Annotated in this window: 204 protein-coding genes, 3 tRNA genes, 1 riboswitch and 1 other annotated feature (2 of these 209 running past the window's edge); of the genes, 145 read left to right on the plus strand and 62 right to left on the minus strand. The window is 44.2% G+C overall.

Annotation, left to right across the window (positions count from 1 at the left end; translation table 11 throughout):
- From NSQ91_RS09745 to NSQ91_RS09755, 3 genes are all read left to right on the plus strand, one after another.
- On the plus strand, window positions 1–254 hold the end of the coding sequence (locus tag NSQ91_RS09745; protein WP_076304377.1) for a cache domain-containing sensor histidine kinase. It extends 1,516 nt beyond the left edge of the window; 254 of the gene's 1,770 nt are visible here — the last part of the coding sequence; its start codon lies off the left edge, out of view; its stop codon occupies window positions 252–254.
- Complete coding sequence (locus tag NSQ91_RS09750; protein WP_076278573.1) at window positions 232–1,878, plus strand: response regulator; 1,647 nt, start codon at window positions 232–234, stop codon at window positions 1,876–1,878. The genes NSQ91_RS09745 and NSQ91_RS09750 overlap by 23 nt, the downstream gene beginning before the upstream one ends.
- A gap of 93 nt (window positions 1,879–1,971) precedes the next feature.
- Window positions 1,972–3,357 (plus strand): ABC transporter substrate-binding protein, encoded by a 1,386-nt coding sequence (locus NSQ91_RS09755; protein WP_076304378.1) that lies wholly within the window; start codon window positions 1,972–1,974, stop codon window positions 3,355–3,357.
- A 77-nt stretch (window positions 3,358–3,434) separates the two neighbouring features.
- Here NSQ91_RS09755 and NSQ91_RS09760 read toward each other — a convergent pair whose 3' ends face one another.
- The 6 genes from NSQ91_RS09760 to NSQ91_RS09785 are packed head-to-tail and all read right to left on the minus strand — an operon-like array spanning window position 3,435 to window position 10,119.
- Window positions 3,435–4,565 (minus strand): YheC/YheD family endospore coat-associated protein, encoded by a 1,131-nt coding sequence (locus tag NSQ91_RS09760; protein ID WP_076304379.1) that lies wholly within the window; start codon window positions 4,563–4,565, stop codon window positions 3,435–3,437.
- Window positions 4,547–5,065 (minus strand): GNAT family N-acetyltransferase, encoded by a 519-nt coding sequence (locus tag NSQ91_RS09765; RefSeq protein WP_076124882.1) that lies wholly within the window; start codon window positions 5,063–5,065, stop codon window positions 4,547–4,549. Before NSQ91_RS09765 ends, NSQ91_RS09760 begins: the two co-directional genes overlap by 19 nt.
- 26 nt (window positions 5,066–5,091) lie before the next feature.
- A complete protein-coding gene (locus NSQ91_RS09770) occupies window positions 5,092–6,204 on the minus strand; it encodes a YheC/YheD family endospore coat-associated protein (RefSeq protein WP_076124884.1) in 1,113 nt (370 codons plus the stop codon).
- A complete protein-coding gene (locus tag NSQ91_RS09775; RefSeq protein WP_036683976.1) occupies window positions 6,201–7,574 on the minus strand; it encodes a YheC/YheD family endospore coat-associated protein in 1,374 nt (457 codons plus the stop codon). Before NSQ91_RS09775 ends, NSQ91_RS09770 begins: the two co-directional genes overlap by 4 nt.
- The gene (locus NSQ91_RS09780) at window positions 7,575–8,741 is read right to left on the minus strand and encodes a YheC/YheD family endospore coat-associated protein (protein WP_076191142.1); all 1,167 of its coding nucleotides are present in this window, start codon (window positions 8,739–8,741) and stop codon (window positions 7,575–7,577) included.
- A gap of 10 nt (window positions 8,742–8,751) precedes the next feature.
- Window positions 8,752–10,119 carry a YheC/YheD family endospore coat-associated protein gene (locus NSQ91_RS09785; protein WP_036683975.1) on the minus strand — a complete coding sequence of 456 codons (1,368 nt, stop codon included), beginning with the start codon at window positions 10,117–10,119 and terminating at the stop codon, window positions 8,752–8,754.
- 435 nt (window positions 10,120–10,554) lie between these two features.
- Here NSQ91_RS09785 and NSQ91_RS09790 point away from each other — a divergent pair, with 435 nt between their 5' ends.
- The gene (locus NSQ91_RS09790) at window positions 10,555–10,893 is read left to right on the plus strand and encodes a YlbF family regulator (RefSeq protein WP_036683973.1); all 339 of its coding nucleotides are present in this window, start codon (window positions 10,555–10,557) and stop codon (window positions 10,891–10,893) included.
- A 150-nt stretch (window positions 10,894–11,043) separates the two neighbouring features.
- Here NSQ91_RS09790 and NSQ91_RS09795 read toward each other — a convergent pair whose 3' ends face one another.
- A complete protein-coding gene (locus NSQ91_RS09795) occupies window positions 11,044–11,619 on the minus strand; it encodes a hypothetical protein (RefSeq protein ID WP_076124891.1) in 576 nt (191 codons plus the stop codon).
- 195 nt (window positions 11,620–11,814) lie between these two features.
- On the opposite strand from NSQ91_RS09795, the gene NSQ91_RS09800 reads away from it, so the two are divergent.
- The gene (locus tag NSQ91_RS09800; protein WP_076202990.1) at window positions 11,815–12,096 is read left to right on the plus strand and encodes a hypothetical protein; all 282 of its coding nucleotides are present in this window, start codon (window positions 11,815–11,817) and stop codon (window positions 12,094–12,096) included.
- 953 nt (window positions 12,097–13,049) lie between these two features.
- On the opposite strand, the gene NSQ91_RS09805 is transcribed toward NSQ91_RS09800, so the two are convergent.
- The 3 genes from NSQ91_RS09805 to NSQ91_RS09815 all read right to left on the minus strand — a co-directional run bounded on the left by NSQ91_RS09805 (window position 13,050) and on the right by NSQ91_RS09815 (window position 14,145).
- Window positions 13,050–13,190, minus strand: coding sequence for a hypothetical protein (locus tag NSQ91_RS09805; RefSeq protein ID WP_175617313.1), 141 nt, complete (start codon window positions 13,188–13,190; stop codon window positions 13,050–13,052).
- A gap of 123 nt (window positions 13,191–13,313) precedes the next feature.
- Entirely contained in the window at window positions 13,314–13,745 is a 432-nt protein-coding gene (locus NSQ91_RS09810; protein WP_076304380.1) for a hypothetical protein, read from the minus strand.
- Window positions 13,726–14,145: a hypothetical protein gene (locus tag NSQ91_RS09815; RefSeq protein WP_076184276.1), complete on the minus strand. Its 420-nt coding sequence runs from the start codon at window positions 14,143–14,145 to the stop codon at window positions 13,726–13,728. The genes NSQ91_RS09810 and NSQ91_RS09815 overlap by 20 nt, the downstream gene beginning before the upstream one ends.
- Before the next feature lie 300 nt (window positions 14,146–14,445).
- Here NSQ91_RS09815 and NSQ91_RS09820 point away from each other — a divergent pair, with 300 nt between their 5' ends.
- The gene (locus tag NSQ91_RS09820; RefSeq protein WP_076124897.1) at window positions 14,446–15,780 is read left to right on the plus strand and encodes a DRTGG domain-containing protein; all 1,335 of its coding nucleotides are present in this window, start codon (window positions 14,446–14,448) and stop codon (window positions 15,778–15,780) included.
- A gap of 133 nt (window positions 15,781–15,913) precedes the next feature.
- On the opposite strand, the gene NSQ91_RS09825 is transcribed toward NSQ91_RS09820, so the two are convergent.
- From NSQ91_RS09825 to NSQ91_RS09835, 3 genes are all read right to left on the minus strand, one after another.
- Complete coding sequence (locus NSQ91_RS09825; protein WP_076124899.1) at window positions 15,914–16,228, minus strand: YtpI family protein; 315 nt, start codon at window positions 16,226–16,228, stop codon at window positions 15,914–15,916.
- Between the two features lie 83 nt (window positions 16,229–16,311).
- Entirely contained in the window at window positions 16,312–16,812 is a 501-nt protein-coding gene (locus NSQ91_RS09830) for a DUF4044 domain-containing protein (protein ID WP_076304381.1), read from the minus strand.
- Window positions 16,813–16,817: 5 nt separating this feature from the next.
- A complete protein-coding gene (locus NSQ91_RS09835; RefSeq protein WP_036678886.1) occupies window positions 16,818–17,141 on the minus strand; it encodes a YtrH family sporulation protein in 324 nt (107 codons plus the stop codon).
- Window positions 17,142–17,282: 141 nt separating this feature from the next.
- Here NSQ91_RS09835 and NSQ91_RS09840 point away from each other — a divergent pair, with 141 nt between their 5' ends.
- The 6 genes from NSQ91_RS09840 (at window position 17,283) to pyk (ending at window position 25,552) form a co-directional block, all read left to right on the plus strand.
- Entirely contained in the window at window positions 17,283–20,924 is a 3,642-nt protein-coding gene (locus NSQ91_RS09840) for a DNA polymerase III subunit alpha (RefSeq protein ID WP_076304382.1), read from the plus strand.
- A 74-nt stretch (window positions 20,925–20,998) separates the two neighbouring features.
- Window positions 20,999–21,499, plus strand: coding sequence for a phosphatidylglycerophosphatase A family protein (locus NSQ91_RS09845; protein ID WP_036678892.1), 501 nt, complete (start codon window positions 20,999–21,001; stop codon window positions 21,497–21,499).
- A gap of 146 nt (window positions 21,500–21,645) precedes the next feature.
- Window positions 21,646–21,834: a hypothetical protein gene (locus NSQ91_RS09850; RefSeq protein ID WP_036678895.1), complete on the plus strand. Its 189-nt coding sequence runs from the start codon at window positions 21,646–21,648 to the stop codon at window positions 21,832–21,834.
- A gap of 72 nt (window positions 21,835–21,906) precedes the next feature.
- The gene (gene accD, locus NSQ91_RS09855; RefSeq protein ID WP_076124903.1) at window positions 21,907–22,800 is read left to right on the plus strand and encodes an acetyl-CoA carboxylase, carboxyltransferase subunit beta; all 894 of its coding nucleotides are present in this window, start codon (window positions 21,907–21,909) and stop codon (window positions 22,798–22,800) included.
- 1 nt (window position 22,801) lies between these two features.
- Window positions 22,802–23,803, plus strand: coding sequence for an acetyl-CoA carboxylase carboxyltransferase subunit alpha (locus NSQ91_RS09860; RefSeq protein WP_036678900.1), 1,002 nt, complete (start codon window positions 22,802–22,804; stop codon window positions 23,801–23,803).
- A 330-nt stretch (window positions 23,804–24,133) separates the two neighbouring features.
- On the plus strand, window positions 24,134–25,552 hold the full coding sequence (gene pyk, locus NSQ91_RS09865) for a pyruvate kinase (protein ID WP_038569666.1): 1,419 nt from the start codon (window positions 24,134–24,136) through the stop codon (window positions 25,550–25,552).
- A 186-nt stretch (window positions 25,553–25,738) separates the two neighbouring features.
- Here the strand turns inward: pyk and NSQ91_RS09870 are convergent, their stop codons facing one another.
- Window positions 25,739–26,440 carry a G1 family glutamic endopeptidase gene (locus NSQ91_RS09870; protein ID WP_076124905.1) on the minus strand — a complete coding sequence of 234 codons (702 nt, stop codon included), beginning with the start codon at window positions 26,438–26,440 and terminating at the stop codon, window positions 25,739–25,741.
- 128 nt (window positions 26,441–26,568) lie between these two features.
- Here NSQ91_RS09870 and NSQ91_RS09875 point away from each other — a divergent pair, with 128 nt between their 5' ends.
- From NSQ91_RS09875 to NSQ91_RS09885, 3 genes are read left to right on the plus strand one after another with little or no spacing between them, the layout of a single operon-like run.
- Complete coding sequence (locus NSQ91_RS09875; RefSeq protein WP_036678905.1) at window positions 26,569–27,753, plus strand: MFS transporter; 1,185 nt, start codon at window positions 26,569–26,571, stop codon at window positions 27,751–27,753.
- A 39-nt stretch (window positions 27,754–27,792) separates the two neighbouring features.
- A complete protein-coding gene (locus NSQ91_RS09880; RefSeq protein WP_038569667.1) occupies window positions 27,793–28,320 on the plus strand; it encodes an acyl-CoA thioesterase in 528 nt (175 codons plus the stop codon).
- Window positions 28,317–28,715 (plus strand): FxsA family protein, encoded by a 399-nt coding sequence (locus NSQ91_RS09885; protein ID WP_076124906.1) that lies wholly within the window; start codon window positions 28,317–28,319, stop codon window positions 28,713–28,715. The genes NSQ91_RS09880 and NSQ91_RS09885 overlap by 4 nt, the downstream gene beginning before the upstream one ends.
- Window positions 28,716–28,804: 89 nt before the next feature.
- On the opposite strand, the gene ytvI is transcribed toward NSQ91_RS09885, so the two are convergent.
- The gene (gene ytvI, locus NSQ91_RS09890; protein WP_076124908.1) at window positions 28,805–29,920 is read right to left on the minus strand and encodes a sporulation integral membrane protein YtvI; all 1,116 of its coding nucleotides are present in this window, start codon (window positions 29,918–29,920) and stop codon (window positions 28,805–28,807) included.
- Between the two features lie 396 nt (window positions 29,921–30,316).
- Between ytvI and citZ the strand changes: the two genes are divergently transcribed.
- The 4 genes from citZ to NSQ91_RS09910 all read left to right on the plus strand — a co-directional run bounded on the left by citZ (window position 30,317) and on the right by NSQ91_RS09910 (window position 34,450).
- Window positions 30,317–31,429 (plus strand): citrate synthase, encoded by a 1,113-nt coding sequence (gene citZ, locus NSQ91_RS09895; protein WP_036678915.1) that lies wholly within the window; start codon window positions 30,317–30,319, stop codon window positions 31,427–31,429.
- Window positions 31,430–31,576: 147 nt separating this feature from the next.
- A complete protein-coding gene (gene icd / locus NSQ91_RS09900; RefSeq protein ID WP_036678918.1) occupies window positions 31,577–32,872 on the plus strand; it encodes an NADP-dependent isocitrate dehydrogenase in 1,296 nt (431 codons plus the stop codon).
- Window positions 32,873–32,952: 80 nt separating this feature from the next.
- Entirely contained in the window at window positions 32,953–33,894 is a 942-nt protein-coding gene (mdh, locus tag NSQ91_RS09905; protein ID WP_340917576.1) for a malate dehydrogenase, read from the plus strand.
- Window positions 33,895–34,021: 127 nt separating this feature from the next.
- Window positions 34,022–34,450 carry a hypothetical protein gene (locus tag NSQ91_RS09910; RefSeq protein ID WP_036678923.1) on the plus strand — a complete coding sequence of 143 codons (429 nt, stop codon included), beginning with the start codon at window positions 34,022–34,024 and terminating at the stop codon, window positions 34,448–34,450.
- A 76-nt stretch (window positions 34,451–34,526) separates the two neighbouring features.
- Here NSQ91_RS09910 and NSQ91_RS09915 read toward each other — a convergent pair whose 3' ends face one another.
- Window positions 34,527–35,411: an AraC family transcriptional regulator gene (locus NSQ91_RS09915; RefSeq protein ID WP_139329862.1), complete on the minus strand. Its 885-nt coding sequence runs from the start codon at window positions 35,409–35,411 to the stop codon at window positions 34,527–34,529.
- Window positions 35,412–35,659: 248 nt separating this feature from the next.
- Here NSQ91_RS09915 and NSQ91_RS09920 point away from each other — a divergent pair, with 248 nt between their 5' ends.
- From NSQ91_RS09920 to thiH, 6 genes are all read left to right on the plus strand, one after another.
- On the plus strand, window positions 35,660–37,771 hold the full coding sequence (locus tag NSQ91_RS09920; RefSeq protein WP_340917578.1) for a GDSL-type esterase/lipase family protein: 2,112 nt from the start codon (window positions 35,660–35,662) through the stop codon (window positions 37,769–37,771).
- A 237-nt stretch (window positions 37,772–38,008) separates the two neighbouring features.
- Entirely contained in the window at window positions 38,009–38,881 is an 873-nt protein-coding gene (locus NSQ91_RS09925; protein ID WP_038569678.1) for an SDR family oxidoreductase, read from the plus strand.
- An 87-nt stretch (window positions 38,882–38,968) separates the two neighbouring features.
- Window positions 38,969–39,070: riboswitch (TPP riboswitch) on the plus strand.
- Window positions 39,071–39,183: 113 nt separating this feature from the next.
- Entirely contained in the window at window positions 39,184–39,831 is a 648-nt protein-coding gene (locus tag NSQ91_RS09930) for a thiamine phosphate synthase (protein WP_256716511.1), read from the plus strand.
- Window positions 39,828–40,031, plus strand: a complete 204-nt coding sequence (gene thiS / locus NSQ91_RS09935; protein WP_038569682.1) for a sulfur carrier protein ThiS — start codon at window positions 39,828–39,830, stop codon at window positions 40,029–40,031. Before NSQ91_RS09930 ends, thiS begins: the two co-directional genes overlap by 4 nt.
- A 55-nt stretch (window positions 40,032–40,086) precedes the next feature.
- Window positions 40,087–40,854 carry a thiazole synthase gene (locus NSQ91_RS09940; RefSeq protein ID WP_340917584.1) on the plus strand — a complete coding sequence of 256 codons (768 nt, stop codon included), beginning with the start codon at window positions 40,087–40,089 and terminating at the stop codon, window positions 40,852–40,854.
- 33 nt (window positions 40,855–40,887) lie between these two features.
- Window positions 40,888–42,003: a 2-iminoacetate synthase ThiH gene (gene thiH / locus NSQ91_RS09945; RefSeq protein WP_076304385.1), complete on the plus strand. Its 1,116-nt coding sequence runs from the start codon at window positions 40,888–40,890 to the stop codon at window positions 42,001–42,003.
- A gap of 81 nt (window positions 42,004–42,084) precedes the next feature.
- Here the strand turns inward: thiH and yfbR are convergent, their stop codons facing one another.
- Window positions 42,085–42,690, minus strand: coding sequence for a 5'-deoxynucleotidase (gene yfbR / locus NSQ91_RS09950; RefSeq protein WP_143762727.1), 606 nt, complete (start codon window positions 42,688–42,690; stop codon window positions 42,085–42,087).
- A gap of 102 nt (window positions 42,691–42,792) precedes the next feature.
- Between yfbR and NSQ91_RS09955 the strand changes: the two genes are divergently transcribed.
- From NSQ91_RS09955 to NSQ91_RS10005, 11 genes are all read left to right on the plus strand, one after another.
- Complete coding sequence (locus NSQ91_RS09955) at window positions 42,793–44,352, plus strand: fumarate hydratase (protein ID WP_076125145.1); 1,560 nt, start codon at window positions 42,793–42,795, stop codon at window positions 44,350–44,352.
- 158 nt (window positions 44,353–44,510) lie between these two features.
- The gene (locus tag NSQ91_RS09960; RefSeq protein WP_076124919.1) at window positions 44,511–44,897 is read left to right on the plus strand and encodes a VOC family protein; all 387 of its coding nucleotides are present in this window, start codon (window positions 44,511–44,513) and stop codon (window positions 44,895–44,897) included.
- 178 nt (window positions 44,898–45,075) lie between these two features.
- Window positions 45,076–46,872: a two-component system histidine kinase PnpS gene (gene pnpS, locus NSQ91_RS09965; protein ID WP_076124920.1), complete on the plus strand. Its 1,797-nt coding sequence runs from the start codon at window positions 45,076–45,078 to the stop codon at window positions 46,870–46,872.
- Window positions 46,873–46,981: 109 nt separating this feature from the next.
- A complete protein-coding gene (locus NSQ91_RS09970; RefSeq protein WP_036678951.1) occupies window positions 46,982–47,710 on the plus strand; it encodes a response regulator transcription factor in 729 nt (242 codons plus the stop codon).
- Window positions 47,711–47,908: 198 nt separating this feature from the next.
- Window positions 47,909–48,664 carry a phosphate ABC transporter ATP-binding protein PstB gene (gene pstB / locus NSQ91_RS09975; RefSeq protein WP_036678954.1) on the plus strand — a complete coding sequence of 252 codons (756 nt, stop codon included), beginning with the start codon at window positions 47,909–47,911 and terminating at the stop codon, window positions 48,662–48,664.
- A 73-nt stretch (window positions 48,665–48,737) separates the two neighbouring features.
- On the plus strand, window positions 48,738–49,397 hold the full coding sequence (gene phoU, locus NSQ91_RS09980; protein WP_036678957.1) for a phosphate signaling complex protein PhoU: 660 nt from the start codon (window positions 48,738–48,740) through the stop codon (window positions 49,395–49,397).
- 189 nt (window positions 49,398–49,586) lie between these two features.
- Window positions 49,587–52,256 carry a DNA polymerase I gene (polA, locus tag NSQ91_RS09985; protein ID WP_076191179.1) on the plus strand — a complete coding sequence of 890 codons (2,670 nt, stop codon included), beginning with the start codon at window positions 49,587–49,589 and terminating at the stop codon, window positions 52,254–52,256.
- Between the two features lie 52 nt (window positions 52,257–52,308).
- Window positions 52,309–53,145 carry a DNA-formamidopyrimidine glycosylase gene (gene mutM / locus NSQ91_RS09990; RefSeq protein ID WP_076124923.1) on the plus strand — a complete coding sequence of 279 codons (837 nt, stop codon included), beginning with the start codon at window positions 52,309–52,311 and terminating at the stop codon, window positions 53,143–53,145.
- 131 nt (window positions 53,146–53,276) lie between these two features.
- Window positions 53,277–54,023 (plus strand): manganese efflux pump, encoded by a 747-nt coding sequence (locus tag NSQ91_RS09995; RefSeq protein ID WP_076124925.1) that lies wholly within the window; start codon window positions 53,277–53,279, stop codon window positions 54,021–54,023.
- Between the two features lie 9 nt (window positions 54,024–54,032).
- Window positions 54,033–54,629: a dephospho-CoA kinase gene (gene coaE, locus NSQ91_RS10000; RefSeq protein ID WP_076124927.1), complete on the plus strand. Its 597-nt coding sequence runs from the start codon at window positions 54,033–54,035 to the stop codon at window positions 54,627–54,629.
- Window positions 54,626–55,189, plus strand: a complete 564-nt coding sequence (locus NSQ91_RS10005; RefSeq protein WP_076124928.1) for a lytic transglycosylase domain-containing protein — start codon at window positions 54,626–54,628, stop codon at window positions 55,187–55,189. The genes coaE and NSQ91_RS10005 overlap by 4 nt, the downstream gene beginning before the upstream one ends.
- 84 nt (window positions 55,190–55,273) lie before the next feature.
- Here the strand turns inward: NSQ91_RS10005 and NSQ91_RS10010 are convergent, their stop codons facing one another.
- On the minus strand, window positions 55,274–55,492 hold the full coding sequence (locus tag NSQ91_RS10010) for an alpha/beta-type small acid-soluble spore protein (protein WP_036678974.1): 219 nt from the start codon (window positions 55,490–55,492) through the stop codon (window positions 55,274–55,276).
- A gap of 164 nt (window positions 55,493–55,656) precedes the next feature.
- Here NSQ91_RS10010 and nrdR point away from each other — a divergent pair, with 164 nt between their 5' ends.
- The 3 genes from nrdR (at window position 55,657) to NSQ91_RS10025 (ending at window position 56,542) form a co-directional block, all read left to right on the plus strand.
- Window positions 55,657–56,133, plus strand: a complete 477-nt coding sequence (gene nrdR / locus NSQ91_RS10015) for a transcriptional regulator NrdR (RefSeq protein ID WP_036678976.1) — start codon at window positions 55,657–55,659, stop codon at window positions 56,131–56,133.
- Window positions 56,134–56,383: 250 nt separating this feature from the next.
- A tRNA-Ala gene (locus tag NSQ91_RS10020) sits at window positions 56,384–56,459 on the plus strand.
- A 10-nt stretch (window positions 56,460–56,469) separates the two neighbouring features.
- Window positions 56,470–56,542: transfer RNA gene (locus NSQ91_RS10025), tRNA-Lys, on the plus strand.
- A gap of 214 nt (window positions 56,543–56,756) precedes the next feature.
- On the opposite strand, the gene NSQ91_RS31995 is transcribed toward NSQ91_RS10025, so the two are convergent.
- Together NSQ91_RS31995 and NSQ91_RS10030 are read right to left on the minus strand one after the other, a co-directional pair.
- Entirely contained in the window at window positions 56,757–56,822 is a 66-nt protein-coding gene (locus tag NSQ91_RS31995; RefSeq protein WP_367946865.1) for a putative holin-like toxin, read from the minus strand.
- A gap of 74 nt (window positions 56,823–56,896) precedes the next feature.
- On the minus strand, window positions 56,897–57,355 hold the full coding sequence (locus NSQ91_RS10030; RefSeq protein WP_076184289.1) for a MarR family winged helix-turn-helix transcriptional regulator: 459 nt from the start codon (window positions 57,353–57,355) through the stop codon (window positions 56,897–56,899).
- Window positions 57,356–57,520: 165 nt separating this feature from the next.
- On the opposite strand from NSQ91_RS10030, the gene NSQ91_RS10035 reads away from it, so the two are divergent.
- Window positions 57,521–58,399, plus strand: coding sequence for an SDR family NAD(P)-dependent oxidoreductase (locus NSQ91_RS10035; RefSeq protein ID WP_076304386.1), 879 nt, complete (start codon window positions 57,521–57,523; stop codon window positions 58,397–58,399).
- Between the two features lie 333 nt (window positions 58,400–58,732).
- On the opposite strand, the gene NSQ91_RS10040 is transcribed toward NSQ91_RS10035, so the two are convergent.
- Window positions 58,733–59,305, minus strand: a complete 573-nt coding sequence (locus NSQ91_RS10040) for a TetR/AcrR family transcriptional regulator (RefSeq protein ID WP_076304387.1) — start codon at window positions 59,303–59,305, stop codon at window positions 58,733–58,735.
- A 192-nt stretch (window positions 59,306–59,497) separates the two neighbouring features.
- Between NSQ91_RS10040 and NSQ91_RS10045 the strand changes: the two genes are divergently transcribed.
- Window positions 59,498–60,703 (plus strand): MFS transporter, encoded by a 1,206-nt coding sequence (locus tag NSQ91_RS10045; RefSeq protein WP_076304388.1) that lies wholly within the window; start codon window positions 59,498–59,500, stop codon window positions 60,701–60,703.
- 100 nt (window positions 60,704–60,803) lie between these two features.
- Here NSQ91_RS10045 and NSQ91_RS10050 read toward each other — a convergent pair whose 3' ends face one another.
- Complete coding sequence (locus NSQ91_RS10050) at window positions 60,804–61,169, minus strand: VOC family protein (RefSeq protein ID WP_081386206.1); 366 nt, start codon at window positions 61,167–61,169, stop codon at window positions 60,804–60,806.
- Between the two features lie 207 nt (window positions 61,170–61,376).
- Between NSQ91_RS10050 and NSQ91_RS10055 the strand changes: the two genes are divergently transcribed.
- From NSQ91_RS10055 to NSQ91_RS10115, 13 genes are all read left to right on the plus strand, one after another.
- A complete protein-coding gene (locus NSQ91_RS10055; RefSeq protein WP_036679206.1) occupies window positions 61,377–62,159 on the plus strand; it encodes a helix-turn-helix domain-containing protein in 783 nt (260 codons plus the stop codon).
- Window positions 62,160–62,368: 209 nt separating this feature from the next.
- A complete protein-coding gene (locus NSQ91_RS10060; RefSeq protein ID WP_076281011.1) occupies window positions 62,369–64,150 on the plus strand; it encodes a cache domain-containing sensor histidine kinase in 1,782 nt (593 codons plus the stop codon).
- A gap of 5 nt (window positions 64,151–64,155) precedes the next feature.
- Entirely contained in the window at window positions 64,156–65,352 is a 1,197-nt protein-coding gene (locus tag NSQ91_RS10065) for a response regulator transcription factor (protein WP_340917599.1), read from the plus strand.
- Between the two features lie 29 nt (window positions 65,353–65,381).
- Entirely contained in the window at window positions 65,382–66,659 is a 1,278-nt protein-coding gene (locus tag NSQ91_RS10070; RefSeq protein WP_340917602.1) for an ABC transporter substrate-binding protein, read from the plus strand.
- A gap of 138 nt (window positions 66,660–66,797) precedes the next feature.
- Window positions 66,798–68,282 (plus strand): glycoside hydrolase family 68 protein, encoded by a 1,485-nt coding sequence (locus NSQ91_RS10075; protein ID WP_340921433.1) that lies wholly within the window; start codon window positions 66,798–66,800, stop codon window positions 68,280–68,282.
- An 87-nt stretch (window positions 68,283–68,369) separates the two neighbouring features.
- Window positions 68,370–69,926, plus strand: a complete 1,557-nt coding sequence (locus NSQ91_RS10080) for a glycoside hydrolase family 32 protein (protein ID WP_339172793.1) — start codon at window positions 68,370–68,372, stop codon at window positions 69,924–69,926.
- 207 nt (window positions 69,927–70,133) lie between these two features.
- Complete coding sequence (locus NSQ91_RS10085; protein ID WP_340917605.1) at window positions 70,134–72,215, plus strand: prolyl oligopeptidase family serine peptidase; 2,082 nt, start codon at window positions 70,134–70,136, stop codon at window positions 72,213–72,215.
- 66 nt (window positions 72,216–72,281) lie between these two features.
- Window positions 72,282–72,860, plus strand: a complete 579-nt coding sequence (locus NSQ91_RS10090) for a TetR/AcrR family transcriptional regulator (RefSeq protein ID WP_076304394.1) — start codon at window positions 72,282–72,284, stop codon at window positions 72,858–72,860.
- Between the two features lie 91 nt (window positions 72,861–72,951).
- A complete protein-coding gene (locus NSQ91_RS10095) occupies window positions 72,952–73,413 on the plus strand; it encodes an FMN-binding protein (protein ID WP_340917609.1) in 462 nt (153 codons plus the stop codon).
- A 21-nt stretch (window positions 73,414–73,434) separates the two neighbouring features.
- Window positions 73,435–73,956, plus strand: a complete 522-nt coding sequence (locus NSQ91_RS10100) for a flavodoxin family protein (protein WP_076124948.1) — start codon at window positions 73,435–73,437, stop codon at window positions 73,954–73,956.
- A gap of 144 nt (window positions 73,957–74,100) precedes the next feature.
- Window positions 74,101–74,745 carry a hypothetical protein gene (locus tag NSQ91_RS10105; RefSeq protein WP_076107537.1) on the plus strand — a complete coding sequence of 215 codons (645 nt, stop codon included), beginning with the start codon at window positions 74,101–74,103 and terminating at the stop codon, window positions 74,743–74,745.
- Window positions 74,746–75,252: 507 nt separating this feature from the next.
- On the plus strand, window positions 75,253–75,951 hold the full coding sequence (locus NSQ91_RS10110) for a hypothetical protein (protein ID WP_340917613.1): 699 nt from the start codon (window positions 75,253–75,255) through the stop codon (window positions 75,949–75,951).
- Window positions 75,952–76,128: 177 nt separating this feature from the next.
- Window positions 76,129–77,367 (plus strand): RICIN domain-containing protein, encoded by a 1,239-nt coding sequence (locus tag NSQ91_RS10115; protein WP_036679228.1) that lies wholly within the window; start codon window positions 76,129–76,131, stop codon window positions 77,365–77,367.
- A 17-nt stretch (window positions 77,368–77,384) separates the two neighbouring features.
- Here NSQ91_RS10115 and NSQ91_RS10120 read toward each other — a convergent pair whose 3' ends face one another.
- Window positions 77,385–78,338: a glycosyltransferase family 8 protein gene (locus NSQ91_RS10120; protein ID WP_076184303.1), complete on the minus strand. Its 954-nt coding sequence runs from the start codon at window positions 78,336–78,338 to the stop codon at window positions 77,385–77,387.
- Window positions 78,339–78,503: 165 nt separating this feature from the next.
- Window positions 78,504–79,439 (minus strand): type I pantothenate kinase, encoded by a 936-nt coding sequence (gene coaA, locus NSQ91_RS10125; RefSeq protein WP_340917615.1) that lies wholly within the window; start codon window positions 79,437–79,439, stop codon window positions 78,504–78,506.
- Between the two features lie 385 nt (window positions 79,440–79,824).
- On the opposite strand from coaA, the gene NSQ91_RS10130 reads away from it, so the two are divergent.
- Together NSQ91_RS10130 and NSQ91_RS10135 are read left to right on the plus strand one after the other, a co-directional pair.
- On the plus strand, window positions 79,825–80,463 hold the full coding sequence (locus NSQ91_RS10130; protein ID WP_340917618.1) for an alpha/beta hydrolase: 639 nt from the start codon (window positions 79,825–79,827) through the stop codon (window positions 80,461–80,463).
- A gap of 458 nt (window positions 80,464–80,921) precedes the next feature.
- Window positions 80,922–81,419 (plus strand): suppressor of fused domain protein, encoded by a 498-nt coding sequence (locus NSQ91_RS10135; RefSeq protein WP_340921437.1) that lies wholly within the window; start codon window positions 80,922–80,924, stop codon window positions 81,417–81,419.
- 31 nt (window positions 81,420–81,450) lie between these two features.
- Here the strand turns inward: NSQ91_RS10135 and NSQ91_RS10140 are convergent, their stop codons facing one another.
- Window positions 81,451–81,831, minus strand: a complete 381-nt coding sequence (locus NSQ91_RS10140; RefSeq protein WP_340395358.1) for a VOC family protein — start codon at window positions 81,829–81,831, stop codon at window positions 81,451–81,453.
- A gap of 247 nt (window positions 81,832–82,078) precedes the next feature.
- On the opposite strand from NSQ91_RS10140, the gene NSQ91_RS10145 reads away from it, so the two are divergent.
- Window positions 82,079–83,116: an NADH:flavin oxidoreductase/NADH oxidase gene (locus NSQ91_RS10145; RefSeq protein WP_076124961.1), complete on the plus strand. Its 1,038-nt coding sequence runs from the start codon at window positions 82,079–82,081 to the stop codon at window positions 83,114–83,116.
- A 208-nt stretch (window positions 83,117–83,324) separates the two neighbouring features.
- Window positions 83,325–83,762: a MarR family winged helix-turn-helix transcriptional regulator gene (locus tag NSQ91_RS10150; protein WP_081391857.1), complete on the plus strand. Its 438-nt coding sequence runs from the start codon at window positions 83,325–83,327 to the stop codon at window positions 83,760–83,762.
- 100 nt (window positions 83,763–83,862) lie between these two features.
- Here the strand turns inward: NSQ91_RS10150 and NSQ91_RS10155 are convergent, their stop codons facing one another.
- Window positions 83,863–84,450, minus strand: a complete 588-nt coding sequence (locus NSQ91_RS10155; RefSeq protein ID WP_256716512.1) for a GNAT family N-acetyltransferase — start codon at window positions 84,448–84,450, stop codon at window positions 83,863–83,865.
- Window positions 84,451–84,674: 224 nt separating this feature from the next.
- Here NSQ91_RS10155 and NSQ91_RS10160 point away from each other — a divergent pair, with 224 nt between their 5' ends.
- From NSQ91_RS10160 to NSQ91_RS10185, 6 genes are all read left to right on the plus strand, one after another.
- Window positions 84,675–88,433: an alpha-L-arabinofuranosidase C-terminal domain-containing protein gene (locus tag NSQ91_RS10160; protein ID WP_076304400.1), complete on the plus strand. Its 3,759-nt coding sequence runs from the start codon at window positions 84,675–84,677 to the stop codon at window positions 88,431–88,433.
- A 260-nt stretch (window positions 88,434–88,693) separates the two neighbouring features.
- On the plus strand, window positions 88,694–89,215 hold the full coding sequence (locus NSQ91_RS10165) for a serine O-acetyltransferase (protein WP_036679239.1): 522 nt from the start codon (window positions 88,694–88,696) through the stop codon (window positions 89,213–89,215).
- A gap of 115 nt (window positions 89,216–89,330) precedes the next feature.
- A complete protein-coding gene (locus NSQ91_RS10170) occupies window positions 89,331–91,166 on the plus strand; it encodes a UbiD family decarboxylase (RefSeq protein WP_076191224.1) in 1,836 nt (611 codons plus the stop codon).
- A gap of 148 nt (window positions 91,167–91,314) precedes the next feature.
- Window positions 91,315–91,863 (plus strand): GNAT family N-acetyltransferase, encoded by a 549-nt coding sequence (locus tag NSQ91_RS10175; protein WP_179086275.1) that lies wholly within the window; start codon window positions 91,315–91,317, stop codon window positions 91,861–91,863.
- A gap of 360 nt (window positions 91,864–92,223) precedes the next feature.
- On the plus strand, window positions 92,224–98,412 hold the full coding sequence (locus tag NSQ91_RS10180; protein ID WP_305953693.1) for a rhamnogalacturonan lyase family protein: 6,189 nt from the start codon (window positions 92,224–92,226) through the stop codon (window positions 98,410–98,412).
- Window positions 98,413–98,561: 149 nt separating this feature from the next.
- Entirely contained in the window at window positions 98,562–99,026 is a 465-nt protein-coding gene (locus NSQ91_RS10185; protein ID WP_232061246.1) for a DUF2269 family protein, read from the plus strand.
- On the opposite strand, the gene NSQ91_RS10190 is transcribed toward NSQ91_RS10185, so the two are convergent.
- The 5 genes from NSQ91_RS10190 to NSQ91_RS10210 all read right to left on the minus strand — a co-directional run bounded on the left by NSQ91_RS10190 (window position 98,998) and on the right by NSQ91_RS10210 (window position 106,194).
- The gene (locus NSQ91_RS10190) at window positions 98,998–100,158 is read right to left on the minus strand and encodes a glycosyltransferase family 4 protein (protein WP_076304401.1); all 1,161 of its coding nucleotides are present in this window, start codon (window positions 100,156–100,158) and stop codon (window positions 98,998–99,000) included. The genes NSQ91_RS10185 and NSQ91_RS10190 overlap by 29 nt on opposite strands.
- A gap of 152 nt (window positions 100,159–100,310) precedes the next feature.
- Window positions 100,311–101,153, minus strand: a complete 843-nt coding sequence (locus NSQ91_RS10195) for a sugar phosphate isomerase/epimerase family protein (protein ID WP_076301282.1) — start codon at window positions 101,151–101,153, stop codon at window positions 100,311–100,313.
- A 17-nt stretch (window positions 101,154–101,170) separates the two neighbouring features.
- Window positions 101,171–102,271 (minus strand): mandelate racemase/muconate lactonizing enzyme family protein, encoded by a 1,101-nt coding sequence (locus NSQ91_RS10200; RefSeq protein ID WP_076184308.1) that lies wholly within the window; start codon window positions 102,269–102,271, stop codon window positions 101,171–101,173.
- 13 nt (window positions 102,272–102,284) lie between these two features.
- Window positions 102,285–103,739 carry a GDSL-type esterase/lipase family protein gene (locus NSQ91_RS10205; RefSeq protein ID WP_076304402.1) on the minus strand — a complete coding sequence of 485 codons (1,455 nt, stop codon included), beginning with the start codon at window positions 103,737–103,739 and terminating at the stop codon, window positions 102,285–102,287.
- Window positions 103,740–103,848: 109 nt separating this feature from the next.
- Window positions 103,849–106,194, minus strand: coding sequence for a helix-turn-helix domain-containing protein (locus NSQ91_RS10210; RefSeq protein WP_076184310.1), 2,346 nt, complete (start codon window positions 106,192–106,194; stop codon window positions 103,849–103,851).
- A gap of 180 nt (window positions 106,195–106,374) precedes the next feature.
- On the opposite strand from NSQ91_RS10210, the gene NSQ91_RS10215 reads away from it, so the two are divergent.
- The 8 genes from NSQ91_RS10215 to NSQ91_RS10250 all read left to right on the plus strand — a co-directional run bounded on the left by NSQ91_RS10215 (window position 106,375) and on the right by NSQ91_RS10250 (window position 116,438).
- Window positions 106,375–107,892, plus strand: coding sequence for an extracellular solute-binding protein (locus tag NSQ91_RS10215; protein ID WP_081391858.1), 1,518 nt, complete (start codon window positions 106,375–106,377; stop codon window positions 107,890–107,892).
- A 189-nt stretch (window positions 107,893–108,081) separates the two neighbouring features.
- Window positions 108,082–109,638 carry an extracellular solute-binding protein gene (locus NSQ91_RS10220; protein ID WP_076191234.1) on the plus strand — a complete coding sequence of 519 codons (1,557 nt, stop codon included), beginning with the start codon at window positions 108,082–108,084 and terminating at the stop codon, window positions 109,636–109,638.
- 133 nt (window positions 109,639–109,771) lie between these two features.
- Window positions 109,772–110,746: an ABC transporter permease gene (locus tag NSQ91_RS10225; RefSeq protein ID WP_036679252.1), complete on the plus strand. Its 975-nt coding sequence runs from the start codon at window positions 109,772–109,774 to the stop codon at window positions 110,744–110,746.
- A 21-nt stretch (window positions 110,747–110,767) separates the two neighbouring features.
- On the plus strand, window positions 110,768–111,643 hold the full coding sequence (locus NSQ91_RS10230) for a carbohydrate ABC transporter permease (RefSeq protein ID WP_036679255.1): 876 nt from the start codon (window positions 110,768–110,770) through the stop codon (window positions 111,641–111,643).
- Window positions 111,644–111,683: 40 nt separating this feature from the next.
- Window positions 111,684–112,787, plus strand: a complete 1,104-nt coding sequence (locus NSQ91_RS10235; protein WP_076124980.1) for a glycoside hydrolase family 88/105 protein — start codon at window positions 111,684–111,686, stop codon at window positions 112,785–112,787.
- Window positions 112,788–112,937: 150 nt separating this feature from the next.
- Window positions 112,938–114,059, plus strand: a complete 1,122-nt coding sequence (locus tag NSQ91_RS10240) for a glycoside hydrolase family 88/105 protein (protein WP_076218531.1) — start codon at window positions 112,938–112,940, stop codon at window positions 114,057–114,059.
- Window positions 114,060–114,080: 21 nt separating this feature from the next.
- Window positions 114,081–115,442 (plus strand): glycoside hydrolase family 28 protein, encoded by a 1,362-nt coding sequence (locus NSQ91_RS10245; RefSeq protein WP_076304403.1) that lies wholly within the window; start codon window positions 114,081–114,083, stop codon window positions 115,440–115,442.
- A 39-nt stretch (window positions 115,443–115,481) separates the two neighbouring features.
- Window positions 115,482–116,438, plus strand: a complete 957-nt coding sequence (locus NSQ91_RS10250; RefSeq protein WP_076304404.1) for a pectinesterase family protein — start codon at window positions 115,482–115,484, stop codon at window positions 116,436–116,438.
- Between the two features lie 88 nt (window positions 116,439–116,526).
- On the opposite strand, the gene NSQ91_RS10255 is transcribed toward NSQ91_RS10250, so the two are convergent.
- Complete coding sequence (locus NSQ91_RS10255) at window positions 116,527–117,525, minus strand: NADP-dependent oxidoreductase (RefSeq protein ID WP_076304405.1); 999 nt, start codon at window positions 117,523–117,525, stop codon at window positions 116,527–116,529.
- Window positions 117,526–117,543: 18 nt separating this feature from the next.
- Complete coding sequence (locus tag NSQ91_RS10260; RefSeq protein WP_076278599.1) at window positions 117,544–118,008, minus strand: MerR family transcriptional regulator; 465 nt, start codon at window positions 118,006–118,008, stop codon at window positions 117,544–117,546.
- Window positions 118,009–118,184: 176 nt separating this feature from the next.
- Between NSQ91_RS10260 and NSQ91_RS10265 the strand changes: the two genes are divergently transcribed.
- From NSQ91_RS10265 to NSQ91_RS10285, 5 genes are all read left to right on the plus strand, one after another.
- Window positions 118,185–119,036, plus strand: a complete 852-nt coding sequence (locus NSQ91_RS10265) for an SDR family NAD(P)-dependent oxidoreductase (RefSeq protein WP_076304406.1) — start codon at window positions 118,185–118,187, stop codon at window positions 119,034–119,036.
- A gap of 174 nt (window positions 119,037–119,210) precedes the next feature.
- Window positions 119,211–121,115: an ATP-dependent DNA helicase gene (locus NSQ91_RS10270; RefSeq protein ID WP_370510779.1), complete on the plus strand. Its 1,905-nt coding sequence runs from the start codon at window positions 119,211–119,213 to the stop codon at window positions 121,113–121,115.
- 218 nt (window positions 121,116–121,333) lie between these two features.
- Window positions 121,334–122,377 carry a YeiH family protein gene (locus tag NSQ91_RS10275; RefSeq protein ID WP_076184311.1) on the plus strand — a complete coding sequence of 348 codons (1,044 nt, stop codon included), beginning with the start codon at window positions 121,334–121,336 and terminating at the stop codon, window positions 122,375–122,377.
- A gap of 110 nt (window positions 122,378–122,487) precedes the next feature.
- The gene (locus NSQ91_RS10280) at window positions 122,488–123,297 is read left to right on the plus strand and encodes a MerR family transcriptional regulator (RefSeq protein ID WP_076124994.1); all 810 of its coding nucleotides are present in this window, start codon (window positions 122,488–122,490) and stop codon (window positions 123,295–123,297) included.
- 200 nt (window positions 123,298–123,497) lie between these two features.
- On the plus strand, window positions 123,498–125,435 hold the full coding sequence (locus NSQ91_RS10285; protein ID WP_076304407.1) for an FAD-dependent oxidoreductase: 1,938 nt from the start codon (window positions 123,498–123,500) through the stop codon (window positions 125,433–125,435).
- A gap of 77 nt (window positions 125,436–125,512) precedes the next feature.
- Here the strand turns inward: NSQ91_RS10285 and NSQ91_RS10290 are convergent, their stop codons facing one another.
- A complete protein-coding gene (locus tag NSQ91_RS10290; protein ID WP_076184313.1) occupies window positions 125,513–125,929 on the minus strand; it encodes a MarR family winged helix-turn-helix transcriptional regulator in 417 nt (138 codons plus the stop codon).
- Window positions 125,930–126,064: 135 nt separating this feature from the next.
- Here NSQ91_RS10290 and NSQ91_RS10295 point away from each other — a divergent pair, with 135 nt between their 5' ends.
- On the plus strand, window positions 126,065–126,526 hold the full coding sequence (locus tag NSQ91_RS10295; protein ID WP_076124997.1) for a DUF2798 domain-containing protein: 462 nt from the start codon (window positions 126,065–126,067) through the stop codon (window positions 126,524–126,526).
- Window positions 126,527–126,634: 108 nt separating this feature from the next.
- Here the strand turns inward: NSQ91_RS10295 and NSQ91_RS10300 are convergent, their stop codons facing one another.
- Complete coding sequence (locus NSQ91_RS10300) at window positions 126,635–127,576, minus strand: MerR family transcriptional regulator (protein WP_076304408.1); 942 nt, start codon at window positions 127,574–127,576, stop codon at window positions 126,635–126,637.
- Between the two features lie 345 nt (window positions 127,577–127,921).
- Between NSQ91_RS10300 and NSQ91_RS10305 the strand changes: the two genes are divergently transcribed.
- Entirely contained in the window at window positions 127,922–129,718 is a 1,797-nt protein-coding gene (locus NSQ91_RS10305; protein WP_179088179.1) for a methyl-accepting chemotaxis protein, read from the plus strand.
- Window positions 129,719–130,158: 440 nt separating this feature from the next.
- Here the strand turns inward: NSQ91_RS10305 and NSQ91_RS10310 are convergent, their stop codons facing one another.
- Both NSQ91_RS10310 and NSQ91_RS10315 read right to left on the minus strand, forming a co-directional pair.
- A complete protein-coding gene (locus NSQ91_RS10310) occupies window positions 130,159–131,046 on the minus strand; it encodes an NAD-dependent epimerase/dehydratase family protein (protein WP_076304410.1) in 888 nt (295 codons plus the stop codon).
- A gap of 472 nt (window positions 131,047–131,518) precedes the next feature.
- On the minus strand, window positions 131,519–132,595 hold the full coding sequence (locus tag NSQ91_RS10315; RefSeq protein ID WP_076304411.1) for a sigma factor-like helix-turn-helix DNA-binding protein: 1,077 nt from the start codon (window positions 132,593–132,595) through the stop codon (window positions 131,519–131,521).
- Window positions 132,596–132,778: 183 nt separating this feature from the next.
- On the opposite strand from NSQ91_RS10315, the gene clpP reads away from it, so the two are divergent.
- Window positions 132,779–133,360, plus strand: a complete 582-nt coding sequence (gene clpP / locus NSQ91_RS10325; protein WP_036679301.1) for an ATP-dependent Clp endopeptidase proteolytic subunit ClpP — start codon at window positions 132,779–132,781, stop codon at window positions 133,358–133,360.
- A gap of 21 nt (window positions 133,361–133,381) precedes the next feature.
- Window positions 133,382–133,588, plus strand: coding sequence for a hypothetical protein (locus tag NSQ91_RS10330; protein WP_076304412.1), 207 nt, complete (start codon window positions 133,382–133,384; stop codon window positions 133,586–133,588).
- A gap of 48 nt (window positions 133,589–133,636) precedes the next feature.
- Here the strand turns inward: NSQ91_RS10330 and NSQ91_RS10335 are convergent, their stop codons facing one another.
- Window positions 133,637–134,632, minus strand: coding sequence for a LacI family DNA-binding transcriptional regulator (locus tag NSQ91_RS10335; protein WP_256716514.1), 996 nt, complete (start codon window positions 134,630–134,632; stop codon window positions 133,637–133,639).
- Window positions 134,633–134,906: 274 nt separating this feature from the next.
- Here NSQ91_RS10335 and NSQ91_RS10340 point away from each other — a divergent pair, with 274 nt between their 5' ends.
- A complete protein-coding gene (locus NSQ91_RS10340) occupies window positions 134,907–136,655 on the plus strand; it encodes a glycoside hydrolase family 13 protein (protein ID WP_081391864.1) in 1,749 nt (582 codons plus the stop codon).
- 240 nt (window positions 136,656–136,895) lie between these two features.
- Window positions 136,896–140,504 carry a M14 family metallopeptidase gene (locus tag NSQ91_RS10345; RefSeq protein ID WP_340917658.1) on the plus strand — a complete coding sequence of 1,203 codons (3,609 nt, stop codon included), beginning with the start codon at window positions 136,896–136,898 and terminating at the stop codon, window positions 140,502–140,504.
- A 68-nt stretch (window positions 140,505–140,572) separates the two neighbouring features.
- On the opposite strand, the gene NSQ91_RS10350 is transcribed toward NSQ91_RS10345, so the two are convergent.
- Entirely contained in the window at window positions 140,573–142,450 is a 1,878-nt protein-coding gene (locus NSQ91_RS10350) for an LTA synthase family protein (protein ID WP_076304415.1), read from the minus strand.
- Between the two features lie 304 nt (window positions 142,451–142,754).
- On the opposite strand from NSQ91_RS10350, the gene NSQ91_RS10355 reads away from it, so the two are divergent.
- The 16 genes from NSQ91_RS10355 to NSQ91_RS10430 all read left to right on the plus strand — a co-directional run bounded on the left by NSQ91_RS10355 (window position 142,755) and on the right by NSQ91_RS10430 (window position 162,761).
- On the plus strand, window positions 142,755–143,756 hold the full coding sequence (locus NSQ91_RS10355) for a DUF4830 domain-containing protein (protein ID WP_076304416.1): 1,002 nt from the start codon (window positions 142,755–142,757) through the stop codon (window positions 143,754–143,756).
- Window positions 143,757–143,798: 42 nt separating this feature from the next.
- A complete protein-coding gene (locus tag NSQ91_RS10360; RefSeq protein ID WP_076304417.1) occupies window positions 143,799–145,289 on the plus strand; it encodes a stalk domain-containing protein in 1,491 nt (496 codons plus the stop codon).
- Between the two features lie 659 nt (window positions 145,290–145,948).
- On the plus strand, window positions 145,949–147,148 hold the full coding sequence (locus tag NSQ91_RS10365) for a saccharopine dehydrogenase family protein (protein ID WP_036679313.1): 1,200 nt from the start codon (window positions 145,949–145,951) through the stop codon (window positions 147,146–147,148).
- 10 nt (window positions 147,149–147,158) lie between these two features.
- Window positions 147,159–148,295, plus strand: coding sequence for a carboxynorspermidine decarboxylase (nspC, locus tag NSQ91_RS10370; protein WP_076125019.1), 1,137 nt, complete (start codon window positions 147,159–147,161; stop codon window positions 148,293–148,295).
- A gap of 499 nt (window positions 148,296–148,794) precedes the next feature.
- Window positions 148,795–149,418: a deoxynucleoside kinase gene (locus tag NSQ91_RS10375; protein ID WP_076304418.1), complete on the plus strand. Its 624-nt coding sequence runs from the start codon at window positions 148,795–148,797 to the stop codon at window positions 149,416–149,418.
- Window positions 149,415–150,068: a deoxynucleoside kinase gene (locus NSQ91_RS10380; protein ID WP_076278613.1), complete on the plus strand. Its 654-nt coding sequence runs from the start codon at window positions 149,415–149,417 to the stop codon at window positions 150,066–150,068. The genes NSQ91_RS10375 and NSQ91_RS10380 overlap by 4 nt, the downstream gene beginning before the upstream one ends.
- Before the next feature lie 293 nt (window positions 150,069–150,361).
- Window positions 150,362–151,582, plus strand: a complete 1,221-nt coding sequence (locus NSQ91_RS10385) for a collagen-like protein (protein ID WP_076304419.1) — start codon at window positions 150,362–150,364, stop codon at window positions 151,580–151,582.
- A gap of 259 nt (window positions 151,583–151,841) precedes the next feature.
- Window positions 151,842–153,023, plus strand: a complete 1,182-nt coding sequence (locus tag NSQ91_RS10390; protein WP_076125027.1) for a MalY/PatB family protein — start codon at window positions 151,842–151,844, stop codon at window positions 153,021–153,023.
- A 117-nt stretch (window positions 153,024–153,140) separates the two neighbouring features.
- Window positions 153,141–153,431, plus strand: coding sequence for a hypothetical protein (locus tag NSQ91_RS10395; protein ID WP_036679330.1), 291 nt, complete (start codon window positions 153,141–153,143; stop codon window positions 153,429–153,431).
- A gap of 63 nt (window positions 153,432–153,494) precedes the next feature.
- Window positions 153,495–154,445, plus strand: coding sequence for a nucleoside hydrolase (locus NSQ91_RS10400; RefSeq protein ID WP_076125028.1), 951 nt, complete (start codon window positions 153,495–153,497; stop codon window positions 154,443–154,445).
- Between the two features lie 156 nt (window positions 154,446–154,601).
- The gene (locus NSQ91_RS10405) at window positions 154,602–155,855 is read left to right on the plus strand and encodes a stalk domain-containing protein (RefSeq protein WP_076125030.1); all 1,254 of its coding nucleotides are present in this window, start codon (window positions 154,602–154,604) and stop codon (window positions 155,853–155,855) included.
- Between the two features lie 62 nt (window positions 155,856–155,917).
- Window positions 155,918–156,150 (plus strand) — a binding site (T-box leader).
- A gap of 64 nt (window positions 156,151–156,214) precedes the next feature.
- Window positions 156,215–156,982 (plus strand): class I SAM-dependent methyltransferase, encoded by a 768-nt coding sequence (locus NSQ91_RS10410; protein WP_076304420.1) that lies wholly within the window; start codon window positions 156,215–156,217, stop codon window positions 156,980–156,982.
- Window positions 156,983–157,066: 84 nt separating this feature from the next.
- Complete coding sequence (locus tag NSQ91_RS10415; RefSeq protein ID WP_076304421.1) at window positions 157,067–158,008, plus strand: AraC family transcriptional regulator; 942 nt, start codon at window positions 157,067–157,069, stop codon at window positions 158,006–158,008.
- A 402-nt stretch (window positions 158,009–158,410) separates the two neighbouring features.
- Window positions 158,411–159,364, plus strand: coding sequence for a radical SAM protein (locus tag NSQ91_RS10420; protein WP_038569765.1), 954 nt, complete (start codon window positions 158,411–158,413; stop codon window positions 159,362–159,364).
- A gap of 120 nt (window positions 159,365–159,484) precedes the next feature.
- Entirely contained in the window at window positions 159,485–160,531 is a 1,047-nt protein-coding gene (locus NSQ91_RS10425; RefSeq protein ID WP_256716515.1) for a bile acid:sodium symporter family protein, read from the plus strand.
- Between the two features lie 196 nt (window positions 160,532–160,727).
- Entirely contained in the window at window positions 160,728–162,761 is a 2,034-nt protein-coding gene (locus NSQ91_RS10430; protein ID WP_076191290.1) for a methyl-accepting chemotaxis protein, read from the plus strand.
- Window positions 162,762–162,927: 166 nt separating this feature from the next.
- Here the strand turns inward: NSQ91_RS10430 and NSQ91_RS10435 are convergent, their stop codons facing one another.
- On the minus strand, window positions 162,928–164,205 hold the full coding sequence (locus NSQ91_RS10435; protein WP_076304422.1) for a histidine--tRNA ligase: 1,278 nt from the start codon (window positions 164,203–164,205) through the stop codon (window positions 162,928–162,930).
- A gap of 354 nt (window positions 164,206–164,559) precedes the next feature.
- Here NSQ91_RS10435 and NSQ91_RS10440 point away from each other — a divergent pair, with 354 nt between their 5' ends.
- From NSQ91_RS10440 to NSQ91_RS10450, 3 genes are all read left to right on the plus strand, one after another.
- A complete protein-coding gene (locus NSQ91_RS10440) occupies window positions 164,560–165,213 on the plus strand; it encodes an HD domain-containing protein (protein WP_076276371.1) in 654 nt (217 codons plus the stop codon).
- Between the two features lie 86 nt (window positions 165,214–165,299).
- A complete protein-coding gene (locus tag NSQ91_RS10445; protein ID WP_076184329.1) occupies window positions 165,300–166,745 on the plus strand; it encodes a DEAD/DEAH box helicase in 1,446 nt (481 codons plus the stop codon).
- Window positions 166,746–167,394: 649 nt separating this feature from the next.
- Entirely contained in the window at window positions 167,395–169,710 is a 2,316-nt protein-coding gene (locus tag NSQ91_RS10450) for an endo-1,4-beta-xylanase (RefSeq protein WP_076304423.1), read from the plus strand.
- A 338-nt stretch (window positions 169,711–170,048) separates the two neighbouring features.
- On the opposite strand, the gene NSQ91_RS10455 is transcribed toward NSQ91_RS10450, so the two are convergent.
- A complete protein-coding gene (locus NSQ91_RS10455; protein ID WP_076125049.1) occupies window positions 170,049–171,764 on the minus strand; it encodes an ABC transporter ATP-binding protein in 1,716 nt (571 codons plus the stop codon).
- Window positions 171,765–172,050: 286 nt separating this feature from the next.
- On the opposite strand from NSQ91_RS10455, the gene NSQ91_RS10460 reads away from it, so the two are divergent.
- A complete protein-coding gene (locus NSQ91_RS10460) occupies window positions 172,051–173,229 on the plus strand; it encodes a CynX/NimT family MFS transporter (RefSeq protein WP_248549329.1) in 1,179 nt (392 codons plus the stop codon).
- 92 nt (window positions 173,230–173,321) lie between these two features.
- Here NSQ91_RS10460 and NSQ91_RS10465 read toward each other — a convergent pair whose 3' ends face one another.
- A complete protein-coding gene (locus tag NSQ91_RS10465; protein WP_076184332.1) occupies window positions 173,322–174,083 on the minus strand; it encodes a methyltransferase domain-containing protein in 762 nt (253 codons plus the stop codon).
- 237 nt (window positions 174,084–174,320) lie between these two features.
- Here NSQ91_RS10465 and NSQ91_RS10470 point away from each other — a divergent pair.
- From NSQ91_RS10470 to NSQ91_RS10505, 8 genes are all read left to right on the plus strand, one after another.
- Window positions 174,321–174,404 (plus strand) — tRNA-Leu (locus tag NSQ91_RS10470).
- A gap of 174 nt (window positions 174,405–174,578) precedes the next feature.
- Window positions 174,579–175,019 carry an OsmC family protein gene (locus tag NSQ91_RS10475; protein WP_076125055.1) on the plus strand — a complete coding sequence of 147 codons (441 nt, stop codon included), beginning with the start codon at window positions 174,579–174,581 and terminating at the stop codon, window positions 175,017–175,019.
- A gap of 57 nt (window positions 175,020–175,076) precedes the next feature.
- Window positions 175,077–176,765: a dihydrolipoyl dehydrogenase gene (gene lpdA, locus NSQ91_RS10480; RefSeq protein WP_076304424.1), complete on the plus strand. Its 1,689-nt coding sequence runs from the start codon at window positions 175,077–175,079 to the stop codon at window positions 176,763–176,765.
- Window positions 176,766–176,951: 186 nt separating this feature from the next.
- The gene (locus NSQ91_RS10485) at window positions 176,952–177,365 is read left to right on the plus strand and encodes a MarR family winged helix-turn-helix transcriptional regulator (RefSeq protein WP_256716516.1); all 414 of its coding nucleotides are present in this window, start codon (window positions 176,952–176,954) and stop codon (window positions 177,363–177,365) included.
- 532 nt (window positions 177,366–177,897) lie between these two features.
- Window positions 177,898–178,227: a PadR family transcriptional regulator gene (locus NSQ91_RS10490; RefSeq protein WP_076133666.1), complete on the plus strand. Its 330-nt coding sequence runs from the start codon at window positions 177,898–177,900 to the stop codon at window positions 178,225–178,227.
- Window positions 178,224–178,781: a DUF2812 domain-containing protein gene (locus NSQ91_RS10495; RefSeq protein WP_076304426.1), complete on the plus strand. Its 558-nt coding sequence runs from the start codon at window positions 178,224–178,226 to the stop codon at window positions 178,779–178,781. The genes NSQ91_RS10490 and NSQ91_RS10495 overlap by 4 nt, the downstream gene beginning before the upstream one ends.
- Window positions 178,782–178,986: 205 nt before the next feature.
- Window positions 178,987–182,091 carry a PAS domain S-box protein gene (locus NSQ91_RS10500; RefSeq protein ID WP_076304427.1) on the plus strand — a complete coding sequence of 1,035 codons (3,105 nt, stop codon included), beginning with the start codon at window positions 178,987–178,989 and terminating at the stop codon, window positions 182,089–182,091.
- A gap of 86 nt (window positions 182,092–182,177) precedes the next feature.
- Complete coding sequence (locus tag NSQ91_RS10505; RefSeq protein WP_076219890.1) at window positions 182,178–182,573, plus strand: NusG domain II-containing protein; 396 nt, start codon at window positions 182,178–182,180, stop codon at window positions 182,571–182,573.
- Here the strand turns inward: NSQ91_RS10505 and NSQ91_RS10510 are convergent.
- The 3 genes from NSQ91_RS10510 to NSQ91_RS10520 are packed head-to-tail and all read right to left on the minus strand — an operon-like array spanning window position 182,566 to window position 185,506.
- The gene (locus tag NSQ91_RS10510; protein WP_076125067.1) at window positions 182,566–183,441 is read right to left on the minus strand and encodes a TIGR03943 family putative permease subunit; all 876 of its coding nucleotides are present in this window, start codon (window positions 183,439–183,441) and stop codon (window positions 182,566–182,568) included. The two genes, NSQ91_RS10505 and NSQ91_RS10510, sit on opposite strands and share 8 nt — an antisense overlap.
- A 50-nt stretch (window positions 183,442–183,491) precedes the next feature.
- Window positions 183,492–184,481 carry a permease gene (locus NSQ91_RS10515; RefSeq protein WP_076184338.1) on the minus strand — a complete coding sequence of 330 codons (990 nt, stop codon included), beginning with the start codon at window positions 184,479–184,481 and terminating at the stop codon, window positions 183,492–183,494.
- Window positions 184,478–185,506, minus strand: a complete 1,029-nt coding sequence (locus NSQ91_RS10520; protein ID WP_036679372.1) for a CobW family GTP-binding protein — start codon at window positions 185,504–185,506, stop codon at window positions 184,478–184,480. Before NSQ91_RS10520 ends, NSQ91_RS10515 begins: the two co-directional genes overlap by 4 nt.
- Before the next feature lie 203 nt (window positions 185,507–185,709).
- Between NSQ91_RS10520 and rpmG the strand changes: the two genes are divergently transcribed.
- The 10 genes from rpmG (at window position 185,710) to NSQ91_RS10570 (ending at window position 192,536) form a co-directional block, all read left to right on the plus strand.
- A complete protein-coding gene (rpmG, locus tag NSQ91_RS10525) occupies window positions 185,710–185,859 on the plus strand; it encodes a 50S ribosomal protein L33 (RefSeq protein ID WP_076098468.1) in 150 nt (49 codons plus the stop codon).
- A gap of 48 nt (window positions 185,860–185,907) precedes the next feature.
- Window positions 185,908–187,116: a GTP-binding protein gene (locus NSQ91_RS10530; RefSeq protein WP_076125069.1), complete on the plus strand. Its 1,209-nt coding sequence runs from the start codon at window positions 185,908–185,910 to the stop codon at window positions 187,114–187,116.
- A 218-nt stretch (window positions 187,117–187,334) separates the two neighbouring features.
- Entirely contained in the window at window positions 187,335–188,042 is a 708-nt protein-coding gene (locus NSQ91_RS10535) for a metal ABC transporter ATP-binding protein (protein ID WP_076281165.1), read from the plus strand.
- The gene (locus NSQ91_RS10540) at window positions 187,988–188,854 is read left to right on the plus strand and encodes a metal ABC transporter permease (RefSeq protein WP_076125073.1); all 867 of its coding nucleotides are present in this window, start codon (window positions 187,988–187,990) and stop codon (window positions 188,852–188,854) included. Before NSQ91_RS10535 ends, NSQ91_RS10540 begins: the two co-directional genes overlap by 55 nt.
- A complete protein-coding gene (locus tag NSQ91_RS10545) occupies window positions 188,844–189,887 on the plus strand; it encodes a metal ABC transporter substrate-binding protein (protein ID WP_076304428.1) in 1,044 nt (347 codons plus the stop codon). Before NSQ91_RS10540 ends, NSQ91_RS10545 begins: the two co-directional genes overlap by 11 nt.
- A 26-nt stretch (window positions 189,888–189,913) precedes the next feature.
- Entirely contained in the window at window positions 189,914–190,183 is a 270-nt protein-coding gene (gene rpsN, locus NSQ91_RS10550; protein WP_038569786.1) for a 30S ribosomal protein S14, read from the plus strand.
- Window positions 190,184–190,332: 149 nt separating this feature from the next.
- Window positions 190,333–190,767 (plus strand): DUF6157 family protein, encoded by a 435-nt coding sequence (locus tag NSQ91_RS10555; protein ID WP_081383129.1) that lies wholly within the window; start codon window positions 190,333–190,335, stop codon window positions 190,765–190,767.
- The gene (locus NSQ91_RS10560) at window positions 190,745–191,515 is read left to right on the plus strand and encodes a GNAT family N-acetyltransferase (RefSeq protein WP_081387804.1); all 771 of its coding nucleotides are present in this window, start codon (window positions 190,745–190,747) and stop codon (window positions 191,513–191,515) included. Before NSQ91_RS10555 ends, NSQ91_RS10560 begins: the two co-directional genes overlap by 23 nt.
- 16 nt (window positions 191,516–191,531) lie before the next feature.
- On the plus strand, window positions 191,532–191,897 hold the full coding sequence (locus tag NSQ91_RS10565) for a hypothetical protein (protein WP_076280977.1): 366 nt from the start codon (window positions 191,532–191,534) through the stop codon (window positions 191,895–191,897).
- 3 nt (window positions 191,898–191,900) lie between these two features.
- Window positions 191,901–192,536 (plus strand): class I SAM-dependent methyltransferase, encoded by a 636-nt coding sequence (locus tag NSQ91_RS10570; RefSeq protein WP_076280976.1) that lies wholly within the window; start codon window positions 191,901–191,903, stop codon window positions 192,534–192,536.
- 112 nt (window positions 192,537–192,648) lie between these two features.
- Here the strand turns inward: NSQ91_RS10570 and NSQ91_RS10575 are convergent, their stop codons facing one another.
- The gene (locus NSQ91_RS10575) at window positions 192,649–193,452 is read right to left on the minus strand and encodes an MBL fold metallo-hydrolase (RefSeq protein WP_076125083.1); all 804 of its coding nucleotides are present in this window, start codon (window positions 193,450–193,452) and stop codon (window positions 192,649–192,651) included.
- A 151-nt stretch (window positions 193,453–193,603) separates the two neighbouring features.
- On the minus strand, window positions 193,604–194,188 hold the full coding sequence (locus NSQ91_RS10580; protein WP_036679391.1) for a helix-turn-helix domain-containing protein: 585 nt from the start codon (window positions 194,186–194,188) through the stop codon (window positions 193,604–193,606).
- Window positions 194,189–194,352: 164 nt separating this feature from the next.
- Between NSQ91_RS10580 and NSQ91_RS10585 the strand changes: the two genes are divergently transcribed.
- The 9 genes from NSQ91_RS10585 to NSQ91_RS10625 all read left to right on the plus strand — a co-directional run bounded on the left by NSQ91_RS10585 (window position 194,353) and on the right by NSQ91_RS10625 (window position 200,239).
- The gene (locus tag NSQ91_RS10585) at window positions 194,353–194,640 is read left to right on the plus strand and encodes a Dabb family protein (protein ID WP_076280975.1); all 288 of its coding nucleotides are present in this window, start codon (window positions 194,353–194,355) and stop codon (window positions 194,638–194,640) included.
- Window positions 194,641–194,847: 207 nt separating this feature from the next.
- A complete protein-coding gene (locus NSQ91_RS10590; protein ID WP_076125085.1) occupies window positions 194,848–195,288 on the plus strand; it encodes a DUF86 domain-containing protein in 441 nt (146 codons plus the stop codon).
- Between the two features lie 58 nt (window positions 195,289–195,346).
- On the plus strand, window positions 195,347–196,012 hold the full coding sequence (locus NSQ91_RS10595) for a helix-turn-helix transcriptional regulator (RefSeq protein WP_076184345.1): 666 nt from the start codon (window positions 195,347–195,349) through the stop codon (window positions 196,010–196,012).
- Window positions 196,013–196,112: 100 nt separating this feature from the next.
- Window positions 196,113–196,592, plus strand: coding sequence for a YtxH domain-containing protein (locus NSQ91_RS10600; protein ID WP_076280974.1), 480 nt, complete (start codon window positions 196,113–196,115; stop codon window positions 196,590–196,592).
- Between the two features lie 255 nt (window positions 196,593–196,847).
- Window positions 196,848–197,654, plus strand: coding sequence for a glutamate racemase (gene racE / locus NSQ91_RS10605; RefSeq protein WP_036689641.1), 807 nt, complete (start codon window positions 196,848–196,850; stop codon window positions 197,652–197,654).
- Window positions 197,655–197,960: 306 nt separating this feature from the next.
- The gene (locus NSQ91_RS10610) at window positions 197,961–199,169 is read left to right on the plus strand and encodes a M14 family metallopeptidase (RefSeq protein ID WP_076219389.1); all 1,209 of its coding nucleotides are present in this window, start codon (window positions 197,961–197,963) and stop codon (window positions 199,167–199,169) included.
- Window positions 199,170–199,279: 110 nt separating this feature from the next.
- On the plus strand, window positions 199,280–199,534 hold the full coding sequence (locus tag NSQ91_RS10615) for a hypothetical protein (RefSeq protein ID WP_076125091.1): 255 nt from the start codon (window positions 199,280–199,282) through the stop codon (window positions 199,532–199,534).
- A gap of 121 nt (window positions 199,535–199,655) precedes the next feature.
- Window positions 199,656–199,958, plus strand: a complete 303-nt coding sequence (locus tag NSQ91_RS10620) for a HesB/IscA family protein (protein WP_036689223.1) — start codon at window positions 199,656–199,658, stop codon at window positions 199,956–199,958.
- 41 nt (window positions 199,959–199,999) lie between these two features.
- Window positions 200,000–200,239, plus strand: coding sequence for a DUF1450 domain-containing protein (locus NSQ91_RS10625; RefSeq protein ID WP_036689224.1), 240 nt, complete (start codon window positions 200,000–200,002; stop codon window positions 200,237–200,239).
- Between the two features lie 13 nt (window positions 200,240–200,252).
- Here the strand turns inward: NSQ91_RS10625 and NSQ91_RS10630 are convergent, their stop codons facing one another.
- From NSQ91_RS10630 to NSQ91_RS10640, 3 genes are all read right to left on the minus strand, one after another.
- Window positions 200,253–200,417 (minus strand): hypothetical protein, encoded by a 165-nt coding sequence (locus NSQ91_RS10630; protein WP_175617317.1) that lies wholly within the window; start codon window positions 200,415–200,417, stop codon window positions 200,253–200,255.
- Between the two features lie 393 nt (window positions 200,418–200,810).
- On the minus strand, window positions 200,811–202,850 hold the full coding sequence (locus NSQ91_RS10635; RefSeq protein ID WP_076305534.1) for an LTA synthase family protein: 2,040 nt from the start codon (window positions 202,848–202,850) through the stop codon (window positions 200,811–200,813).
- Window positions 202,851–203,055: 205 nt separating this feature from the next.
- Window positions 203,056–204,195 carry a THUMP domain-containing class I SAM-dependent RNA methyltransferase gene (locus NSQ91_RS10640; RefSeq protein WP_076305535.1) on the minus strand — a complete coding sequence of 380 codons (1,140 nt, stop codon included), beginning with the start codon at window positions 204,193–204,195 and terminating at the stop codon, window positions 203,056–203,058.
- Between the two features lie 202 nt (window positions 204,196–204,397).
- Between NSQ91_RS10640 and NSQ91_RS10645 the strand changes: the two genes are divergently transcribed.
- Window positions 204,398–205,027, plus strand: coding sequence for an O-methyltransferase (locus NSQ91_RS10645; protein WP_076191324.1), 630 nt, complete (start codon window positions 204,398–204,400; stop codon window positions 205,025–205,027).
- A 4-nt stretch (window positions 205,028–205,031) separates the two neighbouring features.
- On the opposite strand, the gene NSQ91_RS10650 is transcribed toward NSQ91_RS10645, so the two are convergent.
- Window positions 205,032–206,252: an MFS transporter gene (locus tag NSQ91_RS10650; RefSeq protein WP_038569803.1), complete on the minus strand. Its 1,221-nt coding sequence runs from the start codon at window positions 206,250–206,252 to the stop codon at window positions 205,032–205,034.
- A 231-nt stretch (window positions 206,253–206,483) separates the two neighbouring features.
- On the opposite strand from NSQ91_RS10650, the gene hemE reads away from it, so the two are divergent.
- From hemE to NSQ91_RS10700, 10 genes are all read left to right on the plus strand, one after another.
- On the plus strand, window positions 206,484–207,545 hold the full coding sequence (hemE, locus tag NSQ91_RS10655; protein ID WP_076125097.1) for a uroporphyrinogen decarboxylase: 1,062 nt from the start codon (window positions 206,484–206,486) through the stop codon (window positions 207,543–207,545).
- 55 nt (window positions 207,546–207,600) lie between these two features.
- Window positions 207,601–208,557 carry a ferrochelatase gene (gene hemH, locus NSQ91_RS10660; protein ID WP_076191329.1) on the plus strand — a complete coding sequence of 319 codons (957 nt, stop codon included), beginning with the start codon at window positions 207,601–207,603 and terminating at the stop codon, window positions 208,555–208,557.
- Window positions 208,554–209,978 (plus strand): protoporphyrinogen oxidase, encoded by a 1,425-nt coding sequence (gene hemG / locus NSQ91_RS10665; RefSeq protein WP_076305536.1) that lies wholly within the window; start codon window positions 208,554–208,556, stop codon window positions 209,976–209,978. The genes hemH and hemG overlap by 4 nt, the downstream gene beginning before the upstream one ends.
- A 162-nt stretch (window positions 209,979–210,140) precedes the next feature.
- On the plus strand, window positions 210,141–211,538 hold the full coding sequence (locus NSQ91_RS10670) for a CapA family protein (RefSeq protein ID WP_076278636.1): 1,398 nt from the start codon (window positions 210,141–210,143) through the stop codon (window positions 211,536–211,538).
- Window positions 211,539–211,559: 21 nt separating this feature from the next.
- Entirely contained in the window at window positions 211,560–212,291 is a 732-nt protein-coding gene (locus tag NSQ91_RS10675) for a glycerophosphodiester phosphodiesterase (protein ID WP_076125104.1), read from the plus strand.
- Window positions 212,292–212,327: 36 nt separating this feature from the next.
- Complete coding sequence (locus NSQ91_RS10680; RefSeq protein ID WP_036689251.1) at window positions 212,328–212,951, plus strand: fumarylacetoacetate hydrolase family protein; 624 nt, start codon at window positions 212,328–212,330, stop codon at window positions 212,949–212,951.
- Between the two features lie 22 nt (window positions 212,952–212,973).
- Window positions 212,974–213,777, plus strand: coding sequence for a DUF92 domain-containing protein (locus tag NSQ91_RS10685; RefSeq protein WP_076184351.1), 804 nt, complete (start codon window positions 212,974–212,976; stop codon window positions 213,775–213,777).
- Between the two features lie 44 nt (window positions 213,778–213,821).
- Window positions 213,822–214,391 (plus strand): TetR/AcrR family transcriptional regulator, encoded by a 570-nt coding sequence (locus tag NSQ91_RS10690; RefSeq protein WP_076098408.1) that lies wholly within the window; start codon window positions 213,822–213,824, stop codon window positions 214,389–214,391.
- Between the two features lie 87 nt (window positions 214,392–214,478).
- Window positions 214,479–216,413, plus strand: a complete 1,935-nt coding sequence (locus tag NSQ91_RS10695) for an ABC-F family ATP-binding cassette domain-containing protein (RefSeq protein WP_076305537.1) — start codon at window positions 214,479–214,481, stop codon at window positions 216,411–216,413.
- 42 nt (window positions 216,414–216,455) lie between these two features.
- Entirely contained in the window at window positions 216,456–216,941 is a 486-nt protein-coding gene (locus tag NSQ91_RS10700; protein WP_249267663.1) for a tetratricopeptide repeat protein, read from the plus strand.
- Window positions 216,942–217,295: 354 nt separating this feature from the next.
- Here the strand turns inward: NSQ91_RS10700 and NSQ91_RS10705 are convergent, their stop codons facing one another.
- The 6 genes from NSQ91_RS10705 to NSQ91_RS10730 form a co-directional block, all read right to left on the minus strand.
- Entirely contained in the window at window positions 217,296–218,033 is a 738-nt protein-coding gene (locus tag NSQ91_RS10705) for a hypothetical protein (protein WP_340917708.1), read from the minus strand.
- 76 nt (window positions 218,034–218,109) lie between these two features.
- Window positions 218,110–219,150, minus strand: a complete 1,041-nt coding sequence (locus tag NSQ91_RS10710; protein WP_076184364.1) for a M42 family metallopeptidase — start codon at window positions 219,148–219,150, stop codon at window positions 218,110–218,112.
- Window positions 219,151–219,152: 2 nt separating this feature from the next.
- Window positions 219,153–219,464, minus strand: coding sequence for a LapA family protein (locus NSQ91_RS10715; RefSeq protein ID WP_042126298.1), 312 nt, complete (start codon window positions 219,462–219,464; stop codon window positions 219,153–219,155).
- A gap of 88 nt (window positions 219,465–219,552) precedes the next feature.
- Window positions 219,553–221,343 carry an oligoendopeptidase F gene (pepF, locus tag NSQ91_RS10720; RefSeq protein WP_076125113.1) on the minus strand — a complete coding sequence of 597 codons (1,791 nt, stop codon included), beginning with the start codon at window positions 221,341–221,343 and terminating at the stop codon, window positions 219,553–219,555.
- 212 nt (window positions 221,344–221,555) lie between these two features.
- A complete protein-coding gene (locus NSQ91_RS10725) occupies window positions 221,556–221,726 on the minus strand; it encodes a hypothetical protein (protein WP_036689267.1) in 171 nt (56 codons plus the stop codon).
- A gap of 6 nt (window positions 221,727–221,732) precedes the next feature.
- Window positions 221,733–221,966, minus strand: coding sequence for a hypothetical protein (locus NSQ91_RS10730; RefSeq protein WP_036689271.1), 234 nt, complete (start codon window positions 221,964–221,966; stop codon window positions 221,733–221,735).
- Between the two features lie 173 nt (window positions 221,967–222,139).
- Here NSQ91_RS10730 and NSQ91_RS10735 point away from each other — a divergent pair, with 173 nt between their 5' ends.
- Window positions 222,140–222,337, plus strand: coding sequence for a cold shock domain-containing protein (locus tag NSQ91_RS10735; protein ID WP_036689272.1), 198 nt, complete (start codon window positions 222,140–222,142; stop codon window positions 222,335–222,337).
- A 214-nt stretch (window positions 222,338–222,551) separates the two neighbouring features.
- Here the strand turns inward: NSQ91_RS10735 and NSQ91_RS10740 are convergent, their stop codons facing one another.
- Window positions 222,552–223,802: an MFS transporter gene (locus NSQ91_RS10740; protein WP_076125115.1), complete on the minus strand. Its 1,251-nt coding sequence runs from the start codon at window positions 223,800–223,802 to the stop codon at window positions 222,552–222,554.
- Window positions 223,803–223,995: 193 nt separating this feature from the next.
- Between NSQ91_RS10740 and NSQ91_RS10745 the strand changes: the two genes are divergently transcribed.
- Both NSQ91_RS10745 and pfkA read left to right on the plus strand, forming a co-directional pair.
- On the plus strand, window positions 223,996–225,078 hold the full coding sequence (locus NSQ91_RS10745) for a tetraprenyl-beta-curcumene synthase family protein (RefSeq protein WP_036689648.1): 1,083 nt from the start codon (window positions 223,996–223,998) through the stop codon (window positions 225,076–225,078).
- Window positions 225,079–225,144: 66 nt separating this feature from the next.
- Window positions 225,145–226,116 (plus strand): 6-phosphofructokinase, encoded by a 972-nt coding sequence (gene pfkA / locus NSQ91_RS10750; protein ID WP_036689277.1) that lies wholly within the window; start codon window positions 225,145–225,147, stop codon window positions 226,114–226,116.
- A gap of 71 nt (window positions 226,117–226,187) precedes the next feature.
- On the opposite strand, the gene NSQ91_RS10755 is transcribed toward pfkA, so the two are convergent.
- The 4 genes from NSQ91_RS10755 to NSQ91_RS10770 all read right to left on the minus strand — a co-directional run bounded on the left by NSQ91_RS10755 (window position 226,188) and on the right by NSQ91_RS10770 (window position 230,342).
- Entirely contained in the window at window positions 226,188–227,561 is a 1,374-nt protein-coding gene (locus NSQ91_RS10755) for an MATE family efflux transporter (protein WP_076184354.1), read from the minus strand.
- 135 nt (window positions 227,562–227,696) lie between these two features.
- On the minus strand, window positions 227,697–228,908 hold the full coding sequence (locus NSQ91_RS10760) for a putative glycoside hydrolase (RefSeq protein ID WP_076305539.1): 1,212 nt from the start codon (window positions 228,906–228,908) through the stop codon (window positions 227,697–227,699).
- A 231-nt stretch (window positions 228,909–229,139) separates the two neighbouring features.
- Window positions 229,140–229,328, minus strand: a complete 189-nt coding sequence (locus NSQ91_RS10765) for a hypothetical protein (protein WP_036689649.1) — start codon at window positions 229,326–229,328, stop codon at window positions 229,140–229,142.
- Window positions 229,329–229,508: 180 nt separating this feature from the next.
- Window positions 229,509–230,342 carry a YitT family protein gene (locus tag NSQ91_RS10770; RefSeq protein WP_036689285.1) on the minus strand — a complete coding sequence of 278 codons (834 nt, stop codon included), beginning with the start codon at window positions 230,340–230,342 and terminating at the stop codon, window positions 229,509–229,511.
- Between the two features lie 335 nt (window positions 230,343–230,677).
- Between NSQ91_RS10770 and NSQ91_RS10775 the strand changes: the two genes are divergently transcribed.
- A protein-coding gene (locus NSQ91_RS10775; RefSeq protein WP_036689288.1) for a DEAD/DEAH box helicase crosses the window boundary here: on the plus strand, window positions 230,678–230,686 show its start. 1,644 nt of this gene lie beyond the right edge of the window; only the first 9 of its 1,653 coding nucleotides appear in the window; it begins with the start codon at window positions 230,678–230,680; the stop codon falls past the right edge of the window.

The raw sequence follows: 230,686 nt of genomic DNA on the forward strand, positions 1-230,686 counted from the left end.
AAGTAGCCAAAAACACACTGCTCATCCGGGTTACCGATAACGGAACCGGCATGAATGCGGAGAAACTCAATGCCTGGCTGAAGGAGCCGAACGGCAGTGGAGGTTACGCTCTGTCTAATATATGTAGCCGACTGCAGCTGTACTACGGCAAAGAAGCCGGATTGGTCTTTCGAAGCAGTCCGCGTGTTGAAACCGAAGCTGTTCTATCCATTCCTGTGGAAGGGGGAATAAATGCTGAGCACCCATTCAATTAAAATATGTATTGTTGATGATATTCCTGCAGTGGTCCGCGGATTGTCGCAGCGGATTCCTTGGGAGGAACATGGGATTGTGATCGCGGCCACCGCGGCAGACGGGGAAGAAGGTCTGGAGCAGATCCGCAAGCATCGTCCTGACATCGTATTGACGGATATCCGAATGCCTTTTAAGGATGGTTTAGAGATGATGCGGAGCATCCAAGCCGAGCAGCCAGGCATCAAACTGATTTTTTTGACGGGTTATTCTGATTTCACCTATGCCCAGGAAGCAGTTAAGCTGGGTGCCTTTGATCTGATTGTAAAACCGTATACCAAGGTTCAAGTGCTTGAATCCGTATTGAAGGCCAAAGAAGTGTTGGAACGGGAACGCAGTCAAGCTGAGCAGATGATGGGCATGGAACAAAAGCTGCGCGAGAGCTTACCTTATTTGCGTCAGGAATATATGCGTCTGCTCATCCGTTACGGCACTAGGCAGCAGCACTTGAGCCAGCAGTGGGATTTTTACAATATCGAGATGAATAACCATAACTTTTGCGTGATGGTAGCGGAAGTGGATTTTTTTGTGGAACGTACATCAGAACTTACGGTTTCCGAAGTGGAATTAATCCGCTTTGCCGTACAGAATATTTTGGAAAATACAATATCCGAATACACTCGGGGTATTGTGTTCCGGGAAAATGTGAATCAGTTCGTTATTGTGATGAACCCTCTGGCGGAGCCGAATATGGAGCAACTTGCAGAGAAATGCCGGGAAAATGTACATCGGTATACGTACCAGACGGTATCCATTGGACTGGGTGGAGAGGTGGAGGAGGTAGGGCAGCTTTCTGCTTCCTATGCGCAGGCGCTGTCTGCACTTGCGAACACCTTTCTAAATGGTGGGAACAGCGTGTACACCTATGTTGAAGATGCAGTCGTGAATGCCGTGCTACCCAGATACTCATATGACAAGGAGAAAGAATTGCTTTATTGTCTGCGTTCGGCGAATTTGTCCAAAGCAGAGGAGCAGCTGGATCATATTTGGCATGATTGGATTACTGCACCGGCAACGCCTAACCCGTCCATCGTTAAGACGTTATGTCTTGAACTGGCTCATTCTATCCATCGGATTTTTTCGGAAAAAGCAACGGATTCGGAAGTTAAAACTCTGGAAAATAAGCTTGCAGACATGAGTAGTGCAGTCTCTTTTGAAGATCTTAGCCGCCAGATTCGGGAATTTTGCCGTTTGGGCTGTACGTATTTGCAACAACGCCAATGCAGTGACGCGCGTATGCTTGTGGATCGGGCCATCACTCATATCAATGGAAATCTGCAGCGAAATCTATCCGTCGCGGACTGTGCACGGGAGGTGCATCTTAGTCCTAGCTACTTCTCCAATCTTTTTAAAAAGGAGACGGGAATGACACTCGCCCAATATATTATCGGGAGACGAATGGACAAAGCCAAGGAGCTGGTGCTGGAAGGCATACAGGTTCAGGATATTGCCATCTCTTTGGGCTATGAGGATCGACCCTATTTTACAGAGCAGTTCAAAAAATACACCGGAATGACGCCGACTGACTTTCGTGCAAAATATACCTTGCCCAAAGTGGAGGGAAACAGTGATTTCGTCTCCCATTGACAGTTGTTTTCTCCTTCACTGATAAAAGGGCAGTGGAATTATAATTTTCTTAAGAAATGAATGCGATTTCAAAAGAAAAGGGAGGCATTTTAGATGAAAAGAAACAAATGGATATTAGCTGGGGTTTCGCTGATGCTGGCTGGCTCGTTGGCCGCCTGTTCATCATCCGAATCTAATACGGAGGTAAGCAGCAGCAATACAAATTCCGAAAAAACAAAATTGGTCTACTGGACCATTGATCGTCATGATTCTGATTTTATTGAGCAAAAGATCAGCGAGTATGAAGGTCTTAATCCCAATATCGAGATTGAAATGAAGGTTATGGCAGAGAACTATACGCAGTCGGTGGATATTGCCTTCTCCAGCATGCAGGCGCCTGATATTCTCCGGGTGGATACTTATAACGTGCCAACATGGGTCAAAAGAGGGTATCTGGAATCTTTTGATAGCTACATTTCACCAGAGATGAAGAGCCGGTTCGAGAACGTACTTATCAACGAGAAAAATACCGTTGACGGCAAAATATATAGCCTTCCCAATATCGGTCAGTTCTGGCGCCTCATCTATAACGTAGATTTGTTCGAGAAGGCTGGCATTACAGAGCCGCCTACCACACTCGCAGAGATGGTCGAGGATGCCAAGAAAATTACGGCAGCGGGAAAAGATATAGGCGCTTACGGCTTCGCGGGTAATTTCAAAAGTACCAGCGGATTTGAGCGTATCGCTTATCCAATAACAACACTTAGCAAGACTAAGGGCACAGAGGGCTTCGACTTCCTGACCGGGCAATTTGATTTTAGCGTATATAAAGAGGTTGCTGAGGCGCTGCGGCAGATTAAGGTGGATGGAAGCATGATGCCAGGATCGGAATCGCTTGATATCGACCCGCTGCGTGCGCAATTTGCTCAAGGCAAGATCGGTATGTATTTCAACCATTCCGTTGAGCCGACGGTCTACAAAACCCAATTCCCAACTGAAATTCGCTGGGCAGCTGCGATTCCTCCAACCATTGACGGGGAGCAGAAGGGTGTCAGCCAAGTTATTGCAGGAAGTTATTTGGCTATGAGCAAGGATTCTAAGCATAAGGAAGAAGCTTGGAAGTTTATTGAATGGATGTACAGTGATGATGTGCAGATTGCTTACCAGGAAGCAGGGTATGGGGTTTCGGTTATTCCATCGGTTGCTACTGTTGCCAAGGCACCAGACATTGCAGGAATTGAAGATTTTCTGCCTACGAAGTTAGACGGAATTTATCCAGCGACTCCGATGGTCATTAGTGAAGGACGTCTGGAAGGACTAAAGAAGGTTGATGTCTTCAATAGATATATTTTTGGTGGTGGAGATTTAGATAAAGAGCTTCAGGACTTGAATACTCGCTATAATGCGGCGCTTGAAAAAGCCAAAGCTGCAGGTGACACCGATATCGAAGCACAGCCGGACTTCGATGCAGGTTCCCTGCAGGGATCATTGGCCAAATAAATCGAAAAAGACGCCCCTTCGGCTTCGTATTAATACGAGCTAGGGGCGTCTTTTTTTGATGACTACTATGATAATTTTTATTCCTCAGTCGTTTTAGCTGTGCTCGGGGTTCCTTTGTTATTGTAGAGCCACAGCGCGTATTCCAGAGGGCGAAGCAGGGCTTTGCGGTATGTGGTTCCGTCACCTGATCTTGCGAACACTTCACGGGCGGGCTTGGGATTAACCTCCAGCACGTAAATTTTACCTTCGCGATCAATGGCGAGGTCCAATGCAAGCTCACATAAGGCTCCGTAACTTTCTTCCAGGAAGGCTGCGGCATCAAGGCCTAACCTCTCGGCAGTCTTCATGACCTTATCGGTTTTATCCTGACTACCCAGCCATTCCTTCAGCAGTGTTTCCGCTCGAACGGCATGACCACCGCCATGAAGATTGGAGGTTACACTCCGCGCTGCACCGACCCGTGCTGCCATACCTGTGAGTTCCCAGACACCTTGCCCATTCTTTTGAACGAGCATCCGGTAATCATGGAAACGTCCGCCCGGCAGACGTAATGGGATCCCCTGTTGGATAAGGAAACGCCCGCCGATACACCATTGCCGTACGATGGAATCCAGCCGAGTAGAAGAGACTTTACGGGTGGGAATGATTCGGCGATCCTGGCGACGGCCTTGAATATCATATACCCCACGCCCATCCTTCATTTTCTCAATTCTGAGAATGCCACGTCCGCCTGTGCCGTTTGCCGGCTTGATATAGACTACTGAATTGGTTTTCAGCATCCGGCGCAGGTCGGCAGAGGACTGATAGAGTAAAGTTTCTGGCATATGTTGCCGGAAACGGCTTTTTTGTGAGAATGTTTGGTGAATGGTCCATTTGTTGCGCAGTGGACGATTCAGAAATAACAGATGATTGTAGCGTTCTCGGAAACGAAGCAGTTGCTGAAAGCGTGAGCTGCGCTGAATACGGCAACGGTCATAAATCATGTTCGGAAAAGAACGCCATTTGCGTGACCATTTTCCGCTCTTGGGATCAAAGACAAGGGCATGGATCTGCTCTTTGCTGGGATGAACATCCATGGGGGTAAACACAAAGACATCCAAGCCAATTCGTTTGCCCTCGACGATCATTCTCCGGTACACGGCCTTTTCTTCAAGCTGCTTGGCTTCGTTAATATATAAAGTAAGAATGCCTAAGACGGGCTCTGGCACAGGAGTTCACCTTCTTGTGGAGAAATAGTAGTGCTGCCGGTATGATGGGGTGACCGGAGCAGTAATGTTGGCTTGCCGGTAGGACCAGTGGTAAGTGTGTCGGCAGCAAGGCCGATATTGAAGCACATCTTTAGGCTAGCAGTATTGTCGCAGGCAACACTGCATTGCAGATGCCCGAGGCGTTTCAGCTGGGCAGCCATTAAGGCAGTGCCGGTATGTCTATTCCGGTAGAAGGGGTGCACAGCGACAAGACAGGCTTCTGCACCGAAACCGGATACGAAGCTGACTCCTGCGAGCTGGCGCCCATTCTGACCGCGTACGGTAGCGACAAGCAGCGAGATACCCGGCTCTGACAACTGATCCGGTGTTAATCGGGCCAGTACTTTGCAAGCTTGGTTTGTGATTCGCTTCTCCCCATGCGCTCTTATAAACTCAAGCAGTCCAGCCAGCCGTGATTTCCACTGCTTGGCATTTGTGTCATAGATGGAGGATATCTGCATGCTGTGTCACATCCTTTTAATGATTTCTATTTAAACTGGCGCGCTAAATGCTGGCCGTAGTGAAAGATTCGCTCTAGGGACAGCTTGCGGATCGCGGGTTCATCAAATTTCATCGGCCGGGAGTTGGCCTCAAAGAACCAGAGTCCCCCATTCTCATCTACACCCAGATCCATCGACATCTCTCCGAGCATAGAATCAGAAGCTCTTTCAATTTGTCTAGCGATAAGAAGGGCGGTTGTAGGCACGCTCTTCAGGATCATGGCTGCTCTTTCGGTTCCAAATGTACTTTCCAGCATGCTGGCAGGCTCTTCAATACTACCGCCGCGTGGTACATGTGTCGTTATACTTCGGGCACCGGCGAGGCGTGCACCTATGCCAGTGACTCCCCAGCCGCCTCTGCTGTTTTTTTGCAGCAGCACCCGCAGATCAAACGGTCTTCCCCGATGAGTCGCCAGTTCAATAGCCTGCTGCACAATATAACGAGAGATTCCTTTTTCTTTTCCGATTCTTGCCCAGAGCCGGTCCATGGAAGCTGCTTTGTACGTCACATTTTTTTTGCCGCTTTGAATTTGGAGCCGGTAAGGCAAAGCGGTATCTGCACGATATTTTAAGCGCATAATTCCTTTTCCTGCTTTGCCATTCTCTGGTTTAAGGTAGAGGCTGGTATGCTGGTTCAGCATGGCAGTAAGGGTGTTTGCACTGCGTAATCGTCTCGTTTTTGGAACATGCTTTGAGGTGGAGTGCGAACCCCTTAACCATTCGAACAGACTCCATTTATTGAAAAAATATGGATTATATAGCTTAATGCCTGGATGTTCCAGGCATTGAGCTATTTTACGTACCACAGCAGGTTTTTCCTCATCCTCACGGGTGGGAATTCGGTTATAAATGATTTGTGGAAGAGGTACAGGAATGCTGTACCAGATTTTACCGCTGGACGATGGGACATATCCGTTCACCATCCGTTCCTCAAGTTTGAGGTCACGGACAGTGATGACGTAGACAAGAAATCCCATTTCTTTGCCTGTGCGAATAATGTCCCGGAAGTTGCTGCGGTTGCCATTAAATTGCCGTACTTTATCGCTGGTTGTCAGTATGGCAATAACAGGTTTTGTATCTTCCGGATTATGGGTGCTCACATCTCATCCCTCCTGCGGAATTTGCTGAGGTATAGACAATGCTCCAGAATGTGCTCGATGGAAGCTTTGCCCTCAGCGCGCAGGGAAGGGTGACGGAAGATGGAACGACCTGGTTTGGCGTTGGCCTCGAACATCCAGATGTCTTCATCCTGATCAATTCCGAGATCAAAGCCAATTTCACCGAGCAAATGACGATGCTGGACTTCTAGTGATTCTGCCAGCTTGATGGCTGTAGTCTTTGCACGCTGCAGTACTTCATCAGCTCTTGCGCCGAATACACGTCCGAGTGCTTGCTGAGGTGTAAGCAATGCTCCTCCATTTTTAAGGTGAGTGGTGACACTGCCACGGCCGGCTTTTTTAGCGCCTATGCCGACTACAATCCACTGATTACTGCCGTTTTTATGCATATGGAACCGGAAATCAATCGGGCAGCCATCTATTTCAATGAGACGTATTCCCTGCTGAACTATATAATTTTGCAGATTTTGACCGTGACGCGAACGAAGCATACGCATAAGGGCTTCAAAGGTGGTAAAGCGTAAAAGAACGTTTTTTCCACCGCGGCGGTAGCGGGCAAAATACCCCTTTTTCGGGAGATAGGTAAGCCGGTAAATTCCGTGACCCAGACTTCCCGCAGAAGGTTTATAGTATACAAAATGATGGTGATCCAGCATTTCTCTCATTTTTTCCGTGGACGGATTGCTGTGGGTTTCAGGTACATATCGATTTGCCGCCCCATCATTTTCTAAAAGCTTATAGATATCGGATTTATTGAAAAAGCTCCAGTTAAAGTATGGAATTCTTTTCCGCATAAATCGTTCGCGAAGTTGGTTGATATAGGGTGAGGTCTCAGCTCTCCGACTGGGCAATCGATTATAGACAACATCAGGTAGAGGGACCATTTTTCGTTCAAACTTACCGCTTGAAGTCAAAAAATATCCATAGACCTGTTCCTGTTGCCAGTTGATGTCACGCGGCATAAAGGCAAATATATAACATTTGTTGCTGCCTTCCCGCAGTAATTGCTTGATGAACCCTGTGCGAGAACCGAAGGGCTGAGACGAGGAAGCAGGACCATCGGACAATATGCCAACTAAAGGTCCTAGCTGCACCTCGTCATTCTGTAGATTGCGTAAATAGACACCACCTGATTTCGGAACCTTGATAGCGCTTTTTACGCCTGAGGCGAGATATAGGTGATTTCCGGCGCGCTTGATGGGCTTGATCATGGTCGGGGTGGCATCTTTACCGAGCCTTAAGCGTATATTTTTTTTCCCCGTTAACTTCAAGCTTTTCATCAGTGCACCTGATACATATACAACTCTTTGGGGCTGCTTAGTGAAATGCACATTGCAAAAAGTGAGACTCATTTATGAATCCTCCTTAGGAACCATTGTTATCATTCTCCCGTTTGTAACGGAGCTGTCCGTAGATAGGGATGGTATCCGTCGTTGTGTGAGCAGTAGATGGCGCGCATAAGACAGTGGATTCTCGGCGGCGAGCTTAGCAGCCCGGCGGTCGCCCGTCAGCCGGAATACCGTGCGCCCTGGCTTGGAATTTGCTTCTAGTAAATGAATCCGACCGCTCGAATCAATACCGAAATCAAGGCCGAGTTCTCCAAGCCTGCCGCATGCAGCCTCCAGTAGGGGAGGCAAGTATGCAGCTTCTGCAGCAAGCTCATGCATGATGTCTTTTCCACCCTGACCATATTCAGCAAGCAAAAAAGGCAGGGGAGAAACAGCTGTTCCGCCGCCATGCAGGTTCGAAGTCAGCGAACCTTGGTTACCCAGCCGTACGGCCATGCCGGTAAGAGTCCAGCGGCCAAGGCCATTCTTTTGCATCAATACACGCACATCGAACGGTTGCCCCTTACTATTCGTTAGGTGCAGGAAAGGCTGTATAATATAGCGGCGTGAGCCGATAAATTCATGAATCCAGTTCAGTCCTTCAGCCTGTGAGTCGAAAACATATTGAAAAGGTGTATTTGTACCGTCACGCCCTCGAACTCTCATACCTCTGTTTTGCAGTATGGCATGTAATGTACGTTTGCCATGGGTGCCGGCCTTGGGCTTTAGAAAGACTCCATATTCTCTTTCAGCAAGCATTGTACTTAACCTGCGGGTACCGGTATAGAGTACAGTTTCCGGCAGTATTGCCGCTGCTCTCCGGTCGCGCTTCAATATCTCATGTACACCCCATTTATCTGGCAAACCTCGAGACCAAGGCAAGGAACGATGAAGAGTAGAGAGAGCAGCGGAAGCTTCTTTTCTTTCTTTAGGACCTTCGTAAAAGCAGCGATTATAGACAATATCTGGCGGTGAAGAAGTGGTATTCTGCCAGCTTCCATCTTTCCAGGTATAGCCGGTAATGGAGGACCCGTCTGCCGCTACTCCGTCTGGATGAAATACGAGGACTTTTAGGCTGTATAGAGGAGCTGCCCGGCATAAATGACTGCAAAACTCTGGCTCGGCGATCGGTGGATTCCCGTTGCGGCGGCCTGTCATAATGCCGAGGAACCCCACTTCTGTTTCAGTCATCGTGTCCTCCTTATAAACCGGCCAAGTAGCGGCAATATAAAATCATTTGCTTGACGGACGGTCTTATTTTTTGATCGTTTAACGGTGTATTATCGTTCTTGGAGGGCTTGGAGTTAACCTCTAAGAGCCATATTCGTCCTGATTGATCCAGTGCCAGATCGATTCCGAGCTCTCCGAAATGAGCGGGGATAAAGGTTTCGACCCCTCTTGCAATGGCAAGTGCTGCTCTGGGCAGCTGAAGCTGAACGTTTTCTTTTGCGCCCGGAGGAAGACTGCTCTTGCTAACCGCTTCTTTTACAGTGCTGAGACTGCCACCTCTAGCTAAATTAGACACGAAGTGATTGCTTCCGGCGGTGCGGGCGACAATGGAGGTAACCCCCCATTTTCCGCTGCCATTCTTCTGAACAAGTGCCCGGAAATCTACAGGCCGCCTTCCTAGCTCCATCAAAGGCAATCCCTGCTGAATCTGGTATCGAGTAGTCTTCATTTTGGGAGCGATGGACTGGTACAATTTAGCGAGAGTGGTGTAGCTTTGCTTGCGTGTACCTATGGAGGTAGTAGACAACAGACGGTAACCTCCGCCTTCTTCTTTAGAGATACGAAGTATGCCTTTGCCGAGACTGCCTCGTACAGGTTTCAAAAATACACTTGGGTAATGGCTGCACATCTTCTTCATTACGGCAAAGCCGTTCAACGCATGCGACTCAGGTAAATACCGCTGCAGGGAAGGGTCTTGCGCTAAAGCTTCAAATACCTCTGTCTTGTCAAGAAATTTTTCGTTGAAGAAATGCGTTCCATATCGTGATTTTACATCCGCCAAAAAATGCTGTACGCTAGGTTTATTCTCCACCTTTCGCGTCGTTAACCGATTGTTGATTACATCGGCAATGGGCAGACTCATTTTTCTCCAACCCTCGTTGTATACCCAGCCCTGAATGGAAGAACTGCGTGTTTCCAGCGCTTCCGGGGTAAAGAAATATACATAGGCGCCTTGTGTGTGGCAGGCATTTGTCAATTCCCGGCAGAACATGGTAATGGGTCCAAACAACCTGTCGAGATTATCTGGATGGTCACGACTGACGAGCACGCCGATCAACGGTCCAAGCCGCAAGGTGCGGCTTACAGAGCTGTAAGAAACGTTGAGGGTTTGTCGGTGTTTCCATCCGGTCCGCCGCGCCAGTCCTTCGCTTACACGCAGGATGTCGGATTTGGGAGCTGAGATAATGGTAACCTCCTGCCGGAAAGAGCCGAATGCCAGCTGGAGTGTTCCGTGAGACGGGATTTTGAGTCTTTTCATGGATTTTTCGCCAAGCATTATAGCGTTTTCCTGCAGGATGCCCGAGTTGACCGTATGGACCGGGATCTTGAATTGGGACATCGTGGATCTCCTTCCGGTAGGCAGCATGATGCCGGCAATTTGGTAGCTAAGGGTTACATATCATTCATCATATGGAGACAGATGACCCTTGGTGATTGACCTAATCGCTAAAAACCTTGCCCAGTCATTTCATAAGCTCGGCCCAAGAAGCGAAACAAGTATGGAATGAGCGAATATTGGAAACTAAAGCAGCGTGAATTCAGGAAGCGGCTGCTAACAAAACTTAAGCGTATGTTTTCGGAGTGAGTTTTTAGAGCAGAGTAGATTCAGGAAGCGGCTGTTAACAAAACCTAAGCGTAAGCTTTCGAAGTGAGTTTTGTACGAAGACGATAGGAAGCGGCTGCTAACAAAACTTAAGCGTAAGCTTTCGAAGTGAGTTTTGTACGAAGACGATCTGAGGAGTGTACGCTAACAAAACTTTTAGGAGGAATCATAATGAGCATTCACGACAAAGCACATGAACTGGCGAAAGCCATTAAAGAGAGCAGCGAGGTATCGGATATCAGAAATGCCATGAAGGTCGTAGAAACAGATCCTGAAGCGAAAGCGATGCTGGACAATTTCCGCCAAGGTCAGATGGAGCTGCAACAACGGATGATGAGCGGAGAAATGCCTCCACAGGAAGAAATGGAAAAGATGGAGAAGCTGTTCGAGGTGCTTAACTTGAATCTTGGCATTCGTCGTCTGTTCGATGCGGAACGCCGTCTGAGCGTTGTAATCGAGGATGTAAATAAAATTATCACCGAGAGTTTGTCTCAATTGTACGGCGAATAAATTTCAACAATGAAAATCAAAAGAGGGTGTTCCCGAAGCTGGTGGCTCTGGAAACACCCTCTTTCTTGTGGCTGTGACTATAGGGCTAGCTTAAGTTCAAGCTCGACTTCGACCTCGACCTGATCCTCAACCCCAACCATCAACCTCAACCTAATCTTGTTTACCTTCGACTGCGCAGAGAAGAATACCAGCTGCCAAACCTAAGCGGCGATCAAGCTTGCCTTTTCGATCCTCCGAGAAGTCAGCCATAATTTTGGTGACAAATGGATTGAAATTTTGCTTGAATGCAGGGATCGTAGTATCATCCATCTCGATATTATATTTCTGCGGAATAATAGCGATGAAGCGGCGCAGTAGAGCCATCGCGGTGCTGTCTTCCTTGATTTTTCCGATTTCCTGATCATGACGGTCAAGAATAATCCATTCATCCTTCAAAATAGATTTGAGACCCTTACGTCGAAAAGCACCAATATGCTCACCGGACTCTGTATCGTGTACATCATAAGTAGCACTAAAATCGACCACGTTGCGGGCTTTTATGCGCAGAAGCTCCTTCTGCATGGACTCATCCGTATAAAGTGCAATGTCTTCTTTAAGCTTGAACGCTTTCATTTGCGAATAGAGCACAAGCTGCTCAGAGCTATCAAAAATATGAAGTTTCGCACCCATGATCGAAAATACTTTTTTGCGAATTATGTATTCGGTATGATTATAAGCTGCATTCAATTCAAAAACGCCTCCCTAAATGAAATCATCATCTCATATATAAGCATCTCTTGCTATATAAATGCTAACCTTTTATACATAATTTTGAAAAGGTATATATTTTTTAATGGACTTGTCTCATATTACGGGCCTCATGTTCATAGAGTAGAGATATAGATTCAATCGAATATCCTGTCTACGAAGGAGCTGTTATTAATGAGAAAAAGAAACAAGTTCAAACATGGTATCTATTTGTTGCTGGCGTTGGCCATGCTTTTGTATGCACTGCCGAAGCTTTCGCTTGCGAATGGACCGAGCTGGGTGTTTGGTTTTGGAGTTGTCTGGTCACTTTTTGCGTTTATGGTCATTGCGGCACATTTGCATTTTATTATCGGGGTTGATGAAGAAAAGACCAAACGTTTGGAAGCTGTGCGAAAAGCAAAGCTGGAGCAATGGCAGACAAAGTGGAATGAAGAAACTAGAGTTTCGCAAAGATAATAGAGTTGGCATCGGATACTAAAAAGCTAGATTAGCTTCAGGTCTCTCGAATAAGCGCGGCAGTCGTGCAAAGAGAGGCAAAAATGCCTTAGAATGTTGCGGAAAGCGCGGCAATGGTGCGAAGAGAGGCAAAAATGCCTCAGAATGCTGCGGAAAGCGTAGAAGTGGCGCGAAGAGAGGCATAAGTGCCTCAGAATGCCGCCGAAAGCGTAGAAGTCGCGAAAAGAGAGGTAAAAATGCCTTAGAATGCCGCGGAAAGCGTAAAAGTGGGGAAAAGAGAAGTATAAATACCGTAGAATGTCGCACAAAACGCGCAAGTAGCCAAAAGAAAGGTATAAATACCGTAGTATGCCGCGCAAAACGCGCAAGTAGCCAAAAGAAAGGTATAAATACCGTAGAATGTCGCACAAAACGCGCAAGTAGCCAAAAGAGAGGCATAAATACCGTAGAATGCCGCGCAAAACGCGCAAGTAGCCAAAAGAGAGGCATAAGTGCCTCAGAAAGTTGCGGAAAGCGCGGCAATGGTGCGAAGAGAGGCAAAAATGCCTTAGAATGCTGCGGAAAGCGCGGCAATGGTGCGAAGAGAGGCAAAAATGCCTTAGAATGCTGCGGAAAGCACAGAAGTGGCGAAAAGAGAGGCATAAGTGCCTTAGAATGCCGCGAAAAGCGCAGAAGTAGCGAAAAGAGAGGCATAAGTGCCTCAGAATGTTGCGGAAAGCGCGGCAATGGTGCGAAGAGAGGCAAAAATGCCTCAGAATGTTGCGGAAAGCGCGGCAATGGTGCGAAGAGAGGCAAAAATGCTTTAGAATGCTGCGGAAAGCACAGAAGTGGCGAAAAGAGAGACACAAATAACGTAGACTGCCGCGCCAAAAGACACACTCATACGAAAAAGCCCACTAGCCTAAGCCAGTGGGCTTTAATATGTTCCTGCATTGCTAGCAGGGGGCTAAATGTTATTTTCCACCCGTAAAAGGATTGATCTCATTCGTGAGATCTCTTCCAGCCTTCTTTTCTTCTGCAGATATCCGTTTACCGAGAGCCGCGTAATACCACACTGCAGGAACGAGAACCGCGAGTATAACAAGAAATTGCATAAGCTCAGCTCCTTTCACGTCGATAGTATAAACTTTTTTCCTGATCGTAGAGAGGATGGATATGATCCTCCCATCCTACCATCATGCGACCATCCCGCCAATTGTTGAGCAAAAACAAACCGATTACTTTTTACTGACCGAGCATTCTACTTCAAATACATAACTGGCGCTTCCCTGAGGCCATCTTGCATGGATGATATACAGATGTCTGCCGCTACCTGCTGCGAGTTGAAAACTATTTTTGTCCACAGAAAGGGTTTCGTCCCGTCGTTCCTCACCAGCAAATGAAGCCATAACCTCTATCTCTTTGGGTGCATATGAGAACTCGAGTTCTACCCGATCACCGCTGATGGCTTTAGGATGTACCTTTTGTTTGGAAACCAATTCATCGTAAGAAGCCATATCCACACATACGCCTTTGCCATTGTCGTTCCAGCAATAAGAGCCTTGAATAGCCTCGAACCGCTCACCGCCAACAGTAACTTGAACGCTTGGGGGCTGTGGGTTAGCAGTGTCTTCTGTTGAAATCTTATCTTTAAAAGTTGATTGAAACAAGTCCAATAGATCTTTTTTTGCTGGTATCTGACAGACGATAGTGGCCCATTTGTCCGGATTTAATGAGTAACCCACTGTTACTTCCGCCGATCCAAAAAGAGAACTCATAACTTATGCCATCCTTCATGTTCACAGTGGTGCTGTAATCGCTGGGAGCAATATCTAGTTGTCCTCTATCATATTCAGCAGTAGTTATGGCTTGAACGAAACGTTCAAACGAGGATGGATCCGAAATAGTGGCCATGGGCTGTTTTTTTTCAATTAAGTTAATAGAAACTATATTATTTGCATCCAACTCAATCTGGCCTGCTTGTTTTACTTCGTTTCCCGTATTTCCACAGCCGACCAGTCCTATAAAAAGCAAAGTAATAGTAAGTAGTAATAAAGCAGTCTTGTTCATCTCTTCAATGCTCCTTTACACATTCTTTAATTCTCAGACTATAAAAAAGAGGAAAAGGTTGCTAAATAAAGGCAGCGAATGTTTAAGGTCAGCTTAAAACGCATCAGAGATATTCAGTTTCAAAAAATTCGATTTTAAGGTGGTTTTCAAACTTACTATGTGGCAATACCTACCTTAATCGTAGATTGTGTAAGGAGAGTGAAATTCGAATTCGAAGCTTATGAATCGGTTGTACTGAGCCATTCTATCCGTGTATAATAGGTACAGTATAGTACAGATCGGAGCATGGGGGTGTAACAGTTGGAAGGTCAAGGCGATGCGATTACTAAACACGAGCAACTGCTGCAGCATATTGAAGGTCTTAAGGTAGGCACCAAAATATCTGTTCGCAAGCTCGCCAAAGAAATGCTAGTCAGCGAAGGGACTGCTTACCGTGCAGTGAAGGAAGCTGAGAATCTCGGGATAGTCATCACGAAGGAACGGATTGGTACAGTTCGTGTAGAAAAGAAACCTCGGAACATTTCAGAGCAGCTGACGTTTGGCGATGTAGTTGATATTGTTGAAGGGCATGTGCTCGGCGGGGCAAGTGGACTAAATAAACATCTGCATAAATACGTGATCGGGGCGATGAAGGTCGATGCAATGATCCGTTATATAGATGCTGACAGTCTGTTGATTGTAGGTAACCGCGATGATGTTCACTCTCTAGCGCTGGAGCAGGGTGCGGGGGTTCTGGTGACAGGGGGCTTTGGGACGAGCCGTGAAGTGAAGGCCTTGGCAGACGAGCTGGATCTTCCCATTATTTCTTCGAGACATGACACGTTTACCGTCGCTTCAATGATTAACCGTGCCATTTTTGATAGATTGATAAAGAAAAAAATTATGCTGGTAGAGGATATTATCGACAGCAAACCGCGCCTGAATACGTTAAAAATCTCTAGTACCGTCGGCGAGCTACGACAGGTTTCTGAGGAAACTGGAGAGCAGCGCTTTCCCGTTACGGATGAATGGAACCGAGTCATCGGCATTATCGGTCGCCGCGATGTAGAGGAATTGACGGAAGGCCAGATCATTGAAAAAGCGATGATCCGCAGTCCGGTTACGGCTGCACTGCAAACCTCACTAGCCTCCGCGGCCCAGATCATGATGTGGGAAGGCGTGGATTTTCTGCCCATAGTGGACCGTAACCGTAAACTGGTAGGCTCCCTAACCCGTAAAGAAGTGCTGCAAAGCTTACGCGATGTCCGGAATCAACCTCAGCTGGGAGAGACTTTTGATCATCTCATTTGGAATGGTTTTGCGGATGAGCGGGACGAAGAGGGACGATTGTTCTTCCATGGCTTTATTACGCCGCAGATGGCCACGGATCTTGGGACGATTTCTGAAGGAATATTGTCTACGCTTATGACGCTCTCGGCATTTAAAGCAGCTAAGGACATCACAGGAAATGATTATGTACTAGATAATATGTCCACTTATTTTATCCGACCGGTACAGATCGAACATGCGATCATTGTAATGCCGAGACTGCTCGAAATCAGCCGCCGTACCTGTAAGCTTGAAATTGAGATCAGCCACTCGGATACTCTGGTAGCCAAAGCTGTTCTGATGCTGCAATCCATTGATCATGGCTAAAAATGGTTTGCTAGCTGGATAGCATACGGTAAATAGGATCGTATACATGCTAAATAGACTGCCCTCATCATTGAAAGAGAGGGGAGTCTATTTTATTCTTTCTATTCCGTCAGAACAGCAGCTAAGTTTTCGACTAGTGTTGTTCCTGGCTGCGGCTGCGACTACGGCTGTAAAAACTATAGCTGCGTAGCCCCGAGAAGATGTTGAACGCACCAATCAGCAGAAAAGCAGCTTCAACAATGATATTAACGGTAGAGCCGCGAAACAAAAACATGGATATCAAGGACAGCGTTACGAGCATAGCACCGAGCATCACATTCATGACGGAGCGTTTCAGCCCTTTATCTTGGGGATTTAAGGCACGGCGGGAGGATATGCTGAACACAGCGGCACCGATTACAAAGATCACCAGCAGGATAAACAATAAATACTTGATAAATAAAACCATGGACAGCCAGCTCCTTTATCGTGTCTTGCAGTAGCCAAGAAGTAATTTCCACGTCTGTCCATTATTGTATCACACGATGGCTGTCAGCTGCGCTTAAAAGGACTGATTTCTACCCAGATTTGCAGGACGCCTTCCATGACGAGCATGGTTCGGATTTTGACAGAGTATTCCTTGTCACGCACAATGTATAGCTTACCATCCAACAGCAGTCTAACCAGTTTGCTGTCTGTATCAATATCGAACATGCTGCGGCCGCGCATCGGTTCCAGATCTGAGCCCATTTGGCTTATGATTAATTTTACAGTTACGGGGTCAAGTGGGGTATCTTTTTTGGATTTGCTTTCCTCCGATCGAATTTTGATTTCTCTGATCACGGTTGAGGTATTATTGTATTTTTTGAGTGTCTGAATATCTTTTTGATATTGCTCGATCTGTACACGCAGATCTTGATTATGCAGCCATAATACGTTATATCCTACATGGTAAATAGCATTGTATATGACAGCTCCTACGACGATCCCTAGCATGAATATAGCGGAGATCTGGGTGAATCTGCGAAAACGACTGAATGGTGGAACTCTCACTGGCGTTACCCCCTGCCGCACACCCATTTTACTAGCTCACTGCCCATATGGGCTCCTAGAAAAGCGAAGGCAAGATACATGATTTGTTTGATGGCGGGGGAGAGGTTGCCTCCAATCATGTTGCTTTCAATGACCCGTAAGGGGTCCATAGTACCTCCTACAGCGGCTGCTAGTGCCCATATTTTAATCCGATCTGCCACATCCAGCATCGTTTGCGTCGGCGGTTGCAGGGATACAACGGCGCCGATTCCGCCGAGCATAGCTCCGCCAAGCACGATGCCGAAGGCGATAAAGAAGTCGAGGATAGCTTTGCTCATAAAAATGCTCATACAGGCCCCTTCCCGGACGAGGCATTTACAAGCTTTGCCTGTCCTTATGCTCTTAATCCATTCTATGGGCGGGTCCCCCTTTAATATGATAAAATAGTTTCATCTTATGTTTGATTTTTGCAGTAGAGAGGAAGTGGGGTTATGAGCCCTTTCGTGCATTTGCATGTGCACAGCGAATACAGTTTACTGGACGGGGCGGCGCGCATTACCGATCTCGTGCGCCGGGCCGGCGAATACGGCATGAAGTCGCTGGCGCTTACGGATCATGGAGTGATGTACGGGGCCATCCCCTTTTATAAAGCGTGTAAAGAGAATGGAATCAAGCCGATTATTGGCTGTGAAGCTTATTTAACCGCGGGTTCACGCCGTGAGCGGGGCAGTCGAAAAGATCAACCGATCTACCACTTGATTCTGCTCGTCAAGAATGAAACCGGCTACAAGAACCTGATGAAGCTGATCTCTATCGGCCATCTGGAAGGCCATCATTATAAACCCCGGATCGATATGGAAGTGCTGGCAGCTCATTCAGAGGGGATTATTTGTCTTAGTGCTTGTCTTGGCGGAGAAGTGCCGCAGCATCTGCTGCATGGACGTGATGAGGAGGCGCGCAAGGCTGCGCTGCGATATAAGGCGATTTTTGGCGAAGATTTCTATCTGGAGCTGCAAGACCACGGGATCTCCGAGCAAAAGAGAGTCAATCCCAAGCTGATCGCCCTTGCCGAGGACTGTGAAATTCCACTTGTGGTGACGAATGATGTCCATTATTTAGCGAAGGAAGATGCTGAGGTTCAGGATGTGCTGATCTGCATCGGAACAGGCAAAACGGTGGATGATGAGGAACGTCTCAAGATCGGAACAGATCAGCTGTTTCTAAAAAGCAGCGAGCAAATGGCGGCATTGTTTCCGCATGTGCCGCAGGCTATCGCCAATACCTTATTGATCGCAGAAAAATGTAATTTGGAGCTGACCTTCGGCAATCATATTCTGCCTGCCTATTCTCCGCTCCCTGAAGGCATGGATTCCGCTGCTTATTTGCGTGAGCTGTGCTGGAAGGGGATGGAGGAACGATATATAGATACACCGCAATGGACTACACCTGAGCAAAGAGAGACGGCTGAGAAGCGTCTCACCTATGAACTGGGCGTTATCGAGAGTATGGGCTTCAGCGATTATTTTCTAATTGTGTGGGATTTTATTGCTTATTGTCATCGTCAGGGAATTGCTACGGGACCCGGACGGGGATCCTCCGCGGGTAGTCTCACCGCATACTCTTTGCGAATAACTGACGTGGACCCATTGAAATATAACTTGCTCTTTGAACGTTTTCTAAATCCAGAACGGATCACCATGCCGGATATTGATATCGATTTTAGCGATGAACGGCGTGATGAGGTTATTGGTTATGTAGTGGAGAAATACGGCAAAGAACATGTGGCGCAAATTATTACTTTCGGAACTATGGCTGCACGGGCTGCCGTTCGTGATGTAGGCAGGGTGCTGAACTTGCCTTATAACGAGGTAGACAAAGCTGCCAAGCTTATACCTGGTCAACTAGGGATCAGCCTTGCCAGGGCGCTGGAGAGTACACCAGATCTTAAAGCACTGTATGATAGCAATCCAAAGATTAAAGGGTTGCTGGATATGGCTATGAAGGTGGAGGGCATGCCCCGCCATGCTTCGACACATGCTGCTGGGGTTGTTATCTCGAAAGGTCCGTTGACCGATGCAGTCCCACTTCAGGAAGGTAACGAAAGTACGGCGTTAACCCAATACTCTATGGAGCATTTGGAGAGTGTCGGGCTGTTGAAAATGGATTTTCTGGGTTTGCGCACGTTGTCGATTATCGAACGCTGCATGAATTCGATTAAAGAAATGAGCGGAAGTGTTCCGGATTTCCGTGTTATCCCAGATCATGATCCAGCTACGTATGAAATGCTTGGGGCTGGTGAGACAACAGGGGTCTTCCAGCTGGAGTCGGCGGGCGTTAGACGAGTACTTAAAGATCTGAAGCCTAACGGCTTTGAAGATATTGTATCGGTTCTAGCGCTGTATCGTCCCGGTCCGATGGAATTTATCCCGAAATATATAGCAGGCAAACACGGTGAGATTGAAGTAGAGTATCCACATTCTGATTTGAAGGCTATTTTAGCGGACACCTATGGGATCATTGTGTATCAGGAACAGATCATGCAGATTGCTTCTCTGATGGCGGGCTTCTCGTTAGGAGAAGCGGATCTGCTCCGTCGAGCGGTCTCAAAGAAAAAACGTGAGACGCTGGATAAGGAACGGAGCCATTTTGTTCAAGGCAGCTTACAGCAGGGGTATAATGAAACGGATGCAAATGCTGTTTATGACATGATCGTGCGCTTTGCTGATTACGGCTTCCCGCGTGCTCATGCCGCGGCTTATGGAGTACTGGCTTTCCAGACAGCCTATCTCAAGGCACATTATCCGGTGCAGTTTATGGCGTCTATGTTGACCGCTGTAATGGGCACTCACCGCAAGGTAGCGGAGTATGTGCTGGACTGTCGCCGCACAGGCATCGGCGTGTTGCCGCCGGATGTGAACGAGAGCGGCGTATTGTTTACTCCGGTTCCTGGCGAAGGAACCGGAACCGGGCATATCCGCTTTGGACTCGCAGCCATTAAGAACGTCGGCACGCTGGCAGTGGAGAACATTATGGCGGTCCGCAAGGAGCGGCCGTTCGACAGTCTGCTAGATTTCTGTCGACGTGTGGACCTGCGGGTCTGCAATAAGCGGGTAGTGGAATCTTTGCTGCAGGCGGGAGCTTTTGACTGTCTGCCGGGTCATCGCGCCCAGCTGCTGGCTATGCTGGACGAGACGGTTGACGCTGCGCTGAAATGGCGCAAGGAGCGGGATGAACTGCAAATCCAGCTGTTCGACGATTTGGTGGAGACACCGAACTGGGAAATCCGCTATCCGGATATCCCTAAGTTCACCATTGGCCAGCAGCTGGAGATGGAACGTGAGCTGCTGGGGTTATATCTTTCGGGCCATCCGCTTGATGATAGCGCGGAACTGCTTGAGGAGCCCGGCATGCAGCGGCTGATGGATCTTGGTGAAGCTGCGGATGAGAGCCAGACGGTTACGGCCGGAATGGTAGTATCCGTTAAGGAAATTACGACGAAGCAAGGAAAATCGATGGCCTTCGTCGAATGGGAAGATCAGATCGAGCGCTGCGAGGTCGTACTCTTCCCTGAGGTGTGGAAGCGAAGCCGCAGCTTGATTGCCAAGGGCGCGCTGCTGGCCTTGCGCGCTAAGGTTCAGCAGGAAGACGAAGGCTTCAAGCTGCTGGCCGAGGAAGTGGCGCTGCTGTCTGCGGAGGCTCTCCGCGGGCTGTTGCAGCGCCGCAGTGCCGCCGCGTCCCGCTCGTACAGCGCGGGACGCTCGGCCTCGGCAGGAGCGCCGCCACGCGGCGCAGCTCCTGCTTCCCGGACCAGCGGTGCCGCCACTGGTCCGGCTGCCAGGCCAGCAGGCGGCACAACGCCGCCTGCAACACCTGCACAGGCCGCGCCAGCAACAGCGGCGACCTCAGGCCAGCGTGTCTTTATCAAGATCACGCCGGCCTCAGAGAATGCAGCGTTGCTGTCGCGCCTGAAAGAGCTGCTGCAGAATCATCCCGGTCCTGCTGCGACGCTTCTGTTTTATGAACAGGATCAGAAGCTCCTAGCTCTTAGCGATAATTATCGAATTAAGCCGTCCGAGGAACTTTTCGCGGCGATCGAGGTTATGCTGGGTGCAGGTACGGTAAGAATAAAATAAGAACAATTCTCCCCTTTTCCGCATACATTAGGAAACCACAGGGCACATCCCTGTACGGAAAGGGGAGTCGCAGCATGTCCTATCAAATGGCAGTAGATCTGTTGGAACGCAGAGGTGTATCACTTTCCTCCATTGCTGAAATTGTATATATTTTACAATCGGTTTATTATCCTGGTTTAACCAAGGATGAATGTCTGTCCAGCGTCAAGTCTGTTTTGGGCAAAAGAGAAGTGCAGTATACTTTAATGACAGGTGTTGCTCTTGATGAATTAGCCGAGAAAAAACTGCTTCCACAGCCGCTGCAGGCGGTAATGGAGGCTGATGAATCCCTCTACGGAGCGGACGAGACTCTGGCGCTTGGTATTACAGGGGTATATGGGATGATCGGACTGACAGGTTTTGGGTATTTGGACAAAATAAAGCTTGGAATCATTGGTGAACTGAACGATGATAAAGGTAGGATTCATGTATTCTTGGATGACCTTGTTGCCGGCATTGCTGCCGCCGCTTCCGCCAGAATTGCTCATCGGCATGAAGGGGCAAAAGTATATCCTTTAGGCACGGACAAGGAATAATTGAGCCCCTTTATTTCGTTTGAACAAGTTCCTCAGTCTTGCTTCCTATGCCCTACTCCTGTTGCGGGAAAAAAGAAAACTGTGTTATCATAATTCCATTATACGGGATACGGCTGGGAATTAAGATTGGGGAGGCCTTGCAGGGCATGTGGACGGTAATATATATCGCGCCGACCGCCAGAGTGGCGGATATGATTAAGAGTAAGCTGACAGAAGAAGGTTTTTTGGTAGAATGCCGTCCAATCAATATGTCCAAGCAGCAGTTTGAGATATTGGTTCCTTCAGGTGAGCTGGAGGAAGTACAGGAAGTCCTTAATCTTATTCTGCATCCCTGAGTTTCTTACAAGACAAAAGTCATGACAGCGGCAAGCTGCATAACGCAAATAAACGGCTGAAGAGGTGCGGGTGTGTTCAAAGATTTATTTCAGAAGAAACGGAAGTACGCGACTATTCCTTCAGAACGTCTGGAGCGGAGCGGCGGGCCTGCGGAAGGCGAACGCCCCAAACGTGAAATCCCTGAAGGATTAATGAGCAAATGTAATAAATGCGGAACGATCCAGTATAGTAAGGAATTAGAGAAGAACCTAAAGGTATGTCCTAATTGTGGTCACCACTTGCGCCTAAATGCTGTGGAGCGCATTGCAATGACATTAGACCCTGAGGGCTTTATTGAGTTTGACAGTGAAATGTATTCTATCGACCCGCTGAAATTTCCGGGTTACGCTTCCAAAGTGGAGCAACAGCAGCTGAAATCTGGACAAACTGAAGCCGTAATTACGGGTCAGGGTTCCATTGGTGGCCATCCAGTCATCGTAGCTGTGATGAATTTTGAATTTTTCTCAGGCAGCATGGGCTCTGTAGTAGGGGAGAAGATCACCCGTGCGATAGAAGAGGCCACAGAGCAACAGCTTCCACTCCTTATTTTCTCTACTTCAGGTGGAGCGAGAATGCAGGAGAGTATTCTTAGTCTAATGCAAATGGCGAAGACCAGCGCTGCGCTGGCTCGTTTTAACGAGGTTGGAGGTCTTTACATCTCGATAATTACGGATCCTACTACCGGTGGAGTATCTGCGAGTTTTGCCAGCCTTGGTGATATAATTATTGCAGAGCCTGGAGCGGTATTTGGTTTCGCAGGACGTATAGTCATTGAGCAGACCATTCGCCAGAAGCTTCCGGATGATTTCCAGACCGCTGAATTTAATCTTCAGCATGGGTTGCTTGATATGGTCGTGCACCGCAAAGAAATGCGCGCTACATTGACTAAAATTTTGGAGCTGCATGACGTGAAAGGGGGATTTTAGGTTGGCAGGAGAGTTGCCTTTTGAAATGCCTCTGGTAGAAATGCGCAAGAAGATTGCTGAACTGAAGCAGTTTGGCGAAGAGAAGGGTATTGATTTTACGGACGAGGTAGCTAGGCTGGAAGAACGATACCGTGTGCTGGAGGAAGAGATATATTCTAATATTTCTCCTTCGCAAAAAATGCATTTGGCTAGACATCAAGGACGTCCGACTTCCCTTGATCTTATGGGGCAGATCTTCACTGATTTTATTGAACTCCACGGTGATCGGATGTTTGGGGATGATCTTGCTATTGTAGGTGGCATCGGTAAACTAAATGGGTTGCCGGTTACAGTTATTGGCCAGCAGCGCGGTAAAGACACCAAAGAGAATATTTTACGATTCTTCGGCAGTGCACACCCTGAGGGCTTCCGTAAAGCGCTGCGTCTGATGCAGCAAGCGGACAAGTTCAAACGTCCCATTATTACCTTCGTGGATACGAAAGGTGCATACCCAGGCAACACAGCCGAGGAAAGAGGTCAATCCGAAGCGATTGCCCGTAATTTACGCGAGATGTCTCAGTTTGGTGTTCCTGTAATCTGTGTGGTCATCGGTGAAGGCGGAAGCGGTGGCGCCCTGGCATTGGCGGTTGGGAATAGAGTGCTCATGCTGGAACATGCCATTTATTCGGCGATATCTCCTAACGGAGCGGCCTCTATTCTGTGGAAGGATGCTTCGAAGGCTGATCAAGCGGCAGAAGCCATGAAGATAACGGCTGCTGATCTGCTTGAGATGGAAGTTATAGAAGAGATCGTACCAGAGCCTAAAGGCGGCGCTCATCGGGATTACGAAGCAACAGCAGCGGCGATTAAGGATGCATTATGGCGGCATCTGCAGGAGCTAACCCAGATGAACTCAGTGGAATTGAAGGATGATCGATACCGTAAATTCCGTAAAATTGGTGAGTTTGCAGAGGCTCAGCAGGAACAAATTTTTATTGAAGAAGAAGTGAAGTCAGAAGTGTAAAAGTGCAAAATCATTTGCACTTTAAGACATATAGCTATACTTAGTGGGTCTTTTGGATATAGTGTAAAATATACAATTTATTGGAATTAAAATAATCTCGATCCACTAACGGGATTATTTTAATTTTTTTTATGTTTACAGAAAATTCGACTTAAAGTTACACCCAAAAGTGCCTACAACATTGATTTTGTGTCTGGTTTGCAGTAATATTCATAAGGGCGTACTTAAAGGCACATGTGACAAAGTTCCTATTTTATTAGTTAGCCTTGTAGTAGATTTTGTAGTTGGAAAAAGTGAGACAGAGAGAACGAAAAAACGGAGGAAAACCTAATGCGGAAAAGTAAAATTGTATGTACGATCGGACCTGCGAGTGAATCGTTGGAGAATATCAAAAAATTGATTTTGGCTGGTATGAATGTGGCCCGTCTGAATTTCTCCCACGGCGATTTCGAAGAGCACGGTGCTCGGATCAATACGATCCGTCAAGCATCTAAGGAACTGAACAAAACAGTTGCTATCCTGCTCGATACTAAAGGACCGGAGATTCGCACAGGCAAGCTGGAAGTAGAACCGATTGAACTTGTTCAGGACGAGTACCTGACACTGACTACGGAAGAGATCCTTGGTAATCAAGATCGTATTTCCATCACGTACAGCGAACTTCCTAACGATGTTCAAGTAGGATCCACAATCCTTATTGATGACGGTCTGATTGGTTTGACAGTTGTCGACATTCAAGGTACAGAAATCAAGACCCGTATTGTAAACGGTGGTACGATTAAGAGCAAGAAAGGCGTTAACGTACCAGGAGTAAACATCTCCTTGCCGGGTATTACGGAAAAAGACACCAACGATATTCTTTTTGGTATCGAACAGGACATCGATTTTATCGCCGCTTCCTTCGTTCGCAAAGCTAGCGACGTTCAGGAAATTCGTGAGCTGCTTGAGAAAAACAACGCTTCTCACATCCAAATCATTTCCAAAATCGAAAACCAACAAGGTGTTGACAACCTTGATGAAATTTTAGAAGCTTCTGACGGCCTGATGGTTGCTCGTGGTGACCTTGGTGTTGAAATCCCAGCTGAAGATGTACCTTTGGCTCAAAAATTGATGATTCAAAAATGTAACGTTGCTGGTAAACCAGTAATCACAGCTACACAAATGTTGGATTCCATGCAACGCAACCCACGTCCTACTCGCGCTGAAGCAAGTGACGTAGCAAACGCTATTTTAGATGGTACAGATGCAATCATGCTTTCCGGAGAAACTGCTGCTGGTAAATATCCAGTAGAATCCGTACTTACAATGTCCCGCATTGCTGAGAAAGCGGAATCCGCTCTGAACCACCATGAAATCTTCATGAAACAACAAACTGCACAAGAAACTACAGTTACAGAAGCAATCAGCCAATCCGTTGCAATTTCTGCTTTGGATCTGAACGCTAAGGCTATCATTTCTTCGACTGTAACAGGTCATACTGCACGCGTTGTTTCTAAATACCGTCCTAAAGCACCAATCATTGCCGTTACAACACAAGAAAGAACTATGCGTCAATTGTCCCTCGTTTGGGGCGTAACGCCAGTGTTCGGACAAGTTGCATCTTCCACAGATGAGCTGTTGGAAACAGCAATCAAAGGTGGTAAGGATTCCGGTCTGGTTCAAACTGGTGACCTAGTTGTGATTACTGCAGGAATTCCACTTGGACGTTCTGGTTCCACTAACTTGGTAAAAGTAAGCACAATCGAGTAGTTCTCGATTGGCTTCACCTGTTTAACAGGTTCCATAAAGCTTAATTAAAGGGTTGTCTCAACTGTAGTGAAAATCTACAAGCGAGGCAGCCCTTTTTTTCGTGTTTATCAACATATTCGATTGAAGATTATGTTAAATCCATTTATGCTGTTAGTAACAAATCTTGAATGATAGGTTCGAGTATTTTTATTTGGGGTATGTTCGTTTGACAGTAAAAGAATCCCCACGATGGTTTGGACAAGAAGGAACGGCGATAGTAGCGTTATTTTGCACCATGATTCCTCCCATATTGAGAGTGAGCCTCGGACTTTTGCCATTAATTCGACAGCAATAGAAGCAAGTAGGGGAGACACGCGCCAGCTTTGCAATTGAGCCGTCTACCTCGGGAGCCTCCATAATCCATTCACCAGAGGTTTGTGGTCCGGTATATCGCTGTAATGTTCGAAAAATCCAATTTCGGCTCAAATTGCGGAGCGTAATCGTCCATTTGTTGCGGCCTACCTTCGTGATGTTCGCTTTTATATGGTCTCCAGGGCTCACTGGAAGGGGAATTACCGTTTCGACATCAGGAAGGATTTCCCACCAAGCGTAATACCGGGCACGGCCATTTACGAATTCATGGCCTGTACCCGTTTGGATCAGGCTGCTGTTCTTGAAACCGTCAATACCAATCCAAGCAGAGGAATAGGAAGGTTTAGAGGTTGGTTTTACATATGGAACGATCCATTCACCGGCAATGCGGTTAAAAGCCCCCTTTTTTCCAGTGATCGTATATCCGCTCCAGTTTGTTGAAGACCAGCCGAAGCCGGAGCTTTGAAATTTGTTCGAATTAGATTTGTCTTTTAGACATGGATGATTGACCCGATTAGAATTTTGCTTATCATTCAACTTGTCCACCGCCTTTATAGTACTGCTATATTAAATGCGGTGATTACATAGGAAGTACGGGTGTTCTGCTAAAATATAAGAGAGTGCAATGCTTGATTTAAGAAGCTGGAGAGGATTTGTAGCTTAAAATGGAAAAATTATCGAAGCTGCGTGGCTTTTATCTGTTTTTAGGATTGGCCGGCGGTTCATTTGGCTCATATCTAACGCTGCTGCTTGTCCACAATGGACTTGATAGCGGGCAGATAGGTATACTAATGGCAACAGGCACGCTAATTGCGATCACGATTCAGCCAATATGGGGAATTGTCTCGGATCGGTATAATCAGACGCGTTTGGTACTAATCCTAAGTGTGGCGATACCGGCTTTATTAGCCGTCTTTTACCGTTCGGAATATTTTATAGTGTTACTGCTGGTGTATACCCTCTCTACAATCTTTTCCTCGACACAGGCGCCTATAGCCGATTCTTACGCGATTTCAGCGGCGAAGAGGGCTGGGGCTACTTATGGCAGTATAAGGCTTATGATGAGCATTGGAGCGGCTGTGGGAGCCTATTTAGGCGGATTGTATGTATCGTCCTTCTCTGTATCCACGATATGGCTGCCCTTTCTTATGTTTAATCTGATTGCGGTTCTTATTGCATTGACGCTGCCGAAGCAGGCAGAAGAGAATCATATGATGCGGCAATCGTTTTCTCAGGGGGTTAAAAAGCTGCTGGGGAATCGGGTGTTCCTAGCGTTTTTGGGTGGCAGTTTTCTTGTGAACCAGACGATGACTGCTTTTGGAACCTACTTCGTCATTGCGTTTCAGTCGGTTGGAGGTTCAACTCGTTATGCAGGAATTGCGCTTTTCCTCGCATCTGTAACGAACGTGCCCTCCATGCTGTTTGCTTCCAAGGTAATCAAAAAGCTGGGGCGCGAGCGGACGCTGCTCCTTGGCGCACTTATTTATGTCTTGCGGTGGGGTATTCAGGTGGCTTTCCCTTATCCATCCGTAATGATTGGAGTGCAGGTACTGCATGGTCTGTCATTCGGGTTCTTTTATATTGCTGCCGTTGAATATGTATCTCAGATCACCTCTAACGAGATGCAGGCGACTGGGCAAAGTGTTTTTAATATGGTGTTCTCGGGTTTTGCCGGTGTTGTTGGCAATTTATTAAATGGATTCTTGCTCAATCAAGGCGGCGTAGAAGTGATGAACCTGTCTTGTATGTTGAGTTCAATTGCAGGAGCGATGCTGCTATTTTATGTCGCCAGAAGCTCCCGAAGCAAACTATCGACGACAAAGCTATCTTCAGACGGGGCCCGGGCCTAAAGCTCTCCCTGCTGCCTATGCCGAAAGGAGTATTTATAAATGGAATTACAGCAAGACGGCTTGCGAAGCCGGTGGTATGAGTCTACCCTGCGTGTTCGATACCAGGAAAGTGATCAGATGGGCGTAGTGTATCATGCGAATTATTTGAACTGGTTTGAGTCTGGCCGTACGGAGTTGTTACGTCAGCTTGGCTTTACTTATCGTGAGCTTGAGAATCAGGGAGTGCTGCTGCCTGTTACCTCAGCCGATTTGCAATTTAAAAGTCCGGCGCGATATGATGATCTTATCTCCGTGTATGCGCGAATGACTACCTTTTCGGCGTTAAGAGTCGCATTTGAGTATCAGGTGCGGAGGCTCTCGGAAGCAGAAGGTAGGAATTTAGAGGGTTCAGCGGCTACTTTGGGACAATTGCGGTCGATGGACCTCCCCGGGGAACTGCTGGTTACCGGCTCGACAAATCATGTTTGGGTGAATCGAGAATGGAAGCCTGCCAGGCTGGATAGAGCCCTTCCGGAGCTGTTTCACGCGATTAAAGGAGCGCTGCGGGAAGAAAGGGGTTCTGTATGATTAGAAGCAAATGGTTGTGGGCTGCATTATTTATCATTCCTGCCGTGGAATTATTCGGCTTTATCTTTGTAGCAGATCAACTTGGAGCATTCAAAACGCTGCTGCTTATGTTGACGACCTCGGTTATCGGACTATTGATGATGCGTTTCGAAGGGAATAAAGTGCTGCAAGACAGCAGAACACATATGCAGGAGGGACGCGTTCCTGGCCGGACGATGCTGGATGGCCTATGCATTTTTTTCGGTGGCTTACTGCTGATCTTACCTGGCTTCATAACGGATATTGTAGGTTTCTCCTTGGTGTTTCCGTTAACTCGGCCTTTGTATCGTATATTTTTGCTGAAGTGGATTGAGAAAAAGATGAAAAACGGCACCTTCACCTTTTACCGCCGCTAGTCATCATCAAAACAAAAACAGAGCGGGCCCCTGTCATTGATAGGAGCCCGCTCTGTTTTGCTATTCCAAGAATTGTAGGGTATTGTTTATTATCTTAGTCTTCCGCTGACAATATAGCTGTGTAATGCGTGAAATACACCTGCTCGGTTAAAGGCTACAAGAATAACTAGAATAACGGGACCGATGATCAGCCCAAGCATACCGAACAGCTGCAAACCTGCAAACATACCGACCAGCATAGCAAGGGGATCAAGCCCAATGCTGCTGGCGAGCACTTTCGGCTCAAGCACTTGGCGGGTTACAAGGATAACGGCATATAGGATAGTAAGTCCGATCCCCAGTGCCAGATTGTCTGTCATGTAAGAGTATAACGCCCAAGGAATCATTACGATTCCAACCCCTAAATAAGGCAACAGATCCACAAAACCAATCATTAAGCCAATAGCGAAAGCAGATTTTACACCCAAGAGCAGCAACCCGATCACGACAATGACCGCTGTAATGGAGATCAGGATTAGCTGAGCCCGGAGATAGCCGAAGAGAGCTTTTCGCAGATCCCGCCAGATACCCGATACCGGCTTTAAGAATGGGGCTGGCAGCCAGCCTGTGAGTTTGGCATTATGTCTTTCCCAGCTAGTACTAATAAAAAAGGCAGCGAGAACGACCACGATAAGAATTGTACCCATACTGGGTAGAGCGGAGATCAGCTTTAAGATCACATTAAAAAATCCGGTCACCACTTGCGTAACTGCGTAACCAACGGTTTCCGTTGTTCTGCTGATATTGCTGTCAATGGTGGCGTGATAGTCAGGATTGTCGCGGTAGAACTGATTTATCTGGTTAATGATATTCTGTATGCTTGCATTCTGGCTCAAGGACAGCAGAAGCTCTCTCCATTGGTCCGTATGAAGATTAAAGGTCTGCAGCAGCACGATCAATTCTTTCACTAGCCTTGTAATCATCGCGGTCAGTACTAGTGCGGTTCCGCCTATGTAAAATAGCAGCGAGAGCGACACCGCCAGCCACGCTGGGAGCTTAAGGCCTTTAAGAATCAACACTAGTGGATGCATGATATAAGCGAGCAACCAAGCGAGCAGGAGGGGGTATAACAGCGGAAGCAATAAATAGATTGCCAGCAGGAGGATAGAGGTAGCCAGAACGACCCACAGGCCGCGCAGCAGTCTTTTTAATGCTAATCGGTCCATACGAAGATCTACACCTCCTTCATTCCTGCGGATGCAGGGGAATAAAAGCTCGTCTTCATATATATTCATAGAACCTAATTAAAGACTAGGAAACGGGATGAATATTGGGCTGAACCGGATGCTATAAACTAAAATCTCAACTGTGAATCAAGGGTTTAGAAGTTTTTTTCTATCTCTGTGATAAAATCATTTGATGCGCTGCAAAGCTTCCACATTGTTCACATAACCGACAAAATCCAGTATGATGAATAAAGATTCGATTACGAAAGTCAGACAACATCCTCGCCGGATATGTCCTTGAACTGCACTCTTAGATTTTTCAATGCTTTAAATTGGAAATGTTTACATGAAAACGAGAATGCTTTTTATACCTTGTTGGCAAAGGAGAGATATGCTATGACAGCTACCAAAGGCTTGGAAGGTATCGTTGCAACAACTTCATCCATTAGCTCTATTGTGGATGGGGTACTCACTTACCGTGGTTATGATATTGATGATCTCGCAGAAAATGCTACCTTCGAAGAAACCGCTTATTTATTGTGGTTTGGCAGTCTACCAACAACACCAGAGCTGGAAGCGCTCAAACGGGATTTCAGTGCTTTCGCACGGATTCCTGAGCCAGTCATCGAGCAAATGAAGCTCTATCCAAAAGACACCAACACCATGGCAGCATTGCGGACTGCTGTATCAAGCCTTGCTCTCTATGATGAAGCGGCTGACGATATGAGTAGAGAAGCTAACGAGATTAAAGCAGTAAAACTACAGGCACAGCTCCCGACGGTTGTGGCGGCCCTATCGCGTATTCGCAAAGGTCTGGAACCTGTGGCTCCTAAAGAAGGCGTCTCGATTGCCGAGAACTTCCTGTATATGTTATGGGGAAAAGAGCCTGACAGTGTATCTGTTAAAGCGCTTGATACCGCACTTGTGCTTCATGCGGACCATGAGCTGAATGCTTCAACTTTTGCAGGCAGAGTTACGGTTGCAACCTTGTCCGATATTTATTCCGGCGTGACCTCCGCTATCGGCGCACTAAAGGGTCCACTTCACGGTGGGGCGAATGAAGCCGTTATGAAGATGCTTGAAGAGATCGGAAGTTTGGAAGCGGTTGAACCTTATATTCGTAAGAAGCTGGATAACCGCGAGAAGATCATGGGCTTCGGCCATAGAGTATACAAAAATGGTGATCCACGTGCTAAACACCTGATGAAAATGTCACTTGAACTTGGCACAATGAAAAATGATACTACGCTGTATGATATGTCCGTAAATATCGAGGAATTGATTACCGGACAAAAGGGACTTAAACCGAATGTTGATTTCTATTCGGCATCAGTTTATACACAGCTGGGTATTGAACGTGAGCTGTTCACTCCTATCTTTGCAATTAGCCGGACTTCAGGCTGGACTGCACATATTCTGGAGCAATATACAGATAACCGTATTATCCGGCCACGTGCAGAATACACAGGTATGATTGAACAGAAATACGTTCCAGTAGACGAAAGATAGAAGGGCAGCCTTGCGGGCTGCTCCTAAAGTTTAGTAGAATGAACCCTAGAATATATGCAATAATGCATATTCATACGTAGAGAGTTTTGTTCGAGGCTTGTCCATGAGAAATTAAATCCCACAAAACTTTAGGAGGAATACACTCAAATGTTGAAACTAGAAAAATTCGATCTGCCAACAGAAGGCGAACAAATCACAATTAAAGATGGTAAACTGCAGGTTCCTAATCATCCAATCATTCCTTTTATCGAGGGTGACGGCACAGGCCGTGATATTTGGAAGGCTTCCAAACGCGTACTTGATGCAGCAGTAACTAAAGCTTATGGCGGCACAAAGCAAATCGCTTGGTACGAAGTTTTTGCTGGCGAAAAAGCCTTCAATACATATGGCGAATGGCTGCCAAATGATACTTTGGAGGCAATCCGTGAATATTTTGTAGCTATTAAAGGTCCACTTACGACTCCAATCGGAGGCGGTATTCGTTCATTGAACGTAGCTTTGCGTCAAGAGTTGGATTTGTACGTATGTCTGCGTCCAGTTCGTTATTTCGAAGGGGTTCCTTCTCCTGTTAAACGTCCTGAGCTGGTGGATATGGTTATTTTCCGTGAGAATACGGAGGATATTTATGCAGGGATCGAATATCAAGAAGGTTCTGCTGAAGTGAAAAAAGTCATCGAATTCCTGCAAAAAGAGATGGGAGTTAACAAAATCCGTTTCCCTGAAACTTCTGGTATTGGTATCAAACCAGTATCCTCCGAAGGTTCAAAACGTTTGGTACGCGCTGCTATTGAATATGCGATCAAACACGGACGCAAGAGCGTAACGCTTGTGCACAAAGGAAACATCATGAAGTTCACTGAAGGTGCCTTCAAAAACTGGGGTTATGAAGTTGCTGAGCAAGAGTTCGGAGATAAGGTCTTCACTTGGAATCAATACGATGTGATTAAAGAACGTGAAGGTGAAGCTGCTGCCAATGCTGCTCAGAAGGATGCTGAAGCTGCGGGCAAAATTATCATCAAGGATGCCATTGCGGATATCGCATTGCAACAAGTTCTGACTCGTCCGACTGATTTTGATGTTATTGCTACCTTGAACCTGAACGGGGATTACCTGTCTGACGCGCTTGCTGCGCAAATCGGCGGTATCGGTATCGCTCCTGGAGCGAACATTAACTATATTTCTGGACATGCGATTTTTGAAGCCACTCATGGCACCGCACCTAAATATGCAGACAAAGATGTTGTGAACCCTGGTTCCGTGATTCTGTCCGGCGTAATGTTGCTGGAGCATCTGGGTTGGCAGGAAGCAGCAGATCTGATTTATAAAGGTATGGAAACAGCTATTAATAACAAAACCGTGACTTATGACTTTGCCCGCCTGATGGAAGGCGCAACTGAACTGAAATGCTCTGCATTTGCCGACGAGATTATTAATCACCTCTAAGATAGGCTGGCTCAACCAACTGAATATATTGAAGTTTAGCTAATACAAGCTATACCGACACCGTTCTAGGAGGAGAATCCTTGGCAATCAAACGTTATAAAATTACAGTTGTAGGTGCCGGTTTTACTGGTGCTACTACAGCTCTTATGCTTGCTCAAAAGGAGCTTGGTGACGTTGTGCTGCTTGATATCCCACAAATGGAGAACACAACCAAGGGGAAGGCACTAGATATGCTGGAAGCAGGTCCTGTACAGAAATTTGACAGTCAAATTACAGGAACCTCAAGCTATGAAGATGCTGCGGATTCAGATATTGTAATCATCACTGCAGGGATTGCCCGTAAACCTGGAATGAGTCGCGATGATCTCGTGAACACCAATGCAGGTATTGTGAAGTCGGTATGCGAGAACATAAAACGTGTAGCACCAGATTCCATCGTAATCATTCTGAGTAATCCAGTTGACGCTATGACCTATGCGGCATTTAATGCGCTGGGTTTTCCGAAGAGTCGCGTAATTGGACAATCCGGAGTGCTGGATACAGCCCGTTATAACACGTTTATTGCACAAGAGCTGAAGGCATCTGTTGAAGATGTACGTGGTTTCGTATTAGGCGGACACGGCGATGATATGGTACCGCTCGTAAGGTATTCCAGTGTCGGTGGCATTCCAATTGATACATTGATATCTGCGGAGCGTATTGATGAGATTGTGCAACGTACACGTGTAGGTGGCGGAGAGATTGTTAACCTCTTAGGAAATGGTAGTGCTTATTATGCACCAGCGGCTTCTTTAGTTCAGATGGCGGAAGCTATCTTGAAGGACAAAAAACGGATCATTCCGGTTATCGCTTTGCTCGAAGGAGAATATGGCTACGATAACCTGTTCATGGGTGTTCCGGCGTTACTTGGTGCCAATGGTATTGAGAAAATTTTTGAACTCGAGCTTACAGCTGAGGAAAAAGCGGCTTTAGATAAGTCTGCTGAATCCGTGCGTAGCGTAACAGCTGTGCTAACTTTATAGATTGTGACAGAGGTATGAAGAAACCCCCATTTTGTTCACTTAAAATGGGGGTTTCCTTTTCTTCTTAAGCAATAATGGGTATAATTAAATGTAACTATTATCACAGTTAAATCGGAGGAGATATGTTATGGATTGGAACGTTTTGTTTTTCTTACATATGATCGGAACCTTGGCACTTGGCTTCTACCTTGTGCTACCCTTCATCCTAGGACGTGCAGAGAAACTGTCGTCTGGGGCTAAAGAAGGAACGTTAAGTGCAGTAACCGGATTTAATCGTTTTGCGCAGTATGGATTGGTGATCCAACTCCTTACAGGCGGTTACATGATGACCAAAGGTGATTATTCAGTAGCGTGGATGATTATTGTTGTTGTGTTACTGCTAGCGATGTTTGCGCTTGGCGGTATTATGAGCAAACCTTTGCGTCTTGCAGCAGCTGGAATTCGTGAGAACCGCGACGTTAGCGCAGAGACTGGCAAATTGCGCACACTTAGTGCACTGCTTACGGTGTCATTGCTATTGATGGTATTCTTTATGGTGTTTAACGACATAGTTTAATTTACAGCGAATTATACCCGCCTCCGTAATGGAGAGCGGGTTTTTCGTATGTTCCGGTAATTTATCTTCATTAACGTTAATCCCTGATAGGATCCGTATAAGACTTCGGCCGGTAATTTAACGGAGAAACACCCGTCCATCGTTTGAATTGTCGGCTGAAGTGGCTCTGGGAAGCAAACCCGAGTTGTTCAGAAATCATCTGTATTTTTAAATCGGTATGAAGCAGCAAATGTTTTGACTTCTTTAATCTTAGATTAGTTATGTACTGCCTAGGAGATATCTTATATACCTTTGTAAACAACTTATGGCACTGCACCCGACTTAAGCAAAGCTGCTCAGCAATCAAATTAACCGTGAGCTCCGGCAAATGAATATTGGCTGCAATATATTTTTCAATCTGATGAGCAGTTTCCACCTCGTACAAAGAGTTTGCTTGTCGCGCTGCGTTGGAATTCTCCGAATTCGAGAGCTGTACATCAATGAGTTCAGTCAAAATCATCAGGATGATCGCTTGCAAACGAAGCCTTTCTTTTACAAGAATCATTTCTTCAATTTCCTCGGGAAATCCAGTGGAGGCCGTCGTGGCGAGAATATTGTTCTTAATAAATTCATCCAAATGTTCCAGTTGGTGATTTAATCCCGAATGCTGCATTTGCTGGTTATTCCATTTCTGTACAGCTTGAGACTGAAACCAATCACGAAACTTTAAATCGTCAATATCGAAATGAAAGGAGAGGTAGATATAGTTGCTTAGGCCAGAATTAACTACATAATGACGTAAGCCAGGCGGAATAATTAACCAATCTCCTTTACCAAAGGCAATGGAGCTTCCTTCTACATATTGATGGGAGTTGCCGTCGTAGCAATACAATAGTTCGAAGATTTTGTGATGATGATCAGGGTATGCCCACCCAGGTTCTGCTACACGATAATGAACACCGATCAGCTGCAGTGTACTCATAATGTTCGGAAAGCTGACTTTGTAAGCGATAGGAGTTCTCCTCCTTAGGATCAATAGGGATGTTCTTAATTATATCAAGGATACCTATACATATGACCGTTTTGCAGTGCGAGCCGTTGATCATTCCATAGTTTTCTTTACAAAAGGTCAAAAAAAAGAATGAAATCATCATTTGAATCACTTTAGAGAACAGGGATAATGGAGGAACCTAGGGAAGTATTTCGAGAAACGGAAGGAAGTGTAATGAAGTGGGAAAGTTGTGTAGGAATATACTAATCTTATCTTCTTTACTAATGGCTTCATTGACTCTTACTCACGGTAAAACAGAGGCATCCCTATTAAAAGATGGGGCAGAGAGGCAGCCTCCAACCCGAATTGCAAGCGTATACAAGTTTAATTTTACAAACCAAGTTAAAACAGGATATCAATCCGTTAGGTATGATCCTAATCGCGGTGCACAATTGTATGACTCATCTTTAGGTTATGGTTTTGTTCAAGAGACCAACGCTTTACCCGCCAGAGAAGTGCACACCGACTCAATTACATCCGATGGAACAGGTTTTTTCATCACAGAACCTATTTTTTTTGCTGAACCTAAATCTGAGAAAGATAATTATAACAACTACGGAATGGCGTTTCGAATGGATGCTCCCCCTGGAACCTACAACGTATATGTAAAAACGACTTCTGACGCAGAGGATGGGATCGTGTCAGTATCAGGAATGCAGACCAGCCGCTTGTTGAAAAGTGGACATTGGGACGCTGCAAAGCTTGTACCCGTCAAGCATACGGCTGTAGCCAAAGGGAAAGAGTGGACTTATACGTATGTAAACGGCCGTGACCATATAGATATTGAGATCGAACCGAACAAAGTGAACACAGCTGTGGGGATTGAGGAGATCATACTGGAACCGATTTTGCCACAGCATAGAGCAGTTGGTGCTCTTCCGAATTTATTTATACTTGGAGATTCCACGGTCAAGTCCTACACCTTCGACGAAGCACCAATGAGTGGTTGGGGCCAGATTATTGGCAGTATGTTTAATCAACATAAATTGAGTGTAACTAACTATTCCATGGGAGGACGCTCGTTTAAAAATGCCTATACAGAAGGTCGACTGAACGACATTTTACTGAATGGCAGCATTGGAGATTATGTGTTTATTCAATTCGGACACAATGATGAGAGCGCAGATGAGTTCAGACGTTACGGCAGAGGTTCGACAGAAGCAATGTATGAAAATTATCTTAAAGAAGTTTATCTCCCTGCGATTCAAGCCCGGGGCATGATACCAGTACTGGTAACGCCAATGTCCAGAATTAAAGGGAATGCAAGTCCGGGATATATCTATGAAAATTCTTTTAAATCAAGAAAGTTTGTAGATATTCTTAAACGGGTCGCAGATGAATCTGGAGTTACACTTATTGACCTTAACTCGGAAAGTCTGAAATATTATAACGAGATCGGTGCAGAAGCAATAACAGCCCTCTTCATGTCAATTGAAGCCGGAGAAACGCCAGGCAAAACAAATGACGGAAGTTACGCTAACGGGCATCCTTCAAAGAAAGTCGATGGGACTCATTTTAAAGAAGCGCTCGCCAAACAATTTTCGCGGATGATTGTTACGGAGCTTGTAGAGAAAGGTGCTACTGGCGATTCTACTGCTGCCTCCATTACTGCTTACCTTAAAGGCAACGTTAAGCATGCGGCACTAACAGGGAACTGGGGTAAGATTTTTCCGGAAATAACGAATGATACGACGACCGGGGAAGTTGCTTATTACCGTAATCAAATTGACAAATTAATCCAGCTGGGAGTAATGGGCAAAGACCGTCAAGGAAATTTTAATCCGGATACGGTGATGACAGTTGCTGAATTCACACGCAGTATTTCTAAGTTAATGAAAGTGGAAAGATCAGATCTTGCCTATTATCCGAAAGGTAAGCTGTCACGTGAAACGATGGGTGCTATTCTCTATGACGTTTACCAAATAAAGTTTGCTAATAAACCTAAGTACATGACTGATTATAACGGCATAGCAGTAGTGCCAGGAGATCCTGGCTATGATTCAAATTTGGAGCCAGGAGCTAGAGGTGCGATGTACTATCCTCTTGTATCCTGGACGCAGCTTGTTGATACAGCGGACATTTCTCCTAATTTAATTTCAAAAGTGAAAAGTGCATATGAATTAGGACTCATTAGATCTGAAGTGGGGATTGCCAGAGGCGAAATGGTCAATGGGACAGAACTAGAACCTAAAGCTATAGTGACCCGGGAGAAAGCGGCCAAAGCTCTGTACTTTATGTGGGTGCTGGAACATGAAGTGAATGCAGAAAATCATGTTTCTTCTCTAAAATAGTCAGGGTGAACAATTCAAGGCACAGCAGCGATGCTGTGTCTATTTGTATGCAGTGAATTCCTCTCCACTTACAGCAGTGTATCTCTCGCGGTTGTTTATTTCTACTTTCATTGTGGTAAGTAAGATTCGTAAAGCGATTTAAGAAAATGACAAACCCAGCGTATAAACGTGCATAGTTGTGCCATCCTAAGACGATCAGTTAACTATCAATTTGCTTAACGAGAGGAGATAGGGAAGATGTCAGGCAACAATAAACAAGCTACAAAAACCTTACCCCCACAGGAGCAGCATCATCAGCCAGGGATTGAGAGTGAAATGACGCCGCTGCCCAAATACGAGCCGGCAAATTATAAAGCAGCAGGTAAACTGCAAGACAAGGCGGCGTTAATTACCGGTGGAGACAGCGGAATTGGGCGTGCAGTTGCTGTGCTTTTTGCTAAAGAAGGCGCTGATGTGGTCATTTCATATCTTAATGAACACTCAGATGCAGAGGAAACTAAACGTCAGGTCGAGCAGGAAGGCCGCAAATGTATCCTAATTCCAGGTGATATCGGTGACGAGAAATTCTGTAAGGATCTTATTAAACAGACGGTGGAGGGCTTAGGAAAGCTTGATATTCTCATCAATAACGCGGCAGAGCAACATCCGCAAGCTAAGATCGAGGATATTACTTCCGAGCAGCTTGAGCGTACTTTCCGTACGAATATATTTGCGATGTTCTATTTAACAAAAGCAGCTATGCCTCATTTAAAAGCAGGATCTACCATTATAAATACAACTTCAATTACCGCTTATCGCGGAAGCCCGCAGCTGCTGGACTATTCATCAACTAAAGGAGCTATTCTTAGCTTCACACGATCCTTGTCCACGAATCTGGCAGAGAAGGGCATACGGGTAAACGGTGTTGCTCCAGGTCCAATCTGGACACCGCTGATTCCCTCTACCTTTGATGCAAAACAGGTTAGCGAGTTTGGAGGTACACAGCCTATGAAACGGCCTGGACAACCAGAAGAGCTGGCACCAGCCTATGTATATCTGGCCTCTGACGATTCCAGTTATGTGACTGGACAGGTTATTCATGTAAATGGTGGCGAGGTAGTAAACGGTTAGATCAGAACAGCTAATGTGAATAAATGGGTGTATTTCAATAAAAAAATATGTTACTATAAACCACGTTAGCATTTTAAAATTGTATATTTATGTCACTAGGGGTGCCGATTGGCTGAGACGGAATGGATTTCCGGACCCTTTGAACCTGATCTGGTTAAGACCAGCGTAGGGAAGTGGAGAACGAATTTCTGTTGTCGGGCTATTTGTAGTGCCGTCTATATACAGATTCTGACTGCCTTCCTTACGGGGGGCAGTTTTTTTGTTTTTTACTGACCTACAGGGAAGTGAGAGAGGAGATCGTGATGTTGCAAGCTGAGATCCATCTAATATCAGACGGCAAGCTACAGCTGAGACATTTTGTTGAACTAGCTGTCACGGTGCAGATATGGGTCGATTATATTCACCTGAGAGATAAGCAATGTCCTGCACGCGAACTACTCGCTGCGGCACAGGAGCTGTTGGCTGCCGGTATGCCCGCTACCAAACTGATAATCAACGACCGAATAGATGTAGCCTTGGCAGCTGGTGCCGCGGGGGTTCAGTTGGCCTGGCACAGTCTGAGTCCGGGTACAGCCCGGCGAATTGCACCTCAGCTTCGGCTGGGGAGATCGGTTCATTCTCCGGAAGAAGCGGCGAATGCCTCAGAGCAGGGAGCTGATTATTGCTTGTTTGGTCATGTATTTCCCTCGGATAGCAAGTTAGGGCTGCCCGCACGTGGGTTAGAGCTGCTTGCAGAAACGGTGAAGACCAGCTCTATTCCTGTAATTGCTATTGGCGGAATTAGCCCCGCTAATGCGGCACAGATCATTAGACAAGGTGCGGCAGGAGTTGCTGTGATGTCCGGTATTTGCGGAGCGGATGATCCTTATGAGGCCGCCAAAGCTATTCATATGGCGGTTCATTCATGGCCTGGAGGTAACAGCATGGGCGAAGGGGGTGATTCAGAATGAAGCTGTTGATTAACGGGAAATCCGCAGAGTGTTCTGGTGGTATTCAAACTATAGCTGATTTGATCAGTCTTCCTGAGTGGTCGGGTCGTCTGATGATCATTGAGCTGAATGGAGAAATTGTCAGTAAGGAGAATTATGAAAGTACTGCTCTGAGCGAGGATGATCGTTTGGAACTGGTGCACTTTGTTGGTGGGGGTTGAGATGGAGCGGTATAGAATTTTGAGAAATTTATAAGAACCAAAGGGAGGTAATTTCATGCATGACCCGTTACATATTGGCGGCATCGAATTAACCAGTAGATTATTTATCGGAACCGGAAAATATAGCCGGAATACGCTGATCCCCGAAGTGATTGCTAGCTCTGGTTCTCAGGTGATTACTGTAGCGCTTCGCCGAGTGGACCCGCAAGGTGGAGCAGAAAATATCATGAACCACATTCCCGGCCACATGACTCTTCTGCCTAATACCTCAGGAGCGCGTACAGCGGAAGAGGCAGTCCGTATTGCAAGATTTGCAAGAGCTGCGGGACTGGGGAACTGGGTCAAGATCGAAGTGATCAATGATCAGAAATACCTGCTTCCAGATAATCTGGAGACCATACGAGCTACAGAGATTTTAGCAGCGGAGGGTTTTGTAGTATTGCCATATATGAGTCCGGACCTTTCGGCTGCTTTACGTCTGAGAGATGCCGGTGCTGCTGCTGTGATGCCGCTTGGTGCGCCGATCGGGACGAATCGCGGCCTGCGCACTAAGGAGCTTGTGCGTATTCTTATTGAAGAAGTGAATTTGCCGATTATTGTAGACGCCGGGATTGGCAAGCCCTCGGAAGCGGCGGAAGCAATGGAGATGGGGGCCGCTGCTGTTCTGCTTAATACGGCTATCGCAACGGCACGTAATCCGCTCGTCATGGCGGAAGCGTTCCGCGAGGCGATATCCGCTGGCCGCAAAGCTTATTTGGCAGGACTGGGTCCTGTAGAAGAAGTTGCTTTTGCTTCGTCACCGTTGACTGGATTTTTGAACTGAATTTGATAGGTCACGAAAGGAGGGAAGATTAGCATGAGCTTTTTTGACACACTGGCCCGCTTGGAGCAGTATCCTTATGAGCAGCTGTGGAAGGAGTTCCGGGAGGATGACGTTAAGCGGGCGCTTGGAAAAGACAAGCTGAACGAAAATGATTTGCTGGCATTGCTTTCTCCGGCAGCAACGCCGCTGCTAGAGGAGATGGCGTTGGCTGCACAGCGACTGACCCGTGCACATTTTGGTTATTCGATGCAGCTGTTCACACCGATGTATCTTGCGGATTTTTGTGTGAATCATTGTACCTACTGCAGCTTCAGCTCCATTTATGATTTTCCGCGCAAAAAGCTGTCCTTGGAGGAGGTCCGCAGGGAGGCTGAGAAGATTGCAGCTACAGGTCTGCGGCATATCCTCATTTTGACTGGTGAATCGCGCCGGGAGAATCCTGTCTCATATATTAAGGATTGCGTAGATGTACTCAGGGAATTTTTTTCCTCTGTCAGTATTGAGATAAATCCTCTATCAACTGCAGAATATAAAGAGCTTCTTCAAGCAGGGGTGGATGGATTAACACTATACCAAGAGGTGTACCACCAGGAGACTTACAGAAAGCTGCATGTTAAAGGGCCTAAAAGAAACTACCGGAATCGCCTGGATGCACCTGAACGCGGCTGTCAGGCAGGTTTTCGTTCTGTGAATATTGGTACGTTGCTCGGGATGTATGATTGGCGGCAAGAGGCATTCCAAAGTGCCATGCATGCCCGCTATTTGCAGGATCGGTATCCAGATTGCGAGATCAGTCTGTCACCTCCGCGGTTTCGGCCTTATTTAGGGGAATTTAACCCGGAGTGTGATGTTACCGACCGATCGCTAGTGCAGATTATTTTGGCATACCGGTTATTTTTACCCCGTTCGGGCATTACTTTATCTACACGAGAGCCTGCCTCTCTACGCGATCATTTAATTCATCTAGGAATAACTAAGATGTCAGCCGGGGTCACTACTGAGGTGGGCGGTCACACTAATGCAGGGGGAACTCCGCAATTCGAAATATCCGATGGCCGTAGTGTGCAGGAGATTACGGAAATGCTATATACGAAGGGTTTGCAGCCCATTTTTAAAGACTGGGATATCCTGACCGAATCAACAACGTAACGCTTGTATTATCAATTATTAATCACTAATGGACCCCTGCGAGATTCATGCGGAGGTCCATTTTTTTTGTATAGAGGGTGTTTAGTTTCCGGCAGAGAGCTCATCGAGAGACATTTCGAAACTCGGTGCCATATGAGTCAGAAAATAATCCACTTCCTGCAGGTCAAGCCCACGAAGTTTTGCTGCTGTCTGCTCCTTCGCGGCGGCAAATTCTCGGTTTCCTGCAGCAACTTCCCATACGCATTTCAAATAAGCATCCAGCCGATCAGCGGCTTTCACATAGCTGTGCAGCAGAATGTCCTCCGAATCGGGAGGGCTGTCTTCCGGTCGTATAAGCTGAGTGTAGATGCTTTTCAGCTCTGATGGAATCATTCCAGTTAAGCGATCAGCCGCAACTTTCTCCATTTCGCGGAAGCTGGTGAGCAAGCGAGGATTGTTGTATTTTACCGGCGTGGCGATGTCACCTGTGAACACTTCGCTGGCATCATGGAACAGAGCTATGGTTGCTGCTCGTTCCGCGTTTAGTGAACGTCCAAAATGAACATTACCGATGGAACAGAGCATATGTGTGAGCAATGCAACATGAAAAGAATGCTCAGCGACGTTCTCCGGTGCGGTGCTGCGCATCAAGCTCCAGCGCTGAATATACTGAAGACGATATAGATAGGCAGAAAAATGGTAGCTCAATTTTAAAGTAACCCCTTTCATGCGGTGCTAGGTATGATATTATTATACTAATTGTATCAAACTTTAGATAACCTGGAACTGCCGAGAGGAGCTTGAATGAAGATGCAGCATTTTGAAGACAGTATTTATAACCTTATCGTAGAAACTTCCACGAATTTGCCGGGAGATGTACGCCGGGCAGTTGCAAAAGGTCGCGCGCTGGAAGACAGGGCTACCCGGTCCGGTCTTGCTTTAACCACGATTGCGCAAAATATCGGAATGGCTGAGCAGCAAGTGTCTCCGATCTGTCAGGATACGGGAATGCCTACATTTATCATTCACACCCCTGTGGGAATCAATCAGATTGAGATGAAAAAAGATATTCATAATGCCATTGTACGAGCGACCAAGAATGGTAAACTTCGTCCCAATTCTGTAGATTCATTAACAGGTGAGAATAGCGGAGATAACTTGGGTGCAGGCACACCAGTCATTCATTTCGAACAATGGGAAGAGGATAAAATAGACGTTAGACTTATTCTGAAGGGTGGAGGCTGCGAGAATAAAAATATTCAATACAGTCTCCCGGCAGAATTAGAAGGACTCGGCAAAGCGGGTCGGGATCTGGACGGAATCCGTAAATGTATTTTACACGCGGTATATCAGGCGCAGGGACAGGGCTGTAGTGCCGGTTTTATTGGCGTGGGTATCGGCGGTGACCGTACGACTGGCTACGAGCTGGCTAAGAAGCAGCTGTTCCGCAAAGTGGAGGATGTTAATCCAATAGAAGACCTTAGTAAGCTGGAAGACTATATTATGGAGAATGCTAACAAGCTTGGAATTGGCACGATGGGCTTTGGTGGTGAAGTATCGCTGCTGGGCTGTAAGGTTGGCGTAATGAATCGTCTGCCAGCTAGCTTTTTCGTATCCGTTGCTTATAACTGTTGGGCCTTCCGCCGCCAAGGGGTGCTGGTTGATCCATCCACAGGCAATATAGAGGATTGGTTGTATGAGAGTGGTACAGGGATATCTGTAGATGATGAAGGGGCACATGAATCTGAAGCAGTAATTGCTGAGGGAGCTAACAGCCCAGCCTCTGAATCGCGGGAAGTACGTCTTACAACGCCGATAAGTGAAGAGGATATCCGTAGTCTGCGTGTTGGAGACGTGGTTATTTTATCCGGTGAAATGCATACAGGCCGTGATGCTTTGCACAAATATTTAATGGATCATGAGTCTCCGGTAGATCTGGAAGGGGCTGTGATTTATCATTGTGGTCCTGTGATGATGAAAGATGAGGAAGGCTGGCATGTAAAAGCTGCGGGCCCAACTACGAGCATTCGTGAAGAGCCTTATCAAGGCGATATTATCAAAAAATTTGGAATCCGTGCAGTCATCGGAAAAGGTGGTATGGGTCCAAAAACGTTAAAAGCGTTGCAGGAGCACGGCGGGGTATACCTCAATGCGATTGGTGGAGCCGCCCAGTATTATGCAGAGTGTATTAAGAAGGTCAACGCTGTTGATTTTATGGAATTTGGTATTCCTGAGGCGATGTGGCATCTCGATGTGGAGGGTTTTGCAGCGATTGTGACGATGGATGCTCACGGCAACAGTCTGCATGCGGATGTGGAAAAAGATTCTGCAGCTAAATTGACTCAATTCAAGGAGCCGGTGTTTAAATAAATGGGGTTACAACCGGTGGATAAGTCATGAGGAGGGCAGATTCTCTGTATGGCTTTTCCATGGGTTTTAATCAAATTATAAGGATTTATATGTCCAGACTATAAATGATCCTTAAGGAACGCCGAAGGCGTTTTTACCTGTCTAAAGGAGGACAACGAATGGCACCACATTATATTAGAAATGGGTTTCTTAACGTTACGCCGTATTTTATTGCGGAAGATGCAGACCAATTGATAGATTTTGTTGTGCACTGCTTTGATGCCAAAATTATTGATATGCTGCGAAATGATGAGGGAAGGATTAGGCATGCCGAGGTCAGAATCGGTGATTCCATCATTGAGATTTCCGAAGCGAATGAAAAGTATTCACCGGTACAGCTTGCCATTCATCTTTATGTAAGAAATGTTGATGAGACCTACCGCAAGTGCCTGGATGCCGGGGCTTCTATTATTGAAGAACCACTGGATAAATCCTATGGAGAAAGAGGAGCAGGGGTTAGAGACCGTCAGGGTAATCAGTGGTTTCTTGCCACCCGTACAGAATAAACTCATGTGTTTTTACAAAAGTAATACAAAGTAACAGTCCAGAGTTAATCAACTCGGGCTGTTATTTTTATATAATCTACTCTGGGGGGCTTATGTCACGGTCATAGTCGTACTGGTATTTTGAAGAAAATGAAGTTAGGATAAAAGATACAATGATAAAGGGAGAGGCAAATTTCAGATGAAACCGTTTCGCGCTCGTCTTACGTTTATACTTATGGCCTTAATCGGTATTTCCATGATTGGTACTGGATTTACGATGGCTCATCTGTTTAAGAGCTCCCATATAACTGCTCTGGAAGAGAATATGTCCCGGGAAATAAGTTTGCTCTCAGGAACACTGGAATTTGTAGATATGAATTCTTCAAATGCGATCCCGTATTACACTGAACAGGCGGAGCATATTTCTAAACTTTTAGATTCTCGGATAACGTTTATTACAAAGTCGGGTAAAGTAATTGGCGATTCTGAGAAAAACCCCTTGGAAATGGACAACCACTCCAATCGTGAAGAAGAGATAGGGGCTGCGAAAGAGGGAACTGGACGGGCAATCCGTTACAGCGAAACTCTAAAGCATGAGATGTTATATGTGGCTGGAAAGGTAACTTCTGATCAGGGATTTGACGGCTATATTCGGGTCTCAATGGGACTTGATGCTGTAACGCAAGGTCTTAAGCATGCTTGGATGATCATGGCTGCAGGTCTAATTATCTTGTTCTTGTCAGCAACTATTGTGAGCTATAAAGTAGCTTCAAGCATGACTTCCCCGCTGGAGCAAATCACAAGAGTCGCCCGGCGGATTACCGATCTGGATTATGATGCCAGAGTTCATTTGAAGCGTAAAGATGAAGTTGGACAGCTGGCTACAGCGATTAATGCGATGGCAGACAGTCTTCAAGACCAGCTTAAGACGATTCGTGATAATGAGGATCTGCTGCAAAGCGTGCTGGATAATATGACGGGCGGCATCATAATGATCAATGCGGAAGAAGAGATTGCGCTGCTTAATCGAGCTTCAGAGCGAATGCTTGATGTCAGTAACGGTGAAATGGCGGGTCATTCGTACAAAGAGTTAAAACGGCATTATGAGCTAACCCGTCTGCTTGAAGAAGGGGTGTTAAGCCGGGAGCCGATTCATGAAGAACGAAGTATTTATAACCCAAGAGAGCGAATTGTACGGATGGACGCGGTTCCGATGATCCAGGATGGTACGTACAGAGGTATGCTTTTCCTATTGCAAGAGGTTACGGAAATTCGCCGTTTGGAGCGGATGCGTAGTGAATTTGTAGCTAATGTATCGCATGAACTCAAGACTCCGGTTGCAGCGGTCAAAGGGTTTGCCGAGACCTTGCTGGGTGGCGGAGTTAAAGATGAGAAGACGGCGAGATCCTTCCTGCAAATTATTTATGATGAGAACGAGCGTTTAAATCGCTTGATTGGAGATATTCTGGAATTATCTAAAATCGAATCTAAACGGGTGCAGCTCGATTGCTCACCGGTTCATATCATTGAATTCTTTGATTCCGTGCTGGGAACCATCAGTAAAGTCGCTGAGAAGAAAAACATTAGTCTTAATGTAGAGGTTCCTGAGGAGCTATTCATTGAGGCGGATGAAGATAAGCTGCGTCAAATCTTTATGAATCTGTTCTCTAATGCGATTAATTACACACATGAAGGCGGAAACGTAAAGGTCTACGTTAAGAGTCTACTGAAACCAGACGGCTCCGAAAATGTTCAATTTACTGTTAGCGATACAGGTATGGGGATTCCTAAAAAAGATCTGCCGCGTATTTTTGAACGTTTTTACCGGGTGGATAAGGCAAGATCCAGAAGCTCCGGCGGAACGGGATTGGGGCTGTCTATTGTGAAGCATTTGGTAGATATGCACCATGGAGTGATTTCAGTTGAAAGTGATTTGGGAATCGGCAGTTCCTTTGTGATTGAATTGCCTTTGCTGCAGGAAGAAAAGACCGATTAGATTTTTGTAAATTCACTTTTTCAATTTTACACTAAGTTAACATTACGGTGATATGATGGTTTTGTTGCTGTTTTGTAAAAATCAAACTATATGGAAGACGGGGGAACCTATGGCTCAACGATTGCTTGTCATTGAAGACGAACCGACACTAGCCCGGCTGCTGTCCTATAACTTAACGCAGGAAGGTTACGAGGTGACGGTAGAGGATCATGGAACGGCAGGATATGATCGTGCGACGAGGGAACCTTTTGACTTGATCGTATTGGATCTGATGCTGCCAGGAATGAATGGCATTGACATCCTTGATAAATTGCGTGGACAAGGTATCCGCACACCTATTATCGTATTAACTGCTAAAAATGCTGAAGAAGATGTGGTTAGAGGGCTGAAATCCGGTGCTGATGATTATATAACCAAACCTTTTGGGGTATCCGAATTGCTTGCAAGAGTGAGCGCTGTATTGCGGCGGATTTCCGGTCTTGCTGAGGAGGCTCCACAAGAGACACCTATATCTGCTTCTACGATCATTCTGGGACAACTAGAAATCTATCCTGAGCGGTATGAAGTTTCCCTAGGTGGACATAGCATTAACCTGCGACCTAAAGAGTTCGAGGTATTGTTATATTTGGCTCGTAAACCGGGGGTAGTGCTGACAAGAGATGATCTTATGAACGCTGTATGGGGCTTTGATTATATTGGTGGACAGCGCACCGTTGATGTGCACGTAAGTTCACTTCGTAAAAAGCTTGAGCTAGATCCAGAATCCGTCCATATCGATTCCATTCGAGGTGTAGGTTATAAATTAGTTGTTAACAAAAAGAGAGCTCCGGTCATTTAGCATGACTGGAGTTTTCTTCTTTATCCCGTTCATAAACAAGATTCAGGTGAGATTACACGCCGAATTGTAGGGAATACTATCACGTGGACTAATTCATCTTCACCAATTTTACATTGCGTTAACATTTCTCTCCAACTGTATTTACATTAAAAGCTTATTATGGAGAACGAAGATGATGAGAAGGAGACGTAAATACTAATGAAATCCATCATTGACATAGAGAAACTTGATCTCTACTATGAGTCATTTCACGCACTGAAGAATGTGAATCTGCAAATTCCGGAGAAACAGGTTACTGCTTTTATTGGACCTTCCGGTTGCGGAAAATCCACTCTGTTGCGCACGCTGAATCGTATGAATGATATGATTCCTGGTACACGTATTGAAGGAACTGTAAACATCGGCGGCAAAAATATTTATAGTGACGAGGTAGAGGTAGAAAGCCTGCGTAAGCAGGTGGGCATGGTATTCCAACAGCCCAATCCTTTTCCAAAGTCGATTTACGACAATGTAGCTTATGGTCCTCGCCTGCACGGCATTCGTTCAAAGAGCGAACTGGATGAGATTGTAGAGCAAAGTCTGCGTCATTCCGCGCTGTGGGAGGAAGTTAAAGATTTTCTGAAAAAATCTGCCCTTAGCTTGTCCGGCGGACAGCAGCAACGGCTGTGTATCGCCCGAGCTTTGGCAGTGCAGCCGGATATTCTGCTCATGGATGAGGCAACGTCTGCACTTGATCCTGTGTCTACGCTCAAGATAGAGGAGCTTGTACAGGAATTAAGAAGTAAGTATACAATCGTTATGGTTACTCATAACATGCATCAGGCGGCACGTGTATCTGGTCGAACCGTGTTTTTCTTGAATGGTGTAATTGTAGAGGCGGCGGATACAGAGGTGTTGTTCTCTACTCCTAAGGATTCCCGCACCGAAGATTATATTTCTGGACGTTTCGGCTGATACGGGCTACAAGGGCGCTCGTCCTTGGAAATGGCAAGCTGACCATACATTAATGAGGAGGATCGCTCTTACTATGATTCGCAGAAAAGAATTTGATAAAGATTTGGAAGAGCTGCGCAGTCTGCTGCAGCAGATGGGTGAACATGTAATAGATGCTCTTGGTGGAGCAATTGTTGCTTTACAGAATCTTGATACTGTGCGCGCTCAGGAAATCATTAAAGCAGATTTGCAGCTGAATGCCATGGAAGATAAAATCATGGAAATTGGCTCACGGCTAATTATTACACAGCAGCCTGTAGCAAAAGATTTGCGCCGCATTATCGTTGCTTTCAAAATATCTAGCGATTTGGAACGTATGGGTGACTTGGCTATTGATGTTGCGAAAGCAACTATGCGCATCCATGGACAGCAGCTGATCAAGCCGCTTGTAGACATTCCACGTATGGCGGAAATTGTGACGACCATGATTGATGAGGCTATCCAGTCTTATCTGGATGAGAACACGGATCTGGCTTATAGAATGGCACAAGATGATGATCAGGTCGATCAATTATATGGTTCGATGATCAATGAGCTATATAGTTATATGGTGGCAAAACCGGATTCTGTATCCCAAGCTATGTTATTAACGCTGGTAGGCCGTTATATTGAACGGATTGCCGATCATGCGACTAACATTGGTGAGAGTGTTGTTTATCTGGTCACAGGCAGCCGTCCGGACTTGAATCAGTAATTTGCACTTACACAGCTTTTGTTATATCTTTAGTTAAACTAAGTAGCCGCCCTTTTAAAAGGGCGGCTACTTGTTGTATATCCTTAACATATCAGCTTATCCCACTGTTTAGGTTGGTAAAGCCGTTTCTACTTGTACAGGGCATATGGTAAGATGTAAGGAGTAAGCATGAAAAAGGCGAGGTGCACTATGGACAAGTTGATACTTATAGATGGAAACAATATTATTTACCGTGCTTTTTTTGCGATGCCCCCGCTGACGAATACAGCAGGGCAACAGACAAATGCGGTGTACGGATTTACAACGATGCTGCTTCGTTTAATCGAAGAACATAAACCGACACATATGATTGTCGCTTTCGATGCAGGGAAAGTTACTTTTCGGCATGAAGGTTATCAAGATTATAAGGGCGGCCGGCAAAAAACACCGCCGGAACTCTCCGAGCAGTTCCCTTTGTTGAAGGAATTGCTGACTAATTTAGGTGTACCGCAGTTTGAAATTGGCAATTATGAGGCTGATGATATTATTGGCACCATTTCACGCCAGGCGGATGAAGCGGGACGGCAGGTTATGATCGTGTCGGGAGACAAGGATATGTTGCAGCTGGCCTCTGAACATACGACCGTTGCTTTAATCCGCAAAGGGGTCACCGAAGTTGAGCTTTATGGGCCGGAACAAATCCGGGAGAAATATGACCTAACCCCTGAGCAGATCATTGATCTTAAAGGGCTGATGGGCGATGCAAGTGATAACATCCCGGGAGTACCCGGCGTAGGTGAGAAGACAGCTTTGAAGCTGCTGCATCAATTTGGATCAGTGGAAGGTGTCTTAGCTGGAACCGGTGAGCTAAAGGGTAAAATGAAAGAGAAACTGGAAACCCATGCGGAAGATGCGGTGATGAGTAAAAAATTAGCGACCATCTATCGTGAAGTACCGCTTGAGCATTCGTGGGAAGACATGGTCTTCAATGGAATTTCAGCGGATACAGCCGGACCAGCGCTTGCCAAGCTGGAATTTAAATCATTGTTGGAACGTTTGTCGCTTAGTGCTTATGCTCCTGTTGCCGAGGGTGAGGAGAGTGCAGCTGAAGTAGAAGCTGCGGCACTTGATATTACGATCGTAAGTGAAGAAGAACTTAAGGAGCTCAGTGAAGCCCTGGCTGATATTTCGGCGTTGCATGTGGAATCGTATGGAGATAATCCGCATCGTGCCGAGGTAATCGGAATAGGATTGTCCTCTCTGGAGCGGCATTACTATGTGCCGTTTGAATTACTGCATAAACCGGCCGCTGCGAAGCTGCGTGATTGGCTAGGAGATGAAAAGGCTCCGAAAAGTGGATATGATCTTCACCGCGCTGATTTGGCTCTACACTGGCAGGGAATTGCTTTTGCAGGTGCAGCCCATGATGTGCAGCTGGCGGCTTATTTGCTTGATCCTACGGAGGCTAATCAGAATCTAAATGATCTCACTGCTAAATACGGCTTGCCGCGGCTCTCTCCTGATGAAGAGGTATTTGGTAAAGGTGCCAAATACAAAATCCCTGAGCTTGAAGTTTTAGGAAATCACGTTGCACGAAAGAGTGCAACGGTTCTTGGAATCGCACAGAAGCAACAGCAGGAGCTGGTGGAGACCGCAATGACAGGGCTATTCGAGGATCTGGAAATGCCTTTGTCACGGATTTTGGCGGATATGGAGAAACAGGGGATTGCAGTCAATGCTGGTGATCTTAAAGAGCTTGGAAAAGAATTCGAGGCGCAAATTTCCAAATTGGTCAGTGAAATATACGAGATTTGTGGCACTGAGTTTAATTTGAACTCACCAAAGCAGCTGGGTGAAATCTTGTTTGTAAAGCTAGGTCTGCCTGTCGTCAAGAAGACGAAGACGGGTTATTCCACGGATGCCGAAGTGCTTGAGAAACTGGCGCCATACCACGATGTGGTGCGTTTGATTCTGCAATATCGCACAATTGCAAAGCTGCAATCTACCTACGTAGAGGGGCTGCTTAAAGAAATTTCCCCGAACACAGGGAAGGTGCATACATTCTATCGGCAGACAATTGCCGCTACAGGACGGCTTAGCAGCCAATTCCCGAACTTGCAAAATATCCCGATTCGTCTAGAGGAAGGACGCAAAATCCGCAAGGTATTCGTTCCGTCCGAACCGGGCTGGTCCATCTTAGCAGCCGACTATTCGCAGATCGAACTGCGTGTGCTGGCACATATTTCCGGTGATGAGCGGATGAAGGAAGCCTTTCTGCATGATATGGATATTCACACGAAGACAGCGATGGATGTGTTCGGTGTGACCGCAGAACAGGTGGACAGTAATATGCGCCGTGCCGCAAAAGCCGTTAACTTTGGGATCGTCTACGGGATCAGTGATTACGGTCTCTCGCAGAATCTGAATATTCCGCGTAAGGAAGCCGCGCAATTTATTGAACAGTATTTTGAGGTTTATCAGGGTGTGCGCCGCTATATGGACGATATTGTAGTGGAGGCACGAAAGTATGGTTATGTGACCACATTGCTCGAACGTCGCCGTTATCTGCCGGAGATTAATGCGAAGAACTTTAATCTGCGCTCTTTTGCGGAGCGGACAGCAATGAATACACCTATACAGGGAACAGCAGCGGATATAATCAAGCTGGCGATGGTGCATATGGACAAGGCGTTATTTGATCGTGGGCTTAAGAGCCGTATGCTGCTTCAAGTACACGATGAGCTTGTATTCGAGGTGCCAGAGGATGAAATGGAGCTTATGAAGACGCTTTTGCCGGAAGTAATGGGTGGAGCCCTAAAGTTATCTGTGCCGCTTAAGGCAGAGGTCAGCTTTGGAAGTAACTGGTACGAGGCGAAATAGACTCCCTTTAAGGTGTGCATATCAGCTATAATGTAGTTGAGGTGAAGACATCATGCCGGAATTACCGGAAGTAGAGACAGTCAAGAGAACACTTAATGAGTTAGTTAATGGAAAGCAGATAGAGAATGTAACCGTCCGGTTGGCGCGGATTATTCAGCGTCCGGATGATATTCAGGCTTTTGCCCACCTGCTGGCAGGTCATAGCATTGTAAAAGTTGAACGAAGAGGAAAGTTTTTGCGTATTGTGCTGGATGGTCTGGTGCTTGTGTCACATTTACGGATGGAAGGCCGTTACGGACTTTTTTCAAATGATGACCCACTGGACAAGCATACACATGTGATTTTTCATTTTACGGATGGAACTGAGCTGCGTTACACGGATGTTCGCCAATTCGGGACAATGCATCTTTTTCAGATGGGAGAAGATCTTCAGCTGCCGCCTTTAAATAAGCTGGGGCAGGAGCCGCTGGAGCCTTCTTTTACACCGGAGAGGTTTAAGCAGATCGTGTCCGGTAAAAGCACCAAAATTAAATCGCTGCTGCTTAATCAGGAATATATCGTCGGCATCGGCAATATTTATGTAGATGAGTCGTTGCACCGTGCGGGTATCCATCCTGAAGACAGCGCCAAAGCGCTCACGGACAATCAATTGGACAAGCTGCATCATGCTATTGTAAGCACGCTGGCCGAAGCGGTTAACGCCGGAGGTTCATCTGTTAAGTCATATGTTAATGGCCAAGGTGAGAGCGGTACGTATCAGCAGCAGCTATTGATTTACGGTCGTAAGGATCAGCCGTGTAGTAACTGCGGAACGATGATTGAGAAGACGGTTGTAGGCGGTCGTGGCACGCATTATTGTCCAAATTGCCAGCGTCCGACTGTTCACTGAATTTGTTGAAATAATAAGGTTGGCACCCACTACTTGTCCCGCCCATATACTGTGTGAAGAATGCTTAATAGAGAACGGAAGCTGAAACGATAAAATTTCAGTTTTCCGGTTCTTCACAGGAGGGATTGCGGGTGCTCAGCCCATTATTTTCACTGCTATTGCTAGCGTTTGCCTTGAGTTTGGATGGTTTTGGTGTAGGAATTACATATGGGCTGCGTAAAATGAAAATACCACTGCTCTCCGTTCTGATTATCTCGCTCTGTTCGGGGGTAGTTATCTGTGTATCGATGCAGGTTGGGGTTTTGCTTGCCAAGGTAGTGTCTCCGAATGCAGCTTCTATAGTTGGTGCAGTTATACTTGTGCTAATGGGGTGCTGGTCGCTTGTTCAGATGCTGATGCAAAAAGAGAAAGATGCAGATGGCGGACGTAAAGCTGAAACGGTAGATAAGGGCTCATTTTCCGAGCAGGCTTGGGCAGAGGTAGCTGCTGATTCTGAAGCGGGTACAGAACCTGTTATGAATGATGAACCGTTGAAATCAGCTGTTTTTTCACTTGAGCTTCGCCGTTTGGGGATCGTAGTACAGATCTTGCGTACCCCGTCTTCTGCGGATATGGATGCCTCAGGAAGCATCTCTTCGATGGAAGCGATGATACTGGGGATTGCGCTCTCTCTGGATGCTTTTGGGGCTGGACTTGGCGCAGCGCTGCTTGGCTTCAATCCGATATGGACATCACTTACAATAGCTTTGTTTAGTGGTACATTTCTATTGCTGGGTATGAAGACTGGACTTAGATTTGCCGGGAACTACTGGATGAAGCATGCTGCCGCATTACCAGCGTTATTATTAATTGCAATGGGAATACTGAAGCTATTATGAGGTGAGTACATGATTATAGGCTTAACCGGAGGAATCGCATCCGGAAAAAGCACAGTGTCTGCACTGCTTGTGAACAAGGGAGCGAGGCTGGTTGATGCCGATGTGATCGCCAGAGAAGTTATGCTTCCCGGGCATGAAGTGTTGGCTGCTGCTGCTAAGCAATTCGGAAAAGAGATCCTTTTTACGGATGGAACACTGAATAGGGCCAAATTAGGTGAAATCGTCTTTCAAGATCCTGTGGCCCTGCAAACCTTGAACAATTTGACGCATCCTGCCATCCGGCAGGAAATCAAAGACCGTATGTACAGCATGGAGCAGGAAGAGCCGAAGCGGCTTATTATTGTGGATATTCCGCTTCTTTTTGAATCAGGGCTTGAGACCCTGTTCCATGAGATTGTAGTAGTGTACGTTCCCCGTGATATGCAAATTGCTCGATTAATGGAACGTAATAGGCTCTCTTTAGAAGAAGCAGAAGCGCGATTGAATGCACAGATGGATATTGAACAGAAACGTAATAAAGCGGACTACATCATCGACAACAGTGGCGATCTTGCGTACACTGAGCAACAGGTTGCTGTTTTTTGGGACAGGCTGGGTTTATCATGAAATGGCTACGTAAAAAAAGAGTACTGCTTCTGCTATTTGTGGGTTTTACGGCAATATTGTTTCTGAGTACTAACTGGATGTCGTGGTTTTATCCCATCCATTTTAAAGATGAGATTCGCAAGCACAGCATCACTTATGAGATAGACCCGTTTCTTGTAACCGCGATTATTCGTGTAGAAACGAACTTCAAAACTGGACGAGAATCCAAAAAAGGCGCACTAGGGCTGATGCAGCTTATGCCGGATACCGCGAAGTGGGCGCTGGAAAAGGCCAAGCTTCCAAACGTATCTATGGAAGAACTCAAGCATGAGCCTTCGGCTAATATTGAACTGGGTACATGGTATCTTTCAACTTTATCCCGTCAGTTCGAAGGCAAACGTACAGCAATTATCGCAGCCTATAATGCTGGGCCCGGAAAAGTTCAACGCTGGTTGGACGAAGGGGTCTGGGATGGGACAGATGCAACCATTAAAGATATTCCCATTGGTGAAACCAGGCATTATGTACAGCGCGTTAATTATTACTATGATCAGTACACGGACATTTACAAAGAATTTTAATTTCTACCGTGTTATGTATAAAAAGAAGTATTAAACGACCTGTAGGTCGTTTAATACTTCTTCAAAAAGCTTATGTTGGTCAGGTTATTTGTATTGACCTGCCAGTTGTTGTTCTGCCAGGGTTACAAGACGTTTAGTGATGTAACCACCGATCGAACCATTTTCATAAGAAGTTTTATTGCCTTGGTAACCATCTGGGGAAAGCGTGATTCCTAGTTCTTGGGCAACTTCGTATTTAAGTTGTTCCAAGGCACCGCGGGAATTTGGAGCTACAAGGTTATTGGAGTTGTTGCTTTGGCTCATTGCTGTTCACCTCCTCTGTTGGTAACTGTATTATGTGCCGGACTTGCCATTATCATTACAAGAAAAAAACGGTGATTTCTGGAAATAATAAAAAAGCCGTTCAAAAGCCGGATTTATAACGTGCCGGGACCCATACCATTATGTAATAGGAAGTGATGAAGCTTATGAAATGCCCTTACTGTGATCACACAAATACTAAAGTGCTGGACTCGCGACCAGCGAATGAAAATAAGTCAATCCGTCGTAGGCGTGAATGTGAGCGTTGCAGCAAACGTTTCACTACTTTTGAAATGATTGAAGAAACGCCACTGATTGTAATTAAAAAAGACGGCAGCCGTGAGGAATTCAGTCGTGATAAAATACTCCGCGGTCTCATCCGTGCTTGTGAGAAACGGCCGGTTTCTGTGGAACGTCTAGAAAAGATCGTGTCCGAGGTTGAGAAATCTCTGCGCGGCATCGCCGTTGCGGAAGTGGAAAGCCAACAGATTGGTGAATTCGTGATGGAGCAGCTCTACCCAGTAGATGAAGTGGCTTACGTTCGTTTTGCGTCCGTATATCGCCAGTTCAAGGATATTAATATGTTCATGAAGGAACTCAAGGGGCTGCTATCCAAGAGTACGGGAGAATTAGAGGGATTATAGGGTTTTGTCCAGTTAGGGCGTACAGCCAATCCTAGGGTCTGTTAGGAGTGCTTGTACTGGTTTGTTTCCTCTGAGTTTTGAGCGGGGAATTTGAGTGGAAAAATGAATTTTAAAAAAAGTGTTGACATAGAGGGCGATTTTTTATATTATATAGAAGTCGCCTACGACGCTTGAGTTTATCGGAACAACTCAATTACGACCAAACTAAAATTAAAAAATGTGTGATTACATACATCTGAAATTTCAGTTTGGGGCCATAGCTCAGCTGGGAGAGCGCATCGCTGGCAGCGATGAGGTCAGGGGTTCGATCCCCCTTGGCTCCACCAAACATCATATGGACTCTTAGCTCAGTTGGTAGAGCAGTAGACTCTTAATCTATTTGTCCAGGGTTCGAGCCCCTGAGAGTCCATCCTAAAGAAACGGCAGAAATGCCGTTTTTTTGCTGTTTGGGGAAGAGTGACTTTTTATTTGGTTTTGATCGTGGTATAGTTTGGGTAGATAAAACGTACAATGCAAAGAGAGTCGTGCGGAAACACGACTCCCAGTGCAATAGCCGCTTTTAAGGGCGGCGGCTTCGGAAGTTTAGTCAGGAAATAGACCGCATTCCTTTGCGAGAGGGCGGTCTATTTCTTTTTGAGGTAGTTGAGCAGTGCAATAATGAACATGCCGAACATGAACATCAGTGACAATTGCTGACTTCAATTACAGACAATCCATATCTAAAGAAACAGCAAGATGCTGTTTCTTTTTTTGTTCCCATTTATTAATTATCATTAAATCCATTAAACTCCTGAAGCATTTGGATAAAGGTTTCAAGCTGTTGATTATCCCATTGGGCTATGCGCTCATAAAATATGAACTCCTTATCCTGTAACGCGTCAAAGGTTTTTTGTCGTCCAAGATCAGTGAGAGTAAGAAGGATCGCTCGACGATCATTAGGAGAGTCTTCTCTTCTAACATAACCCAAATTCTCGAGTTGCTTGATGAGACGGCTGACTGAACTACGATCCATAGCCGTTGATTCTGCCAACACAGAGGCGCTTGTTGGTCCATAAGAGTACAGCCAACGGACTATATGGAAAGCAGCAGGCTGTATAGATGAATCGAAAGCGGCAGCAGTTCTGACATTTAGGGCATGCGAAGCACTAATGAGGGCACTAATTTGTCCACCTAGCTTCAGTTCTAATTGCCCTCTCAACGTGTCTTTACGTTCGGCATTCATTGTTTTGACCACCTAACCTTGTATTTTAAAGTTGTCATACATCTATTTAGTTGACATATGTCAATCATCAACATATAGTTGATATATATCAATTATATGATTTGGACAATACGCTGTCAAAATGAAATTGCCCCTGATGAATTCCTGATATAAAGGAGAATGTAGATGATGACAAAGCCGATTATTGTAATTACTGGAGCTACAAGCGGTTTGGGACAACTCGTTGCACTTGAAATGGCTAAGCGAGGTGCCCATCTTGTTCTGACTGCAAGGAGTAAAACGCGTTCGGAAGCAACTGGAAAAATGATAAAGGAGAGCGTACCAGCAGCCGAAATTAGTTTTTTTTACGGAGACCTATCCTCAATGAGGGATGTCACTAGGTTAGGACAAGAAATATCTAATGTTTTTCCGAAGATAGACGTGTTAATAAATAACGCAGGGCTTCATGGGTTTGAACAGCGGATAACTGCCGATGGATTCTCAGAAATGATGGCTGTGAACTATTTTGCACCATGGTTATTGACACATACCTTAGAACGTTCTTTGAGAGCAGCAGGAAGTGCAAAAATCATAAATGTTGCTTCAGAAGCTTCACGCCGTCATGGAGTGCTAAAGTTGCCAGAAGATTTGCTCAATACAGCTTCTTTTACTTCCAGAGGATCTTCTGAGATTTATGGGAAAACCAAACTGTTAAATATTATGTTTACCAGTGAGCTTGCACGCCGCTGGGCGGGAACGGGAATCAGTGTTCATGCATTGAATCCGGGTTTTAACGTTACAGGTCTCGGGCGTGAACTTTGGTTTTCTTCGATGCTTAAGCACTTATTGAATTTCTTTCGTATTGGCGATCCTCGTAAAGGAGCGGAGATCATTATTCGTTTAATGAGCGATCCTAAGTATCAAGAGAGCAGTGGGGGATATTTTAACGTTGGGACAGGCAATCCCATTGTACCCGTCCAACCGGGAGGAGATAGGGTAATGGAAAATAAATTATGGAACGATACGCGAGACATTTTGCAGCAGAAAGGTTTCTTTGGAAACTGATTTAATTAGTGAAACTAACCTCATGTCCGTTCGAATCACCCATTCATGATCCTGCGGACTGTATAGCTCTTATTTTCTTTATTTAGTGAAATTAGTCGAGTGATCGGACCGTAGCGCACTTATTTCCTCTCCAGTAGCAGTATTTTGTTTTGAAAAGACTAAATAAGTGCGTAGGAGTCCGATAGCTTGGGAAAATGCCCCATAATGAGAAAATAAGAGCACCTCGGTCCGTTGTATCTCAACCTTCCGCCAGTCCGACATTTTATAGTACTACGATCAGAAATAGACCGATCCCTTGTGAGAGAGGGCGGTCTATTTTACCGTTCCCGTTAGTTACCGTATTCCTTCAAAAGCGTACCTCACCAACTGCTGCACATAAGCATCGTCTATCGGTTGGCCGGTCACCAGCAAGCGGTAGAATATCGGCCCGTAAATAAGATCGGTAACAACTTCAATATCGAGATTATCCTTCAATTCCCCGCGCTGAACACCTCGTTCCATAAGCAGCCGTGCCTCAAGCCGGCGAGGCTGGAAATATCGGGTCCGATAAGCTTCCGCCAAGCCTGAATCCATCTGTCCTTCGCCAATGATCTCCGTAATGATTTTACCCTCTCGACTAATCAGGAACCGGGATAAGTTCGTTGCATGCATGAGAATATCATCGAATACTGAACCTGTGTCAGGTACGGGCAGTCTGTCCGCAGCGGAGGATAGGAATCCATCCATCACCACGGCAGCCTTGTTAGGCCACCATTTATATATCGTAGCTTTGCTGACCTTGGCACGATCCGCTATTTTTTCCACCGTAACTGCTCCAAAACCATTTTCCAATAACAAATCATAGGAAGCGGAAAGAATAGACTTCTCCGTCTCAACATTACGCGGACGTCCTCGTTTAATCTCCATCTGAAATCACCCTTTCGTTAATCTGTCTCCAATCAAAATATAAACTATACGTTCAGTATACTAAAAAAATCTGGGAAAATAAATGACCATCGCCTATTTACAAAACGATACGTTCAGTATATTATTTAAACATGAATTAGTGAACTGAACGTATAGTATTTAAATTATTATGACCATCTGAGGAGGATTCATATGCAAAAAGAACAAGCGGCGAAAGAGAACCACATTTCAAGTTGGATGATGTTTATGTTAGCAGCGGCATGCGGGCTTATCGTGGCCAATCTTTATTATGCTCAAACCCTTGTCGGACCTATCAGTGTCTCGACAGGACTTTCTTCTACAGCCGCAGGCTTGATCGTCACTTTAACTCAAATCGGTTATGTTGTAGGTTTGTTATTTATCGTGCCGCTGAGTGACATTGTTGAGAATCGGCGTCTCACGATAATCACGTTAATGGTTGCAGTCGGTGCATTGCTGGTTGCAGCCTTCGCAGCTAATGCGGCTTTGTTCCTGACAGCATCTTTGTTTATAGGAACCGGTTCTGTGGTAGCTCAAATCCTGGTGCCTTATGCCACCTATTTAGCGTCTGAAGAGCAGCGTGGGCGTGTGGTTGGTAATGTTATGAGTGGACTTTTACTTGGTATTATGTTTGCCCGGCCCGTGGCAAGCTTTATCACCAGCATCTGGGGATGGCAAGCCGTGTTTATTTTTTCAGCGGTCGTTATCACGTTGTTAGCCATTCTTCTGTCGCGATTTCTTCCTCAACGTAAACCTGCACCTTCGGTAAGCTATGGTAAATTAATTGTCTCTTTAGGCACCCTTTTAAAACAAACGCCTATATTGCGCCGACGTGCCTTATATCAAGCTTGTTTATTTGGAGCTTTTAGTCTCTTTTGGACGGTGGTTCCGTTGCGGTTGGCGGATGATTTTGGAATGTCGCAGCAAGGGATCGCATGGTTTGCTTTAGTAGGTGTTGGTGGGGCTGTAGCCGCGCCGATTGCTGGAAGACTGGCAGATAAAGGTTGGAGTAAATGGTTAACCGGGCTGGCCATGATCATTGCCACCTTGTCTTTTTTACTAATTCATCTTTTCCATAGCAACTCAACTTTTGCTCTCGTTCTGCTCTTTATTTCCGCGATTACATTGGATATGGCCGTATCCGGAAATCTTGTACTCGGACAGCGTGTGATTTATTCATTGGGAAGTGAAGCGAGGGGACGTCTTAATGGGATCTTTATGGCGATTTTCTTCGTGGGTGGAGCCGTTGGATCATCTTTGGGTGGTTGGGCTTATGCCTATGGGGGATGGACCTTCGCCTCACTCATCGGAGTGATCCTGCCGCTATTGGCTTTGGTTTACTTTTTCACTGAAAAAAGATCAACTAAAGCTGTTGAATAAAGCCTTGCTTTAAGTGTGGGGTTGGGTTTACGGCAGAATAGACCGCTACCTTTGGTTAGGGCGGTCTATTTCTTTTTGAGGTAATAACGCTTGATAAACGTTAGTTATGCTCCGCTAACTGCACCTCAAACCCGTCCGGGTCCAGGATATAAAAGAACCGCAGGTGGGGATTGGGTGCGATTGGTCCGCGCGCTACTGGGATACCTTGGCTTTTTAAACTCTCCATCGCTTCATCAATTGACTCCACTTCGAAACCCACAGAAACGCCACATTCCGGCTTCAAAGCCGGGTCACTTCCCTGAATAAGCTCGATCTTGGGTTGCCCTTCCAGACCTAACATGACGATCTGTTTTCCACTGCTCTCAAATCTACGCTCAATGGGTAGCCCCAGTATCCGGTTATAAAAATGAAGGGAAGCCTCCAGATCGCGGACCCGAAGCGTAATCCAATTCATACTCAATTTCATGTTTTATAGTCTCCTCTGATGAATATTCTATTTCGTATATTATACGCTATCGTCTTGCCCGGAAACAGGGAGAATGGGAATCAAGAACGTTTAATGAGGATAAAAGCCCGCAAAATCAGCTGTGCAACCAGTGGTTGACAGTATGTAAGGGTAGATAGGTAATCAATTACAGAACGTTATAATATGATGAGCATGAGGTGATGGCGAATGGACTTTGCAAATAAATTGCAAAGCTATAGGAAACAGAGAGGAATGTCCCAGGAGAACTTAGCGGAGGTGATTGGTGTTTCGCGGCAAGCCGTGTCTAAGTGGGAATCAGGTCAATCCTATCCCGAAATGGATAAGATGATTAGTTTAAGTGAATTATTTCACGTAAGTTTGGATCATCTGGTGAAGGATGCTTCAAGCGATACCAAAGCAGAGCATGTCGCAAGCCCCGTATATGTAGATCTGAATTCCTTGTTTCATTATGAGTACAAAAGTAAGAGAACATGCTTTGGAATTCCTCTGGTTCATATCCATATCGGGCGGGGGCTATACGTTGCCAAAGGGGTTATTGCCATAGGTAATGTTGCGATTGGTGCGGTATCCATTGGTATTGTTGCTTTGGGCGGATTATGTTTAGGTGCGCTTGCTTTAGGACTCATCAGTTTTGCAGGTCTGGCTCTAGGGCTTTTGTTAGCCGTTGGGGGCATTGCGGCGGGTACAATGGCCGTTGGTGGAATAGCATTGGGGATATTTGCTGTTGGAGGTTTAGCTGTAGGTATGTTCTCCTTGGGTGGTCTCTCTATCGCTTCCCATATTGCAATGGGTGGATATGCAAGCGGGCATATAGCTATAGGGGATACCGTAAAAGGTGCTTATACCTTTATTACTCAAGATAATAATTTCAACGATATCAAGGGGGAGGAGGTAAGAAAGTTAATTCAGCAAGAATATCCACATCTTTGGAAGCCCATTGTGCAGGGAATTATTTCAATCTTCAAATAGCTGATTAATTTGCGGAAATTTCTTTACTGTTGTTTCATATGGATATAATTTGGGTAATAAACGATTGGCGTTTGTCATATATTGATCCGGCAAAAATACTTGTTGCTCAGCAACAAGTATTTTGATTTTGTGTTGGATATTTGTGAAAATATAAAACCTGATATTAGATTTTTTGCTGAAAACCGAAATTTTTACAGAGGAGTATTTATTTGAAAAGCATTCATAAGCGCTTATTATTCTTGCTGCTTGTGTTTATAATTCTACCGTATTTTTTATCCGTGTTGTTGATCTATCGGCAGACGAAAGAGAATGTGGAACGACATGAACTTGAGAACAGCCAAGAGCAAATTCAGCAGGCGTCAGCCGATCTAGAGCAATATTTTGATGAAATCATTAATCTTCCATATATTTTATACCGAAATCCAGACTTATTCAGGGTGTTTGAAGAAGGGTTAGAAGAAGATTTTTATTACAAGCAGCTTGAAATTAATAAGGGTATGACTAACTTCTATCACATGAGGAGTGAAATTCGTCAGATCCGTCTATTCATAAACGAAGGGAAAAGCTCATTTACAGTTTATAATGCCATGTTAAGTTCCCGTAAAAGGAATCCGGATTTATTACAGCAAGCTTCCATTCAGAAGCTGATGAGCTCTAATAGCAATGATCTTATTGAAGCTCCGCATCCGATTGAGAACTATAACGATACCTCCATTATGCCTCCTTCGGATAAAACGATGGTCTTGACGGTTCATCACAAAATTGTGGATGTCCTAACACAGGAATTTCTGGGCGTCATCACTATAGATATTGATTTGGACAAGATTGCTCATATCGCTAATCATTTTCTACAGAAAAATAAAGAGAGCGTATGGCTTTCCGATGCGGAGAATCATGTCATTTACGCAAGTGATGAAACATGGATAGGCAAAACCGTTCCCGATGAACTGCAAAGGAAAATAAGTCCGATACAGGCAGATACTAAATCTCCAGAAGGAGATATTGTGTTTACTAGAACATTGCAGGAACCGATAAAAGCGTGGCATTTTGCTAAGGTAACCCCGAGCTCTTTTTTATTTGAAGATGTAAGGAAAACTGCCTATACAAACATCATCGTAGGTGTGGTTGTAGGTGGACTGGGCTTGATAATGATAACAATCATTTCTTATGGATTTACACGGCCGATAAAACTGCTTAGTCAAAAAGTCCAGCGTATCGAGGGGAGGAATATGAATGCCCCATTCGACGATATGCGGGAGGACGAAATCGGTATTCTAGAAAGACATATCAAGGAGATGATGAATCGGATCAACCGTCACATTGACCGGGAGTATAAGCTTGAGATAGAGAACAGGAAAAATCAGCATAGGGCGCTAAAGTCGCAGATCAATCCGCACTTTTTATTTAATTCTTTACAATCCATTGCTGCTGTTGCCCTACTCTCTGAATCTCCAAAAGTATATCAACTGATTACCTCTTTATCCAAAATGATGCGGTACTCGATTCGTGTGGATCAGAAGGCGACGGTTCAAAGCGAAGTGGATTATGTCCAGGCTTATTTGAATCTTCAAGCGGAACGTTTTCAGACTGATTTTAGCTATTCCATTGATGTACCTAAAGATATTCTTGATATTCCGGTTCCTAGTATGATCTTGCAGCCGCTCGTTGAGAACTTTTTTAAGCACTGTTATGACGAGGGCTATGAACAAGCTTACATCCATATTTATGGTGAAATACAAGGTGAATATTTGAATCTAGTCGTAGAAAATAACGGAAACAGCGTGACGGATGATGAACTTGAGGCATTAAAAAATAATCTCTACACATCGGTTAACGAAGGCAATCCTTCTTTTGCACATATCGGGTTAAAAAACATTCATGATCGCTTGGTTCTTCATTTCGATCAGACAGCGGGAATCAAACTAGATTCGATGCAGGGACAAGGGTTCACTGTACGGCTAGTAATTCCACTCTACCTAAAGGAGAAGTAACGTTTATGAAAGCTCTTATTGTAGATGATGAGTCTAATGTTAGAAAAATCATCCGTTTTTTGGGACGGTGGGAACAATACGGGATTACCGAAGTGCTGGAAGCCAGAAATGGTCTCGAGGCTAAGGCGTTAATTGAGCAGAAATCTCCAGAGATCATAATGACAGATGTCAAAATGCCCAAAAATAGCGGGATGGAGTTAATCGAGTGGTTGGCTGCTAAAGACTACCCGGGAAAAGTGATTATGATTTCAGGGTTTGACGATTATTGTTTTATGCGTAAAGCGTTTAAGCTGGGATGCTTTGATTATTTGATGAAGCCAATTGAAGAGAAAATGCTGAATGAAACTTTAGAAGGGGCGTTGAGAGCCTGGGAAAAAGAAGAGGGAGAACGTCGCAATATGGAGTCCGGATTTTATGAAGAGGTAAAAATGTTTCGCTTAAACAGGGAGATTACTGCTGCTTGTAACGGTGAAGCTTTTGATGCAGGCGAAATTGCCTCGGCTCTCCCACAGGCAGACGTATACGACTTCACCATGATGTATTTTTACCAATCTCATTATTCGGAGCCATACATTCAGCTTTTGACCGAAGAACTGGCTACACGGGAGTGGGGAAATGCATTTACACTTCAAAATGATCCTAATGTCTGTGTGATTCTGTCCCTTCATGGACAGTTTTTCCCGATAGAGGAATGGATTACCCAGCATTTTGATATACCTGTTCGTTTGGTTAGTGGCCCCTCCATCCAATCGCTCGCAGAGATATCGTTATCTTTTCAATCTGCACAAAGGTCTATGGCTGAACAAAATTTTAGAGCAATCCATCGTTTGGCGGATTTAGATGATGTTAGGCGTATGAATGATATTGTCGCATTTGTTGATGAGCATTATATGGAAGAGCTAAGTTTGGACAAATTATCCACCCGTTTTTTTCTGAGCCGAGAACATATCTCGCGGAGATTTAAGCAAGAAGTAGGGATGACTCTTACTAATTACGTCATTCATTTACGAATAAATCAAGCGAAACAGTGGTTACTAGAATCGGATGAAAAGATGTACTCGATTGCCTTAAAGCTAGGGTATCAAGATGAGATTTATTTCTCTAAGCTGTTCAAAAAAAACGTCGGTATGACGCCTGCTGAATATCGTAATTCACAGGGAGCAAGAGAAATAGACGCGGAAGTCAGGATAGCCAATACATAAGTTCATTGTTGAATGCATCTGGGGGAATTATGAAAATAAAAAGGGTTCAAATGATTATCGTGGGGTTGATTACGCTAACGCTTTCTTCATGTGGTGCGCATACACGTCCACTGAAGGAAGCGGATTTGAAGGTAGCGGATAAGGCAGTCACTTTGGAGGTACTGAATCCTAAAGTGGAAATCTCTATAGAATTCGAGCAGATGGTTAAGGAATATGAAAAGGAAAACCCGAATATTAACGTAGAAATTCTAACCTTTGGCGGGGGAGCTAACTACCTTGATGAGCTAAAGGCGAGGTTTGCGGCCAATGTTGGTCCGGATATTTTTCCAAATGGCGGTTATGAAGAAGCGAAGGCATGGAGTAGATATCTTGAGGATTTATCAGATCAACCTTGGGTGGAACAGGCTTATGACGAGGCGCTAGAACCGATGAAGATGGACGGGAAAATATACGGGATGCCGATCAATTTTGAAGGCTACGGTTTTATTTATAATAAGGATTTATTCGCAAAGGCTGGGATTACTCCTCTCCCAACAACGTTTACGGAATTAAAAGAGGCGGCGAAAAAGCTGAAGGCTATAGGTGTGACTCCTTTTTCTGTTGGGTATTCCGATCATTGGTTCTTTGTCCTCCTGTTGAATATTGCTATTGCACAACAGGAGGACCCGGATGCTTTTATTCAAGGGTTAAACAACGGAACACAATCTTTTCGAGAGAATAAGGAAGTTAAAGATGTCATTCGGATGCTGGATTTGACCGTACAATATGGTAACGAAAATTTTTTGACAACAGATTATAATTCGGAAGTTGAGTTATTTGCAACAGGGAGAACGGCGATTCTTAAACAAGGGAATTGGGTTCAGTCTAAAATTGATCAAATATCGCCGAATATGAATATCGGTTTTTTACCCATGCCTATTAATGATGGTTCCGAAAACAATGCGTTGCCAGTAGGGGTATCTAATAATTGGGCTGTTAATAAAGAATCTTCGCCAGAAAAGAAGAAGGAAGCCAAAAAGTTTTTGAATTGGATGGTTTCCTCGGAAACAGGGAAAAAGTTCATGAAGGATCGCTTTCATTTTATTTCAGCTTTTAAAAATATAGAGACGGACCGTTCGGGAGCGCTTGTAAAAGATCTTATGCGATACGTCGATGAACAGAAAACTTTATCTTGGAATTGGTTTAAATTCCCTCCCAGAGTAAGAGAGGAGTTTGGCTATCTTATGCAAGCTTATGTAGGAGAGCAAATTAATCGGGATCAATTGCTTCAAGAGCTTCAAAAATCGTGGGATACCCATGTGAAGTAATAAAACCAAATCAATATAACCCTGTAAATGCATCAATTTACGACATACTCATAACGTCTACTCTTCATTAGAATTTAAAAGGGGAACAGCACAAAGGAAGATCGAAACCCAAATTTAAAGTATAAGAGGAGTTAGATGATGAATTTCAAGAAAATGATTAAACAAACAACAATCCTAACCTTTACAGCTGCTTTAATGTTAGGTGGAGCTACTCAAACCTTTGCGAAAGGAAATAACAAGCCGAACAAGCCGGAGTACAATGACTATGGTTTCTCTCATATCACTCGCGCTGACATGTTGAAATTACCCAAACAACAAAATAGTAAACAATTCCAAGTCCCAAAATTTGATGCTTCAACGATTGAGAACATTCCTGCAGCCATTAAGTTCGATGAGAATGGAAACAAAATTGAAATGGATGTTTGGGATACTTGGCCGCTGCAAAATGCAGATGGAACTGTAGCCAGTTATAAGGGGTATCAAATTGTTTTTGGTCTGGCGGGCGACCCTAATAATGGATCAGACACATTTATTTATTTGTTCTATAAGAAAGAAGGAGACAACTCTATCAGCAGCTGGAAGAATGCCGGCAGAGTGTTTAAGGATAGTGACAAACTTGTTCCTGATGATTATGTTTTAAACAATCAAGCCGAAGAATGGTCCGGTTCAGCAACCATGACATCTGATGGCAAAGTTCGCTTGTTTTACACTAATCGTCATCCTTGGGATCCAGATCGCGGATTTTACGGGAAACAAACTTTAACTACAGCTCAAATTAATGTCTCTGCCCCGGATGGGGATACCCTTAAGATTGATGGCGTAGAAGATATGAAATCCATCTATGACGGTAATCAAGGTGAAATTTATCAAAGTGTTGATATCACCGGTTTTAGCAAAGGCGATTACGACGATAATCATACCTTAAGAGATCCTCACTATGTGGAGGATAAAGGCCACAAGTATCTTGTGTTTGAAGCAAATACAGGGACAACTACGGGTTACCAGGGTGAAGAAGCTCTCTTTAACAAAGCTTATTATGGTAATAGCAATGCCTTCTTCCAAGCGGAGAAAAAGAAATTACTAAGCAGTGCTGACAAAACATCTGCGGAAACTGCGAATGGTGCGCTCGGTATCATTGAATTAAATAATGATTATACATTCAAAAAAGAAATGAAGCCGCTACTTGCCTCCAACACCGTGACAGATGAAATTGAACGTGCGAACATATTTAAATTGAATGGCAAGTGGTATCTGTTCACAAGCTCAAGAGGTTCTAAAATGTTCATTGATGGCATTGATGATGAAGACATCTATATGCTCGGGTACGTATCTAATTCTTTAACCGGACCGTATAAACCATTAAATGGTACAGGACTTGTCCTCCATCAAGATCTTAATCCTTATGATATTACCTGGACTTATGCTCACTTTGCGATTCCGCAAGCGAAAGGGAATAATGTAGTCATCACAAGTTACATGACGAATAGAGGTTACTTTGGGGATCATCATTCCACTTTTGCCCCAAGCTTTGTGCTGAATATTAAAGGCTCCAAGACTTCAGTTGTACCGAACAGCATTTTGGAACAAGGGCAATTGACGCTTAAAGGTAACAAATCGTATTAATCATTTACAAAGTAAATGCCAATGTAGTTGGCGTTTACTTTTCTTTTATAAGCTGAGATTAGCAATGTGAAAAAAGCGAGGTATATTTTGAATAAGAAAAAAATGATAGGAATCACTATATTAATCCTTTGTTTAATTTGTTTTGTGACGATAGTATTAGTAACTTATGACGCTGGAGAGAAGAAGAAGCCGGGGACCGACGTTCCTGATCATAAACCTACCACTCGGGCTAGCTATCATTTCACTGTACCTGAGCATTGGAAAAACGATCCGCAGAAACCCATTTATTTTGATGGTAAATATCATTACTATTATCTCTATAATGCTGATTACCCGGATGGAAATGGTACAGAATGGAGACATGCCACATCAACGGATTTGGTGAGCTGGACAGATGAAGGCGTTGCGATTCCAAAATATACAACACCCAATGGTGATCCCTGGTCAGGATCTGTTGTTGTTGACGATAGCAATACAGCAGGTTTTGGCGAAGGGGCTATTGTGGCGATTTTAACACAGCCCTCTGCAGAGACGGGGAAGCAAGAACAATATTTATGGTTCAGTACGGATCGTGGGCTGACGTTTAAATCTTATAGTGATGATCCTATTTTGCCAAATCCGGGCACGGAAGATTTTAGAGACCCGAAAGTAATATGGGATCAACATTCTCATAAATGGGTGATGACGCTAGCCGAAGGTACGAAAGTGGGCTTTTACGAGTCTGACAATTTAAAGGATTGGCACTACACAAGCGGCTTCGAAACAGAAAATATCGGAATTGTGGAGTGTCCTGACTTCTATATGATGCGGGCGAATGATGGCACTTATAAATGGGTTCTTGGGGTCAGTGCAAATGGTAAGTCGATAGGTAAACCCAACACGTATGCCTACTGGACTGGAGATTTTAATGGGAATGAATTTATCACGGATTATCATGAACCACAGTGGCTAGATTATGGATTTGATTGGTATGGTGCTGTGACTTTTGAAGAAGGAAAGGACAAGGATCAATACAATCATCGATATGCTTTGGCCTGGATGAATAATTGGGATTACCCTCATGTTACCCCCAATCTTAACGAAGGTTTTAACGGAATGGATTCAATCGTGCGTCAAATAAAATTAACACGAGATGAAGAGCAGTCGTATCAGTTAGTATCACAGCCCATCGAAGCATTAGATCAAATGGTAACTTCAACGGATTCCTTGCAACAAATAAAAGTGAACGGCTCGTCAACACTTGATATCACAGGCGAAAATTACCAGCTCGATGCAGATCTATCTTGGTCAGAGAGTACCAATGTAGGCTTAAGACTTCGTGAATCCGCAGATAAGACGCGCCACGTGGACGTAGGAGTGTTTGTTGAAGGACAATATTCTTATGTTAATAGAGCCTTCACTGGACAACCTGATGAGAGTGACAGATATCTTGAAAGCAAGGCCCCCTTTGATGTGAACAAGAAAAAAGTGCATCTGAAGATCCTTGTGGATAGAACAAGTATTGAAGTTTTTATAGATGATGGTGAAATTGTATTTTCTAATGAAATCTTCCCGGAAATAAATGATCAAGGCATTACCTTGTTTTCTGAAGGTGGCACCGCGATTTTTAATAATGTTGTAATTAAGCATTTTGGCAAAGATTAGAATGAATATACAGAGTTTTTCTAATTCTTGCGCAATAAGAGGGCACTCCAACCTATGGATGTCCTCTTTTTTTATTATAAGTACGTAATATTAAACCTAATTCACGAAGGAATACATAATTGTTAAACGCTATCTTGAATTCTAGAATGATGTTATTGGCATCACGTTACTTTTTTGGTTTCAAAATCATTCTGGGAGGTTGTCCTAATGAAGCGAAGGCCTATTTATGTTGTTCTTATTCTGTTTATTGTATTAGGTTCATGGTTGCTGCTGAATCACCGGGAAAATAACAGCGCCTCGGAGAAGCAAGTGCAGGAAGTGCTGCCTACGAGTACTGTTGATACTAACACAACAATGGCTAACGTTACTGTAAATAACAGAGAAACTCCGGTGCAGTACTTGGATCCCGCATATAAAGTTACAGTGAAACACGATATTTTGTATGCAAGTAAGAAAAACGAGACGGATGCTGAAGAACCGCTGAAGCTCGATTTGTACCAGCCCATTGGAGATGAAACCAAGCAGAGGCCAGTATTTATTTTTATTCATGGCGGAGGTTATACCGGAGGGGATAAGTCTGATGCAGCAGATTTTTCCGAAGGCCTGGCGAAACGGGGGTATGCTGTTCTCACTATTGATTATAGGCTAAAAAAAGATCCGTTTTTCAATTTCACTCGCACACTTAACGATGCGAATGAGGATATAAACGATGTGATCAAATGGATTAATGAGCATGCGGAGACTTATGGATTGAACAAGGAACGTATAGTTATTGGCGGAGATTCAGCAGGAGGTCATCTGGCCAAGAACTTTGTGAATCTATCCTTAGCAAAAGATCCCTCCCTAGTTAAGTCTGTATTTTCCATTATAGATATTTATGGTGGTGAACTGACAAGAAGTGCTGACAGCAAGCTGCCGCCTGTCCTAATTATTCATGGAACGATAGATAAAATGGTGCCGTACCAGCAAAGTGTTGACCTAGCCGCTCAATTGAAAGAGAAAGGTATTTATCATAATCTGCTCACGATGGAGGGAGTCGGACATGATTATAAAAATGAAAAATACATCGATGAAATTATGGAGACGACAGCACATTTTCTGTGGAATGTCATGAACAGTTCGGACCTTGCGAGTCTTCCGGAAAATTCGGGGATCACGGTTGCTTCTGGTTCTGCTTTTGATATTAAGCTGCCTGAAGCTTATCGCAGCGCATCGAAGGAGCCGGTTAATATCGATTTGCCAGAGGGATGGCTGCTTAGTGGAGAAGACGAAGGTTCGCTGCGGATACAGGTTCCGGAAAGCTTGGTGCGCGGAAACGATTCGCTGTTCGTCTCTCGGGGTGCAGATCCTACAGTGGCATCAAGCTTCACTATGAATATCAACGTAATCGATCCACTGGCAGTGTATTACGAGACTTTTTATGAGGAGTCTACTAAGGAGATAAAAACCTACATGGATGTTACTAATCAGTCTACAAGCAATTTCAGCGGTTCAGTGGAAGCTGATTATGAGACGGGACGATCTACCCGAGGTACTTATGCTTCGACTGTGGAAAATCTGGAGCCGGGTAAGAGCGTTCGTCTTGAGATTCCTGAGCTGGCAAGAGGCCAGCGGTCGCTTAAAGTTTTTAATGATATAGGTACCTTATTGCAATCGGCAGTTGATTCTTCTAACGTGCTTCTGTTGCCGAAACTCAGTCCGCCTGTCCAAATCGTTGGCAACTTGTCGGACTGGGGGAATCAAGCTCCCTTTGATGTGAAGGATGTCAAAATCATGGGCTGGCAAGGAGAGCAGGATCTCAGCGCCAAGGGTTCCTTAGCATGGGATGCCGACAATCTTTACCTTGGGGTAGAAGTTATCGATGATTATCATGCACAGTCAGCATCAGGAGATGCCATCTGGAGTGGGGACAGCATCCAGATTGGAATTGGCATTGCCAACGGGGATGGAACGGTGCCTTCTGAGTACCATGAACTCGGTGTGGCTCGCGGAGATACGGGCGAATTACTCAAATGGTGCTGGTTGGCACCAAAGGGGTTTAATTTGGGTGATGTTATAGAATTACAGTATGCCGTGGAACGTAAAGATTCAAAAACCAGCTACGAACTAGCCATTCCCTGGCGTGAACTAAAATCCGACGATGTACAGGTGAAGCCAGGAATGAAGCTGAAATTTTCGTTATTGGTCAATGACAATGATGGTGAGGGGCGTAAGGGCTGGGTGGAATATAACAGCGGCATTGGTTCGGCTAAGGATGTTGATGCTTTTGGTGATCTATTTGTGCATTGACATATTCTGCTGTTAACACTATGATATGAATGAAAAAATAATTATTCATTCACGGAGAGACGAAAAGTGGAAGACAAAAAAATAAAGATATACGAATGTGCGAAAGAGCTATTTAGCAATAAAGGCTTTAAAGACACGAATGTTTCTGGCATTACCACAATGGCTGGAATAGCTGTAGGAAGTTTTTACAACTATTATCCCTCTAAGGAAAAGCTTTTTATGGATATTTTTTTAGAGGAAAACGAAAAGCTCAAAAAAAGCTGTATGCAATCGCTCGATATGAGCCAAAGCCCATTAGCACTAATACGGCAGATGATGGTGCTTAATTTGGAAGGTATGATAGCCAACCCCATTCTTAAGGAATGGTATAACAAAAGTGTTTTCGCAAAAATCGAACAGCTGTACCGGGAAGAAACCAACATTCAGGTAAACGACTTCTTGTATGATAGCTTCCATGAAATCATTAAGCAGTGGCAAGCCGATGGTAAAATGCGCAGCGATATGGATAGTAAAATGATTATGATGATCTTCGGCGCAATGATTAATGTGGAAACCCACAAGGAAGAAATCGGGCTGGAGTATTTTCCACAACTTTTGGACAATATGCTGGAACTAATTATGAAGGGTTTGACAGACTGCCCCTAATACACTTATGGTGCAGTTTTTTTTTTTAGTGAAATGAATGAATTATAAAATATTCATTCAAATTTTAAATCAAAAGGAAGGAGGCAAGCAGGTGAGTAAGAGAAGAGGAAAAAAGCGAAAATTCAATAAATGGATTATTGTTCTCAGCATTCTATGCGGGATTACAGTCATAGGTTGGATAGGTGGTATTCTCTTATCTGCTCCGGGAAGGCATGAAGTTCAGCAGCTTACTATCCACGCCATAGATATACAGAAACTGCGGGAGGGCAGCTATGTGGGGGAATACATTGGCATCAAAGATCATTCCAGAGATACCATGGTGAAGGCCACAATATCTGCTGGACGGCTGTCAGATATCAAAATACTCAAAGGTGCCTTGGACAACACAGGGAACCCTGCTGAACTGAAGGGTGGGCTAAGCATTGGTGATTTGTTTGGTCATGTGATTGAATCGCAGTCTCTTCAGGTGGACGTTATCAGCGGGGCAACGCTTACCTCTAAAACACATCTTAAGGCACTCGAAAATGCCCTACTGCAGGCGGAGACGAAATAATTCATTTTAAGGAGAATTTATATGAACATTGCAGTCATTTCGTATTCATTCACAGGTAATAATGAAGCATTAGCAAGGAGTGTGGCGAAAGCGTTGTCGGCTGAATATATCCGAATCTCGGAAGCTAAACCCCGAACACTCGGTAGGATTACCTTTGATATGATTTTTGACAGGATACCGTTGGTTCAACCGAAGCCTGAGCAAATAGGAAAATATGATATTATCCTATTTTTTGGACCGGTTTGGATGGGAAAAGTGGCCACACCGCTCCGCGCCTATTTAGAGTACTTGAAGAAAAATCCGCAAAAGTATGGTTACCTTTCAATCAATGGTGGAGCTGACGGTCCAAATCCGAAGGTACCAGGGGAGCTCAGAAAAAGAACTGGAGCAGACCCTGTTGTATTCATCGAGCAGCATATCGCAGATCTGATATCGGCAGATCACAAACCTGCACGTAAAGATACCTCAGCTTATAAGTTAAATGAGGGCGATATTAATCAATTAACTGGAAAAATAGTGAAGAAAGTAAGGGATATGATCTAGCTTTTAAGCTCCAGCGAGACGAACAGAGAAACGGCAAAGCTGCCGTTTTTTTTGTTTTCTCTGCAATCTGGTAGAAATTGTTCTATTATAAAGTGTTCCTTCAATTCGCTAGATGGTATGATAGGTATGGGAGGGAATTATAAAATGAACAATGAGACGACTAATGAAAATGAAATAACAAATGAGAATGAGGAAGTAAATGATAATACAGAAATGTCTGAAGAGGATATGGCACAGCTGCTAAAGGCTGTTCACCATAACGGCCTTGTAGCGTTGAGAGTACACTTTAAAGATGTTGAAGGACAAGTATTGAACATGGAAGCCTACGGCCCTGTTTTTGTTTTTCACGTGAAAACTGAATTAGATCAGGTGTATTCTTGCGGATTTTTTCTGCGCGAGTTAATTGCAAGATTCCAGTCGGGTAAGGATCCGGCAGCATGGATGGCCTCATTCTTCGTTGAGCTGATGAAAATTGAGGGAGGCAAAACACTTCCAAAACCACCAGCAAGTGAAGAAGAAGCAAAAGGGATTATTGATAATGTGTTAGTTCCGCTTTGTATTGAGGAAATTACCCAAGAATTTGCTCCAGAAAAAGTGCATGTCGGGCTGGCATGGAACGAGAAATTGGGACCAGTCTTCGAGGCTGGATTTCCAGCGATCACCGATGGGAATAACGTATGCGCATTCCCGCTTCATCTGTTGCTGACTCATTTGCAATTGAACCGGGATCCATCCGAACTGCTTGTTCAAGGCATGTATAACATCCGCAAAGAACATGGATTGGAGTAAAACAGGCTCTGAGTCCTGACCATCCATAACCCAAAGAAACGGCAGAAATGCCGTTTCTTTTTCTTTTGACATTCAAAGAGTAGATCCTTGCTTGATGAATTCATTCATATCTACTTTGAGCTGATAGCTTTAAGCTGATAACCTGCTGCTTGAAGGTTTCGTTCACATCATCTACGGACTGTATAGCGCTTATCTTTGCTTTTTAGCTCCATTTACCGAACTCGCGGACCGTATAGCACTTATTGTCTGTTTATTGCCTATAAAAGTAGGAGGATTAGCCAAATAGTTGCATCTCAGTCCGTTAACAGAAGAATTCTCTTGAAAATGAACCAATAACGTCTCCTCGGTCCGATAGGTCTTGGTGTTGCTGGATTATATAAAGAAACTGTAAATACTTTTCAGATAGTTTAGGATAAAATTTCATTTACGGAATACGTTTGCGGACCAAGCTATATGTACAGCACCACTATACTTTTTTAGAAAAATAAATGAAGGCGTGGTAACAAGATGAAATATCTAGTTTCAATACTACTAATTGCTGCAGTGATAGCATCTGGTTGTTCCAATTCCACTCCAATTCCTCATCCAACCTCTAATCAGGAAACTTCTCCTTCTCCTGATCCTTCAGATAACCGCAGAGGAGATACTGTGTTCCTCAACAAAAATATAGGTTGGAAAGCAGTCTATCATTTTCAAGGAATGTCACGTGAAGATATGGAGCTTTATACAACTAGTGATGGGGGAGAGACTTGGAAGGAGATTGGGGATAGCTTACAAGCAGGAAGTACTTTTCCTAGCGGAGTGAAATCGGGAATTACTTTTGTTAACGAAAAAGAAGGCTGGATTACAACGAATGCGCCTTGGCAGGGAAAGGTTGGTTTATATAAAACAATGGATGGTGGAGTTACCTGGAGTGAACAGACTGTCACAGTGCCGGATGAGTTAGTAAACTCGCAAATCTATGCTTATCCTCCCCTCTTTCTTACGAAGGATCAAGGAATCTTAATTACTCGGCCCGCTGAAAATGAACATACATTGTTATATATAACGATAGACGGGGGACAACATTGGAAATCATTCCTTGACGATCAAGAGGACCAGTATGCTGGTATCGCATGGACGCTCTCAGAGAGTATGGCGACGGTAAAAGACGCAGAGAAAACCTGGACATTAAGCATGCAGAACTATGGAAAATGGTCCCTTTAATCGAAATGTTGGCATATTGCGTTTAGAAAAGACGTACACATCAAATGAAGCGGGGCGTTAACCTGACTCTGGCTGTTATAGCTGTTTATGGGATAACGTTTTGTTTTATCCATTATTCGAAACCGGTTTCAAATGTGCGAGCGCGCCGCGCAATGAAATCAGTAGGAGGAAAAGACGATGTTACGAAAAGGAAAAATGTTAAGTCTATTTCTGCTGTTCACCCTCTTAATTGCTTGGGTACCTACAGGGAGTTCAAGCGCGGCATCAAGCTGGAATCTGGCATGGAGCGATGAATTTGATGGGAATTCTCTGAACACTAATAATTGGTCGGCGGAAATAGGTACGGGTAGCGGGGGTTGGGGAAACAATGAGCTTCAGTATTATACCAGTCGTCCGCAGAACCTGCAGGTAACGGGTGGGAATTTAGTGATTACTGCACAAAAGGAGTCGTATGGGGGGATGAATTATACCTCTGCACGGATCAAAACACAGGGACTCAAAAGCTTCACCTACGGAAAAATCGAAGCTAGAATCAAATTGCCTTCAGGACAGGGGCTCTGGCCAGCATTTTGGATGCTTGGGGCGAATATTGATTCAGTGGGTTGGCCGAAATCTGGGGAAACGGACATTATGGAGCGTGTGAACAATAATGCTTTTGTTAACGGGACGGTACATTGGGATGCCAATGGGCATGCCGAGTACGGTCAGGTGTCTGGTAACCTCGATTTCTCACAGTACCATGTGTACAGCGTGGAATGGGATGCGAATTATATAAGATGGTTTGTAGACGGCAACCCGTTTAATGCTTTTTATATTGAGAACGGAACTGGGAATACGGAGGAGTTCCAGAAACCTTTCTTCATCCTGCTAAACCTTGCCGTGGGTGGAAATTGGCCGGGAAGTCCAAATGCTTCAACTGCTTTCCCAGCTCAAATGCTGGTTGATTACGTACGTGTGTATCAGGCTGCGCCTACCTCAAGCATTGTTAGTGGTGGGATTTACACTTTAGCTGACAAGGCTAGTGGTAAGGTTCTGGACGTAGTAGATGTATCCACAGCAAGCGGGGCGAAAATGCAGCAATGGACCAATTACACTGCCAATAATCAGAAATTTAAAGTGGAGAGTACAGGCGACGGTTATTACAAGCTTACGGCGGTGCATAGTGGAAAAGTGTTGGATGTGCCGAACTCATCAACCGCGAGCGGTGTACAGCTGCAGCAATGGGATGACAATGGTACCAACGCTCAGCGATGGAGCATTATTGATGTTGGAGGGGGCTATTATAAGCTTATTTCAAAAGTGAGCGGATTAGCCATGGATGTATCCGGAGCATCAACAGCCGATGGTGCAGCAGTTCAGCAGTGGACGGATAACGGGAGTGATGCTCAGAAATGGTTTTTTACGAAAGTGAACTAAAGAAATGCCGCCCCATATCAAATGGGGCTTTTTCTAATCGGTCTAATCGGTCTAATTTGTTTTAAATCGGCTAAAAGAATAGGGGTTAAGTTCAACTGAACAATTTTTATTTTCTGCTTGTTTCTTTTTCGGGTGAGGTGTGGTTTTAAAGGGCTGCTTTTCCGTTTTCTTCGTCTGGTTTTCGCTCTGGTGATTCTCCAAGGGGTTAGCTTTAGGAATTGCTGATATAGGGATGAACCCGCGGAATCTTTATTCCAGCATTTATCATCTCCGGCAAAATGGATGATTTTGTTAGTGAAATCATGGTCCGGAATGTTTGTGTTGAACGAATTAAAACGGATATCAAGGGGGAGGTAATTCCCACCAAAAACTGCATTCAGAACATCCTGATCTGGCATGGTGACATCAGGAAAGGTACGTAGGAAGGTTAGCATTTCTTCGTACCAGTTGGTATTCTGGCGGATATTATGCAAAGAAAATAAAATCACTCCGGAATTAAAATAAAGATCAGGATTTAATCCCTTAGCGCTCACAATATGAGCAACCTCTCTAATTCCCTGGTCCCAAATTGCAGCCAAATACTTGTCATTCAGTTCAACCTGCCATAATTCAGTAATGTCCATATTCACTAATACATCGCAGTCCAGATAGATGATTTTGTCCACGGGTATTAGTGCAGGAAGAAGCAATCGATACATACATGCCTGCGTCCATACATTAATGGAGTTAACATTGGCTAGCACCTGAGTTAGATCATCAGGCATAGTGATTGAATAAAAGCTAAGGGTATGATTATGTTTTGTAGTTAATGCGCTAAGCCTGCGCTTATTAGTTTCACTTAAAGAAACATCATGTAAAATATGAATATGAATTGGGGAACTCGTATGATGAAAAATTGACGCTAGAACGACTCCGGCATGTTCAGCATATTTCCCATCCTTATCTTGAAAAGCCAAGGCGATATCGATCATTTGATTTATCCTCTCTTCACGTTTGTGTACGAATGTACCACAGTATACGTTCGCCTTGATCAGAGGACAGAGACATTAAACCCAGAATATTCACCCAATTTCATGTGAACACCAAAAAACCAAGTGCTGAATCTCAGCAACTTGGTCGGCTAAGGACTTCAATCTTTATTTTCGCAGCTTAATTTGATCTACGTGATGATTGTTGTCCTTATGCATTATAAGATCGGCACGATTTCGGGTGGGCAGAATATTTTGCTGCAAATTAACGTAGTTTATTTCTTTCCAGATCCGCTTTGAGTTTTCAATAGATTCCTCTAGAGACAGCTGTGCATATTTTTTGAAATAAGATTGTTCATCTTGGAAGGCAGTATCTCTGAGTTTAATAAACCGATCAATGTACCATGTCTCGATATCGTTCACATCGGCATCCACATAAATAGAAAAATCAAAGAAATCAGATACAAAATAGTTAGGCATATTATGATTATTTGTAATCGCAGTCTGAAGAACATTTAAGCCCTCAACAATTAGAATATCCGGATTCTCAATCGTAATATATTCATCTGGCACAATATCATAAGTTAAGTGAGAGTATACAGGGCTTTGGACCCGCGGCACCCCAGACTTCACATCCGTTAAAAAAGAAATTAAACTACGCGTGTCGTAGCTTTCAGGAAAGCCCTTTTTCGTCATTATACCGCGCTTTTCCAGCTCTGCGTTGGGATGTAGAAAACCATCAGTCGTAACTAAATCCACTTTTGGATGGGAAGGTAATTGTGAGAGGAGTTTTTGTAGGAGTCTGGCCGTAGTGCTTTTACCAACAGCGACACTTCCCGCGATACCTATGATAAATGGACCTTTTTTTAGATCATTGTTCAGAAAGTGATTTATAGACTCATTAAATTTATGAGCAGATAGAAGTTGCAGATTTAGTAAATTGGACAGAGGAAGATAGACTTCGTTAACATCCTCGCTGGAGATTTTTTCATTAATACTTTGGACTTCCATAAGTTCTTCTTCTGATAATTGGATAGCGGTGAAATCGCTTAGTTTTTTCCAATCCTCACGTAAATAAAGTGTATATGCTGAATTATTCACCATTAAATTTTCCACATCCCTGAAGTTTTTAGAGATTTCTTATGCACTTAGGTATTATAACCGTTCATACAGCTTCATTCCATTCATTGTAATCGACATAATTATGGACATTAAGGAGATTGCATTTCAGTAAATGGGAAAATCAATTAAAATATAGAATATTAGGAAGGATGGGGTGGGGCAATGGGAGTTTTTCGAAAAGTTGAATTATTGAAGGATTACACACGCACGGAAACGTTCCAAGATGAGTCAGAGGGAAGGAAAATAGTTATAAGTATTTATTATCCGGATACAGAGGGTGTATTAAATAAAAACGCATCTGCAATGAAATATATGGAGCTTTTCGGGCCCTGTGAACAACAGGTGAGAGCTTCTACAAGATATTGGCATGAACATGGAAATCATAAATACATTATCTACCTCAATCAGCGATCGGACCTTTCAAAGCAAATCCAAACGCTCCTATCCAGTCATCATCTACTCACCTGCATTAGGTTTAGATAGAGATATGTATATTTATAATATAGAAGCGCTGGCCAAGCAAGGTTTCATAGTGGTAACGGTCAGTGCTGCGTACGAAGCTATGTTTACTGTTTGCCCTAGTGGAGAATTTATTAATCAATCCGAAGCCATGAGGCAAATAAAAGCTGCGGATTATACCGATTTACATAACTTAATTTTCATTCGAAAAAAAGATATTCAATACGTTCTGGATCACCTGTCCACGCTTAATTCTATGGATAAAGATGTGAAGGGCTTATTTGATATGAATAAGATTGGTATTATCGGCCATTCCATCGGCGGTGCTACTGCATTAGATTTAACTATGGAAGACGATAGAATTAAAGCTGCTATTTTATTAGATGCAAGCATGCACTTATATATTGAGAATGAAGAGAAGAACAATACTGTGCCGCTTCTTGTATTAAGGCAAAAGGCCTCGACCTTAGAATCCTTAAGTAATATATTACAGGAGAAACTGGCAAATGATTTCATCAAAGGACAAGAGGCGCTTTTTCAGAATTAGAACGGATATAAATCTTTTCTGAAAATACGAAAGGCTACACATATGTCATTTAGCGATCTGCCCCTTTATGAGGAAGGAGAGAATTTAAAACAAAGAACCTGTGAAATTCATACTTGCTTAAATGAGCTTATAAGTAAGTTCCTTGTGGAGCATCTTTTAGATCAGGGGCAAGGTTATTCGGCATTAATTAGTAGGGTTCATAAAGATTTTTGTGAGATCCATGGTAGTGGAGAAGAAATTCTGTAAATTAGCAATAAACTCTCCTTTGTTTATACCGATAAACATATATAAGGGAGGGAATTATGAATGCATTCTGCTCAGTCTAATGAGAAAATATGTAATCATATTGAAAAATACATAGGTGTATTTATAATGTTTTTAAAGAAATTATTTCAGGTGTTCTGTCGATAGATATTCTAATTCTTGATCCGACGCCTGAGCGGAACTTCTATACTTTAATTACCTCTGGAATGAGCGAATTACCGATGACGGTGCCAGAAGGTGCAGAAGAATATCAATATGCTGAACTAATGATTTGTCTCCCTCCTACCTGGAAGCTGTCGGATGAGGCTTTTAAGGATGAACGGAATTATTGGCCGATTCGAGCCCTGAAAACAATGGCTAGGTTTCCGCATGAATATAATACATGGCTTTATATGGGGCATACGCTTGTGAACGGTAATCCCGCCCAGCCTTATAGTGAGGATACAGGATTTCAAGGGATGTTCGTTTGGGTTCCAGATGTAAAAGATAAAGCCGGTTTCTTTAATTTAGAAATGAGCCATGAGAAAGTGGTGCACTTTTATACGTTAATTCCGCTCTATGGGGAGGAGTTAGATTATAAAATCAAGCATAGCGAGGAAGAGTTACTACACAAGTTAAATAAGATTGGGGTTACGGATGTTTTGGATCCTTCCCGTAAAAATAGTTGTAAGAAGTTATGGGGACTCTTTTAAATACAAGAAAAAACGGCTGAGAGCCGTTTTTTTATTTTTTGATTCCAAAAGCAATCCAGCGACCATCCACATCTTCAATCACAAATTCCTTGTTATTATAATCGGTGTTTGATAAAGAACGAACAATATGAACACCGGCGGCTTCGTACTCCTTCTCCAACTCTTCTTGCTGCTTCGTAATAAAATAGGCATCGTATCCATAACCGTACAACTCTCGATTGGGAATGACCTTTTGTCCATGGGATTGCGTAAGGATAATCTCTGTATCGTCACGATACAAACAAAGATGTGGTTCTTGTGTATCTAAATAGGGCACAGCTTTAAAACCTAAGTACTGGCTGTAGAAGGCAGCGGTTTGCTCAATATTCAACGTAGGGAAAATACTATGTGATTGTAAGAGCTTTTTGTCCACGAGTGAGGTCATCCTTTCAAAGAAAAAATAGATATCCATATATTACCTTAAGATAGAAGTTTCAACAATACACGGAGTTTCCATTTAGCAGAAGATTATTCACGGTTGACATCATCGCTATTCTATAATAATATACATGCATGAGCATGCATTTATAAATATTTTATATAAGATGAACTTAGAAACTCATGTTCACTGGAAGCATTGATCATACTATACTTAGTTTTTTATAAAGAGGAGAGATATCATGAAGGACTTGTTCACCCCGTATGAATTGAAGGATTTGAAGCTGAAGAACCGCGTGGTTATGCCTCCAATGTGTCAGTATTCAGTGTCTAACAAAGACGGAATTGCTACGGATTGGCATTATAATCATTACGTAAGCCGCGCTGTTGGCGGAACCGGATTAATTATTATTGAAATGACGGACGTGGAGCCTGATGGCCGGATTACTGATTTTGATCTTGGTATTTGGTCTGATGAGCAAATTCCTGCACTGGCCAGAATCGTTGAAGCTTGTCATTCTTATGGCGCTAAAGTAGGTATTCAAATTGCACACGCCGGACGTAAAGCAGAAGATGCAGCAGTTCCTGTATCCTCCTCTAACGTTCCTTTTGATGCTGACTCCAAAACACCACGTGCCTTAACAACTGAAGAAGTGAAAGCTATGGTTGAGAAATTCCGGTTGGGCGTGAAGCGGGCGATACAAGCGGGATTTGATGTTATCGAGCTTCATGGAGCGCATGGTTACCTTATTCATCAGTTCCATTCCCCTCTAACCAATCAAAGAACAGATGAATATGGCAAGGATTTAACACTGTTTGGTACAGAAGTCATTCGCGCAGCAAAAAGTGAAATGCCGGAAGGAATGCCATTGATTATGCGTATCTCGGCTCAAGAATATGTTGAGGGCGGGTACGGTATCAAAGAAAGCTTGGAATTTAGTAAAGCTTACAAAGAAGCAGGCGCAGATATTTTCCATATCAGTGCAGGTGGTGAAGGTCCTATCGCAGCTGCCGGGAAACCAGGGACGCATGCAGCTTATCAGGTTCCTTTGGCCAGAGAAATCAAATATGGCTTGAATGTTCCGGTTATTGCGGTTGGCAGATTGGATGAGCCTGTACTTGCTAATGCCGTGATTGGGAATGAGGAAGCTGATCTTGTTGCCGTGGGCCGGGGCATGTTGAGAAATCCATACTGGACGCTGGAAGCAGGGGTCGAGCTTCAGAAAGATGCGGGTATTCCCAGACAATATTCTTTCGGGTTTCCAAGAATTAATGGATAAAGATTAATTTAAATGGTGTGAAGTCTAAACAAAATAATTGTAAAGTGTGGAGGGGCCGGCTTCTTGGAGAAACGGTCTCTCTTCTTTTTTAAAATAAAATAAAGTATAAGTATCGAACCTATACTTTATGTATGGTTGTGGATTGTAGTACTATTATATAGAAGGAAAAAATCATGAAAAGCCATACACCCGGGAGATGAATAATAAAATGGGCGACATTCTTAACAATGACCTTATAACGAGTTGGTTGACGTTAACGCATATACAAATGAATGTGACGAATGAATTGGAAGCTAATCTACAAGTCAAACATGGCTTATCCTTGAAAGAATTTTATTTGCTGTTATTTTTGTCGGAAGCGCCGGAGAAGAAACTGAAATTGCAGAAACTCGAAGCTATGGTGGGTTTAAGCCAGAGTGCAGTTTCCCGACTGGTTAGTCGGTTTGAGGCCAAAGGCTGTGGCGCTTTAGAAAGAAAAGCGTGTGATGCTGATCGCAGAAGCATCTATACTGCCTTGACTGCCATTGGCGAAGACAAGCTCCTCCGTGCACAAGATACCTTTCAAGAGACCCTGCTTGCAGCTTTTCCGGAAAAAGATGTGAAAGAGCTTTTGGATCAAATGCTTCGCATGAAGCAACAGTCATGAATTCACAATAAAACCTCTGTTTTGGTAAATGGACCGAATCTCCATTTCCCATACAGAGGTTTTTTAGTGTGGGGCGCTATTTACATCCTACCTGTTCATTCTACTGTTGCTGGGAAAGCCGGTAATAATTATAGTCTTCATGTTCAATTGTAATCTCATCAAGAAGCTCGAAACCACATTTTTGAATGACTCTATTAGACGGGATATTGTGTTTCAGAGCAATGGCGTTTAATACATCGGTAGAGCTATTATCAAACAAATACTTAATTAATCCCTTGGCAGCTTGAGTAGTGTAGCCTTTACCGCGATGATCCTTGGATATGGCATACATAATCTCTCTGTTAGGAACGGGCAATTCATCCTTAATTCCTGTACAACACCAACCAATAAACTCACCGGACTCTTTTAAAATAATGCCTAAACGAAGACGAAGCTCTCCGATATCTCCGCCCGCTGAGATCGCTTGAAGAAACTGCTGGTTCTCTTTTATTTCATAGTTTATTAACCAGTCCAACCGTTGTTCTTTAGGAACATTCCAATCTGGCAAGAATTCAATAATTTCAGGCTGTAGAGTAAGCGCATGAAACTCCTCTAAATCCTCCACGCTATACTCCCGCAGAAAAATATCTTTACAATCAATCGTAAATAAATCACTAGAATTGGCCTCTTCATTCACAACCTCGCTCAACTTTCACCACTCCTTTATTAACTAACAGATATTTTACCATGAAACAATTGATTGATTTGGTAATATTTGATTATAAAAAATGTTTTCTTTTATTTCACATAAATATTAATTGGTTAATATATTAATTGACTATAAAATATGTTATTATGTTTCGTATAAACGGCAATGAACTAATATTGTTAGGTTTTTAAGATTTCTACTATAAAGATAACAGGTGATCTTCTATGAAAAATGACAACGGTAACAAATTTATTAATGGTAGTCTAATTGCGCATTATAAGTTTGATAATCCAGAGGATGTAGGTCAAGATTTCTCGGGGAACGGCAATGATGGAACCGCTTCAGGTACGAAGCTGCCGGCTATTAAATCCGTAGCAGGTAGACAAGCTGTTGCGCTTGCTGGGGGAGAACATGGCACATCCTATATTTCATTACCTAACGATCTGCTTAAAGAGGTCAGTGACCATACAGGAATTACGATTTCGACCTGGATGTATGTAAGCAAAGCTTCAAGCTTATGGGAAAGAATTTTTGATTTTGGTAAAGGTGAAACAGGACCTTATCTTTTTGTAACCCGCAATTTGCGGGGCACTTGTTTTGCAGGGGAAGACTTAATTGCAGATCCAGGGAAATCCTTTGCGACTGATGAATGGGTACACGTTTCCTTTGCAGTTACAGGCACAAAAGGTGGAACACTAAGCAGTGCAGGACCTGTGATGTATGTAAATGGTGAAGTAGTTGCGGATGGCATGATCAGCCAAACCTCTAGTGGCACATATGCTAAGCTGCGCACATGGTTTGCTACTTTTGAAGATCAACTGAATTATAGCAATAATACAATCGGGAAATCCCAGTACGCGGCAGATGTTGATTTTGGCGGCTATATTTCGGACTTCCGTGTATATAAAGCAGGCTTAACTCAAGATGAAGTGATTGAAATTATGTGCGAATCTTTGACGGATGAAGATATCGTTAAGCTTGCAAAAGATAAATACTTAACCTTCCCAAGCTCGATTATTACCAAAGATATCGAATTACCAGCTTCGCTGATGGGCGGGAAAGTTGACGTATCTTGGGTATCCAGCGATACCAAAGTCATTTCTAATGAAGGCGTTGTGAATAAAGGAGTTCAATCTGCTCAAGGCGTAACACTTACAGCACACTTGAAAAAGGGAGCTAGTATAGTAGAAAAGAGCTTCACTGTGTCTGTGCTTCCGGAAGATTTGCCACCTTACACCTTAACGATTGACGGCAATCAGGAGATTTTGGATGTTAGCCAAATTCTATATGGTTTATTCTATGAGGACATTAACAATGCAGCAGACGGTGGGATCTATGCAGAGCTAGTGCAGAATCGCTCCTTCGAATCTTTTGCTTTTGACAGCTATTCGCATGTATGTGGTGTACATGGTGCTTCCACCGGAAGAAATTATACACCTCTTCACGCATGGTCTGGGGATACAGACCAAATGACTGTCCATAATACAGGCGGATTAAACGATTTCTTCGGCATCGATGATAAAGATATGAATGCGCATTATGTGACGGTAGCGGATGGCGCGACGATTAATAATAGAGGTTTCGCCGATTCCAATCAGCACTGCTCGATGTTTATTCAGGAAGATGCCAAGTACAACTTCACGATTTGGGCGAAGGCAGAAGCAGCGGGCACAATTACCTTGCAATTGCTCGACAAAGACGGTAAAGCCATCAGCGATACTGCAGTTGTTGAAGTAAACGGTGACGGCAGCTGGAAGAAGTATGGTGTCGATTCAAAGCTTGTATTAACAGGATCTGAAACTGTGCTTGGTCAGCTGGCTTTAACCTTTAACGGTGAGATCTCCATTGATATGGTTTCCTTAATTCCTGATGACGTTTGGGGCGCTGGTGAAGAGGAACGTTCTGCTACAGCTCATGCTAACTATAAAGGAAATTCAAACTATAGATTGCGAAAAGACTTAGTGAATGCACTCGTTGATCTTCATCCTACCTTCCTGCGTTTCCCTGGGGGTTGTATTTCTGAAGGTTCTCACATTTGGGAGAACGTGTACGATTGGAAAGAGTCCGTCAACGATATCGAATTGCGCAAAGAGAACTATAACGTATGGGGCTACATGATGACCATGGGTCTTGGATATATGGAGTATTTCCAATTAGCCGAGGATTTGAACGCAACACCACTTCCGGTTATGGCCTGCGGCGTACTCTGTCAAGCTCGTTCGGATTATGCGAATCCAGCTGGCGGTGCGTTAAGAGATTATTATGTGAAGAACTTTACGGATCTGATTGATTTTGCGATTAGCATGGATTTTGACAATAATGAGTGGGCTGCATTGCGTAAAAAGATGGGCCATGAAGCAGCGTTTGATCTGCGTTATTTGGGTGTGGGGAATGAAAACTGGGGTACAGAGTTTTTCGCCAACTTCGAATATTTTAAAACAGTGATTGATGAGTATATGGTGAAGAACTATCCTGATCATGAATTGACTATTCTCTCTACCGTGGGTGCACAGGCAGATGATGATGCTTACCAGCAAGGTTGGAAATTCCTAAGCGGAAATTTACAGGGCTCGGAAAAAATCAGCTTTACGGATGGTACATCGAGCATCGAAGAGACTGTTACCTGGTACGAAAAACAAAAGAACTACATGGATACCATTGCGGATGAGCATTACTACCGTTCCAATGAATATTTGTTAGAGAATGCTGATCGTTACAACTACTATTACAGAGCCTATAAGGAAGACGGCAGCTTGGATGAGGCTGAAACTTCAAAGGTTTTTGTGGGTGAATATGCTTCCACAGATAAAAACACATTGGCAGGAGCTGTTGCTGAGGCGGCGATTATGTCCAGCTTCGAGAATAACTCTGATGTGATTAGATTGGCGGCAACGGCACCGTTGTTCAACAAGGTTCTGACAGATGGCACCTATAGATGGACACCGGATTGCATCTGGTTCGATGATGAAACCGTATGGTACACACCGAACTATTATGTTCAGCAGCTGTATGCTAAATACCTGGGAACCAAAGTGGTTGGCACCTCATTTTCGACTTATCGCAACGGGGAGAAGGTAGACCTCATTCCTCATGGAGGAATTGAAGTGGCTGCGGGGAAATCATCTGTGATCGTGAAACGGGTGAAAGTGACTTCGAATGTAGATGGCAGTGTATGGTTGGATCAAGATTTCACGCAGCCGCTGGATGAAGCTTGGAAAGTGATTCCTGGCTCTGCCGGATATACGATTGATCCTTCCAAAGGTCTGGTATTGAAAGCGCAGAATGGCGGATTGAATGGATTGTATATCCTTAATGATGCGTGGACTAATTATAAAGTAGAGGTTGTAGCTGAAAAAGCTTCTGGCGAAGATGGCTTCTATGTAGGCGCAGGTCTGACAGAAATCTCACCGGAAAATAAAGATGTTATCGAATATGCAATTGGCTATAATGGCGATGCCACAGGAGTCAAGGTGTACAAGCAAGGGATTGAGGCTTATACTCTCGGCGATTATTCCTCTAGTACCGCTGCTGGTAACCTTAGAGCCAGTTGCTATGAAGAGCTTGCGGATCATACGGAATATACCATCACCGTTAATTATGGCGGAGCAGATGGCAAACATTTGATTTGCTCTTATACAGATGGCAAGGTAACAAGCAAAGTACTGGATTATAAGCTTGAGGCTTATAACAGAGAGGTATACAATTCCGTAACTAAAGATGATAAGCATCTCTATGTGAAGCTTGTAAATGCGGATGGTGTAGAAAAAGCAACGAAGCTTGATCTAAAAGGCTTAAAAGTAGCTGCTACGGGTAAACGGATTACCTTAACCGGAGACGCCTCGCTGGTTCACACACCTAATGTGAACAGAAAAAATGATGAGAAGGTTACACCAGTTGAAACGGAAATCGTAATTGATAAAGACACGGCAATTGTGAAGCTAGCTGCCAATTCCGTGAATGTGATTGTTCTGGATCTGATTTAATAGAAAATATGCTGTTCAACACGCGCCGATCTTTTTGTTCGGCGCGTGTTGTTGTTTAACAAGCCTCTAAATCGGTTGATGATTATATAGAGAGAACTGCCCACTTGCTTGATGAATCTCAGAATCTATCTTACACTGGTGAAAGTACAATCACCGACTGACCCTCCAGCCCGCGATCCTCCCAGATGTTTTATCCACAGTTGCCTTCATTACTCCAGAATACAGTGCATACCCTAGCCCCTAAAAAGGAGAACGATAAAATGATGAAATCATTCAAAACGGACTGGAAAGCAAATCTGAAAAATCCTCAAACGATTATGGCCTTGTTTACTTATCGTTATGGAAATTGGGTGTATTATCGAGTGAAGAATGGCATCGTGCGAAAACCTTTGTGGCTTTTGTATCGAATAATGGATGTGCTTTTTGTCCGTATTCTTGCGAATGGCGAGCTTCACGCTCAAGCTCAAATTGGTGACGCGCTTCATTTACCGCATGGTTTAAATGGGATTATCATTAGTCCTAAAGCGGTGCTTGGAAGCCATGCTACTATTTTTCATCAAGTGACTATTGGCGGGAGAAATAACTTAGGAGAGCCAGTGATTGGAGACAGAGCTTTTATTGGAGTAGGCTCCAAGATTCTTGGACCGGTTGTCATTGGTAACGATGTTAATATCGGGGCCATGTCTGTCGTGGTAAAGGATGTGCCGGATAACGCTTCGGCTGTAGGTATTCCTGCTAAAAATATATTGCGGAGTGAACCGAAACCAGAGAATACAAGATAAAGACGTTAGGTTCTAGTACATAGGGTACGCGTGCGCTTTATTTTAATATCTTACAGGGTATAATTAAAGCATCCAAGTAATCTTGTAATAACCTTCTAGAGATCGGAGTAATGAAATGAAATATAGCAATTTAGAAGAGTGTGTTAATGATTTAGAGAAACACGGACATTTAGTTCGTATTCATGAAGAAGTGGACCCTTATCTAGAGATGGCGGCGATTCACCTAAAGGTTTATGAGGCTGGCGGACCTGCATTATTATTTGAAAATGTAAAAGGCTCGAAGTTTCGGGCCGTATCTAACCTTTTTGGAACGTTAGAGCGCAGTAAGTTTATCTTTCGGCGTACTTGGGACTCCACACATAACGTAATTGCCCTTCGCAACGATCCCGTAAAAGCACTCAAAAATCCATTTAAATATGTTGGTACCGGATTATCCGCGAGAAAAGCATTGCCTATTAAAAAGCCAGGGGGTCTGCCAAGCGGTTTTCAGGAAATTAGTATCTCTGATCTTCCGCTAATCACACATTGGCCGGGAGATGGTGGTGCTTTTGTAACCTTGCCGCAGGTGTATTCAGAAGATCCGGACAAGCCGGGCATTATGAACTCCAATCTGGGAATGTACCGTGTGCAGCTGACTGGAAATGAGTATGAATTAAATAAAGAAGTGGGCATTCATTATCAAATTCATCGCGGCATTGGCGTACATCAGGAAAAAGCGAACCGCCAAGGACAACCGCTTAAAGTAAGTTGTTTTATCGGTGGACCACCCGCTCACTCTTTATCGGCGGTTATGCCTTTGCCTGAGGGAATGAGTGAGATGATCGTTGCAGGATTACTTTCAGGACGCCATTTCAGCTATAGCTATGTGGATGGTTATTGTATCAGCAATGATGCGGACTTTGTAATAACAGGTGAAATTCACCCTGGTGAGACGAAGCCGGAGGGGCCTTTTGGCGACCATTTAGGCTATTATAGCTTGGTTCACCCTTTCCCAGTAATGAGAGTACATAAAGTGTACGCCAGAAAAAATGCAATCTTTCCATTTACGGTTGTCGGCCGGCCGCCACAAGAGGATACCGCGTTTGGTGAGTTAATTCACGAGCTGACAGGTGGGGCTATCCGCCAAGAAATTCCGGGCGTCAAAGAAGTTCATGCAGTCGATGCTGCGGGTGTTCATCCCCTGCTGTTCGCCATTGGCAGTGAACGTTATACGCCTTATCAGCAAGTAAAGCAGCCAGCAGAAATTCTGACCATTGCTAACCGGATTTTAGGGACGGGTCAGCTTAGTTTAGCTAAGTTTTTGTTTATTACAGCAGAAGAGAATCAGCCTATCAGCACACATAATATCGAGGATTTCTTGACGTATATCTTAGAGCGGATTAATCTTCATAGAGATATTCATTTCTATACCAATACCACGATTGATACACTTGATTATTCCGGCACAGGATTAAACAGCGGAAGTAAAGTGATCTTCGCAGCAGTAGGGGATAAGAAAAGAGAGCTATGTACAGAGGTGCCAGGCCTGCTGAAAGAATTACAGGGATTTGAACATGCACGAATGGTGATGCCTGGTCTTGTTGCCCTTCAAGGCGCTAAATTCACAAGCTACGCTGAAGCAGCACTGGAAATGAACAAGCTTAGTGAAGCTATTCAGGAGCAAGGGTCACTTCCTTCTTGCCCAATGATTATTTTGTGTGATGATAGCGAGTTTTTGAGTGAAAAGATCGACAATTTCCTATGGGCGACGTTCACCCGCAGTAATCCATCTCATGATATCTATGGAGTGAACAGTTCTACTGAGTATAAACATTGGTCCTGTGACAACGTGATTATTGATGCTCGGGTAAAACCCCATCAAGCCCCGCCACTGATCCCAGACCCAACCGTTCAAAAGCATATCGAACGATTATTTGCGTCAGGTGGCAGTTTAAGCAGAGTTAAGATATAGAGAAACATCCATCGGCCTTCTTGGGAATCCAAGGAGGCCTATTTGCTGTTTGTGAAATGATTTTGCTCATATGAAATAAAAAAGAAATAGGGGTATTATGGGGTGTATGGTATATATTTACTATTAATATTGGGGAAGTGTTGTTCTGATGGAAATTATGGAAACCGAACGTTTATGGATTAGAAGGTTCTCAGCAGAGGATTGGAAGGACCTTCATGAATATTTGTCCCAAGAAAGTGTTGTGAAATATGAGCCCTATTCCGTGTTTAATGCAGATGAATCTCGCACTGAGGCGCTCAGACGGTCATCGGACCGGGCTTTTTGGGCAGTCTGTCTTAAATCTACGACAAAAATGATCGGCAACTTATATTTTCAAGCGAGCGAACCAAAGGTTTTTGGCGTTTGGGAATTTGGATATGTTTTTAACCCTGATTTTCAGGGAAAAGGTTATGCTACAGAGGCTTGTAATCAATTGTTAAACTATGGCTTTGATAATCTGAAAATGAGACGTGTGATTGCGAACTGTGATCCCGAAAATACACACTCATGGAAACTGCTCGAACGATTGAAGCTTCGTCGAGAAGGACATTTTTTGCAGACGGGTTATTTTAAATATGATAGTAATGGAGAGCCAATCTGGCATGATACTTATTCCTATGGATTGCTCAGAAGCGAATGGTTAAGGATGAAGGAATAGCAAAACTGTTGTCGTGATCTCAAAAGCGGGTGTCCCCTCACTGATTCTTCTGTCCTAACTTCTTCCCAAATCGTAGGTTTTTATAACTATAGGCGAAGAAATTGAACGGTTTAGTGTATGATAAAATCTGTTTTTTAAATGTTCAGAGTGACACTTAGGTGGTAGTATCGTGTTGGATATGAGTGAAACTGGAATCAGCTACCATCCAGCTGCCTGAGCAAAGAGGAGGGGATACGCGCACGAAGTGAACTTATATTTGAAGAACGAATGACAACGAAGCTTATTGTAAGCGTTTACTACAACGGGGCTAGATGCGTACTAAGTTCTTTCAATCATAAGAAAGCGGGTGAAGCACGGAAGATGAAGAGGAATAAACTTGGAAATAAAATATTTATGGTGTTATTGTCGTGGATCTTCATTTGTTCATCAATACTTCCATCTACAACATTTGGGGGGCAACAGGCCAGTGCAGCTTCAGGCCCAATAACCTTGCAATATGATTTTGGAACAGCAACAAGTCCTGTTATGAGTGGTTATACAGGCGTGCATGAATCTGAATTATATACGAATGAGCTAGGGTATGGTTTAGATCAGGCGGTTGCTTCGAGGAATCGCTCGGGTGGAGACGATATGACCAACGATTTTGTATTGGGACTGTCCTATTCTTTTTTGGTGGATCTTCCTAATGGGGATTACGATGTGACTGTATACTCAGGAGATTTACTAGCGGGTACAAGTACAACCAAAACTACGATTACTTTGGAAGGTAGCACGGCTGGGTCGATAAGCAGCAAGCAAGCTGTAAATCAAGCTACCTACCGGACGACTGTTCAAGATGGTCAACTGACCGTCGGCATTACGGGTACAGGGGTTGGCGGATATTTAAATGGACTAATTATTCAGCAGATTGTACCAGGTCCATTGAAAGCCCCTGAGGGATTAGTGGTTCATAATATCACTCCCACTGAGGTATCTCTAGACTGGAGCAGCGTGACAGAAGCAGTCTATTACAATATTTATCGAACGGTTCTTCCTAGTGGAACCCTTCAAGCCATAGGTCAAGCTGCTGCTAACAGCTACGTGGATTCAGATGTAAATGAAGGGAGTGGTTACATTTACAATGTGTCAGCTGTAAATGGAAAGGGTGAGGAGTCTGCTTTGAGCGCATCTGTGACCGTAGACAAAATTCCGGGGGTAGAGGTTCCCGCAGCACCAACCGGTCTTTCAATTGTCAGTGTCGGTGTAAGTTCTGTTCAACTGAATTGGAACAGTGTGGCTGGAGCTAGCCGCTATACGATCTTAAGGTCTGATTCAGCAGATGGAACATTCCATGAGATTGGTCAGTCAGAGAAGACGACATTTACGGATGCCTCAGCGGACACCTCAAAACGGCAATATTATGGGGTGAAGGCAGCCAATGACCAAGGCGAATCAGAGCTATCTAACAAGGTGGAAAGCGCTGTGTATTCGCCTCCTGGAACTTTGCCAGAAGGGGATGTTTATTCCTTTGATTTTGGCCCGGGTGCTGTGGCTGAAGGTTATCTTAAGGTAGATGCAGGGGTATCTTATTCCTCTGAGGTTAAATATGGATTTACAGATATATCGAAAGTAACTGGGGTAGACCGAGGAACCTCAGATCCTTTGCGATCAGATTTTGTGGTCCCTAAGGATGCAACTTTTAATGTAGATTTACCGAATGGCGATTATACAGTGTCACTTATCGCTGGTGACAGCGCCGGAGATACAGAGATTGGCATCAAAGTCGAATCCATTCAAAAAGTTCAACTGACGAGCAAAACAGCAGGCCAGTATTTGGAAATGAGCTTTGACATCGCTTTGGTGGATGGACAAATGAACTTGGTGTTCTCTGGCACTAAGCCTAATATCAATGCACTGGTGATTACTAAGCAGCCAGACCGTCCTGCTAATGAATTGCCAACGGTTTATATTGCGGGTGATTCAACCGTGCAGACTTATGATCCTTATTGGATACCACAGGCAGGCTGGGGACAAATGATTCCTGATTTCTTTAGCGAGGAAGTAACGTTTAAGAATCACGCTATCGGAGGACGCAGCTCTAAGTCATTTATTGTCGAGGGAAGGCTGGATGAAGTGCTGCGTAAGATCCAACCGGGTGATTATTTCCTGATCCAGTTTGGTCATAATGACGCAACGATTAGCGTTCCAGACCGATATGCTTCTCCAGCCGATTACAAAGTTTATTTAAAAACATATGTCAATGGAGCTAGGCAAAGAGGAGCAACTCCGATTCTGGTGACCCCCATGGGGCGCAGAGATTATAATGCTGCGAGCGAAAAATTCAATGTGAGCTTTCCAGAATATGTGCAGGCTATGAAAGAGGTAGCAAGTGAACTTGATGTTGATTTGGTCGATCTTAGCGCACTCAGTGTAGCTTTTTACAATTCTATCGGTTTTGCAGCTACACGCTCTGTATTCCTTCACCTCGATGCAGGGATATATGGTGCTTTCCCAAATGGCTCGACAGACGATACTCACTTTCAAGAGTACGGAGCCATTCAAATGGCCCGTCTGCTGGCCAAAGGAATAGGGGAATTAAATATTCCACTCTCCAGCTTTGTGCAGGACATCAAACAGCCGGAAACGGTGCCTGTGAAGCCTGAAGGTCTTGTAGCTGGGAGTATCAGTAATGCAGGTGCAGTACTGAAATGGAATAAAGTAGAAGGTACAGATATCTATAAAATCTATCGTAAGCTAGCGGCAGAAGCCGAATCTGCTTATACATTAGCGGGAACTTCAACTGTCCCTTCATTGACATTAAGCGGGTTGGTTGAAGGTCAAAGCTACTCGGTAAGAGTGACTGCAGTGAACGGGCTAGGAGAGTCTGAGCCTTCAGATGAAGTGAAGCTGACTACGAAATCCGCCCAGTATCGTTATGATTTTGGACCTGTTGGTTCACCCGTTGCTGCGGGTTATACGGAAGTGAATGTGAATGTCCTGTATACCCCAGAACGTGGATATGGTTTGACCTCGAGTGCAGGGATGATTGATCGGGATCGGGGAAATGCGACGGACGATCTGCGCAGAGATTTTGTGATTTATTTTGGAGGATCGTATGAATTCAAAGTTGATTTACCCAATGGTTATTATTCTGTTAAGACCTATACAGGAGATTGGATTGGATCTGCCAAGACGAATGTAGCCATTGAAGGCAAAGATTACGGAACAGTCTCCTCAGGTAAGGAAAATATTGCTGAGAAGCTGTATAACCAGATTGCTGTCAAAGACGGGCAGATGAATCTTGTCTTTAGTGGCACAACCGCTCATCTCAATGGGCTGGAGATCACACCGTTATTATTAGCCCCAACGAATCTGAAACTGGGTAGCCTGGATTTAAACAGTGAGCCTATCACAGCTAATCTTTCTTGGGATAGTATGGAGAGTGCGCTGAAATACCGTGTATATCGTCAGGCTACGGTTGCGAATAGTGCAGAGCTGCTGGGCGAGACAACAGAGCCGCTCTACACAGATACCACTGCGGATATTGGTATGGAATATATCTATACGGTAACTTCGGTCGACAGCACGGGACTGGAATCCGTAGGCTCCAATGCGCTAAAAGTGTCTATGATTGACCCCTCCGTAGCAAAAGCAGCCGTACCTAGTGGTCTAGCTGTACAATCTACGAACAAAAATGATGTGACCTTTACTTGGAATGAGGTACCGGATGCACGGATGTTCAACATTTATCGTGCGAAATCCGCAGACAGTGAGTTCATCCTGATCGGCAAATCATTCGAAGCTTCGTACACAGACACGACCGTTCTGACTACCATTCCTTACTATTACAAAGTAGCCTCGGTAAATGCAGGCGGCATCTCTGATCTATCCGCTACGTTGGAAACCTCAGCGGTGACAACATTATACCGGAAGATGGAGGCGCTGGATCGTGCGCCTGTAGCGGTTAAGACAGATGAGGGTGTTTATATCAGCTGGCGGATGTTAGGTCTGGATCCGGAAACGATAGGATTCAATCTGTATCGTGGCGATAAGAAACTTAATGATTCGTTGATTACTCAAAACACGAACTATCTCGATACTAAAGGCACGGAGGATGCCAAATATAGAATCACATCAGTAATCAATGGAGTCGAGAAATCTGCTTCGGAACCATTCAGCGTATGGCAGAAGCAATATCTATCGATCCCTTTGCAAAAGCCAGCAGATGATTACACCAAGGATGGTCAACCGTATACGTATAGTGCGGGAGATGCAAGTGTAGGTGATTTGGACGGTGATGGTGTATATGAAATCATCATGTTGTGGTCACCTTCGAACAGCAAGGATAACTCTCAAGCTGGGTATACTGGACTTGTCTATATGGACGCTTATAAATTAGATGGAACTCGCTTATGGCGGATTAATTTAGGGCCTAATATTCGTGCCGGCGCACACTATTCTCCATTCCTGGTATATGATCTGGATAGTGATGGACGTGCCGAAATTATGATCAAGACGGCAGATGGCACAGTGGACGGTCAAGGAAAAGTCATCGGCAATGCCAGTGCAGACTATCGTAACAGTTCGGGTTATGTGCTGCTGGGCAATGAATATTTAACTGTGTTCGAAGGGGCAACAGGCCGGGCATTGGATACCGTTGATTATGATCCGCCACGTGGAGATGTTGGCGCTTGGGGGGATACCTATGGTAACCGTGTAGACCGCTTTTTGGCAGCTGTAGCTTATTTAGACGGCGAGCAGCCAAGCGTGATTTTTAGCCGCGGTTATTATACTAGAACCGTACTTGCAGCTTACAATTATCGCGAGGGCAAGCTCGAGAAAGTATGGCGTTTCGATTCTAATGATGAAGGATATGGAGACTATGTTGGTCAAGGAAACCACAATCTTTCTGTAGGCGATGTGGACGGCGACGGCAAGGACGAAATAACCTTCGGCGCGATGGCAATCGACGATGACGGATTGCCGCTGTATAATACAAAGCTTGGCCATGGTGATGCAATTCATTTCGGGGACCTTGATCCTACCAGACCCGGGCTGGAAGTCTTTGATGTTCATGAGCATACCGATTCGAAGTATGGGATTGAAATGCGTGATGCAGCTACAGGAGAAATATTATGGGGTGTATTCACGGGGATTGATACTGGACGGGGAATGTCAGCAGATATTGATCCGCGATATGCTGGCGAAGAGGTATGGGCTGCAACGATCACCAATGAGGAGCATATACCTGTTACGGGCCTATACAGTGCGCAAGGGGAACTAATCACTAAAAAACTGCCTTCCTCCACGAATTTTGGTATTTGGTGGGATAGTGATCTTTTACGTGAATTACTGGATGCGAATCGAGTGGATAAGTGGGACTATACCAACCAGACAACGGTTAACTTATTGACGGCTGTAGGTGCTTCTTCAAATAATGGCACCAAGGCGAATCCAAGCTTGCAGGCAGATCTGTTCGGGGATTGGCGTGAAGAAGTGATCTGGCGGGCAACGGACAGTTCTGAACTACGGATCTACACAACAACGGATATGACAGATTATCGTATTCGCACATTGATGCATGATCCGATCTACCGCCTGGCAGTAGCTTGGCAAAATGTAGGCTATAATCAACCTCCGCACCCTGGATTCTTTCTTGGTGAAGGGATGGAACAACCAGCGGCTCCAAAAATTCAATATGTAGGCTCACCGGGAGAAACTGAAGATACTACACCACCTACGATTTCTGGTTTACCTTCTGCTCAAATGAGTGAAACGGATGTATTGAAGGTGCAGGTCGTAGCGGAAGATCCAGAGTCTGGCATTCGCAGTCTGGATATTACCTTTGATGGTAAACCTGTCGTTTATGGAGATGAGATTCCACTCACAGGGCTTGCGGGAGCGCATACGTTCATCGCAACAGCCATTAATAACGCTGGACTTTCGACGACAGAACAAGTGATTGTGTTCGTAAGTGGACCTCAGAAGGCTACAGGTGTTCCGGGGCAATGGGTTCTATCCAATAATAATGGGCAGGATACAGGACTTTTGGACGGGGATTACCAAATCACAATGAATATGTGGTGGGGCAATAATGGTACGGTCTACAAGCTATATGAGAACGGTGCCTTAATCGACACGCAAACCTTACGTGATGATTCCCCAGCTGCACAGACTGCAGTGACTAATATTACCGGAAAAGAAAACGGAACCTACACCTATACGGCTGAGTTAACCAATTCTTTTGGCACAACGGTGTCTGCTGCTCATGTGGTTATCGTGCAGGATGCTGCACCAGCTAAGCCGGTGTTGTCCAATGACAACTGGGATGGCGATGGAGAGTATAAAGTGACCATGAATTTATGGTGGGGGATGAACGGCAATGAGTATCGCTTGTATGAGAACGGAATACTGATCGATACTCAGACTTTAACAGCGGGCACCCCAAACGCACAAACGGCTTCTACTTCTATCACTAACCGTTCTCCAGGCGTCTATGAATACCGGGCTGAACTGTTGAATGATCAAGGGGTAAATGAGAGTGCGATCATGAAAGTTACGGTAAAATAAGTGAATATTTGTTAAAAAAGCGCCTAAGTCGGTGATATCCGGCTAGGCGCTTTTTTTAGATTATCTAAGATTTAAAGGATTCTGCAAGACTAATTCTCCTAACAGCCTCATATGAATCTAAACAACGAATGATAGGGGGGATTGTAAATATGGATTTGACGCATATGATCTCAAAGCTTGTGGTAGTTATACATGTTATAGCATCCATAGTGGGAATTGGACCAGCTTTTGTGCTGCCAATACTGACAAGCTCAGCCAAGACAGGTAGTCAGCTTCGTTTTGTATTTGGTCTTATGAAGAAAATAAACAGATTCCCTAAGACAGGTGGGATCACCCTGATCGTTACAGGTATTTTGTTAATGATCATAGATAAAATGGGCTTGTCGGTGTTGTGGTTAAATCTGTCGTTATTATTTTTTATCGTGATCGAAGTGATTATTATTGGAATGGTTGAGCCCCGATTGAAAAAGCTAACCCAGCTCGTAATGACCAGCGAAGGGGAAGAAATTCCTGATGGTTATACTACCGCTATGAACAAGATCGCTCCGCTAGAAGCGGCGGTTCATGTACTTACTATCGTCATTATTATATTAATGGTAGTAAAGCCGGTATAAGATCATAACGCCTATTCTCAATGATCTCTTCATAATCGCGGATGAGTCCATCAAAAATATTCTCCCAAGAGCGGCCGAGTGCCAGCTGTCGACCTTCATGCCCCATAGCAGCTAGCTTTTGAGGGTGCTCTACATATGCACAAATCTCACGAATAAAAGCATCCGGGCAGCGGGGCTCGACAATCATTCCTGTGCGGCCGGGTGTGACCAGATCCTTCACCCCACCTTCATTTACTGCGAGGACAGGCAGTCCTGAGGCCATAGCCTCTAAGACAACATTACCGAAGGTTTCTGTACTGGAAGGGAAGATGAACAGATCTGCGGAGGCATATAATTGGGCAAGCTCGTCACCATGTTTATAGCCTGTAAACGTGACATTATGCGGCGCCTGTGCCCGCATTTCCGGCAGAAGGGGACCGTCTCCAACGACCAGCCAATGAACCTGAGATTGCGTAGATTCGGGCAATTGCTGCATGGCGAGAGCAAGCGTCTGTATATCTTTTTCAGGGGCGATTCTTCCCACATATAGAAGCAGTAACGGTGCGGTAATTCCGTAGCGCTCACGGACCTCATGGCTGCGTTTTTTGGGGGTATACTGCTGGCAGTCGATGCCTCTGGACCATAGCTTCAGGCGATGAAAGCCTTGAGCTTGGAGGGAATCGAGGGTTTCGTAGGATGGTGCAAAGGTGGCATCACAGGAGCGGTGAAACCACTTCATGTATTTCCAATAGAGCGGAGCGATTTTTTTCATCCGGTAATATTCAAGATAGCGGTCAAAATGGGTATGATAGGAGGCGACATGGGGCAGATCATGTTTGCGCGCATAACGAAGGCCGCAGAGACCGATATTGAACGGAGTTGCCATATGAAGCAGATCGGGACGAAAAGCTTTCAGCTCTGATTGGATAGAGGACATATTGGGCAGTGCGAGTCTACATTCAGGGTATAAGAAAAAGGGGATGCTGGTAATGGGACGTATGGGATCGGCATAACTGTCTTCAGGAGCAGATTTTGGTGAGAAAAGCAGATGTTCAATACCGCGCTCTTTCAAATGGGTGGTTAATCGTTGAAGCGTACGTGAAACTCCGTTGGTTTGCGGAAGAAATGTGTCCGTGAATAAAGCAAGACGCATGGAACCCCTCCCAGGTACTCTTGATGCCCTGATCATAACAGGCGATTATTTGATGGAGGTCAAACGGATGTTAAACAGAATATAAAAATCCACTGCACCAGGTAAGATAAAGAGGTGTGCAGTGGATTTATTAGTTTTAATGGGATGAAGCCCTACAAGGATTCGTATATCTGTTGCAAAAAGGTAATGCTTTCTCCTAAATGTGACTCAGGAGTGCTTTCCAGGATTCCTTGAATATGAGGACGTTCATATTTCATATAACGAAGGATCGGCTCAAACTCTAGCCACCCTTGACCTACAGGGACTATTTTTATGGCTCCTTCTTGGACGATAAAGTCTTTTAAATGAATGACAGCAATTCGATTTCCTAGAAGCTTCAAAGCCTCCGTAATAATAGCTTCTTGATGCAAGTAATTTGTAGGCGACATTAGATTTGCGCAATCCAATATGACCTGAAGATTGTTAGAAGGGACTTCATCCAGAAGTCGGCGGGTTAAGGGCGCGGTGTACAGCGGATGATGAAGTCCTGCTTCGATTCCTACCGTCACACCAAAACGTTCGGCCTCCGCCACCATGGCCTTAACTGATGCCACCACCTCTTGGAAGGCTTCTTCTGTAAAATTATCTGTGGTATACCCAAGTCCCACACTTCCGGTTTCCGTACCTACCAGACTAGCGCCGAAATCCCGGGCCAAGCGCAGATGGGTATTAAATGCGGCTAACGCTTGCGCCCGTTTGTGAGGATCGGTGTCTACAATATTTACATAGCAGCCCAGAACCGCAATCTGAATACCTGCCTGTCTAAAGGCATTGCCATAATAGCTGGCTGTTCCAGGGCTTATAGCCGTCAGGCTAGGGGCACTATCAGGAAAAGATTTCTTAAGTGCGAACTGGATATGAGTGAAATGATAGGACTTAATCTTCTCAATTAACTCTTGCAATGGAACTTGTGTGAAATCATGTGCTCGAACACCTAGTTGAAGGGGAATGCTCATATGATCGATCGCTCCTATTAGTATTGTTGTTTGTGAGGTGCTAATTTGTCCCAGTCAAAGGTAACACCAGTGCCCGTTACTTCTGGCGCAACTGCCATCCCATTGTCTTTATTAATCACTAGCGGACGTGTAGTGTATTGATCGATAGGGAAGCTATGCATTTCGAGATAACCTGCATTTGGCATAGCTGCTAACAAACTAACGTGCAATTCCTGCATTCCATGTGTGGAAACGGAAAGGTTATAGGCTTGTGTTAAGTGAGCTACCTTTAACCAGCCCGTAATTCCGCCTATATTGGAAGCATCAGGTTGAGGAAAATCAACATGACCATATTGCAGCATGTGATGGAATTCGGTTAATGTGCGCAAGTTCTCTCCGCCTGCAACGGCCATTCCTGTTTCTTCAGCAATCCGTGCATAGCCGGCATAATCTTCCGGAATCGTTGGTTCTTCTAAAAAGAGAATGTCGTATTTCAAAAATTCACGTGCGGCTTTTATCGCTTTTTCCACACTCCAGCTCATATTGGCATCGACCATAAAGGCTACATCCGGGCCGACCAATTGGCGTACCGCAGCCACTCGTTCCACATCTTCAGCTAATGTTTTTTGGCCTAGTTTAATTTTGACAGCCTGGAGGCCCATATCTAAGTATTTTTGATTGTTGCGCAGGAGCTTTTCTAATGGGAAGTTTAAATCAATCGCTCCACCATAACATTTGACCTCATTGCTTGCGCCACCCAGAAGTTTGTAGAGAGGTTCATCTGCTTTCTTTGCACGTAAATCCCATAACGCAATGTCACATGCCGCAATGGCGAAGCTAGCCAAGCCCCCGCGAGCAACATAATGTATTCCCCAGTTCATCCGCTCCCAGATACTTTCCACACAGCTGGCGTCTTTGCCAACTAAGATATGTGTTAATTCATTAGCAATTAGTGAGCAGATCGCTTTGCCGCCAAATCCGCCAGTATAGGTATAACCTACACCTTCACGACCGTCATCCGTTCTAATTTTGACAATGGGAACTTCAAAATGAGTATGCAAGCCATGTTTAGCATCCTCCATGATTTCTGGCAAAGGGATACGATAGTACTCCGTAATAACTTCTTTAATTAGAGACATCTTGGATCACTCCTTATAAAAGTTGTTGTAAGTTTGATAGAGATGAGGCTGTATTTTGTTTAAGAGCTTGAACCACAAGTTTAGCAATTTCCCGGGCACCTTCATCTGAGAAATGAGTATCATCCGTAACCCCATTTGGGTAATTAGGATGTGTTTTCGCTGGCAAATGCATGAATAACTTCTTGGATTCCTCTTCGCCTAATGAACGATAGAGCGCTTGCGAGGCTGCGAAAATATCAAGTAGCGGAGTGTGCGTTTCTTCAGCCACTTGTCTCATTACCTCGGGATAAGCACCTACAGCAAACGGGTCCAGCTCTCCATCGGCGTTAAAGCGGCGGCGACTTACAGAGGTTAACAGAACCGGAGTCCCCCCTAGCTGCCTAGCAGCATCTATATATTGAATGAGATTATGGCGATATTCGGTTTCAGGATCGGTGTAACGTAATGGATCCTCTTTTTTCTCATCGTTATGTCCAAATTGAATAAACAGGTAGTCGCCGGGTTGGAAGTCTTTTCTGATAGCATCGAGGCGGCCGTCTGTTATGAACGATTTGGTGCTTCGACCATTAATTGCACGATTCTGGATTTGAATAGAAGTCCGAAAATAACTTTGCAGGTATTCTCCCCAGCCGGTCATAGGTTTTTCTCCAGCGCCTTTAATGGCCGCAGTGGAATCGCCTGCAATAAATAGTTGTTGTCTCATAAGGTCTTCTTCTCCTTTAACGTATTGGCGTTCCCTTAACCAATTCTCAGCAAGGGAAAGCCATTGCTGGCAATGAGGGTGTTCTTTTGCAAGCCCTAAACCATGCCGCCCTTCTTCAAAGATATGTAATTCAAAAGGAATTCCCTGATTGGACAGGGCAGAGGCGAACAACAGACTATTCTCCACGGGAACGCTGGCATCGTTCGCTGTTGTCCAGATAAAGGTTGGAGGTGTGAGTGAATCCACCTGGGCTTCTGAGGAAAAGGAGTCAAGCTCCGTTTGTGATGGGTTGTCTCCAAGAAAATGTAGCCGACTTCCCTTGTGGGAATGGGGCTCTTGGAAAGTGATTACAGGGTAACCTAACAGAAGAAGGTTTGGTTTCTCTGCTCTAGTGGTAGAAAAGATAGAAGCTAAGTGTCCTCCTGCCGAGAATCCAATCATCCCTACTTTGTCTGAGATCACATTCCAAGCTTTGGGTGCTTCCCTAATCCATTTGAGAGCTTCCTCAACATCATTTAACAAAGAAGTGACGTTGAAATCTCCGACCTGATAATCTAGTACACCTGCATGAATACCTAGACTGTTTAGCCATTGAGCCACAGGTTCTCCTTCATGTTTGGCTAAGTGCTGATAACCTCCACCAGGCAATACCAATATAAAAGGACGGGGGTGATCCGTCTCGAGCGGATAGAGGGTGAGTAGTGAGGTTTCCTGAGAAATCGCATCTTGTTCTACACGGTTAGTATTTAGACGAAAGTTCAACATTGCGTTCAAATTCCTCCCTAAATGGTTATATGCACACGTTAACATATTTTCCGAAAAAAAGAGAGACTCTTTTTTTTAGATTCGGCCTTGAACGATTTTTTTGTGATTTTTACATAGATTCGTCAAATGTTGGTTTGGATTTAGTGCCTGTGTTGTTATCCCGGTACTGTCCAGGGGTCATCCCTTCCTGTTTACGGAAAGATCGAATGAAATTTTGAGAATTGTTGTATCTTAATTTGGCTGCAATATCTTTGATCGGCATATCGGTTTCCTGCAGCCATTTTTTCGCCATTTTAAATCGGTACATCGTTAAATATTCGCTGAAATAGTATTGGGTCTCCTTACGGAAGACACTGCTGATATAGTTGGCGTTGTAATGCAGCCGTGAAGCGCATTCTTCCAAGGTTAGATCCGTATCATATTCATGTTGGATCAGATCAATGATTTTCTCAGAGATGTTTTGGTATTGGGCATTTTGCCTGCTGATAAAAATTTTGATCATCGGGTAAATGACCATGCTCCAGAACCAATCCTCAATCTCAGCCACGGTATGAAGGTCATGTAATTCCTCAAAAATAGAGCCATTAGCATGATAGATCTGATTTAAGCTAATGCCCGATTCCTGCATCATAATGAGCAAGTTATTGAGTAAGCGGGTCAACGGGATTTGATATTCCTGTGGTGAAAGCTCAAGGGCAAAGATAGATTTAAAAAGCAAATGAATCAGTTCCTTGGCTTTATCCGTTTCAGCCAGCTTGATCGCATCCATTAGATCGTTTTCTTTATGCGTAGGGTAGTTCAAGTTCAGATAATGTTTGCCGGAGTTAATGTTCTCATATTGAATAATAACGCCTTTGCCAAGCTTAATGCGATGCTTCAGTGCTTCAAGACCTTCTCTGTAGGCGATGGCTAGTTTATCGAAGGCGTTGAAGGGCAGGCTCAGCCCAATACTCACCTGCACCTTTAGATAATTATTTATTTCTTGCTGCAGCTTCTCCGTTAACGAATACAGTGTCTTATGAAAAGACTGGGTATCGCAGTCTGGACTGCCCAATAATACGACTACCGCATGGTCCATGATCACTGGAGCCAGCCGTTGTTCAGGACAGATTAACTCTTCGATCATATTGTGGGCAGCGAACAATAAGAGGCTGAGATCTTTTTTCTCATAGCTGGAATCCTCGGCATAATCAATAGACAACGTAATTACTGCCATGGTTTTCCATTCTTCAAGCTGGGTTTGGTAGCCGAATTGCCCTAATTCTTCGAGCAAATCACGTTTCTTAACATTGCCGTGGAAGGCATTGATCAGAAAAAATGTACGAACCTGCTGAAAGTGTTGCCGGACTTCTTTTTCCAGCTGTGATTTGGATTGGAACAAAGAATGAACTTGTTCTCCTATAATCTGAAATTCATTGCGATGTCTCGATTTAATATCCGGTTTGCGTTGGCCCATCTGATTAAGCAGTCTTTCGATAGGGGTGTACATACGTCTGGAACCGATCCATGCTAGAAGAATGGAGAACAAGAGCATAATGGTGCACACGATTATCGTAAACATCCCGATTTTATTGGACTCCTTCGTCAAGCTTTCCATAGAAGTAACCGATAGATAAACCCAGCCATTTAACTGAGAACGCATGAAAGTGACGGAGTAATTCTTTTTATTAATCACAGTCTTGAACTGTCCGGATTGTTTAGAAGGATCAGAGATTAAAGGGACTTCTTTAAATCCGCCTTGCTCTTTAGGTTTTCCGATTAAGCTGGTATCCGGATGGAGCAGGAAGCGGCCAGCTTGATCCAGAACGATAATGTCATCGAGTGGCTGCACATCTGAATTAATGAAATCCTGAAGACTGCAGACCGGAATATTAGCTAGGGCAAGCCCATATTTTTGCAGCTTATTGGTGGGAAGCTTTTTGATAAGACTGATGCTGTAATTGCAGCCAGTGACGTTAATGCTCTCCTCGCTATAAAATAAGGACGATGGATTCAAAATCCATGAAGTATCGTCAGCTATATTCATTAGATTAGAGAGTTGCGCGTGGTTTTTGTATTCATTCAGACGGTAGACGCCTGAATTTTTGATCATCCAGTTCTGCTGCTGATTGAGCAGGATGACATCCTCAAGTTTCGTATCGAAGGATTGCATATTACGGATTTCGTTTCTTAAATCATTATATAAAATGAAATCGGTTTCACTTAAAGGGTTATTTAGTGCTTTTTTTAATACACTAGAGTTGATCACTTGGTTTAATGTTTGATTGACAGTTGTTAACTTATGTTCTACATTTGAGGTGATTTGTAATATAAGTTCCATTTTACTGTTGTTTACGTTCTTTTGGATCTCATTAGATGATGTGAAATAGGAAAAAGAACCGATGAATATCACCGGCAACGTGCTAATTACAAAGGCAAAAATCGTTAATTTACTTAAAAAGCTTAATGGTCTCACGGGACTCAGCACCTTTACTTATGTAGAAGTAGACACTTGTTCTTAGTGTATGAAACCTGGTGGAAAATAACAATAATCATCTCGTTCTGCAATAATCATTAACCCTAATTATGACTACAAAATGGAAAATCTTCAAGCTGTAGGGTGAAAATCCTTACAATACCTTAGGAGGCTGTAGAAATGTTTAGACAATTTATGTGTAGAAGGGCAACGTTTTGTTGCTGCTTATTTTTCATGCTTGTTTTCCCTATGTTAAGCGCTTGCAGTGATGGAAAGTCAGCTGGTTCTGTACTGCAAGAAGCTCGCCCGAGCATCTCCATCTTGGCACCCCTTCATTTTCCACAGCAGCCTTCAAAAAAGATTATAGCTGAGATCGAAAGATTAACAGGGGTGGAGCTTGATATCACGTGGGTGCCTGAGGGTGTTTATACCGATAAAATGAACACAGCTTTGACCACTAATTCCTTGAGAAAAGTCACCTTTGTGAAGTTCTCAGACTATAATCTGGTGAAAAACGCCATCCGTTCTGAAGCATTTTGGGAGATCGGCCCATATCTTCAGGAGTTCCCCAATCTTAAAGTACTGGACCCCGCTATTCTTAAGCAGACCGCTGTTGATGGTAAGATCTACGGCCTGTATACAGAACGCCCTTCCTCCAGACAGGGTGTCATAATACGTAAGGATTGGCTGGACAATCTTCATTTGAGCAATCCACAGACCTTAGATGACCTATATGAAGTAATGAGGCAATTTACATATAACGATCCGGATCAGAATGGCAAACAAGATACCCTTGGATTAGTCGATCGTAATGATCTTGTTTATGGTGTATTTAAGACACTAAGCTCTTATTTTGGCACACCAAATAATTGGAAGCTAGAGAATCATCAATTTGTTCCGGAATTCGTAACAGCGGAGTATATGAACACAATGAATTTTATGAAGAAATTATATGATGAAAAAATCATAAATCAGGACTTTGCTCTTACCAGTAAAGAGGTTCAACGCGATAAATTCATTAACGGTATCGCTGGTGTGTTTATTGGCAGCATGACTGATGTGCAGCGGTTGTCAATTGAAGCTCAAGCATACAATCCAAAGGCTGAACTTACGCTGATCAATCGTATCGAGGGGCCTGATGGATATAAAGTGTGGTCTATCCCCAATTACAACGGACTGTATCTCTTTTCCAAAAAGTCCATTGCCACAGAGGAGGAGCTTCGGCAGGTGCTTGGATTTTTTGATCGGACCATGGATAAAGATGTAGCCAATATAATGATGTATGGCTTTGAGGGGCGGCATTATAAGCTTGAAGGTGGCAAAATTATCCTTCCCGAGGAAACCTCACAACTGCGGGTACAGGAAGTGAATCCGCTATATGCTTTAATGATTGCGGACATTAGTAATAAAAACATTATGGAAGTGGCTCAGAAGGAGCAATTAACCTCTCTAGCAGATCAGCTGAGTAAAGATAATGAATCTTTTCTGGTTGATGACCCGACAGTTTCTCTGAGCTCATCTACTTTTGATGAGAAGAATATGGAATTATCTACAATCATTGTGGATGCTACATATAACTATATATTAGGTAACATTACCGTCGAGGGATTCCAGCAAGAGGTTGAGAAATGGAGAGCTCGTGGAGGCAATCTTATTATTAAGGAATATGCTGAGGCTGAGTTTGGGACAGAAAAGTAAATAGGTTAAAAAGGTTTTGATCCACTGCGGATAATGCGGTGGATTTTTTTTGTACTGCGATATCCCGATAATCATTTGCTCAGATCCCTTTCAGAACGCGCCGTTATGGGGAAATGATTGTTTTCGTAACCTTGCCGACGATGTAACGTGGAACTCGTAACCAATACAAATTATGGAGGTCAAAATGGTATGAAGAAGAAATCCTTCACCATGTTGTTAACAGCACTGTTAACATTCAGCACATTGTTAGCTGGATGCGGTGGTAACAACAATAACAAAGAAGAAGCAGCAGCCCCAACTACAAGTGCAGAGAACACTACGAAGGTGGAAGAGACTGAAGCACCTAAAGAGGAACCTACAGAAATCAAAATCATGCTTCCATTGAATACATCAGAGACTCCGCCTGATACGATTAAGAATGAACTTGAGAAATTGACCAACACGAAGCTGACTTATCAATTTTTTCCGGCTGATACTTATGAAGAAAAACTGAATTCATCTTTTGCAACGGGTTCATTGCCGCAAGTAACATATTTGAAGAATCAGACAACCTTCATTCAGATGAAAGAAGCGATAAAAGACGGACAATTCTGGGAAATCGGTCCACTATTAAGCGAATTTCCGAATTTGAGCAAATTGAAACCAGAAATTCTTAATAACACGAAAGTAGATGACAAGCTTTATACCCTATATATCGGGCGTCCACTTGCACGCCAAGGGATCATTTACCGCAAAGACTGGGCAGATAAATTAGGACTTGCTGCACCAGCTAATGTAGATGAATTATTTGAAATGGCTAAAGCCTTCACAGAACAAGATCCAGACGGTAATGGAAAGAAAGATACTACCGGTATTATTGACCGTAATGAGTTGACCTATGGAGCTTTCAAAACTGTTTCGTCTTGGTTCGGAACACCGAATACCTGGGGTGAGAAGGATGGAAAATTAGCGCCTGAATTTACCTTCGATGAATATTTCGACACAATGGATTTTTTCAAAAAAGCTCGTGATGGCGGATACATTAATCAAGATTTCGCTGCCACCAGTAAAACGGATGCAGTAAATATGTTTAAGGCTGGAAAGGGTGGACTCTATATTGGGGGCTCCATGCAAGATATTGATTCCCTCAATAAAGATACTATTAAGAATAACCCTGACGCTGTTTTGGATGCGCATAGTATGGTTGCAAGTCCAGATGGAAAATATGCTCAATGGATGATTCCAGGCTATAACAATGTTGTCTTGTTCCCGAAATCTGCTGTCAAGGATGAGGCAGAGCTGAAGAAGATTCTTGCTTTCTTTGATCAAATGATGACCCCAGAAGTAGCTAATTTGATGTATTGGGGAATTGAAGGTACTCACTATACCGTTGAAGACGGTAAAGCGAAAGCTACTGACGACAAAGAATTGATTGAACGTGAAGTAAAGGGATATAAGGACAGTGTTATCGGCGAAGCTGAAACCAATGGAATGTACGAGAACTATAACACGCTGCCAGGAAGAATTCATGCAGATCAATTGGTTCTTGAGAATGTCAAAGTTGGTGTAGCGGATCCAACAGCTGCTATGGATTCGGCTACCTATACAGAAAAAGGCGTAGAGCTTCAACAGATTATTACAGATGCAACCTATAAATATATTTATGGTCAGATTGACAAGGCTGGATTTGAGAAGGAAGTAGAGAACTGGAAGAGCCGTGGTGGAGATAAGATTATTGAAGAATACAACGCGTTATACAAAAAATAGTAACCCGTACTCGAATAGTTAAGCGACAAATTGTAGCTGAAAAGGTTGTTGATCTTGTTTCAACAACCTTTTCTATTCCTCACTGGGTTCAGAAATATCGTGTTTGAATAAAGAAGGAGAAAGGAAGAATATCATGCAGGAAGTCACCGCACAGCCCAGCTCAGCTCCTCAAATGAATCCTAAGCCTGAAATTTATAAAAGCAGCAGCGAACTGAAAAAGCGGCTGTGGAGAAATAAATGGCTCTACGTCATGCTAACTCCGGGAGTACTGTATTTTTTGATTTTTAAATATCTTCCAATGTACGGATTAATTATCTCATTTCAGGATTACAAACCCTATCAAGGGATCAACGGTAGTGACTGGGTAGGGATGAAGCATTTCAGCAGGTTGTTCACAGAGCCGGATTTCTTAAATATATTAGTGAACACACTTATTCTTTTCGGATTAAATATTCTTATCTATTTCCCGATGCCGATTATTCTTGCCCTGATGTTAAATGAACTTCAAGGCAGCTTTTTCAAAAGAACCTTTCAGACGATCTTCTATTTGCCCCATTTTCTGTCATTGGTTATCATCGTCTCCATTTCTTATGTAATGGTCACGATGGATGGAGGGATTATCAACGAGCTGCTTGTCTATTTTGGCTTTGAACCAATCAATTTCCTGCTTAATCCAGGGTGGTTCAGGCCCATGTATATTATTCAGGTGATTTGGAGAGAAGCAGGTTGGGGAACGATTATTTATCTAGCTTCCATAGCTGCGATTGACCCAGGGCTTTATGAAGCATCGCGTATGGACGGAGCTGGAAGACTAAGACAAGTCTGGCATATCACTCTTCCAGCGATTAGAGGTGTAATTATTACATTATTTATTCTGAAAATTGGTTCCGTTCTTGATCTTGGATTTGAACATGTATATCTGCTACTTAACTCCATGAATCGAGAAGTTGCGGAAATTATCGATACGTATGTATATACTGCTGGTTTGAGACAGGGGCAGTTTAGTTACAGTACAGCTATTGGATTCTTTAAATCGATTGTAGGCTTTGTAATGGTGATGATGGTGAATAAATTATCCAAGAAAATGGGAGAAGAAGGCGTTTATTGATATTTTGTGGGAGGAATCGAAATGGTAGAAGATAAAACAATCAGTGGTAGAATCTTTTCTGCTATAAACTTTACGCTGCTTGCGATCATTGCTTTAATTACTGTGCTTCCCCTTGTTCACGTTGTAGCAGGCTCTTTCACAACGAGTGCAGAACTAGCTTCTAGCAAATTTGTACTGATTCCAAAGGTATGGAGTCTGGAAGCGTACAAGTTCATCTTTTCGACGAATACAATATTTAAAGCCATGGGTGTTTCCATTGGTGTCACGGCAATTGGTTCTATTTTTAGTTTGTTTATAACTTCTTTGATGGCCTACGCTCTTACCAGAAAAGATCTGGATGGTCGTAAAGTGGTTAACTTCATGGTTGTGTTCACCATGCTTTTTCATGGTGGGATGATTCCAACGTTCCTCGTGGTGAAGGAATTAGGACTAATTGACACGTACGCCTCACTGATTCTACCGTCAGCGATTAGTGCCTTTAATATGATCATTTTGAGAAACTTTTTCCAAAATATACCTGAAGGTTTGGAGGAATCGGCCAAAATTGATGGTTGTAATGATTTTGGAATATTATTTCGGATTGTATTGCCACTATCCTTACCTGCGTTAGCGACTATCGGATTGTTCTATGCGGTAACGTATTGGAATACCTACATGAATGCGATTCTGTATTTGAATGATAGTGCGAAATGGCCAATACAGGTTCTGCTCAGACAAATTGTCGTCCTTGCCAGCGGTATGGATCACAGCGCTACACTGGATGCTGCTGTTCCACCGCCAGATCAATCAATTAAAATGGCTGTTATCGTTGTAGCTACCTTACCAATAGTTTGTGTGTATCCGTTCCTGCAAAAGCATTTTGCCAAAGGTGCCATGTTGGGTTCTATGAAGGGCTAGCAAGAAAGAGAGAGACTATACTTAGGGGAGGAGCTTCGAGATGACTGTACAGATACCTACAACGCCGATAGAGTGGGCAAAAAAAGCTTGCGATTCACTAATGGATACTTACAGGGCGGGAGAGCTTCCCCCCGCGCATCGATGGCACTATCATCAGGGTGTATTTCTGTGTGGCATGGAGCTTTTGTGGAATGCTTATCAAGAAGACCGTTATATCAACTATATTCAGGAATATGTAGATGATTTGGTGGATGAATACGGGAACTTTTATTTTGCACGTGATGAGCTGGATGCGGTTCAAGCAGGACAGCTACTATTCACTCTTTATGAACGGACAGGCAAACTAAAGTATCGTATTGCAGCAGAGAAGCTAAGGAATTTACTGCTCACACTAAATAAAACCTCTGAGGGCGGGTATTGGCACAAGGATAAGTACGCCAACCAAATGTGGTTGGATGGACTTTATATGGCAGGCGTATTCTCCTTGAAATATGCGAATGTCTACGATGAACCAAGCTTGCGTGAAACGGTCCTTCATCAGGAAATGTTAATGCGCAAGCATATGAAGGATGAGACAACGGGTTTGTTATACCATGCCTGGGATGAGAGCCGGCGGATGCCTTGGTCGAATCCGGAGACGGGTTGTTCACCGGAGTTCTGGAGCCGATCATTAGGATGGTATGGTCTCGCCTTATCGCAATTTCTGGATCTGTTACCTTCCCATGATTCAGCCCGGACAGAGCTTTCTACTACGCTGAGAGATTTTGTGGATGCACTTATTCGTTACCAAGATCAAAAAAGTGGACTTTGGTATCAAGTCGTAGATAAGGGACATGAGCCAGATAATTGGCTGGAGACTTCAGGGTCATGTTTGTTCGTCTATACGATTGCCAAAGCCGTGAAGCATGGCGTTGTAAGTGATGTGACTATCGCTACAGCTGCCGCTAAAAAAGGATATGAAGGGTTAACCAAAGTAATCCAGTGGGATGAGCATAACCGATTAGTTCTGCCGGACATTTGTATCGGTACCTCAGCTGGAGATTACGAGAGTTACGTGACTCGGCCTAAGGTTAAAAATGATCTGCATGGTGTGGGCGCATTGGTGATGGCTTGTGTTGAAATACAGTCAATGCTTCAAGAGTGAATCGCTCCGTATCCTTACTAAACAATGACTTGATTCTCTGAGATTTCGGAGAATCAAGTCGTATTATTTTATGTGCAAAGAATCCTTAAATCGGCTGAACCTATTTTTAGTTTTTGAGCTCTTAAATTTATAAATATTTTGGGGGTTGGGATGAAGAAATCACAGTGGGCAATTCAAACGGCAGACTCTATTATGGCGCGGACACCGAAGCTTTATGAAGATAAAGGCTACAAAGGAAGCTGGACCTACGATTATGGCGTGGTATTGAACGGTTTTGAATGGCTTTGGAAGCAGACCGGTGATTCGAAGTATCTGCAGTTCATTCAAGATAATATGGACTACTTTATTCAGGAAGATGGCAGTGTCAAGGGCTACCACCTAGAGGAGTATAATATCGATCATATTAACAACGGAAAATTATTATTGACTCTATATAAAGAAACGAAGCAAGAAAAATACAAAAAAGCGGCTGCTTTACTTAGAAAGCAACTTGAGACCCATCCGCGAACCTCGGAAGGTGCTTTTTGGCATAAAAATATATATCCCTATCAGATTTGGTTAGATGGACTTTATATGGGCGCTCCTTTTTATTTAGCCTACTTGCTAGCTTTTGAAGAAGGGCAGGGACTTGAGGATGTAACCAAACAATTTATCTTGTGTGAGAAGCATACGAAAGATCCGGTAACAGGTCTGCTATATCATGCATGGGATGAGCAGCGTATTCAACCTTGGTGCGACCCTGAAACAGGACTTTCGCCTAACTTTTGGGCCCGTTCACTTGGCTGGTATCTCATGGCTTTAGTTGATGTTCTGGAATTGCTGCCTAGTGAGCACTCAGATTATCCAGAGCTGGTACGAATACTAAATGATACCTTAACTGCGGTGAAGACATATCAGGATAAGGAATCCGGGGTCTGGTATCAAGTGATGAATCTAGGGGAACGCAAAGGAAATTATCTTGAGGCCTCTGCTTCAAGTATGATCGTGTATGCCATGGCTAAAGGTATCCGATTAGGCGTGTTAAACGCTGGATGGTACGAAACATTAGATCTGGCTCAACAAGGACTTATCTCGGAGTTTGTACTAGAAACCAAAGAAGAATGGGTCAATTTAAATAAGAATTGCCAAGTAGCCGGATTAGGTGGAGTGGACCAACGTGACGGTACTTTCGCTTATTACATTAGCGAGCCTATTGTCACTAACGACCAAAAAGGTGTGGGTGCTTTCCTACAGGCTTGTGTGGAATATGAACAATTAAGAGGCTGGATCTGATATAGAACAGGGGGGATATGAATGTTGATCTACAATATTGAGGATTTTGGAGCGCTTAAGAATAGTAAAAAGTTAGCGACGGAAGCGATAACGCGTGCGATTGAAGCGGCAAATAAAGCCGGTGGAGGAACCGTTTATGTACCGGCTGGTACGTTCTTAACCGGTGCAATTCATATGAAAAGCAATATCGAATTGAATTTAAATCCTGGTGCCATTCTTTCATTCAGTACGAACCCGGAGGATTACCCTGCAGTGGAATGCAGATGGGAAGGAGTGAAGCAGCAGGTTCATTCACCTTGTATTTATGGAAGAGAGTTAGTTAATGTATCAATCACTGGCAGCGGAAGGATTAACGGAAATGGTGAACTCTGGTGGGATAAGTTTCGGAACCGCCGGGAAGAGCTTCAGTATCCCCGGCCGACTCTAATCGGCTTGGACAGCTGTCAGCGGGTAACCCTTAAAGATATCGCGCTGGTCAATTCTCCAAGCTGGACCGTTAATCCGATAGGCTGTTACAATGTGACTATTGATAATATTTCCATTCTGAACCCGGCGGACTCTCCGAATACAGATGGCATTAATCCAGAGTCTTGCACCAATGTGCGAATTAGCAATTGCAATATTGATGTCGGTGATGACTGCATTGCGATCAAGGCAGGAACTGAGGATACTAAAGAACGAGTTCCTTGTGAGAATATCACGATCACCAACTGCACTATGGTACATGGACACGGGGGTGTCGTACTCGGTAGTGAAATGAGTGGAGATATTCGTAATGTCACGATTAGTAATTGTGTGTTTAAACAAACCGATCGTGGAATCCGGATGAAATCAAGAAGGGGACGCGGGGGAACGATTGAAGATATTCGGATCAGCAATATTGTAATGGAGGATGTTATTTGTCCGTTTACTCTAAATCTATATTATTTCTGTGGACCACGCGGGAAAGAAAAATATGTGTGGGATAAAAATCCTTATCCGATTACAGAGGAAACGCCGTGTTTTAGACGCATTCATTTTGCCAATATTACCGCACGTAATGTTCATGCCGCAGCGGGTTTCTTATACGGGCTTGCGGAGCAGTATGTATCCGAGATTACGTTTACCAATGTGGACATCTCCATGGCGACGAATGCAATTCCCGGCCATCCAGACATGATGACAGGGATCGAAAACATGAATAATCGCGGGTTTTTCCTCGGGAATGCAAGAGATGTTCAATTTCATCAGGTGACGATTGAGAACCATGAAGGGCCTGCTTTTTACATTGAAAATGGAGAAGCTGTAGAGATCATAAATTGTCGATCAAAAAACACGAAGAAGCCGGAAAAATTAGTAGAACAAGCTACAGTGTCACCTGAAGAACAGAATGTCAGTCCATAAGAGAGAGTCATCAATTTATTGAGAGGAAAAGAATCCACTATGCTTGTTGTAGGAAAAGAATCCTTTTGCGCTTATCACACGATTCAAGAGGCGGTAGATTCACTAGAGCAGGGGCCATCCGGTCAAGCGGATACGCTTTATATTTTGTCAGGGGTCTATAAAGAGGCAGTGCGGATTTATCGTTCTAATCTTACGATCATAGGGATTGGCTACGTGGAGATTGTTATGAATCGTTACGCGAAAGAGCGTGATGAAGCGGGCGAAGAAATCAATACATTCTCTACACCAACGTTATTTCTGGGCGGGAGCCATCTGGTCTTGGAGAATCTGGTGATTACCAATAATGCAGGGCAGGGTGAAAATATCGGGCAGGCGGTAGCCGTGCATGCTAATTGTGATCAAACCGTATTTAGAAATTGCACCTTAAAAGGGCATCAGGATACGTTATTCACGGGACCTTTGCCACCTGCACCCAAAGAGCGATCTACGTTTGGAGGTATACCACTGAGAGAACACCATGCCCAATATCGGCAGTTGTATCAGCATTGCTATATAGAGGGAACAGTGGACTTTATATTTGGTGGGGCTACAGCTTATTTTGACAGATGTGAAATTTGCAGCTTGCGCCATAGTGAGAATCAAGCAGGTTATATCACGGCAGCCTCCACACCCGAGGGACAATCGTATGGTTATATTTTTAAAAATTGCTTTTTAACAGCGGCCCCTGATATTGCTCCGGTGTTTCTGGGCCGTCCTTGGCGTGAGTATGCTAAAACCGTATTTGTAGATTGCCAGTTGGGTGCACATATTCATCCACTTGGCTGGGATAACTGGGACAACACCGCTAATGAACAAACCGTTAGTTATCAGGAATATGGCGTGAAGGATGCAATTCTCTTGAGTAAGCAACGTGTGTCTTGGGCAGATTGCTTTGAAGATGGCGACGAGACGCTGGATAAAGAGTTTGTTTTTGCTGGAACGGATTTTTGGAAATAGATAATTTAATTAACGAGTACACAAGTAAAAAACGGTAGTCTAGACAGAAGCATAAAGTCTTAGACTGCCGTTTTATTTAAATGTTGTATCACTTTATTTTTAATATGATCTTTCCTTTAGCTCTGCCCGATTCAGAATACTCCATCGCTTTCTGCGCCTCTAAAAAAGGAAACACTTGATCAATAACAGGTTTTATTTGTCCGGATTCAATAAGCTCTGAAATGACTTCTAATTGACTGCCACTTGGTTTCATGAACAGAAAGCTGTATTTGACCTTGTGTTTTGCCTCTAATTTGCTCAGCTTCCGGGTAATCAAGCGAAAAATATTAGTTTTTATGAACCCAGCTCCATACTCTTTTCCGAAGCGTGCATTAGGCAACCCTGAAACCGATACAATTTGTCCTCCTTGTTTGACTGTTTTAAAAGCTTTTTCTAATGTTTCACCGCCAATGGTATCGAATACTCCATCATAATTTTGTAAAATCTTATCAAATGCTTCGGTTTTATAATTGATAATTTGATCGGCTCCAAGTGACTTGACCAATTCTGCTCCAGCATCGCTTGTAGTAGTAGCCACGTATATCCCCATCGTTTTGGCAAGTTGGATAGCAAAGGTGCCAACACCGCCCGCTCCCGCTTGAATCAATACCTTTTGTCCTGCCGTTAGCTGTAATATATCATGTAATGCTTGATAAGAAGTAAGCCCGACTAATGGAATGGATGCAGCTTCCTCAAAGGAAAGATTGTGAGGTTTGAGAGCTATATCCTCTTCATGTACGGAGATATATTCTGCGAAGGTTCCGATTCTATCTTTTCTGGGCCGTCCGTAAATCTCATCACCTATCTTGAATTTTTTAACATTCTTTCCTACTTGGATGACAATCCCTGAAAAATCATTTCCTAAAACTAGGGGCATGTTGTATTTCAACAGCGTACGTACTTTGCCATCCCGCACTTTGAAATCGATAGGATTAATACTTGCTGCGTGGATCTCTGCCAATACATCGTAATCACCCACTGCGGGTGTTGGGATGTCGGCTAGTTGAAGAGGGGAATTCCCGTATTTTTTTATGCTCATTGCTTTCATCCTAAAAACTCCAATTCATTAATTATTCATTTTTGCTGATCCAGAAAAATAACTCATCTCAACAGGGGAGATGTTTTTTGATTTCGATTTGTCCTCGCTTTTATCTGAGCAGTCTCGGCGATATTTCCTTTGTTCCAGCTTCATATCAATAAAATCGACAACCTGCTGCAGCGAGGAGATTTGGCTGACGATGTTTTCTCGATGGTTTCTTAAATGCTCCACCAGTTCAGGATAATCCGCGGGATCAGCGTCGGCGGAGACCGCCAAAAATGGCTGCATTTCCTGCAAGGGCATGCCTGTTTTCTTGAGGCAGGATAGCAGCAGGATTGTATCTATGTCTTCCTGCCGGTAAACGCGATGCCCGTTGTCCTTCCGGTCTGCCCGGGGAAGCAGCGCGATCTTTTCGTAATAGCGGATCGTATCCTCGGATATTCCGGTTTGCACGGCGGTTTCTTTTATCGTAAACGTTTGCTCTGCCTTCATAGTGTACCTCCAGGAGATTGCTTTGTGTGTGCATTATACAACTTGGAGCTGACTCCAAGTCAAGACCTTATCTCTGGGACAAAATCTTTTTATTACGCCTTGACTTGGAGTCGACTCCAATTAATAAAATGTGCGTTATAAGAAGAAGATATCCCGAATTCAGGAGGAGATTTACAATGAGCACACAGCAACGTGAAAATATCGCATTGATTACAGGCGCTAACGCCGGGATTGGATTGGAATTAACTCGAAAATTGCTAGCGGAGGATTGGCAGGTGGTTGCTTTGAACCGTTCCGGTTTTCCAGCCGATGATGTGAACATCCAAAAAGCCATCAAAAACGGCTGGCTTCGTATTTATAAAACAACCGATCTCGCGGATTTTGCCAGCTTGAGAGGGACACTGGAAGAGATCAAAGGCAAGGAGCAGCGGATCGATATTTTGTTCAACAATGCCGGCGGGAGCTTCCCTGAACTGAGCTATTCGACACAGGGGCGCGAAAAGCACTATGAGTTGATGACCGTTGTGCCGTATATTATTTTAATGGAATTGAAGGATATCCTACAAAAAGGACGCTTAAAAACGGTGATCAACACCTCATCCTCAGCGCTTAAGTTTACGAAAGAGTTTACGATTGAAATCCTGGAGCGTCCCACAACCTTCCGCAAGCTTCTTGGTCCTTACGCCACCTCAAAGCTGGCATTATCGTTATGGACACAGGCCGCTGCGCCGCAGCTTGCTAACGAGGGCATCATGATTCGCAGTGTTGATCCGGGTAGCAATAACACGCTGCGAAAAGGAAAAAATTCTGGACTGCCTCTAATAGTTAAACCGTTGATGAAGCTGTTTTTCTCTCCGCCTACCCACGGCGCCGACCAATTGTATGAGGGTGCTCTGGGAGAACACCGTGGGGAGACGGGGGTGTTTCTTTGGAAAGGCCAGGTTGCTGATTTGAAATTTAAGGATCAAGCCCGGAATGTTTTGGAAAGGATTAGTGATATTTACGAAAATGAGTATCTTCGTTATTAATCAGATCTTTAGTTGTCTCTAATTATTTTTTGTAATTCCTCCAAACGTATGAGATAATAGAGTTTTTCCGTTGATTCTATTTTTCATGGCATGGTAGAGATGCCTGATCAAATATTGGAGGTAGGCTTGTTGGCGAAACAGTATCCTTTTGAATATGATCGGACCAAACCTTTTATGGAGCAAGTAGGGGAATGGGTCGGAGATGTATTCTATGAAATTCTTCCTGAGGCTGGATTTGAAGTACGTGATGAACAGATATACATGGCCTTTCAGGTAGAGCGAGCTTTTGCCGAGAAAAAGACGATTTTTGCTGAGGCAGGGGTCGGAACAGGCAAGACATTAGTGTATTTGTTGTATAGCATTTGTTATGCGCGTTATATGGGCAAACCTGCGATTATTGCATGTGCGGACGAGTCCTTGATTGAGCAGCTTGTGAAACCGGAAGGCGATATCGCCAAGCTTGCGAAGCATCTGAACATGAATATTGATGCTAGACTAGCGAAATCTCCGGATAAATATATGTGTCTGAAAAAGCTGGATCAGGCTCGGAACCATGATGATGAAAGCTTACCACTGGAGAGCTTGTACAGTACATTACCTGATTTTGTACATTCACATGCACCGATGCAGCAATTCCATGCTTATGGAGACCGCAGAGATTACCCTGATCTGAATGACGAACAATGGAACAAGATTAACTGGGATACGTTTCAGGACTGCTTTACTTGCGATATGCGTCACCGCTGCGGGCAGACCTTGTCCCGTGATCATTACCGGAAATCAAGTGATCTGATCATTTGTTCCCACGATTATTACATGGAGCATATTTGGACCTATGAAGCGCGTAAGCGGGAAGGGCAAATCCCTTTGCTTCCGGATCACTGTGCGGTTGTATTCGATGAAGGACATTTATTAGAATCAGCGGCCATGAAGGCGCTTGGCTATAAGATGAAGCATGTCGTCTTTGAAGAATTGATTTCTCGCCTGCTACAGAATGAAATCCGTGAAACGCTGGCGGTTCTGATTGATGAAGCGATCATGCAAAGTGAGCAAATGTTCAAAGCGATTCGCCGTCAATGCCGAAACATACCGGGATCAGATCGGAAAAGCATTGCGCTGAATGCTTCATTGATTCGTGAGGTACACCGGATGCGGAGTGTAATTGCTGCTATCGAAGAAGAATTAGTATTCGAGAGCGGACTCTACACGATTGATGAATACCAACTGCGAATTGTGGAGGAACGTTTGGAGACCATAGAGATCGCTTTGCGATTGTTTGAGGATTCAGGGGCTCTAATCTGCTGGGCGACAGAAGAAAGCGATGGTCTAACGCTGTCGGTCATGCCACGAAATGTCAAAGAGGTACTTCAAGACAGCCTGTTCACGCAAAAAATGCCAATCGTATTCTCATCGGCTACATTGTCTGTGGATAAATCATTCCAATACTTGAAGGACAGTCTTGGGATACAAGATTTTTTATCCTTCTCTGTAGACTCACCTTATGACTATGAGCACCAGATGAATGTCTATGTGCCAGAGCTTCAGAGTGGGGATTTTGCTGAGAAAATGGAAATTTCCCTGAAGCTTATTCAGCGGACTGAAGGTAGAGCGCTGCTACTGTTCCGTACTCGTGAAGAGCTTCTGCAATTCAAGCAGCTTAACTCATTACGACCGGAAAGCAGTTCATATTCATTTTTATATGAAGGGGATCAAGAAATCAGCTATTTGATTTCGGCGTTCCAACGGGATGAGCATAGCGTGTTATGTGCGGTCACCTTATGGGAGGGGCTGGACATCCCTGGACCTTCATTATCTAATGTGATCATATGGTCGCTGCCGTATCCTCCGCTTGATCCAGTGTTTATGGCAAAACGGGCGGAAACCTCCACTCCCTTTGAAGATGTGGATTTGCCTTACATGCTGTTAAGACTTAAACAAGGGATGGGGCGGCTGATTCGAACCGGTACAGATCAAGGAATTGTAACTGTACTTGCGGAAGAGGAAGGGCAACATCCGGTACACGAATATATAACTTCTGTACTTCCAAAAGGGACTCGATTACAGAAGCTGGAAGCTTAAATATCACTAACGATTATAATTGCTCCTTTGGTGAGGCAGATGCTACGGCATTTATGTTTCACTCGAAGGAGCTTTTTTGTCTAAAATTAAGCATAAGTATTCCTAATCTTACGGATAGGATATTGGTATTTAACTTCCGGGCGGTGTCGTATTATTGTTGAGTCATGGGATGTATTTATACAGCATCATCTAGAGATTCATCAAGGAGTGTATACGACATGGGTCAATCAGAAGGTTTGTATCAACCAGATCACAACAAAAAGGTTGGGTTTGCATTAGGGATAGGGCTAACCTTAGTTATCGCATTATTGGCGAAATTTTTAGCGGGTTTTCCATTCCTATCTATTATGGGGCAATTGGTCATTGCCATCTTAATCGGGATTATTTGGCGAGCTACGATAGGAGTGCCAAATAGCATCACACATGGCACCGATTTTTCCAGTAAAAAACTGCTTCGTCTTGGGATTATCTTGCTCGGTATGCGGCTTAATCTAAAGGATATCGTTGCGGCAGGACCCCGGGTATTTCTTTTGGCAGTCATCGTCATTATATTTGCGATCTCCGTTGTATACGGACTGGCTCGACTGTTCAAAGTAGATAAGCGCCTCAGTATCTTAACTGCCTGCGGAACTGCGATTTGCGGTGCGGCAGCGGTGGTTGCCATCGCTCCACAGATAAAAGCCAAAGATGACGAAACTGCTATTGGTGCAGCTATAGTAGCTATATTAGGCACAATATTTACACTGCTGTACACATTTTTATATCCTTTTCTCGGCTTATCAGATTTAGGTTATGGGGTATTCTCAGGAGCGACTTTACATGAAATTGCTCACGTTATCGCGGCTGCGGATGCTGGTGGAAATGCTGCCGTTGATATGGCGGTCATCGTTAAATTAACCCGGGTGGCTTTACTTGTGCCGGTGGCTATTTTAATTGGGATTTGGTCCAATCGTGAAGAAAGAAAAGTGCAAGGTGGAGCGGCAAAAGCTTCGTGGAAAAGCATTCCAATCCCTTGGTTTATTCTAGGATTTCTAGTTGTCAGTGGTGTGAATTCGTTAGGAATCGTCTCCGCATCAGTAGCCAATGGGATCGTTACGATTGCTTATATGTTAATCGCTATGGCGATGGCAGGGCTTGGATTAAACGTTGATTTGGCGGCATTTAGACGGCTTGGAATGAAGTCTTTTGCAGCGGGACTTATAGGTTCGGTCATGTTATCTTTAGTTGGATTTATGTTAGTTCACTTACTTGCGCTAGCGTAGTTAGCATGTACACCCTGAGTATGAAATGAGTTACTTCATATCCAAACAGCATCCTTCTCTTTATCATTTAGTGTGGTAGGATATGCATGAAATGAATGGAGGGACTTCAAGTGAAGTATTGCATAGGTGAATTTGCTTCCATTCTCGGGGTAACTGCGGATACGCTGAGATTATACGAGAAACATGATATTGTTAGGCCTACAAAAGATAACAGCAATAATTATAGATATTTTAATGATTTAGATGCAAGGGATCTGTTAATGAGCAGATGGTATCGCAGTATGGAAATTCCATTGCCCGAAGTGGCACTTCTGATGAAGGATTCCTCTATTGAGCAAGTTATGGGATTGATGCAGCAGTCTCAGCAGAGTTTAGAAGAAGAGATTAAGCAAAAGACGATGCTGCTAAACAAGATGAATGAAATTCATAAAGAGCTTAAGGAAATAGAGTCCTCATTATATATATGTAAACTTAAACAACTGCCAGGCATGTACAGGCTTAAGCAAACGGATAAAAATGCATTATTAAAAAATGATATCGTAAAAAGCCTCGTCAACACTTGGATGGATAGGCTTCCTTATGCGTTTTATTCTTTTAAGATTGAGGACGCGGGGGTGTTATCCGGTGATAATAACTTTGACTATAGCTGGGGGCTTACCTTACCCGAGGAGGAAGTGCAGAAATTTGCAATGGATATCGATGAATATGTAGAGTACATTAGCCCGAGTACCTGTATCTCTGCTATCATGTTATCTACGGATGGACATTATATCACGAAGAAATCTTTGCAGTTTATGATAGATTACATCGAAGCAAATGGTTATACCATAGCGGGTGATGTGGTGGGTAAATTAATGCTTACTGAAAAAATAGAAGGCAATAACCGCTCATATTTGGAAGTGAATATTCCAATTGTATAAGTTTATTTTTATAAACACCTGCTCTAAGAGCGGGTGTTTTTTCTTTTTGGACAAGAATTGGACATTGACCTTGGTGCTGCACCAATGTTTATACTTCGGTATATAGCTTGGCAACGTTCGGTAGATATGTATAGATATGAATGTGAAAAATATCACGTTCTTGGCGAGCTATAAGATATTAGATACTGGGGGAGAAGAGAATGCGCAACAGAAATTTCACCAAGAAAATGCTCATGTTAACTTTTTGTATGGTGCTGATCGTTTCCATGCTGAGCGGATGCAAAGGAAATGGGGAGTCGGCAAATTCGTCATCATCATCTTTTAAAGCCGGTACATTCGCAGGGGAAGCGGAAGGCAAAGAGGGCGTGATTAAAGTAGAAGTCACTATGGATGAGCCAGATAAAATTAAAGATATTAAGATCGTAAGCCAGTCAGAAACGGGTGGTCTAGGCGATAATGCACTTGAAAAAATAAAAGATCAAATTCTGGAAGGACAAACCTTGGCAGTAGATGCTGTTAGTGGTGCGAGTCTTTCCAGTGAAGCAATGCTCGCGGCAGTTGAAGATGCCGTAACCAAAGGTGGAGGAAATCTGGAAGTCCTTAAAGCCGGTGGCGTGCAAAAAGCAGGTGAAGGTAAAACGGAAAAGCTTGAATCAGACGTAGTGGTAGTAGGCGCCGGTGCATCTGGTGTGTCCGCAGCGGTAACTGCTGCTGATAAAGGTGCCAAGGTTATTATTATCGAAAAAACAGGAGTTATCGGGGGAGCAAGTAATCTATCCTGGGCCGGTAAGTTCTATAATTCTTCCGCAGCTACTGACAATAATCTTAAAGTAAATGTGGAAAAAGAAATTGCCGATTGGATTGTCAACAATCACTGGAGAGTTGACGCTGCAGCGATTAGACAATACGTAACGAAATCTGGCGAAACTTATGATTGGTTAGCAGAAAAAGGGTATAAAACCAGCTTCCTAAACTTCTTCGGAGAGCAGCTGCATGTACTGCCAGCTTATGAAACCCGGGAAGAGACCCTTCGGAAAATGTTGGCTGAATCGGTTGAACAAAAAGGTGGACAAGTGATCACCGAAACCACTGCCAAAAAGCTGATTACCAATGAAGCAGGAGAAGTTACAGGTATTGTGGCTGAGAAATCGGACGGGACTACTCTTGAAATCACAGCCAAAAGTGTCGTAATGGCAACAGGCGGTTATGCCGCAAATTCGGAAATGGTTAAAGAAGCTTTTGGTTTTGAAGGGGTTAACGGAGGACTAGGTCAGAATGTTGGGGAAGGTCTGAAGATGGCTTGGGAAGCAGGAGCCAAGGTTCCTGATAACTTCGGTGGACAAATGCTGCACCAAACATTAGCCAGAGCAACACAAGGACTAAAAACACAATATGAGCCTTTTGAAGCAAGTTATCCGCTGATGTTGACGTATCTGCCTAACTTCATGAATGTCGGTTCTTCCGGAGCACGTTTCAGAGATGAAGCAGCTACATTAACATCGGTCGCAGCAGCTAATACGAGTGCATTTAATGGTGCTTATCATATGGTTATCGTATCAAAATCTCAATTGGCTGCTCTTCAGTCCAAGGGGATGAAAGGTGTTAACGCACCAAGCCTGCCAGGAATGCCACCAGAATTTTATGCCGAATTTGCAGATCAATTCACGTTAGAGAATCCATGGGTAAATGCAGAAAAGGTGTTTGATTCTATGGTAGAAAACGGAGATGGCTTCAAAGGAAATACAATCGAAGAATTAGCAACAAATGCAGGTATGGATGTAGATGTGTTTGTAGAAAATTACAATAGTTATAAAGAAGCTACAAAAACTGGTGTGGATACTGAATTTGGTAAAGCTGCTGATTATTTAGAGCCAATGGGCGAAGAAGGACCGTATTATGCCATCGTCGCTGAAATCAACAACTTGGGTTCTGTGGGTGGCTTGCTGGTAAACACTAAGTTCCAAGTGCTAAATGATAAACGTACACCAGTAAAAGGATTGTTTGCTGTAGGGCTTGAATCGGAAGGCGTATTATTCAATGATACCTATGTGGGCAATGGGGTCGGAATTGGTTATTCCTTTACCTCAGGTCGTCTAGGTGGAGAGAGCGCGGCAAACAGTGCTTTGAAAGCTAATTAACGACAATTTCCCGGAAAATAATTCAATCTTTTTAAAGCCGCAGAGTAGACAACTCTGCGGCTTTTTTTTACTGGAGATTAGAGCCAATCTTCTTTTAGCAAAGATTTAAGAAGCTCTACATTTGTTACTCCCAGCTTGGCAGCGATCTGCTGCTCTAATTCAATTTTGGTGATCATCATTCTGTTATTGCATTCTATACCCTTTGGAGTGAGGACAATATTTTTGTCACGCTGATTTCCTTCGACTTCAACGGCTTGGACATAACCACGGGATAACATGCCTTGAATGCTTTTATGCGTGCCCTGTCTTGAAATATGAATTATTCTACTGATTTCTGAGATCGATAACATTTCTCGGGCCTCAAGAACTGCAAGAATGTGGGATTCGGTCTTATTGATTTGATCCGGGTCTTTGTCTGTCACTATTTTACGTAAAGCTAGATGCTTCTCACTGAGTAAATCAATCAGGTTCATTTTTTGCAGCTGTTTATTCATTAGAACACTCCTAAATGATGGCTCGTTTATCCCAGTATAAGTCATTTGCGATTATTGTCAACTTGGTTGACTTGATTTGAGAATTTGTGTTATTGTAATCCAAGTTGACAATATAGAGATAAAAGGAGCTTGAAGATGGGAAGAAACAAAAAAGAAGCATTTTTATTTACGTTCATCATGTGTTTTTTGATGGTACTGGGGATGAGTATTTACAATGTAGCACTAATGGAGGGTTGGTCAGGCACGTTAGTTAAGGATGTGATTGTCGGCTACTTGCCTGCATTTATAGTTGCACTCATTCTAGATGTATTTGTTGTAGGCAAGGTTGCGAAGGGGATCGCGCATAAGCTGGTTAAAGAGAATGAGCCGATGATCAAAAAAATCATGTTTATATCCTTTTTTATGGTGACCGGAATGGTATTGTTCATGTCCTTCTATGGCGCAGTTCTCCATGTTGGATTTTCTGCTGAGCTACCAAGAGCTTATCTGTCTGCCATAGGTAAAAATTTTATTTTTGCACTTCCACTGCAAATCATTTTAGTTGGGCCGCTTACACGATTTATTTTTGTGAAAATTACTCCAGCTGTGTCTGCGTAGGGAATAAATCAATAGAAGCAATGTACAACAAAACGCTCTCCGTCTGCCCGAATAAGCAGAAGAGAGCGTTTTTTTTAGATGAGAAACGTTTATCTATGGCTCGCTCGTTTACGCAAGCACGTGAACTCTCTTTTTTACAGGTTCGAGTAGATTTAGGGCATACTCATTTCCGCTACCTTTGGGACAATCGTTACGGATATGCTCCTCCAGACATAATCTGGAATTGTGATCCGCTTGATAATCAGGATGATTATCCAGATACCCCATTAGGGCTTGCCATGAGCCGTAGATATCATCAGTACTTTCTGTCAAAGCATAGAGGCCGCCGTCGAGGCGCATTTCTTTTAGGTGAGCTGGTATCTTCACATTTTCCGGAATTGAGGCACAGAATCCATATCCGTAAGGTTTATTCTCACCACTTGGATGCGGGTTCGTATTGCCGCCAAACAGCCGTGCTGTGCCTAATAGTTGACTAGCGTCCAGCCAATCATTAACTGGAATCATAGCTTCATCTTCTGGAGAGGTACTAACGGCAACATTGTAGGCAAATCTCATAGCTGGGAGAGTAATGAATCTTACATGAATAGGGGTAGAGTGATTAATAGTTGGCATAGATATAACCTCCTCAGTTTTAGTCATACCATCCGATGGACTGCATGACTTTTCGTTTAGTTCAGATAATAATTGATTTGTAATGGGTTCCTCGAGATGGGCGGATATCCACTGTAAAAAGAGATGGATTTCACCTTCTCTATTTGTTAGTTCTGTTTTTTGATTGTGAATAGAAGCCGCTTGCTGGCTGAGCGCTTCGTACATGGACTGAACGGACATATTTTTAAGCACGGTTCCAATATCCTTGATGCTAATATCCAGCTTTCTTAATAATGAGGTAACCCGAATGGCGAGTATTGCTTTCTCATCATAAATCCGCCAGCCAGAGCTGCTGTCCCGCTTACTTTCAAACAATCCTTGTGCTTCCCAGTGACGCAGAGTCCGACTCGTCAGTCCGAATTGCGCAGAAAGCTTATCAATGGTAACAAATCCGCTCATAGACAACTCCCATTTCATAGTTTGATAAGGCGCCTTATGTGGATTATTTTAGCATTTAACGTTACGTCAATTGCAAGGAGAATTAATGATTGGGTATTCGACATAATTTACATTTCTCATACAAAACATTGTCCAGTATTTAACGTCCAGCTTCTACAATCAAGATATTGGTAGAATGTACCTATTGCAATATGAGGCTTTATACGGAGGATGATATTGTTGAAAGCTAGGTCTATGCATCTAACTATGAAATGGAAGTTGATTTTGAGTTTTTCCGCCGTTGTTCTTTTCTTTTTGGGAGTAGCGTTTTATCAAAACCATAAAATCAGTCAAGTAGAGATTTCTATGGAAACGCAAAAAGCTGAGATGGAAAAACGAATTACCGTGTCTATAATTACGCAGTTGCTGCAGGAAATGAATGCGGTAGAATCTTCGTTAGCGGGTTCGAGTGATTTGGAGTTCGTCCAACCCTTTAAGGACAAGCAAACAAAGCTGATTAAAGAGTTGGCGACGGTGAATTTTGCGGCAGGTTCGCAGGCATTTAAAGAGTTAGAACAATTACATAGTCAGATTGGGGAATATACGGGATATTTTGACGAATTGGTAAAGACCATAGAAGACGAGCAGCTTGATCCCATGAGTGTGCTGGAACAAATCGATGAATTACATACGAAAGCTACAGCGTTGAGTGAAGTCATGCTAGTGACTAATGAACAATTGTATACGGCAGCAGCAGAGAATGCAGAAAAAGCACAGGATTATTCTTTTGATCTGCTTAATCTGACCACCTCTATAGTTGCTTACGCAGCTGTGCTAGTGTTTATTTTCACATTAGTGATTGCGGTTATGCTCATACGTTCCTTCCTCAATCCTATTCATAAACTGCAAGTGGCTCTGCGAAAAATAGCCGAAGGAGATTTGCGTCAGCAGATTAATTCACCTTACAACGATGAGTTGGGCAGTTTGAGTCATCATTTTGATCATATGGTGGAGCGGGTCCGGGAAATGCTTCAGCATACCCAGTCAGTAGCCTCTTCGCTGGCAACTTATTCGCATTCTTTTCAAGAATCTTCATCTATAACGGCGCATACGAATCAAGATATCGTAAGCACTATACAGGAAATCTCGGTAGGCGCAGAACAGCAGGCAGGACAATCTGAGCAGAGCGCTGGCCTGATTCAGGAGCTGGAACGTGAAGTGAATGAGATCACGGAGTATACCGAGGTTATGCTGGCTACCAGTCAAACGGCTAATCACAATACTCGCAAAGGATCTGAATCCGTCATCGCCCTCCGGGAGGTGTCTGAGCATTCGCGAGAATCTGTTAATAAAGTATATCTGGCTTTAACCAAACTGAGTGATCAATCAAAGGACATCTCGCGCATCACTAAATCCATAACAGATATATCTAATCAGACCAATATCCTCTCACTTAACGCAGCAATTGAAGCAGCCCGGGCGGGTGCCTACGGAAAAGGGTTCGCTGTCATCGCTGATGAAGTAAGACAATTATCTGTGCAGACCAAAGAGTCCTCCGTACATATCAGTCAGATTATTAGCGAGCTGCAATCCGGGATGGATGAATTCCAGCAATATATGCTGGTGACCAAAGGAAATCTTGAGGAACAGGATCATAAAGTGGCCGAAACGTTGTCCTCTTTTGAAGCGATTGATCATTCTATTGTGGAGATTAGTAAACAGATTGGGCAAATTCACGACAAAGTGGATATGACTCAGACTATGAACCGTAGACTCGCGGAATCTGTTCATGCCGTCGCGGCCATCGCCGAGGAAACTGCGGCCGGGGTACAAGAGGTGAACGCCTCCAGCGTACAGCAGGATCATGCTATCCGTGATATAGCCCGTCAAGCCATTGAGATTAATGAAATTTCGCAGAATTTATTCAAAGAAATCAACATTTTTAAGATTGATTCGGATGGGGACGATGGGGTCAGATATGAAGGTGACAGGGATACAAAGCATGCTGGCAATCCAGAAGCCGGGGACACATTAGGAGACGTATTAGGAGATGATACATTAGGTGCTGGTGATCCTCCAGATGATAGCGGTACTCCAAATGATGGTGGTACACCAAATGCAGACGGTTCTAAAGAGGGGGCTTATCTGACAATCTCTGCTTAGCTCAGCGGGAAATGGCATTCGTAGCGTAAGGTGGAGTAGAGAGTAGAGAGTAGAGAGTAGAGAGTAGAGTCTAGAGATTAGAGTTTATAGAATAGAGTTTAGAGATGAGAGGCTAAAGTTTAGCGCTTAGTGAGGTTCTACCTGCCGTTTTGATTTTAAGTGTATTTTATACAACTAAAAAAGTTTGTATTTAGCTTGATTAGGGTTTAGTTGTATTTAGTGCAGTTATTTCGAGGAGAAATGACGATAACGGTGGTTTGGTGGGGATATAATTGCATGAAATACAACTAAAACCAGATGGGAGTGCACATACCTGAAAATAGTTGTATAGAGTGCAATTAAATCAACGTATAATTGTGTTTGGTTACATGAAGAAGCTGGCTCATTCGTGAGAGTGTCCACGAAAAGCCAGCTTTTTATCGTAGTAACATAGTTGGTAATTAGTCCTCATAAGTTTGATTTAGGGTGCTAACTAACGCTGGGAGCCAGTCGCTTAGAGTGAGAAACTTGTATCCCTCCGATTGAGCTTTAGCTGTATCCATAAACCAGGATTGTGTGATCCCGAATGGAGAATTATGCGCATCCGCTGTTTCGCTTTGAATGACGGCTTGTTTTCCGGTCTCTTTTTCAATCAGCGAGATAAGGTCTTTAATACTAACCTTACCGTCTGAGCAAGCGTTGAGAGGACCCGTCACCGTCGAGTTGCCGAGCCAATACAGAAAATCAGCAGCTTCGTCCGAACGGATAAAACAGATATTTGCATCTGGATTCGGAATCCCGATGGGCAGTTCGTTACGTACATGTTCAATATGAAAATGGAGTCTTCGTGTATAATCGTCAGTTCCCAGAACAATCGGAAAGCGGACAGCAGCTACAGGGAAGTTAGCTTGTTGGATAAGGACAGCTTCCGCAAGTCTTTTCCCCTCCTGATAGGTGAAATCCTTTCGTCCTCCATAACGAATTGGGTACGTTTCAGGATCGAATATCTCTTCCGTCAGCGCTTGCTCACTGAAATCATAGACAGATAAACTTGAAGTCAGTATGTAACGCGTGGTTTTGCCGTCAAAAATACGGCGCGCCTGATCCGCTTCATCAGGTGAAAAACAAATATTATCGTAAACTACATCCCAACTCGTATCACCTAATGCTTGAGCGAAGGCCTCCGGTTGAGACCGATCCACCTGTATCCGGTGAACGAGATCGCCAAAAGGATCGCTTGTTTCCCCGCGCGTTAATATGGTGACTTCGTTCTTAGAATCCTCAAGCAGATGCTCGACCAAACGTTTTCCAAAAAAGCGTGTGCCGCCTAAAATAAGAATCTTTCTCATCAACCTCACTCCTTGATTGCTATTAATGGTTATTAAAACGACTGTTTATTGGTTTATATAAAGCTTCTGACTCATTGTAGATAAGCAGCGGGATCAGCCAGATCAGCAGCAATGTATTGAGTTTTGAGTGATACAAATTGGACTAAAGGGAAAGAGTTAGTTTGATTGTACCTCGTGCAATAGAATTCGTATTAGAGTGGAGAAAATTTGATCCTATTGCACTCTATACAATCAATGGATGAGCAAGTGGCATTAAACTAACTTTTCACTAGAATCTATTGCAGAGAGTGCAGCAGATTCAATTTTTGCTGCCAGGACGGCGGATTCTGTTGCACAATATGCAACGTTTGTAGCTAGTTACCACAAACCGCCCAAACGCTAATTACACATTAAGCGCACTACTCGCAAATATATCTACTCGTTTTTAACGTAACGAGACACTTAGCTGCCCGAGATCCAGCTTAACGAAAAACTACGCCACCATACACATTCCTGGCGTGGTATAGTTCCAGCTGTTTGAACTGAATCCACCAGCTTGGAAGGTCTGGAAGCCTTGTAAGCTTTGGCTCGATACCGCCATTACAGGTTCCTGGCTTTCGTCCGCAAATACAAGCTCGATCAGCTCGGCAATTTCCCCATGTTCATACGCGGCTGCAAGGCGGCTCAAGACGATCTGCATGGCTGTGTCCTGTGGTAAGGAAGGACCATCGGCCTGAAGCAGCTCTTGTCTTACGAGAGGGAGGGCTTGCCGGGCTCGGTGCAGAGCGGCTTTTATTGCCCCTTCTGTGGTATCGAGAATGTCGGCAGCTTCCATTGCAGAGTGTCCCAATACATCTCGAAGCAGGAACACCGCCTGTTGCAGCGGAGACAAATGACCCTGTAGTGCTTGAAAAGCAGCTTCGATCTCAAATGAACCATACTCCGCAGAGGCCTCAGTGGGGGACTGATCCAGCTCCAACACTCGTGACAAGGTGGCTTTTCGCCGCATGATATCAATCCATGTGTTTCGGGCAATCCGAAAAAGCAATGCCTCAGGATTTGGGTGATTTGTAGAACGGGTATGATGAGTAGAATTTGTAGGAATCGTAGAATGCATTGCAGATTTTGTAGACGGTGCAGTCTTAGATGGCGTTACAGCCTTAGCAGACGTTGCAGTATTAGCAGACGTTGCAGTCTTAGATGGCGTTACAGCCTTTGCAGCCGTTGCAGCCGTAGAAACCATATAGTTCATTTGATTAGTTTGATTAGTTTGATTAGTTTCAAGTTTTTGATTAGCTCCATTAGCTCCATTAGCTTCATTAGCTTTATCATTTTCAATGGCTTTATTTTGTTTAACTTCATTCATTGGACTGTTCCTATTATTTGCACTCGTTGAGTCCGAAGTCTTCATATAACCTAGGGCCTTGACCCATGTATCCTGAGCTAAATCATCGGCATCCCACGGGGATTGTGTCAATGCAAGACAATATCGCTTCAGAGCTTTCTGCAAAGACCTGGTGTTACTTTCATCCGGCGCATCTCCGGTGCTAAGCTTCTCAAGGATGATCACTCTGCATAACTCCTTTTCCAGTAAGGTGATTTCGATTACTTCTAATAATAAACGAATGAGCAGGAAATTAAGATACGCAATTTTAAAAAATAAAAATTCTCACGCCTAACGTATCCTATCCCCATACTAATCCGTTTACAGGGTAGATTTCAAAACTCTAAAACAGATGGAGGTCGAATACGGATGGCGTACGTTCCTTATGTAGTCGAACAAACGAATCAAGGTGAAAGATCTTACGATATTTATTCGCGGCTGTTGAAGGACCGTATAGTGTTCGTAGGTGCGGAAATTGAGGATCAGCTGGCTAACAGTATTGTTGCCCAGTTATTGTTTTTATCAGCAGAAGATCCGGATAAAGATATACACATGTATATTAATTGTCCAGGTGGCTCTATCACCGCAGGCTTCAGTATTTATGACACGATGCAGCTTATTAAACCGCCGGTGAATACCATTTGTACAGGAATGGCGGCTTCCTTTGGTTCTTTGTTGTTATTGGCTGGGGCCAAAGGGAAACGTTATGCCTTGCCGAATAGCGAGATTATGATTCATCAGCCGCATGGTGGGGCGCAGGGGCAAGCTAGTGACATTGCGATCAGTGCCAAACGTATTTTGAAGGCAAGGGAAGTGCTTGTGCAAATTACAGCGGACCGAACTGGGCAGACGGTAGAGAAGGTACTGCAAGATATGGATCGAGATTATTTCATGTCAGCCGATGAGGCGGTTGAATACGGAATTATCGATAAGGTCATCACAAATCTCTAAGACGAAGGAGTGAAGAAGGCTATGCTGGAGGTTTTGCAGGGAAAAGAGGTAACAATCTATTTTGTGGATGGCTCCAACGCTACAAAAGGAGTGCTGGAAACGGTAAGTGAAAAGATCGTCAAATATCGGACGGATTTTGAAGAGTTTTATATTCCAATCAGCTCGATCTGTTCTATCTCTCTAGATACCAAAACGCGTGAACGAGCCAAAGTAGGATTCACACAATAACATCAATAACATCATCTGTATAAAAATGGGCTAGGAGCTCCACAGCTCCTAACCCGTACTTTCCCGAATAGCCAAATAATGAGCCACATTTGCATGATGCGGCACAACGGTCTCCCCTTTAATCAGCTTGATTAAGGTTCGAGTGGCGGTCATCCCAATCTCCGTTCCTGAGTATTCAACCGAGGAAAGCTTAGGTCGAACGATAGAGGCAATGAAGCTGTTATCAAATCCGAACACGGCAACATCAGCTGGCACCCGTAGACCGTTATCGATTAAATGATTCATGGCTCCAACTGCCATCCAATCTGTAGAGCAAAACACCGCAGTAGGTAACTCTCCGCTATCCATAATTCGGCGCATGGCGTCGCTCCCATCTTCGACGGCCATCGCACTTTCTACTACCCATTCTTTTCTTAAGGTTATGCCTGCATCCATAAGGGCTTGTAGATAGCCTTTATACCGATCCCCACCCACCGCATTATCTCCCGAGCCGCGAATCATAGCGATTTTGCGATGACCTTTTTGAATCAGATAAGTAACAGCTTCATAAGAGGCAGTTATATTGTCCAGATGAACGGAAGGAATCGTATCCACCTGCGATTGTTGCCCGACAAGCACGCAAGGTGTATTTGAGCTGCGGATGATCTCCAAATGTTCATGGTTTGGAATAGAACCCACAAATATATTTCCTTCTGTCCCCATCCGCTGGAACATCTTCAAATAATGTTGTTCACTTTCTGCACTGCCGTCCGTTAATCCGACCATAATGTCGTATCCATACAAATCCGCGAGATCGCGAATGCCAACATTGAAGTCATCCAGTACAGTGTTGCTATTCTGCGGAATGATCACACCGATCAGCTGTGTATTAGCTTTGTCCGTTTCAAGGCCGATGACATTCGAACGGTAGTTGGTTTGTTTAATAGCTTCCAGTACTCGTTTACGGACATCATCGTTAACTGGTTTGCTGTTATTGATTACCCTGGACACCGTAGAGATCGAAACGTTCGCCAATTGGGCTATATCTTTTATCTTTACCTTCAAGAAGATCACCATAACTTTCCATATGATTCACTTGGTGTTTCAACTCTCGCAAGCATATCACGGATAGCTTCAAGAATCCAAAAGATTGTTGTTGACCTAGGAAATAAAAGGTCCTATAATGATCGCTGAAGGAAAATTATTTCCTTGAAAAAAGCTTGTTTTGAACGATAAAGTTGAATTTTTGCTAAAAACAATAACTGAATTATTAATTCTAATGAATTTCGGGAAAATATTTTCCTGCGAAGGGTATATGAATACGAAGGAGCTGCATGCATTGAACAGAACATGGTGGAAAGAAGCCACAGCGTATCAAATTTACCCACGGAGCTTTATGGACAGCAATGGTGATGGTGTAGGCGATCTGCAGGGAGTCATTTCTAAACTTGATTATTTGCAGGAGCTTGGCATCAATGTCATTTGGATCTGTCCTATTTATAAATCCCCAAATGATGATAATGGTTATGATATTTCGGATTATCAGGATATTATGGCGGAGTTCGGCAGCATGGCCGACTTTGATCAGCTGCTGCACGAGGTTCATGCACGAGGCATGAAGCTGATTCTGGATCTAGTGATTAATCATACTTCGGACGAACATCCATGGTTTGTTGAAGCACGTTCAAGCAAGGATAATCCGAAGCGGGATTATTATATTTGGAGTGATCCCAAGGACGGGAAGGAGCCGAATAACTGGGAGAGTATTTTCAGCGGTTCGATTTGGGAGCTTGATCCCGCCACAGAGCAATATTTTATGCATGTATTTTCCAAAAGACAGCCAGACCTCAACTGGGAGAATCCTGAGGTGCGCCGTGAATTGTATAGCATGGTCAACTGGTGGCTGGACAAAGGAATCGACGGCTTCCGGGTGGATGCCATTTCACATATTAAAAAAATCACCGGACATCCCGATCTGCCGAATCCACAGAATCTTCCGTATGTTCCGTCTGGCGATGGGCACATGAACCGTGAAGGGATTCACGATTTCTTGCAGGAGCTCAAGCAGGAGACGTTTGACCGATATGACATCATGACGGTTGGCGAAGCGAGTGGTGTAAATGTTGATCAGGCGGAGTCGTGGGTGGGTGAAGAGCAAGGCAAATTTAATATGATTTTTCAATTCGAGCATTTAGCTCTTTGGAATAAGAGTGTGACTGGTGGATTGGATGTTCTGCAGCTAAAATCAGCGCTCTCCCGTTGGCAAAAAGGTCTTGAGGGCAGAGGCTGGAACGCATTGTTCATCGAAAATCACGACCAGCCGCGTTCAGTTTCTACTTGGGGAAATGATGGCCAGTATTGGAAAGAGTCAGCTAAATCGTTGGCTACGATGTATTTCCTGATGCAGGGAACACCATTTATTTATCAAGGTCAAGAAATTGGGATGACCAATGTAAGATTTGAATCAATGGATGATTACGATGATGTGGCGATGAAGAACTTGTATCGTTTGGAGACTGAAGCCGGTAAACCACATGAGGAAGTCATGGAGGTAATCTGGAAGAACGGTCGGGACAACTCTAGAACACCAATGCAATGGAGCGACTCTGAAAACGCTGGTTTCAGCAGTGGCAAGCCATGGATGAAGGTGAATCCGAATTATACGGAAATCAATGTGGAGCGGGCGAAGCAGGACCCTTATTCCATCTATCATCATTACAAAAAGCTTATCGCTCTTCGGGCTGCTAATCCCGTTACTGTTTACGGGACTTATGATCTCATTTTGCCTGAAGATGAACGTATTTATGCTTATACGCGGACGCTTGGAAATGAAAAACTGCTGGTCATGTCTAACCTGACAGCAGAGGAAGCGCTGTTTGACCTTCCATTTGATTTGGAGTTTGATACTAGTGAATTGCTCTTGCATAACTATGAGGTTGATCCTGCGGAGTCGATTGAGACTGTCGCATTACGGCCTTACGAGTCCCGTGTGTATATGCTGGTTAACGCACCTGTAGAGCAAGAGGGTAGCAGTGAACTTGTACCTGCACAAGAGTTAAGTGAAGCTTCTTTTCCAGAAACCATTTAATATATTTATTGTAATTCAAAGCGCCCAGTTATCCGGGCGCTTTTTTTGTTGCGTTTAATGTAGGACTCTTGCACAAAATGAATGCGCTTACCTAGGCAAGTCGTATAAAAATATTATTTTTTCTATTATTTTTGTTCCCAAAATTAATAGAATACTATATTATGTTATGAATACAGATTCATATAAGTGTATATTCATTCAATTTGGGGTGAAAGTAGACAAAATTATAGGAGGTAAAAAATGTCCAAGAGAATACTATCTTTATTACTAGCTTTTACACTTATGATGTCGGGTCTGCTTCCAGCTGCATATGCAGGTGAAGTTGCAACCGAAATTAACCCGCAGGCGGTTGTTGCTCCGGTTTCTACGGAGAACACAGCTGATCCAGCGGTGCTTTCTTCAGAACAAACTACGGTAGCGACTGCTGTCTATGAACAAATAGCGGCGACAGTTTCCACAGAAGTATACAAAGCTTCTATGACGGAAGCTAGAACATTAGAATTGACTTTAGATCTTCCTGATGGGGCATCGCCTCAAGATATCATCTGGAATTTTGGCAGAACGGCGGAAGAGATGAAGCCGCTGGCAGAGTGGAAGAAATGGAATAAAGATGCGAAAGATTATTCAGGTAATCCTTTCGTAACAGTGACCTATGAGCCGATCTCAGGTTCAAAAGTAAAAGCTTTAATTCATTTTGATTTGCTGTACGGAGAGAATCTCTCACTAACGGGTATACGTGCAGAGTACGTTAAACGAGTGGGAATTTATAATCTAATCGGGACATTACCTGCTGGAGATGTGCTGGTAGAGCAGCAAGTCAAACTAAATCCATATGAAACCTATCATACATATGATGAGATTAAACCGGCGATCGATAGGATTACTGCTGAAAGCAATAATAAATATGATCGATATGTAGAGTATCAGCAAATTGGGACCTCAACTCAAGGTCGTGCCATTCATTTCTCTATTGTTGCTAAGGATAAGTCTTCAGTAGATCAATATTTGAACGAGACCTTACCGCTTATGATGAATGATCCTGAAGCCCTGCAAAAGAAAATTAACGACGGGGATCTGCAGGATTATAAGGTACCTATCTGGTTGAACAACATTCATGCCGATGAAGCCAATGGTGTCGATGTAATCATTAAGTTTTTGGATACGCTGATGACACAGCAAATTGTCACCTATGATACCACTGATGAGAATGGAAATCCGAAAAAGGTAGTTCTGAACATCGACGAAGCGCTTGACCATGTGATTTTCCTGCTTGATTATGTAGAGAATCCTGACGGTCGCGCGTTAAACACGCGTCAAACTTCAACACTGCTTGATCCAAATCGGGACAACTCTTACCAGACCCAGCCTGAGACACAAGCGGTAACTGCACAAATTGCTAAGTGGACGCCGCTTACCTTTTTGGACATGCATGGATTTGTAAGTGGCTTCTTGATTGAGCCTTGCACACCACCTCATGATCCTAACATTGAATATGATCTTGTAATGCCAAGTATGCTTGAGCAAGCAAATGCCATGGGGAAGGCGGGAATTGCTAATACTAAATATGATTCCTACCATATCCCTTATGAAGAATACGAAAAAACACAACAGGATCCGAACTATAAAGGAACGAATGCAACAGGTTGGGATGATGCTTCACCAGCCTACACAGCTGTATATGCCATGCATCAAGGAGCACTTGGGCATACGATTGAAGTGCCTGAATTGAATGAAGATTCACTGGATGCCTTTTATTATGCGGCTTTGGGGGCAACCGATTATGTGATCAACAACAAGCAGGAACTGTTCCTGAATCAATTGGAAATCTTCAAACGGGGTATCCAAAATGAGAATACTAATGCTGCTGTTAAAGATTATCTAATCAATGCACAGAATGAGTCCATTGGACGTCCAGGGGTAGATGAGAATACGAATTTCTTCCCTGAGTATTACATTCTTCCGGTTGCAAAAGATTTGCAAAAAAATGATCTGGAAACCTACAAAATGGTTCAGTACCTACTGCGTAACAATGTGAAAGTAGAACGGACAACAGCCAGTGTAACTGTAGATTCTGTAGTCTATCCGGCTGGAACCTATGTGGTGAATATGCATCAAGCCAAAAGAGGTTATGCGAATCTTGTCTTGTATGATGGACTAGATGTCTCGGATTTTAATGAGATGTATTCAGATACGGTACAGAATTTCTCGGCTATGCGTGGTTTTGACCGATATATTAGCCGTTCTGTTGGAGCATTCACTGGGAAAACAGAACAGGTTAGCAGTGTAACGATCCCTAGTACGAATCTGGATCAATCTCCGTTCGAGCAAAATTATGTGATTAAAAACAGCAACAATGATGCGATAAAAGCTGTGAATGAGCTGCTAGCCAACCATAAGGCAGTGACACTGCTGGAGAATGGGGGGACGGGTTACGAGAAGGGAAGTTTCCTTGTTTCCAGATCCAACCTTAGAACGGTATCGTCTAAATATCTGCTGGATATTGTGCCGTTTAGTGCTTCAGAGAACAGAACGGGTAAATTGCTTAAGGCTCCTAAGGTAGCTATTGCAGGAGCGACTGCATTTATGCTGAAGGATCTTGGATTTAACGTAACTACGGATACAGTGGCAGCAGATGTTCTAATCAATTCGGGAACGAATCTGATTGCTACAGGTAAACCATTTATCGGTTATGGAAGAACGATGCTGAAAACTGTTAAAGGGCTTAAGGTCCTCCCTGGACTGGACTATTCAACTCCAGTCAATAAGGATGGCAAAGAAGATGCTCATGAGGGATTGTTTAAGGCTGAGGTCTCTCAGGACAATGTAATTACAGCGCCTTATGCCGATAGCGAATACCTCTACACGGTTTCCGCGGCTTATATTACAAAAGTGCCTGAAGGCGCAGAGATCTTGGCGAAATACGGATCAGGCGCTGACTTTTTCAAAGCAGGCTGGTGGCCGAATAACGAGGCTGCACAAGACCAAGTATTGGCGCTTACTTACAATACAGACAACATTCATGTGACGTTATTTGCGAATGATCTGATGAATAAATATCATCCGCAAAATCAATTCAGATTGCTTGCCAATTCAATCTATGCTGCCGCTCCAGCGGCGACTGAAGAGGATGGTATGGATAACGGGGTGAATGAACAAGAGCCAACAATACCTTCGACACCGTGGCAGCCATCTGTAACATCAACACCTGCACCGACCGTGCAGCCGTCTGCAACACCAACGCCAGCTCCAACTCCAACTCCAACTGTGCAGCCGTCTGCGACACCAGCCCCAATAGGTTCTAACTTCACGGATCTAGGTAAGGTGGCGTGGGCAGCATCGGCGATTAAAGAGCTGGCGGCAAAAGGGATTCTGCAAGGGGTGAGCGATAATACCTTTGCTCCGCTTAAAGAGGTGACGCGTGCCGAGTTTATTACCATGATCGTGCGAGCTTTTGATCTGCTTGATGTGAAATCATCCGCTGCCTTCAGTGACGTGAAAGCTTCTGACTGGTCTTACGGATACATTGCATCCGGGGTCAAGAACGGATTGATTAACGGTGTAGGCAATGGAAAGTTTGATCCTAACCGTGCGATTACACGCGAGGAAATGGCAATCATTGTATCCAATGCACTTAAGAAATTTAAAGGCAAGTCGGTAAGTGATACAAATGCCGCTTTGGCTAATTTTAAAGATCAGGCAACAATCGCTGCTTACGGTAAAGAAGCGGTGGCATTACTAACTCAGGAAGGTATTGTGCAAGGTCTGACTGCGGATACCTTCGGTCCTAAAAACATTGCCAACCGTGCTCAAGCAGCAGTGATTATCGATAGGATGTTGAAGCTTAATTAAGTTTTAGATTCTTAAAAAAATGCAAAAATGCCCCTCAGCTATTTGGCTGAGGGGCATTCTTTTTATAGTTACTTTGCATCATCCGTAGAAGGTAAATCCGGCAGTTGTTGAATGTAGCTGTTTGACATATTTAGAAGCCGCTGAACGGCGTCAAATTGTTCTTTTGTCGAACCGCCCTCTGTTTCTGAGCCATCGATTAGATTAAAGTTGTCTCCATCGTCGTAATCGACACCAGTTAAATACATGCTTGTGTCATTAATGAAAGAGCCGGTAGGCAAAAAGTGTCTGACAGGCAGCATGTTGGTCTGTTGGTTCATCAGGTCTTCTCCGAAGTGGAGCTGGTCTTTCATTGAAATCCCTAACAGGTTAGCTACAGTTGGCATAATGTCGATTTGGCCGCCAGTTTGGCTGTACACGGCAGGTTCACCTACACCAGGGGCATGAACGATGAAAGGAACATTGAACATATCGGTATAACCATATTCGTGGCCGACCATTTCTTCCATTAACGATTTCTCGTTGCCATCAAGGGAATATAGCGATACACCCTGATGGTCACCGTAAAAGACAATGACGCTATCATCCCATAGACCACTGGACTTTAATTGATCCAGGAATTGTCCCATTGCATAATCTGCGTAATTTTGAGCTAGAATATAGTTGCCAACTAGGGTGCCTTCATACCGTTTAGGCAGTGTCATTTTATTTTTTAACTCTGGCATTTTATAAGGGTGATGAGCACTCATAGAAATGACCATCGTGTAAAAAGGATCATCTTTAGCATCCATTTTGACTAATTCAGGAACAGTCTTGGCATAGAGTACCTCATCTGAAGCACCGAATGCGATATGATCGTCATCCCCATAGAACGCTTGATCATAATACTTATCAAAGTCTAGTACTTTGTATAGGGTTTTGCGGTTCCAGAATTCTACGCTATTGGTGTGAAAGGTTGCTGTGTTATATCCATTAGCTTTCATCAACTTAGGCAGGCTCGGAAGCGCCTTATCCATATAATTGGATGAAGTGGCTACCTCGTGGTGGGGAACGTACAACGAAGTATTCACTACAAATTCAGCATCCGAAGTTGTTCCTTGCCCGGCATTAGTATAGAAGTTATTGAAATAATGTTCGCTTTTCAAAAGCTTATTTAGATTGGGTGTTACTTCCTGCCCGTCAATGCTCAGGCCCAGCAAAAAGTTCTGAAAAGATTCCATTTGTACCACGATTAGATTCTTACCTTGAGCTGCCGCCCAGTACTTCGGTGAGACAGGCTCTGTAATCCCTTTGGTCTCGTTAATGGATGGTTGCGTGATTTCTTTGCTGTCGATTATTTCTTCTGTTTCCCTTGTATCGGCAAAAATAGTATAGACCTCGTAATTAAGAATCCCCATACTCTCCGCTTTTTTGTTCTCGTTCATACTGGCATGATTTGGCCAAACATTAAAGACACAGACCGCCAAAGAAACACTGATGATTCCAAACAAAGCAGTCCGGTTCATGCGGCGGTTCATACCTCTTTCTTTCCAGATCGCAATATATTTCGGACGGAACATAAAAAACATGAAAACTACAATATCCACAAAAATGAACAAGTAGTAAGGGTCCAGCAATGAGTATGTGCTTTCTCCCACCTTAGTTACTTTATCTGCTTGTTCCAAGGCATGATAAGTAGCAATTACACCGTAATATTTGTAATACATTAGCACGGCAAAATATATGACTGAAATCAATAGGTTGGCTATCATGTAATACAGAAACTTTCGTTTGGAAGCCATCCATTCTATGAGTCCAAATACGATAAAGAAAAATGGGATCTCTGTCAGCAGCATGCTCCAGTTAGGACCGTCGCTAAAAACTACGAACCAGGCCACTGCGCATTTTAGCAGCAGGACGAAGCTAAAGACTAGGAAGGGTTTATTTTTTATATCAAAATCTTTTTTCACTCGTTATCATCCTCTCTGATGCAATTACACCAAGGTCCTGCATATACCTGTATTTCATGGAAATCCGTTGCAATATGCCGAAGCTTATTATGCTCTCGAAGTTAACAAGTGTCAAAAGGTGGACGAGAGCCCTAGAGCGAAGCAACAGGCGATTTATGCCGCATAAGCAGGTAAAATCAACGCCAATCCCAAACTACAGGGTCCTATGCGTATAAAATGATTTTAATAATTTCCAGTATCCCGCAACTTTGTATAATATTCCTCAGTCTAAATATAGAGGAGTGATTAGAGAGGCGGGAATCAGATGACTAAGCGGCAGTTTGTAACGATGGTAACGATTTGTTTTTTTGTACTCTTAAACTCTGGATGTAATCAAGGGGAGAACTCCATAGGTGTGGAACCTACTGCCTCTATAGCTTCAACGTCTGTACCACAGGTAACGCCAACATCTGCTCAAGTAACTATGATTCCCGAAGACTTTTTGCAAACACTGGATTATAAAGTTCAGAGCCATCCGGAGGCATTTGCAGTTGAGGTACCGCAGAACTGGGAGGTTAAGCTGGGGGAGTATCCAGTGGGACTTTACTGGCAATTAGCGAATGAGTTCTCTAAAGATGCAGGATTGGATTTGACACTGCTGAAGGGGACCACGGTAGAGGTGCAGCGGTATTCCTTAGTCGATGGTTTACCTGGTTCTGGCGAACAAAAAGAATTTTCTTATCCCTCCAACCTCGTTTTGCTTGTGCAATCAGGGAATACCGTTGGTGCGTGGCTGGAATTTAATATTCAAAGTATCGGCCTGTCTATTAAGAAGCGTAGCTTGACTGACATTACAGGACTTACATTTGAGGAGTGGACGGAGAGAGAAGGTTTGTTTGCTGAGGAAGGAGAGAATAGTGACTTAGCCTCATTAGACCATTTCGAGCTGCTGGATGCTTTTTTTCAGGCTATTCAGGATGGTAATCATACCCGTGCCCGCGCATGTTTGAATCCTAATGCCTTACTCACTGCATTGACGGTTAACCGTCAAGCGCATCAACTCTATAACCCGGGTTTTGGTGGTGAAAATGCTCTCAGTGAAAGTATTGTTGAGGCTAAGCCTACCTCTTATAAAGTGATGGATTATGATACTGGCTCAGAAATTAAAGACATCGGTGACCGCACAACGTTAAATATTGTGGTCGATCTGTATATGAAATCACTAAATCCCGTCTTCAATACCCCAGATGGCCGGGAGACTCGCTTCGCAGTGTTGACCAAACACGCTAACGGCTGGAAGATTGGAGGTTTTGGAACGGGACCGTGAGTTGTTGCGTTATCTATTTTTTAATAAAAGGAGTGATCTCAAGTGTTTAAACAAAGCTTGATGTCAAAAGTGCAGGTAAGTCGGATTTGTAGAGTTGTTGTCGGGACTGTTCTTTGCCTGACTATGGTCTCACCTTTAGTGGCAGCAGCAGATAATGTGAATTCACTTGAAGAAAAGAAATTACTGTCTGGCATCACCCAACTGGACGCTGGTGACAGAAGTGCGTATGCCGTCACTGCGGATGGAACAGCCTGGGCGTGGGGTGGTGGGTATGGCTCTATTGGTAATGGGGCGACCACACCAGCGTATACTCCCGTCAAAATGCATATCGATCATGTAAAGCAAATCTCAGGTGGTTATCGCCATAACTTGATGTTGAAGGACGATGGTACAGTGTGGGCGGTAGGGGGGAACGAGCATGGACAACTTGGCATTGGAACACAGTCTTCTAAGATTCTTGTAGAGCCTGTTCAAGTGCAAGGGCTAACAGATGTGAAAGCTGTTTCTGCGGGGGGCACCTTTAGCTTAGCTCTTCTTAAAGATGGAACGGTCTGGGCGTGGGGAGGCAATGAACAAGGAGAACTCGGTGACGATTCGCGGAAAAACAAGCTAACCCCGGTGCAGGTGAAGGGACTACCCACCGTCCTGTCTATAGCAGCGGGATCGAATAATTCAGTGGCTCTTGGTAACGGCGGAGAGGTATGGGTGTGGGGATCACAGCAACCACTGGGAACTCAGAAGGGCGTAATCTTGAAGCCTACGCTTATTAAAGGAAGCGGAGAATATAGAGCGGTTGATATGGATGGAGCCTATGGACTTTATGGGGCGGCATTGAGATGGGATGGCACAGTATGGATTTGGAATAATTACATAGATCCATATCTGGGAGAAGCTCTAAAGCCTGTTCAGGTTCCAGGACTTACAGACGTCATTTCGCTGACAACAGATTCCGCAGTGAAGGCGGATGGGACCGTGTGGCAGTGGACGGTTGGTGATAAGAACAAGATTAATGTTACACAGTCTAAAGGCATCCAGAATGCAGTTTCCGTTTCTAAAGGGAGCAGAAATCATTATGTACTCTTAAAAGATGGTCATGTCCTTGCCTGGGGGGCAAATGAATTTGGACAGACGGGTCTGGGGGTCAGAGAGATCGAGGTGAATACGCCTCAGCTGGTGAAAAAATCTATTCAAGTGTTGTTGAATGGGAATGAAATGGAACTGACTATGCCGCCGTTACTAATCAATAATTCGACATATGTTCCTTTAAGAGGAGTCTTCGAGCAGATGGGAGTTAATGTTCGTTGGGATGTTCCATCGAGAGCTGTGGTTGCTGTGAAGGGATCTACAACGCTGATCTTGAATTCGGTAACTGGACAAACGACTGTTAATGGAAAGATTATCGCAACAGATCAAAAACCGGTCTTCATTAATGATAGCGTTTATGTACCCCTCAGATTGATAAGTGAAATGTTGGGGGCGCAGGTAGAATGGGATGCAGATGCTTATGCCGTTCGAATAAATTCCAATAAATAAGTTGACTATATATTAGAAGCTTTAGGCTGAACTCTCCTTCAGGGGAGCTCAGCTTTTTTGCGTGGAAGGCAGAAGATTTAGGGGGATATGCAATGACCGTAAACAAAGCGTACGCGATTTTGAAGAATGTGTGCGGGAATCTTTTCGAGGATTCTTTATACGGATGATGATGAATATTGGAAAAATGGGACAACTTATAATTATCCCAATGATCGTTCAATTATGGGCGCGAAACGGATGGGCATAGCAACAACGATTAATATTGGGACAAAAACGGGTAAGAGTATATATTACGGCCTCTTTGTATTTGCTGCAGTGCTGTTGATTGGAATGTGTGGAAACCGAACTTCTTTAGGCGGAGTTGAAAGGGTGGTGAGATTTTTCATTGATTTTAAAATAAATCGTATGAAGTATAACCCTCTTGTGATAGAATAATCTAGTTGCCCTAGTTTCTGAGAATCCACTCTGTTCCAGCAAAACACCTGATCTATACACGTGGATAATCGAGGAAATATGAGCATTTAAGAGTATTAACAAGATTTCTTAGAGATTTTACACAAAACACATCATTTTTTGTCGGTTTTTATTGATTTATTCAAAAATATTATGTATAATCAGCCTTGTTGATTTTGCAAATGGAATTTTAGGAGGTTTTTATTTTGGGAAAAGCGTTAATTATTGGCGCTGGCGGCGTAGCAAGTGTTGTTGTTCATAAATGCTGCCAGAACCCGGATGTATTTGAAGAGATCTGCATTGCTAGCAGAACTGTCGCGAAATGTGACGCTCTGAAAGATAAATTAGCCGGAGGCCGCACGAAGATTTCTACTGCTCAGCTCGATGCAGATAACACGGACGAAGTCATTGAACTGATCAAGAGCTTTGAGCCGGATGTCGTTATTAATGTCGCTCTCCCATATCAGGACCTGACGATCATGGATGCGTGCCTGGCAACAGGAGTGCACTATGTGGATACTGCCAATTATGAACCACAAGATACAGCGAAATTCGAATATTCCTGGCAGTGGGCTTACAAAGAAAGATTTGAGAAAGCTGGCCTTACCGCTTTGCTCGGCAGTGGATTTGACCCAGGTGTAACTGGCGTATTCACGGCTTATGCGCAAAAGCACTATTTTGACGAGATCCATACCATTGATATTGTAGACGCCAACGCTGGCGATCATGGATATCCATTCGCTACAAACTTTAATCCTGAAATCAATATTCGTGAAATTACAGCTAATGGCCGTTATTTCGAGAATGGCGAGTGGATTGAAACTGCACCACTTTCTGAGAAGAAAGTTTACGATCTTCCGGAAATTGGACCTAAAGATATTTATCTTTTGTACCATGAAGAGCTGGAATCCTTGGCTGTTAACATCAAGGGCGTGAAAAAGATCCGTTTCTGGATGACTTTCTCACAGAACTACCTGACTCACTTGAAAGTGCTTGAGAATGTGGGTATGACTTCTATCGAGCCTATCATGTACGAAGGTAAAGAGATCGTTCCTTTGCAATTCTTGAAGGCAATGCTGCCTGACCCAGCTTCCCTGGGACCAAGAACAAAAGGTAAAACTAACATTGGATGTATCATCCAAGGTACTAAAGACGGTAAGCCAAAAACTTATTATGTATACAACGTTTGCGATCATGAAGAATGTTATGCAGAGGTTGGCTCCCAAGCCATTTCCTATACTACAGGCGTTCCTGCAATGATCGGAGCAATGTTAATTATAAAAGGAATCTGGAAGAAACCAGGCGTGTACAACGTAGAAGAGTTCGATCCAGATCCATTCATGGAAGCTTTGAATAAACATGGTCTGCCTTGGCAAGAAGATTTCTCGCCAACGCTGCTAGACTAAGGCGCGATTGATGGATATTGATATCAGCGTTGTCCCGTCACCATGTTACCTTGTAGATGAAAGATTGCTTACCCGCAATCTTGAGATTATGAATTCTGTACAAGAACGTACAGGAGCTAAGATTTTGCTCGCGCAAAAAGGCTTCTCTATGCACTCCTTGTATCCGCTAGTTGGCAAGTACTTGCATGGCGTAACTTCCAGCTCCTTATTCGAAGCCAGACTTGGCTATGAAAAAATGGGCAAAGAGGTTCATGTCTACGCACCAGCTTATGTGGACAGTGAATTCGATGAGCTTCTTGAATACTCCGATCACATTGTGTTCAATTCTTTTGACCAGTGGAATCGATTCAAGGATCGTGTGAAAAATGCACCGAAGCACATCAGCTGCGGCATTCGAGTGAATCCGGAGTATTCCGAGATCGAAGTTCCGCTGTATGATCCATGCTACAATTATTCCAGAATGGGAGTAACTCTCCCTAACTTTAGACCTGAAGAGCTTGAGGGGATTGATGGATTACACTTCCATACCATGTGCGAACAAAATTCTGACACACTGGAGCGTACGCTCAAGGTAGTCGAAGAGAAGTTCGGACCTTATCTCAAAGGGATGAAATGGCTTAATTTTGGTGGCGGTCATCATATTACACGTCCCGATTATGATCTGGAGACCCTTGTCCGCTGCATTTTGCATATGAAAGAGACTTACGGTGTGGAAATCTATCTGGAGCCAGGTGAGGCCGTTGCGCTTAATACTGGATATTTGGTAGCTACCGTTCTGGATGTTATGCATAACGGTATGGACATTGCGATTCTTGATACTTCGGCTGAATGCCACATGCCAGATGTACTGGCTATGCCATACCGTCCGAACATTATCGATGCTGGACAACCTGGGGAATATCCTTATACGTACAGATTAGGTGGGATGACTTGCCTAGCCGGAGATGTGATTGGAGATTATTCCTTCAAGGAGCCTTTGAAATACGGCGATAGACTCGTATTCCTAGATATGGCGCATTATTCTATGGTGAAGAACCATATGTTTAACGGCGTGAATCTGCCAGCTATCGTCAGCTACAATGACGAAGAGGGAATTAAAGTAATCAAACAGTTCGCTTTCGAAGATTTCAGCGGACGTTTATCTTAATAGAATGATCTAAAAAGGTGTCCCTTCAGGGACACCTTTTTTGCTATGGTTCCAGTCCTTTGAATGCGCGATTACATCTAGAAAAAGAGAAGTGATGCTAAGGACCGTATAGCAGCTATTGGTATTTATTAGCTTATTTAGCTAAGGTTATGGACAGTATGGCTCTTATTGGCCGGATAGTGACTGTTTTTAGGGCGCATTTGGTAGAATAGCTGCAACTGAGTCCGATTGTATGCTGATACAGCCGATTTTTCGGAAATAGAGTCTCCTCGGTCCGATTCATGTTCGTGGGGATGGGGAGAAGATAGATATCGAACCGTTTTTTCATAGGGATCCTTCTCTTGATATTAGGTTTATCTTACAGTTGGATACTTGTATTACTGGAAAAGTTTCTTCATAATTAGCCGCTCACAAGTAAGGTCTCATGTGATACAATAATTTAGTCTGTTTTTAAAAATAGTTATTGAAGGGTCCGTATCTGAGGAGGAAGTCAGCATCAATGAAACATGCACCGTTTATTGCAGTGGAAGGCCCGATCGGGGCTGGAAAAACAACATTAGCTTCGATGCTTGCAGAGGAATTAAACTTACCGATTATTAAGGAGATTGTTGATGAGAATCCGTTTCTGGCAAAATTTTATCAGAACATGGATGACTGGAGCTTTCAACTGGAGATGTTTTTTCTCTGTAATCGGTATAAGCAGCTTGAAGATACAGTAACTCAATACATAGATAAAGGTAAACCGGTGATCTCGGATTATCATATTTATAAGAACCTTATCTTTGGGGAACGAACGCTGAAAGGAACGAAACGAGAAAAATATCGACAAATCTATCATGTGCTGACGGATGACCTGCCGAAGCCAAATATTATTCTCTATATAAAAGCGGATCTCGATACCTTGTTAAAAAGAATCGCCAAACGCGGACGCCCTTTTGAAGGGGATATGGATACTGCGTATTTGCAGCAATTGATAGAAGATTATGATGATGCGATGGCCTCTCTAGCGATTCAAGAGCCGTCTACCGCTATTATTACCATAGATGGAAATGCAGTCGATTTCGTGGAGAACCCAGAACACTTCGTCGAAATTGCCTCTCACCTAAAGGAGCTAATGAAATGAATCCATATAACATCCCAGATAACGCCATAATTACCGTGGCAGGAACCGTGGGGGTAGGAAAATCCACTTTAACAGGTGCTTTGGCTAAAAGGTTGAATTTTCAAACCTCGCTGGAGCAAGTTGATCATAATCCTTATCTTGAAAAGTTTTATCATGATTTTGAGAGATGGAGTTTTCATCTACAGATCTATTTCCTAGCCGAACGTTTTAAAGAACAGAAGAAAATGTTCGAAATGGGCGGTGGTTTTGTTCAAGATCGCTCGATTTATGAAGACACTGGTATTTTTGCTAGAATGCATGCGGATCAAGGCACGATGTCCAAGACAGACTATGAAACCTATACAAGCTTGTATGAAGCTATGGTTATGACACCTTATTTCCCGCACCCTGATGTGCTGATTTATATTGAAGGCAGTCTTCCTTCTATTTTAGCGCGAATTAATGAACGTGGCCGTGAAATGGAAATACAAACGGACGTGTCCTACTGGGAACATATGCATGGCAGATATTCGAAATGGATCAATGAGTTTACAGCTTGCCCAGTGCTCCGACTGAACATTGATGATTATGACGTAAATGATTCGGCATCAATGGCGGATATTCTCACGAAGGTAGGCAACACCATCCGTAAGCCTGTTGATACAATATAATAGTTGATGATTAGCAGCTCCCGTGGTTTGGGGGTTGTTTTTTTATGTGCTCATAAAAAAAGACCCAAATCTATGATTTGGGCCTAATAGGGAAGTGTCAGTTGTCCTAATCATAAAATACGAAAAGTAAATTAAAATGGTGTGGACATTGTAATGTGCTTAAGGGCCACTTCCTATTTTATTAGCCCTTTTTTATAAAAATAGGTTCCAGTCTAATAGAAACTAGTTATTGGTCCATGTCTAAAATTAATAAGATGCGTACACTGAACTATCTTTATAGGGAGGTGTTCGCATTGAGTTGTCCAGACGATAAAAAGTGTCATAAGAAAAAAGTCGCCACTGTATTTCCTTCGAAAAGAAAAAGAAAAGAACATCGTCGAAAGGTTATTAAGAAGATTGTAAAAGTAACCTGTCCTCCACCAGAAGTGAATGTTACTACTCCGACAGTCGTTGGTGCTACAGGACCGCAAGGGCCGCAAGGTGCACAAGGACTCCAAGGAATACAAGGGGCCCAAGGCGTTCCTGGAGCTCAAGGAGCACGAGGACTCCAAGGAGCTGAAGGACCTCAAGGACCTGCCGGCGGACCTCCGGGACCCCAAGGACCTCAAGGTGAACCCGGGCCAGCGGGAGCGATTGGTCCACAGGGTGTAGCGGGACCCGTTGGTCCTCAGGGTGCACAAGGCGTGCCGGGTGCCCAAGGAGTTGTAGGTCCTCAGGGACCGCAAGGTTTACCGGGTCCTGCAGGAGCTATAGGACCACAAGGTTTTGTAGGAGCAACCGGAGCGCCGGGAGCGCCGGGAGCGCCGGGAGCACCGGGAGCACCAGGAGCACCGGGAGCAACCGGAGCAACAGGAGCACCGGGAGCGCCGGGAGCGCCGGGAGTAGCTGGAGCAACAGGAGCACCGGGAGCGGCCGGAGCACCGGGAGCAGCAGGAGCACCGGGAGCAGCAGGAGCACCGGGAGCAGCAGGAGCAACGGGAGCAACCGGGGCGCCGGGAGCAGCAGGAGCACCGGGGGCAGCAGGAGCCGCGGGAGCAACCGGAGCACCGGGAGCAGCAGGAGCAACGGGCGCAACCGGGGCAACAGGAGGCGTATTAGGTTTTGCTGATTTTTTTGCCCTAATGCCTCCTGATAATGCAGCAACTGTAGCACCGGGCACAGACGTAAGTTTTCCTCAAGATGGACCTACCAGCGGGACGACAATTGCACGAACAGGTCCTAGTTCTTTTAATTTAGCGGCAATAGGGACTTATCAGGTGTTGTTTCAGGTTAGTGTAACCGAAGCGGGACAACTCATCTTGACTCTTAATGGTGCGGATCTCGCCTATACCGTAGTTGGACGCGCAACAGGTACATCGCAAATCGTAGAAATGGCTATAGTGCAAACAACGGTCATTAACACCATCCTGACCGTTCGCAATCCTGCTGGTAACTCTACTGCACTTACTATTACTCCTCTCGCTGGAGGAACAAGATCTGTTTCAGCACATCTCGTTATTACACAATTAGCGTAACAAGGTGTATTTCGTATAGATAAGTTGGTCACCTTAATATTGGTGATTTTACTTATGATTATTGTAAAGAGGAGGACGAACGAAGGCCCTCCTCTTTATTCAGAGTATTTACTATTAACATTCTATTGTTTTTCTATCGTCTAACGACTTGAAATTAATCATCTATTTATGTGAATTCTTTTGATTCTATCTTAAGATGCCATATCGGTTTCCTCATGATACAATAAAAGATAAGTTTATAAGGATGAGGTGACTTTAGTTGAAGTATGATTTCGATCGCGTAATTGACCGCCGTAATACTAGCTCTTACAAATGGGACCAATCCGAGAAGTTGTTTGGTGAGAAGGATATTATGCCGCTTTGGGTGGCAGACATGGATTTTGAAAGTCCTCCCGCAGTGAAGGAAGCCATTCTGCGCCGCGCAGAACAAGGAGTTTACGGTTACAGTGTACCTAGTGATACTTATAAAGAAGCCATCACGTCATGGTTTAAAAGACGGCATGATTGGCAGATCAAACCGGAGTGGATTTCAGATTCTCCCGGAATTGTAACTTCCTTAAGCCTCTCTGTTGAACTGTTTACTGAGCCTGGGGACGAGGTTATTTTACAATCGCCAGTTTATTATCCCTTCTATGATGTCATCCAGATGAATGACCGGAAGGTTGCCAAGAATCCGCTTATCGTCCGTAATGGGCGCTTTGAGATGGATTATGAGCAATTGGAAGGGTTGATGTTGGGTGGAGCGAAGCTGCTGCTGTTATGCAGTCCGCATAATCCAGGCGGTAGAGTATGGGAAAGAGAAGAGCTGTTGAAGCTCGGTGAACTGTGCTTGCGTCACGGAGTGACAGTTATCTCTGATGAGATCCATTGTGATTTGGCGCTTCCAGGTTATGAGCATATTCCTTTTGCGTCCTTGTCTGAGGAAATTGCCAATATTACGTTAACCACCCTTGCTGCGACCAAAACCTTCAATCTTCCGGGGCTTCAATCCTCTTTTATCGTGTCCTCGAATCCGGAATTGAAACGTAAATTTGATCAAAAAATGAAAGCCTTGAGCTTACATATGGCTAGTTTCTTCGCGCAAGGAGCGGTACAAGCCGCTTACAATGACGGAGAAGAATGGCTGGATGAGCTGTTACAATATGTATCAGATAATGTGGATTATACGGTCAGCTATTTGGCGGAGCATTTACCACAGGTTCATGTGATGCAGCCGCAAGGAACCTACCTGCTCTGGGTGGATTGCCGCGAACTGAACTTGGAAATAGACGGTCTGAAGCAGCTGATGTACAAAGAGGCTAAAGTGGCTTTTAATGAAGGTTCTGTTTTTGGAACAGAAGGCAAAGGCCATCTACGGATTAATCTGGCTTGTCCGAGATCCACATTAGTTGAGGCATTGGAACGCTTTTGCAAGGCAGCCGCAGCTTATACAACGAAATAAACGGTGATTACTGAAGCTTGATGATTCCGCTAATGGGATCGTTAAGCTTCTTTATTTTGCAATAGGGTAAAAAGAATAATAAAATAGAGTCCATTACGAAAAGCAGGAGGACTGCAAATGAAATGGGTAGCTCAGCTTCCGTATTATAAGATACAACGAGAAATTAGGGATGGAGAACAACGAAGTGTTGCTTCCAATCGGCTAATGTATCTGTATCAAGATAGAATTGTAACACGCCATCGGGAATTCCCGCTAAAAGATATTTTCGATATGTCTTATCGCTCAATGGGGGATATGGGCGGCATGTTCTATCTCCACACGAGTAAGGGCGTGTATGCTTATTTGATAGAGTGCGATCCTGAGCGGTTTATTGAAGCCTTTAAAGAACAGGAATTGAATAAAAATTGAGCGACCCTCGTTGGCCGTGATATGATAGCTTTTATGAAAAAAACATAATGGGAGAGAACATAAATGAGCAAAACACGAATTATTATTGATGCAGATACAGGTATTGACGATGCACTGGCGATTCTATATGCCTTACGTGCTCCAAACGTAATTGTAGAAGGAATTACAACCGTTTTTGGAAATATTGAGGTCGAAAAGGCGGCGGACAATTCACTGCGGCTAATTGAGCTTGCTAAGCCCGGTTATGAGATTCCTGTAGCGATCGGAGCATCCAAGGCGCTTGTTCGTGAACACTCAGGCTACGCCACTCATGTGCATGGTGAGAACGGTATTGGCAATGTGGAAATTGCTCCATCCAGCCAGCGTCCCATTAGCGAAACTGCATCTGAGTTTATTGTTCGGATGGCTAATGAGAATCCCGGAGAGATTGTATTAGTCACACTGGCACATCTAACCAACCTTTCAATGGCGCTTGATATGGACCCTGGTATTAAGAATACTTTGAAAAAAGTAGTGGTGATGGGCGGTACGATCTTCAGTCCCGGCAATAGAACACCGGTTGCGGAAGCGAATATTGCCGGGGATCCGGAAGCTGCTGATCATGTATTTACATCTGGGCTTCCTGTTATGATGGTGGGTCTAGACGTTACGCTTAAGACGCGGATTACACAAGAGCATATCGATTTATTAAAACGTTTTGGACGTGAAGAAAATAAAGCGATCATTTCGTTTATGGAACAATCGCTTACTCATTATTTTAATTTCTATCGTGAAGCGAACTTTTTGATCAACAGCGCACCGCTGCATGATCCACTCGCACTTATGGTTGCGCTGCAACCAGATCTAGTAACCTACAAAGAGATGAATGTTCGTGTGGAGCACAAAGGTGAGTTTACATCGGGAATGGTCGTAGCGGACTTGCGGGCTCAGCCAAAAGTGGGTAAACCCATACAAGTTGCAGTGGATGTAGATGTTGAACGAGCAGTGGGAACCTTTTTGAGCGTGTTTATGTAATTTTGCCGACCTCTTCTAATATGACAAATAATTTCGCAGCTCATAGATGACAATCTATTAATTTTACAATTGGATAATCTTTGGTAAAATGGTAGAGGACATATAAGAGTTTACAAGATTAGACTGCATATCATAGAAGAGGGAGACTTAACATTCATGAATAAGCGAATCGGTAAATTAGTATTATGTATGGCTATTTCGCTAGGAGGCACCACGGCGTTATTCCAAAATACTACACAGGCAGCCACAGCTGCTGGAGTTAGTATTGTGCTGGATGGTTATCCACTACCATTTCCAGTAGAACCTGTTGTGATGAGCGGAACAACGATGGTGCCATTCCGAGCTATATCTGAAGCTTTGGGAATTAATGTCGAGTGGAATCAAGCGCAGAAGAAAATTACGGCTACCAAAACAGATACTGCAGGGACCAAAGTGGTAACCCTGACCCTTGGCAGCAAAAATGCAGGTGTTAACGGCGCGGTTGTGAAGTTAGGAGTTGCTCCGCAGACGATCCGGGATACAACGATGATTCCCCTTAGCTTCTTCGGCCAGCAGTTTGGTGCGGGTGTAGCTTGGAATCAATCTACGAAGACCGTATCTATTACTTCGCCGAAGACTGAGCTGTACACTCTTGGTTTCTATGCTCTGAGTTCTTATAGTGAGATTTCCTTACTTCCTAATTTTGATGCTATGGCCTTCGGTTGGAGTGGGATTGATAAAAGCGGGCAATTCACCACAACGGGGACTGATTTCAAATGGCCTCAGGCGGCTGGTGACGTAACACCAGAATCGATTGTCACGAATGCAGCGGCAGGTGGAACAGCTCCTTATCTGATGGTCTTCTCTGGAGATACCGCATCAGAGTTAACTAAGAACCTGGAAGATAAACAGCTTCAAGAACAGACGATTACTGGAATCGTAGATCTTGCAACGCAAAAAGGATTCCAAGGCATTACCCTGGATCTGGAGGGCCTAGGTCTAACAGGTGATAAGGCGAAGGTGCAAGCGGATTACAATGCTTTTGTGAAAAACCTATCACAAAAAGCACATGCAGCAGGACTTAAACTTACCGTTATTCTTCATCCATTAAATAGTTCTTATAAAGGTTATGATTACAAAACTTTAGGAACACTTGCAGATGATTTGGTCATTATGGCGTACGATTATTTACAAGAAAAAAAAGTTCCAGAGCCGATGAGTTTAGTTGATGAAGGCATCAGGCTTGCGCTTCAGCAAGTGAGTAAGGATAAGCTGATCCTAGGGATCTCTGTGTATAGCGAAAACGAATCTTCAGTGAATTCGAAGGTAGGACTTGCTAAACGTTATGGCCTTAAAGGAATTGCAATCTGGCGTTTAGGTCTGATCGGACAGCCTGTTTGGAATGAGATGGGGAAGTCAGTAGAGCTGTAAGTGGAATTTGTATTGACAGGGAATAATTTCTAAATATATACTAGGTCAAAATACAATACGGAATAAACGTGATGATTGGGAGTATTAAGGAATAACTACTGCCCAGAGAGCTGCCGGTTGGTGCAAGACAGCGGAGTAGGGTTCCCCAACTCACCCATGAGCGGTAAGATCGAACCTCAGTAGATCTTAACGGCTAACCCTCCGTAATCGGGTTCTAAGATTCGTTGTTTATTATAAGCAATATGCAACGATCAAAAAGAGTGGTACCGCGAAGGTTAAACCTATCGCCTCTTTGGAGGCGATAGGTTTTTTCTGTTCTCTACAGTAAAAAAATACAATTAAAGGTCGGTGTTTTGGCAATGGGCAATATTATTGATTATTACTCCCAATTTGATGAGTGGGGAAGATTGGATAGGGAGCCGCTGGAGTTCATCATTAATCTGCATTATATAAAACAGTATTTAACTACCGCACAATCTATACTGGATAATGGTGCTGGACCCGGTAAATATGCCATGGAGCTGGCGAAGCTGGGCTATAACGTAACGTTATCGGATCTTACCCCTAAGTTAGTTGAAATAGCTCAGCAGAAGGTTAATGAATTAGGATTAACTGAGCAATTTAAAGGTTTTCAAGTGCTGAATGCAACTAGTTTAGAGGGAATATCAGACGAGAGCTTTGATGCTTCTCTGATGTTAGGCCCTTTATATCATTTGCAAGAAGAAGAGGATCGGATTTTAGCAGTTAAGGAATTGTTTCGTGTGACAAAGAAGAATGGCATCGTATTTGTAGCCTTTCAAAGTCGGATGAGAATGACGCTTACATCCTTACAGTTCCCACAACATTGGAAGCCTAATGACAACATGGATTCAATACAAGAATTTTATGATAGCGGGATTTTTAATCATAAAGATGAAGGTAGGTTTACGGGAGCTTATTACTTCAATATGGAGGACATAAAATCTTTCATGGAGGAGAATGGATTTCAAACCATTGATTTAATTGGTTCTTCTAGCCTCGGAGCATTACTGACAAATGAGCAGAAACAATACTGGACTGACCGGGGTGAACATGAGGAGCTCTTAGAATTTCTCATTAATGCAGCAAAGGATCCATCCATTTTGTAGATTTCATCTCATCTGTTGTATATAGGGGGAAGAAAATAAATAAGAAAAAAATCATTTAATCATCACGGGATTGAGGTAGGTCTAGTGAACAATGATTACAGGGTGCGTATTCAGACGGTTCTTCATTTTATTGAGGACAACTTAGATCAAGAAATAAATCTAGAAACGCTAGCTGAAGTTTCTAATTTTTCTAAGTATCATTTTTCTAGAGTTTTTTCTGCAATTACAAATAAAACACCAATGACCTATCTGACGGAAAGACGTCTACATCACGCGATAACCTATCTTGAAACAACCCATAAAACCATGCTAGATATCTCAACTCTATGCGGTTTTAGTTCCATCTCAAGTTTTAATTCATCCTTTAAAAAACTGTTTAAGACAACCCCAAGCGAGATGAGAAGGTCAAGGCAAGAACATAGCAATTATCAGTTAATGTCCAGCAATAATCAGGAAGAATTGTCTCCTTCTAAAAATTATGATGTGAGTATCAACATAAATAATTTTTTAAGGAGAGTATGGGAAATGAACATTGAGGTAAAAGAACTTCCAAGTTATCAAGTGGCATACGTAAGGCATGTTGGCAGCTATCTTGAAACGTATAAGGCATGGGGAACACTCAGCAAGTGGGTTGAGAAAAATGATTTACCGTCAACAGAATACTTCATTGGTATTTCTTTAGATGATCCCAGCGTGACTGACGAATACTCTTGTAGATATGAAGCCTGCATAACCATTCCAGAAGAGTTTGTTAAAGAGGGTGATTCGGGCGTAGAGTTCAAAACTTTATCTGGTGGTCTTTATGCCTTATATTCGTTTTATGATACGATCGACAAATTGGCTATTGCCTATCAAAGTGTGTACGGTCAATGGCTACCTAACAGTGATTATGAACCGGATGATCGGTATGCGCTCGAATTTTGTATGAATGATCCATATACAGACCCTGAAGGTAAAGCAAAAGTTGATCTTTATATCCCTATAAAAAGTGTCGGTGGACATCACCAGTTTGAAGATAACCTGTAATATACAAGCCTGAATGCGTATCGGTTTATCCATCACTCCACGAGGCTTTCGGACTCGGATGACGTTATTTGTATGTTATCAGCTATCAAAACATGATTTCGGACTCCGCTGACGCTATTCATTGGCAAAAGGCTCATATTGGGCGTTTTTCCGGTCAATAGGTGCACTGGAGTCCGTTGGCATTCTTAAAATAGGATAATTTTAGGTTTAGGGTCAGCTGAGTCCGTTACAGGTTACTATGCGTATCTGAAAGTGATTACGCATGCGCTTCCGACTAATTCGTTAATCAAACCGTACACTCGAATGTTATAAAACTCACATTAACCTAAGCCATAAACCTATATAATCTCTAAGGTTGAACTTTTGAACTAAATTCATTATTTTTCAGGAGGACTTTAGAGTATGAGATATAAAGCATTAGAGCTCGACAAACCGCTTACTTATGAGCTGGAAGGGTTAGAAATAGGGGTAACTTCGAACTGTAATTTCCGCTGCGATTATTGCTGTGCATATAATAGAAATGATGGACAAAGCATCAAAGCCAAAGAGGTCATCCGCATTCTGGACGAACTTCCAGGCCTTAAAAGAGTACGCTTATCAGGTGGAGAAGTGACGTTGAAGTTCGATGACTGTGTGGAGATTGTAACCTACTGCGCATCCAGAGGGATTCAGACACAGTTAAATTCCAACGGCAGTCTTTTAAATGCTGAACGAATTGGCCAATTGGTCTCCGCAGGATTAACGACTATACATATTTCCTTCAATTTTACTACTGCGGAAGCTTTCTCAAAATATTATAATATTCATCCAAGCATCTATGAAAAAATAAGAGAAAATATTACCCTATTCGCCGCAACAAGTGTGGATACCGTACTGGAGACGCTGCTGTTCAGTGAAACCCAGGATAATATGAAGGAGATCAGCGATCATGTCTACGCAATGGGCGTGCGCACACATGAAATTCAGAACAGTATTATCATGGATCATACGGGTTGGAAGTCTATAGCTGCACGGGAACAATTAAAGAATGCAGTGAGTGAGCTGATCGCACGGAAGAAAGAAGATACGATTCTGTATTTCACCTGTATGGACCGCTTTATGGACGCCCTTGGGTTCGAAGAGCAGCCGGGTGTGTATTTTCCTCACTGTATCGAGGGGAAGAAGCAGCTTCATCTGCATGGAAATGGCGACATTTTGATTTCAGAGCTTTGCCATCCGGTGATTATCGGCAACATTTATCAAGGAACTTCACTAAAAGATTTATACAATAATATGCCAGCGCCATTGGCACAGTTTTTGGATAAGCAACCCTGCCCAGCACTGGATGCATTGTTTCCACAAGGCATAGAAGTTTAACACTCTATATAGATTACTTCGAGGGACCAATTTAAGAATTGGTTCCTATTTTTTATGGTAGACTGAATAAAAAACATAGATAAGGGATGTATGAGCTTCATACATAAGGTGTACTGCCAAGTGTTTGCTAATATAAGAAATGGACTCATCAAATCTAATGTTGTTCTAGAAAAGATTATGCCGTTATTAACACCCACGGCCATCGTGGTCGGGGTACTTAACGAAAGCAGACTGCTGCCGTTCACAGGTCTCGTGCCCTGGATTTTCGCTGTAATGACGCTGATCGGTAGCTTGAAGTCCAACCTAAAGGATCTGCTGGGGGTACTTCTGAAACCTCAGAAGCTGATTATTCTAATGGTAATTTTACATATTGTAATGCCGCTGATCGGCTGGCTTGCAGCCATGGCTTTTTTTCCGGGAGATCCATATACAGTAACTGGTTATGTATTGTTGTTCGCGATTCCTACAGGTGTTGTAAGTGTGGTATGGGTGTCGATGTACGGAGGGAATATTGCGCTGACATTGGCGCTTATTCTGATTGATACGCTCTTGTCGCCTATTGTTGTCCCGGGTACCTTATATTTGCTGATGGGAGCGAGTGTTGAAATTCAGCTAGGCGATATGATGAAAGGGCTGCTATGGATGGTAGTCATTCCTTCTGTAGTTGGGATGCTGCTGAATCAATGGACAAAAGGGAAAGTAAATACAGTATGTGGACCGCCGCTTGCTCCGTTTGTTAAAGTCGGATTGTTTGTAGTTGTTTCTATTAATGGGGCCAGCATTGCCCGTTATCTGAAACATCCGGATGGCAAATTAGCGATCATTATTGGAGTGACCTTCATAACCGTTGTGCTTGGCTATGTAATCGGAGCTTTGGTGTCACGCCGCTTCCGCTTTAGTTATGAAGATTCCGTGGCTGTGCAGTTTAATTCGGGTATGCGGAATTTAAGTGCGGGAGCTGTATTAGCGGTGAAATATTTTCCTCCTGCTGTCGCGCTTCCAGTAATTTCGGGGATGTTGTTCCAACAAATACTCGCTGCGATGTCTGGTCTATTTTTACGTAGTAGAACTAAACGACTGTTAAGTGAGGGTGCATTAATGCAAGTGAATACTGCCTCTCAGCTAGAACCACATAGTTCATCTAGGACAGATGACAGGCCTTGTTAAACATCTTGTGAAGGATATATGACCTAAAAGCTGTGATATTTTATTCATTTACATGAAAATTTTCGACATTTTATGATATATTTCTTATTTTTGCGCGATTTATATTCACTATTCAACTTTGCCACCCGATAGTAATTGTATTATTTACAATTTCATTGTTCGCAAATGAACAAGCAGTCGGAAGGATGAAAAGAATATGAAGATTCGCCTAAAGTTATCACTTGTTATGATAGGTGTGACCCTTTTATGTATTTCTGTAATGGGGATATTTACGTATTTGAAATCAACTCAGGCGATTGTGAATCTTACTGAGAATTCTATGAAGCAGGTCAATACGAACAAAGCTCAGACTATATCAGCCATGATAGCAAAAGAGCAGAGAAGTACAGAGCTTATTGCGAGCCGTTCGGAAATTGTTGATCTACTGCTGCAAGCTGGGAATGGTGGAGTTAACAAAGGCGATAAGCTTCAGAATGAGGTGAACGCCAGTCTACAAAGCATTGTGGAGGAAGCGGGAAACCTTGAGCACATTCTAGTCAGTGATATGAAAGGTATTAGTGTGGCTGACAGTGATACTAAGCTTATAGGGACAGATTTTAGTGAAAGAGATTATACGAAAAGAGTAATGGAGACGGCTGAGCCTGTGATCAGTGAAACGCTGAAATCAAAATCTACAGGAGCTTATGTAGTGGCTTTTGTACAGCCCGTAAAGAGTAATGGAAAGATGATTGGATTTATTGCATCAGCTGTTTCCGCAGATAGTATGATTAAGTATTTGGCCGATACCAAAGTGGTAAACACGACGAGCTCCTACGCTTATTTACTGGATGAGAACGGCAATAAATTATATTATCCGGATAAAACACAAATTGGTCAGCCTATTGAGAATACGCAGATCGCAGCTGTTATGGAGCGTGTGAAATCTGGTGAGAAGGTAGCGGATGGCCTGCTCAATAATACATATAATGGTGTGGAAAAAAAATCAACCTATACAGTTTTACCTGAGACGCACTGGTTGCTTGTATTAACCGCAGACCTCGATGAAATCGTGAAACCTGTCACTGATATGAGAAATTTCAACTTATTTCTTGGTGTGGGAAGTTTGATTATTGCCTTGCTGATTGCTCTTTATTTTGCTAAAAAAATCTCTTCTCCGATTGTTAAACTAACGGACATGATTAATAAAACGGCAGAATTGAATTTAACGCATGACTCAGAGTATGAGTATTTGACTAAAAACAAAGATGAGACAGGGACGATCGCCAAAGCGATGTTCAGCACCCGGGCTACACTTCGTGAGATGGCTGGAAGCTTAATTACGATCTCGTCCAAAGTGCTTGAAAATGCAGAAACGTTGGAGAAGCTGTCTATAGATGTGCGGGAAAATGCCCACGATAATTCAGCGACTACGCAGCAGCTATCGGCAGGTATGGAAGAGACCGCAGCCTCCACAGAGGAAATGACAGCAGCAATTACTGAAATTGATAACAATGTATCCGGGATCACCAATAATGTGAAGGAAGGCGCTGCCGTTTCTAGACAAATTAGTGAGCGGGCGCTGGCTCTCCAAGATGAGGCAACAGAATCTACGACGAATGCTAAACAAATTTATGAATCCGTGCGAATGGATATGGAAAAAGCGATTGAGCAGTCGAGCGCGATTGCAGAGATTAATGTACTGACGGATACGATTCTATCCATTGCCAGTCAGACCAATCTGCTGGCCCTGAATGCAGCTATAGAAGCGGCAAGAGCGGGTGAGGCAGGTAAAGGTTTTGCGGTTGTAGCTGGTGAGATTCGGAAGTTGGCTGAGAAGTCGTCTAAGATTGCGGCCGGAATTCAAGGTGTGGTAACAGGTGTTTATTCCTCTGTTGAATCCATGAAGGAGAATTCTGAGGCATTACTTTCTTTTATTGACCAGAATGTCCTAGCAGATTATGAACGATTAACTGAGGTAAGTCAGCAATACAACAGTGATGCTGCCACCGTAAATACGCTGTTAAAACAATTCGAGAGCGCAGCTGATCATTTGAGTATGGCTATATCAAGTATTAATATTGCCGTTAATGAGGTAGCTGCTACAGTAAACGAGGGAGCTATAGGGATTCAGGATATCGCGGTAAAAACGGCGGATATCGTGGAAAAAACATTCCTAGAGGTTACTATGGCTGATGAAAATACTCAAAGTGCCAAAGAGCTTCAGGGGTTAGTAGATAAGTTTAAGATCTAAGGGTTTGAAATGAATTAAGGGAATCCTTATCTCTTTTTCATAAAATATTAAGCTTGCAGGGTTATAGTACATGTATAACCTCCCTTATATATAGACTTTACCCCGCCGGTCGCCGGCGGGGTCTTTTTTTTATGCAGATCTTTTTAGGAGGATATCAGGCAGCAGTTTAGCCAGTAATAAGGTAGATAGCTTCATCTAATGGAACTATAACCTCTGTTTGTTCCTTCATATCCTTCAGACGCACCTTATCCACACTGGATTCACTTTCGCCGATCAGAATAACGTAACGTATATTTTGGGATGAGGCTGTGGCGAGTTGCTTTTTAAGTTTTCTTTTACCGGATACCAGACTGGTCCGGATAGAACAGGCACGGAGCTCGGCGGCTGCAATTAAAGCCTGTGGGAGCGTCTCGCCAATCGGAATGACCATAACCTCTGTTGTCTTGCGCTCTTGGATAGGACGTTCTGCAAGGAGCGCCATGATAGACTCCATACCAAAAGATAAGCCAACCGTAGGATATTGAATATCCTCTCTGCCCACTAGCTGTCCGATGATAGCGTCATATCTGCCTCCACCACCCAAGCTTGAGGTAAAGGAACCGGATGCATCAAAGATCTCGTAGACGGTTCCAGTGTAGAAAGAAAGCCCGCGGGATAAGAAGGGATCGAAACGGCAAGTCTGCTGCAGCTGAATGTCTTGGAGCAGCTTTTGCAGGACAAGAACCTCCATTGCTCCCGGTTGTCCGGTAAGACTATATTTTTCGCATAACTGCTCAAAGCTTGGATTGTCCATTTCAATAAGTTCTAGAATAGCAGCGATGGTTGTAGGATCTATTTCCTTGCTGATCAATTCATTTTTCACGCCGCTGAGGTTGATTTTTTCTAATTTATCCAAGGTTAGCATAACGGACAGTTGGTTCTCGGCAGGTACACCAATCGATTCCAGGATCTCACCGAGAAAACGTCTGTTGTTCCATTTTAGGATGATCGGGATGTCCAGCTTCCGAAAAGCTTCTGTGGCCAGCTGCATCAATTCAGCTTCCGCCTCAGGTCCTGAAATACCAACAACATCAACATCGCATTGCAGAAATTCACGCAGGCGCCCACGTTTCACGGGACCATCACGGAATACTTTTCCGATCTCATAACGCTTGAAGGGAAACACTATTCCAGGATTTAAGGCGATCACTTTGGCAAAAGGGAGGGTCAGATCATATCGTAAGCCCAGCTTGCGGTTGCCTTGATCGGTGAGTTGGTACATCTCCTTGAGAATTTCATCCCCACCTGCATATTTCGAGGTTAATAACTCCAGTTCATTTAATAATGTGGTGTCCATGGATTCAAAATCATAGAGTTCGAACAAATCCTGCAGCGTATTTTGAATGTTCTTTCTGAGCGCCTGCTCTTTTCCGAAGTAATCATAAGTTCCTTTAATGTTTTGCATCGTTAGTAGCTCCTTTGAATTGGCATAGTTTAGAAATAAAAAAACGCGCAGGACCTCATGGTCCTGCGCGTGATCTATGCCGCAGGGAGGCCAACGCGAGTAGCGTTAGCCTCCCTGAGAATTTCAGGGTTGCTAACGCTGTTTGTGATAATAATGAAGTTGATTCAGCATGATTGTTATGGTGTTCATCAGAATCAATTCCCTTCGACATTTTGATTACTGCCGATTATAGCGGATCATTTGGAGTCGTGCAAGTAAGAATTTGTTATAACGAAGATTTTTAGTAGGCGAATGGACAGGCAATCAGCTATAATAGGGCTTCGATATTTCATAGGCGAGGGGAGCTTGTTGACGATGAATCAACCTTTAATAATAGCCCGGGCGGAAGAATTTGTGAAAGAACAACTGGGACAAGATACTACGGGGCATGACTGGTGGCACACCCATCGGGTCCGCAGCACGGCATGTGAAATTGCTGAGATCGAGCGTGCGGATGTTTTTATCTGTACGATGGCAGCCTTGCTGCATGATGTTGCAGACGAGAAGCTTAATCCGTCAAAAGAAGCAGGTCTGCTTAAAGTCCACACTTGGCTTACGGCAAACCTTACAGAGGAGGAGCAAATTCGTCATATCATGCTGATCGTTGAAACGATGTCTTTTAGTGGTGGTGGAGGAGAACCTATGCAGACTCTGGAAGGTCAAGTGGTGCAGGATGCAGATCGACTAGATGCACTTGGCGCGATTGGCATTGCCAGAACCTTTATTTTCTCAGGCGCAAAGGGACGTCCGGCTTATGATCCGGAAGTTTCTCCACGCGAGGAGTCGCTGCAGAAGGAATACAGGGATTATAGCAAAGGGACGGCTGTGAATCATTTTTATGAGAAGCTGTTGAAACTAAAATTCTTAATGAATACGGCTTATGGACGCAAGTTAGCGGAAGAACGGCATGATTTCATGTTGAATTTTCTGGACCAGTTCTATAAGGAATGGAATCAAGGACGCCAATAACTGTTATAATGATAAGTATGCACAAGATGGAAGGATCGCGGAGTTTCCGCTTTAACCAGAACAATCGGCATAGAAGAGGTTGAACGATGAGTGAATTGCAATTTAGAGATTATGAGTTAGACGAAGAGATAATTAAAGCACTGGATGTTCTGAAATTTATGACACCTACGGAGGTACAGAGCAAGGTAATTCCTGTGGCTTTGCAGCAAAAGGATCTGATTGTGAAATCGCAAACAGGCAGTGGCAAGACGGGAGCTTATGGTATTCCGCTTTGCGATCTGGTGGATTGGGTGGAGAATAAGCCGCAGGCTTTGATTCTTACGCCAACTCGGGAGCTTGCGATGCAGGTGAAAGAGGATATTACGAACATCGGACGTTTTAAACGGATTAAAGCAGTTGCTCTTTTCGGCAAGCAGCCCTTTGCCCCTCAAAAGATAGAGCTTACGCAAAAAACACATGTTGTCGTAGGTACGCCTGGACGCGTATTTGACCATATTGAAAGAGGCACACTTCCGCTAAATCGAATCAAATATTTGATCATCGATGAAGCTGACGAAATGCTGAGCATGGGCTTTATTGAGCAGATCGAGAAGATCATTAAGCAGCTGCCCAAAGAGCGAGTAACGATGTTATTCTCAGCTACCTTACCCGAAGTCATTAAGAATTTGTGCCTAAAATATATGAGCGATCCAACGGATATCGAGATTCAGGCAAGTGGAATTACGACGGCTACGATTGAACATGCGTTGATTGAAGTGAGACAAGCTGCCAAATTCTCTTTGCTAAGCGATATCATAACGGTGGAGAATCCGGATAGCTGTATTATTTTTTGCCGTACGCAGGAGCAGGTAAATGCTGTATTCAGAGGATTGGCGGATCTGGAATATCCTTGTGATAAGATCCACGGAGGTATGGAGCAGGATGAGCGCTTTGAGGTCATGAATGCTTTTAAAAGAGGGCAATTCCGCTATTTAATCGCTACCGATGTAGCGGCTAGAGGGATTGATATCGAGAATATCACCCATGTGATTAATTACGATATTCCACTGGAAAAAGAAAGCTACGTGCATCGTACAGGCAGAACCGCGCGTGCAGGCAAGACGGGTAAAGCGATCACTTTTGTCACTCCGAATGAGCAGAAGTGGGTAACTGAAATTGAAAGCTATATTGGCTTCAGCATTCCGCATATGAAAGCTCCTTCGGACGACGCAGTTGCCTACGCAAAGGAAGCGTTCGAGCAGAAGATCAATAAGCAGCCTGTCCGCAAGAAGGACAAAAGCGAAAGCTTAAACAAAGAGATTATGAAGCTATACTTCAACGGCGGCAAGAAAAAGAAGCTAAGAGCCGTCGATTTTGTCGGCACAATAGCAAAGCTTGAAGGTATTTCCGCCGAAGATATCGGGATTATCTCGATTCAGGACAATGTGACCTATGTGGATATTTTGAACGGTAAAGGCGCAATGGTGCTGCAAGCGATGAGAGAGACCACCGTGAAGGGCAAGCAGCTGAAGGTTCATATTGCGAAAAAATAAATCAGGGATGACAGCTTATTGCTAAGCTCCTTGCAAATATGCCGCTACTGATGCGGTTTATATGAAGAGGGAGTCGTGTTCACAACACGGCTCTTTTTTTTATTTGTTGTTGTATCTCAGTATCTCCAAGGAATGCCGAAATGAACGGTAAAACTCCCGTACAATTGGTCGATTCAGCTGGAAGTGGCGAAATGAACGGTATAACTCCCGTACATTGTGCGGATCCCGCTGGAAACGCCGAAATGAACGGTAAAAATCCCGTACAATGCGTTGAACCAGCTGGAAATACCGAATTGTACGGTAAAATTTCCGTACATTCAGCCAGCATGTTATGTAACCCAAGAGACAACACCTTAATAGTGTCGTCTCTTGGGTTTTTTCGACGCTAAACGGATCTGATAACGCAGATCCGTTCAGCTTAAGTAAGATAAGATCGAAAATAATTAATTTTAGTTCCATAAATGGAAACAAATGTGATATTATGGCGATATAGAGCCCATACTTCACGGATGACCTGCCTAGCTTGGTTCCTCCTGAGGATAGGCTCTGATTTTTTTATGAGGAAGGTGGTGTGGCCCGAGCGGTATCGGGGACAGGAAGAAACGAAGCCATAAGGTTCGAACCTAACTCAGAAGGGAGAATCGAAGCGATGAAAAAAGGAACTTTTTTGAAAGCGCTTAATTTTGTTTTGGTTTTATGTTTGCTTGTACCTGCGTATTGGGCTGCACCCGCACATGCGGAGAACACGCTTATTCAGCAAAGCGATTTTGAAGATGGCACTGTTCAGGGTTGGAGTGGACGTGGGGAAGTTGAGGTGCTTACAGCCAAAACAGATGCGGCACGCAGCGGCACATATGGCCTGGAGGTAAGCGGCCGAACAAAAACGTGGCATGGACCTTCACTGGATGTGACTAGCCAGCTGGAAGTGGGACAAACTTATGTGTTTATTGGATGGGTGAAGCTGCCTGCCGGATCATCCAACGCGAATATCTATATGTCACTGCAGCGGACATTACCTTCTACCATTCATTATGACAATTTGACCTTTGGAGCAGTGACAGCGAACGGTTGGGTGAAGCTTCAGGCGCAGTACAAGCTATTGGAGCCGGCAGATCAACTTTCTATTTATTTTGAAGTGCCGGCTAGCGCGACAACTTCTTTTTATTTGGATGATTTTCGATTGGAAAAGCTACCGGATCTCGGTCCAATTGTCATCGAGGATGCGATTCCTTCGCTGAAGGATGTGTTTGCAAACAAATTTCTGATCGGCTCGGCGTTTACGAATAGTGAGCTGCTGACAGCTCCGGATCGGCAATTGTTGGCCAAGCATTTTGATAGTGTAACGCCAGGAAATGTTCTGAAATGGGATAGCACGGAGCCGCAGGAAGGTGTGTTTAATTTCGCTGAAGCTGACACGGCAGTAGCTTTTGCTACCGCAAATGGGCAGCAGGTACGTGGACATACCCTGGTCTGGCATTCGCAGACACCGGATTGGGTGTTCCGTGACGCCAGCGGTAATTTGGTCTCCAAAACGGTGTTATATGAGCGGATGAAGAGTCATATTAAGACTGTTATGGAACGTTATAAAGGTGAAATCTATGCTTGGGATGTCGTCAACGAAGTGATTGACACTTCGCAATCTGATGGCATGCGCCGCAGCCTGTGGTACCAGATCGCGGGTGAAGAGTATATTGAGAAGGCGTTCCAGTTCGCTCATGAAGCTGATCCTAACGCAAAACTGTTCATCAATGACTACAATACCCATGAGCCAGCCAAAAGCCAAGCGCTATACAATCTGATTGTACGACTTCAGGCTAAAGGGGTTCCTATTGACGGAGTAGGGCATCAAACGCACATTAGTTTGTATTATCCTTCGCTCTCTGAAATCGAAAATTCGATTATCAAGTTCAAGGCTTTAGGGCTGGAAACTCATATTACTGAGCTGGATATTAGTGTGTATTCTGATAATTCTCAAGCCTATGAGACCTTCCCTGATAATTTGAAGCAGCGCCAAGCGGCTTTATACAAATCATTATTTGAGATCTTCCTGCGGCACACGGATACGGTCACGAATGTCACTCTCTGGGGGAAGGATGACGGTAATACTTGGCTGCGCACTTATCCGGTAGCCCGTAACAATTGGCCTTTATTATTTGATGAGCGCCTTCAATCTAAGCCGGCCTACTGGTCCGTATTGGAGACAGTGGCAGCTCCCGTAGTTCCAGCAGCTCCTGCTAACTTGAATGCAGCTGCAGGCAATGGGCTTGTGAATCTTAGCTGGAGCACCTCAGCGGGCGCAACTTCCTACACGGTGAAACGGTCACTTACGAGTGGTGGTCCTTATACCACTCTGACTACGGCTACCGGGACGAGCTATAGCGATGCGGCGGTTAGCAACGGAACGACTTATTATTATGTTGTGAATGCTGTCAATAGTGCGGGTACGAGCAGCAATTCTGTACAAGCGATGGCTACACCGCAAGGCTCGGGGCCTGTCGAACCGGTCACCGGGCTTGCAGTGGCGTATCGGACAGCGGATACTAACCCAAATGACAACCAGATGAAGCCCTATTTTAATATTAAAAATAACGGCACAACTGCAGTCGATCTTAGCGAGCTGAGCATCCGTTACTGGTATACGATCGATGGAGACAAGCCGCAATCCTTTTTCTGTGATTATGCCCAGATCGGCAACAGCAAGGTAGCAGGCAGCTTTGTAAAGCTGGACACGCCTCGAACGGGAGCAGATTACTATTTGGAAGTGAAATTCAACGCAGGTGCGGGCATGCTTGCCGCTGGAGGAACTTCCGGGGATATTCAGACCCGGATACACAAGACAGATTGGAGCAATTTTAACGAGGCCAATGATTATTCGTTTAATTCACTTCAGACCGCTTATGCGGCTTGGAACAAGGTGACCCTTTATCGGAACGGAGTGCTGGTATGGGGAACAGAGCCGCAATAGCTAAAGTAGGAGAACTGAGCTTTAATTGTGCCGTTTTTAATTTTTAGGGAAAACCTCCCTGAAAATAGCTAATTTTTGCTGGTTACTTAGCTTTTCAGGGAAATCCTCCCTAAATATTGCCTGAATTCCACTATTAAGAGCAAATTGGGGTGAATTGCGGGAGGTTTTCCCTGATTGCAAGGGTTAGAGCAATAAACCAAAGAAAATCAGGGAGGAATTCCTTAATCAAGCAGCACGTTTGCTGCAAATAGAGGAGTTACGTGAAAAAGCAAGCCTAGTCGCCAAAAACATGGTGACTAGGCTTGCTTCATTTTTGCCCAGCTGTGGCAAAATACTTTTTAAAAGTTATATTGCGCCTGATGCAGACGGCTGTAAATTCCACCAGCATGGACTAGTTCTTCATGTCTGCCTTGTTCAGCGATTCCTTCTTCATTCACGACCATAATCCGGTCGGCATTTTTGATCGTCGTCAAACGGTGAGCGATGACGAGTGTGGTTCTGCCTACGGACAGATCAGCCAGGGATTGCTGAATCGCGGCTTCGGTCTCTGTGTCCAGCGCGGAAGTAGCTTCATCCAGAATCAGAATCGGCGGATTCTTGAGGAACATGCGAGCGATAGCCAGGCGCTGCTTTTGTCCACCGGACAGCTTCACACCGCGCTCCCCGATGACTGTCTCCATTCCATCTGGTAGATTCTGAATGAGCTCCTCCAGATGAGCACGTCGCGCAGCTTCCCAGATTTCAGGCAGCTTTGCATCCAGTTTCCCATAGGCGATATTCTCGCGAATTGTCCCGGAGAACAGGAAAACATCCTGCTGCACGATCCCGATTTGTTTGCGCAGCGATTCCAGCTTCATGTCACGGATATCGATGCCATCAATCGTGATGGCCCCGGCTGTGACATCATAGAAGCGCGGAAGCAGGCTGCAGATTGTTGTTTTGCCTGCGCCGGACGGCCCAACAAAGGCAATGGTTTCGCCAGCCTTTACGTTAAGGCTTATATTTTGCAGAACCGGACGATTCTCTTCGTATCCAAAAGATACATCCTGGAATGTAATATCACCGCGCAAAGCGTTGATCTCCACGGCATCCGGTTTGTCACTGATGTCAGGTTCCGTGTCAATGATCTCCAGATAACGTCTGAAGCCGGCAATTCCTTTAGGATAACTTTCGATCACGGCATTGATTTTCTCGATAGGGCGGAAGAAGATATTAGACAACAAGATAAACGCCACAAATTCACCGATTTGCAGCTCGCCATTGATAAAGAACCATGCGCCGCAGATCATCACCAGGATGGTAATGAGGCGGGTCATCATATAGCTGACGGACAAGCTTCTAGCCATGATTTTATAAGCCATAAGTTTTGTTTTGCGGAACATTTGATTATCTACTGCGAATAGTTCTTGTTCATGCTGCTCATTGGCAAAAGATTGCACGACCCGAATCCCGCCGACATTGTCTTCGATACGGGCATTGAAACTGCCTACATTTCCAAATAGCTGGCGATAAGTTGAAGTCATATTGCGGCCGAAGTAGATGATTACCCAAGCCATAATTGGAACGATAATAAAAGTAATAATCGCCAGCTTCAGATTAATATCAGCCATTAGGAGAAAGGCTCCGACAAGGGTCATGATTGCAATAAATACATCCTCAGGACCGTGATGCGCCACTTCGCCGATATCATTTAAGTCATTGGTGATTCTTCCGATTAGATGGCCTGTTTTATTATTATCAAAGAATCGGAACGAGAGTTTCTGAATATGGTCAAACATTTTTTTGCGCATATCAGTTTCGATATTTATGCCCAGCATATGACCCCAGTAGGTGACAATATACTGCATCACCGTATTTAAGGCGTAAATCGCCAGCAGCGCAACACAAGCGATAAGAATAAGCGGCCAATCTTGACCAGGAAGCAAATCATCAATAAATTTATTGACGGCTACCGGAAAAGCCAGTTCTAGCAGTCCCGCAAAAACAGCGCAGGAGAAATCCAATATAAATAATTTTCTATACGGACGATAGTAGGAAAAAAACCTTCGAAGCATTCTGTTCACTCTTTTCTGTGGTTTAAATATGAGTTCAAATGAAATTGATTCTCAACTACCCGATGATATGGATACTAAAGATGGTCAGCGGTTTTGTCAATAATTCGGGTATAAAATTACTTAAGGGTTGTAACTTCTAATAGAATAGTAGATGATGGTTCATAGTGTTTAAAATATTTCAAATCCTTGACAAGCTCTGTGCTTGGCGGGGTTATTTGTTTGTAATTTAGGAGGATACACGATGAAAGCTTCACAAAGCGAAGGACACATTCAGAATAATAGCTTAATGGACAGCAAATATGATCGCTGGCTACTTGTGCTGGGAATTATTTTTATCGCTGCAGCGCTGCGGGCTCCATTTACTTCTGTGGGTCCATTAATACAATTGATTCAGGATGACCTCGGCTTATCCAATACTCTAGCAGGAGCTATTACTACTTTACCATTATTGGCTTTTGCCATCTTGTCCCCGTTTGCTCCAAAGCTGGCCCGCCGTTTTGGTTTAGCTAATGTGTTATTAGTTGCCATGGTCATGCTGGCTATGGGAATTCTAATTCGCTCGGGATCTGGAGCAGGTCTGTTGTTCACAGGTACTGCTATACTTGGATTATCCATTGCCGTGTGTAATGTACTGCTTCCAGGTCTTATTAAAGGGAAGTTTCCTCACAAAATCGGGCTAATGACAGGTATCTACACGGTTTCTATGAATTTATGCGCAGCTATTGCCTCAGGAATTAGTGTACCGCTGGCAACGAATGCTGGATTCGGTTGGAGAGGGACCTTGGCCATCTGGTTTATGATCGCAGCTCTAGCAACAGTGTTCTGGATTCCGCAAATGCGTAAGCTTAATCAAGGAACCGGCTCTAAGAGTGCAGCCTCAAGCAAAAATATGTGGCGTTCATCTCTTGCTTGGAAAGTCACGATCTTTATGGGCTTACAGTCACTGCTTTATTACGTCTTTATTGCCTGGTTTTCGGTTCTCCTCGGTGAACGGGGAATGTCGTCGAGTAATGCGGGTTGGTTTCTCTCGCTCATGCAATTGGCACAGCTACCCTTTACTTTCTTCGTACCGCTGTGGGCAGGCCGGATGAAGAACCAACGTATTCTAGTTATAATCACTGCTGTTCTTTATTTCATCGCATTAGGTGGCATCTGGCAAGGCAGCGGCGCTTTAATGGCTGTCTGGGCGGTATGCTTTGGTATTGCCGGAGGATTTGCCTTCGGTCTTGCGATGATGTTCTTCAGTCTAAGAACAAGAAGCACGCAAGAAGCGGCGGAGCTGTCAGGAATGGCCCAATCTGTGGGTTATGTACTGGCAGCAATGGGACCGGCATTATTCGGCTGGCTGCATGATGTAACGAACAGCTGGACGGTGCCATTGATTTTACTGCTGGGTGCAAGTGTACTGTTGATGGTTGTCGGGCTTGGCGCTGGCAGTGATCGGTATGTTGGAGACAGAAAATAGGATCCCGTGTAAAAAAGAGTGTACTAGCGCGTATTAAGCGCCAGTGCACTCTTTTTTTGACTATTGAACATGAGAAGTATTTCTTATCTATTCTAGCTTCGTTTGTAAGCAACAATCCGGATTCTGCGATAATCCATTACCCAGCGGCCGTCCTGATATAGCTTGGATTTCAATTTCTGTTCCATAGAAGAGAGAACTTCTGCGCGTTCGGTCGGTGTGAGCACACTTAAGATTCCATCGGCAAAAGTATTCAGCCACCGCTGAAATCCTTGCTCCAAGCCTTCCAGTGGTGTTGGCCGGTCAAAACAAAGGGCGAGGTCCACGGTCAGTCCGTGCTTCTCTAGTAGAGTTGCATACTCGCCAACGCTTGGGAAGTACCAGGGCAAATGCAGCTTATGACTACAGCCAATGGCTGCAAAAGCTTGTGGAAGGCCAGCGACGATGGAAGCAATATTGCCCAGTCCACCGAACTCGGCCACGAAACGGCCGCCTACCCGCAGGCTGGCAACAATGGACGCCGCCGCTCCGTTTGCGTCTGTTAGCCAGTGAAGGGCAGCGTTGCTGAACACAGCATCGACTGGCTGTTCCGCGACATAAGTTTGCCCATCAGCTAAGACAAAGCTTAGATGGGGATGCTTGTCACGGGCTGTCTGAATCATTTCGGCAGAGGCATCAATACCTGTCACAGTGGCGCCCTTAGCAGCAATGGCTGCCGCCAAATCCCCGGTTCCACAGCCCCAATCGATAATCTGTTCGCCTGGCTGTGGGTGAAGCAGCTCAATCAATGATTCTCCAAACTGAGACACAAAGGCCATATCAGTATCATAGGTTTGGGTATTCCACTGTTGGTTCATAAGTATTCATCCTTTCTATTGATCGATTATTCCGACATCTCCGTCATAGCGCCTTACTTTATCTATGTTGTACCATATGAGGCTTTATAATAGAAATATATAAACTGAATAATATTGATTGGTTATACCTATGAGTCTATATGAAGCCTATTTCAAAAACACAAAAACCTTGCGTTTTAAGTGCAGAGGGAGTATAGTATTATGTACAGGCGGTTTTGGTCGCCAGTTACATAATATGCGGTCATGGCGGAATTGGCAGACGCGCTGGCTTCAGGTGCCAGTGGTAGCAATATCGTGGAGGTTCGAGTCCTCTTGACCGCATCCTATCAACAAAAACAGGTTTCTGATTTACCTATTCAGGTAGATTGGAAACCTGTTTTTTTTTATTGAATCAGGTTCAAGTTCTTCTTCGAAAAAATACTTACTTAGCTAAGTATTGATATTCACCGATTACTATGTTATTATTTTCACAATCTTAAGGAGGAGGTAATACATATGTTAACTACTTTTAAAGCGACAGCTAAAAAACTGCCTAATGGAATGCAAGTTGAAACCAATTCTAGAGGTTTTAAGATTATTATGGACGAACCAGAGGATTTGGGGGGGACCGATGTTGGTTTGAATCCCGTCGAGGCGTTATTGTGTGCCTTTGGTGCATGTCAGTCCATTGTCGCTAGTGCCTTTGCAGATGCTAACGATTTTAGCTTCGAAGAATTTTATGTTGAACTTGAAGGAGACTTAGATCCGGATGGTTTCATGGGTCTTGCAGATGTGAGAAATGGTTTCCAAGAAATTCGTTTTGTTATGCATTTTAAAACCAACGAAAGCCAAGAAAAGGCAGATGCTTTTGCTGACTTTATCGAGAAGACATGTCCTGTTGGAGATTGTCTTGCTAACGGTGTGAAGCTGGTAAAAGCAGGCGTAGTCATTCACTAATACATTCGCTTGAGGGGGCTCTTTATGAGTTCCCTCAAGGATATGAGGAGCATAACGATGGAAATAAAAATGTCTATGATTCCAGGTGGCAAAAAGGGGAAAGCAGGCAAGATAAATGTAAATATCGGAGACAAGATATCTGCAGGAGATACCTTGGTACAGATTGAAACTGGAAAAGGCAACAGATCGATTGAAGCGGCAGAAGAGGGTATTATTATCAATATATTATTTGAAGAGGGGAGCGAGATTGCCTCAAATCAAGTCTTATTTGAAGTAAATCCGATCCAGGTGGAGGCTCCGGTCCAATCATCTGTCCCACAACCTGCAGTCGCCGTGCAACAAACTCATGCTATAAACCCTGACTTGCTTATCATTGGAGCAGGACCAGGAGGTTACGTTGCCGCTATTTATGCAGCAAAAAAAGGACTTCAGGTAGCGATGATTGAGAAAGAAGAATTAGGAGGTACCTGCTTAAATGTTGGCTGTATCCCTACAAAATCTTTAGTCAAATCATCTGAAATCTGTCATGAAATAAAAAACTCCTCTTTGTTTGGTATAACAACAGGATCTGATCTTCAAGTGGATATGAAGCAGGTTATTCGTCGTAAAAATGAAGTCAAAGAGAAATTGGTCTCCGGCGTTGGTTATTTAATGGAAAAAAACGGTGTTCAGGTTGTTCGCGGCCACGCTTCGTTCCTATCGGCGCATGAAGTGAAGGTAACCGGCGAAAATAGTTACCATATTTCAGCAAAAAATATCATTGTGGCAACAGGCTCGAGGATTTCCAAGGTGAATATCCCAGGAATTGATCTGCCATTTGTAATGAACAGTACTGAAGCGCTCGCCTGCGAAGAGTTACCAAAGGTAATAACTATCATCGGTGGTGGGGTTATCGGCATGGAATTCGCCTTCATTTACCGTAACCTAGGAGTTGAAGTTCATGTTGTAGAATTTATGGACCGTCTGCTAACGATGCTGGACAGTGATATTTCGGTAGAAATTATGTGTTTAGCTCAGCAGGCTGGGATTCATATTCACACCAACTCCAAAGTTTCCAAAATCCAACGTGCGGATGATGGTCAGGCGATTGTAACCTACGAGAATAGTGAGGGTGAGCATCTGCTAGTTAGTGAAAAAGTATTGGTCGCTATTGGACGAGAGCCTAACCTAGAGGGTCTGGATATCGAAAAAGCAGGTATTCAACTAAATGAACGTGGTAAAGGTATTGCCGTTGATAAACAAATGCGTACGAATGTAGAAAATGTGTGTGCGATTGGCGATGTAACTAACATTATTCAGCTTGCTCATGTTGCTTCACATCAGGGCATTACGGCTGTAAACACCTTACTCGGTGAATCCCAAGATATGCATTATTCCGCGGTACCGAATGTAATTTTCACCTCTCCAGAGATTGCCAGCGTCGGTCTGTTGGAAGATGAATGTAAGGAGAATGGGCTGGACTATCGTGTGAGTAAGGTATCTTTTGCAAGTAACGGAAAAGCATTGACAATGAATGAACCGGAAGGTTTTATCAAATTAATCAAAGATAATGGCTCCGGACAGATTGTGGGAGGGTCTATCATTGGTCCCGATGCGTCTTCTCTGATTAGTAGTCTTACACTTGCGATTGCCAATGGGCTTACGGAACAACAGATTACACAGACAATCTTTGCCCATCCAACTACTGGGGAAGTAATTCATGAAGCTGCATTCGGTTTAGGAATTGGGGCGTTGCATCAAGGATAAGTTGTTCTAAGTATCTCGGGAGATGGATCCTGCTGCAGCCTAAATAAATGAACTATGTGATCACTTGAAAAGTATGTTCAGCTTCCTTAATATATTTTGCTATAATAAATTAGAAAAGAGTTGATTATTTTAAGATAAAACAGTTGGGATTGGTTGGTGTAAACATTGTTTAATTTAGATGACTGTATGGCCTTTATTGCAAACCGTAGTGCAAAAATATTCGCGGAAGCCTTGGAAAAGGAATTTCGGCCGTATAATATGACCCGGAGCCAATGGATTGCGATGTATTACATCTATACCAGTGAATCCATTACCCAGAGAGAACTAGCAGATAAAATGTCTATAAAAGAGCCCAGCGTAGTCAGGCTGCTTCAAAAATTAGAATCTGAGGGTTTCTTGCATCGCTCTGGCACCCATGCGGATAAGCGAGTCAAGCAGTTGGAATTGTCAGATAAGGGAGTACAGATCTATCTCGATTTACTGCCGGTTGCCGAAAAGTTTAAAGATGATACGATCACCAATATTTCCGAACAGGATCTTCAAACGTTTAAAAATGTATTAGGTGTCATGGTTCAAAATGCCTCAAAAGAGAGACCATAAAAAACTATGCAGAACAAAATAAAGAATAGGTCAGGTTGGGTATGTTCCTTTTTTACATATCCTATCTGGCCTATTTTTTGTATAGACTTTTGTAGTTTTAGTATATGTACGAAACAGTGTCAGCTAACGGACCGTATGGCCGCTATTATTGATTTTTGGCACATTTTACAGAGGTTTCGGACTGCATAGCGCTTATTGCTAAGGAATCGTGTGAAAAGCGAGTGTTTGGAGACGAATAGCTGCATCTGAGTCCGAACGTAAGCTGAAACACGCTATTTTTCGGAAATAGCGGCATCTCAGTCCGATACTTCATAATGAGGAAGGAATAGGTGCCACGGTGGGAGTATCTAGCTGCTGAGTAGCCCCCCAACAAATCCGTCCTAGCTAAGTGCTAGGCGTTTTTTTGTTGCGCTCATGATCGCTGCGATTGAAAAAAATGGGTGTTTTTGTATTGACAATTATATCGGCTTCCGTAATAATGATATTACGTAAGCCGATATATCGACAACAGTAATAGAATGGGGATGAAATGATGCCTGAAAGCACAGAAAGAGGCGCATTAACTGAAGCTGTATTTTATATCTTATTGTCTCTATATACAGCAATGCACGGATACGCAATTATGCAGAATGTGAAGGACTTAAGTAACGGTCGGGTTGATCTGGGCGCGGGCACTTTATACGGAGCACTTAACACTTTACTGGAAAAAGGCTGGATAAAAGCAGTGGAAGGGGAGCAAGGTTCCCGTAGAAAAGAATACGAAATTACCGGCTTAGGAAAGTCAGTGATTCAGGGAGAGATCATCCGTCTGGAAGAATTGATAGCGAATGGGAAGAGAATAGCTGGAGGTGAGTCCAAATGAAACATGTGGTTCGCAAGCTAATTTGGGATTATGAGAAGGAAGAAAAGTGGCTTAATGAAATGTCTGCGAAGGGGATGGCTCTATCAGAATTATCTTGGTGCAAATATGTGTTTACAGAGACCCCCAATAATGAGTACACGTATAGAATTGAGCTTTTAGATAACTTGCCGGATCATCCGGATAGCATCAAATATCTCAAGTTTTTAGAGGAAAACGGTATAGATTGTGTAAGTACTTACATGCGCTGGGTTTACCTTAGAAAGAAGTCAGTGGAAGGTCCGTTTGATATTTACACAGATCTGGAATCCAGAATAAAACACTATAAGCGAATCAACAGGTTATGGAAATCTGTAATGTGGTTAGAGTTGATTTTAGGCCTATTTAATGTGATGATTGGTGTAATAAATTATTCTTTTTCATCACAGAATCTCAGTATGGTAAACGTAATAATGGGCGGTATGTTGATTTTGTTAGGTTTTGCTTTTTTAATTCTTGGTGCACCTATCCGGAAGAAAATTAAGAAGCTTCAACTGGAAAATTTGATAATAGAATAGGACTTTAGAGTTGTAACATGCACACACGGCAAGTTTCCTTTTCAGAGGGAGACTTGCTGTTTATTTTTGCGGAGTTTTACTGCGAAAGTTACCAGTCTATCATTTAGGACTCAACTATCAAGCTTATTTACCGAAAAAAAGGTATACTGAAATTATTACAAGTTTGTTAATATAGTCCCCCATTTTCAAAAGAGGAGGCTTACAGGTGTCTGATTTTCTTTTTAAACAGCTATACTTACGGTCTTCTATCGGGATTGCGGTAGTCTCTCCGAAGGACGGGACGTTATTACAATCGAATCCTGCGCTATGCCAAATGTTTGGTTATGCAGAAGAAGATCTTTTGAATATAAATTATCTGGATCTTGTGTATCCGGAAGATAAAACTAATAACGATCATTCCGTTATCCTGAACGATTTGCTAGCTGAGCCTGGGACTGCATTGGAGAAAGAACGGCGGTTCTTGCGTAAGGATGGCGATATCATCTGGGTAGCCCAACATATATTTTTAATCTATCAGGAGAACTCCAGTGAACCCTATGTCCTGATTTCTGAGTTAACGGATATCACTGACCGAAAACTTGCTGAACAAAAGATTCATGAAGATGAGCAGTTATATAATTTGATTACGCAAAATACACCGGATATGATTTCTTTTGGCGATCCTGACGGGACACTGCACTACGTATCTCCCTCAGTGGAGCTGCTATTAGGTTATTCTGCACAAGAAATGATAGGTACCAAAAGACCCGAGTATTATCACGTAGATGATGCTCTAGAGATGATTGAACAAGGTAAGATATATTCCGATACGGACGTATTTACTCGTAGAGCCCGTCATAAAGATGGACATTATTTGTGGATCGAGAGTTCTTCCCAAGTGGTACGTGATGAGCAGGGGAACGTTAAACAAATATTAACCATTGGTCGCGATATTACTCAGCGCAAGAAATACGAGGATATGCTGGCTAAAGCGCAACACCTTGCGAAGATGGGATCCTGGGAATGGGACATGACAAAATCACGGCTGACGGTTTCCAGAGAGATGCGTAATATTTTTGGCTTTTTGGAAGATGAGAGCAATCATTCTTATTTTGATTACAGACGTGTTTTTGCTTGCATTGCTCCTGACGATTTCATCAGACTTGAACGGTTAGTACATCAATCCATGGAGAATGGGACTAATGGCGAAGTAACGGTCCGTATTCATAGTGCGGGTGGAGAGCTGAAATTTCTGGATGCGCACTGGGAAGTGATTACGGATGAAGAAGGAAGACTGCTGCAAATCAGCGGGATAGCCCAGGATGTCACCGAACGTCAACGAATGGAAGAACAACTGCGGGAAAGTGAGCAGAACTATCGTCTGATCTCAGAAAATTCTATGGACTTCATTTCACGTAATGCAGCGGACGGGAGCTTTACCTATCTGTATGCCTCACCCATCTGCCAGACTATGTTTGGCTATGCACCAGAAGAAATGTGCGGAACTAGAGGGATTGATTACATACATCCGGAGGACAGAATCAAATTAACTTCATATCTCAACAATTGTATGGAGGGGAAGAAGCTTGAGCCTGTTATTCTCCGGTTTATTTGCAAAGACGGAACCTGTATTTGGACAGAAACGACACTGCGGTATATTTACTCTGAGACCTGCGGGAATCAGGAGCTTGTCTGTGTAACCCGCGACATTGGGGAACGTACGCGTCATTTTGAAGAAATACAGAAATTAAGTAACGAGTATGCGCTGATCTTGAATTCGGTCTCTGAGGGCATATTTGGGATGAACCTTGAAGGCAACACGATGTTCATTAATCCAGCAGCCATTACTATGTTGGGTTTCGATCCTACTGAGTGGGGAAACAGCAAATTTCATGCGATTCACCAAACCTGGCTGGATAACGAGTCTTTTACAGGAATTCAGAAGACGCTGCTTCCTTCGCGCTCCAATAATCTCACTATTGAAGATAGGGAGGGTGTGTTTTGGAGGCAGGATGGTTCAAGCTTTTTAGTCAGATATCGAATGACCCCACTGTTTGATGGTGATGAACGGATTGGGGCGGTTGTCGTCTTTCGTGATATCACGGAGGAGAAGGAGATTGTGCGGGCGAAGGAGTCTGCCGAGGAAGCGGACCGGGCAAAATCGGAGTTCCTAGCGATCATGAGCCATGAGCTGCGTACGCCTATGAACGGTATTATTGGGATGGCTGATCTTTTATCTGGGACGGAGCTGGATGAAGAGCAAAGCTACTACACACAGATCATTAACAAAAGCGGAGAGGCATTGCTTCATATTCTGAATGAAGTGCTGGATTTCAGCAAAATTGAAGCAGGCATGATGACGCTTGAACTGCAAATGGTGGATTTGCATGAAGTGATACAGAACGTTTGTGAACTGTTTTATCCGAAGGTTAAGGAAAAAGGGCTTTTACTTACTAGCGAGTTATCTCCTGAGCTTCCAGCCGTCATCATGACTGATGGGGCGAGATTGCGTCAAATTCTCGTAAATCTGGTTGGGAACGCAGTGAAATTTACGGAGACAGGTGAAATCAGTATCTCTGTTATGCTAGAAGCCTCAGAGGCATCCGGAAATCTTATCGTGAAATTTGTCGTAAAAGATACTGGGTTGGGGATTCCAGTTTCCAGCCAAGGTCTATTATTTCAATCCTTCTCGCAATTGCATCCGTCGATCAATCGTAAATATGGCGGAACAGGGCTTGGCCTTGCCATTAGTAAAAAGCTGGCCGAGCTTCTTGGCGGATCTATCGGTGTAAATAGCTGTGAGAATGAAGGCTCGGAGTTTTATTTTACAGTGGAGGTTTCTCTACCCAAAGAGGAATGGGATCAGAAATTGACCGTCAACGCCTCAACGGATTTGGTCAGAAATGATAAATCCACTGTTAAAGAGTTAACTACCGGTGAATATGGACCGATGTCCATTCTTATTGCTGAAGATCATCCTGTGAATCAGCAGCTTATGCAGGCGTATCTGAAAAAGAGGGGATATGTTCCTGACATCGCCTTAAATGGTGAGGAAGCAGTTCGGGCTGTGCTTTCCAATCATTATGATCTGGTATTTATGGATATTCAGATGCCTATTATGGATGGAATAGAAGCAACAGGAATCATACGTGAGAAGCTTGGGCTGAATCCAATCATCATTGCGGCTACAGCCTTTGCCAGAGATGAAGATAAGATGATGTGTCTTAGTGCTGGAATGCAGGATTTCATTTCTAAACCCATCTCGATAAAAGAGCTCGACCGGGTATTAAGAGAGTGGTCTGCCCAAATTCGTTTAGGTGAGCATCATTGACAAATAAGGTTATGATTAATATATTGATATTAATCGTAATCATTACGTATATTATTTGTCATGAAAGGATTCTTATCTTGCTAACAATGAAGCGCGGGGATATTTTAATTATTGTGATAGCCTTGTTAGCTGCGGGCTTGATTTATGGCATGAAGTGGTGGGACAGCAGCAATGAGCAGTATCAGCAAGGGGATTTGAAAGCTATAATTACGGTGGACGGTCAAGAGTACAAAACCGTTTCTTTGACTAAAGAAGAACAAATTATAGATATTCAAACGAAATTCGGTCACAATACGCTAAAGGTGTTTGATTATGGAATCCAAATGACCTATTCTGATGCTCCCTTAAGAATTGCTTTGGAAATGGGGTTCATCTCAAGACCCAAACAGCAAATTATCTGTATTCCAGCTCGTATTATGGTAGAAGTATTTAATCCTAATAAGTCTGAGAATGATGAGGATGAGCTAGATGCGATTATTTAGTAATCTTAGTTGAGCCTTCTAGCTCCTTCCATGCGGTGATAGAGTCAGGACTGGTGTAGATGTAAGGTGTTACGGGTTGTTTGATAGGTGTAATAGACTCTGCACTAATTTGCATAATTTCTTGACCTTTATAGGGAACAACTTGAAGCTTGCCCCGGACCTCTATCCAGGTATCGGTAGGCAGGCTTTTTAGCTTGCCGGAATCCACTAATATCCCAAAAGGTGTAGCATCGGCAGTACAGCATTGGACCAGAAATCTACCTATGGCAAAAGAATTCTCTGAATGTTCACCTTGATCACGATATAAAAAGCCGGTAATAGTAATTTCTTTGCCTGCAAATTGTTGTTTGTACAGCTCAAGCGCACCTAAAGTTTCAGAGAAAATCGCCGAATAAACTGGGACCACAGGTTGTGCATAAAGGATCTTGGCAAGCTCGGTAAGCTCTTCATGGTAAGGATCAATGGACTCGAATCTCGCGGAATTTTTAGCTTCAGTGGGCAAGGAGGATAGGGAGATTCCTTTTTTAGCAGCAGCCATACTTCCCAATGCGCGATCAGGAAGAAGAAATCCGAGCAGCAGTGGAAAAAGGAATAATCCATATAGCGCTGTACTTTTGAAAAAAGAATGTGGGAGCCGATGTTCGCAGTCACAGAGAACACTACCTTTGCCAAATAAAGCCTGTATGGTCAGACTGAGCGCCATAAGTGTCAGCGGGATTGGGCATAATTGAACCCAGCGTGCCAGTTTAGGAGCTACATAATAATGCAAAGCGTCCTGCTGTACCAGATGCCCGATATAGAGGGCGAAAGCGAGCAGAATGACCGCCCTTAACAAATAGTGAAACCGGATGCTACGAGAGTCATTCATGCTCTATCCTCCTACCCATGTTGTAAGCAACAGCTTACCACCTCTATGAATTACAGCCACAAGGACATGAATACCGCCCCAATAAACACGCTTGCGAAGATCAGAAAGAACAAATAAAGAGCGAATTTGGTCTTAAACAGCGAGAGCAACATCAATGAATTTTTGAAATCCAGCATGGGTCCGAATACCATAAAAGCGAGCAGAGCCCCAGATGGAAAAGAATGTACGAAGGTGGAAGCTACAAAGGCATCTGAGGTGGAGCAGAGCGAGAGCACAAATGCCAGTCCCATCATGAAGAAATATGACCCCAGCGGCTTAGCTCCGATCGCGGCCAGACTGTCTTGAACCATAAATGTCTGAATACCAGCGGTTAACAAGCAGCCGATAATTAAATATTTCCCCATCTCAAAAAACTCATCTGAGGTATGGACGAAAACAGCGGCTATTTTTCCCCCACGAGAATTATTGTGGTGAGCTTCCCCCGTTTCACGCTGAACATTTAGGCGGATGGGAGATTTTTTGACCGTTGCGTAGATTATCAAGCCTATGAGACAGGCTACAACAAACGCCAGACCCATACGGGCATAGGCCAGCTCCGAGTGGCTGCGAAATGCTGTCATGGTCGCCCCATAGACGACAGGATTTAGGATCGGTCCGGACAAAATAAAGACGATAGCCACGTAAACAGGCATACCTTTATGGATAAGCCGGCGGACGAGCGGGATCATTCCACATTCGCAGACCGGGAAAATAATTCCGAGCAGACATGCGAACAGAATGGCCGGAAGAGGTCGCCGCGGAATCCACCGGGAAATCATTTCATCCGGGATAAAGACGCGAAGCAGTGAAGATAACAATGCTCCTGCTAATACAAACGGCAAGGCTTCCAGCAATATACCGATAAAAGCGGTTTTGAAGGTGTCGATGTACGCATTATCCAACAGTTCCAGATGATACGGCAGCCATACAAAACCAATGATAATCAGGAACGAGATCGGGAGGAGCAACGGCAGTATTTTTAATGGTGAAAAGGTAGTCAAAACTCGAATAAGGCGGACCACCGATCTGCCAGCTGTTCTTCATCTATATTCATCCCGATGAACACTACATAAGGCATACCAGGATAACGAGAGGCTTCCCAGGTAGTACGCATCCCCGCATATTGAACAAGCTGAACCGGCTCCTGTTCGGACAAAAGAATATGCCCCTTGGCACGTAATAGGTTGTCACCCCATTCTTGGAAGAAGGCCTCTAGGCGTTCTTTAGAAGGCATAGTTGTCCTTACCTGCGGAATGGTTAACGTGATGGCTGTTACCTGCGAGAAAGAAGCATGCTGCTCCTCATGCAGCTCTTTTACAGCGGTTCCCCCATGCTCTGAATGCATTTGTTTCAATGATGCTCCTTTGAAGGTTTGAGGCGCTCGCTGTGGAGCCGGAGCTATGATTTTACGTGGGATAATTCCTGACAATATCGGAGACAGGTTGATTTCGCTGTAATGGGTGTATACAATTTCAGCCTCCGTATTTTGTTTACGAACTCCCTTTTCAATTCGCCATAAGGTTTCCGGTTCTACGAGATCACTTTTATTAACGACAATAAGATCAGCTGTGGAGAGCTGCTTACGCAGGGTCCGAACGAGCTGTTTGTCAGAGGAGAGTCTGCTGTTATATTCCAGAGCATTTTCCGCATCTAACAGAGTGATGGTATAGTGCAGCTCCACCAGATCCTGTAGAGGAGTTTCCTGCAACGTTTTGGCGATTTCTTCAGGATCGGCGACGCCGGTCAACTCCATATAAATGGCATCTGGACGTCCTCTCAGCAGCACCATCAGGCTATCTGCCAAATCCTCTTTACGGCTACAACATACGCATCCGTCCAGCAGTTTAGTTACAGCTGTACCGGTATGCTCCTGCAAAATATACCCGTCCACATCTCGTTTGCCCAGTTCATTCATTACTACTCCTGGATTCAGCCCTCTTACCTTGCTCTCTTTCAGCAGGGACAACAGCAGAGTTGTCTTCCCGCTCCCCAGAAACCCGCTCAAAATAATTACTGGTATCTTCATGATCTCCACTCCTGCCTGATTCTCTAGGAATTACAAGAATCATATTTTTTATAATTCCATCTATACGTAATTTGTCCACCAGAAAGACCACAAAATTAAGAGAGTTGAAATTTTTACAAGATCATAGTTGACAGATTGTGAATAAACCGTGTACGATGTGTTAATCGTAATTATTACGATTTAATCAAAAGGAGATGGAAATGATGAGAGTAATCATTACTCTGGCATGTACGGAGACAGGAGATCGCAACTATACCACTACCAAGAATAAACGAAATCATCCAGGGCGTATGGAAATGAAAAAATATTGTCCACGCCTAAAGAGAGTAACCTTACATCGCGAAACCCGTTAAGGGCGGATGTTTTTAATCTTGATTTTATAAACGATAGGAGTGGTATAGTTGAAAAAGCTCCCTGTTACCGTGCTCAGTGGATATTTGGGCTCTGGGAAAACAACATTGTTGAATCATATTCTGCACAACCGTGACGGTCTTAAAGTAGCTGTTATTGTAAATGACATGAGTGAAGTGAATGTGGATGCGAATCTGGTGAAGTCCGGAAATACGCTTTCCAGGACTGAAGAGAAATTGGTTGAGATGTCCAATGGTTGCATCTGTTGTACACTTCGTGATGATTTGATTGTCGAAGTACAAAAACTGGCTGCGGAAGGGCGATTTGATTACATCCTGATTGAATCCTCAGGCATTAGCGAACCTGTACCAGTAGCACAGACCTTTACCTATGCCAATCCCGAGTTGGATATTGATCTGACTTCGCTTGCTCAATTAGACACGATGGTGACTGTTGTGGATGCTGGGCGTTTCTGGCATGACTTCTCCTCAGGTGATAGTCTGATGGACCGCAACCAAACGGCTGGAGAAGGGGATTTCCGCGATATTGTGGATCTGCTTATTGATCAGATCGAAACTTGTGATGTCTTGCTGCTTAATAAGTGCGATCTGTTGAAAGAAGATGAACTGAATAAGCTTGAAGCTGTGCTGCGTAAGCTTCAGCCGTCTGCTAAGCTGATCCGTACAATTAACGGCGTAGTAGATCCAAAGGAAATTCTAAATACCGGATTGTTTGATTTTGAGAAAACAAGCTTATCCTCTGGTTGGATCGCCGAGCTGAATAAAGAGACCCATACCCCTGAGACGGAGGAATACGGGATTTCTTCTTTCGTCTATCGCCGGAGAACACCGTTCCACCCGCAAAGATTAAGTTTTTTCTTTAGCAACTGGCCGGAAGAGGTCGTTCGGGCAAAAGGGGTGGCATGGGTAGCGGCAAAAGGTGATCTTGCAGCTACTGTAAGTCAGGCAGGACCTTCCATTCAGTTCGGACCTGCTGGTTACTGGTTGGCTACAATGCCTAAGGATCAGCAGTTGGAGGTGCTGGAAAGCGAACCTGAGCTGCGGGCAAAATGGGACGAGCAGTGGGGCGATAGAATAAATGAAATCGTATTTATCGGTGTAAATATAGATCAGGCACAACTCGAAGCCAGATTGGACAGATGTCTGCTGACAGCGGAGGAGCTGAAGCAGGATTGGACAAAGTTCAACAATCCACTTCCGTGGCCTGTTGAAGAACTCCTTGCGGCTGCTGAGGAATAGATACTTAGTAAATTAACGGTGGAAATCCGGAATCCAGAAGGTGGGATTCCGGATTTTTGTTGTATTCGAAAAAGGACTAATAGTTATTATTACGATTAATTTTCAGTTTTGGGTTTACAAATCGTAATGATTACGATATTATCAAATTTGTTAAATCGTAAAACTTACGATTTAATCTGGGTTGGACATAATATCAGTCAGAAGGGAGGCGAGGCATGATGATCCTATCATCCATGCGGAATGTAGTGTTCGGGTATGGGGATGAACCTGTTCTTGATGATATCTCATTAGATATTCATATCGGTCAGTTTATTGGTATAACGGGACCCAATGGTGCTGCTAAAACCACCCTGCTGAAGCTAATGCTCGGCCTGCTTCGTCCATGGAGTGGAACGGTTCAGTTGAATAAAGAGTTATCAGATAACGGAAAGATGGTTATCGGCTACGTTCCACAGCAGGTAGCTTCTTTTAACGCAGGGTTCCCAAGTAAGGTGATCGAACTGGTTCGCTCGGGTTGTTATCCAAGGCTTGGATTATTTAGACGCTTTACACCTGAGCAGGACGAGATCGTTGAGCGAAGTTTAAAGCAGGTGGATATGTGGCATTTGCGAGACCGGAAGATAGGAGAACTGTCAGGCGGCCAGAAGCAGCGGATTTGCATCGCTCGAGCATTGGCACAACAGCCGCAGATATTGGTTCTCGATGAACCTACTACGGGAATGGATCTGGACAGTCGTATTGGGTTCTATAAGCTGATGCGCCATGATGTCAGTGAACACGGCCGGACCGTAATCATGGTGACGCATGGCCTGGAAGAGACCAGCTCCTATCTGGATACGTTGATCAGCCTGGAACGAAAGGAGAATGAGGGTTGGCAATGTTTAGTTACGAATTCATGCAACGTGCATTTTGGGCCGGTGGATTAATTGGCATTATCGGTCCGCTACTCGGGGTATATCTCATGCTTCGCCGTCAGGTCCTAATGGCGGATACCCTATCTCATGTTTCGCTTGCAGGAGTAGCACTAGGCTCAATACTACAGCTTAATCCGGCACTAAGTGGCTTCATGGTAGCGATTCTCGGTGGTATTGTCATCGAACAGCTTCGACGTTCTTATCGTACATATAGCGAGCTTCCGGTAGCGATTATTATGACCTCTGGATTAGCATTGGCAGTTGTACTTATGAGCTTAAAGCAGAATTTAAGTAAAAGCTTCAGTTCCTATCTGTTTGGTTCCATCGTTGCGGTCAGCGACACTCAACTAAAGATTATCGCTGTGGTTGCTGTAATCGGTCTGATCTATTTTATTGTGTTACGCAGATCCTTATATAATCTGACCTTTGATGAAGAGACCGCTAGTATCAGTGGAGTTCATGTGGGCTGGTTATCATTTTCGTTTGCTGTACTAACTGGAATGACAGTCGCTGCTGCGATGCCAGTTGTTGGAGTGCTGTTAGTCTCAGCGCTTATTGTTTTGCCAGCTTCGATTGCTTTGCGTATAGCGTCTGGTTTTACGACAGCTATATTGATCTCAATCGGCGTAGGATTACTCGGCGTTTTTAGTGGCCTAAGTGCCTCGTATTACATCAATACACCGCCTGGTGGGACGATTGCTCTTATACTGCTATCGTTCTTATTAATCGCAATTTTGGTACAGAAGCTGATCCGACTAAGAAATCGTCGGCGAATTCATAAAACTATTTCCAGTAAAGGAGTTACACCTCTCAATGAAATTTAGAATCCATCATTTAGCCATTTTGTCCCTGTCCGCGTTACTTATTGCCGCCGGTTGCGGTAATAATGCTGTTAATTCTTCTACTACTACGAATGCTTCTGGAGCCGCAGAAGCTACAGCCCTTCCGGAGTCATCTAAATTAAATATTAAAGTCAGTTTCTATCCTATTTACGAGTTTACCAAAAATGTGGCAGGAGATCTGGCGGACGTGGAAGCACTCATACCGGCAGGAATCGAACCCCATGATTGGGAACCGACTGCAAAAGATATGGCAGAAATCTCAGATGCGGATATGCTGATCTATAATGGCGCAGGAATGGAAGGTTGGGTAGATCAGGTGCTGGAAAGTGTATCTGGCACTCCGTTAATTACTGTAGAAGCGAGCAAGGGTCTGGACATCATGGAAGGCACGGAAGAGGAAGAGGCTGACCACCACCATGAAGAAGGGGAACATGTTCATGAAGAAGGGGAACATGTTCATGAAGAAGGAGAGCATTCGCATGATCACGGTGGATTAGATCCGCATGTGTGGCTCAATCCTACATTAGCCATTCAAGAAGTGCGTAACATTGAAGCAGCTTTAGCTGCTGCCGCACCTGAACATGCCGAGGATTTTAAGACAAATGCAGATGCTTATGTAGCTAAGCTGGAGCAACTGGATCAAGAATTTAAGGACGGTCTTAAGGATACTAAACGCAAGGATTTTATTACTCAGCATGCGGCTTTTGGATACCTTGCCAAGCAGTATGGATTAACTCAGGTCCCGATTGCCGGACTATCTCCGGAGCAGGAGCCTTCTGCCGCAAATATGAGTAAGATTGTGGAGTTTGCGAAAGAGCATAAAGTGAAGACGATTTTCTTCGAGACACTTGTATCCTCCAGTGTGGCAGACACAATAGCAAAAGAGATTGGTGCCAAAGCAGCCGTTCTAAACCCAATTGAAGGATTAACAGAGGAAGATCGCAGTCAAAACCTGGATTATTTAGGAATCATGCGTCAGAACCTGGAAGCCTTGAAGAGTGCATTGAACGAGTAGATTTAAAGGATGGAAGGAGAACGAACATGGCCAAGAAATCTAAAGTTGTGAAAGAATTGAAGAGACAAGCACTAGTCGCCAAATACGCTGTTAAAAGAAAAGAACTAAAGGAACAGGGGGACTATATGGCTTTGCAAAAGCTGCCACGTGATTCCTCCGCAACTCGTCAAAAAAATAGATGCCAAGTGTCTGGCAGACCTCGAGGCTATTTGCGGAAATTTAATGTTTCCCGAATTGTATTCCGCGAATTGGCGCATAAAGGTCAGATTCCGGGCATTACCAAGTCGAGTTGGTAAATGAGAACGGCTAATCCTCCGTAGTTTAGAGGATTGGCCGTTTTTGCTGTTCATCCATCATGGGCTTTAGAAAATTCGGCTATGCTTAGAATAGGAAAATGATTTATCATAGAAGGAATATATTTCTATTTAAGATGGAGGTGATGCAAATGAGCTATACCGATACTTTTATTCGTGTAGCAGAGGACTGTCCTGAGGAAATAGGAGTTCCTCCGATGTCTTGCCGAACGCTCCCGCCTGCACATGTGATTCAATATGAACTGTTAATCAATGAGCCCTACAAATACAATCATGAAGAACTTCTGTACGAGGTTCATGTGCGCCATAAACAAATTCCACAGGAAGAACGTTTGGCCCGTAAGGAAGAAATATGGAACGAACTATTTTCCAAAAATCATCCTTGTCTAAGGGCTTCACTGTTGCCGAAGCGTTTTGGTTGGGGTGTTCATTATAACGGTGAGGGGAAAATAGCTCTCTATGGCAAAGAGTCTCCCGAATATGACTATTTCACCTCCCAAGGGGAGGGAGCTGTGAAATTACTGCCTGCGATGCGTAACAAACGTGCTTCAAAAGGAGCGGATTAAGCTGTATAAATTCATAGAAGAAATCACACTTAATACTTGGCCGGCGGAGCAAAGCGTTCTCCTGCAGGGCTGGATTCTACGTTCGGCAGCTGGTTATACAAAAAGGGCCAATTCGGTCAATCCATTATACGGGGCTGACAGCTCTCAGGTTGAACTCACAGAACAAATCAAGCTTGCGGAGCGGTATTATGAGCATGCTGGACTACAGTCTGTGTTCAAAATAACCCCCTACATCCTGCCGCCAAAGCTTGATGAGATTCTTGCAGAGCGTGGCTATACAATTGCCGAGCCTTCATCTGTAAGGCTTCTTGATCTGGGGGACTTAGCGAGCCCCGATCTGCGTTATACGGTTCAGATACAGGAGAGCTTGACTGAAGAGTGGCTGCACACCTTCAGTGAGCTTACCGGCTTGTCTGATAAGAACCGGGAAACCTTAACTAGAATGTTGTCTGCATCACATTTGCAGCAGGGTTATGTCCTGTTGTTTAATCATGGTGTTCCTGTCGCCTGCGGTCTTGGTGTGATTCAGAACGGGTACTTGGGTCTGTATGATATTGTCACTTCCCCTGCTCATCGTAGAAAGGGAATGGCGGAACAGCTGCTGCTAGCGTTGCTTAATTGGGGTAGAGCAAAGGGAGCAACAACTTCCTTTCTGCAAGTTGTGCAAGCGAATACGGGGGCTTCAGCCTTGTATGACAAGCTGGGTTTTAAGGAGATCTATCAGTATTGGTATAGAGTGAAAAACTAGCTGAGGAGGGGATGCGGTGAGAAAATTAGGATTGAATCTCCTGATCATTATTGTGTACTGTTTTCCATTTGTCTATTTCGCGATGGATAAAGATTTCAATAATGGTTCAATGGTTGGTTATTTAATGATGATCATCATAACATCACTAATAGCTTTTTTGGGAAAATGGTCTAATAATATAATTGCTATAGTCATTGGGAATATTGCTTCTGCATTTGTCTCTTATTATTTTATTAGCAACTTGTCAGGGGAAGGCGGTTGGGACGGGACGTTTTTCAAACCACTTGGACCTACAGGATCGTTTATATTTTTTAGTATGCTAAACCTGATCCCTCAGTTCCTTGCGATGAAATTAGCGAATAAATTTAAAAAGAAGGTCTAATCTATGTCCGAATACTGGAGTCGAAGATTTGCTCAGGAAGGCATGATCTGGGGGAGTGAACCTAGTCCTACAGCTCAGGCAGCAAGGGATATATTCCGGCAACATAACGTGAAATCAGTTTTAGTCCCGGGTGCGGGATACGGAAGAAATACGAAGGTGTTCTCAGATGAGTTTAAGACCTTAGGCATTGAGTTGAGCGAGGACGCGTTAAAGATGGCGGCAGAATGGGATCCCAAGAGCCATTTTATCTCAGGTTCCGTATTAGATCCTATTTCTGAAGTACAGGTTGATGCTGTCTACTGCTATGACGTATTGCATTTATTTCTCGAAGAGGATCGCCGCAGGCTCGTAGCTAATTGTCTGGAACAGCTGCGGCCGGATGGCTTGCTCTATTTTACCAGTTTTTCCGATGAGGATGCGAACAACGGCTGTGGAACACTTTTGGAACCGGGAACCTACGAATACAAAGAGGGAAAATACGCCCATTTTTTTAGTGAAGAAGATTTAAGACAACATTTTGCAGGTACGAAAATAATTACGACCGGCTCATGTGTGGAGACTTTATGTGGGCCGCTTGGAGAAAAACATCAATACATACTGAGATATATCGTCGCACGTAAATCTGCACTAAGCAAGTAATTTAGGGAGGAACTCCCTATAATTTCGTTGAATATCCGTAGAATCGGCTATATCAAATGAATTATAGGGACTTTTTCCCTAGACCTCTGTGCGCTGATCAGGAGTACCTTTTTTACACAAATTTACCTTGACCCGGTAGCGCCATTTCTTTGAAATTTTTGCACAAATGAGCAAGCTGAGTAGACAGCTCCTCACCTTCCATGGGTACTCCATGTCCCGAAAGAACAAGATGTGGATTCAGCAAGGCAAGGGTACGGACCGATTTCTCAGCAGCTTCCCAGTCTGTCGTGAAATAAGAGGGTGGGCCATGCACCACCTGATGCTGCGTAGCCACTGCAAATACGGATTCCTGTTTGACCGTAAGGAACGTATCACCAGCGATCAGAACTCTATCCTCAGGCCTGAACAGGGAGATATGTCCGGGACTATGTCCAGGGGTATGGATCCATTCCCAGCCCTTCGCACCAGGAACAGTCCTGTCTTCCGGCAAGGGATGAACGGCTGAACCAAGGTCAATGCCATGATGTGAAAATAAAGGGGAAATCATGCTCATAAGCCCGCCGCCTACGGCCGGATCGGCTGGAGGGTAGTCTTCTTTACCTGTCAGAAAAGGTAGTTCTAGCGGATGAGCATATACAGGCACATTCCATTCCTCAACAAGCCTTTTTACACCCCCAATATGGTCAAAATGCCCATGCGTCAGGATAATTGCCACCGGAGGTTTATCATAATGCTCCGTAGCAAAATCAATAATATTGCCTGTATATGAGCTAAGACCAGTATCTACAAGAACCCAATCCGAAGAGGGCTGGCCAATTAATGCGACATTTACAAACATAGTGCGAAGTCCAATGACACCAGGGGCCACTTTCCAAGTATCGGTATAGCCCTTTGACAGAATTCCGTTAAGTTTCATCTTGCGCCTCCTGACCCGTTCTTTAGTACTACACAATATATTTACACACAGTAGTATGACCTCTTTTTAAGAAAAAAAGGTATGGCAAATAACCCTTCTCATGATTTCTTGAAGAAGGGCTGTGTTAGACGTGTTTTGTGAGAGGATTGTATTAGAGCGTTCCGCAGTCTGCAAATAGAATATGGCGTGGAATCCGAAAGAAAGCTTCGGCTTTTTCCTGCAGAGCAGGGGTCGGCAGATGGCTGTTGTGGAGCCATTTTCGAAATGTTCCAGGATGGACGCCTATCCAGATACTTACATCCGTTACTGAGAAATCGTAAACCATACAAAGTCCGGTCAGGATAACATTGCTGCGCGGTGAACTGGTAATACTTCTTTTCATAAAACGTGAGGGTGTAGGCTGACATACAATGGGGCTTTGACGAATCAATGCTTCATTGAACAGAATGTGGGGTGGGTACCCCAATAGGCGGCAGGTCTTGTCAATGTTATTGTTGGAAGGGATACGACCTTCGTATACCCAAGCGCTTACACTGCGTGAGGATATACCAAGCTCTTCTGCGAGTCGTGACAGCTTGATATCCTTAGCCATCAATACAGCAAGCAGCACACGGTTTCTAATCTGGCTGCGCTTTGGACGGCGAAATCTTTTGACTCGAACGCCTTGTCCAAGGTATTTGCGATTGATCAGAGACCACGCCTGGATATTATGAGTTTCTTGTTGGTTATTAGGCATAATTCCTCCGATTTTTTAAAAATATACTACAACACTTTCTGGTATATCGGCAATGGTTAATGCTGCTATTTCTGACAACACCGTTTAAGTTTCTTTCAGAACAGCTACGCTTATGATATATTTTTAATATCTAATTACAATATTACATTAGGGAGCGATATAGAATGATCAAACATATTGTGTTTTTCAAATTAAAAGATCGGTCCGAAGAAAGCGTAGCGGCAACGGTAGCGGTACTGCGTAATATGAAAGGTAAGATCCCGCAGCTTCTCTCCATCGAGGTGGGTGCTGACATCATTCATTCCGATCGTTCCTTTGATATTGCTCTAGTCACAGAAGTGGCTTCTCTAGAGGATTTACAGGCGTATCAGGTTCATCCGGCGCATAAAGAAGTTATTGCTCACATTAATGAAGTCAAAGAACTCTCGATTGCTGTAGATTACGAAATTTAAGCAGCTGCTTGAATATAGTATCATCATTTTATACCGGAAGCGGTGACAGGAATGCGTGAGCTTGAGTATCCAATGGAAGCGTTAACTTATTTAGTCGTTTTTCTCGGAGCATGTTTCGTAATGTTCTTCTGGCTGAAACGCCGTGGCAAACGCGGTAAGTAGAGATTAGGACGGTTCTCTAACAATTATAGACATGGGGGTATTGCTGTGTATTATGTCAACCGCAATCAAATCGAAACCATTCTTGCTCAAATCCCTGATATTACCGCTGGTCTTCGGACTGTAGCAGCTTCCTGGGATGGTACAACATTAACCGGACTAATACAGGAACGCTGCCTCCATCTGGCAATAGAGGTTGTAACAGACGTTGGTAGCTGTCTCATTGACGGGTTTATTATGCGTGATGCTGGAAGTTATGAGGATATAATTTCTATTATTCATGAAGAGAAAGTGCTAGGTCAAAGTGTGATTTATGAGAGATTGATAGAATTAGTTGCTCTGCGTAAGCCACTCGTTCAGGATTATTATGCCTGGGAGAGAGGTGATCTGCATCCACTTACCCCCATTCTTTCGGAAGTACTTGAGCAGTTTGCCGTTGAGGTACGGAAATATTTGGACCAGGAGCTTGGAGCCAGTGTACCGCTATAATAGCATAGGATAGAATCACATAGAATAGGCGATAGCCGTGAAAGAGAGGGGTTCCTTTATGATGAAGATGGGGCAGGAAAACGGATCGACAAGACAAATGATTATGACGCTCCTGAAGACGAAAGGAACACTGACCATCGGCGCGCTGGCAGAAGAATTGGGAATTACAGAGATGGGTGTCCGTCGTCATGTGCTTCAGCTGGAGCAAGAAGGGCTTGCAAAGACAAAAGTGGTCCGGCAAGCGATGGGGCGGCCTTTACATATGTACTCATTAACGGAGAGAGCCGAAGAATATTTTCCAAAAAGTTATCACAACTTGGCTTTGGAGCTTCTGCGTGAATTGGATTACGGCAGTGGACTGGATGCTGTTAATACATTATTTGAAGGACGCCGCCGCCGGATGCTCGCTCAGTATGCTCCGATGATGGAACGGCGGAATTTGGAAGAACGCGTCGCCGAATTATCTTCCATCCAAAATGCCGGTGGATATATGGCAGAATGGAACCGCGAAGAGGATGGCTCATATGTCATAAAGGAGTACAATTGCCCGATTCGCCAAGTGGCTACCCAGTATCGTAAGGCTTGCCAATGTGAGCATAGTCTTTTCGAAGAATTGCTGGATGCTAAGGTCACACGTAATGAATGTATGGCAGAGGGCGGCCATTGCTGCCGCTACGCTATCGTACCCAAAAATGTTACAGACAAAACTTCTGAAAAGTTATAATAATTAGTCACAAGACAATCCCCTGCTGCTTATGATATAGCAGATATAGGCATTAGCCCGGTAGAGCGGGGAGCAATGAATTTAAAGGAGAGATGAAACGATGAAAAAGGACACCAAAGGCTTATTATGGGGCGCTTTAGTCGGCAGTGTGGTTGGATCGGTGACAGCATTGCTGTTCGCACCTAAACCAGGTAAAGAGCTGCGCAAGGATATTGCGGAAGGAACTGCCGCTGGTATTGAGAAGGTTCAAGAAATTGCCGTTCAAGCCGGAGACAAGAGCATTGAGATTTATGACAAAGCAAAAGATTCGATTGGGCATGTAGTGCATGAAGTTCGGGAATGGAGCAAATCATGTGCGAATGCTGTTGATGAAGAAGAAAAAATCACAGTAACTGTAAGCGGTATTGCTACAGAAGATGCTGTAGAAGCAGTTGACGCTGTAGAAGCTGTTGAAGAGGCTGCTGCCACTTTGGAAGTGGTAACTCAGTTGGTTGAGGCCACTATAAGTGAAGATGTAAGCGAAGAAGTTAGCCTGGAAGAAGTCGTTCAAGATGACAAGGTTGATAAAGAAATTCTATAATGGGACCGTGGTTTAAATCCTCTGTTTCAGTGGTAAAAGAGTACTCATTCTCTTATAATAGAGCCGCTTCTTCGCATTGGGCGGAGGGTGGCTTTTTTAATTAGTTTGCCCCCGCTTGTTAAATGATGGAAGAAGACTAGTCTTGAACTAAGAGGGCAAAAGGAGTAATATCTGCAATTGGGGCTGAAAGCCAGGTACATTTTGTTTTCACCTTACATAAGCTACACAAAACAAGTAGAAGGAAGCGGTGTGTTCGTGCAGCAAGCTATAGCAATATTAGACTCAGGTGTGGGAGGGTTAACAGTTGTCAAAGAAGTGATGAGGCAACTCCCGCGGGAGAAGATCATTTATTTCGGAGATACTGCCCGAGCTCCGTACGGACCCCGTTCGACCGAGGAAGTACAACTGTTTACTGAACAAATTGTAGATTATTTGATCCAGTTTAATCCTAAAATGATCGTTATCGCTTGTAATACCGCAACAGCTGCGGCACTCGATTATATCTCAGCCAAGGTCTCCATCCCTGTAATTGGGGTGATTCATCCCGGAGCCCGCGCAGCAATTAGCGCAACCAAAAGCGGACATGTCGGCGTGATCGGTACGGTAGGAACCATCAACAGCGGAGCTTATACTAACGCATTAAAGCAGTTGTCCCCTTTTGTTGAGGTTGTAAGTCAAGCCTGTCCAGCGCTTGTCCCACTTGTCGAGCAAGGCAAGTTCCGCTCAGAGAAAAGTTACGATATCGTAGAAGAGGCACTCGAAGGCATTAAAGACACTAACATCGATACTTTAATTTTAGGATGCACTCATTATCCATTTCTTGTAGAACCCATTGGTGAGACTATGGGATCAGGAGTCAAGCTGATCAGTTCTGCAGATGAGACCGCTCGTGAGATCAGCACAATTTTATATGACAAAGGCAAGCTGTCCATCGGCGATGAAAGTCCAATTCATCAGTTCTTCTGCAGCGGTGATGCTGAGATGTTTCAAAGCATCGCGCGAGACTGGCTTGGAGAACAAATTAGACGTACTCCAGTAGTGTGGCAAGTATCCACGTTATAAGCAGGAGCAATGTTGAATTGAATGGGGACAAACTCCATGGGAGTGTAAAAAGAAAAACAGACTGGGAAAGCACATTTCCCAGTCTGTTTTTTTGAAATATAAGCATTTATACGCTGCGGATCTGTAATATCCTTATTTTCATGAGAAATGGTTGCCATCTATAAAGGGCGATGACGTTGTTTTTTCTTGTGATTCATTTCTCCTTCATGCCGGGTAGTGGCGCTTGCATACAATAGAGTTAAGTGCTGTATGCCGCTGTTTTTGTATTGCTGTATCAGCAATTTAAGGCCGAGAGGATGAGACCTAATGCGACAATATATTGCAAACAGGGGAGATACCGTAAGCCGAATTGCCGCTCTACATGGATTAACTCCTGAGCATGTTATTCAAGGTAATCCATGGGTTGGGAGGCAGTCTTATTTATACCCAGGCCAGGTTTTATTTCTGCCATCTTCGCCGCGTAAAAGGTATGCTGTGCAGGAAGGGGACACTCCAGAACGGATAACCTCATTATTTAATGTGAATTTAGAGGATTTGGAGAAGCTTAATCCTGGTGTGACCTCAGGGCGCTGCTGTACACCTGGAAAAATACTTGTCATTCCACCCCCGATTCCAGACCGCGTGGTGTTTCTGCGCGGGGAGTACGGTCCGGCTGATGTTGAGAGTGACATTGACAGCTTGCTTGTCCAATACCCGTTTATACAAGCAGCCACAATAGGCACGAGCGTACTCGGCAAGCCACTCCATGTACTCAAGATCGGGAACGGCACTCGTCATCTGCATGTTAACGCCGCTTTGCATGCCAATGAATGGCTGACTTCGCCATGCTTGATGTCCTTCATAGAGGAGTATGCAGCAGCTTATGCTGAAGGCTTGGAATGGAATGGACATAACCCTGAGGTTTGGTTCCAAAACTGGACATTATGGGTCGTGCCTATGGCTAATCCAGATGGTGTGGAGCTGGTTCAGGAAGGGGTTTTGCCTGACCATCCGTTTTATGATGACCTCATGAGATGGAATGGTGGACGAAGCAGCTTCCGGCATTGGAAAGCTAACATCCGCGGTGTGGATCTTGGGGATCAATTTCCCGCTCATTGGGAAGAGGAGCGGGAACGTCGGGGAGTAAGGCAGCCCTCACCGCGGGATTACAGCGGCCCTGAACCGCTGAGTGAGCCTGAAGCAGCTGCTCTGGCAGCCCTGGCTGAGGAAGCGCCTGGCGAAGCTGCAGTGTCTCTGCATAGCCAAGGAGGAGAGATTTATTGGAACTACCGGGGGTATGAGCCTCCCGAGAGCCGTGAATTAGCCGCGCAGCTGGCAGTTGCGAGCAGTTACCGGGCAGTGGAGCTGACGGGAAGTGATGCCGGATATAAGGATTGGTTTATTCAGACCTTCCGCAAACCTGGATTTACTGTGGAGCTTGGGATTGGCAAAAATCCGCTGCCACTAGCAGATTTTGAAGATATGGCCCTGGAAACAGGACTTATATTAGCAACGCTCCTTTCCAATGTGAAATAATTATGAAACATTTGCAGTAAACTTGCGTAAAATAAACCATAGGGTATGGCCGCTGTCGTCACTACACGTTATCCGCGGCTGTATCCTTTTTACTTGGGAGGAGGGTCACCATGAAACTGAAAAAAATACTGTCACTAAAACAATGGTCCCATATCTTCAGTAGCTCCTGGCAATACATCCGCTCCCCTAAAGTAGCAATGGGGGACAAGCTGTTATTTACAATTCCAGTACTGCTCTATTGGGTCTTGCCGGACTTCATGCCATTTATTCCGATCGATGATATTGGAGTGACCATGCTGCTAATGGGCTGGTTCGTGTCACGAATGGGCCGGAAATATCCTACCCTTCAGCAGGGTGAAGGATAGCACCGCACATTTTCGACAAGAACTTCAGAGCTAATTAGCCAATATAGTTGCTTTTAGATGTCATTTACCTTTAAAATAAGTAATTGAGTATTTAATTTTCGGACTAGGAGATGGAATATAGATGAAGGTCAAAATTACCCGTAATGCGGCTAAAGTGATAAAGAAACAAATGGAGCTGGAAGGAAACAGTGAGTTGAAGCTGCGCGTAGCAATTACACATGCACACGGTGATCATGCTCACTACGGACTGGACTTGGACACGCCTAAAGAGAACGATGTTGTAGTATCGACAGATAAGGAAATCGATGTTATTCTTGATCCGAGCCAACCACTCCTTGATGGCGTGGTCGTTGATTATTTGTATCTTCCACAAGAAGGTTTTGTCATTACGAATCCCTCTAAAGGTAATCACGGCGATCACTAAACACTCGCCTGTAAATTTCGAACACAAAGAAGGGTTGCTCCATGGCTAACGAAATACAAGTGTGCGATGAATGTAATTTCATGAAGTTGAAAAGTATTATCCCAAAGCTGCAAAAAATGGCACCTGATGCCGAGATCAAGGTCGGCTGCAAGTCGTACTGCGGTCCATGTGGCAAACGGGCTTTTGTTTATGTGAATGGTCGTTATGTGAGTGCTCCAACGGAGGATGAAGTGTTGAAGAAAGCGGAAGCTTTTATCAAACAGCCCTCCGTTCAGAAATAATACTGAGTTCTTATCAACTAAGATAATAGGGTCGATCCCTCTTCATTCTCAGAATAAGTAAAAGTAAACAGAGCAGCGATTCTCCTGTTAATTTGGAGGATCGCTGCTCTGCGTTTTCTGGCCATTGACGGCTTACTTCAATCGTGCCCATCATCCCATCATTTCTCCGTCTCATCATCTCATCTTCCCACCATCTCACCGTCTCATCGAGCCCACCATCCCATCATCTCCTCATCACACAGGCGTTACGGACTCAGATGACGTTATTTGCCTGTTTTTAGCCTTTAAAGCAAGATTTCGGACCCCAGTGACGCTATTCCCTAAAAAGAGGCTCATATCGGCGTTTTCTAGGCTAATAGCTGCTCTGGAGTCCGTTAGCATTCCAAATCTCGGATAATGCTGCGTTTAGGGTCAGCTGTGTCCGTTAGTGAGATACTTCGCGGATCCAAGTCGGAAAACCAAACGTGCTTCCAACAACGATCAAGTGGTAAATGTCCAACATAGAGAGGATATCGCAGCAGCCCTTTTCGATAGTTTTTTGGGCAGTCTCTTCGTTTACCCGGATGTAAGCTTAAGGTGCAGATTGTGTGTTCTTGAGCTTCTTGATTCCATCATATTTCATGATATCGTCGGAGATCTGTAGGCGGAGCTTGCTGGTCTCATACCCGATGCTGCACTCCCCTACGTCAACGGCTTCCCGGCTTTCGAGACTATAACAGGTTCCGCTGGCAAATTGCCCATTTTCGCTGGGGAGATAAGAAAGCTTTTCATCGGCATAGGCACCGGATCGCAGCGTTACAAGACGCTCATGCCCGCTAAACAGATTATTGCCCATGAGATAATAAGGATCACGTGAGATCCCCAGCAAATGGAGCAAGGAAGGTGTAAGATCCAACTGACCAGCTGGAGCTGAATCTAGGACAGAGGCGTTAGAGCCTGGCAGATGAATGAGCAAGGGTACCTGATGCATTATTTGCTGCATATCGAGTGCGCTAAGGCTTTTGCCGAGAAATTGTTCGTAATAAGAGGTCTCCTGGATCGAATTATCATGATCTCCATAGAAAGCAACAATGGTATTATCCCACAGCCCACGCTGCTTCATCTCTTTGACCATTTCCCCTAAAGCTTCATCCGTATAGTGAACAGCCTGCAAATAATCTCCGAAGATCGTGCCCTTGAACTCTCCAGTATCAAGCCCTTGTTTATCTGCAGGGAGAGAATAAGGATGATGGCTGGATAGTGTAGTCAAAAATGAATAAAAAGGCTGCTGTATCGTTTCTGAAGTGTTCATAATATCGAGGGATTGCCGCAAAAAGGATTTGTCACCCAGAGACCAGCCTAGAGGTTCGTCTATTGTATAGTCTTTTTTGTTATAAAAATGGTCATAACCCATCGCGTTATACATAATCTGCCGATTCCAGAAGCTACCTTCGTACGCATGAAAAGCATTGGTACTGTAGCCCTTTGATTTCAAAATAGCAGGCAGCGTGTCAAACTGATGATCCGGGTAACGGACAAATACCGAGCCGGAGACCAGCGGGTACAGGGAAGCGTTGGACGTGAAATCCGCATCGGAAGTTCGGCCTTGTGAGGTCTGATGGTAGTAATTGCTGAAATAGGTGTTTTCTTTGATTAGAGCGTTCAGATTAGGCGTGATCTCCTGGCCGGATATTGAGCATCCAACTACAAAGTTCATAAAAGCTTCAGCTTGAATAACAACGATGTTGCTTCCGCTGTATTTTCCAAAGCTGTCATTATTGGCATTTTGCTCAGTGTTTTGTTTATTGAACCAGAGCTGCATTGAGGTGGCTTCTTCTTGCGAAAGCTCGGGCTGCGGACCTAGATGATCTTTAGCATATAAGTAAATATCATAACCGTGAAAACCGATTAGTCCGGTTACGTTATACATCGCCAGACTCCACCAGTTGCCAGTGAAAAGATCTTTAGCCCAGGTAGTAGCGTAGGTGTGGATAGGGCCAAAGGTCAGCGCGCAACCTAGCGCCAGAGCAACGATGCCATTCACGCTTCTTTTTAGCACCCTGCTCAGGCGTGAAGAGCGGCGGGAATAACCGTTTTGAGAATAAGAGTGAGATTGCCCATAACGGCGAGGGGCGGCATTAGACAAGTATGTATGGGTTTTCCGGTGGTATAACCCTATTCCGATTCCATAGGCAATAAGCAGAAGCCAGTCAGCAAACAAATAAAGATCGGAAGGACGCAGTAGAGCGAAGATACTTCCACCAAGCGCATCCATCTGTCCAGCCTGAAACAATACGGGTACCGTGATAAAATCCTGAAAATAACGATAGTAGACGATATCCGAATAAATAAGCAGTGTAAGAAGCAAGTTTATACTTAACAACGCTATCGTCTGTCCCCGGCGGGGAAGCCACAGGGTCCAAAAAGACAATAACATGACTGAACCTACAGCAATCCATTTGTCCTGCCGGTTCATATCTATATTGGGAGCATGCAGCCCACTATGCAGAAATAATAACTTGGCCAGCATGATGCCAAGAAAAAGGAGATAACCGATATATCGGGAGCGAATCACAGCAGCTATTGTACTTGTTACGGTTCTGTTGCTCCGAATTGATGGAAAGTCAGACATTATAAAACCTCCTAACACAGAAAATAATTAAAACCAGAATAAACAATGTTGTTGTCTTTTTCAGATGATAAACGTTTCTCATAGAAATATATGAGCGAAAAGTTATAGGCGCTAAACTAAAACAGTCTTATACTCGGAGAAAAACGGACACCCTCCTCATACGAGGTAGATGTCCGTTCTGCATTCAAAGCAATGGTGATCCTAATTATTTCGGATTTCTAGGTGGAAGTGGACCCAAGTATTGATAATATTGACACTCGATACGTCCGTTATACAGTTTGCGGCGTTTGTCTGCCTTACGACCGTAAAATTGTTCGAATTCCTTGTAAGGGCTGATCGCAAAAAATGACCATGTTGGCAGATATATCATCATTTCACCAAACTGGCGGGTCAGCTTCTCCACTTCTTTGTCATTACTGATCCGTTCCCCATATGGAGGGTTAGTAATGATACAACCATATTCTCCTTCAGGTCTTGCTTTGGCGGCAGCCATCACTTTGAAGGTAATTTCTCCGGACAGTCCAGCACTCTTGGCGGCAGCTTCAGCAATTTCAATCGCTTCTGGATCAATGTCCGTACCTGTTAATTGCAAAGGATAATCATCGCGCACCGCATCGAAAGCTTCTTCGCGCGCCTCTTCCCAAAGATGTTTGGGGATGACTGGCCAATGTTCAGATGGAAATGAGCGGCGTAGTCCTGGAGCAATATTCCAAGCGATCATGGCAGCTTCAATTAACAGTGTTCCCGAACCACAACATGGATCGAACAGGGGCCGATGGCCATTCCAGCGGCTAAGCTGGATTAGTGCAGCAGCCATTGTTTCCTTCAGCGGAGCCTCTGTTGCATGTCTGCGGTAACCCCGTTTGTGAAGCGCGGGTCCTGTGGTATCTAATGTGATCAAAGCGATGTCATTTAATAAAATCACTTCGATCACATATCGAGGACCGTTCTCCGGGAACCAGTCTGTATTATACGAAAGCTTCAGCTTCTCAACAATAGCTTTTTTGACAATCCCTTGGCAAGCGGGTACACTCGTTAGTTGTGATTTATGGGACCGTCCTTCAACCGGGAATTCTCCATTCTCTGGAATCCAATCTTCCCAAGGCAAGGCTTTAACCCCTTCGAATAACTCGTCAAAGGTTTTAGCAGGGAATTGGCCCATTTTAACCAATACGCGGTCAGATGTACGCAGCCACAAGTTACAGCGACAGATATCGATGTAATCACCGCTGAATAATACTCGTCCGTTCTCGACCTTGGTCTCATAACCCAGTTCGTTTAATTCGCGCGCTACCACAGCTTCTAAACCCATAGGGGCAGTAGCGATTAATTGTAATTTGCTCAAATACTCTCAACTCCGTTTAACTTGTAGATAAATACTAAAAGCCAGTACAATAAGAAGAGACGACATTGTCGTCCTTTAAAGCATCCATACAAGTATAGGGGAATGTGGGACACTTCACAATGCCCGGCATTCCATAAATCATAAAATGTTCCCCGTCATCCCTTACTATGAGCAAACGGGGGATCCTCAAAGGAGAATCTTTATGCTTACGCAAGAAGAATACAGTGAACAACTTTATACAGAGGACGAAATTCTGCTTCGAGTAAAAGAAGCAATCGTTCAAGCAGGCATGCCGCCGGTGTCTGTCGAGCCGGGGTACGGAAGACTGCTCACCATGCTAGTTAGACTGTCTCGCTCTAAGCGTATTTTGGAAATTGGCGCACTTGGCGGTTACAGCGGAATTTGCTTATCCCGCGGTTTCTCTGAAAGTGGCACACTGACTTCGCTAGAGCTGAGAGCCGACTATGCCGAGCTTGCCCGCCGTAATTTAGAGCTGGCAGGCTTCGGGGATACTACGGAGTATAGAATAGGACCCGCAATGGACAGCCTGAAGGCACTGGAAGCAGAGGGCGCTAGGTTCGATTTCTTTTTCATTGACGCAGATAAGTTGAACTACACTAACTACTTGGAATATGCCATCAAGCTGGCCAATCCAGGAGCGATCATTGCGGGTGATAATATTTTTCTCCGTGGACGGACCTTAAATACAGATAGAAATGGTCCTGCCATCCTGGCTGTGCGCCACTTCAATGAGATGATCGCTACGGATGAACGTCTTATCAGTACATGTCTGCCTGCCTATGATGGACTGGCACTAGCGATGGTCAAATAGCTGATTAGCGAAATAACCGCGGTGTTGTTACTTTGTACAGCTTCAATCGAACCCAAATCGTATTAACCAGCAGCAAGCAGCCGGATATAATGAAAAGCCCCTCAATTCCGATGTAACCTGATAGAAAGCCGCCCAAGATAGCTCCCAGCATATTGCCTAGCGCCAATGTACTGCTGTTGAAGCCGAATGCGCGGCTTTCTTTTCCGTCAGGGGTATAGGAGCGGATAAGCGCATTAACGCTGGGCAACAGTCCGCCCATGAAGACTCCCATTAGGAAACGGACTATAATCAGCTGCCAGACACTAGTTACGAATGCCTGCGGAATTAGGAAGAGTGAAGCGCCAATTAACGCATAGGTCAGAATACGATGTGCGCCGACTTTGTCACTTAGCTTCCCAAGCAAGGGCGAAGCCAGCATATTGGAGATCCCTGTAACCGCACTGACCATCCCGGCCAAGAAGGCTATATTCTCAGCGGGTCCATTTAATTTTTCTACATAAAGTGGCAACAAGGCCATAGGACTAATCATTGCAAATTGCAGCAGAAAGGTTACACCGAATAGAGCTGGAAGCTGAGGGATTTTGATTAATTCCTTCAAGCCTGCGAGTACAGAAACCTGTGGCTCTTGTGCGGCTTCGGCGCGGTCGAATTTTTCTTTAACAAGAAATAATGCCAGCAGAGAGGCGATAAAGAGCAAGGCTCCAACGACATAAAAAATCGGCCGAAATCCGATTAAATCGGCAAGTAAGCCACCAATCAGTGGCCCTAGAATTGTTCCTGCTACAGATCCTGATTGCATCAATCCCATGGAGAAGCCCATACGTTCTTTGGGGGTAGTACCTGACACCAGTGCAATGGAGGCGGGATTGAAGCCAGAGATTGTACCGTTTAAGAGACGGAGCAGGAGCAGCTGTAAAGGGGATTGTGCGAAGCCCATTAATACCATGACAATAGCCATGCCAAAGCTGGAACGCAGCAACATGATTTTGCGTCCATATTTGTCTGCAAGCTTGCCCCATAATGGCTGGAATATGAAAGAGGTTAAGAAGTTTGCGGCAAAAATAAGTCCCGCCCAGATTCCAATTTCATGTTCACCCTGGACACCAAGATCCTTCGCAAGGTACAAGGTCAGGAAGGGTGTAATCATTGTCATTCCAGCATTCACCAAAAATTGCCCGAACCAAAGCACTAAGAGGTTGACCTTCCAGGTCTCCCATTTCTTCATAGTGCTTTCACATCCTTTCAAAGAATTTCAGAGAATATATGATTCACGGAAAAAATGCCATTTTATCAGTATATCATTTTTTGCAGCTTCATGTGTGCAACACATGTCATAGTAATGTCATAGGATTGTCATTCCAAACTCTTCGTATTAGTTGTTACAAGCTTTTAAAAAGGGCATAATAGTAGATATGCCGATTAAAAAAATCTAATAAAATATAATGGAGATCTTATCATGACCTACAATGACACTTTTATCCGCGCCTGCAGAAAGCAGGACACGGAGCACGTTCCCGTATGGTACATGCGGCAGGCCGGCCGTTATGATCCCGAGTACCGTAAAATTAAGGAAAAGTATTCGTTGCTTGAAATCTGCAAGCAGCCTGAGCTGGCGGCAGAAGTAACCATGATGCCCGTTCGCAAGCTGGGTGTGGATGCGGCCATTTTGTATTCCGACATTATGAATCCAGTTGCTTCAATCGGAGTGAAATTCGATATCGTTAAGGATATCGGTCCAGTAATTGAGAATCCGATCCGTAGTGCAGCTGATGTGGAGAGACTAAAACCCATTGATGTGGAGGGTGATCTGAGCCACATTTTGGAAACGATTGCTATTCTGGATAAGGAACTGGACGTTCCTTTGATCACTTTTGCAGGCGCGCCGTTTACAATTGCCAGCTATTTGATCGAAGGTAGACCTTCCAAAGGATATATCCGTACGAAAGAGCTAATGTACAGTGAACCCCGTGTCTGGGAAATGCTGATGGACAAGCTGGGCGATATGATTATCACTTACCTCCGAAGTCATGTGCGGAGTGGAGGCAAAGCCTTCCAATTGTTCGACAGTTGGGTTGGTGCGCTTGCTCCACGCGATTTTGAAACGTACGTGCTGCCGACGGTTTCTCGTATTTTTTCCGAATTATCTGATCTTGATGTACCTAAAATATACTTTCCTGGCGTAAGCTCTGGAGAATTGCTGCCAAGCCTTACGAAGCTTCAAGCAGACGTAATCGGGCTGGATTGGCGAGTTAGCTTGACTGAAGGCCGACGCAGAATAGGCAATAAATTTGCGATTCAAGGAAATCTTGATCCATATTTGCTTACAGCTCCGATGGACCTCTTGAAAGAACGCGCGAAAGCACTGATCGACGAAGGTGTGCTTGAGCCAGGTTATATCTTCAATCTGGGCCATGGATTATTCCCGGAGGCCTCATTAGACAAACTTAGAGAATTGACGGAGTATATTCACGCTTATTCTCAGGAAGTATTACAAGAAACGGCTAAGCAGCGTTCGTAAAAAATATAAGAATGTATATGTTCCACGCTATTAAATTGTAAAGGGGACGGAATCCGTGACAGTAAAAATAGGTGTTCTCGTCATGTCGTATGGCACTCCTAAGAGCCTAGAAGATGTTAAAGCTTATTACACGCATATTAGACGGGGGAATCCGCCAACAGCGGAGCAGCTTAAAGAGTTAACCGACCGTTATGAAGCAATCGTCGGGGGGGTATTCCCACTGCGGGAGAATACAGACCGGCAAGTAGAAGCTTTACAAGCAGCATTAAATGCGGATAAAGCGGGAGCAGATGTTGAATTTGTCTGCTATCAAGGCTTGAAGCATGCCAGTCCCTTTATTGAGGACGGCGTGGAGGCTATGGCGAAGGATGGCATTACTCAAGCAGTGGGTATTGTTTTGGCGCCACACTATTCCAGTATGAGTGTAGGGAGCTACATCAAGCGTGCGCAGGAAAAGGCTGATGCATGCAAGATTGACATGGGTTTTGTGGAGAGTTACCATATGCATCCTGAATTGATCGATGTGTTAAGCCAAAGAGTGTCGGCGAAGCTGGATCAATATATTGAAGCAGGTGCGACCCGTGATGAGATTCGCGTATTATTCAGCGCTCATAGTCTTCCAGAACGTATTCTGGCTATGGGTGATCCATATCGGGATCAGCTGCTGGAAACTTCGCAGGCAATTGCAGCTCAAGCAGGCATAACCAACTGGCAGTTTACTTGGCAAAGTGCTGGCCGCACAGCTGAACCGTGGCTTGGTCCAGATATTCTGGACACGCTGCAACAGCTTAGTAAAGAACAGGTGGAATACGTATTGGTGGCCCCTATCGGATTCGTATCCGATCATTTAGAGGTACTGTACGATCTCGATATTGAGGCAACAGCCGTAGCTGCAGAGCTTGATATGCGTCTTATGCGGATTGACTCACTGAATAGTGATCCTGCATATATGTCTGTATTGAGCGATGTAATTCGTAAACGACTGGAGCAGATGAAGGCCGCTCAATCATGATTGGTCCCACAAGAAAAATTGTTATCATAGGCGGAGGGCTGAGCGGACTCAGCGCCGCCTTTTATATTCGTAAATTTTATAAAGAAGCGGGTATTAAGCCTGATATTGTCTTGCTTGAGAAAGAGAAAAACCTCGGTGGAAAGATTGAAACCTTACATCGCGATGGTTTTGTGATTGAAAAGGGACCGGATTCATTTCTGGCGGAAAGGGCGGAGATGTGCGAGCTGGCTAAGGAATTGGAATTGGATCACGAGCTGGTATCCACTAACCCTCTTGCTAAGAAGCGATATATCTTGCAGCGGGACAAGCTTAATCCTTTGCCAAACGGTCTTGTACTCGGTATCCCTACCGAACTGAAACCTTTTTTATCAAGTGGGTTAGTTTCGTTTGGGGGCAAAATACGTGCGATGATGGATTTTATTCTTCCTCCGCGGCGTAATGATGAAGACGAATCGCTTGGTGAGCTTATTGAGCGCCGTCTAGGGTCTGAAGTGCTGGAGAACTTAACCGAGCCACTCCTCTCTGGCATGTACGCCGGAGATATACAAAAAATTAGCCTGCATGCTACTTTTCCGCAATTTGGACAATTAGAACAACAGTATGGCAGCCTTATTCGTGGAATGCGCACAGGGCGAAAGAATAAAAAGGTACAGGAAGGTACTACACAGACTACCTTCTTGACGTTCCGCAAAGGGCTGCAAAGTCTCGTGCATAGTCTGATTTATGAGCTGCATGATGTAGAACAACGGACGGAATCTAACGTAGTTTCTATTCAGGCTGTTGGGAGTCCTTCTATTTATGAGGTAGAGCTGGAGAATGGCGAACGGTTGCTTGCAGATGATGTATATATCACTACGCCTAATTTTTCGGCTGCTGACATACTTCGTCCCCATATGGAGGTTACGGCGCTGGAAGCGGTGGATTATGTTTCAGTAGCGAATCTAGTCATGGCTTTTAGCAAAAAGGATATTGTTAACGAATATGATGGATCAGGTTTTTTTGTGCCTCGTAAAGAAGGGCGGAATATTACTGCCTGCACATGGACATCTACGAAATGGCCGCATACGGCTCCTGATGATAAGGTGCTTTTGCGCTGTTATGTGGGTCGTTCTGGTGATGAACAGAATGTTCAGCTGCCTGATGAGGCTTTGACGGAGCTTGTGCTTAAAGATTTACGAGAGATCATGGGCATTACTGCGAAACCAATATTTACGGAAATCACCCGCTTAGAGCATTCCATGCCGCAGTATCCTATAGGACATCTTGATAATATTACCGAATTCCGCAAAGATTTAGCGGCTTCGCTTCCTGGTGTGTATGTCATTGGCGCCGGATTTAATGGCATAGCAATGCCGGATTGCATCAAGCAGTCCAAGCTTATTGCGGAAAGCGTTGCTAAACAGCTAATGAATGAAATGTGAGTACGATGACTAAATAAAACAGTGAAGCGAAGCATGAGGCGCTTCACTGTTTTTCTTTAGTTAGTAAAATTTTCTATTTCTATCGACTCTCTTATTTGTAGGGTGCTGTGATAGATATGCTATAATAAAAACAATTTGAGAGTAGAGGAGATCACAGAAACCATGTATCCGCCGCGATCGCGTTCTAGACAAAAGAACAAACATAAGAGCAAACGCAAGCGCAGAACGGCCTGGGCTTGGATCAATGCAGGTCTTCTTTTGATGATTACCGTGTTATTGACTTATAGCTTTACGAATGACCCTGACAAGAAAAGCGCCTCACCGCCTCCGGTAGCAGAAGCGACAGCTACGCCTATACCAGAGAGTAGTGATCAGCCTCAGACAGCATCTCCGGTGGTTGCAGTTGCAACGCCTGAAGCTACAGAGACGCCAAGCCCTTCTCCTACGGCAACTCCAGAGCCAACGCCTACACCGCAGGAGGAGCCCGAAGAGATTATTGAAACACAAGCTCCTGAAGCGACAGCGACCCCTGCGAAGGATGAGGACAGCTCGGAAGCAGCAAATAATGATGCAGTGTCTGGTCTGCCGTCAGATGATAACGCGTCTGGTAAGACGGTAACTTTGAATTTTGGTGGAGATGTTATATTTTCCGGGAAAGCTGGAGAACTGCTGGAGAAGAAAGGTTATGATTATTCGTATGCCGCATTGGAGGGTCTGTTCAAGAAAGATGATCTTACGATCTTGAATCTGGAAACTCCAGTGACCACAGGTGGCGTAAGTGCCACTAATAAGCAATTTGTATTCAAAGGATCACCACTCGCTCTGGATGCGCTTAAGTCAGCGGGTGTGGACGCAGTAAATATGGCGAATAATCACACGCTTGATCAAGGAGAGCAAGGCTTGCGGGATACCCTTAACCACCTTGCTGAAAGAGGAATTCCTTATGTGGGTGCGGGGCTTAACAGCAAAGAAGCATATTCGGCGCAATATTTTGAACGTAAGGGCATTAAGATCGCTTTGCTGGGATTCACCCGGGTGATTCCTGCGTCGGATTGGATGGCAGGAAAAAATAAGCCGGGGCTTGCCTCCGTATACGATAGTGCAGAGGGATTGAAGGCAATTGCTGCAGCCAAAAAGAAAGCCGATTTGGTGGTCGTAGTGGTCCATTGGGGTAAAGAACGGGTAGAACAATATGATAAAACGCAACAGTCGCTGGGCCATAGCTTTATCGATGCAGGAGCCGATCTTGTCATTGGCGGCCATCCACATGTGTTGCAAGGCGTGGAGCCATACAAGGGCAAATGGATTGCCTACAGCACCGGGAATTTTATTTTTACGAGATCTACAGTGCCTGCCACTTGGGAAACTGCGGTTTTTCAGGCGGAATGTAGTGTAAAAGGTCAATGCTCCTTAAAGCTGAAGCCTATGAAAGCCGAGCTAGCACAGCCTGTGCCAATGAACGAAGTGGATGGAAAGCTCTTGTTAAAAAGAGTAGAAGCTCTATCCGCAGGACGGGTAAAGATCGGCAGCGACGGTAAAGTCACTCAAGTTACCAAATAGGGTTCCTGGGAGGTCCTTATGATGAACAATTTGTGTGTAGCCCATCGAGGGTTTTCCGGTAAAGCTCCAGAGAATACATTGGCAGCCATTCGGATGGCGATTGCCATGCCCTTTGTGCACTGGATGGAAATTGATGTCCAGCTCTCCAAAGACGGCGTTCCTGTTGTCATTCATGATTATACGTTGGACCGGACGACCAATGGTCATGGCAAAGTAAAGAACATGGACTGGGAATATATCCGGCGTCTGGATGCGGGGAGCTGGAAAGGGCGTGTTTTTCAGGGCGAGCGGGTGCCTTCTTTGGAAGAGGTGCTGTCACTAGCCTCTGGAAGATTGCGTCTGAATATTGAACTGAAAACAGTGGGAGATATGTATCCTGGCATTGAGAAGACGGTGACGGATCTTATTTCTGCAAAAGGTATGCGGGACGACGTGATCTTGACCTCTTTTGATACTGGAGCATTAAAAAAAGTCAAGGAAATTGATCCCCGTTTTCGTACCGGATTGATCTTTGATTCCAGATTTGGCAATCCTGCACGCAGGCTGCATGAACTGGATTGCTCTTTACTTTCGATTAGCTTCTCGCGTCTGAATCCTAGACTGGCTAAGCTTTTGTCCGAGCGTGGGGTGGAAATTATGGCTTGGACTGTGAACAAAGCGAAAGAGATGCGTCGCTTAGCCGACATGCATTCTGATATAATGATCTGTACAAACCGCCCGGATATATGGGGCGACACCTTTCTGAAGGTATAAATAATCCAAATCGATGGGAAAGAGAGCTGACTGTTTATGTGCGCTGCTGTTAATAATCTATATTGTGTTGGACGCAACTACAAGCTACACGCGGAGGAATTGGGTAACAATGTGCCCGTGGAGCCGCTCATCTTCATGAAGCCCTCACATGCGGCTGTTTCCCTCGATAAAGCAGTAATTAAGCTGCCAAAGGATGCGGGTCAGATTCATTATGAAGGTGAACTTGTACTGCGTATTGCACGTGATTATACACCAGGCATGAGCGTGGAGGATCTGGTAGATGTAATGGCACTGGGACTGGATTTCACGCTGCGTGATGTGCATAATGATCTGCAGAAGAAAGGTTTGCCGTGGACGCCAGCTAAAGGCTTTAAAAATGCCGCACCACTCACCCCTTACATAGCGTTTCCAGATAAGGAAGAGCTGGAGGGAACTGATTTTACAGTGGTGAAAAATGGGGTGGAAGTACAACGCGGCAATGTTAAAAACATGATTTTTTCACTTCAAAAAATTGTTGATTTTATCGCCGAGCGCTACGGGTTAGGGAAAGACGATGTGATATTTACAGGTACTCCGGCAGGCGTGGGTCCTACTGTAGCTGGCGACGCTTTCGAGCTGTACTGGGGCGACAAGCTGATGGGGACTTGCCTGATCGGTTAATAGATCTGTTGGAGATGAATCTATGCAGTGGGTTATTGGCGCTTTAGGCGCTTTGATTGTTGCGGGAGCGGCATATTGGAAGCAGTCTTTAAGTCTCTCTGGCATGATTGCCGCGGTAGTGATGGGCACTATTTATTTTGGTGCCGGAAATGCTTTTTGGTTTGGGATATTGCTGATCTTCTTCATCACTTCAAGCCTGCTGTCCAAACTTCATCATGATAATAAAGCAGAATTAGAGCTGACGTATGCTAAGACGGGCCGCCGCGATGCCGGGCAGGTTTTTGCTAACGGTGGACTTGGCATGGTTCTGGTTTTTCTGAATGCGATCTTCCCGAATGAGCTATGGGGGTTCCTATTTATTGGTGTAATGGCTACAGTAACCTCGGATACATGGGCTACGGAGATCGGAACACTGAGCAAGAAACCGCCTCGTTCTGTCCTTACGGGTAAAGTTCTTCCTGCCGGAGCTTCGGGCGGTGTATCCAGCTTGGGTACGCTGGCGGCAGCAGCAGGAGGTGCACTCATCGGTGCGTCAGCTTGGCTGCTGCGTATGATATCCGGCATGCCGGATCACTCTTTCGTGCTGCTTACCCTAGCAGGACTTGCCGGAGGATTAGTCGGCGCCTTTGCCGACTCTATCCTTGGTGCAACCGTGCAGCAGATGAACCGCTGTACCGTATGCGGCCGCGAAGTGGAAGGTTCACAGCATTGTGGGGCTCCAGCTGTACACGCAAGAGGCTGGAAGTGGATGAGCAATGACGCAGTCAATGCCATCAGCTCTATCCTAGGAGGTGCGGCAGCCTTACTGCTGAGCATGATCATTTAGCATTTGAATTTAAGCTTTGAACGGCACAGTTTAGGGAGGGACCGATGAGTAGCGCATCCAATCAAAAACATACTGCTATTCTGGATGCCGCATACGAGCTCTTCGGTTCAGGTGGATTTTACGAAACGAAGATGTCGGAAGTGGCGGAGCAAGCCGGGATAGCAAAGGGCACCGTTTATTTATACTTCAAGAGCAAGGAAGAATTATTCATGGCAGTGACGCGCCGCGATTGTGAGGGGTTTCTCCTGCAATTACAGGAAAGGCTGAAGGCTAGTGATACTTTGGCCGGTAAACTTTCGATCATTGCTAAACATCACTTGAATTATTATTATGAACGCAAGCGGCATACGAAGCTCTTTTTCCGTGCCCCTAACAATAATCCTGAATTAGTGGCGTATATGACTCAATTTATGGAGCAATACATGCAAGATGTGGTCAAGGTATTATTAGAAGGTGGAGCATCCGAGCCTGAGCTTATGGCACAGTCCTACATAGGGATGCTGGATCGTTTGAAGATGGATATTTTATTTGATCCGTCTTTTACGGAGGAGGACGCGTATAAACGCGCTGATTTCGCTGCTGGTCTTTTTATTAGAGGGGCCATGATCACCTGAATTTTGGATAGGATGATAGACCGGATAAATAGCATTGGTTAGATGCGGGCCGGTTTTATGAAAATATAAGGCAAGCGAGGAAATAGCATGAATATTATGACCGTGGAACATCTTTCCAAGAGTTATGGCGAGAAAGTACTCTTTAGCGACGCTTCATTTGGTATGGACGATCGGGATAAAATTGGCTTAATCGGTGTGAATGGAACGGGTAAATCAACCTTTTTACGGATTATTGCCGGTCTGGATACTCCGGATGGTGGACAAATTGCCATCGGGAATAATGTAAGAGTACAATATTTGGCGCAGAATCCTCCTTATGATCCTATGAATACAGTTTTGCAGCAAGTGTTCGCCGGGGATGATCCAGACCTTGCTACCATGCGTGAGTATATGGAGACTATGTCCCAGCTTGAACAGCAGCCTGGTAATGCTGAACTGGAAGGAAAACTAGTAAAGATTGGGCAGGCGATCGACGCTGCGGGAACATGGCATTTGGAGAGTGAAGCCAAAAGCGTGCTTACCAAGCTAGGCATCTTAAAGTTTGATGCGTTAATGGACACACTTTCTGGTGGACAACGTAAACGTGTGGCTCTGGCAGCTGCACTGATTACCCCCTCTGAACTGCTGATTCTTGATGAGCCTACCAACCATATTGATACGGATTCCGTGGCTTGGTTGGAGCAATATTTGCAGAAACGGCGCGGCGCTCTTTTGATGGTGACGCATGATCGTTACTTCCTGGAGCGTGTGGCTAGTGTCATGCTAGAGCTAGATGGTGGCCAGCTTTATCGTTATGAAGCTAACTATTCACGGTTTCTAGAGCTTAAAGCCGATCGAGAAGAACGAGAAGCCTCTGCCGAACAGAAGCGTAAGAATCTGTTGCGTACAGAGCTGGCTTGGATTCGTCGCGGTGCCAAAGCCCGTTCAACAAAACAGAAGGCAAGAATCGACCGCTTCGAGAAACTGAAAGAGAGTACGGGAAGCAGCTCGAACGGCTCATTGGATATCTCTGTGGCTTCTACACGTTTAGGTCGCAAGATCATTGAAATTAATGACCTGTCGAAAGCGTTGGATGGTCGTCAGCTAATCAAAGATCTCAGCTATATCGCTGTACCCCAGGATAGAGTGGGCATCGTCGGCCCGAACGGCAGCGGCAAATCCACACTCTTAAATATGATTGCAGGTCAGCTGCAACCCGATAAAGGTGAAGTTCAGCTTGGCGCTACGGTTAAGCTTGGTTACTTTACACAAGAGCATCAGGATATGGATGACAGTATGCGTGCCATTGAATACGTGAAGGAAGAAGCAGAAGTGATACGGACAGCAGACGGCAGTGTGATTACGGCTGGTCAAATGCTGGAACGCTTCTTGTTCCCTCCTGCGATGCAGTGGACACCGATCTCCAAGCTGTCTGGTGGCGAAAAAAGACGCTTGTATCTGCTTCGTGTATTGATGGGAGCTCCTAACGTATTGCTTTTGGATGAACCTACGAACGATTTGGATATCGGCACATTGGCTGTTTTGGAAGATTATCTGGATGAATTTCCGGGTGTCGTCTTTACCGTATCCCATGACCGTTATTTCTTGGACCGTACGATAGATAAGCTGATTGCTTTTGAAAATGGCGATATCCGGATTCACGTTGGCGATTATACGGAATATGAAGAATGGCTGGCCAAAAATGTACCGTCACGCATTGGAGAACCGAACAAAGAAGGAAGCTCAAAGCAAAAAGAGGCCGCGGACACTGCCAGCAACTCTGCAGCTTCAACGGCTCCCAAAACAAAACTCAAATTCAGCTTCAAGGAACAGCGTGAATATGAGGGCATTGATGAGCAAATTGAGCTTGCAGAGCAACGTTTGACGGATATTAGTGTACAGATGGAGGCGGCTTTTGCTGACTCTGGAAGGCTGCAGGAGCTAGTAGAGGAGCAACGCCTAGCCGAAGCAGAGCTGGAGCGTCTTATGGAACGCTGGACCTATCTGAACGAGCTTGCGGAGAAAATCGCTGGTAAGGCTTAAACCCGTTGGATGGCTTTGAATGAAAATAGGGGAGGGCTCTGTGTGGAAGATAAACTTAAAGCTGCCGTAGCCCTACGCAACGCTGGTAAAGCGGAAGAAGCCAAAATGATGCTGTTTGAGCTATATGAGCAGAATGCTGGGGACGCTGAACTTCTATATCAATTGGCCTGGACGCATGATGTGCTGGGTTTGGAGCGGGCGGCAGTACCCTTTTATGAGAAAAGCTTGGCGTTAGGATTACCTTCTGAGCAGAGAGTTGGCGCTCTATTGGGACTGGGCAGCACCTACCGGACACTCGGAGAATACGAGAAGTCAAAAGGTCTTCTGATGCAGGCTGTTCAGGAGTACCCGGAGAATAAGGAATTTCCGGCGTTCCTAGCCATGACCTTGCACAATCTTGGAGAGCATAGTCAAGCGATGGAACTGCTGCTTAAGCTGTTGGCAGAAACCTCTGCGGATGAAGGGATAAGAAGTTATAGTAAGGCCATTTCTTATTATTCAGATAAACTGGAGCAAGTCTGGGATTGATGCTTGTTTTTAGATCACATTAATACTTACGAAGTACTATCCGGACACCACTGACCTTAAACGCAGCATTATTGCACATTTGGAATGTTAACGGACACCATAGACGCTATTGACACTAAAAGCACCCAATACGTTCCTTTTTTGCGTGAATAACGTCGCTTGGGTCCGAAAGAATGCTCCAAAGGCTAATAATTTGCGAATAACGCCTTCTGGGTCCGTAAGCACCAGCCGAAAGTGATGACCACCGGAAATTCCGGCAGTGTCTGTTGAAGAACAAGTGAACCACCAATAAACAAAAAAAGAGTAGGATCCTCCACTAATTGGAGAATTCTACTCTTTTATTTTTCTACTTATTTATTTCGTTCCGTCCACAGCAATCATTTGTACTACAGACCGAGAATCGCCGGGTACAATGATTTCCTTCGCATTCATCTGGGAAGAGCCATCTCCGTCCAAGAAGATGCCTTCCAGACCCTTAGCAGGAACTGTCTGGAGGATCGCTGAACGGAACTCTGCCGCTGTTGAGAGCGTTGGGGTAACAATCAGCCAGAGCTTTCCTGTGTTGTCATACACCATGCCTGAGCGCAGGCGTTTCTCATCAGCGTAAGGAAGATGCTCTTCAGCTACTGCCGCTTCCCATAAGTCTTCGTGTGCCAGATTCATACTAATGCCACCTTGCGCAAAATAATGCTGGCGATCAGTAATCTTCAATTCTTCTCCAGAAGAGACAACCTGTACGGAGAAGCTACGGCTGGCACCATCCCAGACAAGGGTTCCACGTGCGTATTTAGCATTGAACCAGCCAGACCCATAACCCTTCTGGGCTCCGTTGACTGGAGTATCATTCATGATAGCCATGGATAAAAGCGCATCTTGATAGAAAAAACCACCGTTAATCCCATATGCATTAACTTGCCGTAAAGGGACACCCGCGGCCCTGAGCTTAATATCTTCAGGTGAAAGTGACATCATATAGAGCTGCACGTTATCTGTACTCACTGTTTCCAAAAAGCTATAGGCGTGAGGAAGACCTTTAAAGGGATCTTCCTTATGATTTCTAAATACCAGAAACAACGATAGCGCTAACCCCACTATCAATAACACCAGAAGTGAGACGATAAGTCCCTGTCTGCGCCTCCAGAGCTGGTTCAGCTTGCCAGAGCTACCCTCAGTTTGTCCCCACATAAGCAGCGAGAAGCTTAGCAGTGTTCACTACAGCTTGCTTATGCGTACGTTCCATGGAGTGGGAGGCATGTACACCTGGGCCAATCAATGCTGCACGGATATTGTTTCCGCCTCTGAGCGCTGCGGAAGCATCGGAGCCGTACATAGGATAAATATCAACGGCATAAGGAATTGCTAGTGCTTCTGCCAGTTCAATCAAACGACCTGTCATAACATAATCGTAAGGGCCGGAAGAGTCTTTAGCACAGATGGATACATCGGTTTCTTTACAGCTGAGATCATCACCCATGGCGCCCATATCGACGGCAATCATTTCATTGATTTCACCAGGAATCCAAGCTGTACCATGTCCCACTTCCTCGTAGTTAGAGATGAGGAAAGAAAGGTTGTGGAGAGGTTTCCAACCTTCACGTTTAATACTTTCCAGCAATCCGAGAAGGGCAGCCACGCTTGCTTTGTCATCTAAATGACGGGATTTAATGTAACCGCTAGGCGTAATCACTGCACGTGCATCGAAAGAAATGAAATCTCCGACGGAAATGCCAAGCTTGAGTACGTCTTCTTTAGAAGATACCAGCTCATCAATACGTACTTCCATGTTCTCCTCTGATCGTTTGAAGTCACGAGCATCTGGATATACGTGAACAGATGGATGGCTGGTTAAGATGGTTCCTGTATAAGTTTTGCCGCTACGGGTATGGATCGTGCAGTATTCATTCTCAATGCTGTGCATGGCGAAGCCACCCACAGAGGTCAGACGCAGTGTACCATTAGCTTTAATCGAGCGGACCATGGCACCAAGTGTATCCACGTGAGCGCTGATGCCAATAGTACGAGAGGGATCTAGGCCAGGGACGTTAAGAATTACGCCGCCTTTTTCATTCCAGCTTAAAGGTACGTTCAGCGCAGCTGCTTCTTCAGCAACTAGTGTCATTACCTGTGCGGTGAAACCGCTTGGGCTGGGGGTGTCGAGTAATTTTTTTAGGATGGAAAGTATGTAGTCTTCATTAGGTTGAATGGTAATCATTAGTTAAGCCCTCCTGTTAAGCCATCATTGTCTGTGTTAAAAGAATCCAGTGAAGTGTCGGCATCACGAAGCTTGGTAAGCTCAGCAGTTAAGCTTTTAATTTGCTTTTGTAGTTTGTATTGACGAAAAATGCCGTAAGAGCCCACGATGATTCCGCCAATTAACGCGCAGCCAAGAATAACGAGTATAAGTGGTATATTAACCACATCAAAACCGAAATTGACTTGAACGGGATCAACGTTGATGACTGCGAATATGGCGGTTAGCAGCGCGAAGATTAGACCCGCAATTAGTGACCATTGAATTCTCATTGAATTCTTCCTCCTCAGGGGGATATAACAATATAAAATCCCCTGCCCAGATAGGGCAAGGGATTAATGTAATACTAAGCTCTCTGCCTTATTTGGTCAACTGTTCCATTTGCTCGATAACACTTTCGAACACACTCATCGCTTCGCGAATCGGCTCAGGAGACGACATATCAACGCCTGCTTTTGATAAAATATTGATGGAGTAATCACTGCCACCGCTCTTCAGGAAGCCGAGGTAACGATCTACCGCCGGTTTACCTTCTTCAAGGATTTGTTTGGCAAAGCTAGTCGCTGCCGAGAAGCCTGTTGCATATTTGTAAACATAGAAGCTGTTATAGAAATGCGGAATTCGTGCCCATTCCATCTCGATATCCTGATCCACAACCATTTCTTTGCCGTAGTATTTGACATTCAGGTCGTAGTAGATACTCGAAAGATCTTGTGGGGTAAGCGAATCGCCCTCTTCAACACGCTGATGAATGATCTTTTCGAATTCTGCGAACATTGTTTGCCGGAAAATCGTTGTCCGGAACTGATCGGCATAGTAAGTGAGCAGATACATTTTTTCCTTAGGATCTGTAGACTTTTTGAGTAGATAATCCATAAGCAAAGCTTCATTGGTAGTTGAAGCAACCTCTGCAAGGAAAATGGTATACTGTGCATCCCGATAGTTCAGAGCGTTGTCTGAAAAATAAGAGTGTAGAGCATGACCCATCTCATGTGCCAGAGTAAACATACTGTTCAGATTATCGTTATGGTTCAGCAGGACGTATGGGTGTGTGCCATAAGGGCCCCAGCTGTAAGCTCCAGAGCGTTTATTCTCGTTCTCATAGACATCAATCCAGCCATTGTCGTAGCCTTTTTGCAGCACATTCAGATAATCTTCACCCAGCGGTTTGAGGCCTTCTTTGGTAATTTTCTTCGCTTCTTCGTACGTGATATCCAGCTTATATTCATCTACTAGTGGTGCAAATAGGTCATACATATGTAACTCATCCACACCAAGCAGCTTTTGACGCAACTTCATGTAACGGTGCATTAAAGGAAGACTCTCATGAATCGTATCGATCAGGTTGGTGTATACCTCTTTTGGAATGTTATCACCGTAAAGAGACATTTCCATTACAGATGGATACTTGCGGACGTGTGAGAAAAAGACGTTTTTGTTCACATTGGCGCTAAGCGTTGCTGCGATGGTGTTTTTTTGCTTACGATAGGTGTCATAGACTGCTTTAAAAGCATTTCGGCGAACCTCGCGATCGGAGCTTTCCAAGAACTTGATATAGTTGCCGTGAGTCAGCTCGACCTCTTTGCCATCTTCATCTTTAATCTTAGGGAATTTCAGATCTGCGTTGTTCAGCATACTAAAAATATTCTGAGGCGCTTGTGCTAGGTTTCCAACTTGGGCAAGCAGAGCTTCCTCAGCCTTGGACAATACATGCGCTTTCTCACGTTTCATCTCTTTTAAAGTGAAGGTGTAAGCGGACAGTTCAGGATCAGCAATAAATTGATCCAGCTTCTCAATAGGCAGTGCCAAGATTTCTGGGGTTACAAAAGAAAAGGCTTCGCCTGCTTCGATCCCAAGCTTCTTCGCTTTGGAGGACAAAGCTTGATATTCAGGATTAGCAGTGTCTTCATCCTGACGCATATGAGCATAGACAAAAAGTCGCTCAGTGGAGACGGACAGCTTGTCATCCAGCTCAAAACATTGTTTCACAGCTTCTGCGGAATCAAGTTTACCTTGGAAATCAGCAGCTTTTTTGATCAGTGATTTAGCTTCAGCATATTCTGCATCCCAATCCTTCTGAGAGGCAAATATATCTTCAAGCTTCCAACGATTCTCAGCAGGTACTTCACTTCTCTTCAATAATTGTTCCATAGAAACCCTCCTAGAATGATGAGATGTAGTAGGCATAATCTCCCTCGGCAATACTGTGGATGATATTTCACCCGGTAGCAAGCTGAGCACAAGTAGAAGAGGGATGGACTTGAGTGTAATAGGCATGACGTCCTCCTCTTTGAAAAGTAGAGTCAGCTTATTATGTCCTGCTAAGTCCTGATTATTAATATTTAGTCTTCTTTATATGGTAGTTATGCCAACAAGCTATAAATAACAAAGATGAAAGCAAACAGAATCATTACGACCGCAGCCATGGCCATGCCCCGCTTTAGTTTCGGCGGGACACGATCCTTGGTCATAATTAATACTGCGCCTAGACAGAGGACTAGGACAACATAAATCGTGAGATTTTCGTTATTCATTTCCTGTTATACCTGTTTGAAAGCTGCAATGATGTTTTTGTACTCTTCTTCATTGTCTTTATAAGATTCTTTGTTGAAGCGGTTATTCACCCATTGCATCATCGCTGGACGACTAAGGAAGGTATGTGTTTCTTCTCCCCATTGATCGGAAATTTCGCGGAGTACAATGTAGCGGCCTTGAACTTCTACCGTCATCATATTCCATTTGTCTGTTTTGTATATTTCATGTTTTTTGATCATTATCATTACCACCCTGGCGATTTTTGGCTTTTGGCTCAATGATAACGCACTGGAGAAGGGAAAAGCAAATTAAATCATATATTAAGGGTTGGGTTTGATTGATTTGAACAGAAGATTGCAGTATACTATAGTTATACGCCATATATGGCGGTTATTTTTAGGAGGTTGTTCAATTGAAAGGTACAGTAAAATGGTTTAACGCAGAAAAAGGTTATGGTTTTCTTCAAGTAGAAGGCGGCGAAGATGTATTCGTACACTTCTCAGCAATTCAAGGTGAAGGATTCAAGACTTTGGACGAAGGTCAAGAAGTAGAATTCGACATCACTGATGGTAGTCGCGGACCGCAAGCTGAAAACGTAGTAAAATTATAAGAAACAGCAGGACAGTTAAGCTGTCTGCTACAAATATATAATTTACTTGGCAAGCCCTTGCAAGAGTGGTTACCAACTTACAGAACACAGTTCTTTCGGGAACTGTGTTTTTTTACGCCCACTATAGATGTTCTCCTAAATGAAAAAGGTCGTTGCACTCCAGTGAAGGGGAGTGCAACGACCTTTTTGTATTATGGAATAACACCAACCCTAATTATAGGGAGGCTTTTTTGTTCTTTTTTCTGAAATAATTGATCGGCTCCAGGTTGGATTTCAATAAATGCTGTCCCAGAAACCCTGCAAAAGCAAGTAAGCTGAAACCCGTAGCCACTATATAAAAAATATAACGCCCCGCCTCTTGATAAATAATGCCGCCAAAGGTACCGCTAAGCAGCCCAGAGGCACTTGACCAAACGACGGTGAAAATGGCAAGACCTGTTGCCCGAAGGCGATCCGGGATAATCCGGGTGATATAACGGACAGATGTTACATAAAAAACACCAAATGATATACTGTGCATGGCTTGAATGGCAATCATTGAGCCTGGATGATCCGCCAGGGACATCAAAAGAAAACGCAGAGCATACATCAGACTCCCCAAGGCCAGCAAGGGCAATTCTTTGAATTTGTCGCCGTATCTGCTGAGGATAAATAATACAGGGATTTCACTAAGAGCTGACGCGAGCAATGCCCAGCCAATGATTTCCTCACCTGCGCCTAGTTGTTTTAGACTGATCGTCAGAAAGGCTTCGTTCATTCTATGGCCTAACGCGAGTACAAACACACAGCCGAAGAACCACAGCACCTCTTTTTGCAACAATATATCTTTAAGTCCATTTTTGCTATTATCAGCTTCAGCTGTGTCCTTATCTTGATTCGTTGTTTCTATAACAGCAGGTCTTTTAACATCCTTAAGACCTAGGGTAATTAAAAGTGCAGCAATAATGATGATGATACATAGGGTCAAGCTCCAAGTAGAGCCCAATGCTCTTAATGCATAGCCAACGGTTAGAGCAAAGAAAGAATAGCCTAAGGAGCCAAAAACGCGAATGGTAATGAAGTTCCGTCCGTGTCTTTCGGCAACTTTGATAGCCATTGTATCGGCAAGCGGAAAAACTGGGTAATAGAAGAAGTAGAAGAAGGACAAAATAAGCATGACAGATGAAAATTCGGCCGCTCTGGCTAATAGAAGACCAGTTACTAATTGACCCGCAAGTAGTATGAACATGATCTTTCGAACGGTGCCTAACTTATCACTTATCATACTCCAGAATAGATTGGATAGGATGGAGATAAGGGGACCGAGGGAATACAAGTAGCCTATCTGAGAACTGCTAAACCCTAAATGTGTGTAGAATAAAGGAAAGTAGGATACTACAAGGACGCTGGTACCATATATGGTAAAAAGAAAGGAACGCAGCCAGTTTTGATCACTGTAAAGGCTGCCGGTCCGTTTTGAAAACATGGATTGCACTCCTCCGAAATTGAAATATGCCTAGTATAGCATAAAGCAATGGGGAGATGTTTTTAAAAACTGCTGTATTTCTGAATCTTTCATGATTTTACGAAAGTGATTTTGTTGTTTGTACAAATACGCCTGATCATATTATAATAAGTGGTGATTTGGATAAGGAGACAACAATGTGGAGGCACTGTCATTGAGTGAATTAGAGCAAGGCCGTTACCTTAGCCCGCGTGGTCCACTGGGACTTATGAACAGGGTCTATAAGTACGTGCTGCCGGAAGTGAGAGAATGTCTCCATTTCTGGCGCCAAGATGCGAACGGGATTCCCGATCCCGAGCTCCGGAAGCAAGCACTTGCCAGCATTGAAACTAAAGAGTTTCATTGCATAGGCGGTGGTATTTATGCCGCCGGCAATTTATCGATGAAACATATACTGATTCCGCTAATTGTTGCTTATCAAACTATCAGTGATTATCTGGACAACTTATGTGATCGCAGTACTTCGCTTGATCCTGCAGATTTCAGGCTGCTGCATCAATCTATGCTGGATGCTATTGATCCAAATGCTGAGCCAGGTAATTATTATGCGCTTCGAAGTGAACAGAATGACGGCGGATATTTGTACAGGCTGGTTCGTAAATGCCAAGAAATGATTTCTTTGTTGCCAGGTTATTCCGCTGCTGCAGCGGAGATTCGAGAACTGGCTGTGCTCTATACAGATTTACAAGTGTATAAGCACATCCGCCCGGAACTCAGGGAAACAGCCCTGAAGGAGTGGTGGGAGGAACAGGGCAGTCGAGCGCCGCATCTGCAATGGAATGAGTTTTCGGCTGCAACGGGATCAACACTAGGTGTATTTATGTTATTTCTTTCCGCATGTGATCCGAAGCTGAACCAAGCTTCTGCGGCTTCGATTCGAGCTGCGTATTTTCCGCATGTATGTGGTCTGCACATTATGCTGGATTATCTGATTGATCAGGAAGAGGACCGAGCAGGCGGTGATCTTAATTTCTGCAATTATTATGATGACACAGATACCATGCTGAGTCGGATCGCTGCAATGGTTGAGTGGGCCCGTAAGGATGTTCGAAATCTTCCAGAGTCTTCGATGCATCGTATGGTGATTGAGGGATTGCTGGCACTTTATTTATCTGATCCCAAAGTTAGCGAACAGCGGGAAGTTCGCTCTGTATCTAAAAGCCTGATGAAAGGCAGTCCGCTTACAAGACTGTTCTTCTTCGCTAACAGCCGTTGGATACGCAAACGCTTTTTGTAACCATGTCGCGAAGTTGTTTTTATAAGATGTATCAGGCTTCGCACAATTTTAAGGAGGAACAACAGAATGTCTAAAATTCAAAAAATCGCAGTATTGACTAGTGGTGGAGATTCACAGGGAATGAACGCCGCTGTTCGTGCGGTTGTAAGAAGCGCACTTTATTTCGGTATTGAGGTATTTGGGGTGCAACGTGGTTATCAAGGTCTGCTGAATCGCGATATTTTCCCAATGGATCTTCGCAGTGTAGGGGATATTATTCAACGTGGCGGTACTGTTCTGCAGTCTGCAAGATGTCTGGAGTTCACGAAACCGGAAGGACAACAAAAAGGCGCGGATATCCTTAATGAACTGGGTATCGATGGTCTAGTAGTTATCGGTGGAGATGGTTCTTATAAAGGAGCTAACAAATTAAGTAAACTTGGTATCAAGACTATGGCTTTGCCAGGTACGATTGATAACGATATCTCCTTCACAGACTACACTATCGGGTTTGATACAGCGGTTGGCGTTGTTGTAGACGCTATTAACAAGTTGCGTGACACTATGTCCTCCCATGAACGTTCTTCGATTGTAGAGGTTATGGGACGCCACTGTGGCGATATCGCGCTGCATGCTGGACTGGCTTCCGGAGCAGAAACAATTCTTGTGCCGGAAATGCCGTATGATTTGAATGAAGTTGCTGACCGGATGCGCGATAACTTTATCAGAGGTAAACGTCACAGTATCGTAATTGTTGCCGAAGGCGTTGGCAAAGGTGAAGATGTGGCTCAAGCTCTGAAAGACCGTCATGCTTCTCTGGATGCACGTGTTACTGTACTCGGACATATCCAACGTGGTGGAACACCAACTCCTGGAGACCGGAATCTGGCTAGCCGTCTTGGCGATTTTGCCGTACGTAAGCTAATCGAAGGTGAATCCGACAAGGCTTGTGGTATCATCAAAGGTGAATTAACCCTTACGGATATTGATCTCGTTGTGAATACGAAAAAGGGCTTTGACCTGGAGCTGTACGAGCTGGCTTCCCGTCTTTCCCAATAATTAGCGACCCTATATATAAAAAGGAACAGCTGCGAAATTCGCACTGTTCCTTTTTTGTGTAATATGGATCGTTAACTCTGTGGTTGTTCCTGTGTGTATTGTGCGGCATAACGCCGTTGAACTTTGATAAGCCGAGACAATAGCAGGGTCGCACCGATGGCAAGACCGGTGATAAGACCAATCCAGTAGCCGAATGCTCCTAGATCTGTATAAGTTGCAAGTATATAACCTGTAGGTAAGCCAATTACCCAATAGGCAATAAAACAAATGATAAAGGCTGGGTTAACATCCTTATATCCGCGAAGCGCCCCTTGAGTAGGTGTAGCAATTGCATCTGAGATTTGAAAAAAGATTGCATAGATCAGGAAATGCTGAATCAATGAGATGACATCGGGTTCATCTGAATATAGACCAGCTACATGATTTCCGGCAAACAAGAGTAATAAAGCTGTGGCCAGCGAAAGGATTGCCGCCAGCCCGATACCCATTATGGCATATTGGCGTGCATCCTTTTGTCTGCCAGACCCGGTCTCGAAGCCGACGAGGATGGTAAGGCTGATGCAAATACTGAGCGGAATCATATAGAGTGTTGTTGCAAAATTGATTGCTGCCTGATGCGCGGCAATTGTTACGGTATCAAATCGGCTCATTAACAAGGTTACAGCGGAAAAGACAGCCGTTTCGAAAAAAATCGAGAAACCGATGGGTACTCCGATTTTAAGCAAATCTTTAATGCTGTTTAACGATATGAAGTAGAAATTACGGAATAATCTGAGATTTACAAAGGCCTGAGAACGATATATGAACAGTAGAGCAACGGCAAATATAACCCAATAGGTAATGGCTGAAGCTACCCCTGCACCAACACCCCCGAGACGAGGGAATCCGAAGTTCCCGAAGATGAGCAAATAGTTCAAACCTACATTTACAGGCAAAGCTATTAGTGTAATACACATGGATACGCGTGTTTGCCCTAAAGCGTCTATACAGCTACGAAGTACCGTATATCCAAACAGGGGGATAATTCCGAACGAAATAGCACTGAGGAAGCGGAAAGCAACATCTCTTACACCAGGCTCCAAGTTCATAAAATTAAGAATAGGTGACAAGGCAAAGCTGCCAATCAGCAAGACGATGATCGAAACAATCAGTGACAGCCAAATACCTTGTGTGACTTGAAAGGCAACATCCTTATCTTTTTTGCTCCCGATGAGCTGTGAAACAATAGGTGTGATCCCCATAAGAATACCGCTGAGACCGGTTTGGATTGGAATCCAAAGACTAGTTCCTATCGCAACTCCTGCCAGATCGACGGTCCCGAATTTACCGGACATATTAGTATCAAAGAAGGTGATCGCGGATAAAGCAATTTGTGTAACAAGGATTGGGAATAAAATATGAAAAAATTGTCCTGCCTTTTGTTTTAAAGAGGTGGTCTGTATCATAATTCTGTGCCTCATTCTTTATGATTTTTCATGGAATAGGTTAAATAGTTCAATAAGTTTCCGTTAAAAGACCCGGCAGACGCCGGGTCTTTAGCATACGTATATCAGATCAGCTATAAATAATAAGGGCTGTATTCATTGTTTTTCGTAATCAACATCGGCTGTATAGCGATTGTTGGCGTTCCAGAGAAGGAACTCATCCACGTTCTCATCTTTTAAAGCGCGGATTTGATCTTCCACCTGTTTTTTACCATATTTCATATAATGACCACTTCCGAGCCAGCTTGCTGTAAAGTCTTGAATCCAAGGCCGAATAACGGGTTTGTAGCTGCCCAGTGGATCAAGCTTCTTATGTGTATCAACCATGGAGCCTTTGATTGTAGCGTAAGGATCTAAGTCGGGCTCTTTCACGCCAAACCATCCCGTTGAATAGTGACTTGGATAAACCATTGGACTGATAACATCCACATTCTTGGATATTTTAACAAAGTCTTGGCCGATACCCTCAGCAGGGGCAGATGCGGCATATCCAAAAATATCTACGGACACACGGACACCAAGTGGAGCTAGCTCTGCTTTGGCATATTTAACAAAATTAGATACAATTTCTACGCGTGAATCACTGGTTTTAGTGTATTTAAGGGTTTCAGCACGTTTTTCGAATCCTTCCGGAAAACGAACATAGTCGAACTGAATTTCTTTGAAGCCGAGCTTGACAGCTTCCTTGGCGATATCCACATTGTATTTCCAAACATCTTCATTATAAGGATTAACAAAGCTGTCGCCGCCTTTATTCTTCCATACAGTGCCATCAGAATTAACAAAAGACATCTGCGGGTTCTTCTTGGCAAGAATGGAATCTTTAAAAACAACAATCCGGGCGATAGGATAAACATCATGTTTCTTCAAACGTTCCATTAACTTGCTGATATCTCCAATAAAAGGCTGAGGGTTACCAAGCTTCTGAAGGTCGGCATTATCGGTCTTATACGTGATATAACCCGCATCGTCCTTAATGTCTATAACCATTGAGTTAAGTTCGGTTTGGTCAAGCAATGTAAGCAGCTTTTCCATTCGTTCCCCACCAGCACTGTAGGCGGTAACATAAATGCCTTTTACTTTGGGTGCGTCTGGCTGTGGATCGGTGTGTAACATACTTTCTGAGTTTGTTGCTTCAGGTGAAGCGCTTGGAGCTGGAGTTGCTACATTCGAATTGCTGTTTTGTTGTGCAATGATGGGGGGATTCATGGCGGACTTCAAAGCGATCGCCACTTCAGCGTCATGTTGGTTCTGTTGTACGCCTACGCTTCCCAAGGCCATCATCAGTAGAGCCCAGGTGATGTTCATTCGTTTTTCTCTCCCTTTATGTACTTTCCCCTAAATTATATAGGAACGGTTGCTCCCAAAAAGAACAGTGTTGTAACAATATTAGCTCAGATTGGGAATAAAAAACCGCCTTTGTTGTTTATAAACGAGATGTATGGATTCGAAACGGTATGAAAAAAGTAAATGCCGCCTTAAATCGGCAACAGGGCCGAACCCAAGGCGGCAACTATCAAGACTTCTCTTGCGGCTTGCTCATTGAAGATACGCAGAATTCTGATGTTCACAGATGCTGTAATGGATAATATCCATGGCATCTGCAGGTTCCAGAATACTTAGCCCGTCTCGCAGAACGATTACTGAATTTAATTCGTCCTGTTTGAGAAACGGCATCATATCAGGATACCACCTCATGACGATTGCTGACAGTTTTACCGTTTCCATTTCCACAAAAATCACCCTTTCCTTTTTCGATAGTTCTGAATAGATTCAGTGTTCATCGGAAAACGAAGTGCTTTGGAAAAAAGAGGGGTAAATCTCAATCTTTATGAAATTGTTAGGGTTCTGCGTGTGTATAATATATCATAATTCTGAGTTTGGTGCATTTTCCAATACTAGGAATTTTTATTTCCTCATTTTGTCTTTCCGGAAGGAGCCCATGACACCCACTGTTTCAACAATATTTACAAAAGCTTGAGGATCTGTCGTGCGGATGATACGTTGCAGCTCTGCAAGTTCGTAGCGGGTTGTTACCGTCATTAGCATGTCCTTTTCAACGTGAGAATAAGCGCCTTCTGTTTTAATCTTTGTGACACCTCGTTGAAGGCCTATTAGATGTTGCAGTAATTCATCTGTACGGTTTGTTACAATATATACGGTTACTTTTAAGTGGCTGATATGAATCATATCCAACACTTTACCTGTTACATATATAGATACCATTGATGAAAGTGCTAAATTCCAGTTCTGGTCAAGATAAGCGGCCGCCAGGATAACTAGTCCATTTAAACTTACCACTACATTACCGACCGGGAAATCACGGTATTTAGTGATAATTGAACCCAAGATGTCAAAACCTCCGGAAGAACCTCCTGCACGAAAGGAGATACCACAGCCAATCCCAACAAGAACTCCGCCAAATACAGAGGACAGCAGCATATCTGTAGCCACCAGATGCTCAGGAATCACCGTTAAGAACCAGGTTGTAAACACAACGGACAACATGCTCATAATAATAAATCTCCGGCCTAACTGGAACCAACCAGCAGCCAGCAGAGGAATATTAAAGAGCAAGTATAGGAGGCTTATGTTTAATGGAGTGAAATAACCCACTAACATGGAAAGCCCAGATACGCCACCACTTAGTAAACGGTGTGGAATTAAAAATAGATTAAATCCACTGGCGATTAGTGCTGCCCCTAAAAAAACAACCAAACAATTCAAAATCTGTCTTAACAAGTAAATCCACCCTTATATATATATTTAAAAAAATAAAACATGAAAGCAATGAAAAGAAAGGAACCCACTGGTATTCTCACATGTGTTTGTGATATAATGTATAGGATATTCTTGAGTAGAACGTTACAATGGTATTTTTGCATTGCATCGGATGTAAAGCTACAGTTGCTCAGGTACAACAAGGTACCTGATGATTAGGGAGGCTTTTCGTCCCAAAAGCGCTATATCATGCAGAAAATAGAGCATGATTGGACAGCCTATAAATGTGTTTACCGCTACTTAAGAATACAGACAAGCATGTGGAATGTCCACTGTATAGAAGGAGCATGAATAATTTGAAAACA

It is taken from the genome of Paenibacillus sp. FSL R7-0048 (genome assembly GCF_038004505.1).
GTDB classification, from domain to species: Bacteria; Bacillota; Bacilli; order Paenibacillales; family Paenibacillaceae; genus Paenibacillus_AQ; species Paenibacillus_AQ odorifer.

Coding starts and splice junctions, on each gene's coding strand:
- NSQ91_RS10115 (WP_036679228.1), top strand. CDS start 76,129: ATGTTACGAAAAGGAAAAATGTTAAGTCTATTTCTGCTGTTCACCCTC.
- NSQ91_RS10240 (WP_076218531.1), top strand. CDS start 112,938: ATGAAGAAATCACAGTGGGCAATTCAAACGGCAGACTCTATTATGGCG.
- NSQ91_RS10695 (WP_076305537.1), top strand. CDS start 214,479: ATGAATATTATGACCGTGGAACATCTTTCCAAGAGTTATGGCGAGAAA.
- NSQ91_RS10285 (WP_076304407.1), top strand. CDS start 123,498: ATGCGCAACAGAAATTTCACCAAGAAAATGCTCATGTTAACTTTTTGT.
- NSQ91_RS09910 (WP_036678923.1), top strand. CDS start 34,022: ATGGATTGGAACGTTTTGTTTTTCTTACATATGATCGGAACCTTGGCA.
- NSQ91_RS10235 (WP_076124980.1), top strand. CDS start 111,684: ATGACTGTACAGATACCTACAACGCCGATAGAGTGGGCAAAAAAAGCT.
- NSQ91_RS10430 (WP_076191290.1), top strand. CDS start 160,728: ATGAAGATTCGCCTAAAGTTATCACTTGTTATGATAGGTGTGACCCTT.
- NSQ91_RS10535 (WP_076281165.1), top strand. CDS start 187,335: ATGATCCTATCATCCATGCGGAATGTAGTGTTCGGGTATGGGGATGAA.
- NSQ91_RS10490 (WP_076133666.1), top strand. CDS start 177,898: ATGCCTGAAAGCACAGAAAGAGGCGCATTAACTGAAGCTGTATTTTAT.
- ytvI (WP_076124908.1), bottom strand. CDS start 29,920: ATGGACCGATTAGCATTAAAAAGACTGCTGCGCGGCCTGTGGGTCGTT.
- NSQ91_RS10545 (WP_076304428.1), top strand. CDS start 188,844: ATGAAATTTAGAATCCATCATTTAGCCATTTTGTCCCTGTCCGCGTTA.
- NSQ91_RS10070 (WP_340917602.1), top strand. CDS start 65,382: ATGAAAATAAAAAGGGTTCAAATGATTATCGTGGGGTTGATTACGCTA.
- NSQ91_RS09790 (WP_036683973.1), top strand. CDS start 10,555: ATGAGCATTCACGACAAAGCACATGAACTGGCGAAAGCCATTAAAGAG.
- NSQ91_RS10295 (WP_076124997.1), top strand. CDS start 126,065: ATGGGAAGAAACAAAAAAGAAGCATTTTTATTTACGTTCATCATGTGT.
- NSQ91_RS09915 (WP_139329862.1), bottom strand. CDS start 35,411: ATGAGTACACTGCAGCTGATCGGTGTTCATTATCGTGTAGCAGAACCT.
- NSQ91_RS10510 (WP_076125067.1), bottom strand. CDS start 183,441: ATGAATGACTCTCGTAGCATCCGGTTTCACTATTTGTTAAGGGCGGTC.
- clpP (WP_036679301.1), top strand. CDS start 132,779: ATGGCGTACGTTCCTTATGTAGTCGAACAAACGAATCAAGGTGAAAGA.
- pstB (WP_036678954.1), top strand. CDS start 47,909: ATGAAATCCATCATTGACATAGAGAAACTTGATCTCTACTATGAGTCA.
- NSQ91_RS10495 (WP_076304426.1), top strand. CDS start 178,224: ATGAAACATGTGGTTCGCAAGCTAATTTGGGATTATGAGAAGGAAGAA.
- NSQ91_RS10450 (WP_076304423.1), top strand. CDS start 167,395: ATGAAAAAAGGAACTTTTTTGAAAGCGCTTAATTTTGTTTTGGTTTTA.
- NSQ91_RS10205 (WP_076304402.1), bottom strand. CDS start 103,739: ATGTTGAACTTTCGTCTAAATACTAACCGTGTAGAACAAGATGCGATT.
- NSQ91_RS09875 (WP_036678905.1), top strand. CDS start 26,569: ATGGAAAAATTATCGAAGCTGCGTGGCTTTTATCTGTTTTTAGGATTG.
- NSQ91_RS10575 (WP_076125083.1), bottom strand. CDS start 193,452: ATGAAACTTAACGGAATTCTGTCAAAGGGCTATACCGATACTTGGAAA.
- NSQ91_RS10755 (WP_076184354.1), bottom strand. CDS start 227,561: ATGATACAGACCACCTCTTTAAAACAAAAGGCAGGACAATTTTTTCAT.
- NSQ91_RS10650 (WP_038569803.1), bottom strand. CDS start 206,252: ATGAAGAAATGGGAGACCTGGAAGGTCAACCTCTTAGTGCTTTGGTTC.
- NSQ91_RS10625 (WP_036689224.1), top strand. CDS start 200,000: ATGGCTAACGAAATACAAGTGTGCGATGAATGTAATTTCATGAAGTTG.
- NSQ91_RS09755 (WP_076304378.1), top strand. CDS start 1,972: ATGAAAAGAAACAAATGGATATTAGCTGGGGTTTCGCTGATGCTGGCT.
- NSQ91_RS10610 (WP_076219389.1), top strand. CDS start 197,961: ATGCGACAATATATTGCAAACAGGGGAGATACCGTAAGCCGAATTGCC.
- NSQ91_RS10250 (WP_076304404.1), top strand. CDS start 115,482: ATGCTTGTTGTAGGAAAAGAATCCTTTTGCGCTTATCACACGATTCAA.
- NSQ91_RS10040 (WP_076304387.1), bottom strand. CDS start 59,305: ATGGAGATTAAACGAGGACGTCCGCGTAATGTTGAGACGGAGAAGTCT.
- NSQ91_RS10445 (WP_076184329.1), top strand. CDS start 165,300: ATGAGTGAATTGCAATTTAGAGATTATGAGTTAGACGAAGAGATAATT.
- NSQ91_RS10030 (WP_076184289.1), bottom strand. CDS start 57,355: ATGAATGCCGAACGTAAAGACACGTTGAGAGGGCAATTAGAACTGAAG.
- NSQ91_RS10105 (WP_076107537.1), top strand. CDS start 74,101: ATGAACAATGAGACGACTAATGAAAATGAAATAACAAATGAGAATGAG.
- NSQ91_RS10345 (WP_340917658.1), top strand. CDS start 136,896: ATGTCCAAGAGAATACTATCTTTATTACTAGCTTTTACACTTATGATG.
- NSQ91_RS10075 (WP_340921433.1), top strand. CDS start 66,798: ATGAATTTCAAGAAAATGATTAAACAAACAACAATCCTAACCTTTACA.
- NSQ91_RS10260 (WP_076278599.1), bottom strand. CDS start 118,008: ATGAAGGCAGAGCAAACGTTTACGATAAAAGAAACCGCCGTGCAAACC.
- NSQ91_RS10290 (WP_076184313.1), bottom strand. CDS start 125,929: ATGAATAAACAGCTGCAAAAAATGAACCTGATTGATTTACTCAGTGAG.
- NSQ91_RS09815 (WP_076184276.1), bottom strand. CDS start 14,145: ATGAACAAGACTGCTTTATTACTACTTACTATTACTTTGCTTTTTATA.
- NSQ91_RS10580 (WP_036679391.1), bottom strand. CDS start 194,188: ATGCCTAATAACCAACAAGAAACTCATAATATCCAGGCGTGGTCTCTG.
- NSQ91_RS10265 (WP_076304406.1), top strand. CDS start 118,185: ATGAGCACACAGCAACGTGAAAATATCGCATTGATTACAGGCGCTAAC.
- NSQ91_RS10485 (WP_256716516.1), top strand. CDS start 176,952: ATGGCCTTTATTGCAAACCGTAGTGCAAAAATATTCGCGGAAGCCTTG.
- NSQ91_RS09880 (WP_038569667.1), top strand. CDS start 27,793: ATGGAATTACAGCAAGACGGCTTGCGAAGCCGGTGGTATGAGTCTACC.
- NSQ91_RS09885 (WP_076124906.1), top strand. CDS start 28,317: ATGATTAGAAGCAAATGGTTGTGGGCTGCATTATTTATCATTCCTGCC.
- NSQ91_RS10055 (WP_036679206.1), top strand. CDS start 61,377: ATGGACTTTGCAAATAAATTGCAAAGCTATAGGAAACAGAGAGGAATG.
- NSQ91_RS10635 (WP_076305534.1), bottom strand. CDS start 202,850: ATGTCTGACTTTCCATCAATTCGGAGCAACAGAACCGTAACAAGTACA.
- NSQ91_RS09955 (WP_076125145.1), top strand. CDS start 42,793: ATGCAGCATTTTGAAGACAGTATTTATAACCTTATCGTAGAAACTTCC.
- NSQ91_RS10245 (WP_076304403.1), top strand. CDS start 114,081: ATGTTGATCTACAATATTGAGGATTTTGGAGCGCTTAAGAATAGTAAA.
- NSQ91_RS10220 (WP_076191234.1), top strand. CDS start 108,082: ATGAAGAAGAAATCCTTCACCATGTTGTTAACAGCACTGTTAACATTC.
- hemG (WP_076305536.1), top strand. CDS start 208,554: ATGATTGGTCCCACAAGAAAAATTGTTATCATAGGCGGAGGGCTGAGC.
- hemE (WP_076125097.1), top strand. CDS start 206,484: ATGACCTACAATGACACTTTTATCCGCGCCTGCAGAAAGCAGGACACG.
- NSQ91_RS10215 (WP_081391858.1), top strand. CDS start 106,375: ATGTTTAGACAATTTATGTGTAGAAGGGCAACGTTTTGTTGCTGCTTA.
- NSQ91_RS10150 (WP_081391857.1), top strand. CDS start 83,325: ATGGGCGACATTCTTAACAATGACCTTATAACGAGTTGGTTGACGTTA.
- NSQ91_RS10685 (WP_076184351.1), top strand. CDS start 212,974: ATGCAGTGGGTTATTGGCGCTTTAGGCGCTTTGATTGTTGCGGGAGCG.
- NSQ91_RS10185 (WP_232061246.1), top strand. CDS start 98,562: ATGGATTTGACGCATATGATCTCAAAGCTTGTGGTAGTTATACATGTT.
- NSQ91_RS10675 (WP_076125104.1), top strand. CDS start 211,560: ATGAACAATTTGTGTGTAGCCCATCGAGGGTTTTCCGGTAAAGCTCCA.
- NSQ91_RS10620 (WP_036689223.1), top strand. CDS start 199,656: ATGAAGGTCAAAATTACCCGTAATGCGGCTAAAGTGATAAAGAAACAA.
- NSQ91_RS10555 (WP_081383129.1), top strand. CDS start 190,333: ATGAGCTATACCGATACTTTTATTCGTGTAGCAGAGGACTGTCCTGAG.
- thiH (WP_076304385.1), top strand. CDS start 40,888: ATGAGCTTTTTTGACACACTGGCCCGCTTGGAGCAGTATCCTTATGAG.
- NSQ91_RS10765 (WP_036689649.1), bottom strand. CDS start 229,328: ATGGAAACGGTAAAACTGTCAGCAATCGTCATGAGGTGGTATCCTGAT.
- polA (WP_076191179.1), top strand. CDS start 49,587: ATGGACAAGTTGATACTTATAGATGGAAACAATATTATTTACCGTGCT.
- NSQ91_RS10065 (WP_340917599.1), top strand. CDS start 64,156: ATGAAAGCTCTTATTGTAGATGATGAGTCTAATGTTAGAAAAATCATC.
- NSQ91_RS10520 (WP_036679372.1), bottom strand. CDS start 185,506: ATGAAGATACCAGTAATTATTTTGAGCGGGTTTCTGGGGAGCGGGAAG.
- NSQ91_RS09800 (WP_076202990.1), top strand. CDS start 11,815: ATGAGAAAAAGAAACAAGTTCAAACATGGTATCTATTTGTTGCTGGCG.
- NSQ91_RS09940 (WP_340917584.1), top strand. CDS start 40,087: ATGCATGACCCGTTACATATTGGCGGCATCGAATTAACCAGTAGATTA.
- NSQ91_RS09765 (WP_076124882.1), bottom strand. CDS start 5,065: ATGCAGATATCCTCCATCTATGACACAAATGCCAAGCAGTGGAAATCA.
- NSQ91_RS10570 (WP_076280976.1), top strand. CDS start 191,901: ATGTCCGAATACTGGAGTCGAAGATTTGCTCAGGAAGGCATGATCTGG.
- NSQ91_RS10010 (WP_036678974.1), bottom strand. CDS start 55,492: ATGAGCCAAAGCAACAACTCCAATAACCTTGTAGCTCCAAATTCCCGC.
- NSQ91_RS09805 (WP_175617313.1), bottom strand. CDS start 13,190: ATGCAATTTCTTGTTATACTCGCGGTTCTCGTTCCTGCAGTGTGGTAT.
- NSQ91_RS10715 (WP_042126298.1), bottom strand. CDS start 219,464: ATGAGAATTCAATGGTCACTAATTGCGGGTCTAATCTTCGCGCTGCTA.
- NSQ91_RS09960 (WP_076124919.1), top strand. CDS start 44,511: ATGGCACCACATTATATTAGAAATGGGTTTCTTAACGTTACGCCGTAT.
- NSQ91_RS10455 (WP_076125049.1), bottom strand. CDS start 171,764: ATGCTTCGAAGGTTTTTTTCCTACTATCGTCCGTATAGAAAATTATTT.
- lpdA (WP_076304424.1), top strand. CDS start 175,077: ATGGAAATAAAAATGTCTATGATTCCAGGTGGCAAAAAGGGGAAAGCA.
- coaA (WP_340917615.1), bottom strand. CDS start 79,439: ATGGTGAATAATTCAGCATATACACTTTATTTACGTGAGGATTGGAAA.
- NSQ91_RS10585 (WP_076280975.1), top strand. CDS start 194,353: ATGATCAAACATATTGTGTTTTTCAAATTAAAAGATCGGTCCGAAGAA.
- rpmG (WP_076098468.1), top strand. CDS start 185,710: ATGAGAGTAATCATTACTCTGGCATGTACGGAGACAGGAGATCGCAAC.
- NSQ91_RS10395 (WP_036679330.1), top strand. CDS start 153,141: ATGAAATGGGTAGCTCAGCTTCCGTATTATAAGATACAACGAGAAATT.
- NSQ91_RS10460 (WP_248549329.1), top strand. CDS start 172,051: ATGGACAGCAAATATGATCGCTGGCTACTTGTGCTGGGAATTATTTTT.
- NSQ91_RS10160 (WP_076304400.1), top strand. CDS start 84,675: ATGAAAAATGACAACGGTAACAAATTTATTAATGGTAGTCTAATTGCG.
- pnpS (WP_076124920.1), top strand. CDS start 45,076: ATGAAACCGTTTCGCGCTCGTCTTACGTTTATACTTATGGCCTTAATC.
- NSQ91_RS10300 (WP_076304408.1), bottom strand. CDS start 127,576: ATGAGCGGATTTGTTACCATTGATAAGCTTTCTGCGCAATTCGGACTG.
- NSQ91_RS10615 (WP_076125091.1), top strand. CDS start 199,280: ATGAAACTGAAAAAAATACTGTCACTAAAACAATGGTCCCATATCTTC.
- NSQ91_RS09925 (WP_038569678.1), top strand. CDS start 38,009: ATGTCAGGCAACAATAAACAAGCTACAAAAACCTTACCCCCACAGGAG.
- NSQ91_RS10085 (WP_340917605.1), top strand. CDS start 70,134: ATGAAGCGAAGGCCTATTTATGTTGTTCTTATTCTGTTTATTGTATTA.
- NSQ91_RS10175 (WP_179086275.1), top strand. CDS start 91,315: ATGGAAATTATGGAAACCGAACGTTTATGGATTAGAAGGTTCTCAGCA.
- NSQ91_RS09970 (WP_036678951.1), top strand. CDS start 46,982: ATGGCTCAACGATTGCTTGTCATTGAAGACGAACCGACACTAGCCCGG.
- NSQ91_RS10050 (WP_081386206.1), bottom strand. CDS start 61,169: ATGAAATTGAGTATGAATTGGATTACGCTTCGGGTCCGCGATCTGGAG.
- NSQ91_RS09780 (WP_076191142.1), bottom strand. CDS start 8,741: ATGACTGAAACAGAAGTGGGGTTCCTCGGCATTATGACAGGCCGCCGC.
- NSQ91_RS10380 (WP_076278613.1), top strand. CDS start 149,415: ATGAATCCATATAACATCCCAGATAACGCCATAATTACCGTGGCAGGA.
- citZ (WP_036678915.1), top strand. CDS start 30,317: ATGACAGCTACCAAAGGCTTGGAAGGTATCGTTGCAACAACTTCATCC.
- NSQ91_RS10120 (WP_076184303.1), bottom strand. CDS start 78,338: ATGATCGATATCGCCTTGGCTTTTCAAGATAAGGATGGGAAATATGCT.
- NSQ91_RS09840 (WP_076304382.1), top strand. CDS start 17,283: ATGAGCCCTTTCGTGCATTTGCATGTGCACAGCGAATACAGTTTACTG.
- NSQ91_RS10730 (WP_036689271.1), bottom strand. CDS start 221,966: ATGATCAAAAAACATGAAATATACAAAACAGACAAATGGAATATGATG.
- NSQ91_RS10600 (WP_076280974.1), top strand. CDS start 196,113: ATGAAAAAGGACACCAAAGGCTTATTATGGGGCGCTTTAGTCGGCAGT.
- NSQ91_RS10190 (WP_076304401.1), bottom strand. CDS start 100,158: ATGCGTCTTGCTTTATTCACGGACACATTTCTTCCGCAAACCAACGGA.
- thiS (WP_038569682.1), top strand. CDS start 39,828: ATGAAGCTGTTGATTAACGGGAAATCCGCAGAGTGTTCTGGTGGTATT.
- NSQ91_RS09835 (WP_036678886.1), bottom strand. CDS start 17,141: ATGAGCATTTTTATGAGCAAAGCTATCCTCGACTTCTTTATCGCCTTC.
- NSQ91_RS10355 (WP_076304416.1), top strand. CDS start 142,755: ATGACTAAGCGGCAGTTTGTAACGATGGTAACGATTTGTTTTTTTGTA.
- NSQ91_RS10690 (WP_076098408.1), top strand. CDS start 213,822: ATGAGTAGCGCATCCAATCAAAAACATACTGCTATTCTGGATGCCGCA.
- NSQ91_RS09930 (WP_256716511.1), top strand. CDS start 39,184: ATGTTGCAAGCTGAGATCCATCTAATATCAGACGGCAAGCTACAGCTG.
- coaE (WP_076124927.1), top strand. CDS start 54,033: ATGATTATAGGCTTAACCGGAGGAATCGCATCCGGAAAAAGCACAGTG.
- NSQ91_RS09785 (WP_036683975.1), bottom strand. CDS start 10,119: ATGTCCCAATTCAAGATCCCGGTCCATACGGTCAACTCGGGCATCCTG.
- NSQ91_RS09845 (WP_036678892.1), top strand. CDS start 20,999: ATGTCCTATCAAATGGCAGTAGATCTGTTGGAACGCAGAGGTGTATCA.
- NSQ91_RS10255 (WP_076304405.1), bottom strand. CDS start 117,525: ATGAAAGCAATGAGCATAAAAAAATACGGGAATTCCCCTCTTCAACTA.
- NSQ91_RS10275 (WP_076184311.1), top strand. CDS start 121,334: ATGGGTCAATCAGAAGGTTTGTATCAACCAGATCACAACAAAAAGGTT.
- icd (WP_036678918.1), top strand. CDS start 31,577: ATGTTGAAACTAGAAAAATTCGATCTGCCAACAGAAGGCGAACAAATC.
- NSQ91_RS10475 (WP_076125055.1), top strand. CDS start 174,579: ATGTTAACTACTTTTAAAGCGACAGCTAAAAAACTGCCTAATGGAATG.
- NSQ91_RS10630 (WP_175617317.1), bottom strand. CDS start 200,417: ATGATGAGACGGAGAAATGATGGGATGATGGGCACGATTGAAGTAAGC.
- pepF (WP_076125113.1), bottom strand. CDS start 221,343: ATGGAACAATTATTGAAGAGAAGTGAAGTACCTGCTGAGAATCGTTGG.
- NSQ91_RS09850 (WP_036678895.1), top strand. CDS start 21,646: ATGTGGACGGTAATATATATCGCGCCGACCGCCAGAGTGGCGGATATG.
- NSQ91_RS09750 (WP_076278573.1), top strand. CDS start 232: ATGCTGAGCACCCATTCAATTAAAATATGTATTGTTGATGATATTCCT.
- mutM (WP_076124923.1), top strand. CDS start 52,309: ATGCCGGAATTACCGGAAGTAGAGACAGTCAAGAGAACACTTAATGAG.
- NSQ91_RS10170 (WP_076191224.1), top strand. CDS start 89,331: ATGAAATATAGCAATTTAGAAGAGTGTGTTAATGATTTAGAGAAACAC.
- NSQ91_RS10230 (WP_036679255.1), top strand. CDS start 110,768: ATGGTAGAAGATAAAACAATCAGTGGTAGAATCTTTTCTGCTATAAAC.
- NSQ91_RS10760 (WP_076305539.1), bottom strand. CDS start 228,908: ATGAACATCACCTGGGCTCTACTGATGATGGCCTTGGGAAGCGTAGGC.
- NSQ91_RS10410 (WP_076304420.1), top strand. CDS start 156,215: ATGGGCAATATTATTGATTATTACTCCCAATTTGATGAGTGGGGAAGA.
- NSQ91_RS10130 (WP_340917618.1), top strand. CDS start 79,825: ATGAACATGGAAATCATAAATACATTATCTACCTCAATCAGCGATCGG.
- nspC (WP_076125019.1), top strand. CDS start 147,159: ATGGATATTGATATCAGCGTTGTCCCGTCACCATGTTACCTTGTAGAT.
- NSQ91_RS10330 (WP_076304412.1), top strand. CDS start 133,382: ATGCTGGAGGTTTTGCAGGGAAAAGAGGTAACAATCTATTTTGTGGAT.
- NSQ91_RS10195 (WP_076301282.1), bottom strand. CDS start 101,153: ATGAGCATTCCCCTTCAACTAGGTGTTCGAGCACATGATTTCACACAA.
- rpsN (WP_038569786.1), top strand. CDS start 189,914: ATGGCCAAGAAATCTAAAGTTGTGAAAGAATTGAAGAGACAAGCACTA.
- NSQ91_RS10145 (WP_076124961.1), top strand. CDS start 82,079: ATGAAGGACTTGTTCACCCCGTATGAATTGAAGGATTTGAAGCTGAAG.
- NSQ91_RS09775 (WP_036683976.1), bottom strand. CDS start 7,574: ATGAGTCTCACTTTTTGCAATGTGCATTTCACTAAGCAGCCCCAAAGA.
- NSQ91_RS10225 (WP_036679252.1), top strand. CDS start 109,772: ATGCAGGAAGTCACCGCACAGCCCAGCTCAGCTCCTCAAATGAATCCT.
- NSQ91_RS10740 (WP_076125115.1), bottom strand. CDS start 223,802: ATGTTTTCAAAACGGACCGGCAGCCTTTACAGTGATCAAAACTGGCTG.
- NSQ91_RS10305 (WP_179088179.1), top strand. CDS start 127,922: ATGGAAACGCAAAAAGCTGAGATGGAAAAACGAATTACCGTGTCTATA.
- NSQ91_RS09825 (WP_076124899.1), bottom strand. CDS start 16,228: ATGGTTTTATTTATCAAGTATTTATTGTTTATCCTGCTGGTGATCTTT.
- NSQ91_RS10100 (WP_076124948.1), top strand. CDS start 73,435: ATGAACATTGCAGTCATTTCGTATTCATTCACAGGTAATAATGAAGCA.
- NSQ91_RS10375 (WP_076304418.1), top strand. CDS start 148,795: ATGAAACATGCACCGTTTATTGCAGTGGAAGGCCCGATCGGGGCTGGA.
- NSQ91_RS10595 (WP_076184345.1), top strand. CDS start 195,347: ATGATGAAGATGGGGCAGGAAAACGGATCGACAAGACAAATGATTATG.
- NSQ91_RS10310 (WP_076304410.1), bottom strand. CDS start 131,046: ATGAGAAAGATTCTTATTTTAGGCGGCACACGCTTTTTTGGAAAACGT.
- NSQ91_RS10005 (WP_076124928.1), top strand. CDS start 54,626: ATGAAATGGCTACGTAAAAAAAGAGTACTGCTTCTGCTATTTGTGGGT.
- NSQ91_RS10270 (WP_370510779.1), top strand. CDS start 119,211: ATGGAGCAAGTAGGGGAATGGGTCGGAGATGTATTCTATGAAATTCTT.
- NSQ91_RS10045 (WP_076304388.1), top strand. CDS start 59,498: ATGCAAAAAGAACAAGCGGCGAAAGAGAACCACATTTCAAGTTGGATG.
- NSQ91_RS10505 (WP_076219890.1), top strand. CDS start 182,178: ATGAAGCGCGGGGATATTTTAATTATTGTGATAGCCTTGTTAGCTGCG.
- NSQ91_RS10165 (WP_036679239.1), top strand. CDS start 88,694: ATGATGAAATCATTCAAAACGGACTGGAAAGCAAATCTGAAAAATCCT.
- pyk (WP_038569666.1), top strand. CDS start 24,134: ATGCGGAAAAGTAAAATTGTATGTACGATCGGACCTGCGAGTGAATCG.
- NSQ91_RS10465 (WP_076184332.1), bottom strand. CDS start 174,083: ATGAACCAACAGTGGAATACCCAAACCTATGATACTGATATGGCCTTT.
- phoU (WP_036678957.1), top strand. CDS start 48,738: ATGATTCGCAGAAAAGAATTTGATAAAGATTTGGAAGAGCTGCGCAGT.
- NSQ91_RS10645 (WP_076191324.1), top strand. CDS start 204,398: ATGCTTACGCAAGAAGAATACAGTGAACAACTTTATACAGAGGACGAA.
- nrdR (WP_036678976.1), top strand. CDS start 55,657: ATGAAATGCCCTTACTGTGATCACACAAATACTAAAGTGCTGGACTCG.
- NSQ91_RS10110 (WP_340917613.1), top strand. CDS start 75,253: ATGAAATATCTAGTTTCAATACTACTAATTGCTGCAGTGATAGCATCT.
- NSQ91_RS10405 (WP_076125030.1), top strand. CDS start 154,602: ATGAATAAGCGAATCGGTAAATTAGTATTATGTATGGCTATTTCGCTA.
- NSQ91_RS10035 (WP_076304386.1), top strand. CDS start 57,521: ATGATGACAAAGCCGATTATTGTAATTACTGGAGCTACAAGCGGTTTG.
- NSQ91_RS10670 (WP_076278636.1), top strand. CDS start 210,141: ATGTATCCGCCGCGATCGCGTTCTAGACAAAAGAACAAACATAAGAGC.
- NSQ91_RS10680 (WP_036689251.1), top strand. CDS start 212,328: ATGTGCGCTGCTGTTAATAATCTATATTGTGTTGGACGCAACTACAAG.
- NSQ91_RS10440 (WP_076276371.1), top strand. CDS start 164,560: ATGAATCAACCTTTAATAATAGCCCGGGCGGAAGAATTTGTGAAAGAA.
- NSQ91_RS10725 (WP_036689267.1), bottom strand. CDS start 221,726: ATGAATAACGAAAATCTCACGATTTATGTTGTCCTAGTCCTCTGTCTA.
- pfkA (WP_036689277.1), top strand. CDS start 225,145: ATGTCTAAAATTCAAAAAATCGCAGTATTGACTAGTGGTGGAGATTCA.
- NSQ91_RS10400 (WP_076125028.1), top strand. CDS start 153,495: ATGAGCAAAACACGAATTATTATTGATGCAGATACAGGTATTGACGAT.
- NSQ91_RS10435 (WP_076304422.1), bottom strand. CDS start 164,205: ATGCAAAACATTAAAGGAACTTATGATTACTTCGGAAAAGAGCAGGCG.
- NSQ91_RS10200 (WP_076184308.1), bottom strand. CDS start 102,271: ATGTCTCTAATTAAAGAAGTTATTACGGAGTACTATCGTATCCCTTTG.
- NSQ91_RS10180 (WP_305953693.1), top strand. CDS start 92,224: ATGAAGAGGAATAAACTTGGAAATAAAATATTTATGGTGTTATTGTCG.
- NSQ91_RS10420 (WP_038569765.1), top strand. CDS start 158,411: ATGAGATATAAAGCATTAGAGCTCGACAAACCGCTTACTTATGAGCTG.